The following is a 230686-nucleotide window of genomic DNA, read 5'->3' on the forward strand; positions in this document are numbered from 1 at the left end:
ATGCAGCGGGCCGAGGTTTTCTGAGGCCCAAAAGAAAAGGCCGCTGATATCTGATCAGCGGCCTTTCGGAATAAGTGGCTCCCCGAGCTGGGCTCGAACCAGCGACAAACGGATTAACAGTCCGTTGCTCTACCAACTGAGCTATCGGGGAACAGCATCAATGTGGCGCGCATATTAAGTACTTTAATCAGGTTCGTCAACCCCCTGAAATGAAAGGTCAAAATTTGCACAGAGCTAAGCTTGAACCCTATCGTCCGCCGGTGTGGTTGCGTAATGGCCACGTCCAGTCGGTATGGCCGACCCTGTTCCGGAAAGTGACCCTGCCGGAACCGGAAACCGACATACTGGCCACCGACGATGACGACGAACTGCATCTGGACTGGTATCGCCAGGGCAGTGACCGGCTGGCGGTGATATCCCATGGGCTGGAAGGCCACAGCCGTAGGCCCTACGTGCTGGGTCTGGCCAGAGCATTGATGGCCGACGGCTGGGATGTGCTGGCATGGAACTTTCGGTCCTGCGGCGGGGTGATGAACCAACAGCCGCGCTTCTATCACAGTGGCGCCACTTCGGATCTGCATGCCGTCGTCAGTCACGCGCTGGGGCGGCGGTATCAGAACCTCTTCCTGTCAGGTTTCAGTATGGGTGGGAATCTCACGCTGCTGTACCTGGGTGAGCAGGGGGAGCATGTGGACAGCCGTATCAGTGGTGCGGTGGCCTACTCGGTGCCTCTGGACCTGGCGGGCAGCGCGGACGTGCTGGCGCGACCCAGCCGGCGTATTTACATGCAACGGTTTTTGACGGATCTGCACGTCAAGATGCGGGAAAAAGCGGACAGATTCCCTGATCTGATCGATGTCACGGGTTTCGAGGAAATCCGAAGTTTTCACGAATTCGATAATCGCTATACGGCACCACTGCATGGATTCCAGGACGCGGCCGACTATTGGGCCCGGTGTTCTGCTCTGTTCCGGTTGAGTGATATCCGGGTGCCAGCTCTGGTAGTGAATGCAGCAGATGACCCGTTCCTTTCGGCCCGCTGTTTTCCGGACAGTCGCCGGGTATTGGGACATCACGTCCAGATGGAAATCCCGAAGTGGGGTGGGCATGTGGGGTTTGTCCAACATGCCCGGGACGGTTACTACTGGTCTGAACGCCGAGCTTTAGGGTTTGTCCGGCAGGTAATCTGAGTCGTCAGCTGCTGGCCTGTTTGTTCAGCAGCGGTTCCAGCTTTGGCCAGATGTTATCCAGCAGCCGGGGTTGTGCCTCTTCCGTCGGATGAATGCCGTCACCTTGCATCAAGCCGTCCTGATCGTAAATGCCGTCCAGAAAGAAGGGAACCAGGGGCGTATTGTATCGGTCTGAAAGAGTCGGAAAGATATCGGCGAACATAGTGGTGTAGCGCTGGCCGTAGTTTGGCGGGATCTGCATGCCCACCAGCAAAGGTGTGGCGCCGATCTCGCGTACCTGCTCGATCATATTGGCCAGATTGGATTCAATCACATTGGGTGGGAACCCCCGCAGGCCGTCATTGCCGCCGAGCTCAATGATTACAATCGTGGGATCGTGGGTTTCCAGCAGGCCTGGCAGGCGCCGCAGGCCACCGTCGGTGGTTTCGCCGCCAATACTGGCATTCACCACGGTCCAGTTCAGTTCCTGGCTGTCGATGCGGTCCCTCAGCAGCTCCACCCACGCGGTTTCCGAGGGTACGCCGTGGGCGGCGCTCAGGCTGTCACCCACCACCAGCACTGTGTTCTGGCTGGCCAGCGCAGGCAAGGTGAGCAAGAGCAGAGCCGAGAGTACGATTGATCTGACGTACAGCGATATCGTATGCATAGTAAATTCATATACCCTTTACAGATTCAACGATACAGACAATGGAGTTACCGTGAACCAGATGACGGATCTCAGTAATACCGATAGCAACCTTATGTTGCGGGTGACTGATCTGACCCATCGGGTCAGCCTGGAAACCGATACGCTCACGATCTTGCAGGGGGTCAGTCTGGAAATCAATCGGGGAGAGTCCGTAGCCATCGTTGGTCGCTCCGGTTCCGGCAAAACGACTTTGCTTGGCTTGCTTGCGGGCCTGGATACACCCACGGAAGGCACCGTTGAACTGGATGGTGCGGTCATCAGCAAGCTGAGTGAAGATGAGCGTGCCAAACTGCGGGCCCGTCGGGTCGGATTTGTGTTCCAGTCGTTCCAGTTGCTGCCGGCATTAACCGCGCTTGAAAATGTCATGCTGCCGCTGGAACTGGGCGGCACGGAGGCACCGGAGCAGCGGGCCAGAGAATTGCTTGATCGGGTAGGTTTGGGGGAACGGCTGAACCATACCCCTCGTCAGTTGTCCGGTGGCGAGCAGCAGCGCGTCGCGATTGCGCGGGCCTTTGCTTCCGACCCCGCCATTCTGTTTGCGGATGAGCCGACGGGCAATCTGGACAACCGAACCGGACAGGCGGTATCTGACCTTCTGATGGACCTGAACCGGGAGCAGGGCACCACACTGGTAATGGTTACCCATGATGAACACCTTGCAGAACGTTGCGGCCGGCAGCTGCACATCGAGGCGGGAGTGCTGACTGAGCCGGATCTGGCCGGGGAGCCGGCACACTGATGAGAGCCTCCAACAAACTCATGTCCGTGAGCCGAGACTGGCGAGAGCGCGATGTTCGTGTGGTGCTGGTTGCGCTGATTATTGCTGTTGCCACCGTAGCCACGATTGCGCTGTTCGCCAGCCAGTTGCAGCGTACCCTGGTATCGTCTGCCAGCTCCTTTCTGGCGGCAGACCGGCAACTGGAAGCCGAGAACGGCCGTCCGATCCCACCGGAATGGTTGGAGAATGCCCAGTCCCGAGGCCTCGAAACCGGGCGCATGGTGGAGTTCTCCACCATGGTCTTCGGCGAAAGCGGGTTTCAGCTGGTCTCGGTCAAAGCCGTGAGCGATGAATATCCGTTGCGCGGCGAAATCGAGATCCAGTCCGGTGCTGCAGAGCCGAGACAGATTGTCAGTCAGGGCCCCGGCCCCGGCCAGGTGTGGGTGAATCCACGGTTGCTGCGTCTGCTCGAACTGGACATCGGCGATACTCTGGAAGTCGGCAATCTTAAACTGGAAATCACCCGCTTATTAATCCGCGAGCCGGACGGCGGCTTCCGGCTGTCATCACTGGCGCCACGGGTGATGATGCATGTGGACGATGTTGCCGGCACCGGTGTGGTCCAGGAAGGTAGCCGCGTGGAATATGTCTACCTGTTTGCCGGCGCCGAAGGTGTGCTTGAAGACTATTACCAGTGGCTGGAACCACAGCTGGAGCCCAGTCACGAGTGGGAAGGGGTCAGAGACGGTGAAACCTTCTCGCGCTCCCTGGAGCGGGCCGAACGCTTCCTGCTGCTGGGTGGCAGTCTTGCGGTGTTGCTGGCGGCGGTAGCCGTGGCGGTGGCCAGCCGGCAATACGCTCTGTCTCAGAGGGACACGGTGGCATTGCTGAAAACCCTTGGATTATCCAGCCGGGGCATTGGTGAGCTCTACCTGCGCCGCCTCACTCTGTGGGGTGTTGTTGGCGTGTTGGGTGGTCTGGCAGTGGCGTTACCATTGTTCTGGCTGTTGGTGCGTTTGCTGAGCGACCTGCTGGAACGGCCCGTTGATTTCTACCTGGATCCTTCCGCGTTAACGCCCTCCCTGTTAACGGCACTGGTTTCTCTATTCGCATTTGCCTATCCGCCCATTCGCCGCCTGCGTAATGTTCCCGCCATGCGGGTATTACGCTCCCAGCCCGGCGAAACCGGCCGGGAAGCCATTCCGGATATCCTGCTGGCGGTGGTCGCCGTGTTTGGGTTGGTGTGGATGTACGCCGGCGAGCTGATGCTGGTGGCCGCACTTTTGGGCGGGCTGGTACTGCTGCTGGGTGTGCTCGGTCTGCTGGGGTGGGGCATGGTCGCCCTCTTGCGCAGAGTGAAGGGTGGCGGCAACTCCTGGCGCCTGGCCCTGGTGGGCTTATATCGGCACCGACGTGCCAGCATGGCGCAGATGGCGGTTTTTGCCATGACGCTTATGCTGGCTGCTACGCTGGTGTTGGTGCGTTCCTCCCTGCTGGACGACTGGCAGGCCCAGCTGCCGGACGACGCGCCAAACCATTTCCTGATCAATATTGCCCCGGATGCGGTGGATGATGTTGAGGAATTCTGGGCCACTCGCGGCGCGCCCCTGGAGACGCTTTATCCGATGGTTCGCGGTCGCCTGACCGAACTGAATGGCGAGCCGGTGAAAGAAGCGGTCAGCAAGGATGAGCGGGTTGGTGCGCTGAACCGGGAGCTGAATCTGACATGGATGCCGGAGCTGCCGGAAGACAACCGGATTGTGGATGGCCAGTGGTTCGGGCCGGGCGAAACCGAGGGGGTTTCGGTAGAAGCTGAGCTGGCGGAGAAACTCGGTTTGCAGCTGGGTGATCGGCTGACCTTCACCATCGGCTCCAGCAAGGTGACCGAGCCGGTAACGAGTATTCGTACTGTGCAGTGGGACAGCATGAAACCCAATTTCTACATGGCCTTCCCGCCCGACGGCGGTCTGACTGACATGCCCGCCACCTGGATTACCGCGTTCTATCTGAACCCGGACAATAAACTGGCTCTGAACGACTTCTCGCGCCAGTTCCCGACGGTCTCGGTGCTGGAGATAGACCATATCATTGATCGCATCCAGCAGATTGTGCAGCAGGTAACTCAGGCCATTGAGGCAATCCTGGCGCTGATTCTCGCGGCCGCTCTTGTGGTGATGGCAGCGGTTGTCAGTGCCACCCTGCGGGATCGTCAGAGGGAAGGGGCGTTGCTGCGAACCCTGGGCGGCCAGCAGTCGTTGTTGGCACGCAGTACTATGCTGGAATTCGCACTGTTGGGATTCTTTGCCGGTACGCTCGGTGTGATTGCGGCAGAAGGGGCGGTATATGCGCTCCAGGCCGGAATGTTCGAGGGCACTTTCCGCTGGCACTGGCAGGTGATGCTGCCAGTACCACTGATTGCAGCCATTCTGTTGGCGCTGTTTGGCCGCTGGCAATTACGACCAGTGCTTAGCGTATCGCCGATGCTGCTGCTTCGTCGCCTCGAGTGATCGGGTTTTAGCGATAGTTCGAGAGAATGGCGTCGAGTTCGCCATTCTCCTGGATATTTGCCAGCTCCTGGTTGAAGGCCTCGGCAAACGCTTTCCAGTCTTTACGCAGCATGATCCGGAAGCCGAACTGGCTGATTCCTTCCACAGAAGAGCGAAAGTGCTCGGTCAGTCCTTCGTTCCTGAGAATCCATTGCCCGACCAACCGATCCGCAAGCGCTGCGTGAAACTGCTCGCCATGCAGCACAAAGGTGAAAATCTCCCGATCTCTGGAGACGTCAAATCGCTTAATGCGATGATCTTTGAAATAGGGCTCGAGAAAGGGATAGTAGTATCCCAGTGGCGTGACAATCGTCTTGCCGTAGAGGTCTGCGGGGTGTTTGTATTCAAGCTCAGAGCTCTTCGGGAAGAAGAATACTTCCTCCACGTGAACGACCGGGTCGGTAAACAGGAACTTCTCCGGCTCTTCCGTCCACTCTATGGCCCTTGGCGTGCCGTCAATGTAGCCGTCGGCAAGCATAGGGTCTACCCGTTTTCTGGGGATTTTTACTGGTTCCACCTCGTAGCCCAGGCGGGGGACAATCAGGTTTACCACGTCCCACATAATACCGGAGGGCTTGCTGCCATCAACGATCAGATAAGGTGGGTAGCCGTTAGGAGAGATGTTGAAGCGGAACACCCGCTCCTGATTGTCCACTTCGGCAGCGGCATTGCCACTGAAAGTGGTTAGCAGGCTCAACAGGATCGCGGTAAAGGAGAGCTTGAAAAGGAGTTTCTTCATGGCGGAACTCTGGATAGGACAGGCCCATACGCTGGTTAGATCGATACCCGGCCAACTCCCTGCCAGAATGCCCGCTAAATATTACCTTCTTACTATTTTATTTCAATCATTGTGAATCTGACTTTAGGCTAACCCCGGCCAGAGAGGGCCGGGGCGAGATATGCCTCTGAGGTATCAGGCCCAGGCGCGACGAAGCACCGCCATGGCATCTTCGTGGCTCACTTCCCGGGGGTTGAACATGATCGAGCCGTCGTCCAGGGCCAGCTTGGCAATGCTTTCCAGCTGATTTTCCAGTACTTTGCCGGTTTCTTTCAACGTACGGGGCAGTTCGCAGCGCTTGTAGAGGGCATCCCGTAGTTTTCGAATGGCTGAAATACTGGCCTCGGCACGTCGGCTCGCAGGGGTGGCCGAGTAGACGTCCGGACCTTCCAGGTACAGCAGCAACTCGCCCAAAGGCTCCCGAATGCTCTCAAGGTTGAACTCAAGCACATAGGGCAGGTACAGGCTCATGCACAGTCCGTGGGGCAGGTGGCAGATGGCTCCGGTAGCATGTCCCAGAGAGTGGACCAGGCCCACCATGGAGTTGGAAAAGGCAATGCCCGCCATGGTTGATGCCTGAGCCAGTTCCAGTCGGCCATCGCTGTCTTTCGGATTATCCATGACTGAAAGCAGGGATTGGCTCACCTTCTTGACTGCTGCCGTGGCGTAGGCGTCGCTCAGGGGGTTTTTGGCCATGCAGGTGAACGCTTCGGTAGCATGGGTGAGGGCGTCCATGGCGGTAGCTGCCGTAATGTGGGGCGGCAGGGTCAGGGTCATACGCGGGTCGATGATGGCGGCGTTAGGCAGCAGGAATGATGAGGTAAACGGCAGTTTTACGCCTTTTTTCTCATCGGTGATGACCGCCACCGAGGTCACCTCGGAACCGGTGCCCGCCGTGGTAGGCACCACAAAGAAAGGCTTGAGCGGGTGCTTTAGAACACCGGCGCCACTGTATTTGGCGATATTATCGCCGCCTTCGGATACCAGAATATTGACCGCCTTGCCGGTATCAATGGCGGAGCCGCCGCCCACGGCAATGATCGAGTCGCATTTTTCCTTGCGGTAAACGCTGGCAATGTCTTTCACCACCGACGTGGAGGAATCCGGCGGCACATCATCGTAAATGGAGACAATCTCCAGCCCGCTTTCTTCGCAGGCGGCAATCACCGGCTCTAGCAAGCCGGCCGCGCGCACCCCTTTATCCGTGACAATCATAGGCCGTTTGGCTGCCAGGCCAGTCAGTTCATAGGGAATGTGTTCCAGCGCGGCTTTACCGGCAATCACTTTTACCGGGCAGAAGAACTCGTAGTATTTGTTGGTCATTATGCTCTCACTGTCTCGACGAATTGGGTGGCGACTTTCAGATAAATGCGGGCGGCACTGATGAGTTTTTCAGGCAGTTTGATGCTTGCCGGATATTCTTTGACCGCCCTTTCGGCAATTAGTCGGGGCAGGATGAATGATTCCAGTCGGTTGAGAACCCGGGTCATCCGCACCGCGTAACTCACATCCCCATCCACCAGCATGCGGTCGTTGGCAAAGGCAACGGAGGTCTTCTCCTGAAACGACAGTACCAGGAAGGCATGGGCGATATGCTTGAACTGGATCGAGAGGTCAACGGGGCGTGGAGCTTCATCCCCGTGGAAGAGCAATTTACCGTTGCCGGTGTGCTCAACGATGAGTTTTGGCCCGTTGGGCATAACCTGCATCTCGAACAGGAAGCCCTCCGGCAGTTCGCAGGTTTCGTTGCGGGTGGCTTCATCCACCTCGCTGATTGCCTGCAGTGCGCGCCCCATCACCTGGAACATGAGCTCAACATAGCTGCGTCGTGCGTGGGACATCATTGGCTGAAGTCGTTTTACGATCATGGTCGCCATCCGATTGTTGTTGGTTAATCTGATTTTTAGAGTTATTGCTCTAGAAGTCAATGCAATCGTTGACGCGGTTTTTGTGTCAGGTCAGCAAATGTGACAACCATAAAAAAACCGGGCGTATTGGCGCCCGGCTTTTTTTGACACTGCAAAGAGCTATTCGTTGAGTTCGGCCAGCTTGCGCTGAGCTTCAGCCCCCACATCACCACCGGCCTCAGCGGCGGTGGAGTAATAGGCTACTGCCTCCCTGCGTTGGCCCTGTTGCCGCGCGATATCACCTAGTCGGAGATAGGCAATGGAAGTGGGTACCACCTGATTGGCTTTCTCCAGATGGCTTTTTGCCTTGCCAAGGTTGTTCAGCTCCAGTTCGTTCAAACCGCTGTACAGCTGATACTGGAACATCTCCGGATAGAGTGACACGGCCTTGTCGAAATCGGCTTTGGCCTTCTCCGGTTGTTCCATGCCCCGATAGATTCGGCCGCGCAGCGCAAAGAACATGGCTTCTCGCGGTTCCAGCTTGATGGCCTTGTTTACCTGATCGAGAGCCGCTTCATACTTGCCTTCTGAGGCCAGCTTCATGGCTTCATCGTGAGCATCGTAGGCTGGCTGAAGTTCCTTGAGCTTGGCGATACGGCGCTGGTAAACGTCCCGGCCGCGATAACCGCCGGCACCGATCTTCTGAACCAGCTCCTGGTTTTCCTGAACCCGCTTGGCAGAGGGAGGGTGAGTGGCGAACAGGCCATCCAGCCATCCGCTCTGACGGCCTTCCGATAGCTTCAGAAACAGCTGTTGGAGCTCTACGGCGGCTTGTGGATCATAGCCGGCTTCTTTCATGTATCGGATACCGTAGGCATCGGATTCCAGTTCGTCTCCCTGGCTGTACTGGGCCAGCGCCAGCTGTGCACCCAGAGCTGCACCACCCATGATCAACCCGGCCCATTCATTATCGGAAAGGGCGAAGCCCAGTCCGGCCACCCCGGCGCTGATCAACATGCCCTGCTGCATCCGCTGCACGCTGTGGCGGGCTGCTGCATGAACAATCTCGTGGCCCAGCACCGATGCCAACTGGGCTTCATCCTCCAGCTCCGCCAGCAGGCCGCGGTTGATGGCGATCTTGCCGCCGGGCAGGGCCCAGGCATTGGGCACGCTGTTATTGAGCACGACAAATTCATAAGGAAGGTCTGGCCGGTCACTCACGCGCGCCAGCTTCTGGCCCACATCACGCACATAAATGGAAAGTTCCGGGTCGATGTAGAAGCGGCCGCCCTGGGTCTGTTGTGTGGGTGTGTACTGTTCCGCCCCTAGTGCCAGCTCCTGGTTCTCTGAAATCAGAGACAGCTGCTTCTCTCCGGTTACCGGGTTCACAGAACACCCAGCCAGCCCTGTCAGTGTGAGGGCGATTGCCGCTATCGCGATATATCTGGTCAACATTCCGGGTCTCACTTATGTCTCCTTAACGTTGGGGTAAGTTTATAGCACAGACCGGTTTCCGACGTCGGCACCGCCCGACAGACAGTGGTCGGCGCGCTCCCCTTGGCGTATCATAACGGAAGTTTTCGCCCTATTTATCTCCCCAATCCAGGCTTTTTAACCACCCAATGAGCTACTATCTGGAATTTCTGGCACTGATCTGGTTTTTTGTCTGCTGGGGAGGGTACACCTGGTATTCGCGCAATCGCGCCAACTCTCGCTCGTGTCTGTCGAACACCCTCGATCTATACCGGGAAGACTGGATGCGGGTCATGCTCAAGCGTGAAAACCGTATTTCAGACGCCTCGGTTGTCGGTAACCTGGAACGCAACGGAGCGTTTTTTGCGTCCAGCTGTCTGCTGATTCTCGCCGGTATTATCACCGCCCTCGGCTACACCAGCGAGGCTATGGAAATTTTTGCCACCATGCCATTTTCCGCTGTGCCCAGTCGTGAAATCTGGGAATTGCGATTGGTGGTGTTGCTGGTGGTCTTTATTTACGCGTTTTTCAAGTTCACCTGGTCCATGAGAATGTACAATTTCGTGGCCGTCATGATTGGCAGCGCGCCGCTACCAGACGACAGCAAAACCAGTCCGGCAGCGAGAGAGGCCTTTGCCCGCAGCGCCGGCAACATCTGTAACCTGGCCGGCGACGCGTTTAACCTTGGCTTGCGTTCTTACTACTATGCCCTGGCTGTGGTGGCCTGGTTCATTCATCCGGTGGCCTTTATGGCTGCCTCAACCCTGGTGGTGTACGTACTCTACCGCCGAGAATTCCACTCAGATGCATTATCCGCCCTGCGCGACGGCAAGGTCTTCGAAGAAGCCATACCCGCCCGTGCCGATGCGGACGTAAAATCCAAGAACTGATCTGCAGGACAGTCCTGAATGAATGATGAAACCCGAATAAACCGGGTTAACCGGTTTATCAGTACGCTCAACCAGGCAAGGGAACTGGGTCTGAACGCAACGGAGGCGGGTGAAGGCTATCTGGTTATGGAGCTGCCTTACAGCGACAAGATTATTGGCAACCCGGACACTGGAGTTATCCATGGTGGCGCTATCACGACCCTGATGGACACCGCCTCCGGTTCGGTAATGATCTGTGGTCTGGATGAATTTGAGCTGTGTCCGACCCTGGATCTCAGAGTGGATTACATGCGCCCGGCGGAGCCCCGGAAGCCGGTGTACGCGAGGGCAGAGACCTACAAGATTACCCGTAACATCATCTTTACGCGCTGCGAGGCCTATCAGGAGGGGGGTGAAACCATCGCCAATTGCGTGGGCACCTTCATGCGCATTGGCAAAGAAGCCACGCCGAAATCCTATCGCGACCTGATCACCGGAGGTGAGGAATGACCGACCCGGAAATTCTGCGCTACACCCAGGAAACCGGCGACTTCTCGCGCATGATGGAGAGTATCCCGTACGCCAGCTGGATTGGCCTGCAGTGCGACCGATTTGGTGATGACCTGATCTTCCGCCTGCCCGCAAAGGAAGAGAACCTGGGCAATCCGATCCTGCCCGCCATTCATGGCGGTGTGATTGGTGGTTTTATGGAAATGTCTGCGGCTATTTATCTGATTATGTCCCAGGACACCTTCCGCATGCCCCGAATTGTCGATTTCTCCCTCGACTATCTTCGGGCCGGCCTGAACCGGGAAACGTACGCCGAGTGCCGGCTTACCCGCCAGGGTAACCGCGTGGCCAATGTGATGATCTCCGCCTGGCAGAAGTCTCGCTCCCAGCCCATCGCTACCGCCCGCGCTCACTTCCTGCTCGAAGACTGATTTTGGGTGCTCGCCGGGGTTGAAATACTCCGGCCAACCCCCACTCTCTTGCTCATAAAACTGTTTCTTTATTTGTGACACAGCAGGAGACCAAACCAGCCATGACGGTAGAAGCCAACAAAGAGACCCTGGGATTCCAGACTGAAGTGAAGCAACTGCTTCACCTGATGATCCACTCTCTGTACTCGAACAAAGAGATCTTCCTTCGTGAGCTTATCTCTAACGCCTCAGACGCCGAAGACAAACTGCGCTTCGCTGCCCTGAAAGACGACAAGCTGTTTGAAGGCGATTCGGATCTCAAGATTCGCCTGGATTACGATAAAGATGCCGGCACCATCACCATCGCCGACAACGGCATCGGTATGACCCGTGACGATGTGATCGCCAACCTGGGCACCATCGCCAAGTCCGGCACCGCCGAGTTCCTCAAGCAACTGTCTGGCGACGAGAAAAAAGACAGCAAGCTGATCGGTCAGTTCGGTGTTGGTTTCTACTCCGCGTTCATCGTGGCGGACAAAGTGGAAGTGTTCACCCGCAAGGCGGGTGAGTCGGCCGACAATGGCGTGCACTGGGAATCCAAGGGTGATGGCGAGTTCACCATCGAGCCGGCGACACGTGAGCAGCGTGGTACCGAAATCGTGCTGCACCTGAAAGCCGAGGATAAAGAGTTTGCCGATGGCTGGAAACTGCGCAGCCTGGTGAAAAAGTATTCTGACCACATTTCGTTCCCGGTGGTGATGAAGTCCGAATCCGAGGAGGAGGACAAAAAGGGCGAAGAAGAGACGGTAAACGATGCCACCGCCCTGTGGACATTGCCTCGTACTGAGATCAAAGACGAAGAGTACAAGGAGTTCTACAAACACATCGCCCACGATTTTGAAGACCCGCTGACCTGGTCCCACAACAAGGTAGAAGGCAAGCTGGACTACACCAGCCTGCTGTACATCCCCAAGCGCGCGCCGTTCGACCTGTACAACCGGGAAGCGCCCCGTGGCCTGAAACTGTACGTGCAGCGCGTGTTCATCATGGATGACGCCGAGCAGTTCCTGCCGCTGTACCTGCGGTTCGCCAAGGGTGTGATCGATTCCAACGATCTGTCCCTGAACGTATCGCGGGAAATCCTGCAGAACGACAGCACCGTGGAGAGCATCCGCACCGCCATGACCAAGCGGGTGCTGGACATGCTGTCCAAGCTGGCCAAGAGAGACGGCGATGAGTACCAGGGCTTCTGGGATGAGTTTGGCACCGTGCTGAAAGAAGGTCCGGCAGAGGACTTCAGCAACCGCGAAAAAATTGCGGGACTGTTGCGCTTTGCCACCACCCATACCGGCGAAGCCACCCAGAACGTGTCTCTGGATGATTACATCAGCCGGATGAAGGAAGGCCAGAACAAGATCTACTACATCACCGGCGACAACTTTGCCGCCGCCAAGAGCAGCCCGCACCTTGAAGTGTTCCGCAAGAAAGGGATCGAGGTACTCATCCTCTCTGACCGCATCGACGAATGGATGATGGGCTATCTGAGCGAATACGACGGCAAGCAGTTCCAGGACGTGGCCCGTGGTGATCTCGACCTGGGTGAAGTGGAAACCGAGGAAGACAAGAAGCACCAGGAAGAAGCCGCCAAAGAGCACAAGGATCTGCTGGAGCGCATCAAGACCGCTCTGGAAGACCAGGTGCAGGAAGTGCGGGTAACCAACCGCCTGACCGATTCACCGGCGTGCCTGGTGGTGGGTCAGTTCGATATGGGCGCCCAGATGAAGAAGATCATGGAAGCTGCCGGTCAGAAAGTGCCGGAGAGCAAGCCGATCTTTGAAATCAACGTGGACCATCCGCTGGTGCAGCGACTGGAAACCGAGCAGGGCGAACAGCGCTTCAAGGAGCTGTCTGCCGTTCTGTTCGACCAGGCCACCCTGGCCAGCGGTGAACAGTTGAAAGACCCGGGCGCCTACGTAAGCCGCCTGAACCGTCTGCTGCTTGAACTGGCCAACTGAGCCAGGCATCGCCAATGCAGCAGATCATTGTGGACATCAGCATCAGCCCTGATGAGTGGATCAAGCTCTATCAGGGCGTGGCCACCGATGTTCACACCACGGCCCGGGACGGACGTTCTGTCCGCTTCCCGGCCCGTATCCTCTCCCGTTTTTTCCTCAACGACGGCGTACGTGGCAGCTTCCGCATCCTGTTTGACGACGCCGGCAAGTTCCTGTCCATCGAACGGTTATAGCCTTCTGACCTGACCGTTGCGGGTCAAACATAACCACCTGCCTGCCGGTCGATAGTAAAAATCTTTCAAAAAAGTTTTTTTAATTAATTGTAGCTGGGCATGCTCCCCGGCGTATAGTGATCTTGTCGCTGATCACCCAGGAGTTGCCCATGTCAGTGTTGTTCGATTACACGCAGTTAGCATGGAAAGAGACGTTTGCAATCCTTGCTGAGTACTACGGCGACTATGCCAGCGCCCAAAGCCTTGCTGATCATAGCGACCAGCTATCCGGACGTTAGGGAAGTTTCAAGCAGGGGCGATCAGCTTGACCTATGTTAAATGATGCCCCTCAACAACATGTCCCCTGCCCAAGTGGTAAACACAGGAGTGAACGATGAGTCAGAATAACAGTACAGGTGGAAAGTGCCCGGTCATGCACGGAGCCAACACCGCCAGCAGTCAGAGCGTGACTGGCTGGTGGCCTGAATCTATTAACCTCGACATCCTCCATCAACACGACCTCAAAACCAACCCGATGGATGAAGGCTTCGACTATCGGGAAGAAGTGCGCAAACTGGACTTCGACGCCATCAAGCAGGATCTGCATGCCCTGATGACAGACAGCCAGGACTGGTGGCCCGCAGACTGGGGTCACTACGGTGGCCTGATGATTCGTATGGCCTGGCACTCCGCCGGGACTTACCGAATGGCCGATGGCCGCGGTGGCGGTGGCACCGGTAACCAGCGATTTGCCCCGATCGCGTCCTGGCCGGATAACGCCAGCCTCGACAAGGCCCGCCGTCTGCTGTGGCCGGTCAAGAAGAAGTACGGCAACAAGATCAGCTGGGCCGACCTGATGATCCTGGCAGGCAACATTGCCTATGAGTCGATGGGCCTGAAAACCTTCGGTTTCTCCTTTGGCCGTGAAGATATCTGGCATCCGGAGAAAGACATCTACTGGGGTGCGGAAAAAGAATGGCTGGCTCCTTCCGATGAGCGTTACGGAGACATCGAGAAGCCGGATACTATGGAAAACCCGCTGGCAGCGGTGCAGATGGGGCTAATCTACGTAAACCCGGAAGGTGTTAACGGCCAGCCTGACCCCATGAAAACGGCTGCCCAGGTGCGTGAAACCTTCGCCCGGATGGCCATGGACGACGAAGAAACCGCCGCCCTGACGGTGGGTGGCCATACTGTGGGTAAATGTCACGGTAATGGTGATGCTGGCGCACTGGGGGCCGAGCCCGAAGGCGCGGATATCGTTGGCCAGGGCTTCGGCTGGGATAACCCCAATATGCAGGGCAGGGCGTCCAACGCCGTCACGTCGGGCATTGAAGGTGCCTGGACCAAGGAGCCCACCAAGTTCGACATGGGCTATTTTGACATGCTGCTTGACCACGAGTGGGAGCTGAAGAAGAGCCCTGCCGGTGCCTGGCAGTGGGAGCCGGTGGACATCAAGGAAGAGGACAAACCGGTGGACGCCACCGACCCGTCCATTCGCCACAACCCGATCATGACCGACGCCGATATGGGCATGAAGGTGGATCCGATCTACCGCAAGATCCTCGAGGACTTCCGCAAGGACCCACAGCGGTTCCAGGACGCCTTTGCCCGTGCCTGGTTCAAGCTGACCCACCGTGACCTGGGGCCCAAGTCCCGTTACATTGGCCCGGAAGTGCCGGATGAAGACCTGATCTGGCAGGACCCGATCCCGGCCGGCCCCACTGACTACATCGAGGAAGTGGTCAAAGAGAAGATCGCCGATGCCGGCCTTTCCATCAGTGACATGGTCAGCACCGCCTGGGACAGCGCCCGGACCTACCGTGCCTCCGACATGCGCGGTGGTGCCAATGGTGCCCGTATCCGCCTTGCGCCCCAGAAGGACTGGGACGGTAACGAGCCGGAGCGCCTGGCCAGGGTGCTGAAGGTGTATGAGCAGATCTCTGCCGACACCGGGGCCAGCATTGCCGATGTGATCGTACTCGGCGGCAGTGTTGGTATCGAGAAAGCTGCGAAGGCGGCTGGATACGACGTGCACGTACCCTTCCTGAAAGGTCGCGGTGATGCTACCGACGACATGACCGATGCGGCTTCCTTCGATGTGCTGGAGCCGGTGGCCGACGGTTTCCGTAACTGGCAGAAGAAGGACTACGTGGTCAAACCCGAAGAGCTGCTGCTGGATCGTGCCCAGCTGATGGGCCTGACCGCCGCACAGATGACCGTTTTGATTGGTGGTATGCGGGTGTTGGGCACCAACCACGGTGGCAGCAAGCATGGCGTGTTCACCGACCGGGAAGGCCAGCTGACGAACGACTTCTTCGTCAACCTGACCGATATGGCCTACAGCTGGAAGTCCGCCGGTGACAATCTGTATGAGGTTCGTGATCGCAAGACTGACCAGAAAAAGTGGACCGCTACCCGGGTAGACCTGGTATTCGGATCTCACTCCATCCTGCGGTCTTACGCCGAGGTGTATGCCCAGGACGACAATCACGAGAAGTTCGTTCGTGACTTCATCTCAGCCTGGGCCAAGGTCATGAACAATGACCGGTTCGACATACAGGCATGATCCGCCAGTAGTGTCGTAAAAAGTCGGCCGGACACCCTGATTTCAGGGTGTCCGGCTACCATCTTCCCCGCATATTCCTTACAATCCGCCCCGCCTGATTTTTGATCAGCTGAATCCTGACTCACTTCGCCCCGACCCTGGAGCCTTCATGCGAATCATCCTTGCCCCGATGGAAGGGCTGGTCGACGCACCCATTCGTGAAACCCTGACCAAGGTCGGTGGGATTGACCGGTGCGTGACGGAATTTATTCGCGTGACCCACGGCATGCTGCCGCCCCGGATTTTCTACAAGTACGCTCCGGAGCTTTACAACGGTGCGCTCACAAAAGTAGGTACACCCGTGGCCGTTCAACTGCTGGGCTCCAACGCCGACATGATGGGCCGTCACGGTGCCAAGGCTGCCGAGCTGGGAGCAGGGCAGGTGGATATCAATTTCGGCTGTCCCGCCAAAACCGTGAACAAGCACAAAGGTGGTTGTGTGCTGATGCGGGAGCCGGAGCTGATGTATGAAATCACCGCGGCCGTTCGTAAAGCCGTGCCTGCGGATATTCCGGTAACCGCCAAGATGCGTCTGGGTTACGACGACCGTTCCATGGGCGTGGCCTGTGGCCAGGCGTTGGAAGCGGCCGGTGCTTCTGAGATCGTCATTCACGCCCGCAGTAAGGTGGATGGTTACAAGCCGCCCGCTTACTGGGAAGAAATCGCCAGGGTACGCGAAGCGGTCAAAAGCCACGTAATCGCCAACGGCGAAATCTGGACCGTGGAAGACTACTGGCGCTGCCGAAAAGTCTCCGGCTGCGACGATGTGATGATCGGCCGCGGCCTGATTGCCCGGCCAGATCTGGCGGCACAGATCAAGGCCTCCCAGAGCGGAGAAACACGGGAGCCCATGAGCTGGGCCGAGGCCATGGTTCTGGTGCGGGAATACGCCGCTGCTCTGCAAACCCGCCTGGAAGACAAGTATGTGACCGGCCGCATCAAGCAATGGCTCAATTACCTGCGTCAGGGCTTTGCCGAAGCCGAGGCCCTTTGGCCCCAGGCTCGTAAAATCCGGGAAGTTGCGCCCATGCTGGCCTGCCTGGATCAGCCATTAGACCTTCCGCAGCGCCACACCAGCGCGGCCTAATTATCAGCTTCCATTGAGCCTAGATAATCACCGGAACGGGCCAGGCCATTGAGTCTGGCCCGTTTTTTCATGGCTGCCTGTGCCGACCCGGCATTCTCCAGCTTTCCGGCCCAGGCTTTCTGGGCAGGTTCCTGCAGAGCCCGGCCGTAGGAGAAACTTAGCTCCCAGGGATGGTAGCCCATGCTGTTCAGAGCATTGAGGTTCTCGGTGGATTCTTCAGGTGTCTGGCCTCCGGAGAGAAAAAATATCCCGGGGACGGCCGCCGGCACCACTCGCCGGAATACGCTCAGTGTTGCTTCGGCAACCTGTTCAGGCGAGGCTTTGCCGGATTCCTTGCCTGGTGTCACCATACTGGGCTTCAGTACCATGCATTCCAGGTTCACCCGGTGCCGGTGCAGGGCCTTGAACACTTCCAGCAATACGTCTTCGCTCACCTCTGCAGCCCGCTCGATAGTGTGATTTCCGTCAATCAGTACCTCCGGCTCAACAATCGGCACAATACCCATCGACTGGCACACGGCGGCGTAGCGGGCCAGCACCTCGGCGTTGGACTTGATGGCCTGGAACGAGGGCAGAGTGTCCGAGATATGGAACACATCCCGCCACTTGGCGAAGCGGGCACCCATGGCCTTGTAGTGTTCAAGCCGGGCTGCCAGGCCATCCAGTCCGTAGGTAATCTCGTCCCCCGGGGCATTCACCAGCGGGCCTTTGCCCTGATCGACCTTGATGCCGGGCACGATGCTCTGGCTGGCAAGGAGCTTGGGGATAGCAATGTCTTCCAGGCTCAGCTGTTCCAGGGTCTCTTCGTAAAGAATCACGCCACTGATGTGCTCGCCAAGTCCGGGCGTGGAGAAAATAATGCTGCGGTATTCGCGCCGCGTGGCTTCCGTGGATTCAACGCCTACGGCTTTGAAGCGTTTGGCAATGGTCGGGGAGCTTTCATCTGCGGCCAGAATGCCTTTGCCCGGTTGCACGAGATCGGCAATGGTGGCGTTAAGTTCTTCCTGAGTGGTCATGGAGCCTCCCTGAATCGGACTGGGGTTTGAGGTTTCGATACAGCATGAGTTTAGCCGGTTATTTTTTGCCTGCTATTTGATCTGAGCTAAAGCAGCTGAGCGCTCCATCTTCTAAACTGATTGCATAACAAAACAACAAGGATGCCCCCGCCATGAAAACGGTCGTTAGTGTCAGCCAGGGATCATCGGAATACGATTACGAACTGGAAACCACATTTCTGGAACAGCCATTCCGGATTATTCGGGTAGGCACGGATGGAAACCTGGAACGTGCCGAGGCGGTGCTGGATTCCGTTTGCGGGGAGGCCGATGCCATTGGCCTGAGCATGATTCACGATCACTACCAGGTGGGCCGTGAGCAGCTGGAACATCCTGACACGGCTCGCCTTGAGGCCTGTATTCCGGACAAACCGGTGACGACCGGTGCCGGCCTCCGGGGTATCTTGCAGGAATGGGCGGTACGCCATACGCAGACTGAGCTGGGGCACTTTTTTGACAACGCCCGGGTACTGTTGCTGAACGGCCAGGCCGGCTACCGAATTGCCAAGGCGTTGTCTGAACACACCGATAACCTGTTTTTTGCCGACCCCTATCTGGATTTCGGCGTACCGAGACTGCTGACTTCCCTGCGCCAGCTAGAAACCTATACATCGCTGACCGCTCCGGTGACTTTTCGTCCTGCGGCGGTCAAATTCATTGAAGCACTGCACAAAACGCCAATTTACCGCATGGGCGAAAAGCTTATTCGTGGCTCTTTACATGAGTCGGTGAAGGACTCCCATGTGATTGTAGGTGCCATGGGGGATCTGGAGGCTTTCTCGGAAAAGGAACTGGACGGTAAAACCGTGATTACCTCCCGGGTTACGGAGTCTGCCCTGGACTGGTTCCGCTCCCGGAAAGTCGCCATGGTAGTGGACTACAGTCCCTGGCTGGAAGGCCGGCCCGTGGGCGTGAATGTGATGGAAGCGATGATAAGCGCGGCCTTGTCCCGCACGCCGGAGCAGCTGGGCGCAGACGACTTCCTGGACGTTATTCAAACCCTGGGAATTGAGCCGCGGATTCTATATCCCAACGGCTATCGGCGGGTAAACCGCTTCGCCTTCGTGATTCATCCGCTGTCTCAGCAGTACCTGACCAAAACCCCACCGCTGGACTGGATTGCCAATGTCTCTCCACCCACCGTGATGAACCTGGTGGAAAAGGCTGTGGCTTACACACCGCCTTTCATTTACTCCAAGGTAAGCGGCATCAAATCCCCCACCGGAGACGAAGCCGAGGGTTGGTTGATAACCGTAGGTGGCACACCCAGGGAAATCATGGCCCACGGCCCGGAGTTTACCTACAGCCGGTTGTTGGCAGCGGCAAAACTGGCCAAGAAACTTGGGGCCCAGATTATGGGACTGGGTGCGTTCACCAAAGTGGTGGGTGACGCCGGCATCACCGTGGCCAAACGAGCACCGTTACCAATCACCACGGGTAACAGCTACAGTGCCTCCGGCGCGCTCTGGGCCGCCCACGACGCCGCCAAAAAAGTCGGCCGCGTGAGTATTGGCAAGAGCGGCAAAATGGCGGGTAAGGCGATGGTGGTCGGGGCCACAGGCGCCATTGGTTCCGTGTGCGCGCGCCTGCTGGCAAAAGCCGTGGATGAAATCTACATGGTGGCCCCGGAGGCAGCCAAGTTGCTGGCGCTGAAGGAAAGTATCGAACTGGAAACTCCTGGGGCCATCGTTCGCGTCTCTGCCACCACGGATCGAGATCTTTCAGAAATGGATATGGTGGTCACCGCTACGTCCGGGGCCGGTAAACGCATTCTGGACATCATGCAGGTGAAATCCGGCTGTGTGATCACCGATGTGGCCCGGCCATTGGATATCCCGGCGGAAGATGTGGCGAAGCGGCCGGGTGTGCTGGTAATCGAATCCGGGGAAATCCAGCTACCGGGAGACGTGCGCATGAAGGACATCGGCTTGCCCCGGGGCATCGCTTACGCCTGTCTGGCGGAGACGATCGTGCTGGCGCTGGAAGCGAGATTCGAGAACTTTACCCTGGGCCGAAATATTGAATGGGAGAAGGTGCGGGAGATCTACAAGCTCGGGCTCAAGCACGGCATGGAGCTGGCCGCCATATCCGGCGTGAATGGTGTGTTTACCGACGAGGACTTTGAGCGGGTGCGGACTCTGGCCGAAGAGGCCGAAGAGCCCGTTTGACTCCAGGTCAGGCGTCGAGCTTTTTGCGCATCAGATAACGCAGGAACTGGGCGCCACGGACCGTGACACGCTGTTCATCCACCACCTCAAAACCGTGGCGCTCGAAGAAGGGTCGAGCGACCACGCTGGCCTCGGTCTTGAGTTCTGTTACGCCCAGCTCTTTGAGCTGCTGCTCTGCCTCGTGATAAAGGGCAGAAGCAATGCCGCGACGAGCATAATTCGGGGCAGTAAACACGAGGTCGATGTGGCCGTCTTTTTCATAGGAAATGAAACCGGCGAGATCCGAGCCTTCTTCTGCCACCAGGGTTTCCAGAGACTCCAGCCGTTCGCGCCAGGTATCCAGATGTGGCGTCCGTGAAGCCCAGGCATAACGCTGGGTTTCGTCGTAGGCACCTGCCGTGAGCTCGTGCACGGAATCGGTGAACAGGCGAACCACTGGGCTCAGATCCTGAATCCGGTATTTACGAATAGTGATCGAAGTTACGGTACTCATGTCGGTTCAGTGTGCACCTGTGTTGGAAAGCAGGTTGATAACCAAAACGCCGGCTACAATCAGCAGCATACCGACAACCGCAGGAAAATCCAGCTTTTGCCCGAGCAGTAACCAACCAATGAGCGAAATTAATACAATGCCCAGCCCGGCCCAGACGGCATAGGCTATCCCCACAGGGATCACCTTGATAGCCAGCGCCAGAAAATAGAAGGCCACACTGTAACCGATCACGACCACAACGCTCGGCATCAACCGGGTGAATCCTTCGCTGGATTTCAGTGCCGAGGTAGCAATCACTTCGGCCACAATGGCCAGACCAAGAAGCAGCCAGCTTTTCATAGAACGTGTTAAAACCATCACCAAGTGAATGAGGAGCTAAATAAACTGTGGTGGCTGAAACGGCTGTGCTGGTCACGCTAAGGCGTGCGCCACGGCTTGCTCCGCGTGGATGCGGGTGGTGTCGTAAAGCGAAATGGCAGTATCAGCCTGCTGCACCAATAAGCCAATTTCGGTACAACCCAGTATTACGCCTTGCGCTCCTCGTGCGGCCAGTGAGTCCAGCACCTGCAGATAGCCCTGTTTAGAAGGCTGGCGGATAATACCACGGCATAGCTCGTCATAAATGACGGTATGCACGAATTCCCTCTGCGCGTCACCCGGCACTAAAACCCGGATGCCACGGTTCTCCAGACGCTCCTTGTAGAACGCCTGTTCCATGGTGAATTTTGTGCCGAGAAGGCCGACACAATCGATCCCATCGCGATGAAGCGCCTCAGCTGTCGCATCGGCGATGTGAAGCATCGGCAGGCCAGAAGCCTTCTCAATACTATCTGCCACTTTGTGCATGGTGTTCGTGCACAACACAATGAAATCGGCCCCTGCCGCGGCCAACGCCTTTCCGACCGCACCAAGAATTTCCCCGGTCGCCTCCCAGTCCCCCTGGTGTTGCAGGGCTTCGATCTCGGCAAAATCCACACTGTAGAGAACCAGTCGCGCTGAGTGCAGCCCGCCCAGCTCGTCTCGCACTTTCTGGTTGATCAACTGATAGTAGGTTTGGGTGGATTCCCAGCTCATTCCACCGATGAGACCTATGGTTTTCATAGTAGTGGCTTCTTCCTTTGAACAAATTGAACCAGGCAAGACTGCCTGGAATCCGTTCGGCTTCCGTCGAGTTCCCTGAGTCTTGGGGAAACCCCGATGGTATTGTCTTCCGCATGACTCTGTATAGAGGCTTCGGCACGGGAATCAAATTTGAGGTTACCTGAGGTGTAAATTGCTTGACCAAATAGATGCCCACCCAATAACATGCATAAAAAATAAATGTTAAATCCAGTAGCAAACCGAGGTATCCAGATGGCCCTGTCATTCGTGAATATTTTCAAGAAAGAAGACGCAGAAACTGAAAGCAATGGCGTTGAACACGTCGAGGCAAGTGGTATTGCGGAGACGCAGAACGACGAGCCAAAAAAGGGTGGGCACGGCGAGGGCGGTACCTGCTGCGGGTCCTGTTCGTAAACCGGAGCTTGAAGTTAACCCCGGGCTGGAGTCCGGGGTTAGTTTCGATCCTTTAATACTGAATAAATCTGATACGCCGCGTGTTCTGACTCTTCAGAAGGCGCCTTTCGGTTTTTTTCCCAAGACGTCAGCAAATTCAGAACCCGTTTTTCGTCATTACTGCGGAACCCTGGCCAGTATACGTAGGGCACCAGGGTCGGGCGGCTGATGAAAAACAGCGCGGCTTCCTCCGGTTTCTCTTCTATATCGCCACGCAGCCCCAGGGTGAAACGCCGGCCTTCGCTTCCGGTGAGCGACACCAGCAAGGAGTTGTTGTCATCTACGCGCCGGGCGTCACTTACCGTGATGGGCGGTTCCAGGCTGGGCACCGAGGTTATGATGTACTGAAAGATAATCAGCCCCAGGAGCAGGACAAGAAGCCCCGCCAAAGCGATCGATTTAACCATGAGTGTCTCGTGGAACCCGTTTAAAGTTGGTTTTAATGGCGGGTTGCAAGTGTAACACTACTAACTGGCTTACAAGTCTCCGGAAACTAGCCTTACCGCAACATCCCGGTATTCCGTATTTTTTTCTCTCTCATGCCTGGAGCTGAACAGATTCAGCCACTGATCCTTCGTTAGCAATACCTCTCCAGTGCCGGTAACGTTCTGGCTTACGGGATCGTAATGGCCGGCGAACTTGAAGGTGAAGTCGCTGGGGGATTCTGGCCGCGCCTTGAGCTCAAAGCCCAATGTTATTTCCGGTGAAGATACAAATCCCGTGCCTTCAGGGTCTACGTCAACTTTCAGAAGGCGCGATTGTTCCAGAAACGCCGGGCGTAATTCGGTCGGAGCGTTGCCCGGCTCTGTGGCCTGGCATTCGCAATAGCGAATCTCCAGGACCATCGCGCTGTCATTGAGGAAGTGTTCGGGAGACGGGCCGCCGGCCTGGGTCATGCCGGGAAGCAAAGACAGGGTTGTAAGGCCAAGCAAACCGAATTTGAGTGATGCGATCCTTTGCATGATTGAGCTCCATTCAAGGTTTAACCAGAGGTGTTCAAGCTATTCTGTTTTAACTTCCTTCGCAAGTTACGCCAGCCGATCGAGTAACCCTGAATGCCTGAAAAATGCTCCGTTCAGGATGGAGCAGGTGCCGCCGCATGGTTGCTGATTCGTAAGCCGAGAATCACCAGAAATACCCCAAGCCAGATGGCCGCAGAATACTGCTCCCTGAACCAGACGACGCCGATCAACAGCCCGAACATGGCGGCGACAGCGCCTAACTGACTGTAAAATACCGGGCCTGCGCGCCGTTGCAGTTCAAAGGCGACCAGATAGGTAAGGGCCGTGAGTAGCCCCTGCAGCATCAGAATGCCAATCAACTGAGGCGATGTGCCTGATGGAAGCAGTTCGGTGTTTGTCATAGCGGCGAACAGAGCCAGCGCCAGGGCAGACGCCAGCAGGGTACCGGCCGCAAGAATCATCGGTTTGGCTTTTGCTGGCCAGGCCACAGAGCGATATACGTTCCCCACAGACAACATCACAGGGATGGCCAGCCCAAGAACAAACAAGAGTGGACTGGCGTTGCTCATTTCAGCATGGCGTTGAACCACAATCCAGCCGCAGGCCATCACCGCGATGGATAACCCGGCGAGCTTGAGCCAGTTGCGGTTTTCCAGCCCCAGGCCCCACGCTAACAGGAAGGTAAAGATAGGCGGAAGGGCATACATAATTCCCGTGTAGCCGGCCCCCAGCTTTGTCACCAGAAAGAAACCGATGGCGTTGGGCACGGCAATGCCGGTCAGGCCGCTGACCAGAAAATAGCGGGCGAATCTTGCTTGATGAATCGCCCGGCGCTCCCCCGTGCATAACAGCAGCACGACGCCCGCAATGAGTGTTTGCCAGAAGGCGTAGGCAACGGCCGGCAGGCCGAGAGACGTTGCGGCCTTGGCCAGCGCCAGCATTAGTGCAATCAGAAAGCCATTGATTAGCAGTAAACCCCAGAGTACGGCCTGGAGGGGAAGGCTGAATCTTGATGTGGTGACAAGCATGGCTGGCGCTCCGATGTGTGAAAAATGTCTGGTGACCACCAGTGTGCGCTTTCGGATTGATTTGATAATCAGTCTAATTCGAATAATACTCCTTCCAAATTGGAAATAATGAGGGGCGAGCCATGGCTACGGACAAACTGGTCGCAATGAACATCTTCAGGCGCGTGGCAGAACTGGGCAGTTTCACCCGGGCCGCCGACGACCTGGATATCACCGCAGCCACCGTTAGCAAACACATCGCGTTTCTGGAGAGAGATCTTGATACTCGCCTGATCAACCGTACCACCCGCCGCATGAGCCTGACGGATGCTGGTCTGGCTTTTCTGAAGCGTACCCAGGCATTGCTGGATGAACTTGAAGATGCCGAGCTGGAGGCTCGCGGATTTCAGGCGGAACCCCGTGGCCTTATCCGCCTGAACGTCCCCATGTCTTTTGGGCTTACCCACATTACCGGGGCCATCGACAGCTTTCTGGCCCGGTATCCGGAGATCGAGATCGATCTTCAGCTCAGTGACCGCATGGTGGACCTGGTGGAGCAGGGTGTGGACATGGCCATTCGCATTCGCAGCACTCTGGCGGATTCAAGCCTGCTGGCCAAACCGCTAAGACAGTCCCGGAATATTGTCTGTGCTGCGCCGGGCTATCTGGAGCATTCGCCCGCCATTCACACACCCGCCGACCTGGCCGCACAGAATTGCCTGATGTTCAATCTTCATGACCGGCCCCGGGTATGGGCATTGGGCGATAAAGAAGTCGTCGTGAGCGGCAATTACCGTACCGACAGCAGTCTGGCCATTCGGCAGAGCCTTCTCAACGGTGCAGGGGTGGGCTTGGTGCCGCGCTTCCTGGTACAACAGGACCTGGCCAATGGGGCGCTGGTGGCCTTACTTTCGGAATACCCACCCCAGATCTATACCGTGTTCGCGTTGTTTCCCCCGGGGCGAAAACAGCCCACCAAAGTGCGGTTGTTGCTGGAGCACATTGACCAACACCTCGGTGACAAGCCATATTGGGAATGAGCGGTAACGATTACCCGATGACTGTGTTGGTTCAACTATTTCCATATTGGAAAGAGTATTCTTCAGGATTCTCTGTTTTTTGATAGATAACCGCGCCCTAGAGTGGTCAGCAACACGTCACTGCTAAGGGAGTCATCACCATGAATATCCACCAAGCCCTGGACTGGCGCTACGCCGTTCGCGAATTTTCACCGGAAAAGCTTGATACCCGTACTGTCGAAACTCTATTGGATGCGGCACGGAAAAGCGCCTCGTCATACGGTCTGCAGCCGTACAAGCTCCTAGTAGTGGAGAGCAGGCCGGTGAGGCAGGCATTGCTGGCGCACTCATTCGGCCAGCAAAAGGTGCTGGAGTGCTCCCACCTGATCGTTTTCGCGGCCCAGACAGAGATTGGCGACCACACCGTTGATCGCTACGTAGACCAGTTCGTGAAGACCCGCGGTGTCCCGGCCAGCGACATTGCCGGGTATGTGGAACATATGAAACAGGCGCTTTCGGGCAAAACAGCGGCCGAGAAACAAGCCTGGGCTCATCAGCAAGCCTACATTGCCCTGGGCACCCTTCTGACCGCCGCCGCCACCATGCAGATCGACAGCTGCCCCATGACCGGCTTCGATCATAAAGCCTACGACGAAGTGCTGGGGCTGCCGGAACTTGGCCTGGAGAGCACCGCCATCGTGGCGCTGGGGTACCGCAGTGTCTGGGACACCACGGCGCAGTTACCGAAGGTACGGTTTGATTATGAGGATATTGTTTTGAGTGTTTGAAGCGAATCAAAACGCCTGATTCAGCTTCCTGCGTGCCTCCGCTAACTGGCTCACCGCGAGCCCGTAGGGTTTCAACTCTACGGCTCGCTCCAGGTTATGCACGGCTTCCCGGTAACGCTTCTGGCCCAATAGAAATGAACCGTAATTGCCCCAGGCGTAGGCATAGTCCGGGTCCAGATCGATCATTTCCCGATACAGCCTATCCCGCTCCTCAAGGTTTTTAGTAGCCTTGGCCAACCGCATGCGCTCCTGAAGCAACAGCCGTTTCTGATACTTCTGGGATGCTCTGCTCTCGATTTCTTTGAAACCCTCTGCGGCGAATTTTTCGTCTTTGTGGTGTATCGCGATAACCGTCCGCAGGTACCAGGGGTAGAAGCTCTGTTCATCCAGTGAGTCTGCGGTATTCAAATGATCCCAGGCCGTACGCAGTTCGCCTTGAATAATGAGCACCATGGCCAACTGAACGTGTGCCATGGCCAGGTTCGGCCCATTACGAACTGCGCGTTCCGCCTGTTGCCTTGCGGTGCTGACGGCGCTTTCTTCGTAGGCCCGGCGATCGTGTCGTTGCCCAACCCTGTAGCCGCTCACCAGAGTCAGGCGGGATTGGGCAACCGCCACCCACGGCTCGTCGCCATCCAACACATTGGCGCGCTGAATCAGGTAACTCGCTTCATTGCGTTGATCAAGATCGAGAGGGTCACGCTCAATCAAGAAATACGCCTGCTTGGCCATTTCGACGGCGGTGGCGGCTTGAGTCAGAGCGGAGAAAAAGGTGAGGACGATTAGCGCGCAGGCGCTTTTGATTCCCTTCATAAGAGACAACTCCAAGTTTGCTGATCTGCACTGGTCGGGGGCTGCATATGAACCTGGTAACAGGCTACGAAAAATGAGTAGGGGGATTCCAGTCCTCATGCCTCATTTCCAGTGATTACACCTTGCCCGGCGTGATGCGAGCAATCGTACGGAACTCCCGGGTCATATGAGCCTGGTCACTGAAGCCGAACTGATGAGCAATTTCAGCCAGGTTAACCTGGCCATGCTCACGAATGTAATTGACGGCCCGTTTCACCCGAAGAATGCGCTGGTACTGCTTCGGCGTCATTTCCATCCAGTGTTTGAAAAGGCGTTCCACATGCCGCTGACTGATTTCCAGGTGTTGCGTAAGCGAGCCCGGTTCCGCATTGTCTCTCATACACTCCAGAGCCTGCTGCAGAGCGCCGGGAATGAGCCGGGTGAGCCGGAAGTTGTCATCAGCCCAGCTTTGCATCGTGCTCACGCGGCTTACATTGTTGCAACAGGTTTTGAGTCGGGAAAAGAGCGGAATGAGACCGGGCAATTGCCTCGGGTCACGGGTCAGTACCGTGGGCCGGCCAAAGTGCTGGCGGATCAGGCCATAGCCGATGGCAGGCTGAAAGCGAATCCCCGCGAGCTCTGATCCCGGCGCCAGTGATACCTGGGCGGCCACCTTCTCTACCGGCAAAACCACCACCCCTTCAGGAATGGCTATATCCCCGATTCGTACGTCCCCCGCAAGACTGAACCAGATGCTGCTGCACGCCTCAGAATGCAGCAGCTTTACCACAGGTTCCGCTACCGATTCTGAGACAGCCGCAGACCAAAGCCCCTGAACGAAGGCCGACAGTGGTCCCGATGGGCAGGACAACTGAAAGTCGAACGTAGGTTTGCGAAGGCTACTTGGGTTTATGACTGCCTACCTCTGGCTTGAAGGTTTTGACGATCCGGTTCCAGCTGCTGATAGCGTTCACCGCGATGGTTACATCAACCAGCCCTTTTTCGCCAAGGGCCGTTGCCAGTTTGTCATAGTATTGGTCGTCCACCGGCTTGCTTTGGGTAAGATGCTCTGCCCACTCAAGAGCCGCGCGCTCTGTGGCTGAGTACATCGGCATATCCCGCCAAGCGCTCAAGCCAATCAAACGCTCCACTGTCTCGCCCTGGGCCAGGGCATCTTTACTGTGCATGTCCACGCAAAAGGCGCACTGGTTAATCTGTGAAACCCGTAGCTTCAGCAGCTCCCACAACGCCGTGCTCAGGATGCTGGAGTCGCTGAACTGCTCTTTCAGATAGGCTTCCTGATTCAATAGGATCTGCATGGCTTTGGGTGCCAGGCCGATATAGTTCGCGCGTGCAGTCATCGTTCATGTTCTCCAATAGTGTTGGAGTTTCACAATAATGACTACGGGCGAGCGGGTATTGAAGATTTTCGACACAACGCCACTCACTGGCGTTTGATACACAGCTTGACGTACAGGCAGTAGCTTGCAAACAACAGAATCGGCGCTGCGTACCAGAGATAGGACATTTCACTCGCGCCAGAGCGGTAGAGACCAATAACAACCACCGCACTGATCAGACAGCTTGCAGGCGCTGCATACAGGGCCGAGTTGAGTACCGAGAAATCGAACGGAGTGGGGCGGTGGGTGTTACCCACGGCGCTGAAACCGAATACACCCAGAATAAACAGCATGTAGGCCAGAAGCACCTGGCCGATTGTGCCGGCAATTACCCATCCGAGAGTCATGGAAAGTCCTTTTTATCCGCTGATTACGCAGGGCAGTCTATAACGTGCTAATGGCCCTGTGGAGGTTCTGTTTGGCTTGATCTTCGTATCTTTCGTTAAACAGCTCAAGGTTATAAATGCTGTCTCTACTCAGAAAGGACCGAAGCAGCTCCTTTCGGTTCTTGCGGTAGATAAACCCGGGCACCAGCCTGTATTCCTTGCGTACGTTACGCTCAAACTGATCGTGCACCTCAGGCGGGGCGCCCAGAATAGCAAGGTCGATATCTACAATCAGCTGCTCGTCCGGAGTCTCGATGTTGCCATTGTGCAGGGTGGCCATGATGAGGTTGTGCACGCGCTCGATGCCTGCCTTACCGTAACGGTGAGCAGCCAGGAACGTCTGTGCCCAGTTTGCGCTGTCCAGCTCGTTAGTCTTCGACAGGGGCTTGTAGACGGCATCGTGGAACCAGATGGCCAGCTCCAGCTCTTCCGGTTTTTCAGCGATTTCCTTTACGCCGTCAAAGTGGGTAAGCATGGCATCAATGTGATCGACGGTATGGTAGAACCGGTGCTTCTCTGAGTAGGCGGCATGGAGTGCGTGATAACACTCTTCTGAAAGCGGGAGCCCCAGAGCGCTCATCAGGGTTTGCCATCGTGTTTGGTTCATTGCTTTAGCCATGAGCGACCGCCATATGAGGCGACACGGATAGTTGCCGGTGCCGCGAGAGTATGGGAATCCAGAGTTGCCTGTTAAAAGCCGATCACTCCGAGGCAATAAACTGAACGATAGCAGCCTTTCGGTTGTGATTCTTCAACCAATCCCGGATTTCAACGGCCCTCGTGGTATCGGTTTCTCCCACCAGTTTTTTCAGGCGCTCGACTTTCTTGCTCTCGATTTTTTCATCCCGCACCTTCCGCTGCCATTGGTCGGTGAACACCGAGGGAAGCTTGTGGGCGAGCTCCAGGGACTTGAGCAACGTCCATTCGCTGCCGTCGAGCCAGGCCTCATCACAGAATCCGCAGAGATCGATACGGTTCTTGTGCTCGCTGGATACCGAGTATTTGGTCATGAGTTTGCTGCACTTGGGGCAGGAGAGGGCGGTTTTGGCATCATTTTCGACGGTTACATCGGAGTCAACACTTTCGCTCTGCTCGACCGGTGCATTTCGTTCTGCCCAGTCTCGATAGTAGAGCAATGACAGCGAGGCACCCTCACAGTCCGGGCAACCCATAACCGGGAGGCCATCCTCAATCTTGGTGGGTTTCAGGTCCGTGTTTCTGCATTTCGGACATTTCATGGCCATTCCTTTCTTGATGAAAACCAGTCTGACAGGCTACCAATGTTAATCTTGTAAGGTGTCGCTGGGGGGAAAGATCACCCGATAAACGGCGCGCCATACCACGGAATCCAGCGGAGCATACCGCAACGCCTGAGCAACTGCGCCCCAGGCCGTCGCCGAGTCTCCTGCTGATGCAAAATGACGGGCTTTCCGGCAGTAGAAGCGGGCCAGACCCCAGCGGATGTCACTGGGTTGGAGTGTACTTCCGTATTCCCCGATAAAATCACGAATGATCGCTTCGTTGGCGGCAAATCGGCGTTTCTTGTCGCTGGAAATCTGGCCTGCCATCACCCGGTAATAGCCCCAATACTCGGGCACATACAGGAAGGTGAAACGGGCTGAAAAACGCAGCCAGATGTCGTAATCGTCGGCAACGCCGTAGCGGCCCGAAAACCCGCCCATGGCATCGAAGCATTTCCGCCGCGCCATTACCGTGTTGATGCTCACGCTGTTGTCCACCAGCATCTGGCGGGCAATCCGGCCCGAGTACCGGCGCATATTCTTGCGGGACAACTCCCGGCCCTGCTCGTCGATCATGATTTCATCACTGTGAAGGACATCCACCTTCGGGTGAGCCTCCATAAGCGCCACTTGCTTCTCCAGCTTTTCAGGCACCCACAGGTCATCGGAATCCAGAAAACACAGCAATTCGCCTCGGGCATATTGAAGCGCCAGGTTCCGGGCAATGCTCTGGCCCTGGTTCTCCTGAAAATGGTAGTGGATGCGTTCATCGTCCAGGTAACTGGCCAGCTTCTCGCGGGTGCTATCCCGGGAGCCATCATCTACGATGATCAGCTCCCAGTGGGAATAGGATTGGGCCAGCACAGACTCGACCGCTTGCGTGATGGTGCGCTCACGGTTGAAGGTGGGGGTGATAATGCTGACCAGAGGGGCTGACGCAGGCACGGTTTTCCTTTCCAAAGATTGTTCCCTTTCCGGTGAAAAATGGTCGATTCAGATCACTGGACCCTTTCAAAAACCTGATTGAAATCAACCACCAGTTCCGAGGGTTCACTGCTCATCGCGTCCGTATAGTAAGCCCTGTACAGCACATCACCCACCGGATAAACGTTCATGCCCGGCTCAGCTGGCAAATCACAACTTCCGGGAACCTGGGGATTGTACCGGTCATCTATGTAGGGAAAGCTCAGCGCCTCGTATACACCTTGTACCAGCACTCTTTGAGGAGTTTCCCCGAAACACTGAAGTACAGTTCCGGGTCCGTCCTCGAAGGACAGAGGCGTCTCGCACATCTTATCAACGTAAACGGATCGAGTAACCGCAATAGCGTTCTCTGTAATGTCGAGGCGTTCTACCCACCAAACGGGCAAGAATTCGGCGTCGTCAAATATTGATGCTGTGATCACGTCATCAATTGGGGAGCAGGCCCTGATCCAGCTTCCTACCTCAGTAGCGATTGTTTTGGCGGCAACATCTGGCTGGTCATTATCTGAATTGCTTGATTTACAAGCCGCCAAAAACAAGACACAACCAACAACAAGAATTTCCTTCATAACGTCCCTATTAAAACTGATCAAAGCGTGCGCTGACTGCATCAGACATTTAATGTCTTCAGTTGCTGTTAGTTGGGGACGCAGCGGAAAACCCATTGGAGCTTGAACGCGAGGTGAGTCACAGGGCTACCAGCCCCACCAGCTCCATAGTTTGGCTATACCACGCCAAACGGACCCGAGAATGGATGGAAACAATTGCGGGAGCAGTATGGCCAACACAGCAAAGACAATAATACAGGCGACAAGGTAACCACTACTGAGAAAGGAATCCCAGTAAATGGCTAACTCCAAATTGACCCAGAGCCAAATGAGGGCTGCTGTTGGGATAGAGAAAAACAACGATGCCAATAAGCTGATTAGCCGTGATTCAATCGGCCCACCTTGGCCTTGATTCCTTGCCATGATCTATGAACATTCCTTGTGTGTGCTGCCTTTAAACAGCAAGGCCCGGAAGCTTCCGCAACCGGGCCTTTTCATCACTCAGCGGTCAATCACCTTAACCGCACTTGCTGTCGCCGCAGGACAGGCAGGTAGCGCATCCGTCCATCACAATCACCGCTTTGGTGCTGCATTTGCCGCACATGGTGGCGTTGGCGGGGTAGTCGCTGCCGCTGTCGTCGTTGGTGGCCTTGTTCTGGCTGGCCTCAAACTCTGCGCGCTTTTCAGCGAGGATGCGCTTGGTGGTCTCGCTCAGCTCGTCGCTTTCCAGCAGGCCGATGGCCTTCAGGTGCTTCTCGATCACGGCGCCGATCTCGGCTACCAGTGAGGGCATGAACACGCCGCCCTTCTTGAAGTACCCGCCGTTGGGGTCGTACACGCTGCGCAGCTCTTCCACCAGGAAAGTGACGTCACCACCTTTGCGGAACACCGCTGAGATAACGCGGGTGAGGGCGATAACCCACTGGAAGTGTTCCATCGATTTGGAGTTGATGAACACTTCATACGGCTGCCGGCTTTCGTGGTCTGTGTCTTCGTTCAGCAGGATGTCATTGATGGTAATGTACATCGCGTGCTCGGCCACCGGCGGCTTGATCTTGTAGGTGGTGCCCAGCAGGAAATCCGGGCGTTCGATGTTCTCGTTCATCTCCACCGGTTTGGTGTCGGCTTTCACCGGCGCCTGGTGCTCACCCGTGGTCTCGGCGTCGGCTTTCTTTACCCGGTAGCCGACGATCTTGTTGCTGATTTTCACTGTCATGTTCGTAATTCCTGTCTGTCGGTTCCCGGATTAATACTTGCCGTAAGTGCCTTCTTTCAGCGCGTCGAAGAGGTTGGCGGCGGTGTGAATTTCGCCGTCGTACTCTACCTGTTCGTTGCCGCGCAGGGTCACTTTGCTGCCGTCGTCCAGGGTGAACTCATACATTGTGTTCTCAAGGTCTTTCTCTTTAACCAGTACGCCCTGGAACGCTTCCGGGTTGAAGCGGAAGGTGGTGCAGCCTTTCAGACCCTTGTCGTAGGCGTACAGGTAGATGTCCTTGAAATCCTGGTACGGGAATTCTGTAGGAACGTTAGCGGTTTTGGAAATGGAGGAATCTACCCATTTCTGTGCCGCAGCCTGGATGTCGACGTGTTGCGTGGGCGTTACGTCGTCGGAGGTAGTGAAGTAGCTGGGCAGCTTCTTGTCTTCTTCATCGGAGAACGGCATGGCGCCCGGGTTCACCAGGTGGCGGTAGGCCAGCAGTTCGAAGCTGAATACGTCTACCTTCTCTTTGGTTTTACGGCCTTCACGAATGATGTTCCGGGCGTAGTGGTGAGAGAAGCTCGGTTCAATGCCGTTACTGGCGTTGTTGGCCAGGGACAGGCTGATGGTGCCGGTCGGGGCAATGGAGGTGTGGTGGGTGAAGCGGCCACCTTTCTCGGCCAGTTTGGCTACCAGCTCCGGCTCTACTTCGGCAATACGGCCCATGTAGGCACTGTACTTGGCGTGCAGTACCTTGCCTTTGACCTTGTCGCCCACCTTGATGCCGTCTTCGGCCAGTTTCGGGCACTTGGTCATCATCTTCGGCGTTACTTCAAACTCGTCGTCCATGATTGGCGCCGGGCCTTTCTCTTCGGCCAGGGCCAGGGACTGGCGCCAGCCTTCTACCGCCATTTCACGAACCACTTCTTCGGTGAACTTCACGGACTCGTCAGAGCCGTAAGGCATGCGCAGCATGGCGAGGGTGGAGCCCAGGCCCAGAATGCCCATACCGTGGCGACGCTTGTAGGTGATCTCATGGCGCTGTTCGCCCAGGGGCAGGCCGTTGATTTCGACTACGTTGTCCAGCATGCGGGTGAAGGTGCCAACCACTTTGCGGTACTTCTCGTAGTTGAAGCTGGCTTTCTCGGTGAACGGGTACTCAACGAACTTGGTGAGGTTCACGGAACCCAGCAGGCAGCTGCCGTACGGGGGCAGGGGCTGCTCGCCACAGGGGTTGGTGGCTCGGATGTCTTCGCAGAACCAGTTGTTGTTCATCTGGTTGACCTTGTCGATCAGGATGAAACCTGGCTCGGCGTAGTCGTAGGTGCTGGTCATGATGGTGTCCCAGATGAACTGGGCTTTCACCGTTTTGTAGATGCGGCAGGCGACCTTGCCTTCGTTGTTCACCACGTAGCCTTCCTGTACCGGGAAGTCACGGTAGACGAACTGGCTGGCGTCGGTCAGGTCCAGGCCTTCGTCGTCGGCTTCTTTCTGGGTAACCGGGAAGGACAGGTGCCAGTCGTCTCCGTTGCGCACGGCTTCGATGAAGTCTTCGGTGATCAGCAGGGACAGGTTGAACTGGCGCAGGCGGCCGTCTTCCCGCTTGGCCTGGATGAATTCGATCACGTCCGGGTGGTGTACGTCGAAGGTGGCCATCTGGGCACCGCGGCGGCCACCAGCGGAAGACACGGTGAAGCACATGCGGTCGAAGATATCCATGAACGACAGCGGGCCGGAGGTGGTGGCACCCGCGCCGGCGACATAGGCACCGCGTGGGCGCAGGGTCGAGAATTCGTAACCGATACCACAGCCGGCCTTGAGGGTGAGGCCCGCTTCGTGGTTTTTCTCCAGGATATCGTTCATGGAATCCTGGATGGTGCCGGATACGGTACAGTTAATGGTGGAGGTGGCCGGCTTGTGGGCTTCGGCACCGGCGTTGGAAGTAATGCGGCCGGCGGGGATGGCGCCGTTCTGCAGGGCCCACAGGAATTCCTTCATATATTTGTCGCGTAGATTCTTTTTCTCAACCTCGGCCAGGGCCTTGGCCACGCGCTCGTAGGTTGCGTTGATGTCTTTGTCGACAGGCTCGCCGGTCTTGGTCTTGAGCTGGTACTTGCTGCTCCAGATATCTAGCGAAGCTTCCTGCATGGGAATCGTTGTGATCACTGCCTGTGCCTTAGCGTTCATTGCCACCCTCGGTTTTCAGTATGTCTCTTTTTTGAAGACGCCGTCCTCAGCGCCTTACCCCTGTGTGTTTCTGGTACTTCATGGGTTATCGGGCCAGCAGAATCACTATATATGGTGTCCGTGCCTGGCCGGGAAGACTGCCTTCCATAACCGGAATTCTGTGTTGATCACTGCAGCCAGCCTTGTGTCTGCTGGCATTTCTACTGCTTGACAATCAGTAGGTGTTGGCGTAGCTGACCCTATATATGGGCTTATTTTTTGGGAAGTATAACAGGATATAGTGTTCTGTGAATAAGAGAGCAACTATTGATTGGCGCCTGTGGGCAAAGAAAATCAATGGAAAAGTTCTTGAATCTGCGGGAAGCCGCGCCATTAACGGATTCTCTGCATGTCACTACATCTTGTGGTTAAAAAGTGTGCGCCTGAAAAGTTCTGGAATGCAGGTTTTTGTGACTTCTGCACGTATCCAAAAACGACGTGTCGGTAGAGTATGACAGTGGCGTCGTAATACTGCAGTGGCCCACAGGAAGTGATAACGACTATAAAAGGAAAAGAACAATGAAAGGCCTGAAACCTACCGTTCTTGCGCTGTGTATTGCCGGGGCGCCCCCTGCGGCCCTGGCGTTTCAACCGTTGGATGAAACCACGATGGGAAACATCACCGGCCAGGCGGGTGTGACCATTGAACTGGAGACCAAGCTGAACATTGATCGGTTTATCTACACCGATGAGGGGTCGCTTGAGATCAACAACATCTTCGTGGGCGGTACCAACCGGACCGACCTGTTTCCGGAACTGGGCGTTAACCTGATGGGCGGCGCTGCCCAGCAAACCGACCTGCTGGACAACATCCGCATTGAAATCGATGTGCTCAGTGACGGCGATGCCATCATCAACGTGCTGCCGCAGATGTTCGGTGCGGTGGATGTGCGGGTCTCCACCGACCAGTGGAATCTGGTTGGCACCACAGACTCCACCACCATCCTTGATAATTTCACCGCTGACATTCTGATGGGCGGCGCCAATATCGAGATTGATGCGGATACCGACGTGATGAACCTGCGCGCCGATATAGCGATTGATAACCTGGAGTTCGATGCACCGTTCCTGGCGGTGGGCATCCGGGATCTGCGCCTGACCGGTGATACCTATGATCCGGTTCGCAACAAAAACATTCCGGACCTGTTCGCCAAGGTGGATCTCGATATCTACAAGGGCTCTAACAGCCTGGGTGTCGACAGCCTTGCGGTCGATATGGATTCGTTCCGCGCTGACATGACCATTGGCGGTGTGCTGGTGGGTGGTACGTCCATTGGCAGCATCTTTATGGACGACCTGGCCATTACCAATACCCAGATGGTGATCTACGGCCACTAAAATGGCTAAGTAGAAACAAAAACGGGGCCGCGTGGGCCCCGTTTTTGTCTGTCGGGTGTTTTAGCCCAACAGCAGACTGTCGTCGTCTACTTCCAGGCCGCGCTGTTTCTCGAACAGGCCCAGCAGGTCCTTCACTTCCAGTCCATCCCGGTCTTTGCCGGCAATATCGAATACCACCTGGCCCTGGTGCAGCATCACGGTGCGGCTGCCGACTTCCAGTGCCTGTTTCATGCTGTGGGTGACCATCAGGGCGGTGAGCTTCTGTTCCTCGATGATCTGCTGGGTCAGTTCCAGCACGAAGTTGGCGGTTTTCGGGTCCAGCGCAGCGGTGTGCTCATCCAGCAGCAGAATGCTGGAGGGCGTGAGGCTGGCCATCAGCAGGCTGACGGCCTGGCGTTGGCCACCGGAGAGCAGGCCCATTTTGTCGCCCAGGCGGTTTTCCAGGCCCAGTTTCAAGGTGGCAAGGCTTTCCCGGAACTGGCCCAGGTACTGCTTTTTCACCGCGCTGGTCAGGCCCCGGCTTTGGCCACGTTTGATGGCCAGCGCCAGGTTTTCTTCAATGGACAGGTTTTCACAGGTGCCGGCCAGGGGGTCCTGGAACACCCGGGCAACCCGCGCCGCCCGTTTATGGGTGGGCAGCCGGGTAACGTCCAGGTTGTCGACGATAATCTGGCCGCTGTCCACCATGACTTCGCCGGCGAGGGCGTTCAGGAAGGTGGATTTTCCGGCGCCGTTGCTGCCGATGACCGTCACGAATTCGCCCTGGTTTACCGTCAGGCTCATGCCCCGAAGGGCCGGATTTTCCAGCGGGGTGCCTTTGCCAAAGGTAAGCCGCAGATCGGTTGCGCTGATCATAGTGCCTCCTCAGGCCTTTTTGCTGGTGAAACGACTGGCGATCTTGGTGCGAACGCCAGGCAGTACGATGGCCAGGGTAACCAGAACCGCGGTAATCAGATTCAGATCCTGTGCCTGCAGGCCGAGGACATCGGCATTCAGGGCAAAGGCAATGGCCAGTCGGTAGATGATGGCGCCCACCACACACGCCAGCAGGGCGCGTACCACGGTGGAGGGGGTGATGACGGCTTCACCGCCAATCAGTGAGGCGAGGCCGATCACGATTACGCCTACACCCATGGTGACGTCTGCTGCGCCCTGGCTCTGGGCAAACAGAGCACCGGCCAGACCCACCAGACCGTTGGACAGAGCAACCCCCAGTATGATCATGCCGCCGGTCGCAATGCCCTGGGCGCGAGCCATGCGGGCGTTGGCGCCAGTGGCGCGCATGGCCAGGCCAGTCTCGGATTTCATGAAACGCCACAACAGAATCAGGGACACAATAGCGACCAGGGTAAACAGCAACACCGGCACCTGATGGAAAGCCAGGCCCAGGTCGTACCAGGGAGTCAGTACCGTTTCTTCTGTGAGCAAGGCCACGTTCGGCCGGCCCATGATGCGCAGGTTCACGGAGTAGAGCGCGATCATGGTAAGGATGGAGGCCAGCAGGTTCAGAATGTTGAGTTTGACATTCAGGATGGCGGTTACGGCACCGGCGGCCATGCCGGCCAGTACCGCACAGCCAGTTGCCAGCCAGGGATTCCAGCCTTCAATAATCAACATGGCGGCAACGGCGGCGCCCAGGGGGAAGCTGCCATCCACCGTCAGGTCGGGGAAGTCGAGAACACGGAAAGAGAGATAGATACCAAAGGCAACCAGGCCGTAGATCAGGCCGGTTTCGAGAGCACCGTAGAATGCGATTTCACTGAGCATGGGTAGTTTTTCACCGTGAAAGAAAACGGGCGGGCCCTTTTGGGGTCCGCCCGTGTTGGTCAGGCGTTACTTGTCGTTTTTGACGACTTTGACGGCTTCCTGGATGAGGTCTTCGGGCAGAGTGACGCCCATGCGCTCGGCGGCCTCGGGGTTCACGTACAGATCCAGTTCTTCCATGGTTTCAACCGGCATGTCGGCTGTGCCGGCACCTTCCAGTACGCGTGCGACCATGGCACCAGTCTGGCGGCCGTGGTTGTAATAGTTGAAGCCCAAAGCGGCTACCGCGCCACGCTCAACGGTGGCAGTGTCGGCAGCAAAAACCGGGATCTTGGCCCGTTCGCCAACGGAAACAACCGCTTCGGCGGCACTGATCACGGTGTTATCGGTGGTCAGGTAGATGGCGTCGGCCTTGCCTACCAGGGAGCGGGCTGCGCCCAGCACTTCAGAAGTCTTGGTGGCCGCACCTTTAACCAGCTCCAGACCGCGGGCCTGCAGGCGTTCTTCCAGCAGTTCAATCAGCGCGGCGGCGTTGGCTTCGCCAGGGTTGTAAACGGTACCGATGCGCTTGGCGTCGGGCATTGCACGCTGCAGCATGTCCAGGTGCTTCTCGATGGGCAGCATATCGCTTACCCCGGTGATGTTGGCACCAGGGGCTTCCCAGCTTTGTACCAGTTTGGCGGCAACCGGATCGGTCACGGCAGAGAAGACCACGGGCACGTTACGGGCTGCAGCGGCAACGGTTTGTGCGGACGGTGTGGCAATGGCCACGATTACATCCGGGTTTTCACCCACAAACTTGCGGGCAATCTGAGAGGCAATGGCTGAGTTGCCCTGGGCACTTTCGTGCATCAGGCGCAGGTTTTCGCCTTCGCGATAGCCTCGCTCGGCTAGTTCGTCCTTAACGCCCTCATGTACGGCATCCAGTGCCGGGTGTTCAACAATCTGTGTGATGGCAACAACACGGGGGTCGTCCGCTTGAACCAGGCTTGCTGCGGCAAGCAGCGAGGCGCCGATCAGCGTGCGCAGGGATTTCTTGGCCATATGCCCATCTCCGAGTCAGTTACTGTTTTTTCCCGTGAAACCGGGGGCAAAAATTCAAGGTGCGCAAGTTTAACACAGCCATGCGACAATCGGTGTAGGGGAAGGCGCAGTTTGTTGCGACGATCGTTTGAGTGGTTGCAGATGCAAATTATTTTGCACGGATCACGTTTTGACGGGCTCTGGTGTGTTGAAATAGGCTACTAAAGTCTAATAATACGAGAACGCGATAAAGCGAATCCGAAACTATAACGACAAATCAGGAAGGTCCATGGACACAACGAAAAAGCTCCCCCTGGATATGGTCTACCACTGGGAGGCCTCCAGCCCTAATTCCCTTTATATGACGCAGCCCATTGGCGACGGTAAGGTGGTTGAGTACACCTGGGGCCGTGCCGTGGATGAGGCACGCCGGATGGCGGCGTACCTGAAATCCCTGAACCTGCCGGAGAAAAGCCGGATTGGTCTGATTTCCAAGAACTGCGCCCAGTGGGTGATGACAGACTGGGCCATCTGGATGGCAGGGCACATTTCCGTGCCGCTGTATCCCACCCTGAACGCCGATACCGTGAACTACATCCTCAACCACGCCGAGTGCGACGTGTTGTTCGTGGGTAAACTGGATGACTGGGACAGTATGAAATCCGGTGTGCCGGAATCGGTTCGCTGCATTTCCTATCCGCTGAGCCCGCCCAACGATTTCGAGACCTGGGACGACATTGTTGCCAAGTACCCGCCACTGGAAGGCAAAACCAGGCGTGATCCGGAAGAGTTGGCCACCATCGTGTACACCTCTGGCAGTACCGGTCGCCCGAAAGGCGTTATGCTCAGCTTCAATAACATGGCGTTCGCCGCTGCTGGCGGTATCGAGACTCTGGGCGTAGGGCCAGGTGAGCGCATGTTGTCCTACCTGCCGCTGGCTCATGTATTTGAGCGCACCTTTGTGGAGCTGGGCTCTTTGTATTCCGGCTTCCAGCTTTATTTTGCAGAGTCTCTGGACACCTTCGTTCAGGATCTTCAGCGGGCACGGCCAACGCTCTTCCTCTCGGTTCCGCGCCTGTGGGTGAAGTTCCAGCATGGTGTTTTGCAGAAAGTGCCCAAGCAGAAGCTGGATCGCCTGCTGAAGATTCCGGTAGTGAGCAAGCTGATCAAGAAGAAGGTGCTGAAAGGCCTGGGCCTGGACAAGGTGAAGCTGGCCGGTTCCGGTTCCGCACCGTTGTCCAACGATGTATTGGACTGGTACCGCAATCTCGGCCTGGAACTGCTGGAAGGTTATGGCATGTCCGAGAACTTTGCCTACTCTCACATGAACAAACCGGGCCGTACCCGCACCGGTTATGTCGGCGAAGCCCTGCCGGGCGTTGAAGTGAAGATCAGCGAGCAGGGCGAGGTGCTGGTGAAGAGCCCGGCCACCATGATGGGTTATTACAAGGACGAGGAGAAAACCGCTGAAGCCTTCACCGAGGACGGTTTCCTGCGTACCGGTGACAAGGGCGAGATTGACGAGATGGGCCGTCTCAAGCTGACCGGCCGCATCAAGGAGATCTTCAAGACCAGCAAGGGCAAGTACATTGCGCCGGCGCCGATCGAGAACCGCCTGATGTCTCACGATGCCATCGAAATGGTGTGTGTGTCGGGTGCCAACCAGACCCAGCCCCACGCGTTGGTGGTTCTGGGTGAGGAGATTCGCCCGAAAGCTGCTGACGAGAGCTTCCGCAAGGAGTTGGAAGAAAGCTTCAAGCAGCTGATTCAGGACGTAAACAAAACTGTAGATCCCCACGAACAGTTGGCTTTCATTACGGTGGTCAGCGATGAGTGGTCCATCGAGAACAGCTTCCTGACGCCGACGCTCAAGCTTAAGCGTAACGTGGTGGAAGACGCCTATCAGGCGAAAGTGGACAGCTGGTACGCCAAGAAGCAGCCGGTTATCTGGCAGTAAAGGCGACGGCTTACACGGTAAGGACAAGAAGGCCCGGCAAACTGCCGGGCCTTCTTGTTTCTGGCGTTCCGATATTTCTGGCCGTCAGGCCATGGTTCTGGAATTGGAGATGGACCGGTTCATCAGAATGATGGGGATGATACCGGCGACCACAATAATCAGGGCGGGAAGGGCGCTGTGATAGAGCTGTTCGTCTGAGGCAAACTGGTACACGTAGGTGGCCAGGGTCTCGTAATTAAAGGGCCGAAGAATCAGGGTGGCCGGCAGTTCCTTCATGCAGTCGACAAACACTACCAGGGCGGCAGTGACCAGGGTTCCACGCAGCATCGGCAGGTGTACGTTGATCAGGGTTTTGCCGGGAGTGTGGCCCAGGGAGCGGGAGGCCATGTCCATGCTGGGGGTGATTTTCTGGAGGGCGCTCTCCACACTGCCGGCAGACACCGCCAGAAAACGCACGGTGTAGGCAAAAATCAGGGCAAAGGCCGTTCCACTCAGCAGCAGGCCGGTGCTCACGCCAAGATAATCCCGCATCAGGGAATCCAGCCAGTTATCGAAGCCGGCCAGTGGCACGATGACGCCCACGGCCAGCACTGCGCCGGGCATGGCGTAACCGAGACTGGATAGGCGCATCAGGATCTGCATGCCACGGGTGTTGTGCAGACGGCGGCTATAGGCCAGCGTAACGCCAATGATCAGGGTGGTGAGCGCTGCCGCGCTGGACAGGAACAGGCTGTTAAACGTGTTCTGAATAAAATCCGGGTTCCAGCTGACATCAAAGTATTCCCAGGCGTAATAGCCCAGGGTGGCACCGGGGATTATGAAGCCAAATATCAGTGGCACGGCGCAGACGACGACACAGATCATCTGGCGCGGGAAAGACATAGTGAAGCGGTGAATCGGGTCACGGTTGTCGCGGGCCGCGTATTGTTGCTGGCGGCGCCGTGAATAACGTTCCAGGGTTACCAGGATCACCACGAAAATGAGCATCGTGGTCGCGATCTGGGCCGCGCCGCCCAGGTTACCCAGGTTCATCCAGGTATCGAACAGGCCGCGGGTGAGGGTTTGCACAGCAAAGAAATCGACGGTCCCGAAATCGTTCAGGGTTTCCATCAGCACCAGAGAAAGGCCCACGGCAATGGCTGGCCGGGCAATGGGCAGAACTACCCGAAAGAAAGTGCTCAGTGCCGAATGACCCAGGCTGCGGCTGACGGCAAACAGTGAGGGTGATTGTTCAAGAAAGGCAGCTCGCCCCAGCAGGTACACATAGGGGTAGAGTACCAGGCCGATCATCAGGATGGCGCCTTCCAGGCTGCGGATTTCCGGAAACCAGTAATCGCTGGCGTTCTGCCAGCCAAACCACTCACGCAGGCCTCTCTGCACGGGACCGGCGTAATCCAGCAGGCTGGTGTAGACATAGGCAATCACGTAGGCCGGTACGGCAAAAGGCAGCAGCAGAGCCCATTCAAAGAATTTCCGGCCCGGGAACTCGCACATGGTCACGGCCCAGGCGGTGGCCAGTCCGATCAACAGGGTTAGCGCGCCCACACCGATCATCAACTTGATGGTGGTGGTCAGGTAGCGGGGCAGGGTGGTTTCAATCAGATGAGGCCAGATGTTCTCGTCCGGGAACAGGGCCAGGAAGATCACCGACAGCACTGGAAGCGCGACAATAGCGGTGGTAAGGACGGCGCTGATCAGCCAGCGTTTTGAGGTGCGTTTTGCCAGTAGCGGTTGCGAGAGCCCCGGGTTTGCACTGGAAACGACCTCGGTCATGGTGATCCTGTTAGCGTAGTGGTGATGAGAAGTGTTGCGATTTTAGATAGTGCGTTGCTTCCCTGCAATGACTGCGGTCATGTTTGTGGCCAACAAAAAAGGGTGCCCTGGACAGGACACCCTTCGGTTTACCGGTTGGTGTGAGGCTGATCAGCCGTCATAGTCAACGCGGTCAACCAGCTTCACAGCCGCTTCGCGGTTGTTGGCGATTTCCTGCAGTGACAGATCGTCCGGGTTGATCTCACCCCACTCGGCTACCAGGCCAGAAGGCTTCACTTCCGGGTTCGCCGGGTACTCGGTGTTGGCTTCCGCGTAGATGCGCTGGGCTTCCGGTGAGGACAGGAATTCCATCAGCTTGATGGCATTGTCCTTGTTCGGCGCGCTCTTGGTGAGGGAAATGCCACTGATGTTTACGTGAGTGCCACGACCTTCGGCATTCGGGAATACCAGGTTAACCTGTTCGGCGATCGGGCGCTGGTTTTCGTCCATCAGCATGTTGCCGTAGTAGTAGCTGTTGCCAGTGGAAATGTCGCAGACGCCTTCAGCGATGGCTTTGATCTGGTCGCGATCGCCACCCTGGGGTTTGCGTGCCAGGTTTTCTTTGACGCCTTGCAGCCACTCTTCGGTCTTTTCTTCACCGTGGTGGGCGATCATGGAGGAGATCAGGGCGATGTTGTACGGGTGCTTGCCGCTGCGGGTACAGATGCGGCCTTCCCACTTGTCATCAGCCAGTTGCTCGTATGTGGTGATCTCACCCTCTTCAACGCGATCTTTGGATGCGAAGATCAGGCGACCACGAGTGGTCAGGGCGTACCACTTACCTTCCGGGTGGCGCAGGTTCTCCGGAATGTTCTCCTGCAGCGTGTCGGTCTCAACGCCGGCAACGAGGTCTTTCTCAACCAGTTCGTTGATGCGTGAAATGTCGACCGTCATCACCACGTCTGCCGGGCTGTTGCGGCCTTCACGCTCAAGGCGCTCGGCCAGACCCTGCTTGGCAAAGACAACGTTCGCTTCAATGCCTGTTTCTTCGGTGAAGGCGTTGAGCAGCGGTTCCAGCAGGTAAGCCTGACGGTAGGAGTAGATATTGACCTCGCCGTCGGCAGAGGCAGACAGCGGCATGGCGGCCAGAGCGATGGCGGCAGTTGCGGCAAGTTTCATTCGCATAGTGGTGATCCTTTCTGTCGCGTTGCTAAAAGGTGAACATTCGCCTGTAATCGAATGTGACAGGCAGTTAAAAACGACAACTATTCTCATTGCTAACCGCGAATGAGTCAATAACCCTTCGGGGATATTTTTCAGAAAATAGTGTTATGCTTCAGAACACTATAAGAAGGCAGCAAATAGCAGGGTTTCCGAGCATGGTCGGTAGTGATCGCAGAGAGCATAGCCGCACGGCAATGAGCGCAAAAGTGAAGTTGGTCCATGAACAGTTGGGAGAATTCGTCTTCTCTACCCGTGACATCTCAGACGGCGGCGTTTTCATCGTTGTGGGTGAACAGGTTTTCGAGCCCTCCTTGGGCGATTGCGTAAGCGTTCAGGTGCAGGGGCTTCCTGTGCCGGCCCCCATTCTGGACATGGTGGTGGTGCGTCGCACGGTTGACGGGTTCGGGTTGCAGTTTGCCGATACTGCCGAATAGTTGACGGAAGGGAATCTCATGATGGAGATAATGGGCGCAGTTAAAAGAAAAGGTTTTGCCTGATGAGTTCACCTGCGTACTTCAGATTGATGGTCTCGGTGTTTGTCGTGCCGATGGCAATGCTATCAGGATGCGCCAGCTACTATACTCACTATGCCATGTTCCCCGCGGAGAATTCCGCGGGTGAAACCCGGCAGGTGCGGGTGAACTGGCAAAGCGCGGAGTATCCAGAGTGGTGGCCGGGCCGTAATCAGGCCACCACCATGAAACTGGAAACCCAGTGTAGTGATCGGGTCTGGCGTATTGCCGACAGCAGTCATGACAGTGCTGGTGATTGTGGTGATGGCATTCGTGCTTGTGGAGACCCCTCGCTGGATGTCTTGGCGGCCACAGGTTCGCCGGCCACAGGGCAGTCTTCCTGTCTTACGGTAAAAACGCCTCAGGGAGGGGGCCGGGTGGCCGATGTCGGCAGCCGCTTTGAGCTTCTGGTTTCCTGCCAGCCTGCGAGGGCAACCCTGATGAGGGGTGGTGAAGAGGTGAATGTTGATTACATTCGTCCGTCTGCAGTCGCCTATACGGTTTATGCCAGGAAGGTGCCCCGGGGCTCTTTGAATGCGCGTCTGCCGGATTTTGACGAGACTCAGTGCCTGGAAGATTGAAGTCTGTCTGCTTTTTCCTGTGAGCTTTGTCACAGTGATACATTTCGTTGCCGAGTGAAAATCTGAGTTACGACTTGTTGCGCTTTGGTGACGGTTCGCTACCAAATAGTAATGGTTTCTTGCCGTTAACGTGGCAAACTGGGAACTGTCAAAGAATCCCTGTTCCTGAGGTGTCTAGTGGGCGTTCGTCAGAAAAAAATTGCGGCACATGATCTTGAGATCGGCATGTTCGTGTCTGATCTTGATCGCCCCTGGCATCAAACACCGTTTCCCATCCAGGGCTTTTACCTCCGTTCCGAAAACGATCTGAAAGCCGTTGTCTCCCACTGTAAGTGGGTGATGGTCGATGTGGCGGAAACCCGCGAGGAAATCACCCTCGGGCCAGACAAGGTTCGCCCTTTTGCCCGACGTTCCAACGCCCGTTCCGGTGGTCGTGAGCAATTGCAGCTGGCGCCACTGAGTATTCGCGAACCGGTTGCCTACAAGAACGAAGTGCCTCTCAGAAAAGAGCTCAAAGTATCCCGCAAACTTCTCAGTGATGCGGAACTGGCGCTAAGCCGGATGTTCGAGACCATCCAGGATGACCAGATGCCGGATTTGCGCCCGGCTGCGGAGGTCACCCGCCGCATGGTAGAGAGCGTCGTTCGCCAGCCGAACGCGCTTTTGTGGCTGAGCCGCACCCGCCAGTATGATGATTTTGTGTATCGGCATGCCCTGAATACCGCAGTATGGGCCCTGGTGTGTGGCCGGCAGCTAGGATTGAACGAAGGGCTCCTGAACCATCTCGGGGTAGGGTGTCTTTTGTCGCAGGTGGGTAAGACCGCATTGCCTAAAGAGATGCTGGCCCGAGAGCACCGTCTATCCACTGAAGAATACGCGACTTATCGCACCTATGTGGAACGTGGTTGTCAGATGCTGGAAGGCGCGGGTCTCTCCAGAGCCGTTATGAGCGTGGTTCAGGGGCACCGCGAGCGGCACAATGGTTCCGGTTTTCCACAGGGAATTCGTGGCGACCGTATCCCGCTGCTGGCAAAAGTTGCAGGTATTGCAGAATTCTTTGAGTCTTTGATTGCGCCCAGGGATGATCAGGATCCCATGACACCGGCAAAAGCGGTATCGCTGTTGTACGATATGCGCAATATCGAATTTCAGGAAGATCTTGTTGAGGCTTTTATCCAGGGTGTGGGCGTGTATCCGACCGGTACTCTGGTGGAGCTTTCTGATGGCCAGCGTGGCATTGTGGTATCCCACTCACCGGGAAGGAGGCTGTGGCCCAGCGTGATGGTCATGCAGGACGCCGAGCATCGGCCGCTGAAATCCGCAAAGATTGTTGATCTGGCCCGGCACAATGAGTCCCGAGGCGCCTCGGAGTTACTGACCGTGCGCGAGTGTTTGCCTCACGGCACCGAGGGCCTGGACCCGGCTGGCTACGATGTAACAGGTGCCGAGTCCCGTTGGTCCCTGGGTAAACTGATTAATCGATAAGTATGCGTATCTGCTTGCGCACCCAGCGATAGGTGCCCTCCGGCCGGAAGTTCACCAGAATTTCTGATTCACCGCCTGTGGGGCCGTCGACCACGTACTCCACTTCTGCCTCTTGCCAGCTTTCGGCGTTAACATAAACGTCGGTTGGGCGTGTGCTTTGGGCCTGCAGCTGGGCCAGTTGAGCGTCCCCCCTGATCTTTTTGACTTTCACGGACTTGATGCTGGTGTCGCCGGCGGCGTGTGTGGCGTCTTCCGGTGACAGGTAGTACTGCCTTGATAACTTCCGGGTTATAGCGGCGAGCTCTCTGCGAAGGTAATTGCGGGCCTGTTCGTTGTCGAATTCATCCATGTTGCGCACAGACTGGAGAATTCGTTCCCGGAGCGCCTCCAGATCTTCCTTGTAGTCGATATCAGGATCCAGCTCACCATCTACAGGGCGGTCATCGGCGTTGTCGATTTCCTCCTGGGTTGGCGGCTCACCGCACAGTGGGTCGTCTTTCGGGTGGAAGCAGATCTCCGCCAGGATCAGGTTGGCCGGCGAATTCTCGGCGGTAAACTCGCCGATGCTGACATTGAAATCTATGGTGTTCGGCAGGTTAGGATCATCAAGCGCCTGGTTGAGCTGGTTGATGACTCGCTCGCGGATGTCGATGCCCTCGTCGTCGTCTACGTTCTCGGTCCAGTTCAGGGCCAGAAGGAAGCGGGACAGGTTCATCAGTGTGTTGTTCTCAAACAATAGCTGTTCACGGACCTGGTGGCTGTTCAGTCCTTCATCGTCAACGGCCGGGGTTTGCAGGGCCGCGCGGGTGTCTTCCTGAAATTCCAGGAAGGTCACGTATTCCCTTGCCGGAATCCCTTCTGCGATAGGGAGATTGCCTACTTTGACCGAGAGTGTCTCGCCGGGGTAATAGCGGAACTCGCCACGGGTGTTGGTCTTTCCGGACTGACTGGCAGTCTGGTAGGTCAGCCCACCAACGCCCTGGAAATGAATTCGCCCGGTGCGGGTATCGTCGGATCCGGAGCTGCTGCCACTATCGAAGCAGCCGGTCAGGGCGATGGCTGCAGAGAGTGGCAGAATAAAGCGGGTGAGGTGAACGAGTTTCATGGCGTTTCGTACAATCCCTTCGCGTTGACCTGGAGCATCCGGTGGCCGGTGTCCGATTTGTAAGTTGTTGTAACCGCATTATAGGGATGGCACTTCGGCTATATCGGGAATCCTGTCGCAGTTTGAGGGTTTGGGGCACCTGGCTTTAATTGGCCTCGTCCCTTGAATTTTCCGGCGTTGCCTCAATCAAATAGCTCTCTATCTTTTTAGCTCCTCTGGAGCCCGGTTTCTGAACAACGGTGGGGTGTATGACCTACGCACTGGACATTGAAGGGCTGACCAAGAACTACAGCGATGGTTTTCAGGCCCTCAAAGGCATTGATCTGCACGTTCGGGAAGGCGATTTTTTCGCCTTGCTGGGCCCAAACGGGGCCGGCAAGTCGACCACTCTTGGGATTGTTTCCTCTCTGGTAAACAAGTCGGGCGGCAAGGTCAGAGTGTTCGGCCATGATATCGATACAGACCTCTCAAGCGCCAAGCTCTCCCTGGGTGTGGTTCCACAGGAATTCAATTTTAACCAGTTCGAGAAGGTGGAAGATATCGTCACCACGCAGGCTGGTTATTACGGCATACCCCTGAAAACCGCACGGGTGTCTGCGGAAAAGTATCTGAAGAAGCTCGGGCTCTGGGACAAGCGCAACACACCGGCCAGGATGTTGTCCGGTGGTATGAAACGCCGCCTGATGATCGCCCGGGCACTGGTACATGAGCCCAGATTGCTGATTCTTGATGAGCCGACGGCCGGTGTGGATATCGAATTGCGTCGCTCCATGTGGCAATTCCTGGAGGAGATGAATCGTCAGGGGACTACCATCATTCTGACCACCCACTATCTGGAGGAGGCGGAAGCCCTGTGCCGCAACATTGCCATTATTGATCATGGGGAAATCATCCGGCACACCAGCAAGCGGGAACTGCTGCAACAGCTCAGTGTAGAAACCTTTGTACTGGATACCGAGCAGCCGTTAGAAAAAGCCCCTGAGCTGACTGCATTCAAAGCCAGCCTGGATGACGATGGTGCGCTTGAAGTGGAAGTTGCCAAGGGACAGGGTTTGAACGCTCTGTTTATCGAACTGGAGAATCTGGGTATTCGTGTGCTGAGCATGCGAACCAAGGCCAACCGGCTGGAAGAGCTGTTCGTTCGCATGGTTGAGGAGAATGCCCGGGAGGCAGAGAAAGCCAGCGAGGTGACAGCATGACACCGCAAGCACTGTGGACAGCCTTTACAACCATCGTTACCCGCGAGGTTCGGCGCTTTACCCGGATCTGGCCGCAGACGCTGTTGCCGCCGGCCGTCACGATGACGCTGTATTTTATTATTTTTGGCAACCTGATTGGTTCCCGCATCGGTGAAATGGGCGGCTACGACTATATGCAGTTCATTGTGCCGGGCCTGATCATGATGGCGGTGATCACCAATTCCTACTCCAATGTGGTGTCGTCGTTTTTCTCTATGAAGTTCCAGCGCAGTATTGAGGAATTGCTGGTGTCGCCGGTGCCGAACTGGACCATCCTGGCGGGCTATGTGGCTGGTGGTATGGCCCGGGGTCTGAGTATCGGCCTGATCGTCACCTTGCTGTCGCTGGCATTCACTCAGTTAAGTATCCATAACCTGCTGATGGTGGTTATCACGGTGATTCTCACATCGGCATTGTTCTCTCTGGGCGGCTTCATCAACGCCATGCTGGCGACCAAGTTTGATGACATTTCCATCGTCCCGACCTTTGTGCTTACTCCGCTAACGTACCTTGGTGGTGTGTTCTACAGCATCGACATGCTGCCGTCGTTCTGGCAGGGCGTGTCCATGGCGAATCCGATCCTGTATATGGTTAACGGTTTTCGCTTCGGCATACTGGGTGTTTCGGACGTTAATCCGTTCGTGTCTCTTGGTATGATTCTGGTTTTCATCGTCTTGCTGGCGGCGGTAGCCTTGCGCATGCTTGCCCGTGGCAAGGGCATTCGACACTGATTCAATTCCGGAACTGATATGGCTCTTGATAACGCGCCACTGGGCAAGTCCAGTGAATACCCTGATCAGTATGATCCGTCTCTGCTGTTCCCGGTGGCCCGGGAAGAAAACCGCCGGCGAATCGGCCTGGACGATGGTCGCTGGCCCTGGTTTGGTGAGGACATGTGGCAGGCGTGGGAAATCTCCTGGCTGAAGCCTGGCGGTGTACCGGCCGTGGCCTGGGGAGAAATCCGGTTTCCTGCGGCATCGCCTGCCATTATTGAGAGCAAATCCCTGAAGTTGTACCTGAACTCTCTGAATCAGGCGGTGTTCTCGTCTCCGGCTCAAGTGGCCGAGACCATTACCCAGGATCTTTCGAGTGCCTGTGGCGCGGCGGTGGATGTGACACTTCTGAGTGTGGATGACTCAGCGCCTGCAATCGGCCGGCCCGAAGGATACGAGTTGATCGATGATGAAACGCTAGAGCAGGTGGCCTACGACTATGCGCCTGAGTCGCTGACAACCAGCGAGCCGGTGGTCAGTGAAGGCTTGTGTTCACATCTTCTGAAAAGCAACTGTCCAGTGACCGGCCAACCCGACTGGGCCACGGTACTGATTCGCTATTCCGGGAGGAAGATTGATCGGGCAGGGTTGCTGCGCTATATCGTGAGCTTCCGTCAGAAACAGGATTTTCACGAACATTGTGTTGAAACCATCTTTACTGACTTGATGGCGAGGTGTCAGCCGGAATCCTTGATGGTGTGCGCCCGTTACACCCGGCGTGGTGGCCTGGATATCAACCCCTGGCGCAGCACGTGTGCTGAAGATGGTCCGGGGCCGCGGCTGGTTAGGCAGTAGCAGGCTCGGCTATTCGGTATCGTCTTCCTGACGCAGTCGGTCGGCTGCGTCTTCGAGGGCGCTGAGTATGGCTTTGCGCTCCCGTTCGGTGACCTTATCGGAATCCAGGTACATGGCAAAGCCGCTGTGTTCGTGTTCCAGGAAGCTACGGTGAGGCCCCATGTCGCGCCGGAAATCCACCACCTCGTAGATGGGCACCGGCTTGCCAAAGCCTTTTACGGTAATCTCGCCCTTGTCCCGGCACATAATGCGGTCTTTGATCAGCGAGAAGGTCTCATACGACACCAGAATCTCGCCTGGTTCCGCCAGGGACTCCAGTCGGCTGGCGAGGTTCACTTCCTTGCCGATAATGGTGTAATCCATCCGGTTTTCGGCGCCGAAGTTACCAACCGTGGTGTAGCCGGTACTGATGCCCATGCGGATTTCCAGGGGCGTCTTGATGCCCTGGCTGCGCCATTTCTGGCGCATGATCTTCATGTGTTTGCGCATCTCGATGGCCATGGACACACACGAGAACGCATCTTCTTTCTGGCCGCGACTGGTCGGATCGCCAAAGAACACCATGATGGAATCGCCGACAAACTTGTCGATGGTGCCGCCGTATTTCAGGGCGACCTCTGACATTTCGTTGAAGTAGTGATTCAGAAGCTCGGTAAGGGCTTCCGGCTCCATCTCCTCCGACAGTTCAGTAAAGCCTTTTATGTCTGAGAAAAACACTGCGAGTTTCTTGCGCTGGGTTTCAAGCCGAACATCCCGTTCCCCGGTAAAGATGGACTGCCAGACCTGAGGCGACAGGTATTTCGAGAGCTTGTGGGACAGGGCGATGGACTGTTCCCGCTGGTTCTGAATCTGGGTCTTTGCCAGCAGCAGGGCCCGGGCCTGTTGGTGTGAGTAATAGGCGGTAACGCAGATGTACGTGCCTGTGGCCAAAATGGCGACGATGCTGGTGAGCAGGGGGGCTTCCAGATCGGCGGCGGTGCCGGTTGCCGCCACTGTGGCGGCCATGGCGGCAGACATGAGCGCTGTGCCGAACAACCATTGCCTGACGCCGCCCACGATCAGACAGCTGAACATCAGCATCAGGACAACCGATACCGACGGAATGGCGATTAATCCGATCAAACCAATAAAGCTGCCTCCGATTATGCAGTCGAGGAACAGCATTTTTTGCCGAATCCGGGCTGAACGTCGCAGGAAGGTTCGCCGTGTAAGCACGTGCGCGAGATGAGGCCAGATCAGAGCGCCAGCCACCATCCAGAGAAGCAATTGGGGAAACACATCCTGAAGGACACCCGTGACAATAATGGCGGCAGTGGCGGTGTAGGCCAGTATCCGACCGTTGTAATCGGGCATCGGTGGAATCGCCACCGTGTGGTCGTAGATGTCGCCTTGCCCCAGCTTGCCGGTATTGCCGGTTACGCTGCGTAATTCAGCGGGTGCGCTCATCATTTTCAGAACCGGATCCTTCCGATAAGTATGTCGCGAAACATTCCCCAGTCTCCCATAAGGCAATAAACAGCCCACAAGACAACACTCAGAGCAAGCTTGCACTCAATAAAATGAAAGCGGAGGCAGTCAGCGCCACTGTGATCATCCAGGTGGTCCGGGTAGAATTCTGCAAAGTTGCGAAATGCCCGCTGGTCGCTCATTGTATGTTGCCGGTTCTTTATAATTGTTGGTTTGAACTACGACTAAAGATTAACAGCATTACGTAGAACTCACAATTCATCGGGGCCGCTTCCGGCCCAACCGAAAATCATGCAACCAATCAACAGCGAGACTGTATGAGTTCGATAACCCGTTTTATTCTGGATCGTGCTTCGGAGCCCCGTTTGCAGGCACCGGCACCACCGGTGTCTGTGGTTGATCAGGCCTTCCGGTGCGCGGCCCGGGCCCCGGATCATGCGTTGTTGAGGCCCTGGCGTTATCTCGTGATAGAGGGGGAAGGCCTGGCAGCTCTGGGCGACCTGTTTGCTGAATGCTGCCCGCCGGAGGCTTCTGATAAGGAGCGTGAGAAGGCCCGGAATGCTCCGGCTCGTGCACCCATGATTATTGTCGGTATTGCGTCGCCCCGTCATCATCCGAAGGTGCCGGAGGTGGAGCAGGTAATGTCGGCAGCGGCCGGTATGAGTTTTATCTCCCTGGCGCTGAATGATGCCGGCTACGGCGCCATGTGGCGAACCGGGCCTGTGGCTTATCATCCGTCGCTGCATGACGGTCTTGGGCTGCTGCCGGGCGAGTCCATTGTCGGTTTCCTCTATACCGGTACCGTTGCCAGTGAGAAACCATCGGTGCCCCGGCCCGATACCAAAGAGTATGTCTCAAGGTGGGCCGCGCCAGGGCGCACTTCCCCTTGGCAAGTCTGAGCCTCGATCAGCGGCAACTCCGCCTGGGGAAACCCGTTGCCGCCCTCGTTGCGTTTAACCGGAATTTGCCGCTCATTTATTCGACAGCCCTCTTGGAAGCCCGCATTACAGCGGGCTTTTTCAATTCTGGCACTCTGCTTGCTTTAATCACTTCAGAACGCAAAACCGGCAAGTTCACAGGTTCAGCCTGGTCGGTGCAAAGATCTGGAGGCAGTAATGGCTATTACATTCGACAAAGCGCTTGGTATTCATGAGCACGCGCTGCAGGCGCGGGTCAAGCGGGCCGAAGTGCTGGCGAACAACCTGGCAAATGCCGACACCCCGGGCTACAAAGCCCGCGACGTGGATTTCCAGGCGATGATGCAGAAGGCGCAGGATTCCATGACGGGCTTTGGTATGACCACGACCCACAGTGGCCATATGGACACCTCCAGCCCTGGCGCTGACGGCGAGCTGCTGTACCGTACCCCGCACCAGCCATCAATTGATGGCAATACCGTGGATGCGCAGGCCGAGCAGACCCGTTTCATGCGCAACGCCATGGATTACCAGGCCAGCTTCCAGTTCCTGAGTAGTCGGTTTTCCGGCCTGACCAAGGCGCTGAAGGGCGAATAAGCCGCAGTCCGTACGAGATTGAAGGAGATTGTCATGTCACTGGGTAACATTTTCGACATCGCCGGTTCCGGCATGACCGCACAGTCACTGCGGCTCAACACCACCGCGTCTAACATTGCCAACGCAGAAACCGCCAGTTCGAGCACGGATACAACGTACCGTGCCCGCAAACCGGTGTTTGCCGCTATTCAGCAGGCCATGCTGAACCCTGATCAGCAGGGATTTGGTATTGGTTCCGAAGAGGGGGCCGGGGCAGGTGTTCGCGTTGAGGGGATTGTCGAGAGCGATGCAGAACTGCAGATGCGCTATGAGCCGAATCACCCTGCCGCGAACGAGGAAGGGTACGTTTATTACCCCAACGTGAACGTGGTTGAGGAAATGGCGGACATGATGTCGTCGTCCCGCAGTTTTCAGATGAATGTGGATGTCATGAACACCGCCAAATCCATGATGCAGCGAATTCTGACACTGGGTCAGCAGTAACAAGTGAGGATTAAGCCATGAGTGCAGTGAATTCCGCAGCCGCCTCAGACGTGCTGAGCCAGTACCAACTGAACCAGGAGGGCAAGACCCCTGGTGGCAACGAGCTGGGTAAAGACGCGTTTATGGAGCTGATGCTGGCGCAGCTCAAGAATCAGAACCCACTGGAGCCGCAGGACAACGGCGATTTTATCGCCCAGTTGGCCCAGTTCAGTTCACTGGAAGAAATGCAGAATCTGTCGGGCAGTGTCGACGATGTGGTTGGTCAGTTCCGGTCCAGCCAGGCCTTGCAGGCCTCGGCGATGGTGGGCAAAACCGTTCTGGCACCCTCCAGTGTGGGCATTCTGGGTAGCGAAGGCGAGATAACTGGCACCATTCAGGTGCCGGCTTCCACGGGTGGGCTGCGACTGTCGGTCATGAATCAAAGCGGTGAGTTAGTTCGCCAGATTGATATGGGCAGCAGCCAGGCTGGTGTGGTTTCGTTCCAGTGGGATGGGCAAGACGGCAACGGCAATCCTTTGCCGCCCGGCCCCTACTCGATTGTGGCGCAGGGCTCCTATCCCTCCGGATCGGAGCAGTTGGCGACCATGGTGAGCGCTAATGTCGACAGTGTGTCGTTGGGGCAGGGTGGTTCCATTACTCTGAATCTGGCCGGAATGGGCTCCATTCCGCTGTCTGAAGTCAAACAAATCAACTGATCCGGTGTCAGACCAGGAGGTATAAGTCATGGCATTTAACACAGGTTTGAGTGGTCTGCGCGCCGCTTCGGTGGATCTGGATGTCACCGGTAACAACATCGCCAACGCCAGTACCGTCGGCTTCAAAAGCAGCAAGGTACAGTTCGGTGATTTGTACGCCAGTGGTTTCCTGAGTGCCGGTACCAATCCGATTGGCGACGGCGTGCGGGTGCAGGACGTAAAGCAGTCATTCGGTCAGGGCAATATCAGCTTCACCGATAACGGCCTGGATATGGCTATCAGTGGTGATGGCTTCTTTATTCTGAACAATGGCGGTGAAATCCGTTACTCCCGGGCTGGCCAGTTCGGGATTGATAAAGAAGGCTATGTTGTTAATAACCAGAATATGAGGGTGCAAGGTTATACCGCTGATGATGATGGCAACCTGTCTGGCATCCGTGGTGACCTTCAGATTGAAACCGACAACCTGGCGCCCCGTCGCACAACGAATCTCCAGACCGATCTGAATCTGGATTCCCGAGAGACTGTGCTTGAGCGTCGCATCCGGGATTTTGATCCGATCGCGCTTGCAGATCTTCAAGGTTCCGGCTTTACCTTCGGCTACTCCGACGGCACCAGTGATTACACGGTACCGCAGATTGATGCCACGGCTTCTGCCAGTGATGCTGCCATTGCCATTAATGCTGCGCCGGGAGTAACGGCCACTGCCAGAACCGCAGCTTCCCTGACCGGTTTGACCGATAGCGATGTGAGCAGCGCCACCAATTTCCGGCTTGAAATCCGGATAGACGGATCTGCACCGATCCCGCTGAATCTGGAAAATGTATCCTCCCTGGAAGATGTGGCGGAAGCCATTAACGACACCAGCGACAATGCGATCTCGGCCTCGGTTGTCGATGATGACGAAGACCCCTCAACCCCCGATGTTTTGCGAATCATCCACAGTGGTGGGCAGCCGCTGGAGGTAGCCTACGGCGATGCTCCCACAGGTACTCCGCTCACCAACAACCAGCAATATGACGGTGAGGTGTTCGTTACCACCGATCGCAATGTTGAGCAGGTGACCACTGATTCAGGTAGCAACGCGTTTGAAGTCGCCTTCAATGCGACACCGTTTACCGTAACCAACGAATTCAATCCCATCGACCAGCGTACTTACAACCACGCAACGTCGACCACCATTTTTGACAGCCTGGGCAATTCCCACGAATTGACCCAGTTCTATGTAAAAGAGCCATCTCCGGGTAACGGGGTGGGTCAGAGCCAGTGGTCTATCTACCTCCAGATTGACGGTGAACTGGTGGGTGGTACCGACCAGACGCCATACACTGCCTTGTTTGACCAGGATGGCCAGCTGGAATCCATCAACGGTGATCCGAACGGTGAGTTGATTATTACCGACTGGGTGCCTAAGGATCCAAGCGGTGATCCGAACGGTGCTGACGGCCCGCCGGCAAATCCCGGTGATGTGGTCAGCCCGATTCCTGAGCCGGCCACCAGTTCTGCGTTCGTTGTCAATCTGGCCAATACCACCCAGTATGGCGCGGCATTTGGTGTTAACGATCAGCAGCAGAACGGCTACACCACCGGCCGTCTTTCAGGCCTCGATGTGTCCGACCAGGGCGTGATCTTCGCCCGGTATACCAATGGTCAGTCCAAGTCTCTGGGTCAGGTGGCGCTGGCTGCGTTCAATAACACTGACGGTCTTTCTCCGGTGGGTGACACCACATGGGTGGAAACCTTTGAATCCGGCCAGCCGGTGATTGGTGCTCCGGATACCGGCACGCTTGGTTCCATCAAGGCCAGCTCCGTAGAGGACTCCAATGTGGATCTTTCGGCAGAGCTGGTGAACCTGATCATTGCCCAGCGCAACTACCAGGCCAACGCCAAAACCATTGAAACCTCCGATGCGGTCACCCAGACCATCATCAACCTCCGATAATTTCGCGCCCTAGCGAACATGGCATGACTCCTGCAGGAAGACTGGAAACAGTCAAAATTCCGGCAGGAGTTTGCCCATGGACAAAGCCCTCTATATTGGAATGTCTGGCGCCAAGCAGAACATGCTGGCCCAGCGTGCCCATGCCAACAACCTGGCTAACGTCAATACCACCGGGTTCAAGAAGGATTTTGCCCAGGCCCGCAGTATGCCCGTGTTCGGTGAGCACCATCCCACCCGCGCCTACGCCATGACCGAGCGGCCCGGCACTGATCTCTCGCCCGGCGCTTTAATGGAGACCGGCCGCAAGCTGGATGTGGCGGTAGACGGCGGTGGCTGGCTCGCCGTTCAAAACAACCTGGGCGAAGAGGTATTCACCCGTACCGGTAGCTTACAGGTCGACGTGAACGGGCTTGTGCGGCTGGCGAGTGGCGAGCTGGTTCTGGGTAACGGTGGGCCGGTGGCTCTTCCTCCTTTTGACAATCTTCAGGTTGGCTCGGACGGCACCATCTCCATTGTGCCGGTAGGTGGGCCGCCGGATCAGCTAGTGGAAGTTGACCGACTGAAGCTTGTCAACCCACCGGCAGATGCACTTGAGAAAGGTCTGGATGGGTTCATTCGACGCAAGCCGGATCAGGCTCTGGATGGTCCAGAGCCACCGGATGCAGCCATGCGTGTCGCCACCGGTTTTCTCGAAAGTTCAAACGTGAATGCGGTGGAGGAAATGATCTCCAACCTGCAGTTATCTCGGCAATACGAGATGCAGGTAAAGGTGATGTCGACCGCCAATGAAAATTCCGAGGCTACGGCACGACTGTTGCAGAACCTCTGATAACGATGATCAAACGCCATCGGTTGGTGGAGAGCGGCAAAAGATCGCCGCATCGGCCACCGGCAGGCAAGGAGTAAAACCATGCATCCAGCACTTTGGGTCAGTAAAACCGGGTTGAGCGCGCAGGACACCAACATGTCCACCATTTCCAACAACCTGGCCAATGTGAACACCACCGGCTTCAAGCGGGATCGGGCGGTGTTCCAGGATCTGCTGTATCAGATAAACCGTCAGCCCGGCGGGCAGAGCACTGAGAACACGCAGTTGCCCTCTGGTCTGCAGCTGGGGACCGGGGTCCGGATTGTTGGCACTGCCAAGCAATTCAGCCAGGGCAACCTGCAGATAACTGAGCAGCCTCTGGATATGGCGGTGAATGGTCGGGGATTCTTTCAGATTCAGATGCCGGACGGACAGATCGCCTATACCCGGGATGGCCAGTTTCAACTGAACTCTGACGGCGATGTGGTCACGCCGGATGGTTTTCCGCTTCAGCCGAATATCAATGTGCCGGAGAACGCCACCAATATCACCATTGGCAAAGATGGGACGGTCACCGCTATTACCGATGACCAGGCTGCGCCCGTCAACCTCGGGCAGATCACCCTGGTGGATTTCATCAACCCGCAGGGCTTGCAGGCCATCGGTAATAATCTGTTCAAGCAGACCAATGCCAGTGGTGATCCGGCTGAAGGTGAAGCCGGACTTGCAGGTCTCGGGTCCATTGAACAGGGCACTATTGAATCCTCCAACGTAGAGGTGGTGGAAGAGCTGGTGAACATGATTACGACCCAGCGTGCCTATGAAATGAACTCCAAGGTGGTTTCGACCACAGACCAGATGCTTCAGTTCATCACCAACAATATCGGTTAAGCCATGAAACGCATTCAACGCAGTTTACACACTGAACGGCTGGCCACCCTGGCACTGGTGGGTGTGCTGATTGTGCTGCAGGGATGCACCGCCATGTCTCGCCCCCGGGCTATGCCGGACGATCCGGCCTACGCTCCGGTTCGTGCTCAATCGATGATGCAGCGCGACCCGGATTCCGGGGCAATTTATCAGGTGTCCAGGAATTACAATCTGTACGGCGATACCAAGGCACTCAACGTGGGTGACGTGCTCACGGTATTGCTGCAGGAATCCACCAGCGCCAGCAAGAACGCTGAAACCTCCATTACCAAGGATCAGGAACTGAGCATTCCGGAACCGAGCATCTTTGGAAAGACAAATATCGGCCTGAACGCTTCTGCCAATTTTGAGCGGGACTTTGAAGGCTCCGCCGAAGCTGACCAGAGCAACAGCCTGGCTGGCAGTATTACCGTAACGGTCACCGAGGTTCTGCCTAATGGTGTGCTTCGTGTCCGCGGCGAGAAGTGGTTGTCTCTCACCAATGGGGATGAATACATCCGGTTGACCGGTCTGGTTCGGCCACAGGATATCCAGCCGGATAATACCGTTGCCTCCAATCGTGTTGCAGATGCCCGGTTTGCCTACGGCGGTACCGGTGATTTTGACCAGGCCAACCAGATGGGCTGGCTGGCTCGCTTCTTTAACAGTGAGTGGTGGCCGCTATGATCCGCAAACTGATTGCTGTTTTTGCCCTTACGGCCCTGTGTGTGGCGCCGGTGATGGCTGACCGCCTGAAAGACCTGGCCAAGGTGAAAGGTGTGCGCAATAACCAGTTGATTGGTTATGGCCTGGTGGTCGGTCTTGACGGTACCGGCGACAAAGCGCCGTTTACCAACCAGACCTTCCGCAACATGATGAACCAGTTCGGAATAACCTTGCCGGATGGCGTGAACCCGAATCTGGCCAATGTGGCGGCCGTAACCGTAAGCGCGACTTTGCCGGCCTTTGCCAAAGCCGGGCAGGAGCTGGACATCACGGTTTCATCCATCGGAAATGCCGATAGCCTGCGTGGTGGAACCTTGTTGATGACACCGTTGAAAGGCGCAGACGGTCAGGTTTATGCCATGGCGCAGGGCAGCCTGGTGGTGGGCGGTTTTGGCGCCCAGGGCCAGGATGGTTCCCGGATTACCGTGAACGTACCCAGCGTCGGCAGAATTCCCAACGGCGCTACCATTGAGCGTGAGGTGGAATCGCCGTTCAACCGGGGCGATACTATCACCTTCAATCTGCTGCGTTCCGACTTTACCACGGCCCGCCGTGTGGTTGAGGCGATCAATGGTCGTCTGGGCCCGGACATGGCTTATGCACACGATGCCACTTCTATATCGGTGCGGGCACCCAGGGACCCATCACAGAGAGTCAGTTTTCTGTCCATTCTGGAGAACATTGAGGTCGATCCGGCTCAGGAAGCCGCAAGAGTGGTGATCAATAGCCGCACCGGCACCATCGTGGTCGGCCAGAATGTAAAAGTGAGCCCGGCTGCCATTACCCATGGCAACCTGACCGTGACTATTCAGGAAAACCCCGAGGTGGTGCAGCCCAATCCTCTGGCTCAGGGTGATACAGCCGTTCAGCAGAATACCCAGATCGCTGTGACGGAAGACCCGGCACGGATGTTCCAGTTCGGCCCGGCAACAACGCTTAACGAAATTGTTCAGGCTGTAAACCAGGTAGGGGCGGCGCCAGGCGATGTGATGGCGGTGCTTGAGGCACTCAAACAGGCTGGCGCGCTTCGTGCCGAATTGATTGTGATCTAGGTATCGCCATGCAGGATCCAAGACTACAGCAAGCCCAGGTCTACACCGATTTCAGTGGTCTGAATGCGCTGAAGACCCAGGCTCGAACTGACAAACAGGCTGCACTGGAGCAGATTGCGAAGCAGTTCGAGAGCCTGTTCCTGTCAGAGATGCTCAAATCCATGCGCAAGGCAGGCGAGGTATTTGCCGAGGGAAACTACCTGAACAGCAATGAAAGCCAGATGTACCGGGATATGTTCGACAGCCAGATCAGCTTGAGTATGGCCGGTGGCACCGGTACCGGGCTGGCGGAAGCGCTGGTCCGGCAACTGAGTCAACAGATTCCGGGGCTCGGTGAGGATGGAGAGAAACTGGCGGGTCACAAGGGTGCCATTACCGATTACGACCGCAGTATGCCGGCGATTTCCAGAGAGTTGCCGGAGCGAATGGCAGAGGTGGCGGATGTAGCTGCAAAGGTAAAAGCAGAGCCAGCGCAGAAACCCGGCAAGCTGCCGGAGGTATTTGAGTCGCCAGAGCATTTTGTTGAGCAGCTCATGCCGTTCGCAGAGCAGATCGGAAAGGAGACCGGCATTGATCCGCGCCTGATGATTGCCCAGGCGGCGCTCGAAACCGGTTGGGGCAAACACATGATCAAAGGCGATGGTTCGCAGCCGAGTTTCAACCTGTTTGGCATCAAGGCAGACAGTCGTTGGGGCGGTGACGCTGTGAGCATTACCACTACCGAATTCCGGGGTGGCGTGGCGATGAAGGAACGGGCAGATTTCCGGGCCTATCCGGACTATGAAGCCAGCTTCCGGGACTACGTTGACTTCCTGCAAAACAATCCCCGTTACCGCGATGTTCTGTCATCGGCAGATCAGCCAGAAGTATTTGCCGAGAAACTGCAGGAAGCGGGTTATGCAACCGATCCGGAATACGGAGCCAAGATCCGTCGGATCATGAATCGTGATTCTCTGATGACACTGTCGATGAGCAGTGACAGAGTAAAGGAGTAACAGATCATGGCGGGCTTGATCGGTATTGGTCTGAGTGGGGTATTGGGGCACCAGGCGGCGCTCAACACCACTGCAAATAACATAACCAACGCAAACACTCCGGGTTACAGTCGCCAGGAGGTCCAGTTCGAGACCCAGGAAGGGCGGCGTACAGGTGCAGGGACCATCGGCAGTGGCGTATCCGTCGCTAATATCCGCCGGCTGGCAGATGCCTATCTGAGTCAGCAGTTACGTGAGGACAGCACACTGTTTGGCGAGCAGAATGCTTTCAACGCCGAACTCACGCGGCTGGATAACCTGTTAGGCGGCGAAGACACCGGTTTGAACAAAGCTCTGAACAACTTTTTCTCGGCTATGCAGAATGCCGCGGAAGACCCTACGTCGTTACCACAACGCCAGCTGGTGCTGAGCGAAGCCCAGCAACTGGTGAATCGCTTTCAGGGCTTGAACCAGGAGTTCATCCAGCAGCGCGAATCGGTAAAAACCCAGATGCAGCAGGGCGTGAAAGATGCCAATACTCTGCTGAAGAGTATCGCTGAACTGAACCTGGCTATTTCTGAATCTCCGGGCCTGGCCCAGGGCAAGGAGCCCCTGGAGCTGATGGATAAGCGGGACGAGAAGTTGCGCCAGTTGTCTGAGCTGGTGAGCATTCGGGTAACGGAAGTTGAAGGCAGCCAGGTGAATGTGTCCCTGTCTAACGGTCTGGCTTTGGTTACCGGCGCCAATGCCGCAGAATTTGCGACCCGAAGCAGTGCGGAAGATCCCACGCGGCTGGAATTTACGCTCTCCAGTGGTGGGCGCACCCTGCTGGTGGATGAACAGATTCAGGGCGGAAAACTGGGTGGCTTGCGTGCCTTTGATGAAATGGCCCTGAAGCCCGCCTTCGATGAGCTCGGCCGGCTGGCGATTGCCATCTCCTCGGCCATAAACCATCAGCATGAGATCGGGATGGACCTCGAAGGCGATCTCGGCGGTAACTTCTTCAGCGATGTGAACAGCCTCGCCGTACAACGCAGCCGGGTGGTGCCGAACGGCAATAACGACCGCACCACCACCGGCCAACTGGCCGTTGAGATTACCGACAGTTCCCAGTTGCCGGCGGGTACCTGGGAGCTGCAGTTCAGTGGTGATGGGCGCAGCTACGAGTTGATCGATACCATCTCGGGCGATACGGTGAAACAGGGCCGGCTTCCAGACCCGGTGCAGTCTGAAATCAACATGCCGGGCTTTAACATTCGTGTTGAAGGTGGCGAATTCAACGCAGGTGACAAGTACCTGATTCAGCCCAGTCGCAATGCTGCCGAAAACATGCAATTGAACATTCGGCGGGAGGAGGATCTTGCTTTTGCCAGCCCCGTTCGTGCGAGTTCCGATGATGGCAATCTGGGCACCGGCACGATCAACCAGGGCAACATGCTTAATGTCCGTAATCCCAATACCGGTGCTTTGCTGGATGACTTCCAGAATTCCGGTCAGTTTGCAGATGGTCCGATTACCGTAACCTTCAGTAATGATGGTGCGGGCAATATTACCTATGAAGTTGCCAACGATAGCGGCGTACTGTTTACCAGTGCCGCGGTGGACAACGATGGGGATGGAACACCGGATGTCTATGATCCCCAGAAGATCAATCAGATTTTCAGTACTCGTCCGGAAGACGAATCCAATGGTCAGTATCGGGGTTTCGTTTTCGAGATAACAGGTGAGCCCGCAGACGGTGATGTATTCACCATCGACTTCAACCGCAACGGCGTTTCTGATAACCGAAACGCCGAGCTGATGGCGGCCCTTGGTACCAAGAATACCCTTAATGGTGGTTCCCAGAACTTTACCGAGGGCTATGCCGGCCTGGTCGAGGATATCGGGGTGAAAACCCGCCAGAGCCAGTTGGATAAAGATGCCGGCGCAACGCTGTTGGAGCAGTCCACCAATCAGCGAGAATCGGTCTCGGGCGTCAATCTGGACGAAGAGGCTGGCAAGCTGATTCAGTACCAGGCTGCGTACAACGCATCGGCCCAGGTTATGTCTGTGGCGCAGGATCTTTTTAACACGTTGCTGCAGAGCTTCCGTTAAGGCGAGGTGATGTCACATGATCAGAATATCATCACAACAGATTTTCTCCGGCGGCATTAATCGTCTGCAGGACATCAACAGCAACCTGATTGATACGCAGCAGCAGCTATCGACCGGTAAGAAAGTGAACAAACCGTCGGATGATCCGGTGGCGGCCGCTCGCATTCTGAAGCTTGACCAGGAGCTTCAGCGTTCGGAAACCTATGGTCGGAATGCCAATCTTGCCGATAACCGGCTGAAGCAGGAAGAAAGCACCCTGGCCAGCGCCGTGGACATTATCCAGAGGGTGAGGGAGCTGACAGTTCAGGCCGGTAATGGTTCTCTGTCTGCCAATGATCGGCAGTCCATCTCTGCCGAACTCAAGGAGCGTCTGGGTCAGCTCGCCAATATTGCCAATACCCGGGATGCGTCAGGAGAGTATATCTTCAGTGGCTTCCAGGGCAGCACTCCCGCCTTTGCCCAGAATGACGATGGCAAATGGGTTTACCAGGGGGACGAAGGGCAGCGGGTTCTGGAAATTGATGACGGTGTGACCGTTCCCATCAGCGATCACGGAAAAGGCATCTTCGTAGACGTAGCCAAAGGGGTTTTCGCTAAAGGATCAATCTCCGTGGATGGATATATATCCAATCTCGAGTTTGTTGCACCCAAGGATATGACAGACGCTTTCAGCCCCAGGGTGCCTGACGATTTTGATATCGCCGTCACCGCCAATGGAGCGGGCGACCTGGAAATATCAGCCTCCTATACTCGAGGTGGAACCACCTATCCTTTGGCCGTTGAGCCAGTGGGCGCCCTGGTTGGCGACGAGTTTCAGGTTGCAGGGGTGAAATTAACAATCAACGATGCGCAGGATGGCGATACGTTTACATTGGGCGTGAACGATAAACAGTCTGTATTCGGCACCATCGAGAACCTGATTGCCGGCCTGGACGGAATTTCCAAAACAACGCCCAAGAGCAGTGCCGAGTACGATGCGCTGATCGCTGAAACCCTGGTCAATCTCGATAACGCCCAGGAGTCGATCATTCTCAAGCAAACCGAGCTTGGTGGCCGGCTCAACGCAGTGGAGTCCACCACCGCGTTTCTTGAGGATTCGGAACTCTACACCAAAGAGATTCGTTCCCAGCTACAGGATGTCGACTACGCCGAGGCCATCAGCAACCTCAGTTTCCAGAGCTTCGTATTGCAGGCTGCTCAGCAGTCGTTTGCGCAGGTTTCCCAGCTGTCCCTGTTCGATCGACTCTAATTCACTGTGCCGGCGGGTGATTTTTGCCTGCCGGCTGGTTGCTTTCGGGCTCTGGCTCAGTATAATCCCTCCCACTCTCCGATGGCGGCGTGGTGAAATTGGTAGACACGACGGATTCAAAATCCGTTGGGGTAAAACCCGTGGCGGTTCGAGTCCGCCCGCCGCTACCACTTATAGGCCGCAACCTGCGGCATCGTGAATAGCCCGGCCCATGAACGTCTCCGATTTTCATTTTGATCTGCCGGACGAGCTTATCGCCCGTTATCCGCTTAAAGAACGCAGTGCCTCGCGTCTGCTCAGTCTTGACGGCCTTTCCGGCCAGACCACTCATCTGAAGTTTACTGACCTTCCGGACCTGCTCCAGCCCGGGGACCTACTGGTATTCAACAATACCCGTGTTATTCCGGCCCGACTGTTTGGCCAGAAGGAAACCGGTGGCAAAGTGGAAATACTGGTTGAGCGTTTACTGGGTGAAAAGGAATTGCTCGCCCATACCCGTTCTTCCAAATCTCCCAAGGAAGGCCAGCGACTATTGCTGGAAGATGGAGCCGCACTGCGAATGCTGGCGCGGAAAGATGCGCTCTTTCATTTCGTCTATGAAGGCGATGAGGCGTTTCTGGATGTGCTGGAGCGTATCGGTCACATGCCTTTGCCGCCTTATATGGAGCGGGAAGATGAGCAGTCGGATCGTGAGCGCTATCAGACCGTATATGCCAAGGAGGCGGGCGCCGTGGCCGCACCCACTGCCGGGCTACATTTTGATGATGTCGTGCTTTCTGCCCTGAAAGCGAAGGGCATTGAGCTTGCATACGTTACGTTGCATGTTGGCGCTGGCACCTTTCAGCCGGTACGGGTCGACAAGATCGAAGATCATGTCATGCACAGTGAAATCGCCCATGTGCCGGAAGAGACGGTAAAGGCCGTTAATGAAGCCCGCGCTCGGGGTGGCCGGGTCGTTGCCGTGGGTACCACTTCCGTCCGCTCCCTGGAGTCGGCCAGCCGGGCAGGGCGTTTGCAGGAGTTCCGGGGCGACACGGATATCTTCATCTACCCTGGCTACCGTTTCCAGACCGTGGACGCCATGATCACTAATTTCCATTTGCCGGAGTCCACACTGATCATGCTGGTCAGCGCGTTTGCAGGCTATAACAACATCATGTCAGCCTATCGCGAGGCGGTGGAGCAAAAGTACCGGTTTTTCAGCTACGGCGACGCCATGTTTCTTACCGCGCAGGAGCCCAGCCGGGGCATGATGCTGGGAACGGATTCCGCCGAGCCACATCAAACCGAATCCCGTGGAGAATCACAGTGAGTGAATCCTGTTTTATGTCCTTCGAGAAACTCGGAGAAGATGGCAAGGCCCGTCGTGGCCGACTGACCTTTCCCCGAGGTGTGGTGGAGACTCCGGCATTCATGCCGGTTGGCACCTATGGCACTGTTAAGGGAATGCTGCCCCGAGACATCGAGGAAATCGGTGCACATATTATTCTGGGCAATACATTTCACCTGATGTTGCGCCCCGGCACAGAGGTGGTGAAAGCCCACGGCGATCTGCACGACTTCACCCAGTGGCAGGGGCCAATTCTGACGGATTCCGGCGGTTTCCAGGTTTTCAGCCTGGGCGAGATGCGCAAGATTACCGAGCAGGGTGTGACTTTCCGGTCTCCGGTTGATGGCTCCAAAGTCGAGCTGTCACCGGAAATCGCGATTCAGGTTCAGCGTGATCTGGGCTCTGACATCGTGATGATTTTCGACGAATGCACGCCGTACCCGGCAACGGAAAAGCAGGCGAAAGAGTCCATGGAGCTCTCGCTGCGCTGGGCCGAGCGCAGTAAGAGGGCCCATGAGGGCAATCCGGCGGCGCTGTTTGGCATCGTGCAGGGCGGCATGTATGAGTCGCTCCGGGACCAGTCCCTGGAGGGTCTGGAAAAGATTGGTTTCGATGGCTATGCCATTGGCGGCCTGTCGGTGGGCGAGCCGAAAGAAGACATGATCCGGATCCTGGATCACCTGCCGCCGAAGATGCCGGAAGACAAGCCACGCTACCTGATGGGCGTTGGTCGCCCTGAGGATATCGTTGAGGCGGTGCGCCGCGGTGTCGATATGTTCGACTGTGTGATGCCAACCCGTAATGCACGCAATGGCTATCTGTTTACCTCCACCGGTATTGTCAAAATCCGCAATGCCAAAAACCGTCACGACACCGGACCGCTGGACGAGCGTTGTGACTGCTATACCTGTAAGCATTTTTCCAAGAGCTACCTGCATCATCTTGATAAGTGCGGAGAAATGCTCGGGTCGCAGCTCAATACCATTCATAACCTGAGGTTCTATCAGAACCTGATGAGTGGATTGCGTGGGGCCATTGAAGCAGGTACATTGTCGGACTTTGTAAGCGAATTCTATGCCTTACGGGGTGAAACCGTTCCGCCTCTGGGCGATTCCTGAACAAATTTTGCTTTAAATCTGTCAATAAACGGAGAACCTGAATGAAATCAGTCAAATTGCTCATCGCTGGCCTGCTGTCTCTGATGCCTGCTCTGGCCTCGGCTCAGGAAGCGGGTGCCCAGGGAATGAGCGTGATGGGTCAGATCATCTTCTTCGCCGGCTTCATCCTGATTTTCTATTTCCTGATCTGGCGTCCGCAGTCCAAGCGTGCAAAAGAGCACAAGGCGCTGATGTCCGGCCTTAACAAGGGTGATGAAGTGGTTACCTCTGGTGGCGTCGCTGGCAAGATTACCAAAGTAACCGACGACTTCATTGTTCTGGAAGTTGCAGATAACGTTGAAATGAAGGTTCAGAAAGTTGCCGTTGCTGCGGCTCTGCCGAAAGGCACTCTCAAGGACATCTGAGCTGGTTTCCAGGCGCATCCAAGATGCGCCTGTTCATTTTCTGACTGGCTGAAACACCAAGACCGGCACGTCTGCCGGCTCGAAGGATTCTCATGCTGAACAAGTATCCTCTCTGGAAAAACCTGGTCATCGTGTTTGCACTGGTGATTGGTTTTATCTACGCCTTACCGAACTTTTTCCCTGACGATTACGCTATCCAGATCACCGGCGCCCGTGGCAGCACTGAAGTTGAGCAGCGAGTGCTTGATCGCGCCCTTGCCAAGCTTGAGCAGGAAGGTATCGAAGTAAAATCAAGCCTGTTGGAAGAGCGTGACGCGCTGATCCGCCTCACCAGCTCCGATGACCAGCTGCGGGCACGCCCCGCTGTTCAGGCGGCTCTTGGCAACGAATACCTGGTGGCCCTGAATATGGCGCCGTCAACGCCAGGCTGGCTGCGTAGCCTTGGAGCAGGCCCAATGAAACTGGGGCTGGATTTACGTGGTGGTGTTCACTTCCTGTTGGAGGTGGATATGGAAACGGCTTTGAATCAGCGTCTGGAAGCGTTGTCTGGTCAGATCAAGCGAGAGCTGAGGGAAGAGCGCATCCGCTACCGCGGTGGCGACATTGAGGATCAGGCCCGTATTGTACTGAGCTTCCGTGACGAAGCTGCACGTAGCGAGGCGTTTGAGCTGGTTCGCGATCAGTACAACGAATTCCTGTTGGATGAGACAACAGAAGGTGAAGAGTTTCTGCTGACGCTGACGTTGTCCGAAGCGGAAGTTCGGAACATCCAGGAATACGCTCTTGAACAGAACCTGACCACCATCCGCAACCGGGTGAATGAACTGGGCGTGGCCGAGCCGCTGGTTCAGCGTCAGGGGGCAGACCGCATTATTGTAGAACTGCCAGGTGTGCAGGATACCGCTCAGGCCAAGCGTGTACTTGGCGCGACGGCTAACCTGGAATTCCGGATGGAAGCTCGGCAGGATGCGCCTTCCGCCGAGACCGAACAGTTTCCTTTCCGGGATAATCCACAGCGTACCGCTCGTCTTGAGCGGGATGTGATTGCCACTGGCAACAACGTTGCCAATGCCCAGCAGGCGTTCGATGAGAATGGCCAGCCGCAGGTCAATATCACCATGGACTCCGTTGGTGGTGACCTGATGAATCGGGCGACACGCAATAGCATCGGCCGCCGTATGGCAGTGTTGTTCATTGAATACCGCACCGAAACCGAGACCCGGGAAGTTAACGGAGAAATCGTTGAAACTGAAAACCGGGTCGTGGAAAAAGGCATTATCAGCCTGGCGACAGTGCAGTCAGCGCTGGGGAGCAGTTTCCGGATTACTGGTCTGGATTCCATCCCCGAAGCGGCTGAGCTCGCACTGCTGCTGAGGGCCGGTGCTCTGGCTGCGCCCATGTACTTTGTGCAGGAGCGCACCATCGGGCCAAGCCTGGGGCAGAAGAATATCGATGCCGGGATGATGTCGGTGATGCTCGGCTTCGGGCTGGTGTTGCTTTACATGCTGGTGTTCTACCGCGGCTTCGGATTGGTGGCCAATGTTGCGCTGACGCTTAACCTGATGTTGCTGGTTGCATGCATGTCAATCCTATCTGCCACGCTGACGTTGCCGGGTATCGCGGGTATCGTTCTTACGGTGGGTATGGCCGTTGATGCGAACGTTCTGATCTTTGAACGTATCAAGGAAGAGCTGAAGGCGGGGGTGCCGCCACAAAGCGCCATTAATGCCGGTTATGGTCGCGCCTTTGTGTCGATTTTCGATGCCAATATCACAACCCTTCTGGTTGCCGTCATTCTGTTTGCCATGGGCTCCGGACCGGTGAAGGGCTTCGCAGTTACCCTGTGTATCGGTATTCTCACTTCCATGTTCTCGGGCCTGATGGTGAGCCGCGGCATAGTGAATCTGGTTTATGGCGGTCGCAGGGTCGAGAAATTGTCCATCGGGGGGAAGCTTGAAAATGCCTGATATGGAAAAGCAGCCGTTTGATTTCATGGGCTTGCGGAAGATAGCTTCCGTACTTTCTATTGTTTTGGTGGTGGCCTCCATTGCGCTGTTGGGGGTGCGTGGCCTGAATCTGGGTATGGACTTTACCGGGGGAACCTCGGTGGAGCTCGAATACGCTGAAGCTCCTAGCCTGGACGGAATCAGAAACACCCTTACCGAGGCGGGGTACGAGCAGTTTGCGGTTCAGAATTTCGGAGCCGATACCACGGTACTGATCCGGATGGCAGAGGCCGGGAATGACGAACTGGCGCTGGAAGTGGCCGGCGTGCTGGCGGCGGACGGAGCTGACCTTGAGTTGGTCAGCTCTGAATTTGTCGGTTCTCAGGTGGGCGAAGAGCTCAAAGAAGACAGTGGACTGGGGCTGCTGATCGCCCTCGCGGTGGTACTGATCTATGTGGGTATGCGCTTCCAGTTCAAGTTTGGTATCGCCTCGGTGATTCCTCTGGCGCACGACGTCATCATTGTTCTGGGGGTGTTCGCGCTGTTTCAGTGGACCTTCGACCTGACGGTGCTGGCGGCGTTGCTGGCGGTTATCGGGTATTCCCTGAACGATACCATCGTTGTTGCTGACCGGATTCGGGAGAACTTCCGGAAAATGCGCGTAGGTGAGGCCTGGGACATTATCAACCAGTCGATCCACGAGACCATTACCCGAACCATTAATACTTCTGGTACCACGCTGGTTGTATTGCTGGCGCTGTATTTCCTGGGTGGCGAAGCGATCAATAACTTTGCGCTTGCCCTGATTATCGGTGTTGTTGTCGGTACCTATTCGTCCATCTACGTGTCCGCGAATATGTTGATGGTGATGGGCGTGACCCGCGAAGATCTGATGGTTCCCGCGAAAGAGGGTACCGGTGAGGAAGAAGAGGAGCAGCCGCCGGAGTGGTTGAACCGGATGTAAGCTCCGGGTCTTTTCCAGGCCACAAAAAAACCGCCATCCGTGAGGAGTGGCGGTTTTTTTTGCGGTTCGGCTTTTCTTAACGCGGCAGTCGACCCCGGAAGGGGTGCAGCGTTTTGAGCAGTTCCCGGAACAGCTTTGGATTGGCGACGACCAGTTGTCTGGCGGCTCCAACCGCGGGGTTGCCGGAGAAGTCGCCGGTCAGGGCGCCAGACTCCATGGCCAGTGTTACGCCCAGATCAAAATCTGCTGCCTGTGGTCGGAAGATCACGGCCGCATCCAGCAGGCCAGCAGACACTCGCGCGATATCCAGTGTGACGCAGCCCGAGGTGCGGAACATGGCGGTGTCGCGAGCCAGGACGGCTGCCATCTCGCCCCAGATCATCGGGTCATCGCCCTGGCGGGCCTGGTCGAGGAGGTTGGTGGCCAGTGCTGCCTTGGCGGGCACTTTTACTTCGGATGTGCGCACGCGGCGGCTGTTCAGGACAGCGCCGTGGCCTCGGCTGGCGGAGTACTCTTCGCCGGTAATCGGGTTAACCAGCAGCAGGTTTTCGGTGCGATTGTTCTTTTTCTGGGCCAGGGCAAGAACAAATTCGGGAATGCCTCGCACAAAATTGTCGCGGCCGAGAACCGGGAATATGTGCCAGCTTTTTTCGTGGTTGCCGGCGTCGGACTCGCCCAGAGGCGCGATCACATGATCCTTGTAGGCCTTTTCCAGTTGTTCGGTGAAGTTGTCGTAAATGGACTGCTCCACTCGCTCCAGTTGCCGGTGGCGTTCGGACTCATCCTTACCGTTAGGCTCCTGGCGCTCGAAATGGGCTTTCAGGTAGTCAGATCCCTGGCGGGCAACGCGCAGGGCCATTTTAATTGCTGGTTGCATCTGAGTGTTCATTATCCGGGTGTGTGAAGGCCGGCCATGATAGCAAAAACTGCCCCGCCTTGTACGTTTTTTGGCTTAGCAAAAGCACGGATACCACGGGGTTGCGGCATTTCCGGAGAGCGGGTTGGCCGGTAATTCTGGTATCATGCCGCTCTTTTATCACTTTTCTTGAAGTAACAGGCCCGATGACCATGAACAAGCCCTCGCTGCCGGTGGAAAGCACTGATACCTACCATGATCAGGTTCGCATCGTCCTGGTGGAAACTACCCACTCGGGCAATATTGGCGCCGTCGCCCGCGCCATGAAAAACATGGGGCTTGGAAATCTCTGGCTGGTTAACCCAAAGTCGTTTCCGGATGAAGCCTCTTATGCCCGGGCTTCATCGGCGTCGGATGTGCTGGATCGGGCTCAGGTGGTTTCCAGTCTTGACGAGGCGTTGTCAGACTGTGTCCTGGTGATGGGTACCAGCGCACGCGGGCGGAAGGTTCCCTGGCCCGTTATTTCCCCGCCCCAGGCTGCCGTCACCGCGGCGGAAAACAGTGCTCGTGGTCCTGTCGCCCTGGTGTTTGGGCGTGAGAGCAATGGGTTGTCCAATGAAGAGCTTCAGCGCTGCCATTATCACATCCATATCCCCTCGAACCCGGACTACAGCTCACTGAATCTGGCAATGGCGGTGCAGGTGGTTTGTTATGAGTTGCGGATGCATTATCTTCGTGGGCTTGAAGAGGTGGAAAGCAGTCCCTACCTTGAGTCCATGGTCGAACCCGGGGACCGCGGATGGGATGTGCCGCCCGCAACGGTGAATGATGTTGAAGGGTTTTTCGGTCATCTCGAGCAGGTATTGCAGGATGTGGCTTTTCATCGCCGGGAGAATCCCAGGCAGTTGATGACACGGTTGCGCCGCTTGTTTCAGCGGGCAAAGCTGGACCAGATGGAAATCAATATTCTCCGGGGTATTCTGACATCGGTTCAGAAGGCCACCGGTGCCCGCGAAGGGTTGGGCAGGAACACGACAGCGGCTGGTGCCGTGGATGAGGGGCAGGAATAACGTCATGTTTGAGCGTTTACGGGAAGATGTAAAAAGCGTATTTCACCGGGATCCGGCGGCGAGGAACACCTTTGAGGTGTTGACCAACTACCCGGGATTGCACGCGCTGTTGTTTCATCGCTTCTCCCACTGGCTGTGGAGCATGGGGCTGAAGTGGCTTGCGCGGACGATTTCTACGCTGGCGAGATGGTTTACCGGTATCGAGATTCATCCTGGCGCAACCATTGGTCGCCGCTTCTTTATTGATCATGGCATGGGTGTGGTGATTGGTGAAACCACGGTGATTGGAGACGATGTCACGCTCTACCAGGGTGTGACGCTTGGCGGCACCAGCTGGAACAAGGGCAAGCGGCATCCAACGATCGGTAATGGTGTGGTAGTGGGTGCCGGCGCAAAGATTCTCGGGCCATTTGAGGTGGGTGAGGGTGCGAAGATCGGCTCCAACTCTGTGGTGACCAAGGCGGTTCCGCCTGGGGCAACCGTGGTAGGCATACCGGGCAGGGTCATCGTCAAACGCAAAGGTGAAGACGACGTGCGCCGCAAGGAGATGGAGGAGCGTATGGGCTTCGACGCCTACGGCGTAACCGAGGAAATGCCGGACCCGGTCGCTAGATCGGTAAGGGCATTGCTGGACCACATGCATGCGGTGGATGATCGGATTGAGAATATGTGCAAGGCGCTTCGCAAGGTGAACGCCGAGTATCAGAATGGCGAGCTGCCTCCCTTGCATGATGAGGATTTCGACTGCGTTCGCGATGAGTCTGATGAGCGGGAGCGTGGCTGAATACTTGACTGTTTTAGTTGGTCAATTCATACTCGCTCCAGTGAATCGAGATTCAATCCCATCATTGGGGCTGAGGTTATGAAACTGACCACGAAAGGCCGCTATGCCGTTACGGCAATGCTGGATCTTGCGCTGCATGCAGGGCAGGGGCCGGTGAGTCTGGCGGATATTTCAGCCCGACAGGAAATTTCCCTTTCTTACCTGGAGCAGCTGTTCTCTCGACTGCGCAGGCAGAAATTGGTGGTAAGTGTGCGTGGCCCCGGTGGCGGTTATCGCCTGAGCCGCTCCGCAGATGAGGTTTTCGTGGCCGAAGTGGTCGACGCTGTGAGTGAGTCCCTTGATACTACGCGTTGCGGTAACAAAGGTGACTGCCAGAACGGCGAGAAATGCCTTACCCACCATCTCTGGTCTGATCTCAGTGACCAGATTCATCAATTCCTGAGTGAAATCAGTCTCGGGGATCTGATGCGCAAACACGAAATCCGGCAAGTGGCTGATCGTCAGAACCGCAAGCAGTCTGATGAAAGTGCCGACGCTATCAATACCCAAAGACTGACTGACCAGGCCACGGCCTGATAACCCGACCTCTTTTGCCTATGAAAAAGCCCGTCTATCTGGACTATGCGGCGACGACGCCCGTTGATCCCGCCGTTGCTGAAGACATGATGAAGTACCTGACCCTGGATGGGGTGTTTGGCAATCCGGCTTCCCGTTCTCATGGTTATGGCTGGCAGGCCGAAGCCGCCGTTGAAAATGCTCGTCGACAGGTGGCGGATCTGATCCACGCAGACCCCCGGGAGATTGTCTGGACTTCCGGAGCCACGGAATCTGACAATCTTGCCATCAAGGGTGTGGCGGAGCTACGCGATAATCCCCATATCGTGACATCCCGCATTGAGCACAAGGCTGTCATTGATACCTGTAAGTGGCTGGAGCAGCAGGGCATTGAGGTTACCTGGCTGGAGCCGGGAGTTGATGGCAGGGTGTCCGTTGAGGCTGTCGAATCCGCCCTTCGGGATAATACGGCCCTGGTCAGCCTGATGATGGTCAACAATGAGCTTGGGTCGCTGACCGACATCCGCGCAATCGGCCGGTGCTTGAGAAAGCGTGGCGTGCTGTTTCATGTTGATGCCGCCCAGGCCGCCGGCAAGCTGCCAGTGGATGTTGCGGATCTTGAGGTGGATTTGCTCTCTCTTTCGGCTCACAAGGTTTATGGCCCGAAAGGCGTAGGGGCGCTGTATGTCCGGCGAGCGCCGGAGGTTCGCATTGCAGCACAGATGCATGGCGGCGGACATGAGCGCGGCATGCGATCGGGCACACTGGCGACGCATCAGATCGTGGGCATGGGGCGGGCCTTCGAGCTGGCACGTACCGGGCTTGATGCCGAAATAAGTAAACTGGAACAGATGCGCGCGGCGTTCCTGGACGGGCTTGAGGGGCTTGACGGAGTTCACTTTAATGGCAGTCGGGAACATCGTGTGCCGGGTATTGTCAATCTGTCGTTTGAGGGTGTTGAAGCCGAGTCGTTGATGCTCGGCCTTCGCAACCTTGCGGTGTCCTCGGGCTCCGCCTGCGCTTCAGCAACGGTCGAGCCTTCTTATGTATTGCGAGGAATAGGCGTCAGCGATGAGCTGGCTCACCGGGCGCTCAGGTTCTCCTTTGGCAGGTTCACCACCGAAGAGGAGGTTGCATTTGCCTGTTCCCAGATTATTGAAGTTGTGGAGCGACTTCGCTCGGTGCGGTAGGCAGTTGCACCCTGACTGCGTATAATCCCACCTCTGAATTTTCAACCCTGAACTAACTGGAGAAATACCATGGCAAACGAGCGCACGCTCTCCATTATCAAGCCCGACGCAGTCGCCAAGAACGTGATCGGCGAAATCTACAGCCGTTTCGAGAAGGCGGATCTGAAAATCGTTGCTGCCAAGATGATGCACCTTACTCAGGAGCAGGCTGAGGGCTTTTACGCCGAGCACAAAGAGCGCCCGTTCTTTAATGATCTGGTTGCATTCATGACCTCTGGCCCGGTTGTGGTTCAGGTGCTGGAAGGCGAGGGCGCTATCCTGAAGAATCGTGAGCTGATGGGTGCTACCAACCCTAAAGAAGCGGAAGCTGGCACCATTCGTGCGGATTTTGCTTCCTCCATCGACGCCAACGCTGTCCATGGTTCTGACTCTGCTGCCTCCGCTGAGCGTGAAGTGGCTTATTTCTTCAACGACAACGAAATCTGCCCGCGCGGCTGAGGTTGTTGTTTCAGGGGTGCCCGGCAGGGTGCCCCTGAATTGGTTATCTGATCGAGGTTATGTGATGACGGGCGCCGCCGAAAAAGTCAATCTTCTGGGAATGCCCAAGGCAAAACTGGAGGCGTTTTTTGAAACCCTGGGGGAAAAGCGTTTCCGTGCCCAGCAGGTTCTCCAGTGGATGCATCAGCGCGGTGTTGATGACTTCGATCAAATGACCAATATGAGCAAGTCGCTGCGCGAACAGCTCAAGGAAGTTGCCGAGATTCGTGGCCCCGAGGTCGTCTATGATGAGACATCAAAAGACGGTACCCGGAAATGGGTCATGCGCATGGATAACGGCAACAGCGTTGAAACCGTCCTGATTCCGGATGGCGAGCGTGGAACTCTGTGCGTGTCGTCGCAAATCGGTTGCAGCCTCGACTGTACCTTCTGCTCTACTGGCAAGCGTGGTTTTAACCGTAATCTGACGGCCGCCGAGATCATTGGTCAGGTATGGGTTGCACGACGGGCGTTCATGCCGTTCGATCCCAATGACCGACCTATCACCAACGTGGTGATGATGGGGATGGGCGAGCCCCTGCTTAATTTTGAGAACGTGGTCGATGCCATGAATCTCATGATGGAAGATCTGGCCTACGGCATCTCAAAGCGTCGGGTAACGCTCAGTACATCAGGAGTGGTGCCCGCACTGGACCGTCTCGGCGAAGTTACCGATGTTTCACTGGCCATCTCACTCCATGCACCTAATGATGAATTGAGAAACCAGTTGGTTCCTCTGAATAAGAAATACCCGATTGCCGAACTGCTGGCCGCGACCCGGCGCTACCTTTCACGACTGCCGGACAAGCGCAAAGCCACGATTGAGTACACGGTGATTGAAGGAGTGAATGATCAACCGGAACACGCCCGGGAGCTGGTGGTGTTGTTAAAAGGATTGCCCTGCAAGATCAACCTGATTCCGTTCAATCCGTTTCCGGAAAGTGATTTCCGCCGGCCAAGCATGAACGCAACCCGGAGGTTCCAGGCCGTGCTCAACGAGGCCGGTTATGTCACGACGATCCGCACCACCCGCGGAGACGATATCGATGCCGCCTGCGGTCAGTTGGTAGGGCGGGTCGAAGACCGGACGCGCAGAAGCCAGCGTTATATCGCAGTACAACAGGTCAACCCCTGATAACCGTCGGGTGAGACAACAGGAGAAGGTGTTTGTTGATGGCAAAGGACGTTACCGTGAAACTCGTTTCCGCTGTGGTTCTGGTTATCGGGGTCATGTTATCGGGCTGTGTCACCACCACCGATAGCCGGTTCAGCCGTGAAGCCGACCGACAGAAAGCCCTCAACAATTATGTTCAACTGGCGACTGCCTACATTGGTCAGGGGAATCTGGATCGTGCCCGTGACCACCTGGAGCGGGCGTTAGAAATCGACAGCCGAAGCGCACCGGCACTTGCTGCCCGGGGCCTGGTGTTGAGCGCCGAGGGTGAGGAAAATCTGGCGGAAAAAAGTTTCCGGGATGCCATAGCCTCAGATGGAGACTATACCCGGGGAAGAGTGTATTACGGTGCTTTCCTGTATAGCCTCAAACGGTTTGAGGAGGCCCGGGACCAGTTCCGGACTGCCTCGCGTGATACGGAGTATAAAGACCGGGGAGCCGTTTTTTATAACCTCGGGCTGACAGAAGAGCGGCTTGGTTCGCTGGAATCGGCCGAAGCCGCCTATCGGCGTGCTGTGGAGCTCACGCGGGGCGAGGCCCGCACCCTGTTGTCCCTCTCTCGGGTGCTGGTTGAGCAGGGTGACTTTTCTCAGGCCTCTCGATACTACAGCCGTCTTCAGACCATGATACAGCGCAACACCCGGTTGACGCATTCACCGGAGAGTCTGTATACCGGTATCCGGATTGCCCGGCATTTCCAGGACAGGGATCAGGAAGCCAGCCTGGCACTATTGCTCAGAAACGAGTATCCGGAATCTGTCGAATATCAACAATATAAGGTACTGATTGCCAATGACCGGTGAGGAGCAGTCACAGCCAGCTTCCGAGGCCTCGGTTGGCCAGCAGCTAAGGCGCGCCCGGGAAAAGCTCGGGCTCAGCGTTTCAGACATTGCAGATCAGCAACACCTGCGCCCTTCGGTAATCCAGTCCATCGAGGAAGGTGATTACAGCAAGGTTGATACCGAGTTGTTTCTCAAAGGGTATGTTCGAACTTATGCCCGCCAGGTGCAACTGAATGCAGACGCCCTGATTGCAGCGCTCGACTCGGAACTTGAGCCCCTGCGTCAGCAGCGGGAGCAGGAACACCAGTCCAATCCTCTGGTTGATATCGAGCGCAAGAAAAAACGAAAGCGGCAGATTGCCAAACTGGTTGTGTTGCTGGCATTCCTCGGGGTAGTTGGTTTTCTGGCGTATAGCTATCTCGTAAAACCGGTGTCGGAGCCGGTTCAAAGTAATGCCGACGGTATCTCGGAGTCTCTGGAAGCACCGAGTGGCGAGGCCGTTAGCGATGCCAGTGCTAGACCGGAAGATGCGCCCTCCGTTATCGAAGAGGCTGAACAGCCGGCCGAACCGGAACAGATGGATTCCGGCACCGGTTCAGTCGGAAACGTTGAAACAGAGAACGGCGCCGTGACGGATACTGAAGCTCTGAGCGAACCGACCGCCAGTGGAGGCCTCGGCCAGGAAGAGTTGCTGTCAGAGCAGCCTTCGGTGGAACAGCCGCCCGTTGTTGCGCAATCCCCGGATCCCGCTCTGACCGAGTCTGAAGTGATGGAGGACCCGGTTGAAACCGTGAGGTTGGCCATGACGTTCAGCGACGACTGCTGGATTCAGGTCACAGATGGTGCGGGCAATCGACTGGCCAGTGCATTACGCCGAGAGGGCGATGCCCTGGACGTGAGCGGACAGCCACCGCTCAGAGTTGTGGTGGGCGCCATGAGCGCGGTGGAGTCCCTGGAATTTCAGGGCGAACCGATGGATCTTGGTAATTTTCGCGTCGTAAATAACCGGTCAGAGTTTACGCTCGAGCCCTGAGCAGAATTTTCTTCCCAAAGATTTCTGGTTGAATCCCATGAAACAAGAGTCTCCGATCAAAAGACGTAAATCCCGTCAGATCATGGTAGGTAATGTTCCCGTTGGCGGCGATGCGCCCATTGCGGTGCAGAGCATGACCAATACCAATACCTGCGACGTAGACGCAACAGTCACACAGATCAAGGCTATCCAGGAGGCCGGAGCGGATATCGTGCGGGTGTCGGTTCCGTCCATGGAGGCGGCTGAGGCCTTTGGCAAGATTCGCCAGCAGGTCTCGTTACCGTTGGTGGCCGATATCCATTTTGACTACAAGATAGCGCTCCGAGTTGCAGAGCTTGGTGTGGACTGCCTGCGCATCAATCCCGGTAACATTGGCCGGGACGATCGGGTCAGTGCGGTAATCAGTGCTGCCCGGGACCGCAACATTCCGATCAGGATCGGCGTAAACGCGGGTTCACTGGAAAAAGCGCTTCAACGCAAATACGGCGAGCCCACGCCGGAAGCGCTGGTAGAGTCGGCCATGCGTCATATCGACATCCTGGACAAACACGATTTTCAGGACTTCAAGGTCAGCCTGAAAGCGTCTGAAGTGTTCATGACCGTCGCGGCCTACCGCCTTATCGCCTCCCAGATTGAGCAACCGCTGCACCTGGGTATCACTGAGGCCGGTGGATTCCGCTCTGGTACGGTCAAGTCCTCCATTGGCCTGGGCATGCTGTTGATGGATGGCATTGGGGACACCATTCGGGTTTCCCTTGCCGCCGACCCGGTTCAGGAAATCAAAGTCGGCTTCGACATTCTCAAAAGTCTTCGGTTACGCAGCCGCGGCATTAACTTTATAGCCTGCCCAAGCTGTTCCCGTCAGAACTTCGATGTTATCCAGACCATGAATGATCTGGAGGCCCGGCTTGAGGATGTGAACACCTCCATGGATGTGGCCATTATTGGCTGTATTGTTAATGGTCCCGGTGAGGCAAAGGTAGCGGATATCGGTCTGACCGGTGGCACACCGAAAAATCTGTTCTATATGGCCGGAAAGCCAAACCAGAAGCTGGACAACGCGACGCTGGTGGACGACCTTGAACGCCTGATTCGCGAGGAAGTGTCACGGCGCGAGGAGCAGGACAGCGCAGTCATCGCCAAGTCCTCAGACTGATCAGAACCGATTTCAGAAACCTATCAGGATATTATTTTGGCAAAGATTCAGGCAATCCGGGGGATGAACGATATTCTCCCGGACCAGACACCGGTCTGGCAGTACGTTGAATCCACCGTTCGACGGGTTCTCGGGCAGTACGGCTATCAGGAAATCCGTATGCCAGTGGTCGAACATACCGAGTTGTTCAAACGATCGATCGGTGAAGTCACTGACATCGTCGAAAAAGAGATGTATACCTTTGAAGACCGCAACGGCGATAGCCTTACACTGCGGCCCGAAGGTACGGCCGGGTGCGTGCGTGCAGCGGAAGAGCATGGGCTGCTCTTTAATCAGACCCGGCGGCTTTGGTACACCGGTCCGATGTTCCGGCATGAGCGGCCACAGAAAGGCCGTTACCGCCAGTTTCATCAGATTGGTGTGGAATGCTTCGGTATGGCCGGCCCTGACATTGATGCTGAGCTGTTGATCCTGACGGCGCGCCTGTGGAGCGCCCTGGGGTTGTCCGACCATGCCAGACTCGAGATCAACTCCATCGGTACCAGCGACTCCCGGAAAGTCTACCGTCAGGCCCTGGTTGCCTATCTGGAGCAATATCAGGATAAGCTCGACGATGACAGCAAACGCCGGTTAACCACGAATCCTTTGCGGATACTGGACAGCAAGGATCCGGCCACGCGGGAGATTTTGCAGGGCGCACCGAGCCTGGACGACTATCTGGATGATGAATCGCGCCAGCATTTTGAACAACTGAAAGCGATGCTGGATGCGGCGGGCGTTGCCTACACGGTAAACCCGGCCCTGGTGCGCGGACTGGACTATTACGGCAAAACCGTGTTCGAGTGGATTACCGACAGCCTGGGTGCCCAAGGTACGATCTGTGCCGGTGGCCGTTACGATGGTCTGGTGGAGCAACTTGGAGGCAAACCCACCGTAGCGGTGGGCTTCGCCATGGGGCTGGAGCGACTGATTCTGTTACTGGAAACCCTGGAACTGGTCCCCGAACATGTGAACAATCAAGCCGATGTTTACGTTACAGCCATGGGGGACCAGGCGGTAGCACCGGCGATGGCGTTGGCAGAAACGCTACGAAATGAATTGCCGGGCCGGATTGTCGTCTCACACTGCGGTGGCGGCAGCTTCAAGAGTCAGATGAAAAAGGCAGACCGCAGTGGCGCACGCTTTGCGGTGATTCTGGGTGAAAACGAAGTCGCTCAGGCCACGGCGGGGCTTAAACCGTTACGTGACGATCAGCCCCAGCAGGAAATCGCTCAGGCAGACCTGGCAGCTGTGCTTGCCGGTTTGTTGTAAGCAGAGTCTATATAAACAGGCAGTTTTAACGAATAACAGGAGTTTTCATGGCGGAGTTGCGCACCGAAGAAGAACAGGTCCAGGCAATCAAGGACTGGTGGAAAAATAACGGAAGCTCGCTGCTCATCGGTATTGGTGCGGCTCTGGCCATCGTCTTTGGATGGCAGGCCTGGCAGAACCATCAGGCGCAACAACGCGCCGAAGCCGCTAATCAGTTTGCCAACCTGCTGAACGCGTTCTCCTCTGCAGATGATGAGTCGGCCGACACTGTAGGTTTTGTGGCGGAGACACTGCGAGATGAACACGGCGACAGCGCCTATGCCATCTATGGCAATCTGGTTCTGGCACGGCAGCAGATGGTTGAAGGTGAGGATCCCGCGGCCGCTGTTGAATCACTGAACTGGGCGCTGGAAAAATCGGCCGGTCATCCGGCTCTGGAGCTGGTGATTCGTAACCGTCTTGCCCGAGCCCAGTTTGCCGCTGGCGAACACGATGCCGCGCTTGCCACCCTGGACAATGCCACAGACGCGGATGCCTTCGCGGCCATCTTCTCCGAGCTGAAAGGCGATGTTCTGTTGGCCAAGGGCGACCGGGACGGTGCGCGTGAGGCGTACCTGGCGGCACGTGAGCAGAGCCAGCAGGGTCGTAGCGGTGTTCTTGAACTGAAGCTGTCAGACCTCGGTGTCGGGGAGGACGCTTGATGTTCGTTGGGCGCGCGCTCAAGGTCGGGCTTGGCTCGGTTTTTTGTGGTCTGTTGGTCGGAATCGCCGGGTGCAGTAGTACAGACACTTTTGAGCAACCCGCTCCGGTACCTGAAATCACCGAAACCGTTGAGCTGGATACGGTATGGAGCATGTCTGTTGGTGATGGTCATGACGATCAGCTGCTTCAGATCGCGCCTCTTTACGCCGGCGACGTGATTTACGCGGCTTCCGCAGACGGGATTGTTGCGACGGTCAGGCCGGCGGATGGAGAGGTTATCTGGCAGAAAGACTACGATGAACGGTTTTTTGCCGGACCGGGCGCTGATGCCCGGCACCTTTACCTGGTCACCCGGGATGCGGAACTGGTGGCCGTGTCGTCGGAGGACGGTACCGAGGCCTGGCGGGTACCTCTGCCCACCGAGGTTCTGGCTGCGCCTCAATCCAACGGTAACCTCGTGGTGGTGCAAACCACCGATGGTCGTGTGATTGCCCACGACGCAGAGACCGGAGAACGCCGCTGGCAATACGAGGCTCAAGTGCCGGTACTGACCGTGCGCACCGCAGCTGCACCGTTGGTGGGCGGCGACATTGTGATCTCCTCGTTTGCCAACGGTCGTGTCATTGCACTCACCGCCTCGGACGGGCAGCCAGTGTGGCAGTATGAGGTCGGTCAGCCCCAGGGTCGTACCGAACTGGAACGCCTGGTGGATATCGGCGGCCAGCCGCTGGTTCTGGATTCGGCCATTATGGTCGTCGGTTATCAGGGTAAGCTGGCACTGGTGGATATTCGTTCCGGGCAGGAAATCTGGAGCCGCCGGGCATCAAGCTTCTACTCGCCTGCGATTGGTAACGGCAATATCTTTCTGTCCTCCGCCAATGGCGATATCGTAGCGCTCCGTGGCAGCGACCGGCGAGAGCTTTGGGTTCAGGATAGCCTGTCCTGGCGCCAGCTGACCCGGCCGGCTGTCTCCGGTGATTACCTCGTGGTAGGCGACTTTGAAGGCTACCTGCACGTGCTGTCGACCTCCGATGGCAGTCTGCAGGGCCAGCGTGAGTTCGATAGTGACGGTATCCGCGTACCAGTTCAGGTGATCGAAGATGGTAACCTGCTGGTTTATGGAAATGGCGGAAAGATGGCCGTCCTGAGAATTGAACAGGACGACTGAGTACGCCCCGACAAGTTTATGCCCGGCCCAGGCTTCAGCCTGCGTGCCGGGTTTCTGGTTTCTTGAATAGCAGATCAATATGACCCCAGTTATCGCCCTTGTAGGCCGCCCCAACGTTGGTAAGTCCACGTTGTTTAACCAGATGACCCGCTCCAGGGATGCTCTCGTAGCGGACTTCCCCGGGCTGACCCGGGACCGTAAATACGGTGAGGGCAACTACGAAGGCCAGAAGTTCATCGTTATCGATACGGGCGGCCTGACCGGTGACGAAGCCGGTATTGACGCCGAAATGGCTCGCCAGTCAATGCAGGCGGTAGAAGAAGCGGACATTGTCCTGTTTCTTGTGGACGGTCGGGCAGGACTGACCGCCGGCGATGAAATGATCGCGGATTATCTGCGCAAATCGGGCAAACAGGCTCATCTGGTGGTTAACAAGACCGATGGTCAGGATCCGGACGTGGCGGCAGCGGACTTCTACAGTCTGGGGTTTGAATCCACGTTTCTGATTGCGGCGGCCCATAACCGCGGCATCCTGTCTTTGCTGGAAGCGCTGCTGCCGGAACCGGAAAATCCGGAAGACCAGGACCGGGCGGATCGTTACCCGGGTATCCGGATTGGTGTGGTGGGACGGCCGAATGTGGGCAAGTCTACCCTGGTTAACCGCATGCTCGGTGAAGATCGGGTGGTGGTGTACGACATGCCGGGCACTACCCGCGACAGCGTTTACATTCCCTATGAGCGCCAGGGCCATGAGTATACCTTGATTGACACTGCCGGGGTTCGTCGCCGAAAGAATGTTCGCGAGGCGGTGGAGAAGTTCTCCATTATCAAGACACTGCAGGCGATTGATGATGCCCACGTCGTGATTCTGGTGATCGATGCCCGGGAGGGACTGGTAGACCAGGATTTGCACCTGATCGGGTTTGTACTGGATGCAGGCCGCTCACTGGTGATCGCCATTAACAAATGGGACGGCATGGATCCGGAAGACCGTGACCGGGTAAAAGAGCAAGTGGCCAGGCGCCTGGATTTCCTGGATTACGCGGACAAGTATTATATCTCGGCACTGCACGGCACGGGCGTGGGAACCATGTATGAGTCGGTCCAGGCCTGCTATGAATCCGCGATGTCAAAGTGGCCAACCAACCGGTTGACTGCAATCCTTCAGGATGCCGTTGCTCAACATCAGCCGCCGATGGTTCACGGTCGCCGCATCAAGCTGCGATACGCTCACCAGGGTGGCTCCAACCCGCCGGTTGTGGTGGTGCATGGTAATCAGGTGGATTCACTGCCCGGTGCTTACAAGCGTTACCTTGAAAACACCTTCAGAAAGGTGCTGAAAGTCGTGGGCGCGCCGATACGGTTTGAATTCAAGTCAGGCGAAAATCCCTTCGCAACCAAGGTCGACCGTCTGACGCCTCGGCAAAAGGTCAAGAAAGACAACGACCTGAAGAAAGGCCGTCGGATCAAGAAGACCCGGCAGAAAAGCGTTAAACGCTGATCTGCCGGGGCTAGTCCCTGCCAGGAGCCCTGATCAGGCGGCTCCTGCATCGGCGACCTGTTTTGCCTGTACTGCCGTCAGGGCAATGGTGAAGACAATATCTTCCACCAGGGCCCCGCGGGACAGGTCGTTTACCGGTTTTCGCAAGCCCTGGAGCATGGGCCCCACGCTGACGACATTGGCACTGCGCTGCACCGCCTTGTAGGTGGTGTTGCCCGTGTTCAGGTCCGGGAACACAAACACGGTAGCCTTGCCGGCTACCTTGCTGCCCGGGGCTTTGGATTTTGCCACGCTCTCAATCGCCGCAGCATCGTATTGCAGCGGTCCGTCAATGAGCAGATCCGGGCGCCGTTCCCGGGCAATGCGGGTGGCTTCGCGAACCTTGTCGACATCCTCACCGCTGCCGGACTCGCCGGTACTGTAGCTGATCATTGCAACCACAGGTTCAATACCAAAGGCTTCAGCAGATTCGGCACTCTGTATGGCAATATCGGCCAGTTCTTCGGCATTCGGGTCTGGGTTGATGGCGCAGTCGCCATATACCAGCACCTGTTGCGGTAACAACATGAAGAATACCGATGACACCACCTTGGCGTTGTCATGGGTCTTGATCAGTTGGAGGGCAGGGCGCACGGTGTTGGCCGTGGTATGAATAGCGCCGGATACAAGTCCGTCGGCTTCGTCCATGGCCACCATCATGGTACCCAGAACGACGTTATCCTCCAGCATGGCTTCGGCCATATCCGGTGTCAGGCCTTTATGTTTTCTCAGCTCCACCATGGGCGCCACGTAACGCTCGCGCACGGATTGCGGGTCTATGATTTCCAGGTCATTTGGCAGTTCCACGCCCTGGGAGGCGGCGACTGAGCGAATTTCGTGTGGATCACCGATCAGCGCGCAATGAGCCAGGTTACGTTGATGGCAGATAATGGCTGCCTGAATGGTTCTGGGTTCACTGCCTTCTGGCAAGACGATCCGCTTGGCTGCAGCCCGGGCTCTCTCCGATAGCTGATAACGGAATGCCGGAGGCGAGAGCCGACGTTGGCGCTGAACTCTCAGGTGCTCCTGCAGCCACTGGGTATTGATTCGCCGGGCCACAGATTCCATGGCTTCTTCAATACGTTCCGGATCGTCAATGGGAATGGCTGAAGACAGATTTGCCAACAGGTGGGCGCTCTCGTAGGTATTGGTTTCCGAGCTCAGCACTGGCAAACCGGTGTCCAGTGCCCGCCGACACAACTCTATAACCCGTTCGTCCGGCATCAGGCCGCCTGTCAGCATCAGCCCGGCAAGCGGGACACCATTGAGGGCGGCGACGGCCGTGGCCACTACGATATCCTCGCGATCACCAGGGGTGACCATCAGGGTGCCTGGCTTGAGGGTGTCGGTCATGTTGCGGATGGATCTGGCGCACACTGATACCCGCTGCACCCGCCGTGAGTGCATTTGCCCTTCGTGCAGTACCGGAACACCAAGCTCTCGCGCCACATCAGAGACTCGGGGTGCCAGCAGTTGTGGTTGCCAGGGAATCTGCGCCAGCAACTGGAAGCGGCCGTTCGCGAACACTTTGCAGGAGGTGTGATAATCCGTTTCGGTGGCTTCACTTGCCGGCGGATGATCCAGGGCCATACCGGACTTCTGTGGTTCTCCCACCTTGTTAAGAATGACAGCAATCACGTCCGGATCCGACGGTGCCGCAAACAGGCGTGAGGAGAAATCCAGGTCGTCATCGAGCTCGCTGGCAGTACAGCTCTTCGGTGTGCTCACCAGGATCACTTCGGAACCGAGATTGCGGGCGACTTCCACGTTCAGCCGGGCGATATAGGCTTCGGTTCTGTCCGGTACCAATCCTTCAATGATGACCACATCCGCTTCATTGGCGACTTTCTGGTATTCACCGACGACGTTCTCCATCAGCAGGTCTGCTTTGCCGTGGTTCAACAGCTGCTGGGCTTGTTTCAGGGGAATCGGGTCGGGTGGTTCGAGGTGGCTGCGGGCACGCACAAAGGCCACCGAAGAATCCTTGCCGTCGTTATGAAGCGCTTCGCCTCTGTGTACGGACTGACTGAATGGTTTGTAAAAGCCGACGCTCACTCCTTCCCGTTCCAGGGCGCGCAGAAGACCTAGGCATACGGATGTCAGGCCGGAGTCAAGAGAGGTTGGGGCTATGAAAAGACTTTTTGCCATGATTGTTCCAGGTTTCATTCTTCGGAGTGTTCGGTGCCGGCAGCGGCCAGGCGGGAGGCTTCTCGGGCAATCACCAGTTCTTCATTTGTGGGAATGACCAGCGCCGGATAACGCGAGTCCGGGGAACTGATGCGGCCATCACTCCAGCGGCCGTGATGCTCGTTGAGGTCCGGATCCAGCTCGATCCCAAGCAGGTGCAGATGTCGGGTTGTGTCCTGGCGAATGCGGGCACTGTTTTCACCGATGCCGCCAGTAAAGACCAGAGCGTCCAGTTTTGTCAGGGACGCGGTCATCGCTCCAATATACCGCGCCAGGCGGAAGCAGAATACGTCAATTGCCAACTGTGAGGGTTCGTGGCCATGGTCAGCCAGCTCACACAAGGTTCGCATGTCGTTTGTCTGGCCTGAGAGTCCCTGTAATCCGCTTTCTTTATTTAGCATCTCGTGGACGTCACCGGCACTCATACCCCGACTTGCGAGGTAGTCAAACAGCCCGGGATCGACGTCCCCGCTGCGGGTGCCCATCACGAGTCCCTCAAGCGGAGTCAGACCCATGCTGGTATCGACGCTGAGCCCATTCTGGATCGCTGTGATGCTACAACCGTTACCCAGATGGGCAGAGATAATTGAGGTGGTGGCTGGTGTCTTGTCCAGCAGACGAGCGGCCTCGTGTGCCATGAAATAATGACTGGTGCCGTGGAAGCCGTAACGACGCACTCCCCAGTCGCTGTAGCACCGTTCCGGTAGTGCGTATCGGTAAGCGCGCCCGGGCAGGGTCTGATGGTAAGCGGTATCGAACACCGCGACCTGTGGAACGTTCGGGAACAGCGCCTGCATGGCGCGAATGCCCGCAAGGTTTACCGGGTTATGCAGGGGGGCCAGCGCAGTGCAGGCTTCAATGGCGGATACCGTTTGATCATCAATCAACGAAGCTTCACGGAAGGTTTCGCCCCCATGGACCACTCGATGGCCAACAGCCATGGGTTCGCCCGTCATCAGAGCCCGGTCTTTAAATGCGTTGACGAGCGCCGCCAGCGCCTGGCTGTGGCTGGCACCGGAAGGTAAGTGAACCGGTGTTTCATCGCCATTGATGCGTGCAAAGGCATCGGATTGATTAAGTCTTTCCGCCAGGGCGGAGGTGATTTTCTGGTGGTCGTGATCAAACAGCGCGAGTTTCAGTGATGAACTGCCGCAGTTCACGACCAGGATTGAGTCGTCCATGGTTGTGCCGTATTGATTACTTTAGATTGGCCCGCTCATTGGTTTCGAGCCAGTGAATGAAGTCCTGCTCGGGCAGGGGGCGACTATAGAAGTAACCCTGGGAGTAGTCGCAATGCTCTGCTTTCAGGAAGTGAGTCTGGTCTTCTTCCTCAACCCCTTCGGCAACCACTTTCAGGCCGAGGCTGTGGGCCATGTTGATGATCGCGCGGACAAGGGAAGCATCTTCGTTCTCTTTCAGGACATCCTGAACAAATGACTTGTCGATTTTCAGGGTATCGAACGGATAGCTTTTCAGATAGCTGAGTGCCGAATAACCAGTTCCGAAATCGTCGACCGACAAGCGGATTCCAACTTTGTCGAGTTGTTTGAGGATATCAGCGGTTTCGATGGAATTGTCCAGAATCAGCCGTTCCGTGATTTCCAGTTCCAGCAGTTCCGGCCGTAAATTGCTGTCGTTCAGCGCGCGCATGATGGCGTCGGTAAACCCGGGGTCCCGGAACTGGCGTGGTGATACATTGACGGCAATGCTGATCTCGCGCCCGGTCATCGCCTGCCAGCAGTACGCGGCTTGACAGGCTTCCTTGACGACCCATTCGCCGATCGGAATGATCAGGCCGGTTTCCTCGGCCAGCGGAATAAAGCGATCTGGCATCACCATGCCCATGGCCGGATTGTTCCAGCGAAGCAGGGCTTCTGCCGCCACCAGGCCACCACTGGCGGTGTCGACAATGGGTTGGAAATAGAGCTCGAATTCACCCAGCTCCAGGGCCTTGCGCATGTGAGATTCCATTTGCAGACGCTCGTGAGAAACCTCGCTCATCTCCGGAGTAAAACGGGCATAGGCGCTCTTGCCTTTGTGTTTCGCCTCGTACATGGCCGCATCGGCGTGCTGGAGCAGGGTGCCGCTGTTATCCGAGTCGTCCGGGAAGGTGGCGATGCCAATACTGGTTGTAACAAACACTTCCTGGCCGCTGAGCATGAACGGCGGTGCGAAGGTTTTCAGAATACGTTCGGCAACCTGGGAAGAGGCGTCCGGCCCGTTCAGCCCCGGCAGCACCACAAGGAACTCATCACCACCCAGCCGCGCAACGGTACTGGTGCCGCGCAGGCAGCTGGAGATCCGGCGTGCGGCTTCAATCAGCAGGGTGTCACCGGCGTCGTGGCCGAGGGTATCGTTGATGTGCTTGAAGTTGTCCAGATCCAGGAACATTACCCCAACCTTGGACTCATCACGCCTTGCCTGGGCCAGCGCCAGTTTCAGGCGGTCCAGCGCAAGCATGCGGTTGGGAAGCCCGGTCAGGATGTCGTAATTCGCTTGCCGCAATAGCTGTTGCTCGTAACGTTTGCGGATGCTGATGTCTTCCCCGAGTATCAGGTAACCGGTGCTTTCACCGTTATTGTCCTTGATAGGGGTGACCACAAGCTGTTCCCAGTAGCGCTCGCCATTTTTCCGTGTGCTGTTGACTTCGCCTTGCCAAACGCCCACGCGCTGTACCTGAAGCCTGATGGATTTCCATAGCTGTCTGGCTTCGTGGGAATCCACGCCAGGGTCAATAAGTGACGAGGGGTGCTTGCCGATGATCTCAGACGGGCTGTTCCCCGTCAGTTGGCTGAACTTCCGGTTCGCATATTCAATGCGCCATTGCCGGTCACAGATCAGGACCGAAGACGGGCTCTGGTCGATGGCTTTGGAGAATTTCCGGATTTCGGCTTCATCCCGTTCCCGCCTTGTGACGTCATCGATAAGGCGTTCGCGCATCTGGTTGATGGCTTCGGTCACCATGCCCAGTTCATCACGCTGGTAAGCGGGAGTATCTGGCCTATCCAGCTCCAGCGGGCGTGAAAGATTTCGCAATGACAGATCCCGGGTGTAGTCGGCCATGTCCGCCAGATGGCGAGTGACCAGATGGCGGAATATCCACAGAATCAGAATAGACACAACAAATATGATCAGGAACTGAGTGGCTAGAATGAAGCCCACCCGGCGCCTTAGTTCGTCATACACCCGGTGCAGACTGGCGGTGATGGTGAGCTCGCCCAGTCGAAATTCCGCATCGTCCCGGTAGATCAGCTCGAAACTGTGGGTGAGGGTATCGGTGTCTCGTGGGAGTTCGCCCATGACCAGTTCGGAGTCTGGTTCAATTCGGAGCCGGAGATGTTCGATATCGGGCAGGCTCAGAATGCCGTCCATCTGGGTTTGCAGGTGTTTTTGATCCAGAGCCCACAGGCTCTGGGCAAGGCTGGAGCGGTAGCCGGACTCAATTACCTGCATCCGCTGTTCAATCTTGGACAGGTCCTCGCGGTAGTCTGAATAGATCTGAATGCCGGACGCGAGCAATGTAAAGGCAGAGCTGAACAGAAGGATCCATGCCACCAGCCGGAATGATAAAGGAGAGGCCGCACGAAAACGTTTCAAACGCGTCGCAATGTCTGGCATGTCTTTGATTTTTCGACCATCCAAGGAAGTATCGGACATAGCAATTACAGAAGCGATCCCTGACGTTGTTACCTGTATTCCCTTGCCTACGACTATAGCAGCAGTTTACGGCAAATGCGCTGCAAACTCAGGATAAATCGAGAGAAATGGGGCAGGGCGTCTCACTTTGGCAATTATTGCAATGACGAAATGAGCTTGATGCAGATCAATACGGGGCAGGCGCTGGCGGCGTAACCTGAGCTTAATCAAGTTTTACAGGTACAGGAGACATAGCCATGTATATGGACGCAGTTGTAATCGCCGGAATCGCCACAGTATTGCTGATGATTGGCTTCTTCGTCGGAGTCGGCATCTTCGTCATGAAGGATCAGAAGAGTCATGCTGCTAAAGGCGGAAAGCACCACCAGGGTGGTCATGGCAGCTGACGAACAAACAGCTTTGAAATTGGCGTCCCCTAGGGGGTTCGAACCCCTGTTGCCGCCGTGAAAGGGCGGAGTCCTAGGCCACTAGACGAAGGGGACGCAACGTTTTCAAAAGCTTGCCTCGTCGAGGTGGCGCGTATATTAAGTAAGGTGCCTGGGGCTGTCAACGCTTTTTCTTAAAAAATTATGTTCCCACACTTTCCCTCAACGCGGCTTCCAGTTCCGCAAGCCTGAATTCAAAACCCTCACGTTTGAGCCGATCCGGTATCGCCTTCTGACCGGTCAGTAACAGCCCGGCCATTTCCCCCAGTATCAGTTTCAGTGCGGGCGCTGGAGCCGGTATAACGGCGGGGCGGTGTAGAACCTGTGCAAGCGTTCTGGTGAATTCCGCATTGGTGACCGGGTTCGGGCTGACCATATTGTAGGGGCCGCTTGCCGTTGGCGTATCCAGCATCCAGAGCAGGCCGGAAACCACGTCGTCCCTGTGAACCCAGGGCATGTATTGCCGTCCGGAGCCCAGTTTTCCGCCAAGTCCGACCTTGAAGGGCAGGATCATGCGTTGCAGAAAACCGCCGTTACGGCCGGCCACCACGCCGGTGCGGGACAGGCAAACGCGTACGCCATCAGTTTCAAGCTTCAGCGCCTCCTGTTCCCAGTCCCGGCACAGTTGGTGTGTGAACTCATCATGGGGTTCTGTGTCTTCGGTAACCAGGTGATCCCCCTGGTTACCATAAAAGCCAACGGCAGAGCCGGATACCAGAACCTCCGGCATGTTGCTCCAGGTTCTGACCACTCCGACCAGGGTGCGGGTAAGATCAATGCGGCTGGCACGCAGCTCTTCCTTGCGGGCATGGCTCCACCGTTTGTCGGCAATGCCTTCCCCGGCCAGGTTGATAACTGCATCGAAGCCCGGGTGTGCGCGCAACTTTTCCAGATCATCTGTGACTTCTACCCGGCCGCAGATGGAGTGCACGGAATCCGGCTTCTGACGGCTGAGAACCGTTAGCCCATAACCGCGTTCAATCAACTCCCGGCACAGTATGTGGCCTATAAACCCTGTGGCGCCGGTAACCAATATACGTTTGTCCATGGGTTCCCTCCTGCGATCGGAATCCGTCGTTGGTTCTTTGTCAGTGTTCAGAGCGCTCCAGTTCCTCCTTAACCACATCACGGATGGCCAGTCCAAGCCTCGGATTTTTCCCGATTGGTTCAGCCAGGCGGATAGTAACGCCGTGTTCCGCCTCCAGTCTTTCGATCATGGCTGGAACATCTTTTCGCAAGTGGCGGCCCGCAGCGAGAAATAACGGGACGACCGTGAATTGCTCCACGCCTTGCCCTTTGGCCCGGTTCACAATGGTATCCAGTGAGGGTTCTGCCAGTTCCATGTAGGCAATGGCTGCATTCTCGATTGACTCTACGGTCGGTTCGGCCAGTTTCTCGAAGGTCTCGCACCAGCGCGCGTCGCTGCTGCCGTGGGCCAGTAAAATAATCTGGTGTGGTTGGGTCATAACATCTCCGATCTGGTCGTTTGTGTCGATACGACCGTAAACTTGACGGCAGTGGGTCGTTTAAAGTGATCCTGACAATCAATGTATCAGGGAGTTGTCAGATGTTCGATTGGAAAGAGCTTCTGGATTTCTGGTTCGGTGAATTAGATGAAAACGGTATTCCTGATCGCGATCATCGCAACCGTTGGTTTCGCAGTGACCGTGCCTTCGATCAGGAAATCCGGCGCAGGTTCCTGTCTCTGGTGCTGTTTGCCTCAGAGCAGGGTTTGGACCACTGGCGTAAAGCCGCCGGAGGCTCGCTTGCTGAGATTATCTTGCTGGATCAGTTCACCCGCAATATTTTTCGCGGGGGCGCCATGGCCTTCGATAACGATCGTCTGGCCCGGCAATTGTGTCGCGGCGCGATGCAGCGAGGACAGGATCTCGAGTTGCCGCCGGTACAGCGTGCTTTCCTCTATATGCCGTTACAACATTCCGAAAAGCTGGCGGATCAGGAGCTTTCGGTGGAATGCTATCAGCAATTGTCTGCCACCACCGATGGCGTTCTGGGAGACTTTCTGGGCAGTTTTCTTCAGTCGGCTCGCGATCATCGGGATATTATTGCCCGTTTTGGCCGATTTCCTCATCGCAACAAAGCCCTGAAGCGCGCGTCGTCGCAGGATGAACAGGCTTATCTTGAGGGCGGGCCGCGCTTTGGCCAGTAGAGCTCGCCAGTTTGATGATCGGTTCAACGAATTGACTGTCGATAACGGGCACACTCCCTTACAGTGATAACAAGAAAAGCAGCGGAGTAAGAACAGGATGTCATCTACCAACCCGGCGGTGAGCGATAACCCGGGCGCCAATAAACCTATCTCCAACAATAACAGGGCCCCAGGGCGGGGTGGCAGAACCACTCGTGCGAAAAGTGAAATCCGGCGTCATGCCATTCTCAAAGCAACCATCCGGGTAGCGGCGAAGGACGGTATCAAAGGTATCAAACATCGTTCCGTCGCCAGGGAAGCAGGCGTACCCCTGGCAGCAACCACCTATTATTTCCGAGACATCAACGAGTTGATCAGCGACGCCTTCATGCTGTACGCGAAGGAAGCCGGTGCGGAACTGAAAGCCTTCCACGACACCCTGAATCTGGTGCTCGATGGTGTGCCTGCGGAACAATTGCGCCGCGGCGCTGAGTTCCGTCCGGAGCTGTGTCAGCGCCTGACCGACTTTGCCCGGGCCTGGATGCAGGAGCAGTTTACACGCCGGAGGGAGCAGGTGCTGGCAGAGCAGGTGTTTTTGATGGAGGCCCTCAGAGATGACCGTCTGGCCAGGGTGGCTCGTCGGTATCGGCAGTCCTGGATTGATGGTCTCGAGCAGCTCCTGGTACGACTGGATTCGCCGTGCCCTCGTCAGGACGGTACCCTGATCGTCAATGTAGTGCTGGGTATGAGCTACGATCTGCTGCTGGAAGTGCCCGGCACCGAGGCTGAGGTATTGAGTGCATCCGTGGCCAGAATTGTGCAGTTGGCCCTAGGGGTGGAACCCGAAGACCTGCGAGCACCATGATTATCAGCGGCTGTTAAATTTTTTCACGAAAGTGTTGACGGCCCCCGAGTTATCAGTAGAATACGCAGCCGTTGTCAGGCAACGCCCGGCAGCAATCAGCGGGAATAGCTCAGTTGGTAGAGCACAACCTTGCCAAGGTTGGGGTCGCGAGTTCGAATCTCGTTTCCCGCTCCAGAATTCGGAAACCCGGCCTAAGGCCGGGTTTCTTCGTTTATAGCCTCGCAAAATCACTCACTACCTCTGTCTCGTCAGTTATACTCGGCAGCCATTTCCTGAATAATCCGGCAACTGAGGAAGGCGAAGCCATGAAGGTGAAAACCCTCTATATCTACCCGGTCAAATCGTTGGCTGGAATCGAAGTGTCCGGTTTCAGCTTGGATGATTTCGGCCCGCAAGGTGATCGCCGCTGGATGATTGTTGATGGGGATAACCGCTTCGTCACTCAGCGTCGGTTGCCTCAGCTCGCCAATGTTTACACTGCTCTGCAGGAGGGCGTGGTGGTTATTGATGTGCCTGGCGAGGGGCTTTTCCCGCTTACGGCCGGCACAGACGCCGTGGAAGTAACGGTTTGGAGAGATCAGGTGGTTGCCACTGCCGGAGCTGATCGTGCTGCCGAGGCCTTGAGCCGCTATTGCGGAGAAACGCTCAGGCTGGTTTATATGCCTGATAGCTGTTTCCGGCGGGTGGATCCTGGTCGTGTCAGTGCTGAACGCCGAGTGGGTTTTGCCGATGGCTTCCCGTTGCTGGTGGTTAACCAGTCGTCTCTGGATGAGCTCAATTCCCGTCTCGAATCCCCGGTCGATATGCGTCGCTTCAGGCCGAACATTGTGGTTGAGGGGGCGGGGGCCTGGGCGGAAGACACCTGGCGGAGCGTCAGCGTTGGTGAAAGCCGGCTGGATCTTGTCAAACCCTGCTCCCGTTGTGTGATGACCACGGTCAACCCGGATACTGGCGAGAAAGAATCCGCCACTCAGCCCCTCAAGACTCTGGCCAGCTATCGAAAGACCCGGGACGGCGTTATTTTTGGGCAAAATGCCGTGCACCAGAAGCCCGGCGAGATATCTGTGGGCGATGAGGTAACCGTTTTGAATCAGGAGAATTGATACAGTGCCACTGTTAACGCTAGACAGGATTTCGCTCGCCTATGGCATGCATCCATTGCTGGATGAGGCCAGCCTGACCATCGAGCCCGGTGAACGGGTGTGTCTGTTGGGGCGAAACGGTGAGGGGAAATCCACGCTGCTGAAGATCGTCAGCGGGGAAGTGACGCCGGACGGCGGTGTGGTGCGCATGGAAGATGGCTCAGTGCTGTCGGTGTTGCCTCAGAGTTTGCCATCGGACGACACTCGTACGGCCTATGATGTGGTGGCTTCCGCATTTCCGGAAACCGGTGACCTGTTGGCGGAATTCCACCGGCTGTCTCAAAGGGCGGACGAATCCAGTCTTGAGCGTTTGATGAAGGTTCAGGAACGGCTGGAATCTCTGGATGGCTGGCGGCTTGACCAGAAGGTAACCACGATTCTGGGGCAGTATGGAGTGGATCCGGATCGGGTACTGAATACGCTTTCCGGGGGGTGGCAGCGGCGAGTGCTTCTGGCCAGGGCGTTGGTGGCAGACCCGGATATTCTGTTGCTGGATGAGCCAACCAACCATCTGGATGTGCCCGCCATTGCCTGGCTGGAAGAGGCGTTATCGCAGTTCCGGGGGGCCATGTTGTTTGTCAGTCATGACCGTGCCTTTATCCGGCGAATGGCCACTCGCGTCGTGGAGCTGGACCGGGGGCAGCTGGTGAGTTTTGCGGCCAGTTATGACAGATATCTGGAGCTTAAGGAAAAAGCGCTGGAGGAAGAGGGGCGCCAGAACGCGCTTTTCGATAAGCGCCTGAAACAGGAAGAGGCCTGGATCCGCCAGGGTATCAAGGCTCGCCGCACCCGGAATATGGGGCGGGTGAGAGCGCTCAAAGCGATGCGGGAAGAGCACAGGCAACGCCGGGTGAGGGGTGGCACCGCCAGTTTTGCCGTAGAGCAGGCGGATATTTCGGGCAAGCTGGTTGCGGAAGCGAGCAATGCCGGATTCTCTTATGTCGATGGCGAGCCAGTGGTTCGCAATATGGATCTCACCGTTCTCCGGGGCGACAAGATCGGACTGGTTGGTGAGAACGGCACGGGCAAGACGACCCTCGTGCGCCTGTTGTTAGGTGAGCTGACACCCACTGAGGGAAGTATCCGGCTGGGAACGAATCTTCAGGTCGCCTACTTTGACCAGCTTCGGGGAGAGCTGGATCTCCAGAGAAATGCGTTGGATAACCTGGCTGAGGGCCGGGAATTCATCGATATCAATGGTCAGAGCAAGCATGTTTTGGGTTATTTGCAGGAATTTCTGTTTACCCCGGAACGGGCACGCTCTCCTGTGCGTGTGTTCTCCGGTGGTGAGCGGGCGAGACTGTTGCTGGCCAAATTGTTCAGTAAGCCAGCCAATATTCTGGTACTGGACGAACCTACCAACGATCTTGACGTCGAAACCCTGGAATTGCTGGAAGAACAGCTTTCAGAGTTCAAGGGTACCGTGATTGTTATCAGTCACGATCGGGAATTTCTCGATAACGTGGTGACCGATACCATCTTCCTGGACGGTTCCGGGGCGGTGATGGAATACGTGGGTGGATACACCGATTGGCGTCGGCAAGGCGGTCGTTTTCCCTCTGAAACATCGGGAAGCCGACTGGACAAACAGGATAAGCGTGATAAACCCGACAGTTCCGCTAAAAAGCCAGGTCAGGATGGCGGTACTGTGGGGCAGTCGGCAAAATCAAAGCCCGTCAAACTGAGCTACAAGCTTAAACTTGAGCTGGAACAATTGCCCGGCAAAATCGAACAACTGGAGCAGCAGGTAGCTGAGCTTCAGGATAAAATTTCTGCACCGGATTTTTATTCAGGCCCACCGGAAGATGTATCGGCCACTCTGGAACAGCTGGCGGAAACGGAGTCTCGCCTGGAGTCGGTGATTGAACGGTGGATGGAGCTGGAAGAACAGGCGAACCAATGAACATAAATTACAATTTCAAATTTCAGGATGGCCGCGATATCGAGTTCAAAGTAAGTGGGGAGTCCTCCTCGCCGCCACAGGGTCAGTCACTGCCGGCCTGGGTTCGTCTCGAACACTGTCAGTGTTCGAACTGCCCGCTGAAGCCTGGCGAGACCCCGTATTGCCCGGCGGCAACCGAGATTCTGCCGGTCGTAGAGGCGTTTCAGGCGGAAGACGCGTATCAGAAAGTGGATGTAACCGTGACGGACGAGCGCCGCTCCTATTTCAAGCAGACGACGTTGGAAGAGGCGTTGCGTTCTCTGCTGGGGCTCAAGATGGCTACCAGTGGCTGTCCTGTGCTTTCGGAGCTCAAGCCGATGGCACTCCACCACCTGCCGTTTGCCAACAGTGACGAATTTGTGATGCGCAGTGTGGGGTATTATCTGCTTCAACAGCTTTTCGCAAAGCGGAATCAGCAGGAAGCGGACTGGGAACTGAAAGGTCTGGTGGAGCGTAACCAGCGATTGCAGCTGGTGAATCAGGCGCTCTGGCAGCGGATACACGCTGTTTGCAAGGGCGACAGTAATCTGAAAGCACTGCTCAACTTTTTCTCAATGGCCTCCAGTGTCAGCGTTTCTCTGGAAAGCCAGCTCAGGAAGCTTCAGGCCAGGATGAAGGGGGAGGGCTAGAGCCTTCCCCCTCCCATCACGAGTATCAATGAATACGAATGGCCAGTACATCGCACTCCGTGCCGTGAAGAACGCCGTTGGCAGTTGAGCCAAGCAGTAACTGAAAGCCTTTACGGCCATGGCTTCCCACGATCACCAGATCAACGTTGTGCTCCTTGGCCAGCCGGTGGATTTCCGATTCTGGCCGGCCGACGGTTACCACCTGGTTGGCCGCCGCAATACCATATTCATCCCCATACTTGCCCAGCTGTTCACGAGCGGCTTTGTCCAACTGATCCTGCAGTTCAGACAGATCCATAGGAATATCGCCACCATAGGCGTAGCCAACCGGCTCAACAACGTGAACCAGCAGCAACTCGGCTCCCTGGGCATCGCACATCGCCTTGGCTTTGTTCAGAACCTGTGGTGCCTCTTCAGTCAGATCAATGGCAACCAGCATTTTCTTATAGGTGGACATAACTTAGCGCTCCTTCGTACTTGGGGAATATGTTCAGAATAGTACCGAGAGTATACCGGGGAAAGTGTTTTGTCATGCTGACCGGTATCAACCGGGGGAGGGATTTGGCTGGGGTGAGCTGGCCGCTCACCCCGGAAGAGCGTCAGGCGCTGGCGCGTAGCAGGTCAATAGCGTTGGTCAGGCCTTCAATGATGCCTTTCGAGTAGCGATCAATCACAAAGCCCACGTTGTTCTCGTTGTAGTTGATGTACGAGCTGCGGATGAATTGCCATTTGGAAGCGACATCGTCCAGGGCAGTCTTGAGTTCGCCGTTTGTTGAGCCGGCCCTGAGTGAGGAAAGGAGTTGATCGAATGTCTTGGCCTGCTCGTCGAGCGGAACTTCGCTGGAAGCTCCCTGGAAGGTCTGGGCGACGGACGAGTGCGTTCTGGCGGCATAACGGGCCATCATCTGGGCCATGACTACAGCGGCTGAACGAGCCGACTCAATACGGGTATCCGCCTTAATTCCGCTGCTTTCCTGTGCTACCGAATAGAGCTCGGTAGCCAGGTTATTCATACTCAGGGCCTGGTTTGCCAGGTCGGCCATCAGGCGAAGATCCGGATAGCCCCGGTCGCGTACCTCATTGATGTTGCCGCGCATCAGATTCTTGAACTGGTCGAAGGCCTGGTTCAGTTCCTCAATCTGCTGTTCAGAAAGAACGCCGCTGGTGCTCGCCACCACGGAATTCATGGCGTCGTTGGAGTTATTGATTCCGACAACGATCCGGTTCAGTGTTTCGGTATCGCCGGTCGCACTGAAGCTGTAAAAGGCATCGAGAGCAAGGTAGTTATTGACCCGGAAATCGTGGAGGTCAGACAGAAACTCTGCCCCGGTTTCCTGGGCCTTTGCGCTCAAAGCCGTCAGGGCGAGTAGAATGAACGCGGCAATCAACGACTGGATCCGCAGGCGGGCGTCTTTCATCGGATGAGTCTCCGTAATGCAGTTTTATTATTGTGGACTAAAGTCGTAACCCGAAGTTAAAGTAAGTCTGCCGGCTAATCAAGTAGTTTCCGGCGCTTACAGAGTCAGCTCCCTTTTTTCTGCAGGTTTCATTCAGAAACAAATTGACAAACGCGTCTTTTTTTTTCATCGTGTGCCCTCACGATTCAAACGACTGTATGAATTTTTGGATCGGAAGATCGGGCAGTGACCGAAATCTCGCTGCACAAACAGCCGGCATGGTGGCCAACGCCCGCCGGTTGTCAGCAGTTCCAAACACAGACTGGAGATCAGTTGATGATTTACGAAGGTAAAGCCATCACGGTTAAAGAGATCGAAGGCGGGATCGCTCAGTTGGACTTCGACTTGCAAGGCGAGTCAGTCAACAAGTTCAACCGTCTCACCATCGAAGAACTGGGCGCCGCAGCTGAAGCACTCAAATCCCAGAAGAACCTGAAAGGCCTGGTAGTAACCAGCTCCAAGGACAGCTTCATTGTCGGTGCCGATATCACCGAGTTTACCGAGCTGTTTGCTGGTTCCGAGGAAGACCTCGTGGCCAACAACCTCAGGGCCAACGAAGTATTCAACGCCATTGAAGACCTGCCGTTCCCGACGGTTACCGCTATCAACGGTATCGCTCTGGGCGGTGGTTTCGAAATGTGTCTGGCGACCGACTATCGTGTCATGGCTCCCAAGGCCAAGGTAGGTCTGCCGGAAGTGAAGCTGGGTATCTTCCCGGGCTTTGGCGGTACGGTTCGCCTGTCCCGCCTGGTTGGTGTCGACAATGCGGTTGAGTGGATTGCTGGTGGTACTGAAAACCGCGCTGATGCCGCTCTGAAAACCGGTGCTGTTGACGCTGTTGTTGGCGCTGACAAGTTGGTTGAAGCTGCCGTTGCGATCATTAAGCAGTGCAATGAAGGCAAGCTGGACCACATGGCTCGCCGTGAAGAAAAGAAAGGCAAGATCAAGCTCAATGCCATGGAAAGCATGATGGCATTCGAGATTTCCAAGGCGTTCGTGGCCGGCAAGGCTGGCAAGAACTACCCGGCGCCGGTGGAAGCGATCAAGACCATGCAGAAGCATGCCGGCATGACCCGCGACAAGGCGATTGAGGTAGAGGCCAAAGGCTTTGCCAAGATGGCCAAGACCAACGTTGCCGCGTGTCTGGTTGGTCTGTTCCTGAACGACCAGGCCCTGAAGAAGAAAGCCAGTGCCTGGGAAAAAGAAGCTTCTGATGTGAATCTGGCCGCCGTACTGGGTGCCGGAATCATGGGTGGCGGTGTTGCGTTCCAGTCTGCACTGAAGGGCACACCGATCATTATGAAGGACATCAATCAGGACGGCATCAAGCTGGGTCTGAATGAAGCCAAGAAGCTGCTGTCCAAGCGTGTTGCCAAAGGCAAGATGGACGCCGGCCAGATGGGCGACGTGTTGAACGCGATCACTCCGACCCTCAACTACGGCGACTTCAAGAACGTCGACCTGGTGGTTGAAGCGGTTGTTGAGAATCCGAAGGTCAAAGATGCTGTTCTGCGTGAAACTGAAGATGCAGTTCGCGAAGACACCATTCTTACCTCCAACACCTCCACTATCTCCATCAACCTTCTGGCCAAAAACCTGAAGCGTCCGGAGAACTTCTGTGGCATGCACTTCTTCAACCCGGTGCACATGATGCCGCTGGTTGAGGTTATCCGTGGCGAGAAGACCAGTGACCGGGCTATCGCGACTACGGTTGCCTACGCCAAAGCGATGGGCAAGACCCCGATTGTCGTCAACGACTGCCCGGGCTTCCTGGTTAACCGTGTTCTGTTCCCGTACTTCGGTGGTTTTGCCGCGCTGGTACGTGACGGCGCCGATTTCCAGAAGATCGACAAGGTGATGGAAAAGTTCGGCTGGCCCATGGGCCCGGCTTATCTGCTGGACGTTGTCGGCATGGATACCGCCAAGCACGCCAACGAAGTGATGGCTGACGGTTTCCCAGAGCGCATGAAGGCCGACTTCAAGTCTGCCATTGACGTGATGTTCGAGAACAACCGTTACGGTCAGAAGAACGATAAAGGCTTCTACAAGTACGAAGAAGACAAGAAGGGCAAGCCGAAGAAGGTTGTTGACGAAGAAACCTACAAGCTGATCGAGCCTGTGGTTGACGGCAGCAAAGACTTCGACGAAGAAGAAATCATCGCCCGCATGATGATTCCTCTGTGCCTGGAAACCGTTCGCTGCCTGGAAGACAACATTGTTGAAGACCCGGCCGATGCAGACATGGGCCTGATCTACGGTATCGGCTTCCCTCCGTTCCGTGGTGGTGCATTGCGCTACATCGACGACATGGGCGTCGACAAGTTCGTCGAACTGGCAGACAAGTACGCAGATCTTGGCCCGCTGTACGCGCCGACCGAGAAGCTGCGTGAAATGGCCAAGACTGGCAAGAAGTTCTTTGGCTAACCCTAACGAGATTTCCGAACGGAGAAAGATCTATGAGCCTTAATCCGAGAGACGTTGTCGTCGTCGATTGCGTGCGGACTCCGATGGGTCGTGCCAAAAACGGCTGTTTCCGCAACGTACGTGCCGAGACTTTGTCGGCTGCGCTGATTGAAGCACTGTTTGAGCGCAACCCGAAGCTCGACCCGAAAGAAGTAGAAGATGTGATCTGGGGCTGTGTAAACCAGACCAAGGAGCAGGGCTTTAACGTGGCGCGGCAGATTTCCCTGCTGACCCGTATCCCCCACGAGTCTGCTGCCCAGACCGTAAACCGTCTGTGTGGTTCCGCCATGAGCGCTATCCACACCGCGGCGCAGGCTATCCAGACTGGTAACGGTGATGTGTTCCTGGTCGGTGGTGTTGAGCACATGGGCCACGTACCCATGACTGAGGGTTTCGACCACAACCCGGCTGCTTCCAAGTACTCCGCCAAGGCGTCCAACATGATGGGCCTGACCGCGGAAATGCTGGCCAAGATGCACGGTATCACCCGTGAGCAGCAGGACGAGTTCGGTGCCCGCTCCCATCGCCTGGCCCACGAAGCCACTCAGGAAGGTCGTTTCAAGAACGAAATCGTTCCGATTGAAGGTCACGACGAGAACGGCTTTGTGAAGCTGATCGAAGAAGACGAGACCATTCGTCCGGAAACCACAGCTGAGTCCCTTGGCCAGCTGCGCCCGGCGTTCGATCCGAAAAATGGTACGGTGACTGCCGGTACCTCTTCCCAGTTGACCGATGGTGCGTCTGCCATGGTGCTGATGTCCGCCGAGCGGGCAGAAGCTCTGGGTCTGACCCCGATTGCCAAGATCCGCAGCATGGCCGTGGCTGGTTGCGATCCCGCGATCATGGGTTACGGCCCGGTACCGGCCACCAAGAAGGCCCTGAAGCGTGCAGGCCTGAAAGTTGAAGATATCGACTTCTGGGAACTGAACGAGGCCTTTGCTGGCCAGTCCCTGCCGGTTCTGAAAGACCTGAAACTGCTGGGCGTCATGGAAGAGAAGGTGAACCTGAACGGCGGCGCGATTGCTCTTGGCCATCCGCTGGGCTGCTCCGGTGCCCGTATCTCCACCACACTGCTGAATATCATGCAGGCCAAAGGCGGTAAGCTTGGTGTATCCACCATGTGTATCGGTCTTGGTCAGGGCATTGCCACTGTGTGGGAGCGTATCTGATCAGGAGTATCTGATTAGTGAGCTCAGTCAGGAGGCCCGGCATATGCCGGGCCTTCCTGTTTCCGGACGCGCAAAATGCGACGGAACCCGGAAAAAAGGCTGATTGAAATCAAAGAATGGGTTGTCTTGCCAATCTTGACCCTGTAAAACAGTGAGCCTATACAGAATGGCAGCCTTTGTGTTTTCCAGTTGCCTGATTTTTATGCGAGTTTACGGTTCTGTTCAGATATTGACCGATTGATCGCCAAGGATACAGATCTCCGATATGGGTAAAAGTCTCGTTATTGTCGAGTCGCCAGCGAAAGCGAAGACCATCAACAAGTACCTGGGCTCGGATTTTATCGTGAAGTCCAGTGTTGGCCACATCCGTGACCTGCCCGTAAGTGGCAGCGGCAGCCAGTCAGACCCGAAAGAACGGGCGAAACAGGCGGCGGCCACGCGCAAGATGAGCCCGGACGAGAAGGCCGAGCACAAGAAGCGTAAGGCCCGGGAGCAACTGGTAGCCCGCATGGGTGTTGATCCCGACCATGACTGGAGCGCCCGTTACGAGATTCTGCCTGGCAAGGAAAAGGTGGTCAGCGAGCTCAAGCGTTTGGCCAAGTCTGCCGACCACATCTATCTGGCAACGGATTTGGATAGAGAAGGGGAGGCTATTGCCTGGCATCTTCAGGAGACCATTGGCGGCGAGCCGGACAAATACCGTCGTGTGGTGTTCAACGAGATTACCAAACGGGCGATTCAGGAAGCTTTCAAGGATCCGGGCAACCTCGATAACAACCGGGTTAACGCTCAGCAGGCCCGACGGTTCCTGGACCGCGTTGTGGGTTATATGGTCTCGCCGCTGTTGTGGGCAAAGATTGCCCGCGGTCTGTCTGCGGGCCGTGTGCAATCCGTCGCCGTACGACTGATTGTGGAACGGGAGCGGGAGATCCGTAAATTTGTGCCGGAAGAGTTCTGGCAATTGCATGCAGACCTTGCTGCCGAGGGCGCCAAAGACCCGGTCCGGTTCGAAGTAACCCGTTATATCGACAAGCCCTACCGCCCTGTCAACGAAGCTCAGAGCAAGGAGCACGTTGAGCGGCTCAAGGCTGGCGGCTTCAAGGTGGCCAAGCGCGAAGACAAGCCGACCCGATCCCGTCCGTCTGCACCCTTTATTACCTCTACGCTGCAGCAGGCGGCCAGTAACCGCATGGGTTTCAGCGTCAAGAAAACCATGATGCTGGCCCAGCGATTGTACGAGGCCGGTTTTATTACCTACATGCGTACGGATTCCACCAATCTCAGCCAGGATGCCGTAGTCAGCTGTCGAGAGTTCGTCCAGAAGCAGTTCGGCGAACGTTATTTGCCTGAGAAGCCGCGGGTCTACGGCAGCAAGGAAGGCGCTCAGGAAGCTCACGAAGCCATTCGCCCGACGGATGTTGCTCGCAGGCCAACGGATATTACCGGCCTGGAAAAAGACGCAGAGAAGCTCTACGACCTGATCTGGCGCCAGTTTATTGCCTGTCAGATGGCAGATGCCGAATTCCTGAGTACGTCTATTGTGGTGGCCAACGGCGACTACGAGCTGCGCACCCGGGGTCGAATCGTCAAGTTTGACGGCTTCCTGAAGGCTGCGCCGCAGTCCACCAAGAAAGATGAAGACGTGGCATTGCCAGATATCAAGGTGGATCAGCCCCTGGATCTCAAGAAACTGGATCCAACCCAGCATTTTACCAAGCCGGCGCCCCGGTACACCGAAGCCAGCCTGGTCAAAGAGCTCGAAAAGCAGGGGATCGGCCGGCCGTCCACCTATGCGTCCATCATTTCTACTATTCAGGATCGGGGCTACGTAAAGCTTCAGAATCGCCGCTTCTACGCGGAGAAGATGGGGGAGATCGTGACCGAGCGACTGGCGGAATCCTTCCCGAATCTGATGGATTACGATTTTACCGCGCGCCTCGAAGATGAGCTGGACGAGATCGCCGAGGGTGAGGTTCAGTGGAAAAAAGTGCTGAACGACTTCTACGCCAAATTCCGTAATCAGCTGGAAAGCGCTGAAAAGACGGATGGCGGTATGCGCGCCAATACTCCCACGGAAACCGATATACCGTGTCCGAGCTGTGGCCGGAATATGCAGATCCGGGTGGCCAGTACCGGGGTATTCCTGGGCTGCTCCGGCTACTCGTTGCCACCCAAGGAACGCTGCAAGACCACCATTAACCTGGTGTCTGGCGACGAAGTGGTGAGTGCTGATGACGATGTGGAAGGGGAGGGTGAAACCCGGCTGCTCCGGAAAAAACGCCGCTGTCCGAAATGCGGCACCGCCATGGACAGCTACCTGATCGACGAGAAGCGCAAGCTGCACGTGTGTGGTAACAATCCGGACTGCTCAGGGTACGAGGTTGAAGAGGGTACGTTCCGTATCAAAGGTTACGATGGGCCGACGCTGGAATGTGACAAGTGTGGCTCCGAGATGCAGCTCAAGACCGGCCGATTCGGCAAGTACTTCGGTTGCACCAACAGTGAATGCAAGAACACCCGTAAGTTGCTGAAAAATGGTGAGCCGGCACCCCCTAAAATGGACCCGGTGCCGATGCCAGAGCTCAAGTGCGATAAGGTGGACGATACCTACGTACTGCGTGATGGGGCGTCCGGCCTATTTTTGGCAGCCAGTAAATTCCCGAAAAATCGGGAAACGCGGCCGCCATTAGTGATGGAAATCAAGCCACACCGTAAGGAAATCGATCCGAAATATGATTACCTGATGGATGCCCCTGAAAAGGACCCTGAAGGCAATCCGACTGTGATACGTTACAGCCGAAAATCAAAAGAGCAGTACGTCATGTCGGAGAAAGACGGCAAGGCTACGGGGTGGTCAGCGTGGTTTGAAAATGGTCGCTGGGTCCCGCGCGACAAGAAAAAGTAAGATGGTCGGTGGCGCCCCATCGCCTTTGAGAAGGCGAGGGGGCGTTATTCTCGTATACGCTGGCGCGTTAACGGAACTTGCGTAGTCGCTGTATGAGAGACGATGTGTCCCAGCGTCGTCCGCCCATGGATTGCACATCCGCGTAGAACTGGTCTACCAGTGCGGTAACCGGCAGCGATGCATTCACTTTTCTCGCTTCCTCCAGGCAGATTCCCAGATCCTTTCGCATCCAGTCAACCGCGAACCCGTGATCGAACTCACCGTCAATCATGGTTCCCGAACGGTTTTCCATCTGCCAGGACTGGGCCGCACCTTTGGAAATCACATCTACCACTTTGCGTACATCCAGCTCTGCCTGTTCGGCAAAGTGCAGCGCCTCTGAAAGCCCCTGAACCAACCCGGCAATTGCAATCTGGTTAACCATCTTGGTTTTCTGCCCGCTGCCCGCCGGGCCCATCAGGTTGAGCGCACGAGCGTAGTGCGCCATGACCGGCCTGGCTTTTTCGAACGCATGCTCGGCGCCGCCACACATGATGGTGAGTGCGCCATTCTGGGCGCCTTGCTGACCACCCGAAACCGGCGCATCGATAAAAGCCTGTTTGCGGGCGCCAGCGGTCTCGGCCAGGCGTTCGGCAATCCCCGCAGATGCCGTCGTGTGGTCAATCAGGATGGCGCCCTCTGGAGCGTTTGCGATGATTCCCCCGTCGCCTTCAAATACTTCGATCAGATCTTTGTCAGCGCCAACACAGGTTATGACAAAATCTGCGTCTCTGACAGCGAGCGCGATCGAATCACAGGCGGCGCCTGAATGTTCTGACGCCCATTGTGTTGCCTTCTCGCCAGACCGGTTCCAGACACGGACAGAAAGTCCTGCGTTTGCCAAATGCCCCGCCATGGGATAACCCATTACGCCCAGGCCAATAAACGCTACCGTTGTTGTCATTGATTTACTCCAGTCGGTGAGTGTCAGTGTGCTTTGATTATGAAATCGAGCCGAAAGGATTGAAACCCTTTTCGACCGTTCGCGGGGTATCCATTGGTCTGGGCTCACATAATGCTCAACGCAGGCATGACGCCAATCACAGACCGGTAAACTATCTGCCTATTTCAGGCGCATACGATAGCAGGCGCTTCCAGGCATTCTTATACTTAGCAGGCTAGCCGCATGGATGCTTACAGGCCGTGAGAAACCAGTTTTTGGGTCTCCCGGTGCTTCTTATCCTTGTTGTTCAGCGAATGGGGGAGGCCGTGATGCCGCCTGTAGTTTATTCGTGAGGGAAGTAAATGAATCTGGTATACAAACATGAAAAACCGTTGCTGCTGGTGACGGCGGTGCTTGCTGTGGCCATCTGGCTGGCTCTGATACTGGGGACGCTCGGTATTGTATTGCTGTATCTGTTGGTGGGGTACGTGTTCTTTCTCTTTGCCCATTCGGCTTTCATCTCACACCTGAAGGGGTCTGGGGTGCGAATCAGTCGCGAGCAATATCCGGATCTCTATGACCGGCTTATTCGTTGTTGCGAAAAGGTTGGGGTAAAGGAGGTGCCGGAAGCCTACCTCCTGCGGACGGACTTTTTCAATGCACTTGCGACCAAGTTTCTTGGACGGCATTTTGTTGTGCTGTTCACTGATGTTGTTGATGCGTTGGAAGAGCGCCCGGACGCTATTGATTTCTACATCGGTCATGAGTTGGGTCATATTCACCGGCGCCATCTTTCCTGGGGGCCGGTGCTGGCACCCGCTGCCTGGCTGCCTGTAATCGGGCCGGCGTTGCGGCGTGCCGAAGAATACACGTGTGATCGCTACGGTGTAGCCTGCTGTCAGTCACCGGAGGACATCAAGGCAGCGCTGGCAGCAATCGCTGCTGGCGATACCCGCTGGCAAACCATCAACGTGGACGCATTTGTAGGGCAAGTGGCTGTGACCAACGGCTTCTGGATGTCCTTCAACGAAATAACGGGAGACTACCCCTGGCTCACCAAGCGAATGGCAGCGGCCATTGCCCTGTCGGAAGGGCGTGAAGTATCTCACCCGGGGCGGAGCAAGTTAGCCTGGTTCTTCGCTCTGTTCGTCCCGAGGCTCGGGGTTGGGGGAGGGGCTGCGTCCTTGCTCGTGATGGTGGCCATTGTCGGCATACTTGCCGCTGTTGCGATTCCTCAGTATCACGAATACGTAGAGAGAAGTCGCTATCAGGATGCCTACCTGGAAGGCTTGGGGGTTACGGATTCTGTCGATGCCTATGTCAGTGAACACCAGGCCTGGCCCGGCTCGATGGCGGAGCTTGGTTATGGCGGTACCTTCGGGGGCTCTGGTGAAGACTATACTATTGATGTCTATGACGGTGGTGTGATCGGCATTGAGATGGGGGTTGATGAAACCGGAGAGTCGGAATACATCGTTCTGGAACCGGAGGTCACCGATAACGGGTTATTCTGGAGTTGCTATGGTCAGAACGCTGTTGAAAAACTACTGCCGGCGGACTGTCGTTAGCATGGTGAAAGACTGACCGGGAAATGAAAAAAAGCCGCTGAAGTCAGCGGCTTTTTTCTGGTTGAAGGCAAGTGGTGTGCTTACTTCTTCGGGTAGTCCCGCTTCGGCGAGCCGGTGTACAGCTGGCGCGGGCGGCCGATACGGTTGGCACCGCTGACCATTTCGTTCCAGTGGGAGAACCAGCCGATGGTACGGGACATGGCGAAGATAACGGTAAACATGGAGGTCGGAATACCGATGGCCTTCAGGATGATGCCGGAGTAGAAGTCGACGTTCGGATACAGCTGGCGCTGAACGAAGTACTCGTCTTCCAGGGCGATCTTTTCCAGGCGCTGGGCAATTTTCAGCAGCGGATCGTTTTCCAGGCCGAGTTCGCTCAATACTTCGTGGGCAGTCTGAGCCATGACCTTGGCGCGTGGATCGAAGTTCTTGTAAACCCGGTGGCCGAAGCCCATCAGGCGGAACGGATCGTCCTTGTCTTTTGCCTTGGCAATGAACTTCTCGATGTTGGACTCGTCGCCGATCTCGGCCAGCATGTCCAGTACCGCTTCGTTCGCGCCGCCGTGAGCCGGGCCCCAGAGTGCGGCAATGCCGGACGCAATACAGGCGTATGGGTTGGCGCCGGTAGAGCCTGCAAGGCGAACGGTGGAGGTGGACGCGTTCTGTTCGTGGTCAGCGTGCAGAATGAAGATCTTGTCCATGGCGTTGGCCAGAACAGGATTTGGCTTGTACTCTTCGCACGGAGTGCCAAACATCATGTGCAGGAAGTTCTCTGCGTAGGACAGGTCGTTCCGTGGATACATGAAAGGCTGTCCCATGGAATACTTGTAGCACCATGCCGCAATGGTCGGCATTTTCGCGATCAGGCGATGGCCGGTGATTTCACGTTGCTTGGGATCGGAAACGTCCATCTGGTCGTGATAGAACGCAGACAGCGCGCCCACAACGCCACACATGATGGCCATTGGATGCGCGTCACGGCGGAAGCCGTTGAAGAAGTTGCGCATCTGGTCGTGCAGCATGGTGTGGTTTTTGATGGTGTCGTGGAACCGCTTGTTTTCTTCTTCGCTGGGCAGTTCGCCGTTCAGCAGCAGGTAGCAGACTTCCAGGAAGTCGGAGTGCTCGGCCAGCTGGTCAATGGGGTAGCCGCGGTGCAGCAACACACCGTTGGCGCCATCGATGTATGTGATGGCCGATTCGCAGGCTGCGGTGGATACAAATCCGGGGTCGTAAGTGAAAACGCCTTCCTGTACCAGGCCGCGTACGTCAATAACGTCAGGGCCGACGGTGCCGGAATAAACCGGTAGCTCAATGGACTTATCTCCCACCGAGAGCGTGGCTTTCCTGTCGGTCATGGTGCTCTCCTGTCTGATTAGCTATAACAGCTTTTCTGCATGTGTAGATGCGCCAGAAAGCGCGTATTATCGCAAAACTGGCGGCAAAATATAGGGCGTCAGCTTTTTTTGTCAATGCACTGGCGGAGAAAACGGCAAATTTCTTCCCGTTTGTAAATGAGGGATATCCGGAATATCGGGCCCCTGGGGCGGAAATTGGTTTTGTCAATAAGCCTTATAGATGGGTAGAGGCTGCAAGCTGCAAGGCCTGGAGGGCGATTGCAAGTTTGTAATTACCGGGGTGTCTCCTTATAATCCGTAGCCCGGAATCGGGGATGCACCGGCTTATGGGCTTGAGTATAGCAAGCTACCGGGTAGTCATCCGCCCTCCTGAACCAATCGGTTATCGGTATCGTACCGATTCTCCGGTCCCAACATACCAACCATCCGCCACCGTTTTGCGGTCCCGCGGAACCAAGAGAGAGTGTGAGAGCGCTGTGAATAGCAAACGACCAGTAAATCTCGATCTCGGCAAGTTTCATTTCCCGCTGCCAGCCATTACTTCGATCCTGCATCGCATCAGCGGCATCATCATCTTCGTAGGTGTTGCCTTCCTGATGTACGGCCTGGATCTCTCCCTTTCCGGAGAAGATGGCTTTAACCGGGTGAATGAGCTGCTGGACAGCTTCCTGGCGAAGCTGATCATCTGGGGCATCCTGTCTGCTCTGCTGTACCACCTGGTTGCAGGTATCAAACACCTGTTGATGGACGCTGGTATTGGCGAAGAGCTTGAAAGCGGGCGCCTCGCCGCGAAAGCCACGATTGCGGTTTCCGTTGTTCTCATCGTTCTGGCAGGAGTCTGGGTATGGGCATGAACAGTGTAACGAATATTGGTCGTAACGGTATTCAGGACTGGATCATCCAGCGCGTAACAGCCTACGTATTAGCTCTGTACACGCTGTTCCTGCTTGGCTTCTTTGTGACCACCGATGTTGACTACCAGGCGTGGTCTGCATTGTTTGCTCAGGGATGGTTCAAGATCTTCAGTCTGCTTGCGCTGCTGTCCATTGCCGGGCACGCGTGGGTTGGCTTGTGGACAGTTTCTACCGACTACATCAAATCCGCGATGCCGCGTTTTCTGCTTCAGGCAGCCTGTGTGCTCGTAATGTTTGTATATGTCGTGTGGGGCATTCAGATTCTTTGGGGGCTTTAATCGATGGCTAACATCAAGACCATGTCGTTCGACGCGATTGTTATCGGTGGTGGCGGTGCCGGTATGCGAGCCGCCCTCCAGCTGACCGAATCCGGTCTCGATACCGCGTGTATCACGAAAGTATTTCCGACCCGTTCGCACACGGTATCCGCCCAGGGCGGTATTACCTGTGCGATCGCAAGCGCTGATCCCAACGACGATTGGCGCTGGCACATGTACGACACTGTGAAAGGTTCTGACTACATCGGTGACCAGGACGCGATTGAGTATATGTGCTCCGTCGGTCCGCAGGCAGTGTTCGAGCTCGAGCACATGGGCCTCCCGTTCTCCCGTACCGAGCAGGGTCGTATCTATCAGCGTCCGTTCGGTGGTCAGTCCAAGGACTACGGTAAGGGCGGTCAGGCTGCCCGTACCTGTGCCGCAGCCGACCGCACCGGTCATGCTCTGCTGCACACGCTATACCAGGCTAACCTCAAAGGCGGCACTTCGTTCCTGAACGAGTGGTACGCCGTGGACCTGGTCAAGAACAGTAAAGACGAAGTGGTCGGTGTTGTCGGTATCGAAATTGAGACCGGTGAAGTCTGCTACATCAAGGCCAAGGCGACCGTTCTGGCAACCGGTGGCGCCGGTCGTATCTATGCGTCAACCACCAATGCCCTGATCAACACCGGTGACGGTATCGGTATGGCCCTGCGTGCCGGCTTCCCGGTTCAGGACATGGAAATGTGGCAGTTCCACCCGACCGGTATCCACGGTGCCGGTGTGCTGGTAACTGAGGGTTGCCGGGGTGAGGGTGGTTACCTGATCAACTCCGAAGGTGAGCGTTTCATGGAGCGTTATGCTCCGAACGCCAAAGACCTCGCTGGTCGCGACGTTGTTGCCCGCTCCATGGTTCTGGAAATTCTGGAAGGCCGCGGCTGTGGTCCCGACAAGGATCACGTACTGCTGAAGCTGGATCACCTGGGCGAAGAAACGCTGAACCTGCGTCTGCCGGGTATCTGTGAGCTGTCCCGTACCTTTGCCCACGTTGATCCGGTCAAAGAGCCGGTGCCAGTGGTTCCGACCTGTCACTACATGATGGGCGGCATTCCGACCAACGTTGGTGGTCAGGCGCTGACTCAGGATGAAAACGGCAATGACAAGCCGATTCCGGGCCTGTTTGCCTGCGGTGAAGCCGCTTGTGTGTCTGTGCACGGTGCTAACCGTCTGGGAGGCAACTCTCTGCTGGATCTGGTGGTCTTTGGTCGTGCGGCTGGCCTGCACATTGAGGAGCAGCTGCGTGGTGGTTTCGAGGTCGACGGCGCAAGCGACGAAGACATCAAGCGTGCCATGGCTCGTCTGGAGCGTCTGGACAGTGCAAGTGAGGGTGAGGATGTGGCTCAGGTTCGTAAAGACCTGCAGAACTGCATGCAGCTCTACTTCGGCGTGTTCCGTGACGGCGAAAGTATGGAGAAGGGTCTGAAGCTGCTGGAAGAAATCGGTGAGCGGGTTCGTAAGACCAAGCTGACTGATACCAGCAAGGCATTCAACACCGCCCGTATCGAAGCACTGGAGCTGGACAACCTGTACGAAGTTGCCTATGCGACCGCCAAGTCTGCGATTGAGCGTAAAGAAAGTCGCGGTGCCCATGCCCGTAACGATTTCACCGAGCGTGACGACGAGAACTGGCTGAAGCACTCCATGTACTTCCCGCTGGACAAGCGCGTTGGCAAGCGTGACGTGAACTTTGCACCGAAAACGGTTCCGACCTTCGAGCCGAAGATCCGGACCTACTAAGGGGGTATCCTGAAAATGTTGGTAAGTCTGTACCGTTATAACCCGGAAACTGACAACGCCCCTTACATGCAGGACGTTGAGATTGAGTTGCCGGAAGGCAAAGATCTGATGGTTCTGGATGTTTTGGCGCTGGCCAAGGAAAAGGACCCGACTGTCGCATTTCGCCGTTCCTGTCGTGAGGGCGTTTGCGGCTCAGATGGTATGAACATGAATGGCAAGAACGGCCTGGCTTGCATCACACCGGTTTCCGATGTGGTCAAGAACAACAAGCTGGTTTTGCGCCCGCTGCCTGGTCTTCCGGTCATTCGTGATCTGGTGGTTGATATGGGCCTGTTCTACAAGCAGTACGAAAAAGTGATGCCGTACCTTGTGAATGACAACCCCGCGCCAGCCATCGAGCGACTGCAGTCTCCGGAAGATCGTGAGAAGCTGGACGGCCTGTACGAGTGTATTCTCTGTGCCTGCTGCTCTACCGCTTGCCCGTCTTTCTGGTGGAATCCGGACAAGTTCATCGGTCCGTCTGGTCTGTTGCAAGCTTATCGCTTCCTGGCCGACAGCCGTGATACCGCCCAGGCAGAGCGTTTGGCGAACCTGGACGATCCGTTCAGCGTGTTCCGCTGCCGTGGCATCATGAACTGTGTCAGTGTGTGTCCGAAGGGCCTGAACCCCACAAAGGCAATTGGCCATATCCGGAACCTGTTGCTGCAAAGAGCCACCTGACCGGCAAAATTCGCAGCACCAGCTATACTGGTGTTCTGACACCAGTTAGTACCCCTGAAGGCCTCGCTATATGCGGGGCCTTCAACCAAAGGCTTATAGTCAAAAGTCTTACCGGGGTGCAAACTTATGCACGCTGTTTCGGTGCGCTTATCCAGTCACCGGACAGTATTGCTGAGTATAAAAATCACTGGGGACGGAAAACATCCTTGCCGGGTGTGGTGGCCAAAGTCATGCCGTAATAACCCGTATTGACTGAGAATTACCCCTGGCCGACCATACTGGCTCCCCCGCACCAGCCCAAGGTGAGCTATTCAAAATGCACGAAAGCATCATGGAGCAGTTATGGCAGACTTCCCACCTGCAGGGTGGCAATCTTGCCTATGTTGAACAGCTTTTTGAAACCTACCTGACAGACCCCAACGCAGTTCCAGAAGAGTGGCGGAGTTACTTCGATAAACTCCCGAGCGTCGATGGCTATCAGGGCCGCGACATCGTTCACTCCACCATCCGCGAGCAGTTTGAGCACATCTCCCGCAATCAGCGTTTTCTGGCGACCAATGGCGTGCCTGCCAGTGCTACGTCCGACGCTGATAAAAAGCAGATCCGTGTTCTGCAGCTGATCAACGCTTTTCGTTTCCGCGGTCACCAGGAAGCAAAGCTTGATCCTCTGGGTGTCTGGCAACGTCCTCAGGTAGAAGATCTGGACCCGCGATTCCACGAATTGGGCGAATCCGATCTTGATCTGGAGTTCCAGACCGGCTCTCTGAACTTTGGTTCCGAGAGCATGAAACTCGGCGATATTGTTCAGGGCCTGCGCCAGACTTACTGCGAGAGCATCGGCGCTGAATACATGCATGTGGTAGACACGCGCATCAAGCGTTGGTTCCAGCAACGTATGGAGCCTGTTCGTTCCCGTCCGGAATACGAGACCGAAACCCGCAAGCATATCCTTGAGCGCCTGACGGCTGCTGAAGGGCTGGAAAAATACCTGGGTTCCCGTTATCCGGGCGTCAAGCGTTTTGGTCTCGAGGGCGGTGAAAGTCTGATCCCCTGCCTGGACGAGCTGATTCAGCGTGCGGGCTCCTATGGTGCCAAAGAGATCGTGCTGGGCATGGCCCACCGCGGTCGACTGAACGTGCTGGTCAACACCCTGGGCAAAAATCCGAAAGAACTGTTTGATGAATTCGAGGGCAAGAAGCTCGCGGATTCCGGCTCCGGCGACGTGAAATACCACCAGGGCTTCTCCTCAAACGTGATGACGCCAGGTGGCGAGGTTCACCTGGCCATGGCCTTCAACCCGTCTCACCTGGAAATCGTATCCCCGGTAGTGGAAGGCTCGGTACGCGCCCGTCAGGACCGTCGTGGCGATACCGATGGCAGTACCGTGGTACCCATTGTGATGCACGGCGACGCTGCGTTTGCCGGGCAGGGCGTAGTGATGGAAACCTTCCAGATGTCCCAGACCCGGGGCTTTGGTGTTGGCGGTACCATCCACATCGTGATCAACAACCAGGTTGGCTTCACCACTAGCAAACAGGAAGATGCTCGTTCCACCGAGTATTGCACCGACGTTGCCAAGATGGTTCAGGCGCCGATTCTGCATGTGAACGCCGACGATCCTGAAGCGGTGATGTTTGCCACCCAGATGGCGATGGACTACCGCAACGAATTCAAGCGCGATGTAGTGATTGATCTGGTTTGCTACCGTCGTCGTGGCCACAACGAGGCGGATGAGCCGGCAGCGACCCAGCCGCTGATGTACGACAAGATCCGCAAGCTGAAGACCACTCGTGCGATCTACGCGGATCAGCTGGTTGAAGCCGGTGTGATCACCGAAGATGAAGCCAAGCAGATGGAGACTGATTACCGGGACGCCCTGGACAAGGGTGATCACGTGGTCAAGTCCCTGGTTAAAGAGCCTAACAAAGAGCTTTACGTGGACTGGGCTCCGTATCTGGGCCATGAGTGGACAGCGAAGTGCAAGACCAGCGTTGCGCTGAAAACCGTCCAGAAACTGGGCAAGAAGCTGACTGAAGTGCCGGAAGGGTTCAGCATACAGCGCCAGGTTTCCAAGATTGTTAATGATCGCGAGAAGATGACGGCTGGCGCGCTGTCCCTGAACTGGGGCTACGGCGAAATGATGGCCTATGCCACTTTGCTGAACGAAGGCCACCCGATCCGCCTGACTGGTCAGGACGTGGGCCGGGGCACCTTCTCGCACCGTCATGCTGTTCTGCATAACCAGAAAGATGGGTCTACTCATATTTCCCTGCAGAATCTGAAAGACGATCAGCCGAAGTTCGACATCTATGACTCACTGCTGTCTGAAGAAGCGGTGATGGCGTTCGAATACGGTTATTCCACCACGACGCCGAACGCGCTGATTGTCTGGGAAGCCCAGTTTGGTGACTTCGCCAACGGTGCCCAGGTGGTGATTGATCAGTTCCTGACCAGTGGTGAGCATAAGTGGGGTCGACTGTGTGGCCTGACACTGCTGCTGCCACACGGTTATGAAGGGCAGGGGCCGGAACACAGTTCCGCCCGTCTGGAGCGTTTCCTGCAGCTGTGTGCCGAACACAATATTCAGGTCTGTGTGCCGACTACACCGTCTCAGGTATTCCACATGTTGCGTCGGCAGGTGAAGCGTCCGTTGCGCAAGCCGTTGGTTGCCATTACGCCCAAGAGCCTGCTGCGCCATAAGGAAGCCATTTCGGGTCTGGACGACCTGACATCCGGCACATTCCAGACAATTCTGCCGGAGAAAGAGCCGTCCGATCCGAAAAAAGTGACTCGCCTGATCCTCTGCAGTGGCAAGGTCTACTATGATCTTCTGGAGAAGAAGAAGGCGGATGAGCGGGACGATGTCGCGATTGTTCGTATCGAACAATTGTACCCATTCCCGAGCGATGACCTGGACGAACTGCTGAGCCAGTACAGCAAGCTCAAGCATGTGGTCTGGTGTCAGGAAGAGCCGATGAACCAGGGAGCCTGGTATTGCAGTCAGCATCACATGCGGAACGCACTGCAGCGCCTGAATCCCAAGCTATATCTCCAGTATGCCGGTCGTGAGGCTTCTGCTGCTCCTGCCTGTGGACACATGTCTGTTCACATCGAAGAGCAGAAGAAACTGGTTAACGACGCGTTTGAAATCTGACGAGCTACCGAACTAAGGATCCGTAATGTCAACAGAGATTAAAGCCCCCGTTTTCCCTGAGTCGGTTGCCGAAGGCACCGTCGCGACCTGGCACAAGCAGCCGGGTGAGGCCTGTTCCCGTGACGAGCTGATTGTCGATATCGAAACCGACAAGGTTGTGCTCGAAGTGGTTGCGCCGGCGGATGGTGTGATCGAAGAAGTTCTCAAGAACGAAGGCGACACCGTGGAAAGCGGTGAGGTCATCGGCAAGTTCAAGGAAGGCGCAGCAGGTGAATCCAAGCCGGCCGAGAGCAAGTCTGAAGCGAAAGCCGAAGCACCGAAAGCCGAGGAGAAATCCGAAGCTGCTTCCGGCGACGCCATTCTGAGCCCGGCTGCCCGCAAGCTGGCCGAAGAAAACAACGTTGACCCGAGCGCGGTAAAGGGCACCGGTAAAGATGGCCGTGTTACCAAGGAAGACGTTCAGAACTACGTGGACAGCAACAAATCTTCCGGTGGAGCGGCTGCCGCCAAGCCGGCAGCGATGCCTGAGGTGAACGTTGGCCAGGGCGAGCGCGCCGAGAAGCGGGTTCCGATGACCCGCCTGCGTGCCAGCATCGCCAAGCGTCTCGTTGATGCCCAGCAGACAGCAGCCATGCTGACCACCTTTAACGAGGTGAACATGGCGCCGATCATGGAACTGCGTAAGCAGTACCAGGACAGCTTCGTGAAGCGCCACGGCATCAAGCTGGGCTTCATGTCGTTTTTCACCAAAGCGGCTACCGAAGCTCTGAAGCGCTTCCCGGCAGTAAACGCCTCCATTGACGGCAACGACATGGTGTACCACGGCTATCAGGACGTAGGCGTAGCAGTATCCACCGACCGTGGCCTGGTGGTACCGGTTCTGCGTGACACCGACGCCATGGGTCTGGCCGACATCGAGAAGAAGATCGTCGAGTACGGTACCAAGGCGAAGGAAGGCAAGCTGGCCATTGAAGATATGACCGGTGGCACCTTCACCATCACCAACGGTGGTATTTTCGGGTCTCTGATCTCCACGCCGATCCTGAATCCGCCCCAGACTGCCATTCTGGGTATGCACAAGATCCAAGAGCGCCCGATGGCGGTAAATGGCAAGGTTGAGATTCTGCCGATGATGTACCTGGCGCTGTCATACGATCACCGTATGATCGATGGCAAGGAAGCGGTGCAGTTCCTGGTGGCGATCAAGGAAATGCTGGAAGACCCGGCACGTATCCTGCTGGATGTGTAATCTGACACTCAACGAATTCGATAACAGGAAAGATTATGTCCGATAAGTTCGACGTTATTGTAATTGGTGCAGGCCCCGGTGGTTACGTTGCTGCCATTAAAGCCGCTCAGTTGGGTCTTAAGACCGCCTGTGTTGAGTCCTGGACTGGTAAAGACGGCAAGAGCCAGGTGCTCGGTGGTACCTGCCTGAACGTAGGCTGTATCCCGTCCAAGGCCCTGCTGGAAGTGACTCACAAGTTTGAGGAAGCCAGCCACGATTACGACTCTATGGGCATCCTGGCCAAGGACGTGAAAATCGACGTTGCCAAGATGATGGAGCGCAAGGCTGGTATCGTTAAGCAGCTGACTGGTGGCATTGCCGGCCTGTTCAAGGCCAATGGCGTCACCTCTATCCACGGCCATGGCAAGCTGCTCGCCGGTCGTAAGGTTGAAGTCACCGACAAGGATGGCAAAACCAAGACCTACGAAGCCGACAACGTAATCATCGCCACCGGTTCCCGGCCGATCGAGATTCCGCCGGCGCCGTTCGACGGTGAGTACATCGTCGATTCCGAAGGTGCGTTGGAGTTTACCGAAGTGCCCAAGCGCCTTGGTGTGATCGGTGCCGGTGTTATTGGCCTTGAGCTGGGTAGCGTCTGGGCCCGCCTGGGTTCAGAAGTAACCGTGATCGAAGCGCAGGACAGCTTCCTGCCGGCGGTTGACCAGCAGTGTGCCAAGGATGCTTTGAAGCAATTCCAGAAGCAGGGCCTGAACATCGTGATGGGCGCCCGCATGACTGGCGCGGAAGTCAAACGCAAGCTGGTTAACGTCAGCTACGAAGACTCCAAGGGCAAGCAAGACGCCAAGTTTGACAAGCTGATCGTGGCTGTTGGCCGTCGTCCGTACACCGATGGTGCACTGGCTGAAGACTCCGGCGTGACCATGGATGAGCGGGGCTTTATTTTCGTAGACGACAACTGCAAGACCGAAGCACCGGGTGTCTGGGCCATCGGTGATGTGGTTCGTGGTCCAATGCTGGCCCACAAAGCGTCTGAAGAGGGCGTGATGGTTGCTGAGCGTATTGCCGGGCATAAGCCCCAGGTCAATTACGACTGCATCCCGAATGTCATCTATACCTTCCCTGAGGTTGCCTGGGTCGGCAAGACCGAAGAGCAACTGAAAGCTGAAGGCGAAGAATATAACGTGGGAACCTTCCCGTTTGCGGCGAACGGTCGTGCCATGGCTGCCAATGCCGCTTCCGGTATGGTCAAGATCATCGCAGATGCGAAGACCGACCGTATTCTTGGCTTCCACGTGGTGGGTCCGCAGGCGTCTGAAATCGTTGCCCAGGGCGTGATCGCCATGGAATTCGGTTCAAGCGCAGAAGATCTGGCCCTGACCTGTTTCGCGCACCCGACTCTGTCCGAGTCTGTGCACGAAGCGGCCCTGGCCGTTGCTGGCGGTGCGATTCACGTCGCCAACCGTCGCAAGAAGAAGTAACGCATTGTCGGAATACGGGGCGCCAACTGGGGCGCCCCGCTGCCATCATAACGGCGGCTTTTCGCATGTGTGACCGGCAGGCCGAGGCGATCCCTGGCCTGCCAGAACGAATTCGTTCCAGCTGCACCAATGGCGGTGCACTGACGGGTTCATTTCCGTACGTGGTTATCCTCCATCAATAGACGGGACATTAACTATGAATTTGCACGAATATCAGGGCAAGCAGCTGTTCGCTGAGTACGGCCTGCCCGTATCCAAAGGCATTGCCTGCGATACTCCCAAGGAAGCCGTAGCAGCGGCAGACGAAATCGGCGGTGACGGCTGGGTAGTGAAAGCCCAGGTTCACGCCGGTGGTCGCGGCAAGGCCGGCGGTGTAAAGCTGGTCAAGAGCAAAGAAGAGATCCGTGAATTCGCCGAAAAGTGGCTGGGTAAGAACCTGGTTACCTACCAGACCGACGAAAACGGCCAGCCAGTCAGCAAGATTCTGGTTGAATCCCTCACCGACATCGATCAGGAACTTTACCTGGGCGCTGTGGTAGACCGTGGTTCCCGTCGTATCGTTTTCATGGCCTCCACTGAAGGTGGCGTGGAAATCGAGAAGGTTGCCGAAGAAACTCCGGAAAAGATCCTGAAAGCCGAAATTGATCCGCTGGTCGGCGCGCAGCCGTACCAGGGTCGTGAACTGGCATTCAAGCTGGGCCTGGAAGGCAAGCAGATCGGTCAGTTCACCAAGATTTTCCTGGGCCTGGCCAAACTGTTTGAAGAGTGCGACCTGGCTCTGGTTGAGATCAACCCGCTGGTGATCACCCCGGCTGGTGACCTGCACTGCCTCGACGCCAAAGTAGGTGTAGACGGCAACGCACTGTACCGTCAGAAGAAAATCCACGAGATGCACGATCCCTCCCAGGAAGATTCCCGGGAAGCGGAAGCGGCCAAGTGGGAGCTCAACTATGTTGCGCTGGAAGGCAACATCGGCTGCATGGTTAACGGTGCTGGCCTGGCCATGGGCACCATGGACATCATCAAGCTGTCCGGCGGCCAGCCTGCCAACTTCCTGGACGTAGGCGGCGGCGCAACCAAAGAGCGCGTATCCGAAGCGTTCAAGATCATCCTGTCTGACGACGCGGTACAGGCCGTTCTGGTTAACATCTTCGGTGGTATTGTTCGCTGCGACATGATCGCTGAGGGCATCATCGGTGCGGTTAAAGAAGTCGGCGTTAAAGTGCCTGTTGTGGTTCGTCTGGAAGGCAACAACGCGGAGCTGGGTACCAAGGTACTCGCCGAAAGTGGCCTGAACATCATCGCCGCCAACAGCCTGGCGGACGCCGCAGAGCAAGTCGTTAAAGCCGCAGGGGGTAAATAATGAGCATCCTGATCAACAAAGACACCAAGGTTATCTGCCAGGGCTTTACCGGCGCACAGGGTACCTTCCACTCTGAGCAAGCCATTGCCTATGGCACCAAGATGGTAGGTGGTGTCAGCCCCGGTAAGGGCGGCACTGAGCATCTGGGTCTGCCGGTGTTCAACACCGTACGTGAAGCGGTAGAAAAGACCGGCGCTGAAGCGACCGTCATCTACGTTCCGGCTCCGTTCTGTAAAGACGCCATCATCGAAGCGGCCGACGCCGGTATTCAGCTGATCGTTTGTATCACTGAAGGTATTCCGACCATCGACATGCTGTACGCCAAAGAATACGTTGATCGTAAAGGCGTTCGCATGATCGGCCCGAACTGCCCGGGCGTGATCACTCCGGACGAGTGCAAGATCGGCATCATGCCTGGCCATATCCACAAGAAGGGTAAGGTTGGTATCGTGTCCCGTTCCGGCACCCTGACCTATGAAGCGGTCAAGCAGACCACGGACTTCGGCTACGGTCAGTCCACCTGTATCGGTATCGGTGGCGACCCGATTCCTGGCTCCAACTTCATCGACATTCTGAAGCTGCTGCAGGAAGATCCGGAAACCGAAGCCATCGTCATGATTGGTGAGATCGGTGGTACCGCTGAGGAAGAAGCGGCTGCGTTCATCAAAGAGAACGTCACCAAGCCGGTGGTTTCCTACATTGCCGGTGTCACTGCACCTCCGGGCAAGCGTATGGGCCATGCTGGCGCCATCATCTCTGGTGGTAAGGGTACGGCGGACGAGAAGTTTGCCGCCCTGGAAGACGCCGGTGTTAAAACCGTGCGCAGCCTGGCCGAAATCGGCAAGGCCCTGAAGGAAGTGACTGGCTGGTAAAGCAGCCCTGAGCTTCACCAAAACCCCCGGATTCGCGAGAATTCCGGGGGTTTTGCGTTATAGGGCTCCGGTTTTGTGCCGCATTGCTTAACGCCGGCGAGTGTAAAGACTATAATGCCCGGTCAGCCTGATTTCAGCGGCCGGTTTAGGCGCTGATCTCCGGCGCTCTATAAACAGAAAGAAGGAGTTCGTGCTTTGAGTTCTGTCGATTCCCAGCAAAGAGTGTTGTCCGGCATGCGTCCGACCGGCAAGCTGCACCTCGGCCACTACCATGGTGTGCTGAAAAACTGGGTCAAGCTCCAGCACGAGTATGAGTGCTTCTTCTTTGTGGCGGACTGGCACGCCCTGACCACGCAATACGATGATCCTTCAGGCATTGAGCAAAGCGTATGGGATATGGTCATCGACTGGCTGGCGGCCGGAGTTAATCCGGGCTCGTCCACCATGTTTATCCAGTCCCAGGTTCCGGAACACGCCGAGCTGCACCTGTTGTTGTCTATGATCACGCCCCTGGGCTGGCTGGAACGTATTCCTACCTACAAGGATCAGCAGGAAAAGCTGCGGGAAAAGGATTTGGCCACCTACGGTTTTCTCGGTTACCCGTTGCTCCAGACTGCGGATATCCTGATGTATCGTGCCGGCAAGGTGCCGGTCGGTGCTGATCAGGTATCCCACGTTGAGATTACCCGTGAAATCGCCCGCCGGTTTAACCACATCTATGGTCGCGAGCCCGGTTTTGAAGAGCAGGCCGAGGCCGCTATCGTCAAGATGGGCAAAAAGAACGCGAAACTCTATCGCAACCTGAAAAAACGGTATCAGGAAGAAGGCGATTTTGAGGCGCTTGAGACCGCACGGGCCCTGCTGAAAGAACAGCAGAACATTTCGCTGGGTGACCGCGAGCGGCTATACGGTTTCATTGAAGGCGGCGGCAAGGTGATACTGCCGGAGCCGCAGCCGTTGCTGACGCCGGAATCCAAGATGCCGGGGCTGGACGGACAGAAGATGTCCAAGTCCTACAACAATTACATTGGCTTGCGTGAAGATCCGGACAGTGTTGCTCAAAAGATCCGGACCATGCAAACCGACCCGCAGCGGGTGCGACGGACAGACCCGGGCGAGCCGGAGAAGTGCCCGGTCTGGGGTATGCACAAAGTCTACTCGGACGAGCAGACCTGCCAGTGGGTACAGGAAGGCTGCCGCAGCGCCGGTATTGGCTGCCTGGACTGCAAAAAGCCGCTGATCGATGCCATCATCGAGGAACAGAAGCCGTTGCATGAGCGTGCCCGAGAATACGAGAGCAATCCGGATCTGGTGCATTCCATTCTGCAGGAAGGGCGAGAGCATGCGCGCGATGCCGCCCGTGATACCCTGGAAGAAGTCCGTGCAGCGATGGGGCTCAGCTACCGCTGATTCCTGACCGCCAATAACGTCAAAGGCTGGCAAAGGCATGACCGAAGACACCAGGGAGCCGGAAGAGGCGCAGGCAACGACACCGGAACAGGTGCCGCTGGCGCTCGTATCCGGCAAACCCCTGGTGGATATCCCCAAGGATCTATATATCCCGCCGGATGCCCTCGCGGTTTTTCTGGAGGCCTTTGAGGGGCCGCTGGATTTGCTGCTCTACCTCATTCGCCGCCAGAACATGAATATCCTCGATATTGATGTCAGTGAAATCACACGCCAGTACATGGATTACATTGGTGCGGTGGAAGCGATGCGGTTCGAGCTGGCAGCCGAGTACCTGGTGATGGCTGCAACCCTGGCGGAGATTAAATCCCGTATGTTGCTACCCCGCCAGGAGAGTGACGATGAAGACGATATTGACCCCCGGGCAGAGCTGATTCGCCGGCTGCAGCAGTACGAACGCTTCAAGAAGGCTGCGGAGGATATCGATGAGATCCCGCGCATGGAACGGGATACCTATCCGGCTTCCGCTGCTTTACCCAAGCTTCCGTCATCGCAACCCCATCCGGACGTTGATATGAAGGAGCTGTTACTGGCGTTGCAGGGTGTTTTGCAGAGGGCGGATCTGTTTACCAGCCACCATGTCGAGAAAGAGCGGTTATCGACAAGGGAGCGGATGTCCCACATTCTGTCTGTGCTGCAGGGCGACCGGTTCGTAACATTCGAGAGCCTGTATACCCTTGAAGAGGGCCGGCTTGGCGTGGTGGTGACCTTTCTCGCCACACTGGAACTGGTGAAAGAACAGCTGATTGAAATCGTTCAGGCGGAAGTGCTCGGCCCCATTCATGTCAGGGCGCGGGCGGCAAGCTGAAGGATCGAGTGACACTATGAACGAAGAACATCTGACCCGTATTCAGGCTATTGCGGAGGCGGCACTGTTGGCGGCCGGCAAGCCGTTGTCTCTGGAGCAGCTGCGCGAGCTGTTTGGCGAAGATGAGCGCCCGGCCCGGCAGGTGATGGAGCATGCGCTGATGATGCTGGAGCAATCCTGTGAAGGCCGCGGCTTCGAGCTTCGCAAGGTTGCCAGCGGGTACCGATTGCAGGTCAGGGAAGAGTTTGCGCCATGGGTTGGTCGGCTGTATGAGGAAAAGCCCCAGCGTTATTCCCGGGCGCTTCTCGAAACTCTGGCCCTGATTGCCTATCGTCAACCCATCACCCGTGGCGAGATCGAGGATATTCGTGGTGTTACGGTAAGCAGCAATATCATTCGAACACTGCTTGAGCGAGAGTGGGTGCGCGTGGTCGGTCATCGGGATGTCCCTGGGCGGCCTGCCATGTATGCCACCACACGCCAGTTCCTCGATTATTTCAACCTGACCGGGCTGGATGAACTGCCTCCGCTTTCTGAGGTGCGTGACCTTGAGGAAATCGGTCGGGAAATAGAGCAGAACATGCAGGGAGAGATCAAATTCGACTCTCCTGATGGTTCCGGTGCCAGTCCGGACTCTGACTCGGAGTCCCAGGCGCCTGAATCGGATCAGACACTTCACTGAAACCCAGGTTTCAGCCCCGTATATCAAGGATATCTACCCTTATGGCGGCAAAAGGCCCCGAAAACAAAACAGCCCGTAGCGATCAGTCTCTAAGTGCAGGCCCCGAGCGGGTGCAGAAGCTGCTTGCCCGCGCCGGCGTTGGCTCCCGGCGGGAAGTGGAAGGCTGGATAGAGGCCGGTCGACTGCTGGTTAATGGCGTTCCGGTTCAGCCTGGCCAGAAGGCTTCCACTTCTGATCGTTTTGAGCTTGATGGCAAGCTGCTGGATGTGAGTTCAGCTGCCGAAGTTGTGCGTCGGGTGCTGATTTACAACAAGCCAGAGGGCGAAGTAACCAGCCGGAAAGACCCGGAAGGGCGGCCCACGGTGTTTGACCGCCTGCCGCGGCTCAAGGACCAGCGCTGGATCTCCATTGGGCGTCTGGATATCAACACTACCGGTCTGGTGTTGTTTACCACCGACGGTGAGTTGGCGAATCGCTTGATGCATCCCTCCAGTCAGATTGACCGGGAATACGCGGTTCGGGTATTCGGTGAAGTGGATGACGCCATGATTGAGCGCCTGAAGGAAGGTGTGCTGCTTGAAGACGGCATGGCCAAGTTTACCGATATCAGCCCGGCGGGTGGCAAAGGTATGAATCAGTGGTTCCACGTAACCTTGCTGGAAGGTCGCAACCGGGAGGTGCGTCGCCTTTGGGAATCTCAGGGCGTTCGGGTGAGCCGTCTCAAGCGGGTGCGGTATGGACCGATCTTCCTGCCCAGCCGGTTGACCATGGGCCGTTGGGAAGAGCTGGATCAGAAGGGTGTTGATGCGCTGAGCCGTGCCGTGGGGCTCGGCAGCGTTGCTGTACCCCAGAAAACTCCGGGAGAGCAGGCTGCCCATGATCGCAAGCGTCGCAAGAGTCCTGGTAAATCACTGCAACGGACGCGTAAAGGTGGAAGCTGGCAAGTCGCCGATGGTGCGCCGCCAAAAAAACGGTCTGATTCCCGCGGGAAGCCATCTGCAGGCAAGGGCAGAAAGCCCGCTCGCTGAGGCTTCTCTTCAGGAAATACTTGCGAATACCCGTGTGCAGTTTCTGCCGGCCGCCTTGGCCCGGTAGAGTGCTTCGTCGGCCCGGGCAAGCCATTGCTCGGGCTGTTCATCCGTCAGGTGCATCGCCACACCGCAACTGGCGGTAACCGTCAGAGGTGTTTCACCGCCGTCCACTCGAATGCTTTCAATGGCAGCCCGAATTCGATCTGCTACGTCACGGGCTTCCTGCTCGTTGGTATGAGGCAGGAGAATGGCAAACTCCTCGCCACCAAAGCGATAGACCGTGTCGGAATTACGCAGGGCCTGCTCAAGCTTTTCTGCGGTGCGAGCGAGAATGTGGTCGCCAACCACGTGGCCGTGGTTGTCGTTAATCAGTTTGAAGTGATCCAGATCGCACAGGATCAGGCTCCAGGGGGCGCCGTGTCTGTCCGCCATGGCGCTGGCGCGCTGGAGCGCCTCATCCAGTGCCCGTTTGTTGCCAATGCCTGTCAGGGAATCCGTCAGTGCGGTCTGTTCGATGGCAATGAACTGGCAGGCATTGCGAATATGGCAGATCGCACCGGAGAGCATCATCTCGATACCCGTCAGTTCCTCTTCGCTGAATCGCTGGCGACGGTGTAACGTCAGAGTGCCATACTGGTGACCTTCCAGAGAGAGACGGTACTCGCAGCGATGGGGCCCACCCATGCCAGTGGAAAAAACGAAGTCCTGACGGGCGATGCGGTGCCTGTAATTGAGGGAGTCGAAAGGCACCATGTCTGTCATCTCCTCCGCCAGAATCGACAGTTGCGCCTCGAGGGAGAGAGTGGTGCTCAGGCGTCTGGCCAGCCGGGCCATGACATCGGAGGTGTTGTTCCAGTCCTGGAACGACTGCTTCAAAGCGGCAAGCCGCGCGGGGCGGGAAGTGTTTGGCCGGATCGATGTCAGGTTTTTCACAGTAGGACGCTCTGCTGGTGACAAAGTGATTTGCTGTACCAATAAGCAGAAAAAATGCCATAAGATAAAAAATCAATAAAAACAAAAGGAAGGTGTCTCCTGTTAAAGTCGATTCCATAAACTGGCAGATAATATTTGCCTGGTTGTCAAAATTCCGGCAGCGGGTTGCCGGTTCTGAAGACGTGCAATCGAAATGTCGGACAAAGGGGTGGGGCTGCCAAAAGCCTGTGATAAACTCCTGCGCTTGAATGTACCAAGCGAGCTGTCGATTTATGAGATTTCAGGCACCGGAAAGCCTATCCGAACAGATTGCCCAGCATCTGGGGCAGCGCATTGTTGTTCGCGATCTCAAGCCGGGAGAGCGAATTCAGGAGCTCAAGGTCGCCGGCGATCTGAATGTCAGCCGCGGCTCCGTGCGTGAGGCTCTGCTGATTCTGGAGCGGCGTCATCTGGTTGAGATCTATCCCCGGCGCGGGGCGGTGGTGTCGGAGCTGACGATAGACTCGGTGAATGCCCTTTACGATATTTACATCGATCTGCTGTGCATGTTGGCTCGCAAGGTGCTGGAGCGTTGGCCAGGTGAACAGCTCGGCGGCGTGATGGGGCAGGTTAATGAAATGCAGGCGGTTATTGATGCCCTGAACTCGAATGCGCCCGATGCCGCAGAGCGGGTCATTGAAGCGGGGTTCGGGGTCATGCAGTACGCCTACCGTCTGGTTGACAATCCCTTTCTTGAGGAAACCCTCGAAAACTTCCGTCCCGCCATCAGCCGGACCTATTACGTGGCGCTGGATCATTTCCGGAGTGAGATCGCAGAAACCGGTACCTTCTTCCGTCGTCTGGCCGATGCTGCCGTTGAGGGTGATTCCGAGCGTCTGCAACGGGTTATTCAGGACTTTGGCGAGCATCAGCGCCACCAGGTTCTGAGTATTCTCACGGAGGAGACCGCCTGATATGCGGCTGAAGTCCATCAAGCTCGCGGGATTCAAATCCTTTGTTGATCCCACTACGGTGCCTTTCCCCTCCAACATGACCGCGGTGGTGGGCCCTAACGGCTGTGGCAAGTCCAATATTATCGATGCTGTTCGCTGGGTAATGGGTGAAAGTTCCGCGAAGTACCTGCGTGGCGAATCGATGACCGACGTTATCTTCAACGGTTCCAGTGCCCGCAAGCCGGTGGGACAGGCGTCTATTGAACTTGTTTTTGACAACAGTGACGGATCGGCGCCCGGCGAGTTTGTGAAGTTCAACGAGATTTCGGTAAAACGCCGGGTTTCCCGGGAAGGGCAATCCGAGTATTTCCTGAATGGCTCCAAATGCCGTCGTCGTGACATTACCGATCTGTTCCTTGGCACTGGTCTCGGGCCGCGCAGTTACGCCATTATCGAGCAGGGCATGATTTCCCGGCTGATTGAGGCGAAACCTGAGGAATTGCGGGTGTACATCGAAGAAGCTGCGGGCATTTCCAAATACAAGGAACGGAGGCGGGAAACGGAGAACCGTATTCGCCGTACTCAGGAGAACCTGGAGCGGCTGACAGACCTTCGCGAAGAGCTTGGACGTCAACTGCAGCACCTGGAGCGTCAGGCGGCCGCCGCGGAAAAATACAAAGCCTACAAACAGGAAGAGCGTGAAAAGAAAGCCGAGCTAACGGTGTTGCGCTGGAAAGCCCTGGATGACGATCTTCAGACCTGGCGCGGAAAAATCCGCGATACCGAGCTGGAACTTGAGAAGTTCCTGACCGAAAGGGTGAACCTGGAAACTTCGCTGGAATCGCTCCGGGAAGACCACCATGAACGGACCGAGCACTTTAACCGGGCTCAGGCTCGGTACTATGAGGCCGGGGCCGACATTGCCCGTATTGAGCAAAGTCTGGAGCACCAGCGCGAGCGCAGCCGACAGACTGCCGCAGAGCTGGATCAGGCCCTGGCCAACGAGCGCGAATTAGGCCGCGAACTGGAACAGGATGAAGAAAAGCTGGCCACGCTCCGGGAAGAGCTCGACATGATCGAGCCTGAGCAGGAGGCATTGGCGATACGTTCAGAGGAATCGGCCGAGAAGCTCCAGCAGGCAGAAGAGGCCATGAGTGACTGGCAGCATCGCTGGGATGAGTTCAGTACCCGTTCATCGGATGCCCGCCGGCAGGCCGAACTGGCGCAATCCCGAATTCGCTCTCTTGAAGACGCCATCGAACAGCTGAAAACCCGACAACAGAAATTGCGGGATGAGCAGGCGCTGCTCGACGGACAATTGGATCGCTCGGAGCTCGAGCAGCTTCTGGAAGAACAGGAAACCCTGGCACTGAAAAGGGAAGAAACCGCGGAGCGTATTCAGCAACTGCAGGATCAGGTGTATTCGAGCCGACAGGCTTTGCGCGACGCCGAACAGAGTTCATCTGAATATCGGCAGACGGTGCAGAGCCTCAAAGCCACGATGGAGTCCCAGCAGGCACTTCTGGACGAACAAATGGGTGCCGGCGACGATGCCCTGCAATCGTGGCTGGCCGATCAGGGGCTGACCGACGCGCCGCGACTTGCTGCGAAATTGTCGATTGAGGACGGCTGGGAGTTTGCCGTCGAGCAGGTCATTGGCCGCTTCACTCAGGGCCTGACGTTGCCGGAATTCGATCAACTGGCTACAGCGCTGGAATCGGCCCCCAAAGGTTTTGCGGTGGTCAGTGACCGTGCCGTTGCCTCCGAAACCCGTGGCCTGGCGGCCAAGGTGAGTGGTGTTGGGGCGATCAGCCAGCTGCTTTCTTTGGTTCAGGCTGCCGATACCCTTTCTGAAGCCATGGCCAACCGATCTGGTCTGGCGCCTGGCGAGAGCATCATCACCCGGGACGGTGTCTGGCTTTCTCGTGACTGGTTGCTGATGCCTGACTCCGATGCCGCTCAGGTTGGTGTGATTGAGCGTCAGAAAAAGGTAACGGAATTGCAGGCAAAGCTGGCGGAAGCAGAAGCCAGGCTCGAGCAGGCAACCGAGCAGCTTGAGCATCTCCAGGAGAAGGCGGAGCGTGCCGAAACCGAACGGGACGAGGCTCAAGCCCGCCACAGCGACGTCGAGCGGGAGCTTGGGGCTCTGGCCTCCCGTGCCAGTGGTCTGAAAGCCAGGGCAGAGCAGATTGAAGCCCGGCTGTCCCGGATCAGGGAAGACATTGCGGATGTGGGCCTGGCGTTGGAAGAGCAGAACGCCAACCTTCAGGAAGCCCGTGAGGAGTGGGATATTGCACTCGCATCCAGCGAGGACAGTGAGGAAGAGAAAGAGCAGTTGCTGGAGCAACGGGATTCTCTGAGGGAAACACTGGACCGCCTGCGCCAGGAAGCCCGGCATGACCGTGATCACGCTCATCAACTGCAACTACAGTTGCAGACACTCCAGAGCCAGCGCGACGGACTGCAGCAAACCATCGACCGGATGCAGATGCAGAAAGAGCGCCTGGAAGAGCGGCTGGATGTACTCAGGGAATCCCGCGAAAGTGCCGAGGAGCCTATTGAGGATCTCCAGTTGCAACTTGAAGGGTTGCTGGAACGACGACTGGCCGAAGAAGAAAAGCTCAGTGCCGCCCGGGATGGCCTGGAAGAGATTGATCGACAGGTTCGTGATCGCGAACAGGGGCGGAGCCGAACCGAGCATCAGGTTCAGGAAATCCGGGCTCGGCTGGAAAAACTGAAGATGGAATCCCAGGCCCTGGAAATTCGCTCAGGCAACCATATTGAGCAGCTCAAAGAACTCAACGTTAAGCTCCAGGACGTTCTCGAACAGCTGCCAGAGGATGCTGAAGAAAAGGTCTGGGCCGAAGAGCTGGAGAAAATCGGTAACCGTATCCAGCGTTTGGGAGCAATTAACCTCGCGGCCATTGAAGAGTATCAGGTACAAAGCGAGCGAAAGACCTACCTGGACGAGCAGCACAACGACCTGATGGAAGCGCTGGAAACCCTGGACAATGCTATCCGGAAAATTGACCGGGAAACCCGGCAGCGCTTCAAAGAGACGTTTGATCAGGTGAATGGCGGCCTGCAGGCCCTTTTCCCGAAAGTATTCGGTGGTGGCAATGCCTATCTCGAGTTGACCGGGGAAGACTTGCTGGAGACTGGCGTGGCCATCATGGCGAGGCCGCCGGGCAAGAAGAACAGCACCATCCACCTGTTGTCGGGGGGTGAGAAGGCGCTGACAGCCATCGCGCTTGTGTTCTCGATTTTCCAGCTCAATCCCGCTCCGTTCTGTATGCTGGACGAAGTGGACGCGCCGCTGGACGACGCCAACGTGGGTCGCTACGCGAATATGGTTAAGGAAATGTCGAAACAGGTTCAGTTCATCTACATTACCCATAACAAGATCGCCATGGAGATGGCGGATCAGTTAATGGGGGTCACCATGCACGAACCCGGCTGCTCGCGCCTGGTATCTGTTGATGTGGATGAGGCCGCCGCGCTGGCTGAGGCCTGATAGGCGCAGTGGTTGGTGAAATGCTCGCCAACCATGACAATAACGCCATCTGGGCCCGGTGTGCGTTGTATTCATTACGGGCTTTTCTTAGAGTAGCAACGTTCCAAACTGCAAACAGGACAGCAGCATTATGTCACTTAGGGAATGGTTAATTGCCATAGGTACCCTGGTTATTATTGGAATTGTGATTGACGGTGTGCGCCGTATGCGGCGTGCCCGGAAGGAATCCATGGCCATTTCGTCCGGTATGGGGGCCGACGAACTCAAGGATTCCCCGCTGGATGATGACTTCAACCCGGAATTGCCAAACGGTGGTGCTCGCACGGTTTCCCGCTCGACACTGGAAGACCGGGGCTATCTGAAACGCGATATGTCCGCGCCCGTAAGTGCTGATCAAGAAGACGATGTAACCCCGGAATCCGGCTGGAGCGCCCGGGACGACGATGAGGATGACGGCATCCTGAGCCCTCCCAGGGTCGTGAAACCGGAAACAGAAGAATCCGAGCCCGTTGAGCGCGAGGCGGTTAGCACTCCGGCACCGGCGGTGGATAGATCGAAAACCAGGCCCTCCCGTCCTGAAAAGGCCAAAGCCGAACCCGAACCCAGAGCGGAAGAGCCGCCGGTGGTTACCACCGAAGTTGAGGAAGATACCGCCAGGCGAACGCCCAACAAGCCGCGCAAGAATCAGCCCCTGGCCGGAGCCAATCGCCCCGAGGCCAGGGAAGTCCTGGTGATCAACGTGTTGGCTCGCAGCGGCGAGCAGTTCCAGGGCAGCAAACTCAAGAGCCTGTTTGAGGCCTGCGGCCTGGAGCATGGCGATATGGACATTTACCACCGCCACGAATCCGAGGACACCACCACGTCTGTGCAATTCAGTGTGGCCAATGCCGTGGAGCCGGGTACCTTCCGCCCGCAGGACATGGCGGGCCTCAGTACTCCCGGTATCAGTTTCTTCATGAGCCTGCCGGGGCCCACCAATGCGTTGCAGGCCTTCGAATTCATGCTTGAAACTGCCCAGTGCGTAGTCCGAAACCTTGGTGGCGAACTGAAAGATGAGCGCCGAAGCGTAATGACGCCGCAAACCATTGAGCACTGTCGCCAGCGCATTCGTGAGTTTGAACGCAAACAACGCTCCCAGCGAGCCTAGCAGCCCGTCCGGACCCCAGACCCGATGACCAACGTTCCCGAAACTATCCGTAAGCGCGTGGACTCTCTGCGCGCTACCCTCGAAGACCACAATTATTACTATTACGTTCAGGACGACCCCAGGATCCCCGACGCCGAGTACGATCGGTTGTTTCGGGAGTTGCAGAAGCTGGAAGCCGAACACCCGGAACTGGCGACAGAGGATTCGCCGACCCGCCGGGTAGGCAGCAGCGCTGAGACCAGTTTCGAGGAAGTTACCCATCGCCTGCCGATGCTGTCGCTGGATAATGCCTTCAGTGAGGACGAGCTACGGGATTTTGACCATCGGGTTCGTGACCGGTTGGGAGAGGACGGGGCCATTGAGTATGTCTGTGAGCCCAAGCTGGACGGTCTCGCCGTCAGTCTGCACTACGAAAACGGTACATTAACCCGTGCCGCGACTCGGGGTGACGGCTATACCGGCGAAGATATCACCGCCAATATTCGCACCATTCCGTCGGTACCTCTCAAGCTGCGTGGCTCGGGATATCCGGATCTTGTTGAGGTCCGCGGCGAGGTGTACATGCCCCGTGCCGGTTTCGAGAAGCTGAATGAGCGCCTGGCAGAGCAGGGCGAGAAGACCTTTGTAAATCCTCGCAACGCTGCTGCCGGAAGCCTGCGCCAGAAGAAATCGACGGTAACCGCCAGGCGCCCGTTGGAACTGTGTGCCTACAGTATGGCGGTAACTGATGAAAGTGTATTGCCTGAAACTCATTGGGACAGTTTGCAGCTTGTCAGGGACTGGGGGTTCCGGATCAATCCGGAAATGCGCAAGGCCGAGGGTGTGGAAGCCTGTCTGGATGCCTACAACGAATTGATGGCCAAGCGCGACAGCTTGCCCTATGAAATCGATGGCATTGTGTTCAAGGTAAACCGTCTCGATCTTCAGCAGGAGCTGGGTTTTGTTTCCCGCGCCCCGCGTTGGGCGATCGCCCACAAGTTTCCGGCCCAGGAAGAGCTGACGATCATTGAAGATGTGGAATTCCAGGTGGGTCGAACCGGAGCAGTGACACCGGTAGCCCGCCTGAAGCCGGTGTTTGTCGGCGGTGTGACTGTGTCAAATGCAACCCTGCACAATATGGATGAGATCCGACGCCTGGACGTTCATATCGGCGATACGGTGTTCATTCGCCGGGCCGGGGATGTTATCCCGCAGGTAGTGAAGGTGGTGCCGGAAAAGCGCCCGGCCATGGCGCCGATGGTTGAAATGCCCGAGCACTGCCCGGTCTGCGGCTCGGATATTGTCCAGATTGAAGGAGAGGCCGTTGCGCGGTGTTCGGGCGGCCTGTATTGCCCGGCTCAGCGCAAGGAAGCGATCCGGCATTATGCCTCCCGGAAGGCCATGGATATTGAGGGCCTTGGGGACCGGCTGATCGAGATGTTGGTGGACGAAGGTATGGTCAGCACCGTGGCGGATCTTTACCGGCTGACGAAATTCCAGATCGCCAGTCTGGAGCGTATGGGCGACAAATCTGCGGCAAATCTTGTTGCCGCCATCGATCGCTCCCGTGAACCGGTGCTTTGGCGGTTCCTTTATGCACTTGGTATTCGTGAAGTGGGTGAGGCGACCGCCAAGGGGCTGGCAGCCCATTTCGGCACGCTGGAAGCGATTTCCGAAGCGGATGAAGAGTCTCTCCAGACGGTGCCTGATGTCGGGCCTATTGTGGCCGGTCATATCCGGAGCTTCTTTGATCAGCCCCATAATCAGGAAACACTTGCGGCGCTGAAAGAAGCAGGCGTCACCTGGCAGGAAGAGCAAGTGCTGTCGGTCGATGAACAGCCTCTCAGTGGTCAGACCTGGGTGTTGACTGGCACCCTCTCCGGGATGACACGGGATGAGGCCAAGGAAAAGCTTGAGCAGCTCGGTGCCAAAGTGGCTGGTAGTGTCTCCAGGAAAACCGCCTGCGTTGTCGCAGGCGAGGCTGCCGGCTCCAAATTGACGAAAGCAGAGCAGTTGGGGGTGCCTGTGTTGGATGAGGCAGGGCTGGCCGACCTGCTTCGGGAGCATGGTGTCGAGGTCTGAGGGCTGCTGGCCAAAGAATCTGAGAACTCGCGCAGATCGCTCCGGATTCAAATTGGCTACCATGGCGTTGATCTGTAACGGTGTGTAAACCGGATGCCAGGCATCCGGGCACGGCCATAACAATAACGTCATGAAACGGATTTTTGCATGCGCGCCGATTTGTTCTCCCGCTCAACCGCCTCGGGCCGCCTCCTTGGTGTTGCCCTGATTGCCCTGGCAGCAACCGGCTGCAAGACCGAAAAAGATCCTGACCAGCCCACGTTGTTGGGGGCGCCACCGACCACCGCCTATCTGGGGGTGGAGTATTACTACAACTGGGGCGCCTATGGCGGCGAAAGCATTCTCGATTACTCACTGACTAATGCACCATCCTGGCTTGCGCTGGAAGACACCAGCAATAAGGCGCGTCAGGGTATTATCATGCGCGGTGTGCCTGGGCTATCCGGGGGCAACCGGGGTGAAGCTGATCTTGGCCAGACCGAGAATATCGAGATAGTCACCACGGACGGCCGCATGGCGGGTTTTCAGCCGTTTGATATCGAGGTCAAGCGGAACGTTATCACCCTTGCCGGAGCCAATCTGAAAGAAGGTGAAAGCCAGGACTCCGAAGACGAGTTGGAAGAAGGGTGTGCGGTGCCTGAGCTTGATGCCGGCTCCTATTCTTACGAGCTCCAGAAGTTCACGGGTGAGGGCGCGCCGGATGGAACTGAGTCAGTTACCTACCCAACAAAGCGCGCGTATGTAAAAGTAAATCTGGATCAACCCTCGGTTACCGAAGTCAAAATCGCCTTTGAGCTGCGTTCTGATTTCGACCCAACTGCCTGTGACAATGACGAAACTGATCCCGCCCATCAGGACTGCAAATATAGCCGCGCCAACACCGGTGCGATTATTATTGGCGAAGACCTTGTTGCGCTCAGCGACGAACTGAATCACCCCGTTGATAAAGAGGGTAACCCCCTCGAGTACGTCGAGTATGACACGACTGGCGATACGGTAACCGGCGGTGTTGTGACACTGAAGCCCGGTCTTACCGAGTGCTATATCCCCTTTGAAGTGGTTGACGACCTGCTTCCCGAGCCAACAGAAGTGGCGACCATGGTTCTGACCGAAGTACGCCAGGGCATTGCCTCCCTGGGCAATGGTAGCGTTGAGGTCAAGGCCAACCTTTCAATTGAGGATAACGAGCCGCTACTCAGCATAGAAACCGTCAATGGCGGTAGTCGCGATACGATCAATACCGAGACGACTCGTGAGTATCGCGCCATTCTCACGGGTGACCGTAAAACCCTGTTCAGAGCCAAGCTGACAAGAATTGGTGAGCTGACCGGTGTTGTCGAGGACGAGACTTTCGAGATTGTTGAGAAGAATGCTCAGGGTACCTACGATCCAATTGAGGAGCTGGTATTCCCGCTGGAGCAGGATGAAATCACCTTTGGTGTGCGTGCGCTTGTTTACAACAATCTTCAGGATGAATTGGACGACAACGCTGCGCCTATTGGCGTCGATGTAAATTACCAGGCTGGCCGGGCCGGATATGCGAGGGGCGAGTCTGAAACACTGCTGAGGCTGAACCTGAACCGTCTGATTGAACCGCTGGTCTGGAGTGATGGCTTTATGGCAACGGATGTGGCGCTGGGCCATGAGGGTCGCGTATTCGTTGCGGGTTACCTACCAGGAAACAACCAGGTTCAGGTCCGCATTTATGATCAGGCAGGTATGGAGCTGCAGATTGTTGACGTGACAGACCCGGCGATAACACTGCAACCTTCAGACGTATTCCTGGACGTAGGTGTAAGAACGGTTACTGAAAACAATAACCGTGTGAATCGTTATGAAATTGCCGTTGCTTTCAGCTCTGACCAAACAGCGCCGGGAGCTCCGGTTGGCGGGTCTGATGCGGTAACGGCCCTGTTTCATTATGACGGTGCTTCGGGGAACTATCTTCCCAGCTGGACCGGAAACAATATCTTCAGGATTGGCACGCCGGCGGACGATTCAGTGCGATGGGTGGGTATTAACGGCACCACTGGCTATGTGTTGGTGGGCGGCGAAACCCGCGGTGCCTGGAATAACGGTGCCTACCAGGGCGGCACCGACAGTTTCCTGGCCCGCATTGATACGGCGGAGAACGCAGGAGCTCTGGAGCCGACCCTGGCCTGGACGCGGCAGGTTGGCTCATCAGGTGATGAGACGGTAGTCGGTGGTAGCTCACAAGGCTCCCTGGCTCTGTTGTTCGGGGCGTCGCCAATGACGCTGGATGGCCTGGGAAATGTTGGCCCGTATTTCTTCAATGGCAACACCGGAGAGTCACCGACCGTGTATCAGGTGGGTGAAGACAGTTCTGAATCGCTCGGGGACGGTCTGTATGGTGGTGCCGGGGTGGTGCTGATTGGCGACGCGCCCTATAGCTACCGATTCCGTGAAGCGCAGCCAGAGGATGCCGGTACCGAAAATGCGGAGGATGAGATTATTCGCACGCGGTTGGATAATCGGGCCGGCTTTGTTTTGGGATTCAATACTTCAGGCGAACCTCTGAGCGCGTACACCGTTGATGATGCCGGTGATCTATCCAATGAATTCCTGACCAGTGGAGTCCGGTTTGACGGTGATATTGTGGTGTCGGGCAATACCAACGGGAGCTTTGTTGAAGGCCAGGCGGCGCCGGTGACGGGCACAGAGAGTATCCTGGCGAGAGTGGATACCTCAGAATCTGACGTAGCTTTCCGCAACTGGCGTAGGCAACTGGCATTCGAAGGTCTGGACATTCTCGATCTGGAGAATTACCGCGACGATGAAGTGGTGGCGTTGGTGAACCGAAATGGCGAAAGGATGCTGCTTGTTTTCAGCCCGGAAGGTGAGTTACTGACACCGATAACGCCGTAATCCTCCGGGTTGCAGGTCCGGGGTGGGGTCAGACCGCCCCTTCCTGTCGGCCCGCATTGGCATAAAGCTTCAGGTAGTCGGTGCTGGTGACCACGCCGGCGGGTTGTCCGGCAGCATTGATGACCAGGGCTGCATTCAACCGGTGAGCAAGCATCAGGCGTGCTAGTTGATGGGCGTCGGTTTCGGGAGATGCAGTCAGAAAAGCCGGTAGTTCAATGTGAATCAGGCTTTGGTTCAAAGCTTCCGAACTGTTCTCGTGAATCCACGAAAGAAGCCATCGCAGGTCGATCAGGCCTGCGACATTGTTATCCGAGAGCACGACCAGATGGTGAACGCCGTGTTCTTCCATGGTCTCCAGCGCCTCTGCGACGGTGGCAGAAGCAGGAACCGAAAACTGAGCTGGCGAGCTGATGTCGGCGACGGGCAGGTAAACCCTTTCCTCCCGACGTTCGCCCGCAGCAGCGGCACCATACTCCTGAAGTGCGCGGAAGCTGCTACCACCGCCGCCGCTGTGCACTGCCTGCTGAAACTCGGCGTCGGTAGCCTCGCTGTGTTCGGCAGAAATGGACGCAGACTCCGACAGCTCGGTGACATCGCCCACCCGGCGACTTCGGAACGCTTCGGGTAACCGGGTCCCGATCGGACGTCCGGGTTCACTGACGAAAATGGACATGGTTCCACCTCTCCGGGGGATTTCCCCCTCTACTGCCACCTTATGACGGTTTATCGGCCGCCGGACCGTTCGCTATAGCTCGAGTTTATTACTATACGGTTAGTTGGTTCCGGTAAAGGCGCCCCGTTTCCACACGACGGGCGAGCCGGGTATTCAGGCAGGCTGGTTGCTGGCAGATCCGGTCGGCCAGATATTCCGCCAGCAGGGGAGCCCACACCAGGCCTTTGCTGCCGAAACCGGTGAGCAGATACACGCCGGTCCGGGATATCTCATTGTTGTCGGGGCACGGACCTGCCACCGGCTGATAGTCGTGTGTGGCGCAGCGGAATGCGACGCGTCCCTCCAGGTGTTCTGCCTGTATGTGCTCTGAGATGTTTATGGAGGGCAGCAGTTCCCGAAGCTGGTCCAGGTTTTCCTGATGTCCCTCGGGCGTTGGTTCGGGGTTATCGTTGCGAAGATCAAATGTGGCACCGGTTATGGCACTGCCGTCATAAGCGGGGTTCAGGTATTTGGTGCCACAAATGACTACGTCTGGAAACCGGCAGCCGTCTGCGGGTATACGAGTGACCTGTCCGCGAATGGGCTTGAGGCGCAGCGACTGACCCTTAGGTACAGGTGCGAGGGCAGTGCTTTCATGGCCGGCAGCAACTACAACCTTTGCGGCTCTGAGAGATCTCCCGTCACTGGCCTGAATGACCCAGTGGTTGTCTGTCCACCTCAGCGTATCGGCCTTGAATCCGAAAATCGTGCGGATGAGCGGGTGCTCAATCAGCGTTTTGCACGCACGGGCGGGTTGTAACCACCCGGAACCCGGAAACCATAGCCCTTCGCACTGGACCGGTATGCCGGCAATACGACTAGCTTCTGTGGGTGATACGGCAGCCAGCAGGTTTTCGGGGTAGCTGCTGCGTTCCAGAAACCGCTTTTGGCGATCCTGCTCCTGGTCTGTGGCTGCGAGCTGCAGCAACCCGCATGGGTACCAGAACTCGCCCTGCCAGCGTTGGTAGAAGCGCTGACTGAAGCAAAGCGCGGTGGCTGCGAGCTCTGTCTGGTCGTTGTACTCGACACCGAGTTTTACATACAGGGCACCCTGGTCATTACCGGAAGCTCCTGCACCGGGGCCACTGGCCTGGTCGGCAAGCACCACCGGAACGCCCCGTTCCGCCAGGTTGCGGGCCAGAGCGGCACCGGCGATCCCGGCGCCAATGATGACGATGGGGTCAGTTCCGACAGTGGGGGCAGTGACCTCTTCCGACGTTGGCAGCCTGCCGGTCAGCATTTCCCGCTTGCGCCCGAAGCCGGGAACTTTCGCCATCTCAAAGCCTTCATCTGCCAGCGCACGACGAACCCTGCCGACCGAGGTGAAGGTGGCCAGGGTGGTGCCGGGCTGGCTGTGAGCCCGAATCTGATGAATGGCTTTTTCAAGCCACATGTCCGGGTTCAGCGACGGCGCAAATCCATCAAGGAACCAGGCGTCGGCCACGAATTCCAGTTCGTTCCAGGCGTCCAGTACATCGCCAAAACAGAGCGTAAGCCTGATCGCGCCGCCGCCAAGTACCAGGCGGTGAGTGCCTTTGATCAGCGGTGGGTAGTTCTCAATCAGCTCCCGTGCCAGGGGCTGCAGCCCCGGCCAGCTCTCCAGGGCCTTTTCCAGATCAGCCAGAGCCAGGGGGTAGCGCTCCACCGAGATGAAGTGAAGAATCGCGTGGTCTTGATCGTCAGGTCGTTGAGCCAGCCACTCGGCCCAGGTCGCCAGGAAGTTGAGCCCGGTTCCGAAACCTGTCTCGGCGATCACAAAGTGGCTGTTCCTGTCGAGTTTCGCGAAGCGCCCGGGTAGTCCATTTCTTTCGATGAACACGTAACGGGTTTCGGCCAGACCGTCATCTCTGCTGAAGTAAACGTCGCCAAAGCGCGCTGATTCAGGCACTCCGTCTCGCCATATCAGCTCCGCCGGTTCCATTGCCGGCGGACGAAGGTCGTTGATCATGGGGCTCAGTTGTCTTTTGTGATTTCTTCGGCGGACTCGATGATGACCGGGTTCACGGGAACATCGGCCATTCCGCGCTGGTAGCCGGTCTGGACCCCTGCGATACGATCAATCACACCCATGCCATCGGTCACCTTGCCGAAAACCGCATAGCCCGGGCCCCGAACTCCGGCATTCAGGAAATCATTATTGGCCACATTGATGAAAAACTGGCTGGTGGCAGAATCCGGTGCATTGGTTCGGGCCATGGCGATGGTGCCGCGAAGGTTGGGCAGGGTGCTGGTGGCTTCATTCACAATCGGGGCTCTGGTTTTTTTGCGTCCAAGATTCTCATCGAATCCTCCGCCCTGGACCATGAAGCCGGGAATCACTCGGTGAAAGATGGTGCCATCGTAAAAACCGCTATTTACGTAAGCCAGAAAGTTTTCCACGGTTTTGGGCGCAACATCGGGCCGAAGCTGAAGCACGAAAGAGCCCTCCGTCGTGACAAAACGGACCTCAGGAAGTGCCGGTTCCTCGTTCTGGGCCACGGCTGGTGAGGTGGTCAGCAGAGTGGCAACGAAGGCAAACAGGACAGACATCACAATCGGGACGAGTTTTACGGGATTTGTCATTTCAAGGCAGCTCTCTGTTACAGGTGGTGACCAGAATACTGAGATAATCCGGCTATTACGTAGTTTGTGCAGATCTTAACAGATCATTACGCCATTAAGGGCAAATCAGAACAGCACGCTCAGAGGTTGTGGGCTACGCTTCACTTGACTGTTGAATACCGGGCCGGGTTGTACGGTGATCACTGATACTGCAGGAGGAATCTGGTGAGAATCCGTCAGGGTTTTGAAGAGAAATCCCGGCTTGGCCGGCTTTTGATCAATCGTGGCTACCTGTCTGAAGGTCAGCTGGAAGAAGGGCTTCGTGCGCAGAGGGAAACCGGGCAGCGCCTAGGTGAGGTGTTAATTGCTGCCGGCTGGATCTCAGAGAGGGAACTCCACCGCGTACTCAAGCATCAGTCGCGTTACCGCAATGCAGCAGCGCTGGTTACCATGGTCACCTTGCCATTTCAGCCCCTGGTGTCACTGGCGTCCAGCAACACCAATGCAGCGCAGATAGGCGCCGGAGCGGGCGAACTCTACGAGCGGAGCGGACTCACACCCCTCTCGGAAGAGGAAATGTCAGGGGTGTCTGCACAAAGCGGTATTGGCCTGATGGAGCGCCTGGAGGCCGTGTCTTCCATGCCCGCCAGCGCCCGGGACGATCTCTCAGGAGAATCTCCCGATGTCGACGTGGTGGAAGGGATCAGGCTGGCGGCAAATGTATTCGTGCCGGTGCTCAGTTTTCTGGATTCAGACCTTACAATTACGGGTGTGCATTACCGAGACTCAGAGCCTCGCTACTCGCTACAGGAAGACGGAGGCCTGAGGCTGGCATTTCCCGAGCGTATCGAGGAAATCCGGATGGATAATATTCGCGTGATGGGCGGCCAGACTCCACCCATGGGCAATGTCAGCATTCGCGATATCCGCTTTCACCCGGATTCCCAGATGACCATCTATACGCGTTGAAAACCTTGCCCTGAAACGAAGAATGCCCGGAAGATCTCCGGGCATTTCGTTGTCTGTGAGCGATGGGTGTATCAGGCGCTGGCCAGAATATTGGTGCTTGAGACGTTGGTCTGCTGGCCTTTGGCACCATAGAGCTTCTGCTGGGCGGAAGCACCTCGGAAGATGTCGGTAAGGCGTGACAGGCGCTTTTGCAGGTGGCCAAGAATTCGGCCGTTGTTCTGATTCACGGCCTGGCATTCGCGCAAACGGGTGTCGGCTTCTTTCCAGAGTTGGTGCAGCTCATCCATACCAGCGGAGCGAATGAAGCGTGATGGCTCTCCGGCATTGGGCTTGTAGCCCATATTCACCAGCAGGTGAATCTTTTTTTTGGCGCGTTCGCGTATGCCCTCAAGAATCTGGTTTTTCCGGCTGGTCATTTCCTGGAGGGGTTGGATATCCGCAGAGGAGAGCACGGATTTTTCCTGGTGGAGTACTTCCGCCAGCAACTCAAGCTGGCGGATATCTTCCTGAAGAATCGCTTTCAACTGTTCATGTGCAGTCATGCTTTACTCACCCGAAAATGCTTTTATCCATCTCAAGCATTTTCTGGGCCAGTTTCTGGGCATCTACCTTGTAGGTGCCGTTCTCAAGAGCAGAACGAATCTGTTCGATGCGATCATCGTCCATTTCGGGGTAGTCCCCCAGCTTCTGCTCAAGTTGCTTCAGGTTTTTCGCCTGATTGCTCAGGTTCACGTTTTCGCCACGGGCAGCGGGGCTCTGGGCCTTGGCTTGCTCGCCTGTGGGCGCCTGTGACGTTTGATTGCCTGAGGCTTTGTCGGCCGTCGTGCGCGTGGTGTTGACCTGGCCGGGGCCAATTCCATTTAAGTCAACTGACATATCAATACCTGCTTGCCTGGGGCCACAAGAAAGTGGCGTATTCGGGTTTATATCTGCTTAACGGCAAATCCGCGCCATACTTTAGTTACAAAACGGAAAACATTTGCCGCTCTTGCTGTTTGCCGCCTTACATCGGAATTTCGACCCGCCCTGGGCCAACGGCACGAGCTTTGACTGTCCGGGACGAGCGGAGATTTTCCACCAGTACCTGTTCTCCAACGCCCGCGCTCGCCAGTGCCTTACCGCGAGATGATACCGAAAATGAGCCTGAGCGAGCGGTGATAATAACATGGTCACCCCGCTCAATCGCGTTGGGAGCTTCAAGGAGATCCGGGGTCATTACCGTGCCGGCGTTCACCGGGCGGCGCATCATCATGCCTGAAACGGACTCTTTGCGGGTGAGTACGCCGCGACGACTGACATTGATCTGCACCGAATTTAGGGTGACCAGGTCCGGCGTCAGGCGTTCGCCACGCGCCAGAGGACGGGCTGCTATCAGGGCAGGGCCGTGAACCTCGACGCTGGTGGTAACGTACATTCTCCAGGGGCGCTCACCACTGCAGGAAACCAGGACCGACGGGCTGGTGGTCTGTAGCGGATCGCCCGCAAACTCGGCGTTCAGCCCCTGGTTGCAGGCAGCAAGGGCGATGCGGCTGTCGATAGCGCCAACTTCGTAGCGGCTCGTGTAGCCCTCGGCAGCAAGGGTTCTGGACCACTCTGCCAGGAACGTCTGGGCAGCGTCACGGATGGCTTCAGCACTGGTTCTCTCTGAAGACAGAGTGATTGGGCTCAGTGATAGACACAATGCAGCCAAAAAGATGATTCGCATACGCACCGGTTTGTCCTATGCTGTGTTTATCTGTGTGTATTGTCGAAATCCGCTAAGGATTCGGGTTTTCGGGCCGTTAACCGTTAACAGGTTGCAGGCGTCAAAGATTTGTCTTGGACAGGCCTGAAAACACCTTACAAAGGTCAAAGCAATATTGATGCCGGTAAAGGCGCGCCAGGAGTAAAGCATCATGACAGGGGTACTCGACAGCGTTAATCAGCGAACGCAACTGGTCGGTAAGAACAGGCTGGAATTATTACTTTTTCGGCTCCGGGGGCAGCAGCTATACGGTATCAACGTCTTCAAGATTAAAGAGGTGCTGCAATGTCCCAAGTTATCCTCGATTCCCAACAGTAAAACGGTGGTGAGAGGCGTTTCTCATGTTCGGGGGGAGACCATTCCCATTATTGATCTGAGCATGGCGATAGGGCTCGCGGGCATACCGCAGGAGCAGTTAGCTACAAGCTTTGTGATCATTACGGAATACAATCGTAAAACGCAGGGTTTTCTCGTGGCTGGTGTCGAGAGAATCATGAATATGAATTGGGAGGATATTCTTCCGCCACCCAAGGGTGCGGGAAAGGATGTTTACCTGACTGCGGTGACGAAGATTGATGATAAGCTGGTAGAAATCATAGATGTAGAAAAGATTCTTGCAGAAGTTTCTCCGCTCAGGGAAGATGTTACGGAGGAGTTGGTTGCCAGGAGTGCCGAACGTGTGCCGGGCCACCTGCCTGTGCTGGTGGTGGATGACTCTTCGGTGGCTCGTCGGCAGATCGAGCGTTGCCTGACCGCTATAGGAATGGAAGTGGTTACCAAAAACGATGGCAAGCAAGCACTGCAGTATCTCAAAGAGATAACTCAGGATGGATCGCGCGCAAATGATCACCTGTCTCTGATTATCTCTGACGTTGAGATGCCGGAAATGGACGGCTACACCCTGGTTACCAGAATCAAAGAAGATCCGGCTCTGAAAGATATGTATGTAATGCTGCACACCTCGCTGAGCGGTGTCTTCAACCGGGCGATGGTGCAGAAGGTGGGCGCAGACGATTTCATGGCGAAATTCAGCCCGGATGAGCTGGCCGAGCGAGTAATGGAAATTATTGATCAGCACTGATGCTCGGCTGATGGTTTCACCCACGAAGAGATCCAATGAAAGCGGACATAACGCCCCAGGAATACGAAGCCTTTAAAAAGTTCCTGCAGGATGCGTGCGGCATCCTGCTGGGTGATAACAAACAGTATCTTGTAAAGAGCAGGCTTCGGCGCATTCTCGAAGAAAACAGCCTGAATTCCCTTGGAGAGCTTCTAGAACGATTAAAGAGGCCTGGAAGGGCAGGCTTGCGCGAGGTGGTCATCGACGCGATGACGACCAACGAGACGCTTTGGTTCAGGGACAACCATCCGTTCCGGATTCTGCAGGAAAAGCTCTTGCCAGAGTTTGCCGAGCGCAGTTCACTCCAGCCGTTAAGAATCTGGTCTTCCGCCTGTTCTACTGGCCAGGAGCCATACTCCGTAGCCATGGTAATTGACGAATTCCGTCGCACCCGCCCGGGTAAGCTGCGGGATGTGAAAATCACCGCAACGGACATCTCCAAAAGCGTGCTGGAGGTTGCCCGCCGCGGCGAATACGAAATGATCGCCATCGGCCGGGGGCTGTCCCCGGAGCGCCAGAAGCACTTTTTTACCCCCTCGGCCAACGGTGGTTGGCAGATTCGACCGCAAATCAAGTCCATGGTGGAATTCAAGGAATTGAACCTGCTGGATCGATACATGCTTGGCAAGTTCGACATCATCATGTGCCGGAATGTGCTGATCTATTTCTCAGCGGAGCTGAAAAAGGACATTCTTACCCGGCTGCATGGTGCTCTGAACCCCGGAGGCTATCTGATTCTTGGTGCTTCTGAGTCTTTGAACGGGCTTCCCAATCTCTACGAAATGGTCCAGTGTCACCCTGGCATCATCTATCGCAAAAAATAGCCGGGAACTGTTCAATGCGGAGTAGGGGACCGATGTGGAGAATCTGAACCTCCGACATCTCTATTATTTCTGGGTTATTAGCCGCGAAGGCTCTATTGCCCGAGCCAGCGAGGTGCTCGACCTGGCACCCCAGACCCTCAGTGGCCAGCTTGCGACCTTTGAAGGCGCGGTGGGTGGCCGGTTATTCAGCCGCGAGCGCCGGCAACTGGTGCTCACAGAACTCGGCCATATGGTTCGCAGTTATGCCGATGAGATCTTCGAGCTGACCGGTCAGTTGTCTGAAACCCTGAGGGCGGGGCCTGAACACAGGCCGCTTTCCTTGTCTGCGGGCATATCGGCGTCTATCCACAAACTGATCGCCTATTACCTCCTTCACCCGGCGATGAAGCTGAACCGGCCCGTGCAACTGGAATGCCGGACCGGCCGGACGGAAGATCTTCTTCTCAGCCTCAAGCGGAAGGAGCTCGACGTTGTACTGACCGATAGAATGCCCCAGGCAGAATCTCCTGAACGTTTCGCGGTTCATCCGCTATCCCGGTCTACCATCAGTCTGTTTGCTGCACCCGAACTGGCGGAGCAGCTCAAAACCGGCTTTCCTCACTCGCTCAATCACCAGCCGTTACTGGCGAACGCTACCGATGCGCCGTATTTCGAGAAACTGATGCACTGGTTCAATCTCAATAATGTCCGAATGAACCTGGTTGCCCGAGTCGATGACAGCGCCCTTATCAAGGTGTTTGGTCGGGAGGGACTTGGTGTGTTCGCGGCGCCTACGATGATTCAGGATGAAGTGTGCCGTCAGTATCAGGTGGCTCTGATTGCTTCGCTCGATGAGGTGACGGATCAGCTGTTTGCGGTCTCCCGAAGCCGAAAGCTGGCCCATGAGGGGGTGAGGGCAATCTGCGAGGCTCGTCAGGGGATCTTTGAGCGCTAGACTTCACTCTGTTAAAGCATCGAAAAATACGATGTTTTTTGCTTAATAAAACTTATTTTATCGAAGCCTGCACTGCTCCATTATGGAATCGTATTCCGCAGTATCCAGAGGAGCGCAGCTATGAAAACGATTCACAAGTTCAGACTTGAGCCTGGTAAAGAGCCTACCACCCTGACCTTGAGAGAGGGTTATGAAGTGGTGCGCTGCGAGTATCTGGTGCCGCACAAAGCGGTCTTCCTTTGGGTACAGCAGCCTTTGAATGTAACCACGCCTACTGTGGAACGGCAGTTCCGGGTGGCAATGTCGGGTGAGCCGGTTCCCGATCGGTTCCAGTACATTGATACCGCGCTTGACCCGTTCGGCCCTGAGGCCTATCACGTCTTCGCGGTGCCGGCAGGTGAATTACACCTCACTGGTAATGGCCACGAGCGGGCCAGCGATGAAATGCTGGGTGGCGCTGGGTGGCAAGGGCGTTACGCGTCCTGAATATGATCGCTAGCAAGCAGCGTTGCACGCGCTCTTGGGCCCCATCTGGGGCCCTTTTTACGTTTCAGGGGAGTGGTTTACCGGTAAGTGGCCGGTTTTTACCCAGATGACCGTCTCGTGTTCAACAAACGGATGATGTTCGCTCATATGCGGGCTGCGAATCCAGCTTCCTGCGGGATACCGGCCGTGCTCATCACAGAATTCGCCCGACAGCACAAAGATCTCTTCTCCACCAAAGTGACGATGCGGCTGAAAGGTTTCGTTTGGCGGCCACTTCACCAGGGCAACGTGTTCATGCTCGAATTCGTGCAAAGGCATAACCTGTAAGCCGCCAATGCCGGGTAGCCAGTGGCCGGCATTGGTATCGATTCTGACCGTCGCGGTATCTCTCGGGTCGAACTGATGGAGTTTGACCAGCAGGGTGCAGCCCGCTTCACTGAACGGTGCGTGACTGCTGCCCGGAGGGTTCCGGATGTAGGTGCCGGCCGGATAGTGGCCGGTCTCGTCGGAAAAAACGCCTTCAAGCACCAGAATCTCTTCGCCCAGAAGGTGTTCGTGGGTAGAGAAGGAGGAACCGGGCTTATAGCGCACAACGCTGGTGGCGTGGCCCCGCTCCGCTTCCTCTCGGGCCAGTGGTTTGCGCTCAACGCCAGCGGCGGGGCTGGGCACCCAGTGCTGTTCGTGGGTGCGAATAACAACGCGCTGGGAAAAGTCCATGTTGAGCATAATGTATCTACCTTCTGTCATTCACTTTATCAGGGCCTGAATGTCCCGGAAGTGTGGATGCTTGCAGTGAACCATCCACTCGAAGGCCACCATTTCCGTGGTAACAATGCGGGCGCCGCTCTGGTGCAGTCGATCCAGGGCAACGTCCCGGTCAAGTTCGCTACGGGACCCGGTGGCATCTGCCACCACCCACACCTTATAGCCTGCATCCAGAAGGCTCAGGGCGGTCTGCAGCATACATACGTGGGTTTCGCAGCCCCCGATGACAATGTGTTGCCGGCCTTCGGGCAATTCGTCGATGAGTCCTTCCGGGCAGGCGTCGAAATGGGTTTTCGCCAGGGTTTTGTTGCACAGCTCCTTAACGCCTTCCAGATTCGGCCCAAGTTTTTCAGGTATCTGCTCGGTTGCAATCGCGGGTACGCCAAGCAGTCCCGCAATGGTTGCGAGCGTAATGCAACGCTCAGCAACCGCATCGCCCTCGCTGATGGCGGGCATCAGCCGTTCCTGGACGTCAATGAGCAACAGGGTGGATTGGTCGGCTTTCAACAGCATGGTCATTCTCCTGAACGTGTTGGGCGGGTTTCCTGAAAGGATACGCCATGGACCCGGGGTTTGTTATGCCCGAGGCCGTCGTAAGGTCCTTCTGAAAAAAATTTTGATGAATTCAAAACATGGAGTTGCCAAACGCCGTCAAAACCATTAAAGTTTGCGCCCTCAAATGAGCGACGACATCGCTGATTTGAAACAGTTTATTGGAGAGGTGGCCGAGTGGCTGAAGGCGCACGCCTGGAAAGTGTGTATACGTTAATAGCGTATCGAGGGTTCGAATCCCTCCCTCTCCGCCAATACAAAACCCCAGCAGAAATGCTGGGGTTTTTTGTTGCCTGAATGGCAAGACGATAGCCCTGGCGAGTCGGGGCTATCGTGTCTTATCGGGTTGATTAAGTGACGGCTGCTCAGAAATTATACTGGGCCGCAAACATCAGACGATTGGCGTCACCTTCGTCGCCGTTTACCTTCTTGACTTCATAGCGTCCGTACTCCGCACCCAGTGTTACGCTTTTCAATGGACTCCACTTATAGGTGATGAAAGCGTTGGTGTTGCGCTCGTGCTTATCTGCCACATTCAGCCCGTCTTCCTTGGCGTCATCCCAATCCATTGACGTCAGGCCATAGACCACGCTTAGCGCCCCGGGTCCGACTTTGAACGTTGCGCCCAGGTTCGCCCCGTATCCTGCAATGGTCTCAACGGAGTCCCCGTTCAGGTAGGCATCCTCACCGTAGTAGTTGGTGCCAGAGCGCCACAGGTAGCCGTTGGCCCCGTCAGTGTAGTTAAGGTTGCCCTGAATACTCAGATCGTCGGTCAACTGATATCTGGCCGCACCGAAGACCGCGAAGCCGAGCGCCGAATCGTCTGTATCTCCATCATCATAGCCAACTTCCTGGATGAGGGCGGCAGTGGAATACTTCAGTGCTCCGGCACCGGATTCGTAACGCGCGGTCAGTGTTGGCAGGCCGTTTTTAGAGGCTTCGTCCAGAATTTTGGACTTCGGGTCTTCTAAAGCAACGGAAAAACCGCCGGTGGTATAGCGAACCTGTGCGGTCCGGTTATAGAGTCCGGCATTGCCTGCGACCCCGTCCATCTCCAGGACTGATGTGTTGCCCACAAAGCTGTTGTAGTTAGACCAGGTGCGCCCGAGAGTCCAGTTTTTGTACTTACCGTAGGCGTGACGCAGACGCAGCTGACCGCCGCTGGCGCCACCGCGGAAATCGCCTTCAAGGTTAATCTTCAGGCCACTGGAGAGCTTCGTGGTGATGCCCAGGCGGGACTGAACGGCGTCAGCGCCAAAATAGCCACTGGCTTCGCTATCTTCGGCAGCACCGGTGTTGACCTGGCTGAAGTCACCAGAACGGGTTCCGGTGTTTTTGCTGATGTCTTCATTAATGTCATACGACGCATTCAGGCGCGCATAACCGTAAATGTCGACTGTGGCGTCTTCAGTCTTGAATTCAATCGAAGAGGCGGGGTTGGCCATGCCCATCATGAGTGCCCCGGACAGTACTGTGATCGAGACGGAGAGCTTGTTCTTTGTCATCGCTTATGCCTTTTCTGTGTTGTTTTTGCTGTTTTTCAGGGGGCTGGGTCAGGAAAGGGCATCCCGGTGGCCCAGTCTCACCTGGGCCGGCAAGCTATCAATGACAAACCGTTCGCACAATTATCTAATTTGAATAAATAATATATCCAGATTGTATGGCCTTGAGCCTATTCCTCGGCAACCCCGAAGTGGTTTGGTGCGTTCAGCCCATCGAGGCTGTTCTCGTCAAACAGCGCGCGGCCTTTCCATATTCCCTGTTTCACCTGCAGCGTCACCTGTTTCATGACCGTTTCGGCGAGCTTTAGCGTGGCAAGTGTCGGAGGCAGATCTCTGGGAGTGACGATGGACAGTGAGCGGAAGAGTGTCGGGTTGGTAATTGGAATTGCGATAACCTCGTCGCGCTCCAGCATTTCGTGGACGGAGGCATAGGACAGAACAGTGTACCCGAGGCCACGCCTTACAAGGTCGGTCATCAGCGGCCAGGCGTTGACCTCCATCGCCAAGCGCAGCTTTTGTTGAAGCTTCATCGCCTCGCGCTCCATGAGTTCCCGAAGGCCGTGCTTTTCCTCCGGCATGATAAGAGGCAGATCCAGCACTTCGCTCAGCGACACACTGTCGCGACCGGACAGGGGGCTTGCGGGGTTGGCAATCAGGTAGAACCGTTCCTCCATAAGCGGTGTGTAGTGGAGATGTTTCTGCTTGCCGTAGCTGTACGTAATTGCAAGGTCGACCCGGTGCTGGGCAACAAGTTGCTGCAACGTGCCACTCATTGCTGATTTTACAGCCAGCGAAACCTGCGGATAAGACTGGCGGAATTCCTCAATGATGCCTCCGGAGAAGCTATAAGCTGCCGTTGGAAGAATGCCGAGAACCACCTGGCCAGTCACCTCGCCGGCGATGGCCGAGACGGAGGCCTGGGTTCGCTCGAGATCCTGAAGTATGGCTTGAGCTTTCTGATACAGAAGTTCCCCGGCAGGCGTCAGGACAACGCCGCGACCGTGTCGGACAAAAACCTGGACGTTCAGTGCTTCTTCCATCAGACGTATCTGGCGGCTCAGGGCAGGCTGAGCAATGAAGAGCTTTTCAGATGCCCGGCTGAAACTGCCGGTATTGGCAATGGTGAGAAACGTGTTCAGCTGTCGAAAATCGATCTTTATCTGAAGCGCCATGGCTTGCCCTTGAAGGTCGTAATGAGTGGCTTCCGGAAGTATAACCGAATTAGATAGATCATATAAAAAGCATATAATAGTGGTATTCATTGACCGATGTTAAGGTGCTGCCCATAGAATGAGTTCCGGCGAGGCCCTGGCATCATGAGCGACGTGAATCGACAAACAGAGAACGAAGGACTGAGTGGTTTCAGAGACGTCCTTGGCTTTTCTCTTGTGGAGTGGCGTCAGGGCAACGCGGTCATCGAAGCACCCGTCTCCAGTCAGCATATGAATCGGAATGGTTACGTGCACGGAGGCGTTGTCAGCTCACTTCTTGACTGTGCCGCGGGGTTGGCCGGGACATACTGCGAGATCGACGGCCATATTCGTCGTTGCAGTACGATTTCCCTGAATACGCAGTTCATGGCGCCCGTCCAGAGTGGCGTTATGGTCGCCTCTGCTCGTCAGCTAAGTCGCGGTAGAAAAATTTTCTTTGTTGAAGCGTCGGTAACCTGCGATGGCGTTCTGGTTGCAACCGCCCAGGGATCCTTTCGTTACATCCTCGGAGGCGAACACTCACAAGGTGTTCCAGCACAATGAAATCGAGGCAGCCAAAGGACAGGAACTGTGGTTGAAGTTCCGTTGTTCGCCTCACTGCGCTCTGTACTCGGGTATACCGCTCTGGTGTCAGCGGCGGCGGTATTCCTTCCCGGGCATAGCCAATTAACTGCGGGGCTCGCGATCCTGGTCATAGCGCTGGGATGGGAAACCTTACGTCCGATTGCGCGGGTGATTGCGTCGTTGGTTGTCTGTGTTCTGCTTTTGGCCGGGCTCTACAATGGCCAGGTCCTGAGCAGTGCCTTCGACGGGATGGCCGCCATTACCGGGCTGGTCCTTTCGGTTATGTTTTTGTCGTCCGTGCTTGGTAAATCCCGGGATCTTGAGGTGATATCACGAAGCCTTTTCCGGGGGCAGTCGCTGGTCCGCTATCTGGGGCTGAGTATCGGGACAAGTACTCTTTCTGTTCCCTTGAACTTTGGTTCTATTGGCCTGGTAGCGCCAATGATTGGTAGCCGGATTCGCAACGGGGGAGAGTCGATGGCAACCCGGAACGCCGCCCGGGCCGTTATTCGAGGGTTCGGAGCCTCGCCCATGGGCTCGCCATTGTCCGTGGCCGTGGTCATGACTGTTACGCTTCTTCCCGGTCTCGAGAGCTGGGATCTACTGGCGTGGAGTGTGCCTTTTGCATTGCTTTACCTCACCGTCGGCGCTTGTTTTCGGGAGAAAGAAATCTCGGATGAACCTGAGCCTTTTTCGCCACAAGACAGGCCGGAACCGCAGGCAAAGGTTGTCGGATCCTGGCTCCGGTTTTTGGGGCTCGCCCTTCTGATTTCGGGTTCTTCTTTCGTGTTGAACGCCTGGTTTGGATACCGGTATTCGCAGGCGGTCACGGTTAGTTGTCTCGCTGTTGCGGTCGTGATTCTGATCACCCAACGAGTACGGCACCCGGGCGACGCACTGCCTTCGATGGCCAATGTTTCAAATGAGCTGGCCATCATGGGAGGCGCGTCGTTCCTTGGGGGGGCATTGGTGGCAACCGCCATGAACTCTCTGGGGAGCGACGTCTTCCTGCCCTGCGCGGCTTACCCCCTGATTGCGCTATGTGTTCCCTGGCTTTTTTATCTCGGCGGCACCGTAGGGGTAAATCCAATCGTGTCGGCCACGGTCGTTGGCGGAATTCTGGGGCCAATCTGGCCTTTTGATGCGATTGTCGGACTTGGCTTGGCGATGGTGACCGGTTGGGGCATCACCATCGCGGGTACACCTTATTCCGCCAATGCGCTTCTGTTGGAGCGGTTCACCGCATACGGTGCTCGTCGCGCCGCGTACGGATGGAACCTGCGGTACTCGTTACTATTTCTCGGGCTAAGCGGCTGTCTATGCGCAGCTCTCGTTTACAGTGCGCTTCGATAGCGCGGTTTTCATACGTTGTTAGGAACATGGGAGGCCGGAATGGCACTAGATCAAGAAACCCTGAATCAGTTTGTCGACAGTGTGCGTCGCTATGTCCGGGATCGATTGGTTCCACTGGAGATGCAGGTCGCGGAAGAAGACCGGATCCCCGATGATGTCATTGACGAGCTGAAGGAGTTGGGACTCTTTGGCCTCTCCATTCCGGAGGAGTTCGGCGGGCTGGGACTGAACATGGCGGAAGAGGCGGCCATTATTCAGGAGATGGGCTATACCTCGCCGGTCTTTCGTTCCATGTTTGGTACCAACGTGGGTATTGGTTCTCAGGGCATCATTATTGATGGAACGGCGGAGCAAAAAGCCCGCTACCTACCGAAGCTTGCGACGGGTGAATTGATCGGTTCCTTCGCCCTGACTGAAGCAGACGCTGGTTCCGACGCAGGGTCCGTGATGACTTCGGCGCGGCGGGAAGGCGACGACTACATCATCAATGGCGCCAAACGCTACATTACCAACGCACCCCGTGCGGGTGTGTTCACTGTAATGGCGCGGACGGGCCGTAAAGAGGACGGTGGGCGAGGTGTCTCAGCGTTCCTGGTGGACGCGGATCTTCCGGGCATCAGCCTGGGCAAACCCGATAAGAAAATGGGACAGAAGGGAGCCCATACCTGCGATGTGATGTTTGACAACGTGCGGGTGCCAGCCTCAGCCCTGATCGGCGGTGTCGAAGGGCAGGGGTTCAAGACCGCCATGAAAGTGCTTGATCGTGGGCGCCTGCACATCAGTGCACTGAGTGTTGGTACCGCCAAACGCCTGATTGATGAGAGTCTCGCCTATTCATCACAGCGCAAGCAATTTGGTACCGAAATCGCGAACTTCCAGCTTGTCCAGGCCATGCTTGCGGATAGCCAGACCGAATATTACGCAGGCAAATGCATGGTTGAAGAAACCGCACGTTCCTATGACGCGGGGCAACCTGTGTCTATGAACGCTGCAAGCTGCAAGCTGTTCTGTACGGAAATGGTTGGCCGCGTTGCGGACCGCGCCGTACAGATTCACGGTGGTGCAGGTTACATCAGCGAGTATTGCGTTGAGCGTTTCTATCGCGATGTCCGGTTGTTCCGCCTCTATGAGGGGACCTCCCAGATACAGCAGTTGGTGATTGCCAAGCAGATGCTTCGCAACGCGACGGGTTCACTATGAGTCGCGAGTCAGCTATGTCCGGTCCTTTAGCAGGTATTCGCGTTCTGGATCTGTCACGCGTGATGGCGGGTCCCTGGTGTACACAGATCCTTGCGGATCTTGGCGCGGAGGTCATAAAGATTGAGCGTCCGGGGTTGGGTGACGATACCCGGCACTGGGGCCCTCCTTGGTTGAAAGACAAAGAGGGTAATCCGACCAGGCAGTCGGCTTACTATTTGTCGGCCAATCGCGGCAAGCATTCGGTAACCGTTGATCTGGGACAGCCCGAAGGTCAGACGCTGATCCGGGAGCTGGCGGCTGAATGCGATGTGTTGGTTGAAAACTTCAAGACTGGCGGGCTTGCCAGAAAGGGGCTGGGCTACGAATCCCTTTGTGAGACGAATCCGGGCCTTATCTATTGCTCTGTCACCGGCTTTGGTCATACCGGACCTATGGCAAGTTATGCAGGGTACGATTACCTGATTCAGGCACAATCCGGGCTCATGAGCATTACCGGTGCGGCCGATGGACAGCCAGGGGCCGGACCTCAGCGCGTGGGCATGGCTGTAGCCGACCTGACTACGGGGATGAATGCGGTCATCGCCATCCTGTCTGCCTTGCACCATCGAACGAAAACCGGCGAGGGCCAGCATATTGATATGGCATTGCTGGATGTGCAGGTCAGTTGGCTTGCGAATCAGGCATTGAACTATTTCTGCAGTGGGGATGTCCCCGGGCGCACGGGCGAATACCACCCTAATCTAGCCCCTTATCAACCGTTTCCGACGAAAGATGGTCAGGTCATTATTGCCGTTGGGAATGATGGTCAGTTCCAGCGCCTGTGTCAGGCCATGGGGCGCCCTGAGCTGGCGGAGGATGAACGTTTCTCAAGCAATCCTCAGCGGGTGCTTCACCGGCCGGAGCTGGTTGGCAAGTTGTGTGAAATCACCCGTACACGAACGAGCCGGGAGTGGATGGATTCGCTGGTAAACGTCCACGTGCCCTGTGGGCCAATCCAGAACATTGCTGAAGTCTTCGAGGACCCACAGGTCCTGGCCAGAGAGATGAAGCTTGAGCTGGAGCATCCGGTTGTGGGTAAGGTGCCAGGCATCGCCAACCCGATAAAATTTTCCAAAACGCCCCAGAACTATCGTAAAGCGCCTCCGCTGCTCGGCGAGGACACAGATGCGGTGCTTGCCCGGGTATTGGGAAAAAACGCCGAAGATATTCAGAAACTCCGATCCAGCGGCATTCTTTGATGCCAGTGGTCCGGTTTTCTCCAGAGCCGGCACCTGCACTTTGATTCGGGTGCCGGCTCCTTTTCCGAGGAGACACAATTTCATGTTGGTGAACTACGAACGTATCGATGAGCTGGGTGTTATTACCATCAGTAACCCCCCGGTTAATGCACTGTCCCACGGTGTGCGCAGCGGTATTCTCGAGGCGGTCAATCAGGCTCAGGCCGATGATTCCAGGGCAATCCTCATTCTTTGTGAAGGGCGCACCTTTGTGGCGGGCGCGGACATCAGTGAATTTGGCAAGCCCATTCAGGAGCCGTCGTTGCCTCAGGTGAATGCGGCGATTGAGGCGTCAAACAAGCCAGTGATTGCCGCGATCCACGGTACTGCGCTCGGTGGTGGGTTTGAGCTTACGCTGAGTTGCCACTACCGCTGTGCATTGCCCTCAGCGTTTGTCGGTTTACCGGAGGTTACCCTTGGATTGTTACCCGGGGCGGGCGGTACGCAGCGTGTTCCACGCTTGATAGGTATAAAGGCAGCACTTGACCTGATGACCAGTGGCGAAAAAGTGCCAGCCCAACGGGCGCGGGAGCTGGGGTTGATTGACCGGGTTCTTGAGGGCAACTTGCGAGAAGGCGCGCTGAACTATGCCCGCGATTGCCTGGCTGGCGGACTGGGTGTCCGCAGAATTCGTGATATGGATATACCCGTGGATAGCGGAGACCAACAGACCCTGGACGCTTACCGAAACCAACTGGCTAAAAGGAAGCGAGGACAGGAAGCGCCTCAACGTATTGTCGACTGCGTCGAAATTGCTCTTAACCGGCCGTTTGATGAGGGGCTTGCCTTTGAGCGTTCGCAGTTTGTGGAATGCACACAGTCCGACCAGTCAGCGGCGCTAAGGCATTTGTTTTTTGCAGAGCGTCAGGCACTGAAGGTACCTGATCTGGACCCGGAGGCCCACGCCCGTGACATATCCCGAGTAGGCATCATTGGTGCGGGCACAATGGGGGGCGGCATTGCCATGGCCTTCGCCAATGCTGGTATTCCGGTGATGCTCCTCGAACTCAATCAGGAAGGGCTTGATCGGGGGCTGACTCTGATTTCCGAGAACTATGGGCGCTCGGTCAGTCGAGGAAAACTGTCAACCAGCGAAGCGTCATCCCGGAAGGCGCTCATCACCGGAAGCACTAATTACGAGGACCTTACCCAGGTCGACCTGGTGATAGAGGCCGTTTTCGAAAGCATGGATGTGAAGAAGCAGGTGTTCCAGCGACTGGATGAGGTCTGTCGCCCGGGGACCATTCTGGCGACCAATACTTCCTACCTCGACGTCAATGAGATTGCGTCTGCGACTTCGCGGCCTGGAGATGTGGTGGGTCTTCATTTCTTCAGTCCGGCAAACATAATGAAACTGCTGGAGGTGGTCAGGCCAGAACAAACTGCGGATGATGTTATTGCGACCGCGATGGCTCTGGGTAAACGACTCCGCAAGGTGCCAGTGTTGTCACGTGTGTGTTACGGATTCATTGGCAACCGGATGCTGAGGCAATACGCCAAAGAGGCTCAGTTGTGCATGATTGAGGGGGCTACGCCGGAACAAATAGACGGAGCCCTGACGGATTTCGGGATGGCAATGGGACCGCTGGCAGTCGGCGATCTGGCGGGGCTGGATATCGGCTACAAGGCGCGGCAGGCTCTGGCCAGCGAGCAGAAAGGCGATCCTCGTACCTACTGTATTGCTGATGCGCTGGTCGAATCAGGCCGCCTGGGACAGAAGACTGGCGCCGGATACTATCGCTACGATCCCGACACCCGGGCAAGGTATTCGGATCCCCAAGTATCGGAAGTGATCAGGCGTGAGGCTTCACGACATGGCGTGTCGCAACGCGTGTTGACCAAAGAGGAAATCCAGGATCGTCATATTCTGTCTCTGGTTAATGAGGGCTTTCGAATCCTTGAGGAAGGCATTGCTCAGCGCCCGGGGGACATCGATCTGGTCTATGTTCATGGCTACGGCTTCCCATCTTATCGCGGTGGCCCGATGTTCTATGCCAGCCAAAGAGGATTGGACTCGGTCTTTGACCGTCTTGAAGCGTTGGCCGCAAGATCGGGAGAGCTCTATTGGAAGCCTGCGCCTCTTTTAAAGCGTCTGGTTGAGCAAGGTCAGACCCTGGAGGAATGGATGGCCAACAGAACCTGAGACATGTAAACGACAGACACGAAAGCGGGATGATGATGTCGTCCCGCTGTTCCTGCGAGACCCGCTTGCATAGCCCTATTGGGGCTGGCATCATCCCGCACCAGATAGTGACCGATTATCGAACGATCGGTTGGTGCTTGTACTATTCAAAGGGATGGATTCGGTGGGTCGCGATAGCGAGGGTAGTGTGTCTGTAGACAAAGAGTTCCTGACGACCTTTGCACGCGGTCTGGAGGTTATTCGTTCTTTCGACACGGACACCCCGTCAATGTCGCTGTCTGCCGTGGCAGAAAAGAACAATCTGTCCCGGGCCGCCGCTCGCCGATTTTTGCTCACGTTACAGAAACTTGGTTATGTCACCCAGGACGACAAGAAGTTCAGGCTGACAGCCAAGGTTCTGGAGTTGGGCTATTCCTTTCTTGCTTCGCTGGATTTTTCGGAAACGATCACGCCTTTCATGGAAGAGGTCTCCTACCAGTTGGGTGAGTCCTGTTCTGCACTGGTACTTGATGGCGTAGATATTGTTTACGTTGCGCGGATTCCACGCCGGGGACTCATTCCCATTAATTTGCAGATTGGTGCGCGCCTGCCAGCCTATGCGACCTCTGGAGGCCGGGTACTGCTTGCCTCCCTGCCGGCCCAGGAACTTGACCAGGTGATTCGGGATACCCGTTTCGAAAAACTGACAGCCTATACGAAAGGCCCTGATGAGCTTCGCGCCGAACTCGAGAAGATTCGGATGAACGGCTACGCCGTTGTTGATCAGGAACTGGAACTCGGCATGCGAGCATTAGCTGTTCCGGTTTTTGATCGAAGGGGCAGGGCACGGTTTGCGCTTAACTCCAGCAGCCACGTCAGCACGGTCTCAATTGACCGAATCATCGACGAGTATGTGCCAATCATGCAAAGCGCATCTCGAAAAATCACTGAAGTTCTGCCCTGATAGAGTGGCTTTTGGGCCATTCTGACACACCTCTGCTACCGCTCCTGTTTCTGGTTATCACCGCGAGGGCCTGATCTGGCCCTTGTCATATCCTCGCCTGAGCTGTTGCTTCTTCAGGTTTCCCGAACCTGCCGTCGGTGGTTATTACTGACTTGCACATAAAAAATTCTTGCACGCCTGTGATGAATATGTGAGATTACTCCCACGAACATTATTCGAACATAAGTTCGATATGCGAACAACGAAATGACCAACGAGGATAATCACAAAAATGATCGAATTATTTGGGCTTCGTCTGAAACGTAGTGTGCTCGGCGCAGTAACTGCTGTATCTCTGGCTTGTGGTGGTCTGGCTCAGGCCGAAGAGTGGCCTGACGATAACATTCGATTGGTCGTACCTTACTCTGCTGGTGGTACGACGGACCTGCTTTCGAGAAAAGTGGCAGACCTGCTTCAGCGTGAGTTGAGCACGGTGGTGGTTGAGAACCGTCCTGGTGCTGGCTCAACGGTTGCTACCGGCCAATTGGCTCGTGGTGGGCGCGGTTCCGACCATATGCTTCTAATGGCATCCCCGGGGCACACCATCGGCGCGTCTCTGTATCCGAATCTGCGATACGATCCAGTTGCTGACTTTGCGTTCATTCGCAACGTGATCAATATTCCGAATGTGATGGTTGTCCCTGCGAGCAGTCCGTACAACACCGTTGCGGAATTTGTTGAAGCCGCGCGGGAACAGCAGCTTTCTTTCAGCTCTCCGGGCATTGGAAGCTCTATTCACATGTCTGGTGAGCTGTTCAAGAACCTGACGAAGACGCAACTGGTTCATGTGCCTTTCCGAGGTTCCGGTGAAGCGCTGCCCGCCCTGCTGGCGGGTGATGTTGACGTTGCGTTTGAGAATATGCCGACCGTTTATCCGCATATTCAGTCTGGAAAACTCAAAGCCCTGGCGGTTACCACACCACAGGAGTCTGAGTTTCTACCGGGAGTTCCCACCATGCAGCAGGCTGGCGCCGGGTATGGTCTTGAGGATTACGAAACGTCTGCCTGGTTCGGTCTGATTGCTCACAAATCCTTCCCCGAGTCCGGCCTTGAAAAGTTGGAGTTGGCGCTGGAGAAGATTATGTCTGGTGATGACTTCCAGAACTTCCTGCCTCAGTTTGGAGCGGTAGCGGGTGAAGAGGTCGGAGAAGACTTCCGCGCGATGGTAAAGAGCGAGCTTGCTAAGTGGTCCGAAGTCGCTGAACAGGCGAACCTGAAACGTTAAAAAAGAATTGCCGTATCGGGCGGGACAGTGCCATTTGGTCATCCCGCCTTTTTCTTTGAGGCTGAACTGCAGAGGTCATCATGGAACTGTCAGACGATCAATCCACCCACACTGCTAACGACGAATACGGTCGGTTGAATCCCAACTCGTTACTGGGTGGGCTGTTTTTCGTGGTGTCGCTGGTTTTTCTGTTTTATGTAATTCCGAATTACATCAACTTGCCGCCCTATATGCAGCATCCATTGCTGTCCCCCCGGTTTTTGCCGCAATTGGCGGGCTGGCTGGTTTTGATTCTGGCGTTTGTCCTGATGGTTAACGGTTTGTTGTACCCGCCAAAGCGTGAGGAGGCCGATGAACTGCGGCAGGGTGTGCCAGTTCTTCGTCAGGTTTTGATGCTGGCGGCCGGCGCTATTTACGCGGTTTTCTTCGAACAATTTGGGGCCATCGGAAGCGGAATTTTCGCAAGTGTTCTGCTTTTCATGGCCAGCGGTCTGAAAAGCGCCTGGATCTATGTATTGGCAGTGCTGTTTCCTGTTGTTGTCTCGCTTCTCTTTATTCACGTCCTGAATGTGCCCCTGCCCGTAGGAACGCTCTGGGAAGCTCTCCTTCAATTTTAAGGGCTGTTCGCCGGGTGATTTGACCATCCGGTGTCAGCATAAAGCTATTTGTCTGAGGTCAGACAGAACGTTTTAGGTTAATAGCAATGGAAAACATATCAGAAGTTCTGACGCTCTTTCTGAGTATTGATAATTTTATGGCCATAGCGGCCGGTGTGCTGATTGGCGTTGTGGTAGGCGCGATTCCAGGATTAACAGCGACCATGGCGGTTGCGTTGGCCCTGCCTTTCACCTTCTCGATGGAGCCAGTTACCGCGATCCTTTTGTTGGTTGGGATATACAAAGGGGGCATGTATGGAGGCTCTATTACCGCCATTCTTATAAGAACTCCGGGATCTCCAGCAGCCGCTTGTACATTGCTTGACGGCTACCCGATGGCGCAACAGGGCCAGGCTAAGAAAGCCCTGAAAACCGCCCTGTATTCTTCGGTTGTTGCCGATCTTATCTCCAATGTTGCGCTGATCTTCTTCGCGGCTTACCTGGCGAAAATCGCACTGAATTTCGGGCCGCCTGAATACTTCTGGTTGATCTGCTTCTCTCTGACCATCATTGTCTCGGTGTCCGGCAACTCTGCGATTAAAGGGCTGATTGCTGCCGGGTTGGGCATCATTATTTCCACAATCGGACTGGACGCGGTTTATGGTACGCAGCGTCTGACCTTCGACAATTACAACCTGATGGATCGAGTCTCCTTTATACCGCTACTGATCGGTTTGTTTGCCATTCCCGAAGTCATCGATTTCTATACCTCCAGGGTCGCGCCCCATATCCGTACAGCGGTATCTGGCGCCTCTCTGACGTGGAAGGAGTTCAAAGGCTCCCTGAAAACCGTCATTCGCGGCAGTGTCATTGGGGTCATTATTGGAGCCATCCCGGGCACCGGGGCAACATCTGCAGCCTTTATCTCCTACAGTGAGGCGAAGCGAACCTCTCCCCGAAAGGATAACTTTGGCAAAGGTGAGGTTGAAGGCGTGGCCGCGGCTGAAGCCGGAAATAACGGGGTCGCCGGAGCAACGCTGATTCCGCTGCTATCGCTGGGCATTCCCGGTGATGTGATAACGGCGATTATTCTGGGTGCATTCATGATTCATGGCCTGACACCGGGCCCCGTGCTGTTTCAGGAAAACCTGCCCCTGGTCTACGCGCTGTTCTGCGGCATTCTGGTCAGCTCGTTTGTGCTGGTTTTTGTCGGCAACGCCGCTATCCGGTATTTTTCGATTATCGCGGATATTCCCAAAACCATCCTGCTACCTATTGTGCTGATGTTCTGTATTTATGGTGCTTACGCCGTGAACAACAGCACCTTTGATATTGGGCTGATGCTGGCGTTCGGTGTTCTCGGTTTTCTGTTTAACCGAACTGGGGTTGCTGCCGCTCCGTTCCTGATCGGGTTTATACTCGGGCCAATGTTCGAGGATAACCTCAGGCGTACTCTGCTGATCAGTAAAGGTGACCCGACTATCTTCTTCAGGGGGCCTATCGCCTGGGTTTTCATTATGCTCACAGTTGCCTCGGTAGCCTTCGCTTTCCGGCGTTACTGGATTGCCCGGAGAGAGCAGGCCTGACCATGTGGCCTGCGTCATGACAGCCCAGACTGAAAGCCGCACAGCCAGGGAGCGTTGTGCGGTTTAAGGTAGGCCTTGGCAGTTTAGCCGATTGCTGTCAGCTGGATAACGAACACTCCGAGGGTAATGGTCACACTCGCAAGCAGAGTAGTCAGCGCGATAATGTTCGCTGCCATGCGATCGTTGCCGCCAAGGGCCCTCACCATCACGAAGCTGGCCGCTGCCGTTGGGCTGGCGAAGAACAGGAACATGAGCCCGAGCTCCCGCCCTTCAAAGCCAACCAGCCAGGCAGCAAGAGTGCACAGTGCCGGCAAAGATACCATCTTCCAGATGGATGAACCCACGGCCGGGCCGCTGTCGCTGCGTATGGATTTCAGTGAGACCGTTGCGCCGATACAGAGCAGGGCGAGAGGCAGCGTTAGCGAAGCAAAGTAGTCGCCGCTGGTCATTACCCATCCGGGAAGCCTGATTTCAAGGGCTGCGAAAGGAATGGCCAGCACTACGCCGATGATCAGTGGGTTTCTGGCAATGTCTCGCAGGGTGTTGGTCAGGCTCATGGTTTTACCGGGCTGATACGCCAGCAACACGATCACCGATAACGAGTTGTAGACCACAATCACCAGAGCCAGGAGCAGGCCCCCGGCCGAGAGCCCATAGTCGCCGTAAAGGTTGGCTGCCAACGCCAGACCAACGATGCCACAATTGCCCCGAAACGCGCCCTGGACATAAACCCCGCGATCCTCTTGCCGGACCCGCTTTGTTGCCCAGAACCAGACAAGGGCAAAACTGGCCAGGGTCGCCAGGAAGTAAAAGATCAGCATGCTGATGCTGAGGGTGGTATCCAGGTCGGCTCTGATAATGCTCAGGAAAACCAGGGTGGGGAGCGTGGCCTTGAAAACCAGAGCAGAGGCGGTGGCGATGAAGCACTGGTCAATCCAGCCAATGCGCCGAAGACCGATGCCGATAAAAACCATGGCGAATACCGGCAGCGTAGTCTCCAGCGTGTACAGAAAGGTATCAAGAAGACTGCTCAATGTGTGGTCCTGAAGTCAGCGAATTCCTGAGTGGCGGGCAGTTCCTGGGTTGCAACCTCATCGACCACAGCGCGTTCCGGGCCTTCGTGACACCATTCATGCAGTGCCTTGAGCTGGAGTGGCTCGCCCTCTGCCATAATTTCGACCCTGCCGTCCGGTAAATTTCGTACCCAGCCTGTGAGGCCCAGTTCCCGGGCTTTCTGTTCGGTGGATGCCCGGTAGTAAACGCCTTGTACTTTGCCGCTTACCAGCAAGTGCCAGCGATTGATGGTCATCGTGTTCCTCCTTGCGTTGATTGCAAGCAAAAAGGCCTCCGCAAGGGAGGCCTGTGACACCGCATTATAACGTCTGTCAGTCGAATGTTCTCGACCGCACGGTGTCTGGTTTAAGGAAAGGCTTGTCTCCGGTGTTGTCGTGGTCACCCAGTAACTTGCCATCGGATTCCCGAACCTGACCATACATGGAATGTTTGTGGAAGGTAGGCCCGAATTTTTCAGCGGTTTCCTTCACATCGCCCGTGTAGCGCGGATCTTGTGGTCGCTCCTGGCTGTCCATGTAGAAGGCGATATCCCAGGCTTCCTGATCGGTCAGGGAGTTGGGCTGACCCAATGGCATGTTGTTCTTGATAAAGCCGGCTGCGGTATGCAAACGCACAATACCAGCCCCCCAGTTGTTGGACATATCTCCCCAGGGGGCCGGGAATACGGTGTGGCCGTCAAAACGTAGTCCAGTGCCGTTTTCCCCGTGGCACACCGCGCAGTTTTCCTGATATAGCTTTTCACCGTTGGTGTAGCTCAGTTCAGCCGGCCGCTCGGGCGCCGGGAAACCCCGGCCATAGATGGGCTGTTTGGGGTACATCTCCACACCTGTCGCCAACCACTGATGGTAGGCAGACAGTGCCAGCATATCGTCACTGCCGTACTCCAGCGGCTGGCCGTTCATGGAATAGGTGAAGCAGCCTGCAATCCGTTCCTCCAGGTTGTTTACATGGCCGTTCTTGCCGCGATAGCCGGGCAGGGTGACGGCAGCCGGCCAGATAGGCGCGCTGAAAGGCATCCGGCCTTCGCCCAGATGGCAGCTGGAACAGTTCATATTGTTGAACACGTTCTTGCCACGCAGTTGCTGGGTGTTGGTGAACAGGCCATAGCCCCTGCGGATAACCTTTTTCAGTTCCGGATGGATGTCGGCTTCTTCCAGGTCTGCCATGGACGGCGGAATGTGTACCAGTTGGTTTTCGTTCGGGGCAGGAAAGCCCATGGCGGTGAGCTGATCGATGTAGGCCTGGGTTTTGTCGTCATTGGCCGCCGCGGTCACCGGGAGCATTACGCAGCCGGACAGGGTGACGGTTAGCAGTGTGCGCATCATGATCTTTGTCCCCTTAGTTGCTGGCGGTGTTCTGGGTGGCAAGCCATACGGCGACCGCGTGAATATCGGTATCGCTCATACGGCGGGCGATGGAACCCATCAGATCCTGGGGATCGTTTTTGCGGGTACCTTCCTTCCAGGACTTCAGCTGCGCCTCGATGTAACCGGCGTGCTGGCCGGCAATGCCGGGAAATACATCGCCCGCACCCCGGTTGCCGGGGCCGTGGCAGCTCATGCAGGAAACAACGTATTGGGACCAGTCGCCACGCTCGGCCAGTTGTTCGCCCCGCTTCAGAAGTGCTTCATCGGCATTGTTGCCGCCCTCACCAGTGGTGGGTTCAAGCTGGCTGTAGTAGGCCGCAACGTCGGCAATCTTTTGATCGTCCAGCATGTTCACGAAAGGCATCATGGTGGGGCTGGTCCGGGAGCCATCTTTGATGTCGCGCAACTGTTTGGCCAAATAGGTGGCATTCAGCCCGGCCAGCCTGGGCCAGGATTCTCCACCTTCGATGTGTTTGCCGCTGCCATCTGCCTGGTGGCACGCTACGCAGAGGTTGGCGACCTCCTTGCCGTTTTGTGGGTCGCCAGATACCGCAGCAGATGCAATACCTGCCGTGGTGGCCAGCCCGATTGCGGCCAGTATCACTGGGAGTTTGCTCACGGTCGATTGTCTCTCTCTTGTTCTGAATAAGTACGCTTTAGCACTGATGGTTATGTGCTTATAGCCGTAGTGTGGCCTCAATTCTTGCTTGACGAAGGTCAATAATGCAAGGGAACCCCTCCGAAAGGCGAAGATGGAGATGCACATTTCGGGATTTTCGTTTACTGTCCTATTCAAAGAATGGCAGCAAAGAGCCATCCTGCAAACGAATGAACAGGGACAACTATGGCGACCGTCAATCCATCTCAGGAAGAGTTACGGAAAATTCTTGATGAAATCCCCAAAGATCAGCCTGTTGTGATGCTGAATCTGCTTCGGTTCAGGGACAAGGCTGCATACAAGGATGACAGCGAAGACTGTTCCGGAAGGGATGCTTACAAGCGTTATATGACAGAGGCTGCCCGCAGTGTTTCGGAAGTTGGTGCCGAGGTGATCTGGTCTGGCCGCTCCGTGGGTTCTTTGATTGCTCCGCCGGATGAGTCCTGGGATCAGGTGTTGCTGGTCCGTTACCCCTCCATTAACGCGTTTCTGGCGATGATTGAAAGCCCGGAATACAAGGGTGTGGTGAAGCACCGCACGGCCGCGCTGGAAGATTCCCGGCTGGTGGCCAATGTTGAGGGCACCCCCTGATTTTCGGGTGCCTTACAGAATGCCTGATTGCTGAATGGCCATGTAGGCTGCAGTGCCGGCCGCGATAGAAAGCAGCGCGTTTCTGCGCCACAGGTGAACGGCAACCACCAGTAATGCGGGTATCAGCGCATCTGCGCCAGGTGCCTGTGCCTGCCAGTCCGCAGACCTCTGCAAAAATACTGTGGCCAGTAATGCCATCACGGCTGCGGGCAGGAAGCGCCCGATGTGTTTGACCAGAGGGTGTTCCGTGTGCTTTTCAAAGAACAGGAAAGGCACCACCCGGGTCGCAAATGTGGCCAGGGCGGAGATGGCAATAAACGCCGCCAGGTAGCTACTTTCACCCACGATTTGCGTCTCCTGCCATGGTGTCGGTTCGATACTTCCGGTAGTGCAATAGAAGCACTGCAGTAACCAGTACAATGCCTGCTATCAGTTGATGGGTTGCCGGTACCAGCATCATAGCCAGTGCAGCTGCCGCGGCGCCTGCCCACACCGGAAATGAATCCCCCAACGCTTTCAGCTGTTCGATTGTGAGCACAATAAACAGCGCCACGAGTGCAAACTCAATGCCGGTACTGTTGAAGGCGACAGTCTTGCCGAGTACCGCACCCAAGGTGCATCCGACAATCCAGTAGCCCTGGTTCATGGCCGTGATCCGGAAGTCCACATGCTGTTCCTGTTCGCGATTGGCCGAACGGGGGCGGCTGGTTAGCAGGGAATAGGTTTCGTCAGTCAAACCGAAAATCAGATATGCCTTACGCCAGCCGGCGCCGCGGAATTGCCCCAACAGCGACAGCCCGTAGAAAAGATGCCGTGCGTTCAGCACGAACATGGCGACGGCCACCTCAACCAGTCCGGCATTGGCGGCCAGCAGACTGACCGCCAGAATCTGGCCGGCACCGGCGTAGATAACAAGGCCCATTAAGGGAGCAATCCACCAGGGATAATCCAGTTGCGTGGTGAACAGCACGCCAAAGGCCATGCCCAGGGGGATGTAGCCAAAAAGAATCGGCAGAGTAAGCTTGAAAGCGTGGTGATTCATTAGCATCCGAACGGAAATAAAAGGGCGATGATAGTGATTTGCCGGGCATATTTGAAGATCGCCAAACGTAGTACCGGAAAAATGGCGCCTTAAAATACATAAAAGTGTCATAAAATGGGCATGCCCTCCGACCGGATACACCTGATCGGAGTTTTTATGCTGACCACTGTTCGCGCCAGAATCCTGGCGTTTGCGTTGCTCTCGGTGGCTGCTGTTGCCGGCCTCACGTTCATTGCCTGGATGATCATAGCGAAAGCCGAGCATACCTCGCAGGCACTGGTTGGAGAGAGTCTCGAGCAATCCTGGATGCTGGTTGATCTGGAGCAGGACCACCGCCTGCTGCAGGATCTGGCCTACAAGATCAAGGCACAGCTTTTGTTGTGGGACGAAATCGATCCTTTGTTCACCGAGTTGGAGCGCTCAATTCCCCGGCACTGGCAGAGGATTCAGCAGAATCCCGGGTTAGGCACCTGGTCACGGGACAATCGCGAGCAATATGACCGGGTCGTGGCGATGACGCTCTGGCTACGGACTTCGGTGATCCTTCGCTTGCAGGCCATGGCCCGGGATGTGTCGGCCATGGAGCAGAACGCTGATCTAACCAAGATCCTCGCGGTAAAAGGTCGTGACGAGGTTGCCGGCGTGGCCGGAGCTACTGAACAACTGGTCCGGCGCTTTGAGGTCTTTGTTGAGGATGTTCGGTCAGCGGCTTCAGGCCTTGATGCACGCTCTGCCAGCCTGGATAACGGAGCGGAAGCACTTCAGCAAACCTCCGAAAGCACTCGTCGCCAGATTTCCGATGTGGCTCAGTCTATGGCTTCGATTGCGGATCAGGCGTCGCAGATCGAACAGGCCAACGAGCAGTCAGCGGCAACGGTGATGCAGGCGGTCAGTGCCAATAGTGAAGTCCGTGAGGGCCTGGCCAACAGTGAGAAGGGGGCAGACCATACGGTAGAGGTGATCGGGCGGGTATCCGAGTCGATGACCACGCTGATAGGAGCAACCGGAAAAATCGAGCAAGTCACCGGCGTGATCGCCGATATTGCCGAGCAGACCAACCTTCTGGCCCTGAATGCGGCGATTGAAGCAGCCAGGGCGGGCGAACACGGCCGGGGATTTGCCGTGGTGGCAGACGAGGTACGCACGCTTTCGCGTCGGACCTCGGAATCCACCGCCAATATTCGCCAGTGGGTGCGGGATCTTGTCGTGGGTGCAAACAATGCAGACTCACTGTTGGAAGACATGGCGGGCGCTGGCGAAATGAATCGCGCTAATCTGCATGCCCTGAGAGCGCACCTGGAAGGTCTGGCGGCTCAGTTTCATGAGCTGCAGCGTCAGAGTGAGAGTGTGCAGGGTGCGGTTGCCTTGCAGCGGGGTGAAATCGCGAGAGTGGGGCGTCGTGCGGAGGCTCTCGGTGAGAGTGCTGAGACCCTGACTCTGAATGTGGAGGATACCCGCCTTGTCAGTGAAGCGCTTAGGCAGGAATCGGTGGGCATGAAGCAGCTCATTGCCCGTTTCCGCACCCGCTCTCCAGAAACGTGATGATGTGTCTTCATCTGCGGGGGTTCTTGTCTGGCTCATAAAACCGTAACATACAGCGACTGACTGGAGGTTCTATGAGTAACGATGCAGTGCAGCCTTCCGATCCGGACCCGCGAGAAGAAAAATTTGTAGTAGACACGGGTTTACTCACGGCTGATCAGCTTGAGGGCCTGGCCGAGGAATACTGCACCCGTTATCACGGATTGAATGACACCGAAAGTCCTCTGGCAGAGCGGGAGCGAGTACTTGAAGCGGTGTGCAGGGGAGAACTGGTGGTCTGGTTCGATCCGGTTGAGAACACTGCTGGCCTGGGTTCCCCTTCCGGCAATGGTCTGTGATCAAGGTGCCCATTCTGGCAATTTTTTTCATGCCGCCTACCGGCTGACGCTGCTAACCGTTACAATCGGCCTGTTTCCTCATACCTGACGGCGAGGTGAGTTTTGATCAGGGTATTGGTTGTTGATGACCACGAGCTCGTACGCTCGGGTATCACTCGCATGCTGGCTGACAATCCCGATATAGACGTCATTGGCCAGGCTTCGTCTGGCGAAGAGGCGATTGACTGTGTGCGTGAAAACCGTCCGGATATTGTCCTGATGGATATTCGCATGCCCGGTATTGGCGGCCTGGAGGCGACCCGGCGCATTCTTCGTATTGATGATTCCATTCGCGTTATCGTGGTTACCGCCTGTGCTGACGACCCCTATCCGGCCCGTGTGATGCAGAGCGGCGCCACCGCGTATGTCACCAAAGGCGCTGACATTCAGGAAATGGTGCGGGCCATTCGTAAAGCCCATTCCGGCCAGCGCTACATCAGCCCCGAAATTGCCCAGAAAATGGCACTGAAACAGCTCGGGGGTGAGCGGGATGAAGACGGCGAGCTGTCGTTGTTCGAGCGCCTGTCTGAGCGCGAAATGCAGATTGCCATGATGGTGGTGGATTGCCAGAAGGTTCAGGATATCTCCGACAAGCTGTGCCTGAGCCCGAAAACCGTAAACAGTTACCGTTACCGGATTTTCGAAAAGCTGGAGATTTCCAGTGATGTGGAGCTGGCGCTGATGGCAGTAAGGCTTGGATTGCTGGATGCCGACAAGGTCTGATCCCGAGCAATCTCCTGGGAAGTTCGACAGCCAGAATTTCCTGAAACAACTGACAGAACGCCCCGGTGTCTATCGCATGTATGACGATACCGGTGGCATCCTCTACGTGGGTAAAGCCCGCAACCTTCGTAAGCGCGTCAGCAGTTATTTCCGTAAATCAGGCCTGGCCCCGAAAACCGAAGCCCTGGTGGGCAAGATTGCGGCCATTGAAGTCACTATTACCGCCAGTGAAACAGAAGCGTTGCTGCTGGAACAGAATCTGATCAAATCGCTGCGGCCGCCCTACAATATTCTGTTGAGGGACGATAAGTCCTATCCCTATATCTATCTCTCCTCGCATTCGGATTATCCCTCGCTGACCTTTCGGCGGGGCCGCACCAAAAAGGGTGGTGGCACCTGGTTCGGGCCCTTTCCAAGCTCGGGAGCGGTCAAGGAAAGTCTTAATATTCTACAAAAGGTTTTCCGCATAAGATCCTGTAGTGAAAGTTATTTTAGAAACAGAACCCGGCCATGCCTGCAGTACCAGATCAACCGCTGCACGGCGCCTTGCGTCGGCTTTATCAGCCCTGAGGAATACCAGGAGGATATTCGGCACGCCAGCATGTTTCTGGAGGGCAAGAACCCGGCGATTATTCAGGACCTGATGCAGTCCATGGAGGATGCATCACGGGCGCTGGAGTTTGAGAAAGCCGCGGCGTACAGAGATCAGATCAACAACCTTCGCCATGTTCAGGAACAGCAATCCGTAGACGGTGAGGGAGGGGATGCAGATGTCATCGCCATTGCTCAGGATGCCGGTGTGGTCTGCATCGTTGTAATCATCGTTCGTGGCGGGCGGGTTCTGGGCACCAAGGATTATTTTCCTCGCTATTCCCTGGAACAGACCGAAGGCGAATTGCTGGCCTCGTTTCTGGGCCAGTACTATTTCGGTGGCGACACCCGGCGGGAGATTCCGCGCGACATCCTGGTGCCGGTGGCGGTAGACGGGCAGGAATTATTGTCGCAGGCCCTGTCGGAAGCGGCGCGCAGGGAAACCCGCATCCGCGGCAATGTGCGGGGCGAGCGTCGGCGCTGGCTGGAGCTGGCGATGACCAACGCCCGGCAAACCCTGCTGACACATCTCGCCAGTAAAGAAACCGTGTATCGCCGATTGCTGGCCCTGCGCGACCTGCTGGAGCTGACGGAAACACCTTCCCGTATGGAATGCTTCGATATCAGCCACAGTCATGGGGAAAATACCGTCGCATCCTGTGTGGTTTTCGACGAGAATGGGCCACTGAAAAGCGATTACCGGTTGTATAACATCCAGGACATAACCGCCGGCGATGACTATGCCGCTATGCGACAGGTGCTCACCCGGCGTTACCGGCGGATGGTGAACGGCGAGGGCAAACGGCCAGATCTGGTCTTTATCGACGGTGGTAAGGGCCAGTTGAATATTGCTCGTGAAGTGTTTGAAGAGCTTGGAATTTCCGATATCCCTCTGATTGGTGTCGCCAAGGGTGTGACCCGGCGCGCAGGGATGGAGCAGCTGATTGACGCCTTAACTGGGGCCGTATTCCGAGTACCGGCGGATTCTCCGGCGCTGCACCTGATACAGCATATTCGGGATGAATCCCATCGCTTTGCCATATCCGGACACCGGGCCGGGCGAGATAAAAAGCGGCGCCAGTCGACCCTGGAAGGTATCGAAGGGGTTGGGCCGAAGCGCCGGCGCGAACTGATTCGCTATTTCGGTGGCATCCAGGAACTCAGAAAAGCCAGTGTTGATGAAATGGCCAAAGTGCAGGGCATCAGCAAATCATTGGCAGAGACCATTTACGCAGCATTGCATGACCAATAGGAACACCATGAATTTACCGAACATACTGACCATGTCCCGTATCGTGATGATTCCGGTATTCGTGGTGATCTTTTACCTGCCCATGCAATGGAGTTACCTGGTCAGCGCCATCATATTTGCTCTGGCAGGCCTGACGGACTGGCTGGACGGGTACCTGGCCCGCAAATTGAACCAGAGCACGCCGTTCGGCGCCTTCCTGGATCCGGTGGCAGACAAACTCATGGTGGCAGTGGCGCTGGCGGTCCTGATCGAAGAGTATTCGGCGGTACTGCTGACTATTCCCGCCACTGTAATTATCGGCCGCGAGATTGTGATATCGGCTCTGCGCGAATGGATGGCCGAAATGGGCAGCCGCGCCAGTGTTGCCGTATCCTATATCGGCAAGATCAAGACGACCGCTCAGATGGCGGCCATTGTCGGGTTGCTGGCGTTTCCGCCGGGTAATTTCTGGGCTTATGTGGCCATCGGTCTGCTATACATCGCAGCAGTGCTGACCCTGTGGTCCATGATTCTTTACCTTCGTGCCGCCTGGGCTGACTTGTTTCCGGAAGAGGCAGGTTAATTGGCCGGAGGTTCCTGGGCCATACACTGGTGTGCCCAGGTGACTGTGGTCACGGATGAATGTGCGCTGGCATTACTGAAGGCCTCCATCAACTCCCCCAGCGCGGTGCTTTGTGCGTTCGCCCTGGCTTCATAACTCCTCACACACAAGCTCCGTCTGGTGCGATTATCCATGAGTTGCTGATGCTGCCTGATCACCACCCTTGTGCCAGTTTCATCATTCTCAGCATGAAATCCGGTCAGCTCGGAGACCAGGGTTAACTGCGACGTTGCCGGGCTGGTGTCGGTCATCACATTTGCGAACGCGCCGCTTGCCCGGAGAGTCTCCAGCAGGTGATCGCGAACGACCACGGGAATACTCTCTCGCCATCGGGCGCCTGCCAGGGCCCGGTATTCGTAAGCCGACGGTTTAATCAGAATACGAGCGCTGTCCAGCGGGTCAGAAGCCAGTGGCGTATCTACCCGAAGGCTGGCCGGCAGCGCCTGGTCAAATGCTGGCAAGTCGCTCGCTGGTGCCAGCTCCATCAGGCGAGGGGATTCGGGCACCGGGAAGACCGTGCAGCCAGCCAGAACCAGGCCCAAGGCGAGAGCGGATAGCACTTTCATTGTTCGTACTCCTTGATGCCGGTGCCACCCCACAAGGTTCCGGTGGGGTCCTGCTCCAGCCTGCGGGTAAACGAGTTCAGGTTGCGCAAGGTGCTACGCAGCTCCCGCAATGCAGGGGTTATTTCTCCCAGACCCTGAAGCCCGGCGTCCAGCGCCAGTTCATTGTCGCCGGTGAGGGTGTCCAGTCGATCCAGGGTAGGTTGAAGGGTGGTCAGCGCCCTGGACATGGCCAGGAGAACCGGTTCCACCCGCTCATCCAGGACCTCTCGGGACCTGTCTGCCGCGGCAGACACCTTGATGGCAGCTTCTTCGGCACGGATGCCGGCTTCATCGAACCGGGTCATCAGTGCCTCAAGCTCGTCCCGGCTCGCCAGCAGGGATTCACTGGCCTGGCGGGTGTTTTCAAGAATTTCGGCAATGTTGCTCAGGTTGTCTTCGGACATCAGCCGGTTGGCATTCTCCAGCAACTGCTCTGCTTTGCCGAGCATGGCCTCGCCGTTGGTCAGCAGGTTACTGAAGGCCGAAGGCTCGGCGGTTATCAGCGGTGGATTGTCTTTGTGGCCTTCCAGAATGGGGCTGTCTGGTGTGCCTCCGGTAAACTGTATGCTCATGCTGCCGGTTATGTTGGCCAGTACCAGGCCCGCGCGGGTATTCTCCCGTACCGGAATATCCTGATTCACCCTCACCAGTACCCGCACATGGGCGGGGTTGTCCGGCGCCAGGGTAAGATCCAGCACGTCGCCCACCGGGACGCCGGTATAGAGGACCGGGTTACCCTTGGCCAGCCCGCCAACCGGGTGATCAAACCCGATCCGGTAATAGGCCCAGTTAGTGTCGGTAGATGATTTGCCCAGCCACAGAGCAAACAGCAAGGCAGCGCTGACTGCCGCAAGCGTGAAGAATCCGATGATAACGTGATGGGCCTTGGGCTCCATTAACCGGGCTCCTGTTTGGTTAGCCTGTTGTGGGCTGTAATCGCCGCGCGGCCACGGGGACCATGGAAGTAGTCCTGAATCCAGCGATCGTCGGTTTGTGCCACCTTTTCCAGAGTATCGGCAACCAGCACCCTGCGTTGAGACAGAACCGCAACACGGTCACAGGTGGTGTACAGGGTATCCAGATCGTGGGTAACAAGAAACACCGTCAGGCCCAGCGCGTTGCGAAGGGTGACAATCAGCTCATCAAAGGCGGCAGCGCCGATCGGGTCCAGACCGGCGGTTGGTTCATCCAGAAACAGGATTTCCGGGTCCAGCGCCAGCGCCCGGGCCAGGGCCGCCCGCTTGACCATACCGCCGGAGAGTTCGGCCGGGTATTTCGTGGCGGCTTCTGGTGGCAGGCCGGTCAAGGCCAGCTTCATTCGGGCCAGTTCCTCCGCTTCGGCCCGCGACAGCCGGGCGTGTTCAATCAGCGGCAGCGCGATGTTCTGCTCAAGGTTCAGTGACGTGAACAAGGCGCCGCCCTGAAACAGAACCCCGAAACGTTGCTCATAGCGAGAGCGTTCGGTGGCGGATAGTTCCGTCAAATCTTCACCAAAAACGGTGATGTGCCCGCCGGATGGTGGATTCAGGCCAACAATACTGCGCAGTAGAACGGACTTGCCGGTGCCGGAGCCGCCGACCACTCCAAGAATTTCCCGGGGATACAGATCCAGATCGAGTTTCTCATGAACGATGTGGCTGCCGAACCGGTTGTCGAGTGCGCGTACCTGTATGACCGGATGATCCGCCATGCTTTACCAACCCATTTCCATGAAAAACAGCGCTGCCACGGAATCCAGCAGTATCACCATAAAGATAGACTGCACCACGCTGGAGGTGGTGTGTTCCCCGACAGACTGAGCACTGCCGGCCACTTTGAAGCCTTCCAGGCAACCAATGACGGCAATCAGAAATGCGAACACCGGCGCCTTGCCAAGGCCGACCAGGAAGTGCTTCAGGGCAATATCCCGTTCGACAATGGCAATGAACTGGCTGGGCGGAATGTCCAGAGCCACCGCGCAGACCACAGCCCCACCGACCATGCCCGAGATCATGCCGATAAACGTGAGAATGGGGAGGCTGAACATCATCGCCAAAACCCGGGGAACGACCAGCAGTTCCACCGGATTGAGCCCCAGGGTGCGAATAGCGTCGAGTTCTTCATTGACTTTCATAGCGCCAATCTGTGCGGTGAAGGCACTGGCGGTTCGGCCGGCCAGCAGGATGGCTGCCAGAAGTACGCCGAACTCCCGCAGGAACGAGAACGCCACCAGATCCACTGTGTAAATGGTCGCGCCAAAGTCTTCAAGAACTGTCGCGCCAAGAAACGCAACCACGGCGCCAACGAGAAAGGTAAGCAGGGCAACAATGGGCAGGGCGTTCAGGCCGGTGTCGTGTAGTGCCGCCACAAAGGGTGTTATACGCCAGCGAGTAGGCCGGGGCAGGATGTAGAACAGCGTGCCCAGCGTCTGGCCAATAAACCCGGCCAGCAACCAGACAAGTTGCCCCAGTGTGGTCACCTTCTTCCCGATCTCCGCCAGGAACGCCACGACCGGGTTAACGGTTGCGACCGCCGCCGACGGCTGGTTCATGGCTTCAGCAACCGCCTGTATCAGGGCACGCTGTTCATCCGGTAATTCGGCTCGTTCCAGAGCGCTGATCAGAGCGTCGCTGCCAAGCAATTTCACCATCAACGAGGCGCCGGCGGTGTCCAGGCGGCCCAGGCCGGAAAAATCCGGATTGCAGCCTGCTGCGCGAGGTTTCAGGGCAGTTGTTTGCCGATTCAGGACGGAATAGTGGGACAAAGTCCAGTCGCCGGAAAACTTCAGCGTATGGCCACCGAATTCGGCGTTACCGGGAGTGTGGGCGCCAAGTGGCTGAGATAGGCCTGGTTCATTTGCCACGGAGTCACGGAGTCCCTGTTTGAGTTCTCTGAAAGCTTAAAGATTCCAGTGGCTGTCTGCCAGTATTCTGCGTTCTTCTTCATCGTGACTGGCCAGTAGCATGGTGATGCCCCGGGCTTTCTCTTCCAGCAGCATGGCGTACAGAATCTTCCGGGTCTCGGTGTCCAGGCCAGTCATCGGCTCATCCAGCAAGAGCAATGGTTGGCGCCGCAGGATGGCTCGCAGCAAGGCAACGCGCTGGCGTTGGCCACCGGAAAGCTCGCCAGGCATTCTGGGACCGAAACCTGCTAACCCGGTGCGTTCCAGTCCGGCTTCAATGGCGTGGCGTTGAGATTCATCCAGCTTGAGGCCGGGGTGAATGCCAAGGCCAATATTGGTAAAGACATCCAGGTGCTCGAACAGGTTGTGTTCCTGGAACACGCTCGTGACCGGGCGCTGCCAGGGCTTTAGCAAGTGGATCGGCTTGTCCCGCCAGAGAATCCGGCCGCTGGCTGGCGGGAGAAAACCTGCAATCAGACTGAGCAGGGTTGATTTGCCGGAACCGCTGGGGCCCTGGATGGCCAGACATTCGCCGGCAGGCACGGAAAAATCGAATCGCCAGAGACGGCCGTCAGGCCCATACTCGAAGGCCAGATCTTTGATCTCAAGCATGTTCAGGCTCCGGCAGTGGTTGGCTCGCAGCGGAAGTTGTTCCGGACTTAACGCCGGGAACACGGGAGAGCGATACAAAGATCAGTACCAGTAGCGCCAACAGCCAGAGCCCGGTACCTGCAGCTTCCGCCAACCGGTAACTGCCCAGTTGCTGATAAAGCAAAACCGGGAGCGTGGGTTTGCCCGGGCTGCCGAACAGGGCGATAACACCGAAGTCACCCAGAGATAATGCCACACCATACGCCAGGGCCAGAGCAACTGGACGGCGCAGATGCGGCCAATACAGCCATCGCCATCGATACCAGCCCAGGAGGCCCAGTTGGTCTGCCTGTTTGAGTGATCCGGCGTCCAGGCTTGCCAGTGGTCCGCGCAGAATCTGCAAGACAAACGGCACGGCCATCAGCCCGTTGATCAGTGCCACCAGGAACCAGCCCTGCATGGTATTCCCCAATTGCGGCCTTAACAGAATAAAAAGCCCGGTCCCCAGTACCAGAGGCGGTACGATCAATGGGAGATAGCCAGTGACGGCCGGCACTATGGCCAGCCAGCGCAGACGAGCCCTGTTGGTTGCCGCCAGGGTTAGCAAGGCAACGACCACCGAACCGAGCCCGGCTGGAATGGCGATTAACAGGCTGCGAGCGGTGGCCGGCAATAGCTGTTGATAAATAGAAGTAGCATCCGCCGTTGGCCACAAGGCCGGTAAACCGCGCAGGATAATGGCCAGTAGTGGCGCGACCAGAAAGGCCGTGAAAATCGCCAGGAGCAGACTTGCTGAAAACCCTTGCCAGCGCCGTGCGAACAGAGGGACCTGACGCGATAGCCGTCGGTTTGGCAGTACCGCGGTGTCCAGGCGTTTCCGGAAAACCAGCCACCAGAGGCTGCCACAGATCAACAGCTGCAGAATGGCAAACAGTGCGGCACGGGCGAAATCGAATTCAAAGCGCAGTGCCTGGTAGATGGCGACTTCCAGGGTGGTTGTTCCTGGCCCTCCGCCCAGCGTCATGATGATGGCAAAACTGGTGAAGCAGAGCGTGAACACCAGTGCCGCCACGCCGGGCAGGACCGGTTTGATGGCGGGCCAGTGTACCGCACGCCACAGCCACCAGCCGCCGAGCCCAAGCTGAGAGGCGGTTCTCATTCGTGGCGCGGGTATGGAATCCAGAGCCTGCAACAGGATTCGGGCCGCCAGTGGCGCATTGAAGAACACGTGGGCGAGCAGAATGCCGTTCAGCCCATAAAGATTCCATCCATTTCCAGGAACCCAGATATTGAGCAGGCCGGTGAACCAGCCCTGCCGACCAAACACCGCTATGATGCCTGAGACTGCCACGATAGTGGATAAAACCAGACTCAACTCCATCAGCCGCAGAATCAATGTACGACCAGGGAAGCTTCTGTAGCGTGCGAGGGCGGTCGCTACCGGGAGCGCCAGCGCCAGGCTTAACAGGACAGATAAAAAGGCCTGCCAAAGGGTAAATCGGACCACGCTCTGGAAATAGGAGCTTGCTAACGTGCGCCCCGGATCCAGCTCTCCGGCCTCCTGTAGTATGCTCAACAAGCCAAGTGCCACGAGCAGCAATAGCCCGGTGCCGAGTAACAGGCCAGGCCAGATTTGCCAGCCAGGATGGCTGAAGGGGGCGGCTCTCGCGTGTGTTGGCATCACTTCAGTCGGTCAGTGCATCAAGCCAGTCGTTCACCAACTGTCGGCGAATGGTGGCAACTTTCGCGGGGTCTATATACAGGGCTTCGGATGGTGTAATCAGCTTGTCGAAAACGTCTGGCAATTCATCGCCAAGATCAACCGCCGGATACATCACATTCTTCAGTGGAATATGACGCTGGAAGTCCGCGGTCAGCATGAAGTCCAGAAACTCTCTGGCAAGTGTCTTGTTATCGGAGCTTTCCACCAGGGCGGCGACTTCCACCTGCAGGTAATGTCCTTCATTGAAACGGGCCGCCTGATAACGGTCAGTTTTGTCGATAGCCATGTGATACGCAGGAGAAGTGCTGTAAGAGAGGATCATAGGCGCTTCGCCATTCATGAATAGCGAGAAATAACCGTCACTCCAGCTTTGGGTGGTTGCGAGAATCTTGTCGCTGAGCTGCTGCCACTTTGCTGGCGCTTCATCACCATAGACGGCATGCATCCAGAGCAACAGGCCGAGTCCCGGTGTGCTGGTGCGCGGATCCTGAATAATGATCTTGAGATCGTCTGGCGCGTTGACCAGTTCTTCAAGGCTTGAGGGCGGCTCCGACAACTGCTCGGTATCGTAGACAAAGGCAAAATAGCCCCAGTCGTAGGGCACGAAAGTGTCGTCGTCCCAGTTAACAGGCAATGCCAGGCGTTCCAGTGATTGGCCGTGGCGGCCCAGAAGGCCGGTTTGCCGAGCAGTCTGCATGGTGCCGGTATCCAGCCCCAGAACCACGTCTGCCGGGGTGGAGCTTCCTTCCAGCCGGAGCCTTTGCAGAATGTCTCCGCCGCTGTCCAATACGGTGTAGTTCAGGGAGCAGCCGCATTGGGCTTCAAACGCCTCTTTAACTGCGGGCCCTGGGCCCCATTCGGCGGCAAAGGAGGGATGGGTATACACATTCAGGGCGGTCGGTTCATCGGCGGCAACCATCAGCGGCAGCGACACGGCGAACAACGCGGGAATCAAGCGTGAAATCATACATTGGCACCTTGTTCAGTAGCGGGGGTGCCATGCCGCGAACACCACGAAAGGTGGTGACTCAATCCCTACGCCGGTATTAACCGGGTCAGGTTCCGCGGGTATGGTCTCAGCCCTTCCAGGCACCCCGTTGAGTTGAGTCAATGCTATCACGCCGGAGCCACACCCCGGAATTCGTATGTTTGATTACTGCTTGTTTGTTTTTTGTACGGCGATGACGGGTGTCTCATTTTTTATTGGTAGAATAGGGCATTTTTTGATCTGCAGATTTATGCAGCTTCTATCTGGTTGAGAGGTAAGTTTGATGCCCAAGCATCACAAACGACGAGGAATTTCTGCTCTGGTTGCAGGCGCGCTTTTTACCCTCGGGTTGTCGGCCGCAGGCCACGCCCAAACCGCGAACGATGATATGTTTGGACGTTTGGCTTCCGCGGCTCCCAAGCTCAGCCCGCAGGTTCTCGAAGCCGCACTCAAGGCAACCCGTTGCGCCATCAGCAATGGCACAGCCATGCCGGAGCGGCTGGCTGTGATCGACTTCTCTTTGCCGTCCTCGAAAGAAAGGCTGTGGCTGTTTGATCTGAACGAAGGAGAATTAATCCTTCGCGACCTCGTGGCTCACGGTAAAAACTCCGGTAATGCTGAGGCAACCGCATTTTCCAATATCGAGGGCAGTCACCAGTCCAGTATCGGCCTGTTCAAAGCCGCCGAATCCTATCGGGGTTCCCATGGCTATTCGTTACGCCTTGACGGACTGGAACCGGGTTTTAACGATCTTGCTCGTCAGCGGGCGATTGTTATCCATGGTGCAGACTACGTTCAGGACAGCTGGGTAACAAAGTACGGCAGAATCGGCCGTAGTCATGGCTGCCCGGCGGTAGACAATCAAATCATCAAAACCGTGGTAGACGAGCTCAAGGGCGGACAGCTGGTGTTTAAATACTATCCCGATCAGGAATGGCTCCAGTCCTCCAGTTACCTGAACTGCGATTCCGCCGGGCAGCTGGCCGGCGCGCGTAATGCCACAGCGGTGGCTGGGGATCGATCCTGAATCGTTACTGGCTAAACTTTGTGCAGATTTTCAGTAAAAACAGAAAGTTGAAAAAAAGGTGTTGACGGCGAAGGCGGAATCCGTAGAATACGCAGCCGTTGACGAGGCAATGCCTCTGAAACATTAGAGCGGGAATAGCTCAGTTGGTAGAGCACAACCTTGCCAAGGTTGGGGTCGCGAGTTCGAATCTCGTTTCCCGCTCCAATTTCTCCAAGTCTCTCAATGCCTCCTGAGAGCAAAAGCCAGAATCCAGGCTTCCCCGGCGCGGTGGCAGAGTGGTTATGCAGCGGACTGCAACTCCGTGTACGCCGGTTCGATTCCGACCCGCGCCTCCATTTTTACTCCCTTATATCAAAGTCTTGTGATCTTGGGCAGTAGTCCTCGGCTGATACTGAAGGCTCATGTCTTCGGGCATATTCATGAGGGCTATGGTGAGTACCTGCAGGGCGAAACCCGTCTCATTAATGCCAGTACCTGCAACGAACGTTATATGCCTGAGAATACTCCGCTGGTGTTAGACCTATCCCTTCAAAAGGGCTGGCCTCAAAGACGCCAGGCTATGTTTGTTGCTCATTAACTGCGTGAAGCCAGGGGCTTCATAAATGCCTCTACCGCTTTCGCCGGCATTGGTTTGGCGTAAAGAAAGCCCTGGGCGAAATCGCATCCGAGGTCCCGTATCAGCTTTGCCTGTTGCTCGGTCTCTACACCTTCTACAAGAATGCTCAAGCCGAGACTCTGGCCGACCGTAACCATGGCTTTCATGATGGCCATGTCGCTTTCGTTTTCCATGGCATAGTGAAGAAAGCTTCGATCGATCTTGATGCTGCATACCGGGAGCTTCCGAAGATAAACCAGGGAAGAGTATCCGGTGCCGAAGTCGTCAATGGATATATGGAGCCCGGCAGCCTTGAGGCGCTCCAGTTGCCTGGTTTGGTCTTCTTCGCTCCCAAACACCTCGTTTTCCGTGAGTTCTACCCCGAGTTGCTCAGGTTTCAAACCATAGTGTTTGATGGTTTCCAGGATCTGGTCAGCCAGGTGTGGATTGGTCAGTTGGCGACCGGACAGATTGACGTCAATGCGCACGCCCGCGAACTCAGTTCGCTGCCAGGCATTGAGCTGCTTGCATGCGGCATCGATGACCCAGTCACCGATACGGTTTATAAGCCCCGATTTTTCTGCAACAGGGATGAACGTCGCCGGCGAGACAAGGTTTGATGCCTTGTCGAAACACCGCAACAGCGCCTCGCAGGAGGTGGTCCCGCCAGTTCTCAGATCTATCTGTGGCTGGTAGTAAAGTTCCAATCCGCCATTCGTCAGGGCTTGTCGGAGCAGGGCGGTAATCTGTTGGTATTTGACGAGCCGGTCGTTGATATCAGAGGTGTAGAAGCAGACCGTATTCTTTCCGATCTCCTTGGCGCGGTACATGGCCGCGTCTGCGTTGCCCATGAGTTCCGCGGCGGTGCCGCCATTGTGTGGGTACAGGCTGACGCCAAAACTCGCCGATACCTGATAGCAATCACCGTGAAGCTGCACCTTGCTTTCGAGTGCCTTGACCAGCCGTTGAAGTAATTCATGGATGCCCTCTGGGCCATGAAAATCGAACAGCAACAGAACGAATTCGTCGCCTCCGAAACGGCAGAGCAGATCGCTGTGTCGTAATTCCTGCTTTAAGGTGTCAGCAACCGATTTGAGGAGGGTGTCGCCCTGATAGTGGCCGAGCGTATCGTTAATCAGTTTGAAGTTGTCCAGATCCATGAAGATCACCGCAACTTCCCGATTGCAACGATCTGCCTCGGCCAACCGGCTTTCAAGTTCAGACTCCATCAGGCGTCGGTTGGGTAACCCGGTAAGATCATCAAAACTGGCGCGGCGAACCAGTTCTGCCTTGGCTTGCGTTTGTTCTTCCAGGCTGATGTCGATACAAAACATTTCGCACTCGCCGGTATCCTGCTTGATCATGACATGACTGGAGTAAACGGGAACCTGGTGGCCATCCTTGTGTTTCAGTGCCAGTTCTTCTGCGGGAATGCTGATGTTGTGATCGAGCCAGTTGGTGTGGGCCTCAATAACGGCTTCGCGCATGGCTTCCGGAATAATCAGGTCCTCCAGCCGTTTTCCCTGAGCCTCATTTCTGGAGTACCCGTATAGTCTTGTGCTGGCTTCATTCCAGTAGATGACCCTCCGATTCCGGTCGTAGCCCTGAACGGCAACCATCGGCAGGCTCTCAATCAACTCATGGAACTTTTGTTCACTTTGCTCCGATTGTGACGATGACGACGATCTGTCCTTCTTCTTATCCATGACGGACGAGACTCCTCCCGGTTGGGTGAGAACGCATCTATGCGCTTTCCAGTCGTTCACAACAAGAATAGGAAGCCATTCCTCCGTTTGCGAGCCTGATGGGATATTCCTTGTTAGAATACGCCGACATTTCCAACGTTTGGACGCTCAGTGAACATCACTTCCTTTGACTCTCTCGCCTGTCCACTCGACGGCAACCCGCTGCAGCGGGAAGACAAAGTCTGGCGCTGTCCGCAGGGCCATAGCTTCGATATTGCCCGCCAGGGCTACGTAAATTTGCTGCCAGTTCAGAAAAAGCGCTCGAAAGAACCCGGTGACAGCAAAGCCATGGTGGCCGCGCGCCAGCGCTTTCTGGAGGCGGGATACTATCGCCCGATTGCGGATGCCGTGTCGGCGGCAATCCTGAACGACGCTGCCACGGGCAGCGAACTCAGTTGCCTGGATACCGGCTGTGGTGAGGGCTATTATTTGCGTCAGCTAGCGTCCCCGGAGGGTGAAATCTCACTATCGTTGCTCGGATTGGACATTTCCAAGTGGGCGGTGCTGGCGGCTGCGCGCAGGGAAAAGCGCGCATGTTGGGTGGTTGGCAGCAATGCCAATCTGCCGGTGTTACCAGCTTCAGTCGACCGTGTGCTTTGCCTCTTCGGGTTTCCGGTGTATCCGGAGTTTGCGCGGGTTTTAAGGCCAGGCGGGCGACTGGTACAGGTAGACGCCGGCCAGGATCATCTGAGGGAATTGCGGGAGATTGTTTACCCGGAAGTTCGCGCAGACTCTCGTAAAGTGGCTCCGGTACCAGAAGGATTTCGGCGAATCTGCACCCAGGACATACGCTTTACAGTGCACCTTGACGGCGCCGAGCCCATTGCCGATTTATTGGCAATGACCCCACACCTCTACCGGGCAAGCGCGGAGGGCAGGGCACGGGCTGCGGCGCTGAAAACGTTATCGGTAACCGTGGACGTCTGCCTGCAAACGTTTGAGCGTTATAATCCTGCCGGCTGATCAGCGCTTTCCATCCCCCAGCGGGTGCCTCTCGCCTTGAGCCGGTAAAACTCCTCGATGATGCCGGCCATGGCCTCAGGGCAGTACTCCCGAAGGCCGCCCAGTACCAGCCGCTTGGCAACCTCGCCAACGGTTTTGCCGGAAGACTGCAGGTTGTATTCAAGCGTTACGTTGCCGCGTTTACCCGCAACTTCCAGGTCCGCGTTGTTCAGTTCGAGGTCTGGGTGAGGATTCTCCAGCTGTGTGAGAGCCAGGCTCATGCTCTCATACATCACCATTGGCCGGTCGGGATTGAACATCACCCCGTGTGATTCCATCAAGGGCTTGAGCGTGTGCGGAAAGTTTTTCCCGGACGCCGCAACATAGCACCGACTGAACTCTTCAATCACTTTTTCATCCCGGGTTACCGCGCCTTTACGGGTAACTTCCAGGTAGACCTTACCGGCTTCGTCGACAACGTTGATGGCTTCGCCATTGTCGCTTTCGCGGAACTCAAGCGGAACCTCGGCACCAAGCAGGTTACGGAACTTGAAGGTCATATTTTCTGAGAGCCCGAAACGGGACACCACAATGGTGAACAGCAGGTCGCCGGGCACGCAAAAACGACGGGCGTCCGGATCGTGGATCGGATTGAAGTCCCCGGCGATCTCTTTGGCAAAGTAGCTGGCCTGGGGTGCGGAAATCACAATACGTCCGTCCTGGACGGAATAGAACTGTTCAGAAAACATGGTGGGCCTTTTCTGGTTTGCTGAGCCTCGAGGGCCTGGGGAGTGAATTCACCCGAGCGGGCATTATAGGCCTTAGCGTGGCTCAAGGTGAGCCCGACCATGGTACTAATAAGGATGAATACGGACTAACACGGAAATTCAGGCAACAAAAAAGGCAGCCGAAGCTGCCTTTTTGATCGTACTGGGCTGTTATTTACAGACCAACTACGTTTTCCGCCTGAGGACCTTTCTGGCCCTGAGTCACGGTGAATTCAACCTGCTGGCCTTCTGCCAGAGTCTTGAAGCCGCCGCCCTGAATGGCGCTGTAGTGAACGAAAACGTCCGGGCCGCCTTCACGAGTGATAAAGCCGAAGCCTTTGGATTCGTTGAAGAACTTAACAGTACCGGTAACAGTAGACATATTTTACTATCCTGAATTCAATCATTTAATGTGCTGCTTGGTCTCGTTGTGAGGGCAGGTCAGCGGTGTGCGGAAACATAAAAACTGGCGTGATCAAAAACAGGACGAACACTACTTATAACAACAGGGATGCGTCTTATTGATGAATGCTTTGCTAAATCTTTCCAACGACGGCCACTGTACTCCTGTCTCGATGGTTTGCATAGCTATTTTTTCTAGGCAGATACCCTGATCACCGGAAACCACTCAAACCAACTCGCTCGAATCCTGCAGTTTGCGCGTTAACCGGGACATCAGCTCCCCACCGTGACGCCAGAAGTGCCAGTAAAGAGGAACTTCCAGGCCGCTGCCCGGGGAGATACTAACCAGTCGATTTGCCTCGATATGCTCCCGGGCCTGAATTTCTGGAATCATTCCATAACCCATGCCGGTCAGCGCAAGCTTTACGAAGCCCTCGGATGAAGGGCACAGGTGGTGCGGAAATTTGCCCTGATAGCCCACCTGGGCCAGGAACCGATGCTGGAGTTGATCGTTGGGCCCAAACACAATGGCGGGCGCGGATTGCAGGCTCGCGTTGTTCAGCCCGTCCGGAAAAAAGCGGCGGCTATAGTCCGGTGTGGCCAATGGCTGATACGTCATCACTCCCAGCGGTATGCTCCGGGCGCCGGCAACCGGCTGAGGGCTGCTGCAAAGGCAGGCGGCTACATCGCCCTCGCGCATGCGCCGCAATCCGACGTCCTGGTCTTCTACCACCATGTCCAGAAGTATTCCCTCTTCGGTACAGAAGTCGCCGACGGCAGAGGCCCACCAGGTTGCGAGGCTGTCCGCATTGAGCGCGACGCGGAATCGAGTGGCTGGTTCGGCCAGGGAGGGAATGGAACTGGTCAGGTCGCGTTCCAGCAGGCGCACCTGATGAACATGATTGAGTAATCTCTGGCCTGCGGGCGTTGCTCTTGGGTTTTGGCTTCGCACCAGCACAGGCTGGCCAAGCCTGACTTCAAGTGTACGAATTCGCTGAGAAATGGCGGACTGGCTGATGCCCAGCATGTCGCCGGCTTTGTCAAAACCGCCGGCGTCGACCACGGCCGCAAGGGCTTCCAGCAATTTGTAGTCAAGCATAAGAAAAACTTATCAGGTATTAACAGGATGAATTTCAAGTATAGCGGTAACGGGGTAGGCTTTCGCCATTAATCATAAGGAGTGCAGTGGTGTTTGAGAGTTATCTGACAGGCCTGGTTGTGTGTGGCGGCATCATCGTGGCTATTGGTGCCCAGAATGCCTACGTTCTCAGTCAGGCCATTCGTCGCGAACACCATTGGTGGTCGGCCGGTTTGTGTATGACCTCGGATATCCTGCTGTTCACTCTGGGCATGTTTGGTGTGAGTGCGGCACTGATGGCCATGCCCGAGGCGCTGGACGTGCTCAGATGGCTGGGCGTTGGGTTCCTCGGTTTGCTGGCAGGACAGGCGTTCTATCGGGTTCTGAAGGGGAGGGCGTCACTGGCGGCAGGGGAAGCTCGGCGCAGCACCGTCAAAGGCGTGATCCTGACAACCTTGGCGGTCACCTTGCTGAATCCCCAGGTATACCTGGATACATTACTGTTAATTCCAGCAGTGGGGGCCCAGCAATCGGATCCGGCCACGTTTGTGGCGGGTGCCAGCAGCGCGTCGGTGCTTTGGTTCGGCGCGCTGGCCTGGGCCGGTTCCCGGCTGGCGCCCTGGTTGGCCAGGCCTGCGGCGTGGCGTGTGATTGACGGTGTTATCGGCCTTATGATGGCTGCGATTGCTATTCAGCTCGCTGCAGGAGGGCTGTAACCCTATATCCTTTTTGCGCCTGAGATCGTTCGTGTAAAGGTTTCGCAAAACCCTGATCCCCGGCTTCTTTTTCCCGTATCAGTTCTCTATGGTTCGGTCTGACTTGAACTCTTGGAGATATCTGAATGGCCTCTGCTACCCGTGCCGGGCATCGCTGGCTGAAGTGGATTGGATTCCTGAGTGTGTTGTGCGCGATAGCCTTCGCTGTCATTTGGTACGCCCGCAATGCTAACGGCAATGAACCGGCTTTGAATACCGTGGCGGTGAGCCGAGGCGACATCCAGAACCTGGTTTCGGCCACCGGCGTGCTTGAGCCGAGTGATTATGTGGATGTGGGTGCACAGGTTTCCGGTCAGCTGGAGCTGATTCACGTACGAGTGGGCCAACCCGTTAGCACTGGCGATCTGCTGGCGGAAATCGACCCTACCGTGTATGTGGCGAAAGTGGATGCCACCCGCGCCCAGCTGAAGAACCAGCAGGCCCAGTTAGCCGATCGCAAGGCCCAGCTGCGGCTGGCGGAGATCCAGTTCCAGCGCCAGCAGAACCTATGGCGCGAAGACGCGACCACACGGGAATCCCTGCAGACCGCCGAAGCATCTTTAGCGTCCGCCCGGGCGCAGTTGGCCATGCTTGAAGCCCAGATTGAACAGACCTCCTCTACACTGCGGGCCGAGGAAGCCAACCTGGGTTATGCGCGAATCTATGCGCCCATGGACGGGACCGTGGTCTCTATTGAGGCCCGCCAGGGACAAACCCTGAACGCGAGCCAGACCGCGCCGTTGCTTATGCGCATTGCCAACCTGAGCACCATGCGGGTGCGTGCCCAGGTGTCCGAGGCCGACGTCGGCAAGCTGCAACCAGGCATGCGGGTGTACTTCACCACACTCGGCGATGCCGAGCATAAGCTCTATGGAGAGTTGCAGTACATTGAGCCAACTCCCGAAGTAACCAACAACGTGGTGCTCTACAACGCCCTGTTTACGGTGGATAACCAGGAGGGACGGTTGCTGCCCCAGATGACCGCCCAGGTGTTCTTTATTCAGGACGAAGCGCTGGACGTATTGCGGGTGCCAGTCAGTGCGGTGGCGAGAAACCAGGTCAAGGTCCTGGATGCAAAGGGGCAGCCACAGATTCGGGCCATCGAAACCGGCATCAGCAACCGCGTATACGTGGAGGTTCGGTCGGGATTGAATGAGGGTGATCAGGTGGTTCTCGCAAACCGGGATCCGCGGGCCGGTCAGGGTGAGGGCAGGGCTGCCTTTCGGGGTATGCTGAGATGAGCCCGCAGCCGTTGATTGAGCTTCAAGGCATTACCCGATCCTTTGGCGAGGGCGAACTGGCGGTTCCTGTGCTCAAGGGCATTGATCTGAAAATCTGGCCCGGTGAGTTTGTGGCCATCATGGGGCCATCGGGCTCCGGCAAGTCTACGCTGATGAACATCCTTGGCTGTCTGGATCAGCCCAGCGCTGGCCAGTACCGATTCAATGGCAGGGACGTGTCTGCCCTGGACCGGGACGAACTGGCACGGCTTCGGCGCGATGCCTTCGGTTTTGTGTTCCAGAGCTATAACCTGCTGGCCGGGATGACAGCTCGTGAGAATGTGGAGATCCCCGCCATTTACGCCGGAATGGCACCGGCCGAGCGGCACGCAAGGGCGGAACGGTTGCTCACCGGGCTTGGGCTGGGCGAGCGTCTGTCGCACAGGCCGGCACAGTTATCGGGTGGTCAGCAACAGCGAGTGTCTATTGCCCGGGCCCTGATGAACGGCGGCCAGTTGATCTTCGCAGACGAACCGACCGGTGCTCTGGACAGCAAGAGCAGCCAGGAGGTGATCCGGCTGTTAACCGATCTTTCTGAGCAGGGCCACACGATTATCCTGATCACCCACGACCCCGATGTGGCAACCGTGGCTCGTCGGCAGATCCGCATTGCCGATGGCGAGATTGTTGCGGACACCGGCGCAGAAGTGCCTTCAGTCACTATTCCGGCAACTGACCAGAATGCCCGTCGGCGTACCCGCCTTGGCGACTGGCACGAAGCCCTGAAAAGCGCGGTGCGTTCCCTGCACAGCAACCTGTTTCGGACGGCGCTGACCCTGCTCGGCATCGTAATCGGGGTTGCCTCAGTGATCACCATGCTGGCGATCGGGGAGGGGGCCCGAAAGGATGTCGTCGACCGAATCAGCACCATGGGCAGTGATCTGCTGCTGGTGCGCCCGGGTGGTCCCGATCAGCGGGGTGGGCGCTGGAGCGTGACCACACTGGTACCATCTGACTTTAAAGCAATCAATGAGATAGGGGGTGTTCTTGCAGCAATACCTGAGCTGACTGGCGGACAGACGCTGCGATATTCCAACCGGGATCACTCGGCCGAGATCAATGCCACCTCCTTCCGCTTCCCGGTTGCCCGCCAGTGGCCTGTGGTTGAAGGCACCTTCTTCAGCGCCGAGGATGAAGCCAGCTACGCAGCCGTGGCGGTACTTGGCAAAACCACCGCCAACGCCCTGTTTCCCGACGAAAGCCCTCTCGGCAAACACTTGATGGTTAACAACGTGCTGTTTCAGGTGATTGGTGTGATGGATGAAAAAGGCGCCTCTCCCATGGGGCAGGACCAGGACGATGTGGTGTTTGTTCCCTACACCACGGGCAGCCTGCGCATCTTCGGGCAAACACACCTGCGCAACATCACCGTGGCTGTGGCCGATATCGATCGTATGGATGAGATCGAAGCCCTCATCCACGACACTCTGATGGCCCGCCATGGCATTGAGGACTTTACTATCCGCAACATGGCTTCATTGATTGAAACCATTTCGGAAACCCAGAATACGCTCACCTGGCTGCTGGGCTCTATTGCAGCAATTTCCCTGCTTGTGGGTGGTATCGGGGTTATGAATATCATGCTGGTGAGCGTCACCGAACGTACCCGCGAGATCGGTATTCGCATGGCCACCGGTGCCCGTGCATGGAATATCCTGCAGCAGTTTCTGACTGAGGCCTGGCTGGTATCGGCCATTGGTGGGTTGATTGGTGTTGTCATCGGCATTGCGGCAACCCGGATTATTGGCTCACTGGGAACACCTATTCACATGACGCTGCTACCCATGGCTCTGGCCTTTGGTTGCGCTTTTGCAACGGGCCTGCTGTTCGGATTTCTGCCCGCACGTAAGGCCGCCCATCTGGACCCTGTTCATGCCCTGGCCTCGGAGTAATGTTATGAGCCTTCGCCATATTGCACTGTTGTCGGTGTTGTTGACCGGGTGCGTGAGCTTTCCGCCACAACCCATTGAGCTGCCGTTGAATCCGCCAGCCCATTGGCACATCGGGGCTGGCGCCGGTGAAGCGGTTGGTTCGCGTTGGTGGTATGCCTTCGGTGACGAAGAGCTCAACCGTTTGGTCGACCGGGCACTCTCGAATAATCCGGACCTGGCCGCCACCGCTCAGGCAGTGATTCAGGCAGACTTGCAGTTGCGCAACGCCGGAGCTGCCTTGCTGCCGACCCTTGGTGCGTCGGGAAGCACGGGTAAACAGGCAAGCGAGGCCTCCGGCCAGGATCGTGTCACGAGTGGTTCGAGTAGCCTCGGGCTGTCGGTTGACTACGAGCTGGATCTCTGGGGTCGCCTGTCCGCCGCGGAAGCCGGGGCTCTCGCGGGTTTCCAGGCCTCGGAGTATGACTATGACGCCGCCCGAATGACGCTGGTGGCCTCGGTAGCCAGTACCTGGTTCGAATGGCAGGAGTTGCAGCAGCGTTTGGATATTGCGCGTCGGAATCTGGAACTGGGTGAAAAAACACTGGCCCTCGTCGATGCCCGGTATCGTAACGGTGTGGCCGATCGCTCGGAATTGTCCCGCCAGCAAACCTCCGTACTGAACCTGAAGAATGCGGTGCCGCCACTGGAGTATCAGGCCCGGCAACGGTTAGCGGCCTTGCGGCTACTGACCGGGGATTATCCGTTTACGGAAGAGATTCCGGAGGCTGGGCTACTTGCGGTTCAAGTGCCGGAGATCAACCCGGAAACGCCGGCCAGCCTGGTTACCCGAAGACCGGACCTGGCGGCTGAGGAGGCTCGGCTGATGGCCGCCAGTGCGGACGTCGAGCAGGCCAGGGCGGCCTTGATGCCATCGGTGTCGCTCAGCGGCGCGGTTCGCTTCTCCACCAATAGTTTTGTAAGCCTGGCGGACCCACTGCAAACCGCCAATGGCCTGATTGCCCTCAGCCAGACTCTGTTTGATGGAGGCCAGCGTCGCAACAATGTGGCCATTTCGGAATCCCGGCGGGTGGCTTTGTTGGAGAATTACCGTGCCAGCCTGCTCTCGGCATTCCAGGAAGTAGGGGATGCACTCGACAGAGAAGCGCTGTACCTGGATCAGGAGCAGCGGTTACAGAGTATTCTCGCCCAGGCGGAAGAGACCTTACGGTTGACCGAAGTGCGCTATCGGGAAGGGGCAGATGACCTGCTCACCTTGCTGGAAAGCCAGCGAACGGTGTTTGATGCCCGGCAGCAGCTCAGTCAGGTACGACTGAACCGACTGATTGCAGCGGTGGATCTTTACAAGGCGCTGGGAGGCGGCTGGCAGACAGAGCCTCAAGGGCGTGCTACGGCGCCGGCTGAGGTAGTTCGCCTTCGATCAGAAACTGGTCCAGGCTGAATTCGTAAACCTGTTTACTGCCATCCGGTTCCGACAGGCTCATGGACACCTGGCTGAGCGACGTCACGGCAATCAGTTTTTGATAACTTCTGGGTGCGGCGTCCCGGAACACGCTGGCATTAAACAAGGCCACATTGACGCCCTCAACGCCGTTGTCTGGATGGTACGGAAGAGCGTAAAGGCCGGCTTGCAGGGCGCGGGCTGAGAGAAACTGGAAGGCGCCCACTTGCAGGCTACGCATGTCGGTACCCACAGCCTGGCTTTCCCGGTAGGTGACTGGATCTGTCAGCGTATGATGAAGATCCTGCCAGTGTTCAGACTGCAGCCGAACACCTCGTTCCGTTCGGAATCGGGCGCTGAACACCGTGTGCAAGGTGGTTAACGGGCGCTTGAACGGGGTTTTCAGGTGGCTCATGAACACAAACCGGTAAAACGCGGTTTCCGCCAGGGCAGCGGGAATGGCCATGGCTCCGTAGAACAGGCTTGGCTCGAAATTGCGGCCAAAACGTGAGCCGTATTTCAGGGGTGGGTAGCGGAACGGGGTGGTCAGCAGGTAATGGCGTTTTCGTGCCGTGCCGGGTACCGGAGGCTTGTTGCTTTCCAGCAGTTCCTCCAGTCGATTCTGTTCCTGCATACTGTCGACAATGCGCGCCGTCGCGATGTCTTCCTGGCTTTCCACTACCCGGAACAGGCTGCCTTGCAGCGGTGCGATGGACTGGGCAATCCGTTCCCGATAATTCAAATCCGCCCCCGCATGGCGTCCAGGTAGTGAACCACCCGAACCAGGCCTTCCGTGCTCTGGATCATCTCTCTGGGTGTATCCTCAAAATAGTGGTTGGGCGTGTTCAGCCAATGGGTCATGGCCTCCCTTTCACCGCCGGTCAATGCATAGACGCTGCGGTAAAGCCGGATAAACAACAATGCCAGTTCACCGGACTTGCTGGCCGGATCGATGCCGTCGCGGGTCAGACCTGTGCGGTTTCGGCCAACCACGGCTGCGATTTCCGCTTGTGGCAGACCAAAGGCTTTCGCCGCGTTCAGCAGAGCCTTGGACAGCAGAGCTTTATCGCTGGATTCCGGTGCTACGCGAACCGCTTCTGACATGCCCTGACCTCCCGTGATGAATTTTCATCAGTGTAGTTTCTATTGAATAAAATGTCACCACCGGGGTTAGCGCGGGTAGCCAGTAATCTCCCGGATCTTTTTGTACAGTGGTTGCAGGCGGGGATACATATCCTGATAAACCTCCCGGTAGAGACGTTGATAAAGCGCAGATGCTTCCGGGTTGGGCTCGAATACCCGGCCGGTTCTGGTCATAGCCCGTACCGCCGTGTCGAAATCCGGGTGTAATCCCAGCCCCACGGCGGCATCAATAGCCGCTCCCAGTCCGGAGGTTTCATAGGTGTGCGGGCGTTCCGCCGGCAGGCCAAATATATCCGCCGTCAACTGCATGGCAGCATCACTCTGGGAGCCGCCGCCTGCTACTCGCAGCCGCTTGATAGCCTGGCCGCTGCGTTTCTCGATGCGTTCCTTGCCTTCCTTCAAGGCGTAAGCCAGCCCTTCCAGTATGGCCCGATAGACGTGAGCTCGTGTGTGCACGTCGCCAAAGCCGATAATGGAACCCTTGGCCTCCGGGCCTGGCTGTCGCACGCCGGGGCTCCAGTAGGGCTGCAGCATCAAACCCATGGAACCTGGCGGTACGGCGTTCACCAGTTCGTCAAACAGGGCTTCGGGTTCAATACCTTTCTGTTCTGCCAGCTTCTGCTCCCGCAGCCCGAATTCCCGTTTGAACCAGCTCACCATCCAGAAACCCCTATATATCATGACTTCGGTGGAATAGTGGCCGGGCAGGGCAGACGGATACGGCGGCATGAACCGGGTGGGTTCCACATAGCGGGCATTGGTGGTGTTGATGGTGGCCGTGGTGCCATAGCTCATGCAGCCGGTCTCCGGAGACAGACCGCCGGAGCCGAGAATTTCGCAGGCTTTGTCCGATGCCGCGGCGATGACGGGCAGTCCACCCGGCAGGCCAAGGTGCGCCGCCGCCTCAGGCAGCAGGGTTCCGATCTGTTCACCAGGTGGTATCAGTTCAGGCAGCATTCCCGGGGTCACCGGCATCACCTGCCATTTGAAATCCCGGTGGCCGGCCCAACGCTGGCGCTTATAATCAAAGGGCAGGTAGCCCACCTGACTGCCGGTGGAATCGCGGTATTCACCGGTCAATCGGTAATTCAGATAGCCTGATAACAGCAGGTACTTGTGGGTTTTCGCCCAGATATCCGGCTGATTCTGCGCAATCCAGTTCGCCTGGGTTTTTTCCCGGAATCGGCTGATGGTGTCTTCCAGGCGGGCAAGCTTGAACAGCCAGCCCCAGGGGCCTTTCACTGGCCCATCCACCTGCGCATGCCGCTGATCCAGCCAGATGATGGCGGGCCGCAGGGGCTTGCCCCCACGATCGAGGTTGACCACCGTGCCGCGTTGCGTGGTGACGGTCACGCCCACCACCTGCTCCGGGCGGGCGCTGGTGGTTTGCCAGAGTTGCTGGCAAGCAATGCCAAGGTTGTCCCAGAAGTACTCCGGGTGCTGTTCTGCCCAGCCGGGTTGCTCGGAAAAGTAAGGCTCGATTTCCTGCTTGCCCTTACCCAACAAGTTACCCTGGGTGTCAAACAGCAGGGCGCGGATGCTCTGGGTGCCGTTGTCGATCGCCAGTATCAGTGGGGTCTCAGCCATCCCGGGCATCCTCGCCCATCGGCAGTTGATAGCCCTTACGGTAGGTTGCCAGATATCGCTCTTGCTCCTGATGCCAGCGGGCATCATCCCAGCCAAGCAGGCTCTGGCATCGGTTACGGATTTCAGGAAGCAAACTGGCCGCCCCGTCAGGCAGGATCAGCCCCAGGCGGGTACGCCGCAGCATCAGATCATCCAGATGCTGAACCTGTTCATGGCGACAGGCCCATTCCAGTTCGGCCCAGAGCACACCGGTGTCCGGGATTCCGGTGGCGTCACCGTTTTTCAGGATAGACTGGCGGTGCGGGCCGTAATAGCCGCCCAGCCGATGCCAGGCCAGCGCCGGAATATCATCGGGTTTACGGTCGTTTGGCGTGGCCGTGAATACCCGTTGCTCGTCGCTACGAAGCCGATCTTCATGCTGATCACCCAGGGCCATGGCCAACGCCTGTCGTGCCATCTGGCGGAAGGTGGTGAGCTTCCCGCCGGCGATGCTGATCAGGCCCTTGTCGTGCCGGATGGCGTGTTCCCGATTCTCCCGGGACGGAGCTTTACCTCCGCCGTCGGTGACCACAGGTCGAACGCCCGCCCAGGTGGACAGCACGTCGGCCCGTTCAATGGTCGCACCGGGGAATAAACGGGTGGCAATTTGCAGCAGATAATTTACTTCCCCGCCGGTGATGGCCGGCTCCTCGTTCAGATCTTTGGCGTGTTCGAGATCGGTAGTTCCCAGAACCGTGGCACCTGCCCAGGGGAAGGCAAATACAGGCCTTCGGTCATCCGGGTGCATCAGAGAAACCGCGCAGGTCACCGGCAGCTTGTGCCACGGAATGACCAGGTGACTGCCTCTCAGCGGTCGGATAGTGAGCGGGTGATCCGTCGCTGATTGTTTCTGCAACCGATCGGCCCAGGCGCCGGTAGCGTTAATAACGCATCGGGTATTGACCGTGATGGCGCTCTGCTTTGCATTTTCTTCGGCAGCCAGTCTTAATCCGCAGACAGTTCCGTTATCATCCCGGTCGACGGCGGTCGCGGCGACGTAGTTCAGGCACATGGCGCCGTCGTGGGAGGCTTCGGCAATCAGCCTTTGGACCAGGCGGGCATCGTCTGTCACCGCATCGGTAAAACGACTAGTGGCGCGCAGGTTGGCAGTATCGAGCCCCGGGGCCCAGTTCAGGGTTTCCGCTGGCGTATATTTCTGATGGCTGCGGGTGCCGGCCAGGCGGTCGTACATGGCCAGCAGCATCTGTAACAGCCCGGGGCCCGGGAAGCTGCCTTTGTAGTGGGGCATCAGGAAAGGCAGTGGATCGACCAGTCCAGGCGCTTCCTGCAACATGCGTTCGCGTTCCCGGACGGCATCGCGGGTTAACCCGATGTGTCCGCTGGCCAGATAGCGAAGTCCGCCATGGACCATCTTGGAAGAGCGGCTGGAGGTGCCCCAGGCGAAATCTTTCTGCTCCACCAGCAACGTCTTCAAGCCGCTGCCCGCGGCTTCGCGGGCAACGCCGGCGCCGGTAATGCCGCCGCCGACCACTACCACATCGAAGGTCTGCGTTTCGCCCTTCAGGTTTTCCAGTATCTGTTGTCGATCCATGATCACTTCAATTCAGCAGAGTTTTGGGGTTCAGGCGCTGGTCCGGATCAAAGCTCTGGGTCAGCGAACGAATTGCACGCATACCCAGCTCTCCCTTTTCGACAGGGAGGAAGGGGGCATGGTCCTTGCCTACGCCATGCTGATGGCTGATGGTGCCCCGGTTCCGCACGATCAGGTCTGAGGTGGTGTTCTTCAGATGTTGCCAGCGGCTCAGGGTCTCGTCATAGCTATCCGCAACCCGGAAAACATAGGTTGTATAGATGGAACAACCCTGGCCGTAAAAGTGGGACAGGTGGGTAAATACGTGGGTTCGCTCGTTCCTGTCTGCCAGACTTTCCCTGAGATTGGTTTCAATCCGGTTCATCAGGGTATCAACGTTGTCCCAGTCGGTGGCGGTTTCCAGGGTGTCCACGGCGTAGCCCATTTGCCACAGGGCTTCGCGCAGGTAGGGCATGGTGAAGCGTTTCTCCGCCCACTTGGCGCCAAGTTTTGTGCCGGTATAGACCCCTTTGTAGTCACTGCAGAGTTTGCGGGCCTCCGCAAGTGCTCCCCGGCACTGGGCTTTGCTGCCGGTTACGCCAAAGGTCATCATGCATTTGCCGTCTTCCGCACCGCGGAAAGCCAGAAAACGTTCCAGTAGCCCGATCAGTTTCGGATGCCCGGCCAGTGCCAGCTGGGTTTCGGTTTCAATGGCGTTGCTCAGTCGTAGCATGGAAAGCTGAACCCGGTTCTGAACCAGCTTGCGAGCGGCGGTTCGGGCCTTGTCCCAGTCCGGGAAGAACACCACATGAAAGCTTTCCTGTTCAGGCAGACGGCTGATCCGGGCTTTGACCTCGGTAATCAGGCCCAGCCGGCCCTCGGAACCGAGGATCATTTCCCTGACATCCGGGCCGGCGCTGGAGGCCGGAATGGTGGGGATTGTCAGGGTGCCTTGCAGGGTTTCAATCCGGCCGCCGGCAAACAGCTGTTCTATGCGGCCGTACCGCAGTGACTGCTGGCCACTGGAGCGGGATGCCACCCAGCCGCCAATCGTGGAGAGCTCGAACGACTGAGGGAAGTGTCCCAGGGTATAGCCATGGGCTCTTAACTGGGATTCCACCAGCGGGCCGGGGGTGCCTGCTCCGAAGGTGGCGATCTGGCTCTCCCGATCCAGATCCATCAGGCGGTTAAGATTCGCAAGGCTGACGGTCAGAACCGGTTTGCCCTGGTCTACCGGGTTGATGTGCCCAGCTACGCTGGTGCCACCCCCGTAGGGGATCAGTTGGATATCCTTGTCGTTGGCGTAATGGAGCAGGGCGCGTACATCGGTACTGGTGTTCGGGAAGGCCACGCCGTCCGGGAACTCGCCAATATCACCGCTGCGCATGGCCAGCCAGTCTGGCAGGCTTTGGCCCCGGGCGTGTCGGACCCGGGTTTCCGGGCTTCGGTCGATCAGGTCATCAACCTGTGGGTCTGAGGGCAACCGGGATTCCGGAACCTGCTCACAGGCTGCATGCAGGGTGATATCCGCCAGCGGGGAGCCGCCTCCCACACGATCTGTGAGAAAGGCCTGACCTTGCTCCGGTAATTCCAGTGAGAACTGTTCGTCACCCCATCCATTCCAGCGTCGCATTCTGTGCTGCTCCATCGTTTATCGAATTGCGGGCATTCTAACGGCTGGCCGGCCGTTACCAGTGTCAGAGAGCGACAAGCTCGCTGTCATTTACCGACAATCGGTATTCACAGCGCGCTTTTTTTAAGGGCGGAGGGCTTCGGTCAGCCTGTCGTTAAGATCCCGCCAATGCTCCAGCTTCCGGGCATCGCCAATTCTGGCATTGTCGCCGGATGTGCGGTTCAGCCACAGGCCTTCACCGTTGAAGCTGTAAACCGGTTCCAGATCGTTTCTCTGGGACGCCGGTTTGATGTCATTGATCAGGTTGTCGAGAATCAACGGGTCGGAGCCCGGCGTTTTATACCAGGCCAAGACCATATGGGCCTGGTTCAACTCCAGTGCCTTGACGTAGATAATCCGGAGTTGGTCATCCGGGACGCCCATGGCCCTCAAGGTGAGGTACTTGGCGATGGAGAAGTCTTCACAGTCACCGCCGTTGGTGGTGAGCAACTCCACCGGCGTGGCCCAGTAGTCTTCCTGGCCCCAGTGGCGGATGTCGCTGACAAACGTCACCCGGTTGAAGAAGGAATTAACCAGCCGAAGCTGGCGATCTGTCGGAGCGTTGGCAGCCAGCGCGTGCAGGCGTTGCCAGTTCTCAAGCCGCTGGTGCGCGGCTTCGCCGAACTCTTCCAGCACATAGGTCATCAGGCGGCTGCTTAATTCAAGTGCGCTGACAACAGACACGGTAAGGATGAGGGGAAGCAACAGGGACTGGCGACGTGTACGTCTGCTTGCCGCTTCCATGGCGGACCTCAGTTGTTGTTCTGAAGCCGCTGGCGTAACTGTTCCAGCCGTTGACGAATTTCCTCTCGCCGCTGTTGCTGGTCGGCCGACGAGGCGCTGGTTTGGGGGCGTGCTCTTTGCACCTGAACCTCTTGCTGTGGGGGAGCTTCGTAGGCAGGCTCGTCATTGCTCGCGAAATCGACTCCGGAGCGATCTTCGGTTTCCGGGAAGTAGAGGTTTTCCAGTTTGCCGGATCGTTCAATGATGACCCGATTGGCAAACACAGTACGAAGCCTGGCATTTCCGGGCAGTTCATCACCCACCAGAAAGGCCTCGGTTTTGCCTTTGTCATCTTCGATCAGGGCGCTGCCGGGGAAGTCGCCGTCTGCTGCCAGCACACCTCGCAGGGACAGGCGAAGATTGGTTTCCGGCAGGTTCTCTGTGTTGGTGTCTTCATTTTGCGGGGTGGCAGTCGCCGAGCCGAACACTTCCAGATCCGACAACTGAACATCAGGCACGGTTCTGGCCTGATCTGCACCTGTTGAAGCTTCCCGGGTCGGTTGCGGCAGGGTACGTTGGGTTTCATTCTGCCAGAACTGATAGCCTTGCCAGCCGGTCAGCGCCAGCATGGCCGTTGCTGCTGCTATGGCCAGAAGCAGCGGAGTCCTTCGATCAATTGCAAGCATTGTCGTTCCTGAATGCATTGGGAAATCGTAAAAAGCTCACAGGTTATCAGACTGCAATGAATTAGTGGCAGTATAGTGTATAGAGTTGTTCAGTGGTTCCCATTCCTGTGGTAGCCTTTTTGCTTACGCTGACAACGTGGAGGGCCGTCGCAACGGGTGGCCCCATAAGAACAATCAGTGACCAGACGGATTTAACGAGGACGAGCTTGACCACCCAAACCGACATTCAGCCGCAGGATGCGCCGCTGGGCAGACTTCCCTTTACCTTCGCCAAGCGTAATGGAGTCATCCTTACCCGCAACGAAGAGGGCGAGCCGGTCATTCTCGTGCGCCCGGGGGCTTCCCACACCGCACTGGCCGAGGCAAACCGCGTGAGCGGTGGCCGGGCGAAGTTCTCTACCGTCGAGCCGGACCGCTTCGACCAGGCCCTGAATGCCGCCTATCAGAACGATTCGGCGGAAGCCATGCAAATGGTGGAGGGGATCGGTGACGACATGGATCTGGCCTCTCTGGCCGATTCGGTTCCGGAAACGGAGGATCTGCTGGAGCAGGAGGACGACGCTCCCATTATCCGCCTCATTAACGCCATTCTTACCGAGGCGGTCAAAACCAACGCCTCGGACGTTCACATCGAAACCTATGAGAAACAGCTGATTGTCCGGTTCCGGATTGACGGCGTGTTGCGGGAAGTGGTCCAGCCAAAACGGGCGCTGGCACCATTATTGGTCTCGCGGATCAAGGTTATGGCAAAACTCGATATTGCAGAAAAACGGGTACCCCAGGACGGCCGCATTGCCTTGAGGGTGGCCGGCCGGGAAGTCGACATCCGGGTGTCGACCATGCCCTCGTCGAGTGGTGAACGGGTGGTACTGCGTCTGCTCGACAAACAGGCGGGCACCATTCGGCTGGAGTCCCTTGGCATGGCCGGGCAGGATCTGAAAACGCTGCGCAAGCTGATCTATCGTCCGTACGGTATTCTGCTGGTGACAGGCCCCACAGGTTCCGGTAAATCCACCACGCTTTACGCCTCTCTGCAGGAAATCAATGATCGCAGCCGCAACATACTGACGGTCGAGGATCCGATCGAGTACAACCTGCCGGGCATTGGTCAGACCCAGGTGAACCCGAAAGTGGATATGACCTTTGCTCGGGGCCTGCGAGCCATTCTGCGCCAGGATCCGGATGTGGTGATGATCGGGGAAATCCGGGATCTGGAAACTGCGGAGATTGCCGTTCAGGCAAGTCTGACCGGGCACCTGGTGCTGTCCACCCTGCACACCAATACCGCCGTGGGTGCCATTACCCGTTTGATGGACATGGGCATCGAGCCTTTCCTGATCTCCTCCAGTCTTGTCGGTATCGTTGCGCAACGGCTGGTGCGGGTGCTCTGTACCCACTGTCGCGAGCCCTATATGCCTACCGAAGAGCATTGTGAGTTCCTGCAGCAGGACCCGGCCAATCCGCCCACCATCTTCCGCGCCAAAGGCTGTGAGCATTGTAACCAGTTGGGCTATCGAGGCCGGATTGGTATCTACGAGGTGGTCGAGATCACGGAAGAAATCAGCACCCTTATTCATAAACGCGCAGGGGAGCTGGATCTGGAACGGGAGGCCCGCCTGCACAGCCCGAGTATTCATGCCGATGGCGTTCAGAAGATTCTGGATGGCGTAACCACGGTGGAAGAAGTACTGCGTGTGACCCACCGGAGCCAGTAATCCATGCCGGCCTACGAATACAAAGCTCTGGATGCCAGAGGCAAGCAGAAACAGGGCGTGCTGGAAGCCGACGCGCCCAGAGCGGTGCGCCAGCAACTCAGGGAAAAGGGGCTGACCCCGCTGGCAGTGGAAGCGGCCGTAGAAAAACAGGCCCGTAGCAACCCACTGAGCAGCCGCGGTTCTCTGAGCGCAGCCGATCTCGCCCTGGTCACTCGGCAGCTGGCCACGCTCATCCAGTCCGGGATTCCGGTCGAGCAGGCACTGAGTGCGGCCGCCCAGCAATCCACCAAGCCGCGGATTCGCAGCATGCTGATTGCTATCCGCGCCAAGGTGATGGAAGGCTACACACTGGCGGACAGCTTCGGTGAATTCCCCAAGGCCTTTCCCCGGCTCTACCGCTCCACGGTCGCGGCCGGTGAACATGCCGGGCATCTGGACCTGGTGCTGAACCGGCTGGCGGACTACACGGAAAGCCGCCAAGAAGCCCGCCAGAAGATTCAGTTGGCTGCGATTTACCCGATTATCCTGAGTGTCGTAGCTATTGCCATTGTGGTGTTCCTGCTCACCTATGTGGTGCCCGACATTATCGAGGTCTTTCTCAAGCAGGGACAGGAGCTGCCCGGGCTGACGGTGGCTATGCTCTCGGTGTCGGAATTTCTCGGCAGTTTCGGAGTCTACCTTCTAGTCTTGCTGGTGGTGGCGATCATCGGCTTCCGCTTCGCGTTGACCAAACCGGCGGTGCGTCTGAAGTTTCACAAGCGGCTACTTCACCTGCCGCTGTTTGCAGGCATGGTACGAGGCGTGAATACGGCCCGCTACGCCAGTACCCTGAGCATTCTGACCACCAGTGGTGTACCACTGGTCGAAGCGATGCGCATTGCCGGGGAGGTGCTTTCCAACGATTATCTCCGGCAGGAACTGCGGGAGGCTGCCCGGAAAGTCAGTGAAGGGGGATCGTTGCACCGTTCATTGGACCAGACCGGTTACTTCCCGCCAATGATGCTGCATATGATTGCCAGTGGCGAGGCCAGTGGCGAGCTGGACAGTATGCTTGAACGCACGGCCCGCATGCAGGAAAACACCCTGCAATCCAAGATCGCCGCTATTGTGGGGCTGTTTGAACCCATGATGCTGCTGTTCATGGGGGCGGTGGTGCTGATAATTGTTCTGGCGATCATGCTGCCGATTCTGAACATGAGCAACCTGGTGGGATAATGGCCCACCGTCGGGCCAGCAAGGAAGCCAGACAATCTTTCTGAAAGTGACGAGAAACAACGGACCCAAGATGAGTGAAACTATGAGCATGAACCAACCGAAAGCGCTGGCCCGGACCAAGGGCTTCACCCTGATCGAAATCATGGTAGTGATGGTCATTCTCGGCCTGTTGGTGGCAATTGTAGCGCCCAACATCATGGGGCGCAGTGATCAGGCCAAAGTGACGGTGGCCGAAACCCAGATCAGTAACATCGCCAACGCACTGGACCTGTATCGCCTGGACAACAGCCATTATCCCTCTACCCAGCAGGGCCTTGAAGCACTGGTCAACAAGCCCAGCGGCAGCCCTGAGCCGAAAAACTGGAACCCGGACGGCTACCTGAAAAATGTTCCCGAAGACCCCTGGGGTAACAATTACCAGTATGTCAGCCCCGGTGTGGACGGGCCGTACGATCTGTATTCCTACGGTTCTGACGGCCAGGAAGGCGGGGATGGCGACGCAGCTGATATCAGCGTCTGGGACAGCGGGAACTGATTGATTGTGGGCCGCAGGGCTGACCAAAACGGCTTTACGCTGATCGAGATTCTGGTTGTCCTGATCATCGTCGGACTGCTGGCGGCGCTGGCGGTGTTCAATATGGCCGGCAGCTCCCAGCAGCGCGAGCTGGAAAGCCAGGTTCGGGAGCTCTACCTCCTGATGCAAACGGCACAGGAACAGGCGGTTCTCAATAACCTGGAAATGGGTTTGCTGCTGGAAGAAGACGGCTATCGGTTCGTGGCGTTTCAGGATAAGACAGGCGAGTGGAAATCCTCAGGTGAGCGCATATTCCACAAGCGAACCCTCCCGGAATGGTTGACCGTTACCCAGTATATCGAAAGTGACGCTCCGCGACTGGCCTCGGCCGAGGATCGGCTCAGGCCAGACGTGGTGTTCTTCTCCAGTGGTGAAACCACACCGTTTGAAATCGAATTCACCCTGGGCCGGGACACTGACCTGATGCACGTGGTTGCTTCAGATGGCGTCTCGCCGTTGGAATGGCGCAAACCTGGTTCCGGGGATGAGTCATGAGTCGGCCTCAGCGTGGTTTCACCCTGATTGAAGTCCTCGTCGCATTGCTCGTGTTCGGTCTGATTGCAACGGCCGCCGCCGAAGTGGGCGGGAATTACATCACCAGTTTCGAGCGCATACGTGACAAGACGCTGGCAGGCTGGGTGGCGGAAAACCGGATTAACGAACTACGGCTTCAGGATGAGCTGCCGGGGATTTCGGAGAATTCGGAAGATACCGACTTCGGAAATTTCCGCTGGCGCGTCACCACCGTTGTTGAGGCTACGGCAGAGCCCACGATGCGGCGGATTGAGGTAACCGTAGCCAAATACTCCGGGGCGCAATCGGAACCGTTTGCCGTCCATACCCTGGCTGCCTTCCTGGGAGAAACCTGATGAGCATGCCCGCGCGCCAGGTCAGGTTAGCCGGGGAGTCCGGTTTTACGCTGATGGAGGTACTGATTGCCGTCACTATCACAGCCGTGATCGGGCTGGGTGTTTGGCAGGTGGTGAGCAGTGTAATGAACTCCCGGGACCGGGTGGATGAGGTTGCCCAGGCGTTCGACGGCTTGCAGAAAGCCATGTTGCTGCTGGAACGTGACATCACCCAGATCATCAACCGGCCCGCCCGGGATGTTTATGGTGATTATTCACCGTCCTTAACCTCAAGGGATGATTCGTTTGCGTTGATGCTGACCCGCCAGGGCTGGCGCAATCCGCTTGGTCTCCGGCGTAGCGGTCTGCAGCGCGTCGGCTGGGAATATACCGGAACTGAACTGCGCCGTCGGTATTGGCCTGTGGTGGATCAGGGGCAGGAAGACGAAAGCCTGGACATTCTGATGCTGGACGAGGTTCTGGAGTTTGAAATCCGGTTTCTGGATGAGAACGGTAACTGGCAGAAGCAATGGCCGGAAGATGACGCTTTGGCGCAGATGACGCCGGGTACCCGACCCGACATCTCCTTGCCTCGTGGGATTGAGATTACACTGGAACATGAACGCTTTGGTGAGTTGGTCCGCACGTTCAGCTTGCCGGATTTTGAACCGTCGCAGGCCCAGGCGGTGATCAATCAGCAACAGGAGACTCAGACCGAGTCGGAAGATGACGCGGCTGAAGACGGATCTGGCCAGGCCGCGGGCGGGGTGACCGGCAATGATTAAGTTTGCCGGGAGCAGGCAGCAGGGCGTCGCCCTGATCATGGTGCTGTTGGCGATGGCCCTGGTGGTGTTGATGGCATCGGGCATGACCCGCCAGCAAAGCCTGCGGGTGTTCAAGGCTGGCCATTACCTGGCCCAGCAACAAGGCCAGAGTATTGCTCTGGGTGCCGAGGAATTTGCCAAGCGTATTCTGGTTCGGGACTACGAAGAGGATAAGGAAAACAGTGTGATGGTCGACAGTCCGGATGAGTTCTGGGCCATGCACGCTGCCATTCTGCCTCTGGACGACAGTGGTGTTGCCGAGGTCCAGATCGATGATCTTGGAGGCAGAATCAACCTGAACGATCTGGTTACCGCGAGCGGAGAAGTGGACCCCATCACCAAAGACCGGCTCACCCGGTTATTTCGTGCTCTGGGTATCACTGGCCTCACCGTAGACCCGCTCATTGACTGGATGGACGCCGACGACCAGGCCATCAGCGCTTATGGTGCCGAAGACGGCCAGTATCTGATGGCAGACCCTCCGTATCGCACTGGCAACCAGCCCTTTGTTTCCATTACCGAGTTGCGTCTGATTGAGGGCATGACCGAGGAAATCTATGCTGCGCTGCGGCCTCATCTGGTGGCGCTGCCAGTCTCCGGCGTCGGCATTAACGTGAATACCGCGACGGCGCAGGTTCTGATGAGTCTGCACGAGGATATGAATGAGGCTCAGGCGGAATCGATTATTGCCAAGCGCGAAGAAGAACGATTCGAAAACCTTCAGGATTTCCTGGCACTGCCGGAGTTCTCGGGGATGGGGCTGAAAGCCAACGGGTTAACGCTTCAGACCCGTTTTTTTGAAGTTGTCTCACGGATTACCTACGATAATCGTGTCGTCAATATGGTCAGCACCGTGTATAGAAACCCGGAGGGCGAAGTCCGGACGGTTCACAGGGATACCGGGCAGAAGAATCGCATTACCAAGGAACCTTACACTTTCTCAGAAGGATAACCATGTCTTACCGCCTTTTTGTCCGGCCGGTGCCTCCGTATGCGGACCCGGACCAGAGCCCCGATGCCCAGCTGTTCAGCTGGGTGCTCCAGGATGCCAGTGGCGATGCTCAGGCCAGAGGCACGGCTGATACACGGGAGCATATCGAGCAAACGCTGGCACAGAATGCGCTGGAGAAAGTGCTGCTGATCGGACTGATTCCCGGTGATGAGGCGGTTTTCTGTCTGGCGGATATACCGGCGAAACAGACCCGTTTTATTCAGCAGGCCTTGCCGTATGCCGTTGAGGAGCAGATAGCCCAGGACATTGACTCGGTTCATCTCGCGCTGGGGCCGCACACGCCTGAGGGCTACCGGGTTGCTGCCATCGATCGCGAGCAGATGGCTCGCTGGCGCCAACTGTTTTCTGGCTGGTACCACGCCCGTCTGGAGGCCGTCTATCCAGACGCTTCACTGTTGCCAGCGGCGGAATCCGGATGGGTCATCTGCCTGGATGCAGAGTCGGCACTTCTGCAGAGCCAGCGGGGAGAGTGGCTGCGCATGCAGGCAGATAATCTTCCGCTGCTTGCAGTGACACTTGCTGCGCCTTCGTCTGACGAAGTGGTGGCCGAAATTCCGGTGCAGCTATATGGCACCGAGGCAGATCTGGACGCGAGCCAGGCCCTGGTGAGTGAGCTTTCGGGAACCACCGGGCTTCTTCGTATCGAAAAGAAGCCGTTGGAATTTTCGGTAACCGAGTTCCTGGCCTGGTCGTACCACCATCACCTGAGCCAGCCCATTAATCTGTGCCAGGGGGCGTTCGCGTTCAAGGCGGAGGGCAGCAGCCCCCTGAAACCCTGGAAGCCGCTTATCGCCGTGGCATCACTCTGGTTCGTGATCCAGATGGGGCTGGAGATCGGTATGGGAATCTACCAGCAGCAGCAGGCGGAGCAGCTTGAAAGCCAGGCTATGGCGGTTTACCGGAATGCCTTTCCCTCGGACCGCCGAACCCATGCCGGAAATGTACGACGTGTTATCGAAGGCCAGTTACGGGTTGCTGGCTCCCAGGGCCCTGACGTGGATTTTATCACCCTGATGAAATACACCGGCGATCAGTACGGCCGCCTGCAGAATCCCGGAGCTGTTACCTTTAACTCGATTAACTACAGCCGGAGCCGGGGCGAACTCGTGGTGGATATCCGGGCCGACAGTTATGATCGGTTAAGCCGTCTGCGTAACGGACTCGCCAGCGAAGGGCTGCAGGCCCAGATCGGTTCCGTGGTCAACGAATCCAGCGGCGCCCGAGGCCGCCTCACGGTTTCAGGAGGATAAGCCCATGTGGTCACGCATCAAGGATCAACCGGCCGTGGGCAAACTGATTGCTCGCTATGATCAGTTACCCACCCGCGACCGTCAGGCATTGACTGCTCTGGGTATAGCCCTGTTGCTGGCATTGATTTATCTGCTGATCTGGCAGCCGGTGACTCAGTTTCATGACCGGGCTGCCTCGAGTCGTGAGAATGCCGCAGAACTCCTGGCCTGGATGCGGGCCAACGAGACGACCATTCAGCGCCTGGGCTCGGCTGGTGGCGCAGCGACAACTGCGGCAGGGGCTGACAAGCCTGAAGACGGGCGGGCATTGATGGCCCTGGTGACTCGTTCAGCCGGAGAGGCGGGGCTTTCTTTGCAACGCTTCGAGCCCAGCGGTGAGGGTGCCATCCGGGTCTGGCTTGAAAACGCCGCCTACGCTGATGTGGCAGCCTGGCTTGAGCGTTTGCACAGTAATCATGGCGTGGTGATTGACCAGGCCGCACTTGATCGGGGCAATGGGCCCGGGCAGGTATCCGTGAGGCTTACGCTGGCGATCTGACCGGCAAGCGTGACCCCACACTAGCGAGGGAGCAACACGATGGCACACAACAACAATAATGCTGAAGCTGTTCTGGTTCGCCTGGACGAGACGGCACGAAACGAGGCCCAGTCGGTGCTTTTTCATGCCTATCGGGAGGAGCCGACATTCCAGTACCTGTTCGATCACCGGAAACCCGGTTACAGCCAGAGGGTGAGGGCGACCATCCGGGAATTGATCGACCTTTATCTGGAGCTGAATCAGGATGCCATCGGTGTGATGGTGGACGAAACACTGGTCGCTGTTGCGTTTGTGGGTGAGCCGGAACTCAGGCTGAATCTGGCAGACCAGCTTGGCTGGCGGGTGCGTATGGTTCTGACGGCGGGCTTTTCATCTACGCGCCGGTATCTGGAGTATCATCGCAGGATTCGCGACCTTTTGCCGCAGAGGCAGGCGCATCAGTTGCCGTTGATGGGAGTCAACCCAAAATACCAGCACAAGGGGTATGGTCGGATGTTGCTGCAGGCAGTGGAGCGCCTGTGTGAGGAAAACCCCCGGGGCAGTGGATTGGTGCTCGATACCGGGAACAGCCGTTACCTGCCGTTTTATGAATCCGAGGGGTTCCGAAGCCTGGGCAAGATCCGGCTTGGTGATTTTGAAGACCACGTGTTGTTCCGGGAAGTGCTCGCAGACGAAGATCAGTCGAGTGAGCCCCGGCAACAGCAATCTTGAAGTAAACAGGAGAAACAGTGTCTGAGAGCCATGATTTTGATCTGATCGTTATCGGGGCCGGTTCCGGCGGTGTCCGGCTCGCCCGCATGTCGGCCCAGCGCGGTGCCCGGGTGGCGGTGGTGGAATCCCGTTACCTGGGAGGAACCTGCGTTAACGTGGGTTGTGTTCCGAAAAAACTCTTTGTCTATGGAGCGCACGTCAGGGAAGAGCTCGAAGATGCACACGGATATGGCTGGTCTGTGCCAACAGACGATGTCTCGTTTGACTGGCCAACGCTGGTCGCCAACAAGAATGCCGAGATAGAGCGCTTGAATGGCATTTATGGCCGATTGCTCGAGAATGCCGGCGTCACCATCATTGAGGGTACGGCCAGTCTCCGCGACCCTCACACGGTGATCGTTGGTGATAGAGCTTTTTCGGCAGCGCACATCACAGTTGCCACGGGCAGCTGGCCAGTGGTTCCGGATGTTCCCGGCAAGGAATTTCTGCTCACCTCCAATGAGATGTTTTACCTGCCACAGTTACCTCGCCACGCCGTGGTCTGGGGCGGTGGTTACATTGCCGTCGAATTCGCCGGCATTCTCGCGGGTCTTGGTGTGGAGACCACGCTGCTGTACCGGGGCGAGCTGTTCCTGCGAGGGTTTGACGAGGATATCCGCAAGTTCACGGAACAGGAGATGCGCAAGAAAGGCGTGGATCTCCGGTTCAATGTCACGATTGAATCTGTCGAGCAGTTGAATGCTCACTACCAGGTGAATCTGAGCGATGGCAGCAGCATGGAGACCGGGCTGGTTATGGCTGCGACAGGTCGCCGCGCGCTCGTAGACGGACTCGGGCTGACCGATCTGGGAGTGGAACTCAATGCTTCGGGTCATGTTGAGGTGAACGATCATTTCCAGACGGCGGTACCGTCCATCTCCGCCCTTGGTGATGTCATCGGAACGCCGCAGCTAACGCCGGTTGCGCTGGCGCAGGCCATGGTGCTGTCCCGGCGGCTGTTTGGTGATGGCCAGGGTGATATGGACTACAGCGCCATACCCACGGCTGTCTTCTGTCAGCCTAATATCGGAACGGTCGGGTTAACCGAGAAAGAAGCGCGGGACGCGGGGCATTCGCTGCGGATTTACCGTTCCGAGTTTCGCCCCATGAAGTACACCCTGAGCGGCCGTGATGAGCGTTGTCTGATGAAGCTGATTGTGGACGATAGTTCAGACAAGGTTCTGGCCGCCCATATGGTTGGGCCTGATGCCGGTGAAATCATCCAGGGACTGGCGGTGGCTATTAAAGCCGGTGCCACCAAGGCCCAGTTTGACGCTACGATGGGCATTCACCCGACATCCGCTGAAGAGTTTGTCACCATGCGAGAGCCGGTGGCCTGACAGGGTGGAAAGCGCCGGAGTGCAATGCCTGCCAACTCCGGCGCTCGTTGTTACACGCGAATCCAGCGAGAGAGTACCTCCCGGAGCGTATCCCTGCGCACGGGCTTGGTCAGATAGTCGTTCATACCTGCTTCTTTGCAGGCTTTCTCAGTATCCTCAGACACATCTGCGGTCAGTGCGATAATGGGTACGCCGCTCTGACCATTTCCCTGTTCCCAGTCGCGGATCATGCGGGTGGCATCATAGCCATCCATCACTGGCATCTGGCAGTCCATCAGAATGACATCATAACCTTCGTGGTCATTTTTGATCCGTCTAACAGCATCGGTGCCATTGGTCACGCATTCGGTCTGGAACCCGAACTTCCGCAACAGCGCCTCCGTTACTTTCTGGTTCACCAGATTATCCTCGACCACGAGGGCCCGGGCGGTACCGGTGACCTGTTCCCGTGGCTCATCGGTTGGAGGGTTTTGATAGGCTAGTTCGAATGGCAGCTCGAACCGGAATGAGGACCCCTGGCCGATGTCGGACTCCACCTGCACATGCCCGCCCATCAATTCGACCAGGCGCTGGACCAGCGACAGCCCGAGCCCTGTGCCACCGTGAGCCCGGTTATCGCCGGTGTCGAGCTGCTCAAAGCTGTTGAAGACACTTTGCAGTCGTTCCGCAGGAATACCAGAGCCTGAATCCTTAACCGAGCATTGGACGAGTACGCAGTGGTTTTCAAGCTCAAGCCAGTTCACCCGGATACCGACGAACCCTTCGCTGGTGAACTTCAGTGAGTTGTCGATCAGCCCGGCAAGGATCTGTCTCACTCGCGGCGCATCCCCCAGTACGGCAGGATGCCGTGGCCATTCACCGAGGAATTGGAGATCCAGGCTCAGCCCCTGCTTTTCTGCGGCGTGACGGTATGAGGCGACGCAATTGGTGAACAGGCTCTGAAGATCGAAGGCCTGTTGGTCCAATACCAGATTGCCATTGTCCATTCTGGCGTAGTCCAAGATATCGGAGATCACGGTCAGCAGGTCTTCCGTGGATTGCCGGGCCGTGGTCAAATAGTCGCTCTGGCGCTTGGTCAACGGCTCTTCATGAATCAGGTCAACCATGCCGAGCACGCCGTTCAGGGGAGTCCGAAGTTCGTGGCTCATGGTGGCAAGAAACTCTGACTTGGCCTGGCTGGCGTGTTCCGCTTTCTCCCGGGCACTTTCAGAAATCGCCAGTGTCTGGTCCCGGGCAGACCGAAGTTGTTCCAGATGAACTGCGAGTTCGTTCAACTGTTGCTGTATCTCCGCAATTTCCCGGGCACTGCCCTTGCTGGAGACCGGTTGCGTGGTGTAGTCACCAACAATCAGCTTGCCAACGCGGCTGGACAGTTGTCGCATGGGCTGAAGGATATTGTTCAGGAAATGGTTTGCCAGCAGCAGGCTGAACACCAGCAAGGCAAAGCCCACGGTCAGGGAGCTCCAGAGAATATCCTGCCTTCGGGTTTCCAGAACGTCGGGGTTCACCCCGACTTGCACCAGTCCCACCCGAAGCGATCCGGAATTGAAGTTCCAGCCGCCGGTAAACCAGTCACCCGCTCCACCAGAACCGATCTCCAGTGGTTCCTGCAGAATCTCGGCCTCATAGATGTCGAAGATTCCGTCTGCTGTATGTTCCGATTCGATACCTCGGCTGACAAAACCGAGCTCTTCGCCAACGACGTCGGTCACGCGAATCCAGTCTGCTTTGCTGCGTTTCAGGGACTGCCCGAGGACCTGCTCCAGAGCCGTTGAGTTACCGGAGACCACGGCATACTCAAGTGCTGGGGCGAGGCTGTCTGCGAGCATCTGACTGCTTTGGGCCAGGTCCAGACGGGCATCTTCGAGACGGGCTGAGGTAAAGAAAACCATCAATGCCACAAAAATCACAACCGCGGGCAGGGCGCCAAGCAGGAGAAGACGCCGCGAGAGTGACATGCCGGGAGTATTGGCTGTGCTGCTCATTGGCCTGCCTCCTGGTTGTTCTCGCTAATCATGTTTTGTACCGCCTGGGCAATCCACTCCCGTTCTGGCAGCGGGATGTTCAGGGATCGCGCAACCTGCTGGTTTACTTCAACCCGGTATTCGTCAGGGTAGGTTGGCGCCGGGAAGGCGCCTGAGTCGAAATAGGTTATCAGGTGACTGGCTGCAAGCTCAGCCATTTCAGTGAATGGCGCATAACTGGAGGCGAGGGCGCCGGCCTTGACGTAGGCCTGGCTCGGGCCGATCAGGATCTTGTTCCTGCGATAGGCGGTCAGCAGAATGTGTTTGATATTGCGTGGGTTGTAAATGGCATCATCCTGCCCGGCAAGCAGAAAATCACCGAAGCTGAGGGCTCGAATGAGGCTTGGGATAAGTTGATCCTCGGTATCGGCAATAAAGACCTTGGCTTCCAGGCCGTAGGGTGCCAGTTGATCGATGAGGGGTTCGTAAAGTTCTACGCTTTCGGTTGTGGCAAGCAAGGCGACGCGGGTTGCCTGGGGCAGGATGACCTTGCCCGTCAAGGCTTGCCGTAATAAGGGTGCATCGTAATAGACGGCAGACAACTGGCCGGAAAAGCGTGTGGTATAACCCTCGATGAAATCCTTATCAACCAGTAATGCCAAAACCGGAAGATCCCTGTTGGCCTGGCGCACCCGTGAGAATGCGGCAGGCCCTATTGCGATCACAGGTTCATTCTCGAGAACAGTGAGCTGGCTTTCAGTCAGTGGCTCCAGTGTGACGTGGTCGCTAAGCTGTTTGGTCAGCAGGCGAGCAACATGGTCATCCAGAGCGGCGTTGCCAGATCCGGCGATAAAGGCTGATCTGGTCCCCGATTCCTGGCCCAGGGCGAGACCAGAATCAACGAACAACAAAGCCATCAGCCAGACCAGCAAAGAGGTGACTCTGGCAAGTCTGGATGTACGGCCCGTTGTAACGTTACCGTTTAGGTTGAGCATCGTCTGACAGCTGGTCCATTCCATTGACTGTTTAGTTTCCTGCCCTGCACACCGTCAAAAGCGAATACCGGCTTCAACAAAAAACTGATTATGATCTTCGATGTTGTTGTCTGAGCTTAGCTCAGGTTCCCGGTTCAGGTAATGTTGCATGGATAGCGCGATTTCAGCCGTATAACGGGGCTGGAATATCTGTTTCACCAACCGGGTATCAAAGCGTTCAAACCGGGTGTTGAATTCGTCGGCCCAGTAAAATGCACCAGACCACTTAAAGCCTGCGGGAAGATCCTGAATAATCGCCAGGCTACCCGAGTGCCGGACAGACATCCGCTCCAGCAGTTCGGTCATGTAGCGCTGCTCGTTTTCGTTTACCGTGCCGTCAGATTCCAGAATCGGCGCGCCGGTATACCAGGTCTCCTGATCAAGATAACCGTAGCTTGCTCGAAGCAGGGTGCCGGGGAAATCGAGGCTGGCTTCAACCTCAAAGCCCTTCTGGTCAACGGCCACGTTGTTTTCCAGCGTCCACTCCTTGAGCTGGATAACGCCACTGATCATGTCTCTGAGCTCATCGCGAAAGCCTCTGACTTCAAGCGAGAACAACGCTTGATCCAGAGGAAACTGCCCGAAGTAGCTGATTTCGTGAGAGGTAATGGTCTCCTCCTCAAGATCGTTACTCAGTGTGAGGATACCTGTTTCCTGGGCGGCGTCCTCAATCGTGACGCGGCGACCTTCAAGGTCAGAATAGATTGCCGGTCTGACATTACGCAGGGTGTATCCCCAATCAGGGCTTTGTTCAAAGCCATCAGGAGTTCTGACAGCCTGGGAGAACACAAACCTCAGGGCGTGGTTATTGTTCACCACGAAGTTTGCGGCTGCGCGGGGCGAGAAATAGCTGTCGCCTGTGGTGCTGGTTCGCTCCCAGTTGCCGCCGGCATTAAAGGTGACCCATTGCCAGGGACTGAATTCCAGGTTGCCGAACAAGCGGGACTGATAGTTGTTTCCGCGCCCGTTGAAGTAGGTTTCTGAACGGAAGATATCTTTACGGAAACCCGCGCCGGAAACCAGTTTCAGGCTGTCGCTGACAATCAGCGTATCCTGAGCTTCCAGTTCAATCCGGGTATCTTCGGAATCTGCATCCACTACTGCAAAAGCGTCGGGACCGCCCTGGGATATGAAACAGCGCCGTTCCCGCCCGCCGGCCGTGTACGTGTACTCGTACAATGGAGTGTTGTTTCGGAGGCATTCCACCGTGCTGTCCGGGAAACTGATGGCATATTCCTGGCGCCGGTCAAAGTTCTCAACGCTGGCCTGCAAGTGAATGAAATGCTCGCTTGAGAAACTATGGTTGAGCTTGCTTTGCAGATAGTAGTCCCGCACGTCGATGTCCGGATGGTCCAGCGGATTGAGTTCGCCGCTTTTGTCCTTGTCCTCGTATTTGGTGCCATCGACCACGCCGCCCTGAAGTTCCAGGTTAGTCCCCGGCGTAAATGTCAGTCGAGAATCGTAGATAAAAGAGTTGATGTCGTGGCCATCATTGAACGGGAAACGTTCATCGTCATCGATCTGATAATCAAATCCGTCGAACTTGCGTTTCTCGAAACTCAGGCGCCAGTCGTAGCTCGAATCCGCATTGCCGGTGGAGGCAAAAGTGCGCAGGTAGCCCCTGGAGCCACTGGTGACCGTCGTTTCCAGGTTGGCGCTGTCCGCAGGATCCCGAGTAATGATGTTGATAGTGCCCAGAAATGCGTTGATACCATAGGCGGCCGAATTCGGTCCTCTGGCTACCTCAATGCGCTCGATCAGCTCGAGGGGCACAGGCATGGTTTCCCAGTCCATGTCGGACAGAGTGGCCCGGTGAGCCGTCCGGCCGTCTACCAGAACCTGCATTCTCCGCTGTTCGTAGTGGACTGTGCCGTGGTAGGTAACTACGGGTTGATGGCTGCCAACAAAGTTCACCACCATGCCTGGCACCAGGCGGAAGACTTCATACAGGCTTCTGATACCCAGATCCCGAATCAGGTCTCCGGCAATCACCGTCGTACTGCCGGGTACTCGGGTTTTGGGCTGCCGCAGTCTGGTGGTGGTCAGCACTTCCGGTATCGTGGCGTTCAAGCCGGGAATACTGTCCTCGAAACCGGATTCGAGAGTTTGTGCGGTGCCGGGTAATGCCGTCCCGCTCAGCGCTGCAGAGAGGGAAACCGACAGCCATATGCGTCCTTGCAAGCGATGAAGAGAGCGTTGCTTTGCAAACAGGTAATTCGTAATGGCCATGTGTGTCGTTCTATAATTTGCCGAGATGAAAATATTGTTATGGTTCTCAACTAATCCTAAGTGAGAGAGCCCCGTTTGTCTCCATAAAGAATACAGATTTTCCATTATCGGAGTTGCTGTTGTATGAACTGTTGGGATCTTCTCGGAATCGAGCCGACTGGCGACCAGGATCGGATACGCCAGGCCTACGAGCGTCAGTTGAAGTTTGCGTCAGGCGATGAGGCCCAGGCCCTGGAGCGGGCCTACCGTGAAGCGACTGGTGGCGCGGAGCCCCAATCGACGGCCAATGCGCCGGACGGAGTCCCGTCATCAAGCCCGACAGACAATGATTCCGGACAACTCCGCTATGAAGACGCTGATTCCCGGGCGCTGACGTCCGAAGAGGCCCAGGTTACCCGGGAAGTCATTATCCAGATCAGGGCGTTGATGAACGATAATTACCGCCAGCAGGACGTTGCTATCTGGAAGGCCATCCTGTGTGAACCCCCGGCAGATCGTGTTGATGTTCGCCGGGAGATTGGTCGCCAGTTGGAGCCCCAGGTTCGCCCGCTGGCAGAAAACGGCGCGCTTCCGGCTCCGGTCGCGCGCTTTCTGGGGGACTGGTTCGAGTGGTTCAGCCTGAAAGATGTTGTTGAAGAGCCGGATCCACGGACTTACCCGGAGTCGGATATGCTATCTGGCCGAGGCATGGGGGAGGGGGAAAGCGATTCCGCCGACCAGCCTCCACAGATGGTGAATTTCTGGCCGGCGGTTATTGGCTGGATTGTGGGTTTAGCGATTCTGGCAACCATTTTCGGAGGCATGGGCGGGGGCTGATTTTGCCTGTTGAATTTTCTCACGATACTTCTGCGCAAGAATGGCCCCGACAATCACCTGGATCTGGTTGTAGCACATAATCGGCAACACGATCATGCCAAACCCCGGATGGCCAGAGAAAAGCACTTTGGCCATCGGCAAGCCAGATGCCAGGCTCTTCTTCGAACCACAGAAAACCACCGCGGCTTCATCCTCCAGACTGAACCCCAGCTTTCGCACCATCAATCGAGCGATCAGCATAAACAGCCCCAACAAGCCGAAGCAGATCAGAATCGCCAGGACGATGGCCTGTACCGGAAGGTTCTGCCACAACCCGCTGACCACGGAGTGAGAGAAGGCGGAGTATACGATGACCCAGATCACACACTGGTCATAGCGCGCCATCAGTGACTCATTGCGTGACAGGTAGCCGCCGAGCCAGGAGCGCAGGGCATGGCCAATCGCAAATGGCAGCAGTAGCTGAAGTACGATGTCTTTCAGTGCCTCGGCAACCGAGAACTCTCCGGCGCCCGAGGTGGATACCAGGAGCAGCAACAAAAACGGTGTCAGCATCATGCCGAACACATTGGATGCGGCCGCACTGCAGATGGCAGCCGGTACGTTGCCCCGGGCCATGGCGGTGTAGGCAATCGAAGAAGATACAGCGGATGGAAGCACGCCCAGATACAGAAAACCCAGCCCCAGGTCTTTGGGCATCCACTCGGGCGCAATAGTGCTCAGTTCATTGACCGGCAGTACGGCAAGGGGGAAAAACACGAAGGTGAGGGCGGTAATCAGGATGTGCAGCCGCCAATGGGTGGCGCCGTCGATGATCTGCTGTCTGGACAGGGCTGCGCCATGAAAGAAAAACAGTAAGGCCACCGCGATGGTTCCTGCGGTGCCGAGCGCTTCTGCCGCCTGTCCCGTTACCGGCAGGAACGAGGCGAGAACAATGGCGCCAAGTAACAGCAGGGTAAAGGTGTCTATCCGGAATTTCACAGCTTACTCCTTACCACTGAGGGCATTGAGGCTTGGTGTCAGAAGCGCCCTCGATAGTGCCTCCGCTTTATCGGAATCTTTCCGGCGAATGGCTGCCAATAGCAGTTCGTGGTCTTCCTGGCTGGGTTCAGGGAGATCTGAATCCATTTCGGTTCGCTCGATGGTCTGGCTAACCGCGTGAGAGAAATAGTCGTAGAGCTCAATCAGGGCAGAATTGTGAGATGCTCGCACCAACGAGCGATGAAACCGCTCGTCGTGCCGTATACGTTCCGCAATGACCTCTCCGGCCGCCGCTCGCGCATCCAGGGCCTCGGTCATGGCTTTAAGGTCCGCTTCGTTGCGGCGCCTCGCTGCCAGGCGTGCCGCTTCCGTCTCCAGCGTAATCCGGACCTCAATCTGTTCTGCCAGTCGGCTTCGGGCAATTCTCCGAAGTGTTTCTCCGGCGTCCCTGTTTGCGCGCACGTAGGTCCCGTCTCCCTGTCGGGTTTCCAGCATGCCAACGTGCACCAGAACCCTTACGGCTTCGCGGATCGTGTTGCGACTGATACCCAAAGCCTCTGAGAGCTCTGCCTCGACGGGTAAGCGAGCACCTACCGGCCATTCCCCGCTCTCAATCGTTTTCCGGAGACTTTCAATGGCGGTTTCGACCAGCGAACCTTTGCGGATTGGTGTCAGCATAATGGATCATCCCTCTATATGGTGACCCAATCATCCTATGTTTGAGCGCCCGATTCAACCCTTGCTTAAAACTCATGAGATACCTCGGCGGGGCGGTTCCGCGCTGCCGGGCTCAGGCGTTCACCGGGTCAAGAAACTGGTAGTCCGCGGTATCCACTGACCGGGTCGCAAACCGGTAACTGAAGGTGAAGCCGGGCCAGTTCACGGTGTTTCGCCCATGCTCGTCCAGGTACCAGGAGCTGCAGCCAGCGTCCCATACACTGCCTTCCAGCCCGCGCTGGACCACCTGGCAGTATCGGCTCTGGCGATCCTCCCGTACATCCATGGCCGCGCCGGGATAGCGGGAGAGGGCGTCCAGGGCACTTAACACGTACCGGTACTGAGATTCGAGCATGAACAGAATCGAATTGTGTGCCAGGTTGGTATTCGGGCCATAGAGCATGAAGAGATTGGGGAATCCACTGACTGAGATGCCTTTGAAAGCTTTGCTGCCGTTGGACCATGCGTCATTCAGCGTCAGACCCTCACGGCCGGCAATGTGGATGGGCGAGAGAAACTCGCTGGCCCGGAAGCCAGTTCCGAAGATGATGATGTCGGCAGGCCGGTGCTCGCCTTTTTCAGACACAATCCCGGTCTCGTCTATTCGGGCTATGCCGTCTGTGAGCAGGTTGACGTGGGGCTGATTGACCGCTCGGTACCAGTCGTTGGAGATCAGGATTCGCTTGCAGCCAATGCGGTAATAGGGGATCAAATGGTGGAGTTTATCCGGGTCTGTTACCCAGCGGCGGGCTTCTTTTCGGGCCTGATGGGCGAACAGATCCAGAATCCACGAGAAACGGGTAAATGCCAGAGCCCGGGATTCGTTCTTCCAGTAGATGAGGCCCCGGTAGAGGCGATCCCACAGTGGCAGCTTTTTAAACAGTGTTTGCTCAAACTGGTGAAACGGCCGGTCCGGCTTGGGCAATACCCAGGCGGCTGAACGCTGGTAAAGGTCCATTTGCCCGACCAGTGGCGTAATTTCCGGCACAAACTGAATCGCGCTGGCGCCGGTTCCTATCACCGCAACGCGCTTGTTGTGAATCTCGGTATGGTGCTGCCATTGGGCAGAATGAAAGCAGGTGCCCCGGAAGGTCTCGAGCCCCGGAATGTTAGGCATGGCTGGCCGGTTCAACTGGCCAGTGGCGGTGATTAACACGTCGGCGCTGAATGTGTCGCCGGTTTCAGTCAAGACATGCCAACGGTTGCTGTGATCGTCAAATGTTGCGGACGTTACCGACTGATTGAACTGGATGTGAGGCTCCAGTTGGTATTTGCGAACGCAGGATTCCATGTATTCGAGGATTTCAGGCTGAGCTCCGAATTTTCGGCTCCAGTCGTGTTTGGGCTCGAACGAGTAGGAGTAGAGGTGGGACTGAACATCGCAGGCCGCACCGGGGTATGTGTTGTCGCGCCAGGTTCCGCCCACACCGCCGGCTTTTTCCAGCAGAGTCAGGTCCGTAAATCCTGCCTGTTTGAGTTTGATGGCCATACCGATTCCGCCGAATCCGGTACCGATAATCAGAACAGAGGGTTTTCGGGTGCGAGCGTGGGCCATGGATAATCCTTGTTATTGTTGTACACCAACGACTATAACGGCCCGTTTGCGTAATACATAGGCCGAATCAACCAGATTGATTGTCCGAAAAGGTCAGTAACTCCTCGGCTTTCTGAGCCATCAACTCCCGCAATACCGGCGACTCAAACTGGCGCCGGATACGAATGGAGTAAAACTCTTCGAATACGCCGGGCAGGGCGCCGTAGTCCTTCAACTCGCCGTTTCTCAGCTCATCCCGGACCACCACCGGTGGCAGTATGGCGTAGTGGCCGCTGTCCCGGGTCAGCAAACGCATCATGGCCATATCGTCAACTTCAGCGATGATTACAGGGTGAATGTGGTGGTGCTCACAGAGCTGATCGAAGGCCTGCCGGATGTTGTTGTCAGGCCCCGGCAGAATCAGGGGGCGGTCGCGCAGAATATCGGGAAATCCAGGGGCATCCTGGCTGCCCGGCGGCCCGATTACGCTGACCGACTGGCGGGCTATACGGCGTGAGCGCCAGGGCGTTTCTTCGTCACCTTGTACTGGCTGATTCGACAGAATCAGATCGAGTCGGTGCGCTGACAAACGGCGAAGAAGGTCGTCAAGGCTCCCGCTTTGCAGCTTGAGCTCCAGATCTTTTCGTCCCAGCAGGGGCCGCAGGAAGCCTTCCTGAAAGTTTCTGGAGAGGGTTGCGACCGCACCGACTTTCAGAGTTTCCCGGTTGGCCTGACGCCCGGTACGAAACAGCGCCTCCAGTTCCTCCCCCTGGCGGAAAATCTCTTCAGCGTAGGTAAAGGCTACCCGCCCGGCCTCCGATAGTCGCAGTCGCCGCCCCTCCCGGACAAAAAGATCGTAGCCAAGGCTTTCCTCCAGCTTTCGTATCTGGCCGGACAATGCGGACTGAGAGATATGAAGTGATTCGGCCGCCCGGGTGAGGTGTCCGGTTCGAGCCACAGTCCAGAAATAGTAGAGGTGATGGTAGTTCAGACGCATGGTGGTCTCTTGTCTGTTCTTTAAAAGTGAACGATTTAATCTTTATAAACCATTTTATGTATGAGTGCATTAACGGCAAAGTAGGCGTGAACCTGAAGGAGCCCAACATGACAACACTTACCACGACTGCTTCGCTCGTGCTGTTGATGGCCTGGCTGGCCCTGCCTGTTGCCCTGCTGGCGCTGGCTGGATTCGCCAACTGGACGAAAAACCCTCTCAAACTGGCTCATTGCTGGCGCCTGGCGGAAAGCGGTTTCAGGCTGTTGCTGCTGGCAACCGCCACGATTGGTGCAGTCCTGTTGTTTGACCGGCTGGTGTTCGATACCGGTCTGCCGGAGCTCGGCATTCGACTGGGGCTGTACCCGGACGGATTGGCGGTATGGATGGCGCTGATGGTCTGTTTCATTGCCTGGGTCATTCTTCGCTATACCCGGGACTACCTGCGTGGCGACCCGGCTTATAATTCGTTTTTGCCCTGGTTCCTCACTACAGTGGTCAGTGTACTGGTGCTGGTGTTTACCGATCACTTGCTGGTGCTGGCCGGTGCCTGGGTGGGGGTAAGCCTCTCATTGCACCAGCTGCTGACGTTGTACGCAGAACGGCCACAGGCTCGCCTCGCGGCAGCTCAGAAATTTATTGCCAGCCGGCTTGGTGATGCCGCCATTCTGGCAGCCGTACTGTTAATCTGGAATCACTACGGCAGCTTCCGCATCCCTGAAATCTATGCTTTGGGCGAACACCTGGGCCGTGAATCGCAGTCGCTGACCATCGCTTCTGCGTTGCTGGCGGTGGCTGCTGCGCTTAAATGTGCCCAGCTCCCGTTCCACGGTTGGCTGATCCGGGTGATGGAAGCTCCCACCCCTGTGTCAGCACTTCTGCATGCGGGCGTAGTTAACCTGGGCGGTTTCCTTTGGCTGCGACTGCTCCCGGTGTTTGAAGGCTTCACGGCAGGGCACATGATACTGCTGGTTGTTGGCGGGGCAACCGCCATCGTCGCCGTGTTCACCATGATGACCCAGAATTCAGCGAAACATGGCCTGGTCTGGTCCACCAATGCCCAGATGGGCTTCATGCTGTTCGAGATTGCGCTGGGCGCCTACACGCTGGCACTACTGCACCTGCTGGCTCACTCCCTGTACAAGGCGCACTCGTTCCTGGCCGTTGGCCGTACCGTCAAAGTCTCCCGGATTGCGTTTTCAGAGCAAATCAGCAAGTCGCAAGCCGGTCTCGCTCTGCTGGCCTCTGGCCTGGCCGCCGCCCTGCTGTGGCAGGCCCCACAACTGGTGGCCCACAAGCCGGTACTGGCGGCCTTGCTGGTGTTCGCGGTTGGCGCTGCCGTTCTGGGTACACCGGGAGCAAGCCAAAAAGGCGCCCGTGTCGTCGTGTTGCTGCTGGCCGTTGCTCTGGTCCCCCTGTACGGGGTGCTTAACTGGCTGCTGAGCACCGCTTTGCCTCAGATCGCGCACACAGCCTTGCCGGTTGGCGCGGAGTGGTTCGCCTGGGTAGTTCTGGCCGTGCTGTTTGTGTTGTCGCTGTTGCTATTCGCCCGCCCGCAGGGCGTACTGGCGCAGAAGCTCCACTGGCACTTCAGCCAAGGACTCTATCTCGACAAGCCTTTCGAAAAGCTTACCCGCCGCTGGGCACAAACCTGGCTCAATGCTCACGGTAAACCGGCCGACATGCGACTGCGGCACAGGGCTCTGACTGGAGAAAGATCATGAACGCACCTGTTACGAATTCTGTTTCCTGTGAACAGGTTATTCCGGAGCTTCTTAATGAAGCCTGCGAACGAATCGCGCCCATCTGGCCGTTAGATCGCTGGATTGCGGTTAACCCCTGGTGGGGCAGCAGGACTGGACCTGTCGAGAAGGTTTCCCGAGAACTGGACAGTCTGTTCGGAGCAGGGTTGTTGATGCCTCCGGCTTTCTACCGGAAAGCCTGGGATGGCGGCCGTATTCAGCTTCCGCACCTTGAGGAAGCTGCCCGCGAAGCGGGCTTGAAAGATGATAGCCAGGCGCTCCTGGCCCAGCTTTCTGGGGCTGCATCAAATCAGCCCGGGTTTGTGTCGGCTCTTGGTTACACCCGCCGTGGTCGACAGGAACCGTCCCTCGAGGAGGTCCGGGAAGAGATCGGACGCGCCTGTGCGCGCTACTTCGACCTGCGCCAGAATCGCTGGCGGGTTTCTGGTACAAAACAGGATCTGTATCAGTTCTGGCTTAGTCAGTCCGGACGCTCACTGGCCCGGAAAGCCAGCATGGAAATGTTGCTGAAGCCTGACTGGCAGGAAGCCGCTGCAACGGTAGCTCGTGAGCTGCCTTACAGCAGCCGCCAACTGCCCCTGGTGATCCACCACCTGCTCGGCCATTTGCTGGGCTGGGCATCCTGGTGCAGAGGTGTGGACTGGCGAGCAGCACTGGGCGATCCTCATGAAAGCGGTACCGAACACTTCTGCGCGCAATTGGCGACCATCTGGCTCATTCATGAGGCCCATGCGCTGATCAATATGACTGAGGCAGAGCGTGAGAGCTGGCAGAATCGTTACGTCAATGCGTTCGATCTGGCGCCGGCGTACGCTAATGAACAGGCGCTCTGGATATGGCATCGCGCCTATGAGCTGGCCTGGCAGTCCCGTTTCCTCGACGATATCCGCTCCGGTGAGCGGAGCCCAGTGGCGGAACCGGATACTGTGGCTGAAGTGCAGGCCGCCTTCTGCATAGACGTAAGGTCTGAAGTCATTCGTCGACAGATGGAGAAGGTATACCCTGAAATCAGAACGCTGGGAGTGGCGGGTTTTTTCGGCATGCCCATTGTTCACCACAGGCATGGCCCAACCGATGACGACGCCCGGCTGCCAGGTCTGCTGGCGCCGGTGTATCGGTACTCGGAAACCCTGGGCAGTCCGTCAGAAGACCGGGAGCTGGACCGGAAACTGGACAGCCGCGAACAGGTTCGGGAGTCCGTACGCCGGGCCAAATACTCCAGCCTGTCTACATTCACACTGGTGGAAACCACTGGCCTTGCTTGGGCCTGGAAGCTTGTTCGCGACAGCCTGAACAGAAACTCTGCAAAAGCAGAGGCGGTGGAGCCCGGCAGGCTCCACCACTGCGTGGACGGCTATCCGTTGTCAGACCCTGAGCGGGTAAATCTGGCGGAGGGGCTTTTGCGGGCGATGTCCCTGACCAAAGGCTTCGCCAGCGTGTTGTTGCTGGTGGGCCATGGTGCCCATACGGACAACAACCCCAACGAAGCTGGTCTGGCCTGCGGAGCCTGTGGCGGCAAAAACGGAGGGGTAAACGCCAGAGTGGCTGCCGAGCTGCTGAATGACCGGCAGGTGAGGGCGGGCCTGGCAGAGCGCGGCATTGTTATGCCCGAGAGCACCATTGCTCTGGCAGCTGAGCATTGCACGATCACAGACAGAATAACCATTTTCGGGCGGGACCAGATACCCGACAGCCATCATCGGGTACTGAATACGCTGGTTGAGAAGCTTGAGGCTGCTGGCCAGGCCTGTCGCAGAGAAAGAGCCACCAGTCTTGGGCTTAATGGCAAGAGCGATGACGACCTGCTTGCCGAACTCAAACGCCGGACTTGCAACTGGGCGGAAGTTCGGCCTGAGTGGGGCCTGGCCAACAATGCCGGGATGGTGATCGGCCCCCGTTCACTTACTCGCTCACTGGATCTCGGGGGGCGCTGCTTCCTGCACGACTATGATCCTTCGCAGGACCCGTCCGGAGAGGTTCTGACCCTGCTGATGTCTGCGCCCATGGTGGTGGCAAACTGGATTAATCTGCAGTACTTCGGTTCGGTTGCCAGGCCGGATATCTTCGGTGCCGGCAACAAACTGCTGCACTCGGTGGTTGGCGGCAACCTGGGTGTCATCGAGGGGAATGGTGTCGATCTCAAGATCGGACTTCCGTTGCAGTCAGTATTCGACGGTGAGCACTGGCGCCATGAGCCAATGCGCCTTGCGGTGGTGATCGATGCACCGGCGGAACGTATTGAAGCGGTCATCCGGGGTAACGCGGATGTCCGGGCTCTGGTGGAAAACCGCTGGCTCTGGCTGCACCGAGTGGAGGGCGACCAGACGCTGCGTTACGACGACGGTAGGTGGGTAACCACCTGACCGCCGATCACATATTGCTGGCGTTGGCTGCCTCGGTGTATTGCCAGTCGATTGTTCTCGGTTGAACGCTGTCGGCGACAAAGAGGTGGCCAACGTCTGGTACCGCGTACCAGAGTTCACCACGGGTGGGGTTCTGGCGCGCAAACTCCGCATGACTCATGCCGATTTCCCAGATTTCATCGCTTTGCCAGCCTTCCGGGGCAAGTTCAATACGCACTTCCGAGCCGATCAGGCTGATGGCTTCAATGCGCAGGGGCAGGCGGGCCTTGGCCGCGGGGGATCGGGACAGCTGAACTTCGTGGGGGCGCAGGTAGAGCTGGGCTTCCTGATCCTGGCGAATCCCCGGCAAGGATACCCAGGCATCGCCCTGAACCAGTTTCTGACCTTTCACCAAGCCCGACAACACGTTGACGTGGCCCAGGAAGTCGAAAACGAACCGGCTCTCTGGCCGGGCATACAGTCCGGTCGGTGAATTCACCTGTTCCACCTGACCCTGGCTCATAACCACCACCTGGTCTGACAGCTCCAGCGCTTCTTCCTGATCGTGGGTCACGAAAATGCTGGTGAAGTGGTACTCGTCATGCAACGCTCGCAGCCAGCGGCGCAAATCCTTTCGTACTTTGGCATCCAGGGCGCCGAAGGGCTCATCCAGCAGCAGAATACGAGGCTGAGTTGCCAGCGCGCGAGCCAGAGCAACACGCTGTTTCTGCCCACCAGATAGCTGTGCCGGATAGCGTTTGGCCAGTTCCGGCAACTGAATCATCTCCAGCAGCTTGGCCACCCGTTGGCGGATCTCCTGCTTTGAGGGGCGCTGCTTTTTGGGGAGCGACTCCAGGCCGAACGCGATGTTCTCGGCAACGGTCAGGTGCCGGAACAGGGCGTAATGCTGAAACACAAACCCGATGTTTCGGTCGCGAACGTGTAACTGGCTGACATCGTCACCACCGAACAGGACCCGGCCGGAATCCGAAGACTCCAGTCCGGCAATAATCCGGAGTAGGGTGGTTTTGCCGGAGCCAGAAGGGCCGAGAAGAGCGGTGAGCTGGCCTTCGGGGATATCCAGAGAGACATTCTTCAGCGCCTGAAAGCCGCCGAAGTGCTTGTTGATCTGGTCAATGGTGATACTCATGTCACGCACCTCCTTCTTCGGGCGTCGCGTGTTCAGCTCGGGACTGACGCCATTCGACAAATGCTTTTGCAATCAGTGTCAGGATGGCGATACCGGCCAGCAGCGAAGCGCTGGCAAAGGCCCCGACAATATTGTAATCCTGATAAAGCAGTTCAACATGCAGCGGTAAGGTATTGGTTTCTCCGCGAACATTGCCGGATACCACCGAGACCGCGCCGAATTCACCCACGGCCCGGGCGTTGGTCAGCACCACACCGTAGATCAATGCCCACTTGATATTAGGCAGTGTGATCTTGCGAAAAATCCGCCAGCCGGAAGCGCCCAGCACCACGCCGGCTTCCTCCTCCTCGCTGCCTTGTTGCTGCATCAAGGGGATCAGCTCCCTGGCCACAAACGGACAGGTTACGAATACGGTGACCATCACGATGCCGGGCCAGGAGAACATCAACTGAACGTCGTAGTTGCTCAGCCAACTGCCTAGCCAGCCGTTCCGGCCATAGAGCAGCAGGTACAGCAGACCGGCAACAACCGGTGATACCGCAAATGGAATATCGATCAAGGTGATCAACAGCTTGCGCCCGGGAAAACGGAACCGAGTAACCGACCAGGCGAGGGCTGTCCCGAAGACCAGGTTAAGCGGCACCGTGAGTGCGGCCACAAATAGAGTCAGGCCGATGGCATCCAAGGTGTATTCATCCAGGACATTGCCGGCAAAAGCGCTCCAGCCTGTGCTCAGTGCCTGTGTAAAGATCACCACGACCGGAATCACCAGCATGATCAGGGTGATCGAGAGGGCCAGCCCGATCAGGCTGCGGCGCACCCAGGGTTGGTCACCAATACGGCGGTTTTGCGCAGCCATCTATCGACCCTCCAGCCTGCGCAGGTATCGACCCTGCCAGAGGTTGATGGAGAACAGTAGAATCAGCGACGCCAGCAACACCAGCGATGCGATAGCACTGGCGGCCGCGTAGTCATACTCCTGCAGACGGATGAAGATCATCAGGCTGGTGACTTCGCTGACATAGGGCGTGTTGCCGGCGATAAAGATAATCGCACCGAACTCTCCCAGGCTCCGCGTGAAGGACAACGCGATTCCAGTTACCAGGGCGGGCCAGAGTGATGGGAATATAACCTTGCGGAACACGCGCCCGTCAGACGCTCCCAAACTAACGGCGGCTTCTTCATCGGCTGGCGACAGCTCTTCAAGCACCGGCTGCACTGTACGCACCACAAACGGGATACTGGTGAAAGCCATGGCCACCACGATGCCCAGCGGCGTAAACGCAACCTCCACACCGATTTTGGCCAGCCATTGGCCGTACCAGCCATTCTGGGAAAACAACGTTGCCAGGGTGATGCCGGCGACGGCAGTCGGCAAGGCAAAGGGCAGGTCGACCACGGCGTCGACAATACGCTTGCCCGGAAACTCATAGCGCACCAGCACCCAGGCCAACAGCAACCCGAACAGGCCATTGAATAGTGAAGCTGCCAGGGCCGTCCATAACGTAACCTTGTAGGACTCCACCACGCGCGGATCGGTGATGGTGAACCAGAACTGGTCCCAGGTCATGCCGGAGGTTTCGACGACCAGCCCGGTCATCGGCAGCAGCAAAACCAGGCTGACAAAAAACAGAGAAATGCCGAGGCTCAGACCGAACCCCGGCAATACCCGTTTGTTACGACGACCAAGGCGCCGCACGGGGGCGACGCCTGCTTGAGCGGAGGTGGGCATAGCTTGCTCTTACCGGCGCCGCTGCAACTGGTCCAGCTTGCCGCCACTGCTGAAATGGGTACTCATTGCGTTTTCCCAGCCACCGGCAATCTCTTCGATGGACAGCAGTTTCAGTTCCGGGAAGCGATCGGCATTCTCGGCTTTCACGGCGTCGTTGTGAACACGGTAGTTGAAGCCTGCCAGCAGGCGCTGGGAGTCTTCGGTATAAAGGTGCTCCAGGTACTCCTTGGCCAGCTCGGCGGTGCCATTCTGTTCAACGTAGTCGTCAATCCAGGTCACCGGGAATTCGGCCAGGAAGCTTACCTTCGGCGTAACAGCCACGTATTCACCGTTCTCGAAACGGTCTGCAATGTTCAGAACCTCCGACTCGAAGGTCAGCAGGACATCGCCGATGCCGCGCTCAACGAATGTGGTGGTGGCACCACGACCGCCGCTGTCAAAAACGCGTACCTGACCGAGCAGGTCCGCCATGAACTGATCAATCTTTTCCTGATCGTCGCCAAACTGATCCTGGGCGTAGCCCATAGCGGCCAGGTAGGTGTAACGGCCGTTTCCGGAGGTTTTCGGGTTCGGCATCACCAGTTGAACGTCTTCGCGGATCAGGTCGTCCCAGTTCTGGATATTCTTGGGATTACCCTCACGCACCAGAAACGCCATGGTTGAGTAGTAGGGCGAGCTGTTGTTCGGCAGGCGATCGGCCCAGTCTTCAGGAATCAGGCGACCGCGCTGGTGCAGGATGTCGATGTCGGTCACCTGGTTGAACGTTGCAACATCGGCTTTCAGGCCCTGGATAATGGCCTGTGCCTGCTTGGATGAACCTGCATGGGACTGTTTGATTTCGACCGTTTCGCCAGTCTTTTCCTGCCAGTGCTTTTTGAACTCTTCGTTGTAGGCAGCGAACAGTTCGCGGGCGATGTCGTAAGAAGTGTTGAGCAGCTCCCGGTCTGCAGCCAGTACCGGTTGGGCGGAGAGCAGGGCGGCGCCGAGCGCGATTCCCTTGAAAAGTTGCTTCATAACGAGCTCCTCAGAATGATGGTTCTAATCTGAAGAGCAATCTAACAAAAGGTTTTAAGAACGAAAAATATTAAAAATAAATATTAAAAGGCTTGTTTGGCATATAGGGGCCGGTAATTAGTAGCGTAGCAGTGCCGACCCCCAGGTGAAGCCGCCGCCGAAGGCTTCCAGCAGAACTACCTGTCCACGCTGGATTCGACCATCGCGGACGGCTTCATCCAGCGCCAACGGGATGGATGCCGCCGACGTATTGCCATGACGATTGACGGTCACCACCACCTGATCCATAGGCATATCCAGCTTTCGGGCCGTGGCAGCGATAATCCGCAAGTTGGCCTGGTGCGGAACCAGCCAGTCGATCTCGGATTTCTGCATCTGGTTGGCTTCCAGGGTTTCATCGACAATCCGGCCGAGCGTGTTCACCGCCACCTTGAAGACTTCGTTGCCTTTCATTTCCACAAACGCCTGGCCGGCTTTTACCGCATCAAAATCGTTAGCGATACCGCAGGGTACGTGCAGCAACTCTTCATACCGGCCATCGGCGTGGAGATGAGTAGACAGAATGCCGGTCTCCTCACTGGCCTCGAGCACAACCGCACCGGCGCCGTCGCCAAAAAGCACGCAGGTGGTGCGGTCTTCCCAGTTAAGGATGCGGGAGAACACCTCCGCGCCGATCACCAGCGCCTTTTTACTTGAACCGGTACGAATGAACTTCTCGGCAGTGGCCAGGGAATAGACGAAACCGCTGCATACCGCCTGGATATCAAAGGCAGGGCAGCCCTGAATGCCGAGCCGGGCCTGCAGGATACAGGCGCAACTGGGGAATACCTTGTCTGGCGTGGTGGTGGCAAAAACAATCAGATCAATATCGGTAGTTTCAATACCGGCGGCTTCAATGGCCTTCAGGGCCGCTTGCTCAGCAAGATCCACCGTGCTTTGTCCGGGCAGGGCAATATGCCGTTGCTCGATACCGGTGCGTTCGCGAATCCACTGGTCAGAGGTCTCCACCTTCTGTTCCAGGTCGCGATTGGTAACGATGTTGTCCGGCAGATAGGAACCGGTTCCGGCAATGCGTGCAAAGGTCATGGACAATTTCCAGGGGTTTATAGGGTAACGATAGACCCATGCTAAACCTTTGCAACCGGATTGGTTATTAGCGGATTGTCAAAGACTGCCCGGGCGACACATTGGTCACCCGGGCAAGGGGAGGGAGATCAGCCTTCTTTCAGCGTTTTCATATCAATGACGAAGCGATACTTCACATCGCCTTTCTTCATGCGAACGTAGGCTTCGTTGATGTTGCGGATATCCAGCATCTCGATATCACAAGTGATGTCATGCTCCGCACAGAAATCCAGAACCTCCTGGGTTTCCGGCATACCACCAATGAGAGAGCCAGCCACCACACGGCGTTTGGTCACCAGCAGACCGGCCTGAAGGGCGGGCTCAATTGGTGTGAGCAAACCCACGAGGATATGCGTGCCGTCGTACTTGAGGCATTTCAGGTACGGATTGAGATCGTGGGCCACCGGAATAGTGTCGAGCAGAAAATCGAAAGAATCGGCGGCGGCTTTCATCTGCTCCTTGTCGGTGGAGATGATAACGTGGTCCGCACCCTGCTTCTTCGCTTCCGCCACCTTCGCTTCTGAGCGAGTGAAAATTGTGACTTCGGCGCCCAGCGCTTTGGCAAATTTTACGCCCATGTGGCCGAGGCCGCCCATACCGAGCACGCCAACCTTGTGACCTTTGCCCACCTTGAAGTGCTTGAGTGGGGAATAGGTGGTGATGCCTGCGCACAGAATGGGAGCCGCACTGGCGGGGTCGAGTTTTTCTGGCACCCGGACCACAAAACGTTCGCTGACAACAATCCGCTCGGAATAGCCGCCGTGGGTGACCGAGCCATCGTGACGATCCAGGCTGCCGTAGGTCATGGTGGAGCCTTCAATGCAGTACTGCTCCAGTCCGGAGTCGCAGGCGGAGCAACTGCGACAGCTGTCTACCATGCAGCCCACGCCCACCAGGTCGCCGGCTTTGAAGTGACTGACCTCCGGCCCAACTGCGGTGACCCGGCCAACAATTTCGTGGCCCGGAATGACCGGATATTTTGAACCACCCCAATCATCTTCAACGGTGTGGAGGTCACTGTGGCAGACGCCGCAGTAGTCGATCTCGATCGCTACATCGTCTGCACGGAGCTCCCGGCGATCAATGGCGTAGGGGGCCAGGCCGGAATCCGGGGCAGTGGCGGCGTATGCTTTGGTATTGGCCATTCGTTCACTCCTTTTCAGTTTTAGAACAAGGATCACGGTTCTGCCGCGGCAGGACAGTTACCTTGTGTTACTCAGTACATTTCAATTGTAACCTACGTATTCCACTCCATCAGGGATGACCAGATGACAAACACGCAATCTCTTAAAGCTGTGTGGCTGGCGAGCGCAATCGCGCTGGGCGCGGGCCTGGTCAGCGGTTGTATGCCAGGTACCATTGCCACCGGCGTTGGCACCGGTTTTGTGTATGAGCAGAAACAGGACCACAAGCACCGCCATGAAGTGGAGCGGGCGGTGGATCAGTACGTCGAAGACCACGCCAACTCTCCGTGCAGGCACGGGGAAGACCGAGTAATGGAGTCTGCGGCGGAGATTCTCAAGGAATACCGGTTAACCGGTTTGAAAGAGGTGCTGGGCCGACTGGATAAGATCTATCAGGATGAAAGTCAGCCGGATCATATCCGGGCCGGTGCCCTGTACAACATGGCGGTGTTGCAGTCGCGCCGCAAGGAACCCAACAAGGTGCTCGCGCGGGAGTACTTCAAGCGCCTGTATGTAGAATTTCCTAACGAGTATCGCTGCATCTTTGAAGAATCAGACTGGCGGGATTCAATGATTGAACAGCAGTTGCTGCTGCCCGGCGAGACGGTTGAATCCTTCCTGAGAGATGCGAAAGCCGATGTGGAGCGCATGAAGCGGCAGGACTGAGCCTGCCGCCTTCAATATCAGGCTATCCAGCCGAAGAAGAAATCAAACAGCCAGGAGAAGAAGCCACCGCTGCTCTGTGGGCGCGATTCGGCCTTTGTATCCTGATTAGCAACCGGCTCGTTGGCGTTTGCCACTGGCGCATCAACAATCACGGGTTCCGGCTCTTCTTCAGCGACGAGCGGCTCGTCCGGGCCCGCTGCGGTAGGCTCGGTGGGCAGTTGGGCGATCAGTTCCTCGTTATCGCCAGTGACCACCTCGACAACTTCTGCCGGCTCCTGATCTGCGGTGACTGGCGTTTGATAACTTTCGGAAACGGATGAAGAAAGCTCTGTAACACGCTGGTCTTTATGGCTTTCATTCGGACCGAGTTCAGAATCTTCTTCTGGGACGGATTGCACTGCCGGCTCTAGGGCCGCTACCTGATTTTCTCGCGGTTCCGTAGTATCCACGACCTCCGGCTCGACGGTTTCCGGTTCAGGCTCCTTAATTTCGGGGGCCGGTTCCGGCTTGGACTCAGGTGCGACAGCGGCCACGGAGCGGGCGGTAGGCCGAGAGTTTGCGGCAAGCCCGAGCTGATTGCGAGCGGCAGACCGGGAAGCGACAGAATTGCTCTGGATCGTCAGGGTCGGAGCCGCCTCCACACCAAGGGATTTGAGCGTGGCTGAATCCAGATTTCCGCTTGCTGAGAGCTCGGGGCGATCGGACTGATACTGACGAATGGCAGTTCGCAGCTTGGAGTCTATCCAGCCGTCGGCCGTGCCGATATCGTAACCGGACCCATAAAGCGCATTTTCCGCAGCAAAGACGGTATGGGTGGGAGAGGCTGCCTGGGCCCAGCTGCAGATGGCAAGGCTTGAGACAACGGCCAGGCTTTGCGCGGCGGTTTTTCGGCGTCCCTGCAACGGTGAGCGTTTCATGGCGAATCCCTCCAGAGGCTCATTGGTATTGTTGTTTACATATTGTTACTGAGTATCTTCACGGTATCAGGGATTAATAGTTGCGCCTATGAAGTGGTTAACAAGTTGGCGCAAGGTGCCCGTAGGATGTTGCGGAGGTTGCTGGTATTGTCACAACCCATCAGGCACAGAACGGGCAGAGCATCCCCGGCAGTTTTGGCAGACCAAGCATGCAAAATCTCGATTATCGCGTTATACAGCAGGCCATTGACTGGCTGGAGCAGGGGCACACGATCTGGCTGTGCACCGTGCTGTCCACGTTCGGCTCTTCCCCCCGGGAACCCGGAGCGATGATGGTAGCGAAAGGCGACGGAGCGCATGTGGGCTCATTGTCCGGCGGCTGTGTTGAAGAGGATTTCCTGGATCGACTGATGCAGGGGGAATATACCTTGTCATCCGTTGTCATTAGATATGGTGGCGCCAGCGAGGAAAACAGGAATCCAAGCGTAAAGCTGCCCTGTGGGGGTGCATTGGAAGTACTGGTGGAAAAGCGATCTCCGGAGTCACATTTTGTCGATCAGCTGCGGACACTGTTGAATGGGCTTTCAAATGGTGAAGCCCTGGAGCGGGAAGTAGACCTGGCTCGTGGTAGCGCCAGCCTCAACCCTGTCGATGATCACGGCAGCCGAGTCGTTTGGGAGCAGGGAAGCGAGACCATAAAGATTGTCGTCGCACCCGTCGCACAATTGATCCTGGCCGGATATTCAACAGTAGCGGACGCCTGCGCCCGGTTTGCTCTGGGTCTGGGTTATGAGGTGGTGCTTTGCGACCCACGGGAAGACATTGCAGGCACACTCGATTTGCCCGAAGGTGTCGAGTTTATTGCTCAGCTGCCGTCCGTATACCTCGGCAAAGACGGTGTCTGTACGCCCTCGACGGCCGTAGTGGCCACCACGCACGATCCAAGGATTGATGACCTGGCGATGATGGCCGCGGTCAAAACGCCAGCGGGCTATATCGGTGTCATGGGCTCAATGCGCACCTCAAAAGCCCGGGCGGAACGGTTGAGGCGCAGTGGTGGGCTCACTAAGGCCGAGATTCAGCGTATTCATATGCCGGTAGGACTGGATATCGGCAGCAAAACACCGGCCGAGATTGCCCTGTCGATTATGGCAGATGTGGTTCGTGCCCGGCGCCAGTTATCCCGGGCGGTCAGCTAACGCTCTCGGTTCTCGGGTTTCGGGGGTAGTACCGGTCGGGTAGCCGCTCGATGTGTGGGAAAAACCGGGTGTCCTTGTAGGGCATCTTCATATATCCGGACACGCCAAGCCCGGTAATCTGCTCTACCGCAGACAGGATCTCGCCCAGCAGTTCCCGGAATTCCGGTTCCCGCTCAGGATCCAGCAGCCGGTAATGACTGTGGATCTTCAGGTGCCGGGGCAGGGCTTCGAAGATGATCATACCGGTGTGGTGAATGTCGTTCAGACGTTCCAGTGCCCGGATAATCGTCTCGGGCAATACCAGGAATTCTTCCGGGTCGGGCCCATCCTCAAAATAGGAATGCACGCGGCTTTCATCTTCCACTTCCGGTGCTGCGCTCACTTCGTAGTGTAGATTCATGCCGGGGGAGACCAGAAACGGCTGGCCCGGGTCTTCACGATCAATGTGCAGGGTGTTACGGGCGTTGAACAGGCAGCTTTTGAATATTCCTTTGCGGTAGATGGCCTGGGCCAGGTACACCATGTTATTGACGGCCTGGACAAAGGCCGATTTCAACGTCGGATCATGCAGGTTCAGAGAGGTATCGATATAGATGCCGTCGGTTTCCCAGCGTACCGCCAGGCCACCTTCTACGGGGTAGCGTCCGAGCCGACTAACCGCCGCCAGAAACGCTTTCTCGGTTTCTCCCATGCCCTGCATGAAGTTCTTGTAGTAGCGGTCGAGCTGGACGTCGTTGACATCACTCAGGGTCTCCGGCGCGCCTTCCTCCCGCAAAAACGATTTCCGGGAACTGTAGACCACGGTATCAATTTCCTGCCCGGACGCCCGCACCCACACCGGTACCTGCGGAGTGGTCGGCCGCTCTGGCAGGTCAATCATGACCGTGCGTGCCATTCGGGGCATTTCCCGCAAGTAGTAATCACCAGCCTTGCGGCGAGTCTCCGGGTCGGGCGACAGCATGCCATCGAGCATACGGGCAAATTCCATGGGAAGCCCCAGAGACGTAGCCGGAATAGCCCGGTGGCCGAATCGACAGGATTGTGCAGAGGCGAGGGCGTACAGGGTTCCGGCGGCGCCCTGTTCATCAAAACGGGGCGAGGATAGCCCGCCGTTCA

The 230686-nt window shown here is 56.7% G+C and carries 214 protein-coding genes, 7 tRNA genes and 1 riboswitch (2 of these 222 only partly in view); of the genes, 130 read left to right on the top strand and 91 right to left on the bottom strand.

Going from position 1 to position 230686, the window contains the following annotated elements; translation table 11 throughout:
• A protein-coding gene (locus C7436_RS00280; RefSeq protein ID WP_022992548.1) for a M18 family aminopeptidase crosses the window boundary here: on the top strand, positions 1 to 24 show its 3' portion. Its footprint begins 1266 nt before the window's first position; only the last 24 of its 1290 coding nucleotides appear in the window; its start codon lies off the left edge, out of view; it ends in the stop codon at positions 22 to 24.
• A 51-nt stretch (positions 25 to 75) separates the two neighbouring features.
• On the opposite strand, the gene C7436_RS00285 is transcribed toward C7436_RS00280, so the two are convergent.
• Positions 76 to 151 (bottom strand) — tRNA-Asn (locus tag C7436_RS00285).
• A 73-nt stretch (positions 152 to 224) separates the two neighbouring features.
• Here C7436_RS00285 and C7436_RS00290 point away from each other — a divergent pair.
• Positions 225 to 1190 carry a YheT family hydrolase gene (locus C7436_RS00290; protein WP_228198023.1) on the top strand — a complete coding sequence of 322 codons (966 nt, stop codon included), beginning with the start codon at positions 225 to 227 and terminating at the stop codon, positions 1188 to 1190.
• A 4-nt stretch (positions 1191 to 1194) separates the two neighbouring features.
• Here the strand turns inward: C7436_RS00290 and C7436_RS00295 are convergent, their stop codons facing one another.
• Complete coding sequence (locus tag C7436_RS00295; RefSeq protein ID WP_113879631.1) at positions 1195 to 1836, bottom strand: arylesterase; 642 nt, start codon at positions 1834 to 1836, stop codon at positions 1195 to 1197.
• Between the two features lie 61 nt (positions 1837 to 1897).
• On the opposite strand from C7436_RS00295, the gene C7436_RS00300 reads away from it, so the two are divergent.
• Positions 1898 to 2617 (top strand): ABC transporter ATP-binding protein, encoded by a 720-nt coding sequence (locus C7436_RS00300; RefSeq protein WP_121207012.1) that lies wholly within the window; start codon positions 1898 to 1900, stop codon positions 2615 to 2617.
• Positions 2617 to 5103, top strand: a complete 2487-nt coding sequence (locus C7436_RS00305) for an ABC transporter permease (protein ID WP_121206321.1) — start codon at positions 2617 to 2619, stop codon at positions 5101 to 5103. Before C7436_RS00300 ends, C7436_RS00305 begins: the two co-directional genes overlap by 1 nt.
• Before the next feature lie 7 nt (positions 5104 to 5110).
• On the opposite strand, the gene C7436_RS00310 is transcribed toward C7436_RS00305, so the two are convergent.
• The 4 genes from C7436_RS00310 to C7436_RS00325 form a co-directional block, all read right to left on the bottom strand.
• Complete coding sequence (locus C7436_RS00310; protein WP_121206322.1) at positions 5111 to 5881, bottom strand: substrate-binding periplasmic protein; 771 nt, start codon at positions 5879 to 5881, stop codon at positions 5111 to 5113.
• A 174-nt stretch (positions 5882 to 6055) separates the two neighbouring features.
• On the bottom strand, positions 6056 to 7243 hold the full coding sequence (locus C7436_RS00315) for an iron-containing alcohol dehydrogenase (protein WP_014421801.1): 1188 nt from the start codon (positions 7241 to 7243) through the stop codon (positions 6056 to 6058).
• A complete protein-coding gene (locus tag C7436_RS00320) occupies positions 7243 to 7788 on the bottom strand; it encodes a hypothetical protein (protein WP_031209808.1) in 546 nt (181 codons plus the stop codon). The genes C7436_RS00315 and C7436_RS00320 overlap by 1 nt, the downstream gene beginning before the upstream one ends.
• 159 nt (positions 7789 to 7947) lie before the next feature.
• On the bottom strand, positions 7948 to 9222 hold the full coding sequence (locus tag C7436_RS00325) for a M48 family metalloprotease (protein WP_121206323.1): 1275 nt from the start codon (positions 9220 to 9222) through the stop codon (positions 7948 to 7950).
• A gap of 167 nt (positions 9223 to 9389) precedes the next feature.
• Between C7436_RS00325 and C7436_RS00330 the strand changes: the two genes are divergently transcribed.
• The 7 genes from C7436_RS00330 to C7436_RS00360 all read left to right on the top strand — a co-directional run bounded on the left by C7436_RS00330 (position 9390) and on the right by C7436_RS00360 (position 16951).
• Complete coding sequence (locus C7436_RS00330) at positions 9390 to 10130, top strand: DUF599 domain-containing protein (protein WP_014421798.1); 741 nt, start codon at positions 9390 to 9392, stop codon at positions 10128 to 10130.
• Positions 10131 to 10148: 18 nt separating this feature from the next.
• Complete coding sequence (locus C7436_RS00335) at positions 10149 to 10619, top strand: PaaI family thioesterase (protein WP_014421797.1); 471 nt, start codon at positions 10149 to 10151, stop codon at positions 10617 to 10619.
• Positions 10616 to 11050 carry a PaaI family thioesterase gene (locus tag C7436_RS00340; protein WP_011784563.1) on the top strand — a complete coding sequence of 145 codons (435 nt, stop codon included), beginning with the start codon at positions 10616 to 10618 and terminating at the stop codon, positions 11048 to 11050. Before C7436_RS00335 ends, C7436_RS00340 begins: the two co-directional genes overlap by 4 nt.
• A 101-nt stretch (positions 11051 to 11151) precedes the next feature.
• Entirely contained in the window at positions 11152 to 13044 is a 1893-nt protein-coding gene (htpG, locus tag C7436_RS00345) for a molecular chaperone HtpG (RefSeq protein ID WP_121206324.1), read from the top strand.
• Positions 13045 to 13058: 14 nt separating this feature from the next.
• Complete coding sequence (locus C7436_RS00350) at positions 13059 to 13277, top strand: DUF2835 domain-containing protein (protein ID WP_121206325.1); 219 nt, start codon at positions 13059 to 13061, stop codon at positions 13275 to 13277.
• Positions 13278 to 13650: 373 nt separating this feature from the next.
• Positions 13651 to 15825, top strand: a complete 2175-nt coding sequence (gene katG, locus C7436_RS00355; RefSeq protein WP_121206326.1) for a catalase/peroxidase HPI — start codon at positions 13651 to 13653, stop codon at positions 15823 to 15825.
• A 148-nt stretch (positions 15826 to 15973) separates the two neighbouring features.
• Complete coding sequence (locus tag C7436_RS00360) at positions 15974 to 16951, top strand: tRNA dihydrouridine synthase (RefSeq protein WP_121206327.1); 978 nt, start codon at positions 15974 to 15976, stop codon at positions 16949 to 16951.
• Here the strand turns inward: C7436_RS00360 and C7436_RS00365 are convergent.
• The gene (locus C7436_RS00365; protein WP_121206328.1) at positions 16948 to 17967 is read right to left on the bottom strand and encodes a class I fructose-bisphosphate aldolase; all 1020 of its coding nucleotides are present in this window, start codon (positions 17965 to 17967) and stop codon (positions 16948 to 16950) included. The genes C7436_RS00360 and C7436_RS00365 overlap by 4 nt on opposite strands.
• A gap of 152 nt (positions 17968 to 18119) precedes the next feature.
• Between C7436_RS00365 and C7436_RS00370 the strand changes: the two genes are divergently transcribed.
• The gene (locus C7436_RS00370) at positions 18120 to 20174 is read left to right on the top strand and encodes a dehydrogenase (protein WP_121206329.1); all 2055 of its coding nucleotides are present in this window, start codon (positions 18120 to 18122) and stop codon (positions 20172 to 20174) included.
• Positions 20175 to 20181: 7 nt separating this feature from the next.
• Here C7436_RS00370 and C7436_RS00375 read toward each other — a convergent pair whose 3' ends face one another.
• The 3 genes from C7436_RS00375 to C7436_RS00385 form a co-directional block, all read right to left on the bottom strand.
• Positions 20182 to 20667 (bottom strand): GNAT family N-acetyltransferase, encoded by a 486-nt coding sequence (locus tag C7436_RS00375; RefSeq protein ID WP_014421789.1) that lies wholly within the window; start codon positions 20665 to 20667, stop codon positions 20182 to 20184.
• A 6-nt stretch (positions 20668 to 20673) separates the two neighbouring features.
• Positions 20674 to 21006 carry an SMR family transporter gene (locus C7436_RS00380; RefSeq protein WP_014421788.1) on the bottom strand — a complete coding sequence of 111 codons (333 nt, stop codon included), beginning with the start codon at positions 21004 to 21006 and terminating at the stop codon, positions 20674 to 20676.
• Positions 21007 to 21078: 72 nt separating this feature from the next.
• The gene (locus C7436_RS00385) at positions 21079 to 21768 is read right to left on the bottom strand and encodes an aspartate/glutamate racemase family protein (protein ID WP_121206330.1); all 690 of its coding nucleotides are present in this window, start codon (positions 21766 to 21768) and stop codon (positions 21079 to 21081) included.
• 252 nt (positions 21769 to 22020) lie between these two features.
• Between C7436_RS00385 and C7436_RS19075 the strand changes: the two genes are divergently transcribed.
• Positions 22021 to 22182 (top strand): CCGSCS motif protein, encoded by a 162-nt coding sequence (locus C7436_RS19075; RefSeq protein ID WP_022992530.1) that lies wholly within the window; start codon positions 22021 to 22023, stop codon positions 22180 to 22182.
• A 38-nt stretch (positions 22183 to 22220) separates the two neighbouring features.
• Here C7436_RS19075 and C7436_RS00395 read toward each other — a convergent pair whose 3' ends face one another.
• The 3 genes from C7436_RS00395 to C7436_RS00405 form a co-directional block, all read right to left on the bottom strand.
• Positions 22221 to 22628, bottom strand: coding sequence for a hypothetical protein (locus tag C7436_RS00395; RefSeq protein ID WP_011784573.1), 408 nt, complete (start codon positions 22626 to 22628; stop codon positions 22221 to 22223).
• Between the two features lie 69 nt (positions 22629 to 22697).
• Entirely contained in the window at positions 22698 to 23183 is a 486-nt protein-coding gene (locus C7436_RS00400; protein WP_023011087.1) for a hypothetical protein, read from the bottom strand.
• Between the two features lie 113 nt (positions 23184 to 23296).
• On the bottom strand, positions 23297 to 24211 hold the full coding sequence (locus C7436_RS00405; protein WP_121206331.1) for a DMT family transporter: 915 nt from the start codon (positions 24209 to 24211) through the stop codon (positions 23297 to 23299).
• A 122-nt stretch (positions 24212 to 24333) separates the two neighbouring features.
• Here C7436_RS00405 and C7436_RS00410 point away from each other — a divergent pair, with 122 nt between their 5' ends.
• Together C7436_RS00410 and C7436_RS00415 are read left to right on the top strand one after the other, a co-directional pair.
• Positions 24334 to 25230, top strand: coding sequence for a LysR family transcriptional regulator (locus C7436_RS00410; RefSeq protein ID WP_121206332.1), 897 nt, complete (start codon positions 24334 to 24336; stop codon positions 25228 to 25230).
• Positions 25231 to 25370: 140 nt separating this feature from the next.
• On the top strand, positions 25371 to 25997 hold the full coding sequence (locus C7436_RS00415) for an NAD(P)H-dependent oxidoreductase (RefSeq protein WP_121206333.1): 627 nt from the start codon (positions 25371 to 25373) through the stop codon (positions 25995 to 25997).
• A 6-nt stretch (positions 25998 to 26003) separates the two neighbouring features.
• On the opposite strand, the gene C7436_RS00420 is transcribed toward C7436_RS00415, so the two are convergent.
• The 10 genes from C7436_RS00420 to C7436_RS00470 all read right to left on the bottom strand — a co-directional run bounded on the left by C7436_RS00420 (position 26004) and on the right by C7436_RS00470 (position 34733).
• A complete protein-coding gene (locus C7436_RS00420; RefSeq protein ID WP_023008172.1) occupies positions 26004 to 26810 on the bottom strand; it encodes a tetratricopeptide repeat protein in 807 nt (268 codons plus the stop codon).
• A gap of 115 nt (positions 26811 to 26925) precedes the next feature.
• On the bottom strand, positions 26926 to 27579 hold the full coding sequence (locus C7436_RS00425; protein WP_023008173.1) for an AraC family transcriptional regulator: 654 nt from the start codon (positions 27577 to 27579) through the stop codon (positions 26926 to 26928).
• A gap of 109 nt (positions 27580 to 27688) precedes the next feature.
• Complete coding sequence (locus C7436_RS00430; RefSeq protein WP_121206334.1) at positions 27689 to 28150, bottom strand: carboxymuconolactone decarboxylase family protein; 462 nt, start codon at positions 28148 to 28150, stop codon at positions 27689 to 27691.
• A gap of 83 nt (positions 28151 to 28233) precedes the next feature.
• Complete coding sequence (locus C7436_RS00435) at positions 28234 to 28536, bottom strand: hypothetical protein (RefSeq protein WP_023008175.1); 303 nt, start codon at positions 28534 to 28536, stop codon at positions 28234 to 28236.
• Between the two features lie 37 nt (positions 28537 to 28573).
• The gene (locus C7436_RS00440; RefSeq protein ID WP_121206335.1) at positions 28574 to 29182 is read right to left on the bottom strand and encodes an HD domain-containing protein; all 609 of its coding nucleotides are present in this window, start codon (positions 29180 to 29182) and stop codon (positions 28574 to 28576) included.
• Positions 29183 to 29276: 94 nt separating this feature from the next.
• Positions 29277 to 29813 carry a TFIIB-type zinc ribbon-containing protein gene (locus C7436_RS00445; protein ID WP_121206336.1) on the bottom strand — a complete coding sequence of 179 codons (537 nt, stop codon included), beginning with the start codon at positions 29811 to 29813 and terminating at the stop codon, positions 29277 to 29279.
• Positions 29814 to 29858: 45 nt separating this feature from the next.
• A complete protein-coding gene (locus C7436_RS00450) occupies positions 29859 to 30776 on the bottom strand; it encodes a glycosyltransferase family 2 protein (protein WP_121206337.1) in 918 nt (305 codons plus the stop codon).
• A 38-nt stretch (positions 30777 to 30814) separates the two neighbouring features.
• Complete coding sequence (locus C7436_RS00455; RefSeq protein WP_147423413.1) at positions 30815 to 31369, bottom strand: hypothetical protein; 555 nt, start codon at positions 31367 to 31369, stop codon at positions 30815 to 30817.
• Between the two features lie 496 nt (positions 31370 to 31865).
• Positions 31866 to 32564 carry a TSCPD domain-containing protein gene (locus C7436_RS00465; RefSeq protein ID WP_023008181.1) on the bottom strand — a complete coding sequence of 233 codons (699 nt, stop codon included), beginning with the start codon at positions 32562 to 32564 and terminating at the stop codon, positions 31866 to 31868.
• Positions 32565 to 32594: 30 nt separating this feature from the next.
• On the bottom strand, positions 32595 to 34733 hold the full coding sequence (locus C7436_RS00470; RefSeq protein ID WP_121206339.1) for an adenosylcobalamin-dependent ribonucleoside-diphosphate reductase: 2139 nt from the start codon (positions 34731 to 34733) through the stop codon (positions 32595 to 32597).
• A 287-nt stretch (positions 34734 to 35020) separates the two neighbouring features.
• On the opposite strand from C7436_RS00470, the gene C7436_RS18660 reads away from it, so the two are divergent.
• Positions 35021 to 35227: a hypothetical protein gene (locus C7436_RS18660; RefSeq protein ID WP_147232538.1), complete on the top strand. Its 207-nt coding sequence runs from the start codon at positions 35021 to 35023 to the stop codon at positions 35225 to 35227.
• Positions 35228 to 35291: 64 nt separating this feature from the next.
• The gene (locus tag C7436_RS00475; RefSeq protein ID WP_121206340.1) at positions 35292 to 36110 is read left to right on the top strand and encodes a DUF6160 family protein; all 819 of its coding nucleotides are present in this window, start codon (positions 35292 to 35294) and stop codon (positions 36108 to 36110) included.
• A 60-nt stretch (positions 36111 to 36170) separates the two neighbouring features.
• On the opposite strand, the gene C7436_RS00480 is transcribed toward C7436_RS00475, so the two are convergent.
• From C7436_RS00480 to C7436_RS00490, 3 genes are all read right to left on the bottom strand, one after another.
• Positions 36171 to 36965, bottom strand: a complete 795-nt coding sequence (locus C7436_RS00480; RefSeq protein WP_011784596.1) for an ABC transporter ATP-binding protein — start codon at positions 36963 to 36965, stop codon at positions 36171 to 36173.
• 9 nt (positions 36966 to 36974) lie between these two features.
• Positions 36975 to 37877, bottom strand: coding sequence for an ABC transporter permease (locus tag C7436_RS00485; RefSeq protein ID WP_014421769.1), 903 nt, complete (start codon positions 37875 to 37877; stop codon positions 36975 to 36977).
• Positions 37878 to 37943: 66 nt separating this feature from the next.
• Positions 37944 to 38918, bottom strand: coding sequence for an ABC transporter substrate-binding protein (locus C7436_RS00490; RefSeq protein WP_121206341.1), 975 nt, complete (start codon positions 38916 to 38918; stop codon positions 37944 to 37946).
• Between the two features lie 268 nt (positions 38919 to 39186).
• Here C7436_RS00490 and C7436_RS00495 point away from each other — a divergent pair, with 268 nt between their 5' ends.
• Positions 39187 to 40854, top strand: coding sequence for an AMP-binding protein (locus C7436_RS00495; protein WP_121206342.1), 1668 nt, complete (start codon positions 39187 to 39189; stop codon positions 40852 to 40854).
• Between the two features lie 84 nt (positions 40855 to 40938).
• Here the strand turns inward: C7436_RS00495 and C7436_RS00500 are convergent, their stop codons facing one another.
• Positions 40939 to 42627, bottom strand: coding sequence for an ABC transporter permease (locus tag C7436_RS00500; protein WP_121206343.1), 1689 nt, complete (start codon positions 42625 to 42627; stop codon positions 40939 to 40941).
• A 150-nt stretch (positions 42628 to 42777) separates the two neighbouring features.
• On the bottom strand, positions 42778 to 43791 hold the full coding sequence (locus C7436_RS00505) for a Fe(3+) ABC transporter substrate-binding protein (RefSeq protein WP_121206344.1): 1014 nt from the start codon (positions 43789 to 43791) through the stop codon (positions 42778 to 42780).
• Positions 43792 to 43985: 194 nt separating this feature from the next.
• Here C7436_RS00505 and C7436_RS00510 point away from each other — a divergent pair, with 194 nt between their 5' ends.
• The 3 genes from C7436_RS00510 (at position 43986) to C7436_RS00520 (ending at position 46408) form a co-directional block, all read left to right on the top strand.
• Positions 43986 to 44264, top strand: coding sequence for a PilZ domain-containing protein (locus tag C7436_RS00510; protein ID WP_014421764.1), 279 nt, complete (start codon positions 43986 to 43988; stop codon positions 44262 to 44264).
• Positions 44265 to 44326: 62 nt separating this feature from the next.
• Positions 44327 to 44923 (top strand): hypothetical protein, encoded by a 597-nt coding sequence (locus C7436_RS00515; RefSeq protein ID WP_041654778.1) that lies wholly within the window; start codon positions 44327 to 44329, stop codon positions 44921 to 44923.
• Positions 44924 to 45100: 177 nt separating this feature from the next.
• Positions 45101 to 46408 carry an HD-GYP domain-containing protein gene (locus C7436_RS00520; RefSeq protein WP_014421762.1) on the top strand — a complete coding sequence of 436 codons (1308 nt, stop codon included), beginning with the start codon at positions 45101 to 45103 and terminating at the stop codon, positions 46406 to 46408.
• Here the strand turns inward: C7436_RS00520 and C7436_RS00525 are convergent.
• Entirely contained in the window at positions 46398 to 47513 is a 1116-nt protein-coding gene (locus C7436_RS00525) for an organic solvent ABC transporter permease (protein WP_121206345.1), read from the bottom strand. The genes C7436_RS00520 and C7436_RS00525 overlap by 11 nt on opposite strands.
• Before the next feature lie 248 nt (positions 47514 to 47761).
• Here C7436_RS00525 and C7436_RS00530 point away from each other — a divergent pair, with 248 nt between their 5' ends.
• From C7436_RS00530 to queF, 3 genes are read left to right on the top strand one after another with little or no spacing between them, the layout of a single operon-like run.
• Positions 47762 to 48712 carry an ABC transporter ATP-binding protein gene (locus C7436_RS00530; RefSeq protein WP_014421760.1) on the top strand — a complete coding sequence of 317 codons (951 nt, stop codon included), beginning with the start codon at positions 47762 to 47764 and terminating at the stop codon, positions 48710 to 48712.
• A complete protein-coding gene (locus C7436_RS00535) occupies positions 48709 to 49482 on the top strand; it encodes an ABC transporter permease (RefSeq protein WP_011784607.1) in 774 nt (257 codons plus the stop codon). The genes C7436_RS00530 and C7436_RS00535 overlap by 4 nt, the downstream gene beginning before the upstream one ends.
• Before the next feature lie 18 nt (positions 49483 to 49500).
• Positions 49501 to 50319: an NADPH-dependent 7-cyano-7-deazaguanine reductase QueF gene (gene queF / locus C7436_RS00540; protein WP_121206346.1), complete on the top strand. Its 819-nt coding sequence runs from the start codon at positions 49501 to 49503 to the stop codon at positions 50317 to 50319.
• A 9-nt stretch (positions 50320 to 50328) separates the two neighbouring features.
• Here queF and C7436_RS00545 read toward each other — a convergent pair whose 3' ends face one another.
• Positions 50329 to 51768, bottom strand: coding sequence for an adenylate/guanylate cyclase domain-containing protein (locus C7436_RS00545; RefSeq protein WP_011784609.1), 1440 nt, complete (start codon positions 51766 to 51768; stop codon positions 50329 to 50331).
• A gap of 335 nt (positions 51769 to 52103) precedes the next feature.
• Between C7436_RS00545 and C7436_RS00555 the strand changes: the two genes are divergently transcribed.
• The 18 genes from C7436_RS00555 (at position 52104) to secF (ending at position 69994) form a co-directional block, all read left to right on the top strand.
• The gene (locus C7436_RS00555) at positions 52104 to 52685 is read left to right on the top strand and encodes a nitroreductase family protein (protein ID WP_121206347.1); all 582 of its coding nucleotides are present in this window, start codon (positions 52104 to 52106) and stop codon (positions 52683 to 52685) included.
• A 216-nt stretch (positions 52686 to 52901) separates the two neighbouring features.
• Positions 52902 to 53300 carry a flagellar basal body rod protein FlgB gene (gene flgB / locus C7436_RS00560; protein WP_011784611.1) on the top strand — a complete coding sequence of 133 codons (399 nt, stop codon included), beginning with the start codon at positions 52902 to 52904 and terminating at the stop codon, positions 53298 to 53300.
• Between the two features lie 33 nt (positions 53301 to 53333).
• The gene (gene flgC / locus C7436_RS00565) at positions 53334 to 53783 is read left to right on the top strand and encodes a flagellar basal body rod protein FlgC (RefSeq protein WP_022992507.1); all 450 of its coding nucleotides are present in this window, start codon (positions 53334 to 53336) and stop codon (positions 53781 to 53783) included.
• Positions 53784 to 53800: 17 nt separating this feature from the next.
• Positions 53801 to 54478: a flagellar hook assembly protein FlgD gene (locus C7436_RS00570; protein ID WP_011784613.1), complete on the top strand. Its 678-nt coding sequence runs from the start codon at positions 53801 to 53803 to the stop codon at positions 54476 to 54478.
• A gap of 28 nt (positions 54479 to 54506) precedes the next feature.
• A complete protein-coding gene (locus tag C7436_RS00575; RefSeq protein WP_014421755.1) occupies positions 54507 to 56420 on the top strand; it encodes a flagellar hook protein FlgE in 1914 nt (637 codons plus the stop codon).
• Between the two features lie 76 nt (positions 56421 to 56496).
• Positions 56497 to 57249, top strand: a complete 753-nt coding sequence (locus C7436_RS00580) for a flagellar basal body rod protein FlgF (protein WP_023008193.1) — start codon at positions 56497 to 56499, stop codon at positions 57247 to 57249.
• Between the two features lie 81 nt (positions 57250 to 57330).
• Positions 57331 to 58119, top strand: coding sequence for a flagellar basal-body rod protein FlgG (gene flgG / locus C7436_RS00585; RefSeq protein WP_023008194.1), 789 nt, complete (start codon positions 57331 to 57333; stop codon positions 58117 to 58119).
• A gap of 3 nt (positions 58120 to 58122) precedes the next feature.
• The gene (gene flgH / locus C7436_RS00590) at positions 58123 to 58824 is read left to right on the top strand and encodes a flagellar basal body L-ring protein FlgH (protein WP_113879653.1); all 702 of its coding nucleotides are present in this window, start codon (positions 58123 to 58125) and stop codon (positions 58822 to 58824) included.
• Positions 58821 to 59915, top strand: coding sequence for a flagellar basal body P-ring protein FlgI (locus C7436_RS00595; protein WP_014421750.1), 1095 nt, complete (start codon positions 58821 to 58823; stop codon positions 59913 to 59915). The genes flgH and C7436_RS00595 overlap by 4 nt, the downstream gene beginning before the upstream one ends.
• An 8-nt stretch (positions 59916 to 59923) precedes the next feature.
• Positions 59924 to 60910 (top strand): flagellar assembly peptidoglycan hydrolase FlgJ, encoded by a 987-nt coding sequence (gene flgJ / locus C7436_RS00600; RefSeq protein WP_121206348.1) that lies wholly within the window; start codon positions 59924 to 59926, stop codon positions 60908 to 60910.
• Positions 60911 to 60916: 6 nt separating this feature from the next.
• Entirely contained in the window at positions 60917 to 62983 is a 2067-nt protein-coding gene (gene flgK, locus C7436_RS00605; protein ID WP_113879654.1) for a flagellar hook-associated protein FlgK, read from the top strand.
• Between the two features lie 16 nt (positions 62984 to 62999).
• Positions 63000 to 64232: a flagellar hook-associated protein FlgL gene (gene flgL / locus C7436_RS00610; RefSeq protein ID WP_121206349.1), complete on the top strand. Its 1233-nt coding sequence runs from the start codon at positions 63000 to 63002 to the stop codon at positions 64230 to 64232.
• 83 nt (positions 64233 to 64315) lie between these two features.
• Positions 64316 to 64402 (top strand) — tRNA-Leu (locus C7436_RS00615).
• A 41-nt stretch (positions 64403 to 64443) separates the two neighbouring features.
• On the top strand, positions 64444 to 65544 hold the full coding sequence (gene queA / locus C7436_RS00620; RefSeq protein WP_121206350.1) for a tRNA preQ1(34) S-adenosylmethionine ribosyltransferase-isomerase QueA: 1101 nt from the start codon (positions 64444 to 64446) through the stop codon (positions 65542 to 65544).
• Positions 65545 to 65558: 14 nt separating this feature from the next.
• Positions 65559 to 66680, top strand: coding sequence for a tRNA guanosine(34) transglycosylase Tgt (gene tgt, locus C7436_RS00625; protein WP_014421745.1), 1122 nt, complete (start codon positions 65559 to 65561; stop codon positions 66678 to 66680).
• A gap of 41 nt (positions 66681 to 66721) precedes the next feature.
• Positions 66722 to 67084, top strand: a complete 363-nt coding sequence (gene yajC, locus C7436_RS00630) for a preprotein translocase subunit YajC (RefSeq protein ID WP_011784624.1) — start codon at positions 66722 to 66724, stop codon at positions 67082 to 67084.
• Positions 67085 to 67176: 92 nt separating this feature from the next.
• Positions 67177 to 69051, top strand: coding sequence for a protein translocase subunit SecD (gene secD / locus C7436_RS00635; protein WP_014421744.1), 1875 nt, complete (start codon positions 67177 to 67179; stop codon positions 69049 to 69051).
• Complete coding sequence (gene secF, locus C7436_RS00640; RefSeq protein ID WP_041654775.1) at positions 69044 to 69994, top strand: protein translocase subunit SecF; 951 nt, start codon at positions 69044 to 69046, stop codon at positions 69992 to 69994. The genes secD and secF overlap by 8 nt, the downstream gene beginning before the upstream one ends.
• A 76-nt stretch (positions 69995 to 70070) precedes the next feature.
• Here the strand turns inward: secF and C7436_RS00645 are convergent, their stop codons facing one another.
• Positions 70071 to 70871, bottom strand: a complete 801-nt coding sequence (locus C7436_RS00645; RefSeq protein WP_023008201.1) for an inositol monophosphatase family protein — start codon at positions 70869 to 70871, stop codon at positions 70071 to 70073.
• A gap of 191 nt (positions 70872 to 71062) precedes the next feature.
• On the opposite strand from C7436_RS00645, the gene trmJ reads away from it, so the two are divergent.
• From trmJ to der, 13 genes are all read left to right on the top strand, one after another.
• Positions 71063 to 71920: a tRNA (cytosine(32)/uridine(32)-2'-O)-methyltransferase TrmJ gene (trmJ, locus tag C7436_RS00650; RefSeq protein ID WP_121207013.1), complete on the top strand. Its 858-nt coding sequence runs from the start codon at positions 71063 to 71065 to the stop codon at positions 71918 to 71920.
• A gap of 4 nt (positions 71921 to 71924) precedes the next feature.
• Positions 71925 to 72704 carry a serine O-acetyltransferase gene (gene cysE, locus C7436_RS00655; RefSeq protein WP_014421741.1) on the top strand — a complete coding sequence of 260 codons (780 nt, stop codon included), beginning with the start codon at positions 71925 to 71927 and terminating at the stop codon, positions 72702 to 72704.
• Positions 72705 to 72782: 78 nt separating this feature from the next.
• The gene (gene iscR, locus C7436_RS00660) at positions 72783 to 73280 is read left to right on the top strand and encodes a Fe-S cluster assembly transcriptional regulator IscR (protein WP_011784630.1); all 498 of its coding nucleotides are present in this window, start codon (positions 72783 to 72785) and stop codon (positions 73278 to 73280) included.
• Between the two features lie 20 nt (positions 73281 to 73300).
• Positions 73301 to 74449: an IscS subfamily cysteine desulfurase gene (locus C7436_RS00665; RefSeq protein ID WP_022992492.1), complete on the top strand. Its 1149-nt coding sequence runs from the start codon at positions 73301 to 73303 to the stop codon at positions 74447 to 74449.
• A 69-nt stretch (positions 74450 to 74518) separates the two neighbouring features.
• Positions 74519 to 74947 carry a nucleoside-diphosphate kinase gene (gene ndk, locus C7436_RS00670; protein WP_011784632.1) on the top strand — a complete coding sequence of 143 codons (429 nt, stop codon included), beginning with the start codon at positions 74519 to 74521 and terminating at the stop codon, positions 74945 to 74947.
• Between the two features lie 64 nt (positions 74948 to 75011).
• Positions 75012 to 76121, top strand: a complete 1110-nt coding sequence (rlmN, locus tag C7436_RS00675; RefSeq protein ID WP_121206351.1) for a 23S rRNA (adenine(2503)-C(2))-methyltransferase RlmN — start codon at positions 75012 to 75014, stop codon at positions 76119 to 76121.
• 38 nt (positions 76122 to 76159) lie between these two features.
• Positions 76160 to 76963 (top strand): type IV pilus biogenesis/stability protein PilW, encoded by an 804-nt coding sequence (pilW, locus tag C7436_RS00680; RefSeq protein ID WP_022992491.1) that lies wholly within the window; start codon positions 76160 to 76162, stop codon positions 76961 to 76963.
• The gene (locus C7436_RS00685) at positions 76953 to 77975 is read left to right on the top strand and encodes a RodZ domain-containing protein (RefSeq protein WP_121206352.1); all 1023 of its coding nucleotides are present in this window, start codon (positions 76953 to 76955) and stop codon (positions 77973 to 77975) included. The genes pilW and C7436_RS00685 overlap by 11 nt, the downstream gene beginning before the upstream one ends.
• A gap of 37 nt (positions 77976 to 78012) precedes the next feature.
• A complete protein-coding gene (ispG, locus tag C7436_RS00690; protein WP_121206353.1) occupies positions 78013 to 79131 on the top strand; it encodes a flavodoxin-dependent (E)-4-hydroxy-3-methylbut-2-enyl-diphosphate synthase in 1119 nt (372 codons plus the stop codon).
• 33 nt (positions 79132 to 79164) lie between these two features.
• Positions 79165 to 80442, top strand: coding sequence for a histidine--tRNA ligase (gene hisS, locus C7436_RS00695; protein ID WP_197536004.1), 1278 nt, complete (start codon positions 79165 to 79167; stop codon positions 80440 to 80442).
• A 47-nt stretch (positions 80443 to 80489) separates the two neighbouring features.
• Entirely contained in the window at positions 80490 to 81143 is a 654-nt protein-coding gene (locus tag C7436_RS00700) for a YfgM family protein (protein WP_014421737.1), read from the top strand.
• Entirely contained in the window at positions 81143 to 82312 is a 1170-nt protein-coding gene (gene bamB, locus C7436_RS00705; RefSeq protein ID WP_022992487.1) for an outer membrane protein assembly factor BamB, read from the top strand. Before C7436_RS00700 ends, bamB begins: the two co-directional genes overlap by 1 nt.
• A gap of 79 nt (positions 82313 to 82391) precedes the next feature.
• Positions 82392 to 83813, top strand: a complete 1422-nt coding sequence (gene der / locus C7436_RS00710; RefSeq protein WP_011784640.1) for a ribosome biogenesis GTPase Der — start codon at positions 82392 to 82394, stop codon at positions 83811 to 83813.
• 33 nt (positions 83814 to 83846) lie between these two features.
• Here the strand turns inward: der and pta are convergent, their stop codons facing one another.
• The 3 genes from pta to C7436_RS00725 are packed head-to-tail and all read right to left on the bottom strand — an operon-like array spanning position 83847 to position 89696.
• Positions 83847 to 86000, bottom strand: a complete 2154-nt coding sequence (gene pta / locus C7436_RS00715; protein ID WP_121206354.1) for a phosphate acetyltransferase — start codon at positions 85998 to 86000, stop codon at positions 83847 to 83849.
• Between the two features lie 14 nt (positions 86001 to 86014).
• Entirely contained in the window at positions 86015 to 87220 is a 1206-nt protein-coding gene (locus tag C7436_RS00720) for an acetate/propionate family kinase (RefSeq protein ID WP_121206355.1), read from the bottom strand.
• Between the two features lie 16 nt (positions 87221 to 87236).
• Positions 87237 to 89696 (bottom strand): bifunctional diguanylate cyclase/phosphodiesterase, encoded by a 2460-nt coding sequence (locus tag C7436_RS00725; protein WP_121206356.1) that lies wholly within the window; start codon positions 89694 to 89696, stop codon positions 87237 to 87239.
• Between the two features lie 242 nt (positions 89697 to 89938).
• On the opposite strand from C7436_RS00725, the gene ccoM reads away from it, so the two are divergent.
• On the top strand, positions 89939 to 90082 hold the full coding sequence (gene ccoM / locus C7436_RS19080; protein WP_170155407.1) for a cytochrome c oxidase subunit CcoM: 144 nt from the start codon (positions 89939 to 89941) through the stop codon (positions 90080 to 90082).
• A gap of 20 nt (positions 90083 to 90102) precedes the next feature.
• Here the strand turns inward: ccoM and C7436_RS00730 are convergent.
• The 3 genes from C7436_RS00730 to C7436_RS00740 form a co-directional block, all read right to left on the bottom strand.
• A tRNA-Glu gene (locus tag C7436_RS00730) sits at positions 90103 to 90178 on the bottom strand.
• 85 nt (positions 90179 to 90263) lie between these two features.
• On the bottom strand, positions 90264 to 91169 hold the full coding sequence (locus tag C7436_RS00735) for a TIGR01777 family oxidoreductase (protein WP_121206357.1): 906 nt from the start codon (positions 91167 to 91169) through the stop codon (positions 90264 to 90266).
• 40 nt (positions 91170 to 91209) lie between these two features.
• On the bottom strand, positions 91210 to 91587 hold the full coding sequence (locus tag C7436_RS00740; RefSeq protein ID WP_011784645.1) for a sirohydrochlorin chelatase: 378 nt from the start codon (positions 91585 to 91587) through the stop codon (positions 91210 to 91212).
• 101 nt (positions 91588 to 91688) lie between these two features.
• Between C7436_RS00740 and C7436_RS00745 the strand changes: the two genes are divergently transcribed.
• The 6 genes from C7436_RS00745 (at position 91689) to C7436_RS00770 (ending at position 96848) form a co-directional block, all read left to right on the top strand.
• Entirely contained in the window at positions 91689 to 92291 is a 603-nt protein-coding gene (locus C7436_RS00745; RefSeq protein WP_011784646.1) for a DUF924 family protein, read from the top strand.
• A 97-nt stretch (positions 92292 to 92388) separates the two neighbouring features.
• The gene (locus C7436_RS00750) at positions 92389 to 93135 is read left to right on the top strand and encodes a TetR/AcrR family transcriptional regulator (protein WP_121206358.1); all 747 of its coding nucleotides are present in this window, start codon (positions 92389 to 92391) and stop codon (positions 93133 to 93135) included.
• A gap of 98 nt (positions 93136 to 93233) precedes the next feature.
• Positions 93234 to 93309 (top strand) — tRNA-Gly (locus tag C7436_RS00755).
• 131 nt (positions 93310 to 93440) lie between these two features.
• Positions 93441 to 94238, top strand: coding sequence for an MOSC domain-containing protein (locus C7436_RS00760; RefSeq protein WP_121206359.1), 798 nt, complete (start codon positions 93441 to 93443; stop codon positions 94236 to 94238).
• Between the two features lie 4 nt (positions 94239 to 94242).
• Positions 94243 to 96180: an ATP-binding cassette domain-containing protein gene (locus tag C7436_RS00765; RefSeq protein ID WP_121206360.1), complete on the top strand. Its 1938-nt coding sequence runs from the start codon at positions 94243 to 94245 to the stop codon at positions 96178 to 96180.
• Positions 96177 to 96848, top strand: coding sequence for a DUF6901 family protein (locus C7436_RS00770; RefSeq protein WP_011784650.1), 672 nt, complete (start codon positions 96177 to 96179; stop codon positions 96846 to 96848). Before C7436_RS00765 ends, C7436_RS00770 begins: the two co-directional genes overlap by 4 nt.
• 25 nt (positions 96849 to 96873) lie before the next feature.
• Here the strand turns inward: C7436_RS00770 and C7436_RS00775 are convergent, their stop codons facing one another.
• A complete protein-coding gene (locus C7436_RS00775) occupies positions 96874 to 97305 on the bottom strand; it encodes a universal stress protein (protein ID WP_011784651.1) in 432 nt (143 codons plus the stop codon).
• Positions 97306 to 97447: 142 nt separating this feature from the next.
• The gene (locus C7436_RS00780; RefSeq protein WP_121206361.1) at positions 97448 to 98266 is read right to left on the bottom strand and encodes a hypothetical protein; all 819 of its coding nucleotides are present in this window, start codon (positions 98264 to 98266) and stop codon (positions 97448 to 97450) included.
• Positions 98267 to 98581: 315 nt separating this feature from the next.
• Between C7436_RS00780 and fadB the strand changes: the two genes are divergently transcribed.
• From fadB to topA, 3 genes are all read left to right on the top strand, one after another.
• Positions 98582 to 100729 (top strand): fatty acid oxidation complex subunit alpha FadB, encoded by a 2148-nt coding sequence (gene fadB, locus C7436_RS00785; protein ID WP_014421724.1) that lies wholly within the window; start codon positions 98582 to 98584, stop codon positions 100727 to 100729.
• A gap of 32 nt (positions 100730 to 100761) precedes the next feature.
• The gene (fadA, locus tag C7436_RS00790) at positions 100762 to 101937 is read left to right on the top strand and encodes an acetyl-CoA C-acyltransferase FadA (protein WP_011784654.1); all 1176 of its coding nucleotides are present in this window, start codon (positions 100762 to 100764) and stop codon (positions 101935 to 101937) included.
• A gap of 265 nt (positions 101938 to 102202) precedes the next feature.
• Positions 102203 to 104842, top strand: a complete 2640-nt coding sequence (topA, locus tag C7436_RS00795; RefSeq protein WP_011784655.1) for a type I DNA topoisomerase — start codon at positions 102203 to 102205, stop codon at positions 104840 to 104842.
• A 67-nt stretch (positions 104843 to 104909) separates the two neighbouring features.
• Here the strand turns inward: topA and C7436_RS00800 are convergent, their stop codons facing one another.
• Positions 104910 to 105785, bottom strand: coding sequence for an NAD(P)-dependent oxidoreductase (locus tag C7436_RS00800; protein WP_121206362.1), 876 nt, complete (start codon positions 105783 to 105785; stop codon positions 104910 to 104912).
• 341 nt (positions 105786 to 106126) lie between these two features.
• Between C7436_RS00800 and C7436_RS00805 the strand changes: the two genes are divergently transcribed.
• The gene (locus tag C7436_RS00805; RefSeq protein WP_121206363.1) at positions 106127 to 107332 is read left to right on the top strand and encodes a M48 family metalloprotease; all 1206 of its coding nucleotides are present in this window, start codon (positions 106127 to 106129) and stop codon (positions 107330 to 107332) included.
• Positions 107333 to 107412: 80 nt separating this feature from the next.
• On the opposite strand, the gene gltA is transcribed toward C7436_RS00805, so the two are convergent.
• Positions 107413 to 108687, bottom strand: a complete 1275-nt coding sequence (gene gltA, locus C7436_RS00810) for a citrate synthase (RefSeq protein WP_011784657.1) — start codon at positions 108685 to 108687, stop codon at positions 107413 to 107415.
• Between the two features lie 47 nt (positions 108688 to 108734).
• Between gltA and C7436_RS00815 the strand changes: the two genes are divergently transcribed.
• The 14 genes from C7436_RS00815 (at position 108735) to rluB (ending at position 124476) form a co-directional block, all read left to right on the top strand.
• Positions 108735 to 108959, top strand: coding sequence for a hypothetical protein (locus tag C7436_RS00815; RefSeq protein WP_014421719.1), 225 nt, complete (start codon positions 108735 to 108737; stop codon positions 108957 to 108959).
• Positions 108960 to 109163: 204 nt separating this feature from the next.
• Positions 109164 to 109541: a succinate dehydrogenase, cytochrome b556 subunit gene (sdhC, locus tag C7436_RS00820; RefSeq protein WP_011784658.1), complete on the top strand. Its 378-nt coding sequence runs from the start codon at positions 109164 to 109166 to the stop codon at positions 109539 to 109541.
• Complete coding sequence (sdhD, locus tag C7436_RS00825) at positions 109538 to 109879, top strand: succinate dehydrogenase, hydrophobic membrane anchor protein (RefSeq protein ID WP_011784659.1); 342 nt, start codon at positions 109538 to 109540, stop codon at positions 109877 to 109879. Before sdhC ends, sdhD begins: the two co-directional genes overlap by 4 nt.
• A gap of 3 nt (positions 109880 to 109882) precedes the next feature.
• The gene (sdhA, locus tag C7436_RS00830; protein WP_011784660.1) at positions 109883 to 111655 is read left to right on the top strand and encodes a succinate dehydrogenase flavoprotein subunit; all 1773 of its coding nucleotides are present in this window, start codon (positions 109883 to 109885) and stop codon (positions 111653 to 111655) included.
• A gap of 15 nt (positions 111656 to 111670) precedes the next feature.
• On the top strand, positions 111671 to 112375 hold the full coding sequence (locus C7436_RS00835; RefSeq protein ID WP_011784661.1) for a succinate dehydrogenase iron-sulfur subunit: 705 nt from the start codon (positions 111671 to 111673) through the stop codon (positions 112373 to 112375).
• A gap of 316 nt (positions 112376 to 112691) precedes the next feature.
• Positions 112692 to 115529 (top strand): 2-oxoglutarate dehydrogenase E1 component, encoded by a 2838-nt coding sequence (locus C7436_RS00840; RefSeq protein ID WP_011784662.1) that lies wholly within the window; start codon positions 112692 to 112694, stop codon positions 115527 to 115529.
• 25 nt (positions 115530 to 115554) lie between these two features.
• A complete protein-coding gene (gene odhB, locus C7436_RS00845) occupies positions 115555 to 116778 on the top strand; it encodes a 2-oxoglutarate dehydrogenase complex dihydrolipoyllysine-residue succinyltransferase (RefSeq protein WP_011784663.1) in 1224 nt (407 codons plus the stop codon).
• 35 nt (positions 116779 to 116813) lie between these two features.
• Positions 116814 to 118256 (top strand): dihydrolipoyl dehydrogenase, encoded by a 1443-nt coding sequence (gene lpdA / locus C7436_RS00850; protein ID WP_011784664.1) that lies wholly within the window; start codon positions 116814 to 116816, stop codon positions 118254 to 118256.
• Positions 118257 to 118452: 196 nt separating this feature from the next.
• On the top strand, positions 118453 to 119619 hold the full coding sequence (sucC, locus tag C7436_RS00855) for an ADP-forming succinate--CoA ligase subunit beta (RefSeq protein WP_121206364.1): 1167 nt from the start codon (positions 118453 to 118455) through the stop codon (positions 119617 to 119619).
• The gene (gene sucD / locus C7436_RS00860) at positions 119619 to 120491 is read left to right on the top strand and encodes a succinate--CoA ligase subunit alpha (protein ID WP_011784666.1); all 873 of its coding nucleotides are present in this window, start codon (positions 119619 to 119621) and stop codon (positions 120489 to 120491) included. Before sucC ends, sucD begins: the two co-directional genes overlap by 1 nt.
• Before the next feature lie 195 nt (positions 120492 to 120686).
• The gene (locus C7436_RS00865) at positions 120687 to 121901 is read left to right on the top strand and encodes a tryptophan--tRNA ligase (RefSeq protein WP_011784667.1); all 1215 of its coding nucleotides are present in this window, start codon (positions 120687 to 120689) and stop codon (positions 121899 to 121901) included.
• Between the two features lie 37 nt (positions 121902 to 121938).
• Entirely contained in the window at positions 121939 to 122766 is an 828-nt protein-coding gene (locus C7436_RS00870; RefSeq protein ID WP_023011050.1) for a segregation and condensation protein A, read from the top strand.
• Positions 122767 to 122782: 16 nt separating this feature from the next.
• A complete protein-coding gene (gene scpB, locus C7436_RS00875) occupies positions 122783 to 123448 on the top strand; it encodes an SMC-Scp complex subunit ScpB (protein WP_023011049.1) in 666 nt (221 codons plus the stop codon).
• Between the two features lie 41 nt (positions 123449 to 123489).
• Complete coding sequence (rluB, locus tag C7436_RS00880) at positions 123490 to 124476, top strand: 23S rRNA pseudouridine(2605) synthase RluB (RefSeq protein WP_022992466.1); 987 nt, start codon at positions 123490 to 123492, stop codon at positions 124474 to 124476.
• A gap of 9 nt (positions 124477 to 124485) precedes the next feature.
• Here rluB and C7436_RS00885 read toward each other — a convergent pair whose 3' ends face one another.
• On the bottom strand, positions 124486 to 125412 hold the full coding sequence (locus tag C7436_RS00885) for a GGDEF domain-containing protein (protein ID WP_022992465.1): 927 nt from the start codon (positions 125410 to 125412) through the stop codon (positions 124486 to 124488).
• Between the two features lie 272 nt (positions 125413 to 125684).
• On the opposite strand from C7436_RS00885, the gene C7436_RS00890 reads away from it, so the two are divergent.
• The 5 genes from C7436_RS00890 to C7436_RS00910 all read left to right on the top strand — a co-directional run bounded on the left by C7436_RS00890 (position 125685) and on the right by C7436_RS00910 (position 135952).
• A complete protein-coding gene (locus C7436_RS00890) occupies positions 125685 to 126365 on the top strand; it encodes a GntR family transcriptional regulator (protein ID WP_022992464.1) in 681 nt (226 codons plus the stop codon).
• A 1-nt stretch (position 126366) separates the two neighbouring features.
• On the top strand, positions 126367 to 129858 hold the full coding sequence (smc, locus tag C7436_RS00895) for a chromosome segregation protein SMC (protein WP_121206365.1): 3492 nt from the start codon (positions 126367 to 126369) through the stop codon (positions 129856 to 129858).
• A 130-nt stretch (positions 129859 to 129988) separates the two neighbouring features.
• Complete coding sequence (gene zipA, locus C7436_RS00900; RefSeq protein ID WP_121206366.1) at positions 129989 to 131005, top strand: cell division protein ZipA; 1017 nt, start codon at positions 129989 to 129991, stop codon at positions 131003 to 131005.
• 24 nt (positions 131006 to 131029) lie between these two features.
• Positions 131030 to 133066: an NAD-dependent DNA ligase LigA gene (ligA, locus tag C7436_RS00905; RefSeq protein ID WP_121206367.1), complete on the top strand. Its 2037-nt coding sequence runs from the start codon at positions 131030 to 131032 to the stop codon at positions 133064 to 133066.
• 147 nt (positions 133067 to 133213) lie between these two features.
• Positions 133214 to 135952 (top strand): hypothetical protein, encoded by a 2739-nt coding sequence (locus tag C7436_RS00910; protein ID WP_121206368.1) that lies wholly within the window; start codon positions 133214 to 133216, stop codon positions 135950 to 135952.
• 28 nt (positions 135953 to 135980) lie between these two features.
• Here the strand turns inward: C7436_RS00910 and C7436_RS00915 are convergent, their stop codons facing one another.
• From C7436_RS00915 to C7436_RS00925, 3 genes are all read right to left on the bottom strand, one after another.
• On the bottom strand, positions 135981 to 136625 hold the full coding sequence (locus tag C7436_RS00915) for a CBS domain-containing protein (protein ID WP_014421707.1): 645 nt from the start codon (positions 136623 to 136625) through the stop codon (positions 135981 to 135983).
• Between the two features lie 91 nt (positions 136626 to 136716).
• Positions 136717 to 138612 (bottom strand): bifunctional tRNA (5-methylaminomethyl-2-thiouridine)(34)-methyltransferase MnmD/FAD-dependent 5-carboxymethylaminomethyl-2-thiouridine(34) oxidoreductase MnmC, encoded by a 1896-nt coding sequence (mnmC, locus tag C7436_RS00920; protein WP_121206369.1) that lies wholly within the window; start codon positions 138610 to 138612, stop codon positions 136717 to 136719.
• Positions 138613 to 138617: 5 nt separating this feature from the next.
• The gene (locus tag C7436_RS00925; RefSeq protein ID WP_121206370.1) at positions 138618 to 139226 is read right to left on the bottom strand and encodes a peptidylprolyl isomerase; all 609 of its coding nucleotides are present in this window, start codon (positions 139224 to 139226) and stop codon (positions 138618 to 138620) included.
• A 204-nt stretch (positions 139227 to 139430) separates the two neighbouring features.
• Between C7436_RS00925 and C7436_RS00930 the strand changes: the two genes are divergently transcribed.
• Positions 139431 to 140174: a hypothetical protein gene (locus C7436_RS00930; protein ID WP_014421704.1), complete on the top strand. Its 744-nt coding sequence runs from the start codon at positions 139431 to 139433 to the stop codon at positions 140172 to 140174.
• A 71-nt stretch (positions 140175 to 140245) separates the two neighbouring features.
• Here the strand turns inward: C7436_RS00930 and C7436_RS00935 are convergent, their stop codons facing one another.
• From C7436_RS00935 to flgA, 3 genes are all read right to left on the bottom strand, one after another.
• A complete protein-coding gene (locus C7436_RS00935; protein WP_121206371.1) occupies positions 140246 to 140716 on the bottom strand; it encodes a flagella synthesis protein FlgN in 471 nt (156 codons plus the stop codon).
• Positions 140717 to 140723: 7 nt separating this feature from the next.
• Positions 140724 to 141050 carry a flagellar biosynthesis anti-sigma factor FlgM gene (gene flgM, locus C7436_RS00940; protein ID WP_011784682.1) on the bottom strand — a complete coding sequence of 109 codons (327 nt, stop codon included), beginning with the start codon at positions 141048 to 141050 and terminating at the stop codon, positions 140724 to 140726.
• Between the two features lie 127 nt (positions 141051 to 141177).
• Positions 141178 to 141885, bottom strand: a complete 708-nt coding sequence (flgA, locus tag C7436_RS00945) for a flagellar basal body P-ring formation chaperone FlgA (RefSeq protein WP_121206372.1) — start codon at positions 141883 to 141885, stop codon at positions 141178 to 141180.
• Positions 141886 to 142069: 184 nt separating this feature from the next.
• On the opposite strand from flgA, the gene C7436_RS00950 reads away from it, so the two are divergent.
• The 4 genes from C7436_RS00950 (at position 142070) to C7436_RS00965 (ending at position 145282) form a co-directional block, all read left to right on the top strand.
• Entirely contained in the window at positions 142070 to 142999 is a 930-nt protein-coding gene (locus C7436_RS00950) for a chemotaxis protein CheV (RefSeq protein WP_121206373.1), read from the top strand.
• Positions 143000 to 143034: 35 nt separating this feature from the next.
• The gene (locus tag C7436_RS00955) at positions 143035 to 143862 is read left to right on the top strand and encodes a CheR family methyltransferase (RefSeq protein ID WP_023008233.1); all 828 of its coding nucleotides are present in this window, start codon (positions 143035 to 143037) and stop codon (positions 143860 to 143862) included.
• 34 nt (positions 143863 to 143896) lie between these two features.
• On the top strand, positions 143897 to 144796 hold the full coding sequence (locus C7436_RS00960) for a LysR family transcriptional regulator (RefSeq protein ID WP_014421700.1): 900 nt from the start codon (positions 143897 to 143899) through the stop codon (positions 144794 to 144796).
• A 120-nt stretch (positions 144797 to 144916) separates the two neighbouring features.
• Positions 144917 to 145282 carry a DUF7352 domain-containing protein gene (locus tag C7436_RS00965; RefSeq protein WP_011784687.1) on the top strand — a complete coding sequence of 122 codons (366 nt, stop codon included), beginning with the start codon at positions 144917 to 144919 and terminating at the stop codon, positions 145280 to 145282.
• A gap of 57 nt (positions 145283 to 145339) precedes the next feature.
• Here the strand turns inward: C7436_RS00965 and C7436_RS00970 are convergent, their stop codons facing one another.
• Both C7436_RS00970 and C7436_RS00975 read right to left on the bottom strand, forming a co-directional pair.
• Positions 145340 to 146008: a cupin domain-containing protein gene (locus tag C7436_RS00970; RefSeq protein WP_121206374.1), complete on the bottom strand. Its 669-nt coding sequence runs from the start codon at positions 146006 to 146008 to the stop codon at positions 145340 to 145342.
• Between the two features lie 21 nt (positions 146009 to 146029).
• Positions 146030 to 146560, bottom strand: a complete 531-nt coding sequence (locus C7436_RS00975) for an isochorismatase family protein (RefSeq protein ID WP_121206375.1) — start codon at positions 146558 to 146560, stop codon at positions 146030 to 146032.
• Between the two features lie 202 nt (positions 146561 to 146762).
• Between C7436_RS00975 and C7436_RS00980 the strand changes: the two genes are divergently transcribed.
• Positions 146763 to 146853 (top strand) — tRNA-Ser (locus C7436_RS00980).
• Between the two features lie 111 nt (positions 146854 to 146964).
• On the opposite strand, the gene C7436_RS00985 is transcribed toward C7436_RS00980, so the two are convergent.
• Entirely contained in the window at positions 146965 to 148104 is a 1140-nt protein-coding gene (locus tag C7436_RS00985) for a DcaP family trimeric outer membrane transporter (RefSeq protein WP_228198024.1), read from the bottom strand.
• 167 nt (positions 148105 to 148271) lie between these two features.
• Positions 148272 to 149273, bottom strand: a complete 1002-nt coding sequence (locus C7436_RS00995; RefSeq protein WP_158595250.1) for a LysR family transcriptional regulator — start codon at positions 149271 to 149273, stop codon at positions 148272 to 148274.
• Positions 149274 to 149417: 144 nt separating this feature from the next.
• On the opposite strand from C7436_RS00995, the gene C7436_RS01000 reads away from it, so the two are divergent.
• The 9 genes from C7436_RS01000 (at position 149418) to C7436_RS01040 (ending at position 160238) form a co-directional block, all read left to right on the top strand.
• Complete coding sequence (locus C7436_RS01000) at positions 149418 to 149855, top strand: PaaI family thioesterase (RefSeq protein WP_121206378.1); 438 nt, start codon at positions 149418 to 149420, stop codon at positions 149853 to 149855.
• A 27-nt stretch (positions 149856 to 149882) separates the two neighbouring features.
• Positions 149883 to 151229 (top strand): hypothetical protein, encoded by a 1347-nt coding sequence (locus C7436_RS01005; RefSeq protein WP_121206379.1) that lies wholly within the window; start codon positions 149883 to 149885, stop codon positions 151227 to 151229.
• Between the two features lie 39 nt (positions 151230 to 151268).
• The gene (locus tag C7436_RS01010; protein ID WP_014421690.1) at positions 151269 to 152429 is read left to right on the top strand and encodes an acyl-CoA dehydrogenase family protein; all 1161 of its coding nucleotides are present in this window, start codon (positions 151269 to 151271) and stop codon (positions 152427 to 152429) included.
• A gap of 14 nt (positions 152430 to 152443) precedes the next feature.
• Positions 152444 to 153667: a CaiB/BaiF CoA transferase family protein gene (locus C7436_RS01015; RefSeq protein WP_121207014.1), complete on the top strand. Its 1224-nt coding sequence runs from the start codon at positions 152444 to 152446 to the stop codon at positions 153665 to 153667.
• A gap of 82 nt (positions 153668 to 153749) precedes the next feature.
• The gene (locus C7436_RS01020; protein WP_121206380.1) at positions 153750 to 155849 is read left to right on the top strand and encodes a 3-hydroxyacyl-CoA dehydrogenase NAD-binding domain-containing protein; all 2100 of its coding nucleotides are present in this window, start codon (positions 153750 to 153752) and stop codon (positions 155847 to 155849) included.
• A 187-nt stretch (positions 155850 to 156036) separates the two neighbouring features.
• The gene (locus tag C7436_RS01025) at positions 156037 to 156792 is read left to right on the top strand and encodes an IclR family transcriptional regulator domain-containing protein (RefSeq protein WP_023008243.1); all 756 of its coding nucleotides are present in this window, start codon (positions 156037 to 156039) and stop codon (positions 156790 to 156792) included.
• 271 nt (positions 156793 to 157063) lie between these two features.
• Positions 157064 to 158056 (top strand): Bug family tripartite tricarboxylate transporter substrate binding protein, encoded by a 993-nt coding sequence (locus C7436_RS01030; protein ID WP_014421686.1) that lies wholly within the window; start codon positions 157064 to 157066, stop codon positions 158054 to 158056.
• Between the two features lie 80 nt (positions 158057 to 158136).
• Entirely contained in the window at positions 158137 to 158673 is a 537-nt protein-coding gene (locus tag C7436_RS01035; RefSeq protein WP_014421685.1) for a tripartite tricarboxylate transporter TctB family protein, read from the top strand.
• Positions 158674 to 158759: 86 nt separating this feature from the next.
• The gene (locus C7436_RS01040) at positions 158760 to 160238 is read left to right on the top strand and encodes a tripartite tricarboxylate transporter permease (protein WP_014421684.1); all 1479 of its coding nucleotides are present in this window, start codon (positions 158760 to 158762) and stop codon (positions 160236 to 160238) included.
• An 83-nt stretch (positions 160239 to 160321) separates the two neighbouring features.
• Here C7436_RS01040 and C7436_RS01045 read toward each other — a convergent pair whose 3' ends face one another.
• The 4 genes from C7436_RS01045 to C7436_RS01060 all read right to left on the bottom strand — a co-directional run bounded on the left by C7436_RS01045 (position 160322) and on the right by C7436_RS01060 (position 163298).
• A complete protein-coding gene (locus C7436_RS01045; protein ID WP_121206381.1) occupies positions 160322 to 161272 on the bottom strand; it encodes an AEC family transporter in 951 nt (316 codons plus the stop codon).
• Entirely contained in the window at positions 161269 to 161547 is a 279-nt protein-coding gene (locus tag C7436_RS01050) for an acylphosphatase (protein ID WP_023008248.1), read from the bottom strand. The genes C7436_RS01045 and C7436_RS01050 overlap by 4 nt, the downstream gene beginning before the upstream one ends.
• A 76-nt stretch (positions 161548 to 161623) precedes the next feature.
• Complete coding sequence (locus C7436_RS01055) at positions 161624 to 162637, bottom strand: c-type cytochrome (protein WP_121206382.1); 1014 nt, start codon at positions 162635 to 162637, stop codon at positions 161624 to 161626.
• A 13-nt stretch (positions 162638 to 162650) separates the two neighbouring features.
• Positions 162651 to 163298 (bottom strand): c-type cytochrome, encoded by a 648-nt coding sequence (locus C7436_RS01060; protein WP_121206383.1) that lies wholly within the window; start codon positions 163296 to 163298, stop codon positions 162651 to 162653.
• A gap of 225 nt (positions 163299 to 163523) precedes the next feature.
• On the opposite strand from C7436_RS01060, the gene C7436_RS01065 reads away from it, so the two are divergent.
• Positions 163524 to 163928 (top strand): DUF1330 domain-containing protein, encoded by a 405-nt coding sequence (locus tag C7436_RS01065; protein ID WP_121206384.1) that lies wholly within the window; start codon positions 163524 to 163526, stop codon positions 163926 to 163928.
• A 12-nt stretch (positions 163929 to 163940) separates the two neighbouring features.
• On the opposite strand, the gene C7436_RS01070 is transcribed toward C7436_RS01065, so the two are convergent.
• Both C7436_RS01070 and C7436_RS01075 read right to left on the bottom strand, forming a co-directional pair.
• Positions 163941 to 164273 carry a branched-chain amino acid transporter permease gene (locus C7436_RS01070; protein WP_014421679.1) on the bottom strand — a complete coding sequence of 111 codons (333 nt, stop codon included), beginning with the start codon at positions 164271 to 164273 and terminating at the stop codon, positions 163941 to 163943.
• Positions 164266 to 164970, bottom strand: coding sequence for an AzlC family ABC transporter permease (locus C7436_RS01075; protein WP_041656245.1), 705 nt, complete (start codon positions 164968 to 164970; stop codon positions 164266 to 164268). Before C7436_RS01075 ends, C7436_RS01070 begins: the two co-directional genes overlap by 8 nt.
• Before the next feature lie 156 nt (positions 164971 to 165126).
• On the opposite strand from C7436_RS01075, the gene C7436_RS01080 reads away from it, so the two are divergent.
• The 5 genes from C7436_RS01080 (at position 165127) to pgsA (ending at position 170017) form a co-directional block, all read left to right on the top strand.
• A complete protein-coding gene (locus C7436_RS01080; protein ID WP_121206385.1) occupies positions 165127 to 166512 on the top strand; it encodes a methyl-accepting chemotaxis protein in 1386 nt (461 codons plus the stop codon).
• Positions 166513 to 166586: 74 nt separating this feature from the next.
• On the top strand, positions 166587 to 166850 hold the full coding sequence (locus C7436_RS01085; protein WP_121206386.1) for a YheU family protein: 264 nt from the start codon (positions 166587 to 166589) through the stop codon (positions 166848 to 166850).
• Positions 166851 to 166952: 102 nt separating this feature from the next.
• A complete protein-coding gene (uvrY, locus tag C7436_RS01090) occupies positions 166953 to 167612 on the top strand; it encodes a UvrY/SirA/GacA family response regulator transcription factor (protein ID WP_011784699.1) in 660 nt (219 codons plus the stop codon).
• On the top strand, positions 167596 to 169455 hold the full coding sequence (gene uvrC, locus C7436_RS01095; RefSeq protein WP_121206387.1) for an excinuclease ABC subunit UvrC: 1860 nt from the start codon (positions 167596 to 167598) through the stop codon (positions 169453 to 169455). The genes uvrY and uvrC overlap by 17 nt, the downstream gene beginning before the upstream one ends.
• A 7-nt stretch (positions 169456 to 169462) precedes the next feature.
• On the top strand, positions 169463 to 170017 hold the full coding sequence (gene pgsA / locus C7436_RS01100) for a CDP-diacylglycerol--glycerol-3-phosphate 3-phosphatidyltransferase (protein WP_121207015.1): 555 nt from the start codon (positions 169463 to 169465) through the stop codon (positions 170015 to 170017).
• Here the strand turns inward: pgsA and C7436_RS01105 are convergent.
• The 7 genes from C7436_RS01105 to thiB are packed head-to-tail and all read right to left on the bottom strand — an operon-like array spanning position 170014 to position 176823.
• Positions 170014 to 170622, bottom strand: a complete 609-nt coding sequence (locus tag C7436_RS01105) for an ABC-type transport auxiliary lipoprotein family protein (RefSeq protein ID WP_121206388.1) — start codon at positions 170620 to 170622, stop codon at positions 170014 to 170016. The genes pgsA and C7436_RS01105 overlap by 4 nt on opposite strands.
• A complete protein-coding gene (locus C7436_RS01110) occupies positions 170619 to 171557 on the bottom strand; it encodes an MlaD family protein (protein ID WP_121206389.1) in 939 nt (312 codons plus the stop codon). Before C7436_RS01110 ends, C7436_RS01105 begins: the two co-directional genes overlap by 4 nt.
• A complete protein-coding gene (locus C7436_RS01115; RefSeq protein WP_011784704.1) occupies positions 171557 to 172351 on the bottom strand; it encodes an ABC transporter ATP-binding protein in 795 nt (264 codons plus the stop codon). Before C7436_RS01115 ends, C7436_RS01110 begins: the two co-directional genes overlap by 1 nt.
• Before the next feature lie 3 nt (positions 172352 to 172354).
• Positions 172355 to 173503, bottom strand: coding sequence for an MlaE family ABC transporter permease (locus C7436_RS01120; protein WP_121206390.1), 1149 nt, complete (start codon positions 173501 to 173503; stop codon positions 172355 to 172357).
• Between the two features lie 36 nt (positions 173504 to 173539).
• Entirely contained in the window at positions 173540 to 174154 is a 615-nt protein-coding gene (locus C7436_RS01125) for a thiamine ABC transporter ATP-binding protein (protein WP_121206391.1), read from the bottom strand.
• The gene (locus C7436_RS01130) at positions 174147 to 175814 is read right to left on the bottom strand and encodes an ABC transporter permease subunit (protein WP_121206392.1); all 1668 of its coding nucleotides are present in this window, start codon (positions 175812 to 175814) and stop codon (positions 174147 to 174149) included. Before C7436_RS01130 ends, C7436_RS01125 begins: the two co-directional genes overlap by 8 nt.
• 4 nt (positions 175815 to 175818) lie before the next feature.
• Positions 175819 to 176823, bottom strand: a complete 1005-nt coding sequence (gene thiB / locus C7436_RS01135; RefSeq protein ID WP_121206393.1) for a thiamine ABC transporter substrate binding subunit — start codon at positions 176821 to 176823, stop codon at positions 175819 to 175821.
• Positions 176824 to 176871: 48 nt separating this feature from the next.
• Positions 176872 to 176963, bottom strand: a riboswitch (TPP riboswitch).
• 164 nt (positions 176964 to 177127) lie between these two features.
• Between thiB and C7436_RS01140 the strand changes: the two genes are divergently transcribed.
• The 3 genes from C7436_RS01140 (at position 177128) to C7436_RS01150 (ending at position 178206) form a co-directional block, all read left to right on the top strand.
• A complete protein-coding gene (locus C7436_RS01140; RefSeq protein WP_121206394.1) occupies positions 177128 to 177871 on the top strand; it encodes a murein L,D-transpeptidase catalytic domain family protein in 744 nt (247 codons plus the stop codon).
• 128 nt (positions 177872 to 177999) lie between these two features.
• Positions 178000 to 178075 (top strand) — tRNA-Gly (locus tag C7436_RS01145).
• Between the two features lie 57 nt (positions 178076 to 178132).
• Positions 178133 to 178206, top strand: a tRNA-Cys gene (locus C7436_RS01150).
• A gap of 238 nt (positions 178207 to 178444) precedes the next feature.
• Here the strand turns inward: C7436_RS01150 and C7436_RS01160 are convergent.
• On the bottom strand, positions 178445 to 180172 hold the full coding sequence (locus tag C7436_RS01160; RefSeq protein WP_121206395.1) for a putative bifunctional diguanylate cyclase/phosphodiesterase: 1728 nt from the start codon (positions 180170 to 180172) through the stop codon (positions 178445 to 178447).
• 150 nt (positions 180173 to 180322) lie between these two features.
• Here C7436_RS01160 and C7436_RS01165 point away from each other — a divergent pair, with 150 nt between their 5' ends.
• Positions 180323 to 181174 (top strand): putative RNA methyltransferase, encoded by an 852-nt coding sequence (locus C7436_RS01165; RefSeq protein ID WP_121206396.1) that lies wholly within the window; start codon positions 180323 to 180325, stop codon positions 181172 to 181174.
• Here the strand turns inward: C7436_RS01165 and C7436_RS01170 are convergent.
• The 3 genes from C7436_RS01170 to C7436_RS01180 all read right to left on the bottom strand — a co-directional run bounded on the left by C7436_RS01170 (position 181156) and on the right by C7436_RS01180 (position 183421).
• Positions 181156 to 181902: a DUF3581 family protein gene (locus tag C7436_RS01170; protein ID WP_011784827.1), complete on the bottom strand. Its 747-nt coding sequence runs from the start codon at positions 181900 to 181902 to the stop codon at positions 181156 to 181158. The genes C7436_RS01165 and C7436_RS01170 overlap by 19 nt on opposite strands.
• A gap of 193 nt (positions 181903 to 182095) precedes the next feature.
• Positions 182096 to 182302, bottom strand: coding sequence for a cold-shock protein (locus tag C7436_RS01175; RefSeq protein ID WP_011784828.1), 207 nt, complete (start codon positions 182300 to 182302; stop codon positions 182096 to 182098).
• A 246-nt stretch (positions 182303 to 182548) separates the two neighbouring features.
• The gene (locus tag C7436_RS01180; RefSeq protein WP_121206397.1) at positions 182549 to 183421 is read right to left on the bottom strand and encodes a LysR family transcriptional regulator ArgP; all 873 of its coding nucleotides are present in this window, start codon (positions 183419 to 183421) and stop codon (positions 182549 to 182551) included.
• Positions 183422 to 183510: 89 nt separating this feature from the next.
• Between C7436_RS01180 and C7436_RS01185 the strand changes: the two genes are divergently transcribed.
• The 4 genes from C7436_RS01185 (at position 183511) to C7436_RS01200 (ending at position 188765) form a co-directional block, all read left to right on the top strand.
• Positions 183511 to 184116: a LysE/ArgO family amino acid transporter gene (locus tag C7436_RS01185; protein ID WP_023008268.1), complete on the top strand. Its 606-nt coding sequence runs from the start codon at positions 183511 to 183513 to the stop codon at positions 184114 to 184116.
• Between the two features lie 125 nt (positions 184117 to 184241).
• Entirely contained in the window at positions 184242 to 185396 is a 1155-nt protein-coding gene (locus C7436_RS01190) for an efflux RND transporter periplasmic adaptor subunit (RefSeq protein WP_121206398.1), read from the top strand.
• Positions 185393 to 187327 (top strand): MacB family efflux pump subunit, encoded by a 1935-nt coding sequence (locus C7436_RS01195; RefSeq protein ID WP_121206399.1) that lies wholly within the window; start codon positions 185393 to 185395, stop codon positions 187325 to 187327. The genes C7436_RS01190 and C7436_RS01195 overlap by 4 nt, the downstream gene beginning before the upstream one ends.
• 4 nt (positions 187328 to 187331) lie before the next feature.
• Positions 187332 to 188765 carry an efflux transporter outer membrane subunit gene (locus C7436_RS01200; RefSeq protein WP_121206400.1) on the top strand — a complete coding sequence of 478 codons (1434 nt, stop codon included), beginning with the start codon at positions 187332 to 187334 and terminating at the stop codon, positions 188763 to 188765.
• Here the strand turns inward: C7436_RS01200 and C7436_RS01205 are convergent.
• The 7 genes from C7436_RS01205 to C7436_RS01235 form a co-directional block, all read right to left on the bottom strand.
• Positions 188713 to 189507, bottom strand: coding sequence for an RES family NAD+ phosphorylase (locus tag C7436_RS01205; protein WP_121206401.1), 795 nt, complete (start codon positions 189505 to 189507; stop codon positions 188713 to 188715). The two genes, C7436_RS01200 and C7436_RS01205, sit on opposite strands and share 53 nt — an antisense overlap.
• On the bottom strand, positions 189504 to 189869 hold the full coding sequence (locus C7436_RS01210; RefSeq protein WP_014421655.1) for an MbcA/ParS/Xre antitoxin family protein: 366 nt from the start codon (positions 189867 to 189869) through the stop codon (positions 189504 to 189506). Before C7436_RS01210 ends, C7436_RS01205 begins: the two co-directional genes overlap by 4 nt.
• Before the next feature lie 66 nt (positions 189870 to 189935).
• A complete protein-coding gene (locus C7436_RS01215) occupies positions 189936 to 191495 on the bottom strand; it encodes an FGGY-family carbohydrate kinase (RefSeq protein WP_121206402.1) in 1560 nt (519 codons plus the stop codon).
• On the bottom strand, positions 191488 to 193086 hold the full coding sequence (locus C7436_RS01220) for a glycerol-3-phosphate dehydrogenase/oxidase (RefSeq protein ID WP_121207016.1): 1599 nt from the start codon (positions 193084 to 193086) through the stop codon (positions 191488 to 191490). Before C7436_RS01220 ends, C7436_RS01215 begins: the two co-directional genes overlap by 8 nt.
• 7 nt (positions 193087 to 193093) lie before the next feature.
• Positions 193094 to 194698 carry an FAD-binding oxidoreductase gene (locus C7436_RS01225; protein WP_121206403.1) on the bottom strand — a complete coding sequence of 535 codons (1605 nt, stop codon included), beginning with the start codon at positions 194696 to 194698 and terminating at the stop codon, positions 193094 to 193096.
• 123 nt (positions 194699 to 194821) lie between these two features.
• Positions 194822 to 195481, bottom strand: coding sequence for a transglutaminase-like cysteine peptidase (locus C7436_RS01230; protein WP_121206404.1), 660 nt, complete (start codon positions 195479 to 195481; stop codon positions 194822 to 194824).
• Between the two features lie 8 nt (positions 195482 to 195489).
• A complete protein-coding gene (locus C7436_RS01235) occupies positions 195490 to 196146 on the bottom strand; it encodes a type II secretion system protein N (protein WP_014421650.1) in 657 nt (218 codons plus the stop codon).
• A gap of 206 nt (positions 196147 to 196352) precedes the next feature.
• Here C7436_RS01235 and gspE point away from each other — a divergent pair, with 206 nt between their 5' ends.
• The 11 genes from gspE to gorA all read left to right on the top strand — a co-directional run bounded on the left by gspE (position 196353) and on the right by gorA (position 206212).
• Positions 196353 to 197861 (top strand): type II secretion system ATPase GspE, encoded by a 1509-nt coding sequence (gspE, locus tag C7436_RS01240; RefSeq protein ID WP_022992398.1) that lies wholly within the window; start codon positions 196353 to 196355, stop codon positions 197859 to 197861.
• A gap of 3 nt (positions 197862 to 197864) precedes the next feature.
• Complete coding sequence (gene gspF / locus C7436_RS01245; RefSeq protein ID WP_011784842.1) at positions 197865 to 199076, top strand: type II secretion system inner membrane protein GspF; 1212 nt, start codon at positions 197865 to 197867, stop codon at positions 199074 to 199076.
• An 88-nt stretch (positions 199077 to 199164) separates the two neighbouring features.
• Positions 199165 to 199611: a type II secretion system major pseudopilin GspG gene (gene gspG / locus C7436_RS01250; RefSeq protein WP_031210904.1), complete on the top strand. Its 447-nt coding sequence runs from the start codon at positions 199165 to 199167 to the stop codon at positions 199609 to 199611.
• Positions 199612 to 199617: 6 nt separating this feature from the next.
• Positions 199618 to 200145, top strand: coding sequence for a type II secretion system minor pseudopilin GspH (gene gspH, locus C7436_RS01255; protein WP_014421646.1), 528 nt, complete (start codon positions 199618 to 199620; stop codon positions 200143 to 200145).
• A complete protein-coding gene (gene gspI, locus C7436_RS01260; protein ID WP_011784845.1) occupies positions 200142 to 200519 on the top strand; it encodes a type II secretion system minor pseudopilin GspI in 378 nt (125 codons plus the stop codon). Before gspH ends, gspI begins: the two co-directional genes overlap by 4 nt.
• A complete protein-coding gene (gene gspJ, locus C7436_RS01265; protein ID WP_121206405.1) occupies positions 200519 to 201283 on the top strand; it encodes a type II secretion system minor pseudopilin GspJ in 765 nt (254 codons plus the stop codon). The genes gspI and gspJ overlap by 1 nt, the downstream gene beginning before the upstream one ends.
• Positions 201276 to 202274 (top strand): type II secretion system minor pseudopilin GspK, encoded by a 999-nt coding sequence (gspK, locus tag C7436_RS01270; RefSeq protein ID WP_014421644.1) that lies wholly within the window; start codon positions 201276 to 201278, stop codon positions 202272 to 202274. The genes gspJ and gspK overlap by 8 nt, the downstream gene beginning before the upstream one ends.
• Positions 202275 to 202276: 2 nt before the next feature.
• Positions 202277 to 203584 carry a type II secretion system protein GspL gene (gene gspL / locus C7436_RS01275; protein ID WP_014421643.1) on the top strand — a complete coding sequence of 436 codons (1308 nt, stop codon included), beginning with the start codon at positions 202277 to 202279 and terminating at the stop codon, positions 203582 to 203584.
• Between the two features lie 4 nt (positions 203585 to 203588).
• On the top strand, positions 203589 to 204122 hold the full coding sequence (gspM, locus tag C7436_RS01280) for a type II secretion system protein GspM (RefSeq protein WP_011784849.1): 534 nt from the start codon (positions 203589 to 203591) through the stop codon (positions 204120 to 204122).
• A 39-nt stretch (positions 204123 to 204161) separates the two neighbouring features.
• A complete protein-coding gene (locus C7436_RS01285; protein WP_121206406.1) occupies positions 204162 to 204833 on the top strand; it encodes a GNAT family N-acetyltransferase in 672 nt (223 codons plus the stop codon).
• Between the two features lie 17 nt (positions 204834 to 204850).
• Positions 204851 to 206212, top strand: a complete 1362-nt coding sequence (gene gorA / locus C7436_RS01290) for a glutathione-disulfide reductase (RefSeq protein ID WP_121206407.1) — start codon at positions 204851 to 204853, stop codon at positions 206210 to 206212.
• Positions 206213 to 206262: 50 nt separating this feature from the next.
• On the opposite strand, the gene C7436_RS01295 is transcribed toward gorA, so the two are convergent.
• From C7436_RS01295 to C7436_RS01305, 3 genes are all read right to left on the bottom strand, one after another.
• Positions 206263 to 208197 carry an ATP-binding protein gene (locus C7436_RS01295; protein ID WP_121206408.1) on the bottom strand — a complete coding sequence of 645 codons (1935 nt, stop codon included), beginning with the start codon at positions 208195 to 208197 and terminating at the stop codon, positions 206263 to 206265.
• Positions 208194 to 209093, bottom strand: coding sequence for an ABC transporter substrate-binding protein (locus tag C7436_RS01300; RefSeq protein ID WP_228198025.1), 900 nt, complete (start codon positions 209091 to 209093; stop codon positions 208194 to 208196). Before C7436_RS01300 ends, C7436_RS01295 begins: the two co-directional genes overlap by 4 nt.
• A gap of 132 nt (positions 209094 to 209225) precedes the next feature.
• Positions 209226 to 211439: a TonB-dependent receptor plug domain-containing protein gene (locus tag C7436_RS01305; RefSeq protein WP_121206410.1), complete on the bottom strand. Its 2214-nt coding sequence runs from the start codon at positions 211437 to 211439 to the stop codon at positions 209226 to 209228.
• A gap of 123 nt (positions 211440 to 211562) precedes the next feature.
• Between C7436_RS01305 and C7436_RS01310 the strand changes: the two genes are divergently transcribed.
• Positions 211563 to 212255, top strand: a complete 693-nt coding sequence (locus tag C7436_RS01310; protein WP_014421636.1) for a J domain-containing protein — start codon at positions 211563 to 211565, stop codon at positions 212253 to 212255.
• Here C7436_RS01310 and C7436_RS01315 read toward each other — a convergent pair.
• The 4 genes from C7436_RS01315 to C7436_RS01330 all read right to left on the bottom strand — a co-directional run bounded on the left by C7436_RS01315 (position 212211) and on the right by C7436_RS01330 (position 216481).
• Positions 212211 to 213233: a bile acid:sodium symporter family protein gene (locus tag C7436_RS01315; RefSeq protein ID WP_121206411.1), complete on the bottom strand. Its 1023-nt coding sequence runs from the start codon at positions 213231 to 213233 to the stop codon at positions 212211 to 212213. The two genes, C7436_RS01310 and C7436_RS01315, sit on opposite strands and share 45 nt — an antisense overlap.
• A gap of 3 nt (positions 213234 to 213236) precedes the next feature.
• Positions 213237 to 213911 carry a FadR/GntR family transcriptional regulator gene (locus C7436_RS01320; protein WP_121206412.1) on the bottom strand — a complete coding sequence of 225 codons (675 nt, stop codon included), beginning with the start codon at positions 213909 to 213911 and terminating at the stop codon, positions 213237 to 213239.
• Positions 213912 to 214023: 112 nt separating this feature from the next.
• Positions 214024 to 215505: a flavin-containing monooxygenase gene (locus C7436_RS01325; protein ID WP_121206413.1), complete on the bottom strand. Its 1482-nt coding sequence runs from the start codon at positions 215503 to 215505 to the stop codon at positions 214024 to 214026.
• Positions 215506 to 215572: 67 nt separating this feature from the next.
• The gene (locus tag C7436_RS01330; protein ID WP_121206414.1) at positions 215573 to 216481 is read right to left on the bottom strand and encodes a LysR family transcriptional regulator; all 909 of its coding nucleotides are present in this window, start codon (positions 216479 to 216481) and stop codon (positions 215573 to 215575) included.
• A 107-nt stretch (positions 216482 to 216588) separates the two neighbouring features.
• Here C7436_RS01330 and C7436_RS01335 point away from each other — a divergent pair, with 107 nt between their 5' ends.
• The gene (locus tag C7436_RS01335; RefSeq protein ID WP_170155408.1) at positions 216589 to 218202 is read left to right on the top strand and encodes an NADH-quinone oxidoreductase subunit L; all 1614 of its coding nucleotides are present in this window, start codon (positions 216589 to 216591) and stop codon (positions 218200 to 218202) included.
• A complete protein-coding gene (locus tag C7436_RS01340) occupies positions 218199 to 220604 on the top strand; it encodes a YbcC family protein (protein ID WP_121206416.1) in 2406 nt (801 codons plus the stop codon). The genes C7436_RS01335 and C7436_RS01340 overlap by 4 nt, the downstream gene beginning before the upstream one ends.
• Positions 220605 to 220611: 7 nt before the next feature.
• Here C7436_RS01340 and C7436_RS01345 read toward each other — a convergent pair whose 3' ends face one another.
• From C7436_RS01345 to C7436_RS01370, 6 genes are all read right to left on the bottom strand, one after another.
• Positions 220612 to 221733 (bottom strand): sulfate/molybdate ABC transporter ATP-binding protein, encoded by a 1122-nt coding sequence (locus tag C7436_RS01345; RefSeq protein WP_113879776.1) that lies wholly within the window; start codon positions 221731 to 221733, stop codon positions 220612 to 220614.
• 1 nt (position 221734) lies between these two features.
• Positions 221735 to 222592 (bottom strand): sulfate ABC transporter permease subunit CysW, encoded by an 858-nt coding sequence (gene cysW / locus C7436_RS01350; protein ID WP_023008301.1) that lies wholly within the window; start codon positions 222590 to 222592, stop codon positions 221735 to 221737.
• The gene (gene cysT, locus C7436_RS01355) at positions 222593 to 223465 is read right to left on the bottom strand and encodes a sulfate/thiosulfate ABC transporter permease CysT (RefSeq protein ID WP_011784864.1); all 873 of its coding nucleotides are present in this window, start codon (positions 223463 to 223465) and stop codon (positions 222593 to 222595) included.
• A gap of 9 nt (positions 223466 to 223474) precedes the next feature.
• Positions 223475 to 224479: a thiosulfate ABC transporter substrate-binding protein CysP gene (cysP, locus tag C7436_RS01360; protein ID WP_022992380.1), complete on the bottom strand. Its 1005-nt coding sequence runs from the start codon at positions 224477 to 224479 to the stop codon at positions 223475 to 223477.
• 117 nt (positions 224480 to 224596) lie between these two features.
• Positions 224597 to 225565, bottom strand: a complete 969-nt coding sequence (locus C7436_RS01365) for a beta-ketoacyl-ACP synthase III (RefSeq protein ID WP_121206417.1) — start codon at positions 225563 to 225565, stop codon at positions 224597 to 224599.
• A 128-nt stretch (positions 225566 to 225693) separates the two neighbouring features.
• Positions 225694 to 226749, bottom strand: a complete 1056-nt coding sequence (locus tag C7436_RS01370) for an NAD(P)-dependent alcohol dehydrogenase (protein WP_121206418.1) — start codon at positions 226747 to 226749, stop codon at positions 225694 to 225696.
• A gap of 123 nt (positions 226750 to 226872) precedes the next feature.
• Here C7436_RS01370 and C7436_RS01375 point away from each other — a divergent pair, with 123 nt between their 5' ends.
• Positions 226873 to 227454, top strand: coding sequence for a hypothetical protein (locus tag C7436_RS01375; RefSeq protein ID WP_121206419.1), 582 nt, complete (start codon positions 226873 to 226875; stop codon positions 227452 to 227454).
• A gap of 17 nt (positions 227455 to 227471) precedes the next feature.
• Here the strand turns inward: C7436_RS01375 and C7436_RS01380 are convergent, their stop codons facing one another.
• Positions 227472 to 228371 (bottom strand): peptidoglycan-binding domain-containing protein, encoded by a 900-nt coding sequence (locus C7436_RS01380; protein ID WP_121206420.1) that lies wholly within the window; start codon positions 228369 to 228371, stop codon positions 227472 to 227474.
• Positions 228372 to 228580: 209 nt separating this feature from the next.
• Here C7436_RS01380 and C7436_RS01385 point away from each other — a divergent pair, with 209 nt between their 5' ends.
• Positions 228581 to 229570, top strand: a complete 990-nt coding sequence (locus C7436_RS01385) for an XdhC family protein (RefSeq protein WP_121206421.1) — start codon at positions 228581 to 228583, stop codon at positions 229568 to 229570.
• Here the strand turns inward: C7436_RS01385 and C7436_RS01390 are convergent.
• Positions 229563 to 230686: the 3' portion of a protein kinase domain-containing protein gene (locus tag C7436_RS01390; RefSeq protein WP_121206422.1), read on the bottom strand. 718 nt of this gene lie beyond the right edge of the window; the window shows 1124 of its 1842 coding nt (coding positions 719–1842); its start codon lies off the right edge, out of view; its stop codon occupies positions 229563 to 229565. The genes C7436_RS01385 and C7436_RS01390 overlap by 8 nt on opposite strands.

The organism is Marinobacter nauticus (assembly GCF_003634635.1).
Taxonomy (GTDB): Bacteria; Pseudomonadota; Gammaproteobacteria; order Pseudomonadales; family Oleiphilaceae; genus Marinobacter; species Marinobacter nauticus.

Coding starts and splice junctions, on each gene's coding strand:
- C7436_RS00295 (WP_113879631.1), bottom strand. CDS start 1,836: ATGCATACGATATCGCTGTACGTCAGATCAATCGTACTCTCGGCTCTG.
- C7436_RS00300 (WP_121207012.1), top strand. CDS start 1,898: ATGACGGATCTCAGTAATACCGATAGCAACCTTATGTTGCGGGTGACT.
- C7436_RS00305 (WP_121206321.1), top strand. CDS start 2,617: ATGAGAGCCTCCAACAAACTCATGTCCGTGAGCCGAGACTGGCGAGAG.
- C7436_RS00310 (WP_121206322.1), bottom strand. CDS start 5,881: ATGAAGAAACTCCTTTTCAAGCTCTCCTTTACCGCGATCCTGTTGAGC.
- C7436_RS00315 (WP_014421801.1), bottom strand. CDS start 7,243: ATGACCAACAAATACTACGAGTTCTTCTGCCCGGTAAAAGTGATTGCC.
- C7436_RS00320 (WP_031209808.1), bottom strand. CDS start 7,788: ATGATCGTAAAACGACTTCAGCCAATGATGTCCCACGCACGACGCAGC.
- C7436_RS00325 (WP_121206323.1), bottom strand. CDS start 9,222: ATGTTGACCAGATATATCGCGATAGCGGCAATCGCCCTCACACTGACA.
- C7436_RS00330 (WP_014421798.1), top strand. CDS start 9,390: ATGAGCTACTATCTGGAATTTCTGGCACTGATCTGGTTTTTTGTCTGC.
- C7436_RS00335 (WP_014421797.1), top strand. CDS start 10,149: ATGAATGATGAAACCCGAATAAACCGGGTTAACCGGTTTATCAGTACG.
- C7436_RS00340 (WP_011784563.1), top strand. CDS start 10,616: ATGACCGACCCGGAAATTCTGCGCTACACCCAGGAAACCGGCGACTTC.
- htpG (WP_121206324.1), top strand. CDS start 11,152: ATGACGGTAGAAGCCAACAAAGAGACCCTGGGATTCCAGACTGAAGTG.
- C7436_RS00350 (WP_121206325.1), top strand. CDS start 13,059: ATGCAGCAGATCATTGTGGACATCAGCATCAGCCCTGATGAGTGGATC.
- katG (WP_121206326.1), top strand. CDS start 13,651: ATGAGTCAGAATAACAGTACAGGTGGAAAGTGCCCGGTCATGCACGGA.
- C7436_RS00360 (WP_121206327.1), top strand. CDS start 15,974: ATGCGAATCATCCTTGCCCCGATGGAAGGGCTGGTCGACGCACCCATT.
- C7436_RS00365 (WP_121206328.1), bottom strand. CDS start 17,967: ATGACCACTCAGGAAGAACTTAACGCCACCATTGCCGATCTCGTGCAA.
- C7436_RS00370 (WP_121206329.1), top strand. CDS start 18,120: ATGAAAACGGTCGTTAGTGTCAGCCAGGGATCATCGGAATACGATTAC.
- C7436_RS00375 (WP_014421789.1), bottom strand. CDS start 20,667: ATGAGTACCGTAACTTCGATCACTATTCGTAAATACCGGATTCAGGAT.
- C7436_RS00380 (WP_014421788.1), bottom strand. CDS start 21,006: ATGAAAAGCTGGCTGCTTCTTGGTCTGGCCATTGTGGCCGAAGTGATT.
- C7436_RS00385 (WP_121206330.1), bottom strand. CDS start 21,768: ATGAAAACCATAGGTCTCATCGGTGGAATGAGCTGGGAATCCACCCAA.
- C7436_RS19075 (WP_022992530.1), top strand. CDS start 22,021: ATGGCCCTGTCATTCGTGAATATTTTCAAGAAAGAAGACGCAGAAACT.
- C7436_RS00395 (WP_011784573.1), bottom strand. CDS start 22,628: ATGGTTAAATCGATCGCTTTGGCGGGGCTTCTTGTCCTGCTCCTGGGG.
- C7436_RS00400 (WP_023011087.1), bottom strand. CDS start 23,183: ATGCAAAGGATCGCATCACTCAAATTCGGTTTGCTTGGCCTTACAACC.
- C7436_RS00405 (WP_121206331.1), bottom strand. CDS start 24,211: ATGCTTGTCACCACATCAAGATTCAGCCTTCCCCTCCAGGCCGTACTC.
- C7436_RS00410 (WP_121206332.1), top strand. CDS start 24,334: ATGGCTACGGACAAACTGGTCGCAATGAACATCTTCAGGCGCGTGGCA.
- C7436_RS00415 (WP_121206333.1), top strand. CDS start 25,371: ATGAATATCCACCAAGCCCTGGACTGGCGCTACGCCGTTCGCGAATTT.
- C7436_RS00420 (WP_023008172.1), bottom strand. CDS start 26,810: ATGAAGGGAATCAAAAGCGCCTGCGCGCTAATCGTCCTCACCTTTTTC.
- C7436_RS00430 (WP_121206334.1), bottom strand. CDS start 28,150: ATGACTGCACGCGCGAACTATATCGGCCTGGCACCCAAAGCCATGCAG.
- C7436_RS00435 (WP_023008175.1), bottom strand. CDS start 28,536: ATGACTCTCGGATGGGTAATTGCCGGCACAATCGGCCAGGTGCTTCTG.
- C7436_RS00440 (WP_121206335.1), bottom strand. CDS start 29,182: ATGAACCAAACACGATGGCAAACCCTGATGAGCGCTCTGGGGCTCCCG.
- C7436_RS00445 (WP_121206336.1), bottom strand. CDS start 29,813: ATGAAATGTCCGAAATGCAGAAACACGGACCTGAAACCCACCAAGATT.
- C7436_RS00455 (WP_147423413.1), bottom strand. CDS start 31,369: ATGAAGGAAATTCTTGTTGTTGGTTGTGTCTTGTTTTTGGCGGCTTGT.
- C7436_RS00465 (WP_023008181.1), bottom strand. CDS start 32,564: ATGACAGTGAAAATCAGCAACAAGATCGTCGGCTACCGGGTAAAGAAA.
- C7436_RS00470 (WP_121206339.1), bottom strand. CDS start 34,733: ATGAACGCTAAGGCACAGGCAGTGATCACAACGATTCCCATGCAGGAA.
- C7436_RS00475 (WP_121206340.1), top strand. CDS start 35,292: ATGAAAGGCCTGAAACCTACCGTTCTTGCGCTGTGTATTGCCGGGGCG.
- C7436_RS00480 (WP_011784596.1), bottom strand. CDS start 36,965: ATGATCAGCGCAACCGATCTGCGGCTTACCTTTGGCAAAGGCACCCCG.
- C7436_RS00485 (WP_014421769.1), bottom strand. CDS start 37,877: ATGCTCAGTGAAATCGCATTCTACGGTGCTCTCGAAACCGGCCTGATC.
- C7436_RS00490 (WP_121206341.1), bottom strand. CDS start 38,918: ATGGCCAAGAAATCCCTGCGCACGCTGATCGGCGCCTCGCTGCTTGCC.
- C7436_RS00495 (WP_121206342.1), top strand. CDS start 39,187: ATGGACACAACGAAAAAGCTCCCCCTGGATATGGTCTACCACTGGGAG.
- C7436_RS00500 (WP_121206343.1), bottom strand. CDS start 42,627: ATGACCGAGGTCGTTTCCAGTGCAAACCCGGGGCTCTCGCAACCGCTA.
- C7436_RS00505 (WP_121206344.1), bottom strand. CDS start 43,791: ATGCGAATGAAACTTGCCGCAACTGCCGCCATCGCTCTGGCCGCCATG.
- C7436_RS00510 (WP_014421764.1), top strand. CDS start 43,986: ATGGTCGGTAGTGATCGCAGAGAGCATAGCCGCACGGCAATGAGCGCA.
- C7436_RS00515 (WP_041654778.1), top strand. CDS start 44,327: ATGAGTTCACCTGCGTACTTCAGATTGATGGTCTCGGTGTTTGTCGTG.
- C7436_RS00525 (WP_121206345.1), bottom strand. CDS start 47,513: ATGAAACTCGTTCACCTCACCCGCTTTATTCTGCCACTCTCTGCAGCC.
- C7436_RS00530 (WP_014421760.1), top strand. CDS start 47,762: ATGACCTACGCACTGGACATTGAAGGGCTGACCAAGAACTACAGCGAT.
- C7436_RS00535 (WP_011784607.1), top strand. CDS start 48,709: ATGACACCGCAAGCACTGTGGACAGCCTTTACAACCATCGTTACCCGC.
- queF (WP_121206346.1), top strand. CDS start 49,501: ATGGCTCTTGATAACGCGCCACTGGGCAAGTCCAGTGAATACCCTGAT.
- C7436_RS00545 (WP_011784609.1), bottom strand. CDS start 51,768: ATGATGAGCGCACCCGCTGAATTACGCAGCGTAACCGGCAATACCGGC.
- C7436_RS00555 (WP_121206347.1), top strand. CDS start 52,104: ATGAGTTCGATAACCCGTTTTATTCTGGATCGTGCTTCGGAGCCCCGT.
- flgB (WP_011784611.1), top strand. CDS start 52,902: ATGGCTATTACATTCGACAAAGCGCTTGGTATTCATGAGCACGCGCTG.
- flgC (WP_022992507.1), top strand. CDS start 53,334: ATGTCACTGGGTAACATTTTCGACATCGCCGGTTCCGGCATGACCGCA.
- C7436_RS00570 (WP_011784613.1), top strand. CDS start 53,801: ATGAGTGCAGTGAATTCCGCAGCCGCCTCAGACGTGCTGAGCCAGTAC.
- C7436_RS00575 (WP_014421755.1), top strand. CDS start 54,507: ATGGCATTTAACACAGGTTTGAGTGGTCTGCGCGCCGCTTCGGTGGAT.
- C7436_RS00580 (WP_023008193.1), top strand. CDS start 56,497: ATGGACAAAGCCCTCTATATTGGAATGTCTGGCGCCAAGCAGAACATG.
- flgG (WP_023008194.1), top strand. CDS start 57,331: ATGCATCCAGCACTTTGGGTCAGTAAAACCGGGTTGAGCGCGCAGGAC.
- flgH (WP_113879653.1), top strand. CDS start 58,123: ATGAAACGCATTCAACGCAGTTTACACACTGAACGGCTGGCCACCCTG.
- C7436_RS00595 (WP_014421750.1), top strand. CDS start 58,821: ATGATCCGCAAACTGATTGCTGTTTTTGCCCTTACGGCCCTGTGTGTG.
- flgJ (WP_121206348.1), top strand. CDS start 59,924: ATGCAGGATCCAAGACTACAGCAAGCCCAGGTCTACACCGATTTCAGT.
- flgK (WP_113879654.1), top strand. CDS start 60,917: ATGGCGGGCTTGATCGGTATTGGTCTGAGTGGGGTATTGGGGCACCAG.
- flgL (WP_121206349.1), top strand. CDS start 63,000: ATGATCAGAATATCATCACAACAGATTTTCTCCGGCGGCATTAATCGT.
- queA (WP_121206350.1), top strand. CDS start 64,444: ATGAACGTCTCCGATTTTCATTTTGATCTGCCGGACGAGCTTATCGCC.
- tgt (WP_014421745.1), top strand. CDS start 65,559: ATGTCCTTCGAGAAACTCGGAGAAGATGGCAAGGCCCGTCGTGGCCGA.
- yajC (WP_011784624.1), top strand. CDS start 66,722: ATGAAATCAGTCAAATTGCTCATCGCTGGCCTGCTGTCTCTGATGCCT.
- secD (WP_014421744.1), top strand. CDS start 67,177: ATGCTGAACAAGTATCCTCTCTGGAAAAACCTGGTCATCGTGTTTGCA.
- secF (WP_041654775.1), top strand. CDS start 69,044: ATGCCTGATATGGAAAAGCAGCCGTTTGATTTCATGGGCTTGCGGAAG.
- C7436_RS00645 (WP_023008201.1), bottom strand. CDS start 70,871: ATGCAACCAGCAATTAAAATGGCCCTGCGCGTTGCCCGCCAGGGATCT.
- trmJ (WP_121207013.1), top strand. CDS start 71,063: ATGAACAAGCCCTCGCTGCCGGTGGAAAGCACTGATACCTACCATGAT.
- cysE (WP_014421741.1), top strand. CDS start 71,925: ATGTTTGAGCGTTTACGGGAAGATGTAAAAAGCGTATTTCACCGGGAT.
- iscR (WP_011784630.1), top strand. CDS start 72,783: ATGAAACTGACCACGAAAGGCCGCTATGCCGTTACGGCAATGCTGGAT.
- C7436_RS00665 (WP_022992492.1), top strand. CDS start 73,301: ATGAAAAAGCCCGTCTATCTGGACTATGCGGCGACGACGCCCGTTGAT.
- ndk (WP_011784632.1), top strand. CDS start 74,519: ATGGCAAACGAGCGCACGCTCTCCATTATCAAGCCCGACGCAGTCGCC.
- rlmN (WP_121206351.1), top strand. CDS start 75,012: ATGACGGGCGCCGCCGAAAAAGTCAATCTTCTGGGAATGCCCAAGGCA.
- pilW (WP_022992491.1), top strand. CDS start 76,160: ATGGCAAAGGACGTTACCGTGAAACTCGTTTCCGCTGTGGTTCTGGTT.
- C7436_RS00685 (WP_121206352.1), top strand. CDS start 76,953: ATGACCGGTGAGGAGCAGTCACAGCCAGCTTCCGAGGCCTCGGTTGGC.
- ispG (WP_121206353.1), top strand. CDS start 78,013: ATGAAACAAGAGTCTCCGATCAAAAGACGTAAATCCCGTCAGATCATG.
- C7436_RS00700 (WP_014421737.1), top strand. CDS start 80,490: ATGGCGGAGTTGCGCACCGAAGAAGAACAGGTCCAGGCAATCAAGGAC.
- bamB (WP_022992487.1), top strand. CDS start 81,143: ATGTTCGTTGGGCGCGCGCTCAAGGTCGGGCTTGGCTCGGTTTTTTGT.
- der (WP_011784640.1), top strand. CDS start 82,392: ATGACCCCAGTTATCGCCCTTGTAGGCCGCCCCAACGTTGGTAAGTCC.
- pta (WP_121206354.1), bottom strand. CDS start 86,000: ATGGCAAAAAGTCTTTTCATAGCCCCAACCTCTCTTGACTCCGGCCTG.
- C7436_RS00720 (WP_121206355.1), bottom strand. CDS start 87,220: ATGGACGACTCAATCCTGGTCGTGAACTGCGGCAGTTCATCACTGAAA.
- C7436_RS00725 (WP_121206356.1), bottom strand. CDS start 89,696: ATGTCCGATACTTCCTTGGATGGTCGAAAAATCAAAGACATGCCAGAC.
- ccoM (WP_170155407.1), top strand. CDS start 89,939: ATGGACGCAGTTGTAATCGCCGGAATCGCCACAGTATTGCTGATGATT.
- C7436_RS00735 (WP_121206357.1), bottom strand. CDS start 91,169: ATGGACAAACGTATATTGGTTACCGGCGCCACAGGGTTTATAGGCCAC.
- C7436_RS00740 (WP_011784645.1), bottom strand. CDS start 91,587: ATGACCCAACCACACCAGATTATTTTACTGGCCCACGGCAGCAGCGAC.
- C7436_RS00745 (WP_011784646.1), top strand. CDS start 91,689: ATGTTCGATTGGAAAGAGCTTCTGGATTTCTGGTTCGGTGAATTAGAT.
- C7436_RS00750 (WP_121206358.1), top strand. CDS start 92,389: ATGTCATCTACCAACCCGGCGGTGAGCGATAACCCGGGCGCCAATAAA.
- C7436_RS00760 (WP_121206359.1), top strand. CDS start 93,441: ATGAAGGTGAAAACCCTCTATATCTACCCGGTCAAATCGTTGGCTGGA.
- C7436_RS00770 (WP_011784650.1), top strand. CDS start 96,177: ATGAACATAAATTACAATTTCAAATTTCAGGATGGCCGCGATATCGAG.
- C7436_RS00775 (WP_011784651.1), bottom strand. CDS start 97,305: ATGTCCACCTATAAGAAAATGCTGGTTGCCATTGATCTGACTGAAGAG.
- C7436_RS00780 (WP_121206361.1), bottom strand. CDS start 98,266: ATGAAAGACGCCCGCCTGCGGATCCAGTCGTTGATTGCCGCGTTCATT.
- fadB (WP_014421724.1), top strand. CDS start 98,582: ATGATTTACGAAGGTAAAGCCATCACGGTTAAAGAGATCGAAGGCGGG.
- fadA (WP_011784654.1), top strand. CDS start 100,762: ATGAGCCTTAATCCGAGAGACGTTGTCGTCGTCGATTGCGTGCGGACT.
- topA (WP_011784655.1), top strand. CDS start 102,203: ATGGGTAAAAGTCTCGTTATTGTCGAGTCGCCAGCGAAAGCGAAGACC.
- C7436_RS00800 (WP_121206362.1), bottom strand. CDS start 105,785: ATGACAACAACGGTAGCGTTTATTGGCCTGGGCGTAATGGGTTATCCC.
- C7436_RS00805 (WP_121206363.1), top strand. CDS start 106,127: ATGAATCTGGTATACAAACATGAAAAACCGTTGCTGCTGGTGACGGCG.
- gltA (WP_011784657.1), bottom strand. CDS start 108,687: ATGACCGACAGGAAAGCCACGCTCTCGGTGGGAGATAAGTCCATTGAG.
- C7436_RS00815 (WP_014421719.1), top strand. CDS start 108,735: ATGCGCCAGAAAGCGCGTATTATCGCAAAACTGGCGGCAAAATATAGG.
- sdhD (WP_011784659.1), top strand. CDS start 109,538: ATGAACAGTGTAACGAATATTGGTCGTAACGGTATTCAGGACTGGATC.
- sdhA (WP_011784660.1), top strand. CDS start 109,883: ATGGCTAACATCAAGACCATGTCGTTCGACGCGATTGTTATCGGTGGT.
- C7436_RS00835 (WP_011784661.1), top strand. CDS start 111,671: ATGTTGGTAAGTCTGTACCGTTATAACCCGGAAACTGACAACGCCCCT.
- C7436_RS00840 (WP_011784662.1), top strand. CDS start 112,692: ATGCACGAAAGCATCATGGAGCAGTTATGGCAGACTTCCCACCTGCAG.
- odhB (WP_011784663.1), top strand. CDS start 115,555: ATGTCAACAGAGATTAAAGCCCCCGTTTTCCCTGAGTCGGTTGCCGAA.
- lpdA (WP_011784664.1), top strand. CDS start 116,814: ATGTCCGATAAGTTCGACGTTATTGTAATTGGTGCAGGCCCCGGTGGT.
- sucC (WP_121206364.1), top strand. CDS start 118,453: ATGAATTTGCACGAATATCAGGGCAAGCAGCTGTTCGCTGAGTACGGC.
- sucD (WP_011784666.1), top strand. CDS start 119,619: ATGAGCATCCTGATCAACAAAGACACCAAGGTTATCTGCCAGGGCTTT.
- C7436_RS00870 (WP_023011050.1), top strand. CDS start 121,939: ATGACCGAAGACACCAGGGAGCCGGAAGAGGCGCAGGCAACGACACCG.
- scpB (WP_023011049.1), top strand. CDS start 122,783: ATGAACGAAGAACATCTGACCCGTATTCAGGCTATTGCGGAGGCGGCA.
- rluB (WP_022992466.1), top strand. CDS start 123,490: ATGGCGGCAAAAGGCCCCGAAAACAAAACAGCCCGTAGCGATCAGTCT.
- C7436_RS00890 (WP_022992464.1), top strand. CDS start 125,685: ATGAGATTTCAGGCACCGGAAAGCCTATCCGAACAGATTGCCCAGCAT.
- smc (WP_121206365.1), top strand. CDS start 126,367: ATGCGGCTGAAGTCCATCAAGCTCGCGGGATTCAAATCCTTTGTTGAT.
- zipA (WP_121206366.1), top strand. CDS start 129,989: ATGTCACTTAGGGAATGGTTAATTGCCATAGGTACCCTGGTTATTATT.
- ligA (WP_121206367.1), top strand. CDS start 131,030: ATGACCAACGTTCCCGAAACTATCCGTAAGCGCGTGGACTCTCTGCGC.
- C7436_RS00910 (WP_121206368.1), top strand. CDS start 133,214: ATGCGCGCCGATTTGTTCTCCCGCTCAACCGCCTCGGGCCGCCTCCTT.
- C7436_RS00915 (WP_014421707.1), bottom strand. CDS start 136,625: ATGTCCATTTTCGTCAGTGAACCCGGACGTCCGATCGGGACCCGGTTA.
- mnmC (WP_121206369.1), bottom strand. CDS start 138,612: ATGATCAACGACCTTCGTCCGCCGGCAATGGAACCGGCGGAGCTGATA.
- C7436_RS00925 (WP_121206370.1), bottom strand. CDS start 139,226: ATGACAAATCCCGTAAAACTCGTCCCGATTGTGATGTCTGTCCTGTTT.
- C7436_RS00935 (WP_121206371.1), bottom strand. CDS start 140,716: ATGACTGCACATGAACAGTTGAAAGCGATTCTTCAGGAAGATATCCGC.
- flgM (WP_011784682.1), bottom strand. CDS start 141,050: ATGTCAGTTGACTTAAATGGAATTGGCCCCGGCCAGGTCAACACCACG.
- C7436_RS00950 (WP_121206373.1), top strand. CDS start 142,070: ATGACAGGGGTACTCGACAGCGTTAATCAGCGAACGCAACTGGTCGGT.
- C7436_RS00955 (WP_023008233.1), top strand. CDS start 143,035: ATGAAAGCGGACATAACGCCCCAGGAATACGAAGCCTTTAAAAAGTTC.
- C7436_RS00965 (WP_011784687.1), top strand. CDS start 144,917: ATGAAAACGATTCACAAGTTCAGACTTGAGCCTGGTAAAGAGCCTACC.
- C7436_RS00970 (WP_121206374.1), bottom strand. CDS start 146,008: ATGCTCAACATGGACTTTTCCCAGCGCGTTGTTATTCGCACCCACGAA.
- C7436_RS00975 (WP_121206375.1), bottom strand. CDS start 146,560: ATGCTGTTGAAAGCCGACCAATCCACCCTGTTGCTCATTGACGTCCAG.
- C7436_RS00985 (WP_228198024.1), bottom strand. CDS start 148,104: ATGACAAAGAACAAGCTCTCCGTCTCGATCACAGTACTGTCCGGGGCA.
- C7436_RS00995 (WP_158595250.1), bottom strand. CDS start 149,273: ATGGCGCTTCAGATAAAGATCGATTTTCGACAGCTGAACACGTTTCTC.
- C7436_RS01000 (WP_121206378.1), top strand. CDS start 149,418: ATGAGCGACGTGAATCGACAAACAGAGAACGAAGGACTGAGTGGTTTC.
- C7436_RS01010 (WP_014421690.1), top strand. CDS start 151,269: ATGGCACTAGATCAAGAAACCCTGAATCAGTTTGTCGACAGTGTGCGT.
- C7436_RS01015 (WP_121207014.1), top strand. CDS start 152,444: ATGTCCGGTCCTTTAGCAGGTATTCGCGTTCTGGATCTGTCACGCGTG.
- C7436_RS01020 (WP_121206380.1), top strand. CDS start 153,750: ATGTTGGTGAACTACGAACGTATCGATGAGCTGGGTGTTATTACCATC.
- C7436_RS01030 (WP_014421686.1), top strand. CDS start 157,064: ATGATCGAATTATTTGGGCTTCGTCTGAAACGTAGTGTGCTCGGCGCA.
- C7436_RS01035 (WP_014421685.1), top strand. CDS start 158,137: ATGGAACTGTCAGACGATCAATCCACCCACACTGCTAACGACGAATAC.
- C7436_RS01040 (WP_014421684.1), top strand. CDS start 158,760: ATGGAAAACATATCAGAAGTTCTGACGCTCTTTCTGAGTATTGATAAT.
- C7436_RS01050 (WP_023008248.1), bottom strand. CDS start 161,547: ATGACCATCAATCGCTGGCACTTGCTGGTAAGCGGCAAAGTACAAGGC.
- C7436_RS01055 (WP_121206382.1), bottom strand. CDS start 162,637: ATGATGCGCACACTGCTAACCGTCACCCTGTCCGGCTGCGTAATGCTC.
- C7436_RS01065 (WP_121206384.1), top strand. CDS start 163,524: ATGGCGACCGTCAATCCATCTCAGGAAGAGTTACGGAAAATTCTTGAT.
- C7436_RS01075 (WP_041656245.1), bottom strand. CDS start 164,970: ATGAATCACCACGCTTTCAAGCTTACTCTGCCGATTCTTTTTGGCTAC.
- C7436_RS01080 (WP_121206385.1), top strand. CDS start 165,127: ATGCTGACCACTGTTCGCGCCAGAATCCTGGCGTTTGCGTTGCTCTCG.
- C7436_RS01085 (WP_121206386.1), top strand. CDS start 166,587: ATGAGTAACGATGCAGTGCAGCCTTCCGATCCGGACCCGCGAGAAGAA.
- uvrC (WP_121206387.1), top strand. CDS start 167,596: ATGCCGACAAGGTCTGATCCCGAGCAATCTCCTGGGAAGTTCGACAGC.
- pgsA (WP_121207015.1), top strand. CDS start 169,463: ATGAATTTACCGAACATACTGACCATGTCCCGTATCGTGATGATTCCG.
- C7436_RS01105 (WP_121206388.1), bottom strand. CDS start 170,622: ATGAAAGTGCTATCCGCTCTCGCCTTGGGCCTGGTTCTGGCTGGCTGC.
- C7436_RS01110 (WP_121206389.1), bottom strand. CDS start 171,557: ATGGAGCCCAAGGCCCATCACGTTATCATCGGATTCTTCACGCTTGCG.
- C7436_RS01115 (WP_011784704.1), bottom strand. CDS start 172,351: ATGGCGGATCATCCGGTCATACAGGTACGCGCACTCGACAACCGGTTC.
- C7436_RS01125 (WP_121206391.1), bottom strand. CDS start 174,154: ATGCTTGAGATCAAAGATCTGGCCTTCGAGTATGGGCCTGACGGCCGT.
- C7436_RS01130 (WP_121206392.1), bottom strand. CDS start 175,814: ATGCCAACACACGCGAGAGCCGCCCCCTTCAGCCATCCTGGCTGGCAA.
- thiB (WP_121206393.1), bottom strand. CDS start 176,823: ATGATTTCACGCTTGATTCCCGCGTTGTTCGCCGTGTCGCTGCCGCTG.
- C7436_RS01140 (WP_121206394.1), top strand. CDS start 177,128: ATGCCCAAGCATCACAAACGACGAGGAATTTCTGCTCTGGTTGCAGGC.
- C7436_RS01160 (WP_121206395.1), bottom strand. CDS start 180,172: ATGGATAAGAAGAAGGACAGATCGTCGTCATCGTCACAATCGGAGCAA.
- C7436_RS01170 (WP_011784827.1), bottom strand. CDS start 181,902: ATGTTTTCTGAACAGTTCTATTCCGTCCAGGACGGACGTATTGTGATT.
- C7436_RS01175 (WP_011784828.1), bottom strand. CDS start 182,302: ATGTCTACTGTTACCGGTACTGTTAAGTTCTTCAACGAATCCAAAGGC.
- C7436_RS01180 (WP_121206397.1), bottom strand. CDS start 183,421: ATGCTTGACTACAAATTGCTGGAAGCCCTTGCGGCCGTGGTCGACGCC.
- C7436_RS01190 (WP_121206398.1), top strand. CDS start 184,242: ATGGCCTCTGCTACCCGTGCCGGGCATCGCTGGCTGAAGTGGATTGGA.
- C7436_RS01195 (WP_121206399.1), top strand. CDS start 185,393: ATGAGCCCGCAGCCGTTGATTGAGCTTCAAGGCATTACCCGATCCTTT.
- C7436_RS01200 (WP_121206400.1), top strand. CDS start 187,332: ATGAGCCTTCGCCATATTGCACTGTTGTCGGTGTTGTTGACCGGGTGC.
- C7436_RS01210 (WP_014421655.1), bottom strand. CDS start 189,869: ATGTCAGAAGCGGTTCGCGTAGCACCGGAATCCAGCGATAAAGCTCTG.
- C7436_RS01215 (WP_121206402.1), bottom strand. CDS start 191,495: ATGGCTGAGACCCCACTGATACTGGCGATCGACAACGGCACCCAGAGC.
- C7436_RS01220 (WP_121207016.1), bottom strand. CDS start 193,086: ATGGATCGACAACAGATACTGGAAAACCTGAAGGGCGAAACGCAGACC.
- C7436_RS01225 (WP_121206403.1), bottom strand. CDS start 194,698: ATGCGACGCTGGAATGGATGGGGTGACGAACAGTTCTCACTGGAATTA.
- C7436_RS01230 (WP_121206404.1), bottom strand. CDS start 195,481: ATGGAAGCGGCAAGCAGACGTACACGTCGCCAGTCCCTGTTGCTTCCC.
- C7436_RS01235 (WP_014421650.1), bottom strand. CDS start 196,146: ATGCTTGCAATTGATCGAAGGACTCCGCTGCTTCTGGCCATAGCAGCA.
- gspF (WP_011784842.1), top strand. CDS start 197,865: ATGCCGGCCTACGAATACAAAGCTCTGGATGCCAGAGGCAAGCAGAAA.
- gspG (WP_031210904.1), top strand. CDS start 199,165: ATGAACCAACCGAAAGCGCTGGCCCGGACCAAGGGCTTCACCCTGATC.
- gspI (WP_011784845.1), top strand. CDS start 200,142: ATGAGTCGGCCTCAGCGTGGTTTCACCCTGATTGAAGTCCTCGTCGCA.
- gspJ (WP_121206405.1), top strand. CDS start 200,519: ATGAGCATGCCCGCGCGCCAGGTCAGGTTAGCCGGGGAGTCCGGTTTT.
- gspK (WP_014421644.1), top strand. CDS start 201,276: ATGATTAAGTTTGCCGGGAGCAGGCAGCAGGGCGTCGCCCTGATCATG.
- gspL (WP_014421643.1), top strand. CDS start 202,277: ATGTCTTACCGCCTTTTTGTCCGGCCGGTGCCTCCGTATGCGGACCCG.
- gspM (WP_011784849.1), top strand. CDS start 203,589: ATGTGGTCACGCATCAAGGATCAACCGGCCGTGGGCAAACTGATTGCT.
- C7436_RS01285 (WP_121206406.1), top strand. CDS start 204,162: ATGGCACACAACAACAATAATGCTGAAGCTGTTCTGGTTCGCCTGGAC.
- C7436_RS01295 (WP_121206408.1), bottom strand. CDS start 208,197: ATGAGCAGCACAGCCAATACTCCCGGCATGTCACTCTCGCGGCGTCTT.
- C7436_RS01300 (WP_228198025.1), bottom strand. CDS start 209,093: ATGGCTTTGTTGTTCGTTGATTCTGGTCTCGCCCTGGGCCAGGAATCG.
- C7436_RS01305 (WP_121206410.1), bottom strand. CDS start 211,439: ATGGCCATTACGAATTACCTGTTTGCAAAGCAACGCTCTCTTCATCGC.
- C7436_RS01310 (WP_014421636.1), top strand. CDS start 211,563: ATGAACTGTTGGGATCTTCTCGGAATCGAGCCGACTGGCGACCAGGAT.
- C7436_RS01320 (WP_121206412.1), bottom strand. CDS start 213,911: ATGCTGACACCAATCCGCAAAGGTTCGCTGGTCGAAACCGCCATTGAA.
- C7436_RS01325 (WP_121206413.1), bottom strand. CDS start 215,505: ATGGCCCACGCTCGCACCCGAAAACCCTCTGTTCTGATTATCGGTACC.
- C7436_RS01330 (WP_121206414.1), bottom strand. CDS start 216,481: ATGCGTCTGAACTACCATCACCTCTACTATTTCTGGACTGTGGCTCGA.
- C7436_RS01335 (WP_170155408.1), top strand. CDS start 216,589: ATGACAACACTTACCACGACTGCTTCGCTCGTGCTGTTGATGGCCTGG.
- C7436_RS01340 (WP_121206416.1), top strand. CDS start 218,199: ATGAACGCACCTGTTACGAATTCTGTTTCCTGTGAACAGGTTATTCCG.
- C7436_RS01345 (WP_113879776.1), bottom strand. CDS start 221,733: ATGAGTATCACCATTGACCAGATCAACAAGCACTTCGGCGGCTTTCAG.
- cysW (WP_023008301.1), bottom strand. CDS start 222,592: ATGGCTGCGCAAAACCGCCGTATTGGTGACCAACCCTGGGTGCGCCGC.
- cysT (WP_011784864.1), bottom strand. CDS start 223,465: ATGCCCACCTCCGCTCAAGCAGGCGTCGCCCCCGTGCGGCGCCTTGGT.
- cysP (WP_022992380.1), bottom strand. CDS start 224,479: ATGAAGCAACTTTTCAAGGGAATCGCGCTCGGCGCCGCCCTGCTCTCC.
- C7436_RS01365 (WP_121206417.1), bottom strand. CDS start 225,565: ATGACCTTTGCACGCATTGCCGGAACCGGTTCCTATCTGCCGGACAAC.
- C7436_RS01370 (WP_121206418.1), bottom strand. CDS start 226,749: ATGGCCAATACCAAAGCATACGCCGCCACTGCCCCGGATTCCGGCCTG.
- C7436_RS01375 (WP_121206419.1), top strand. CDS start 226,873: ATGACAAACACGCAATCTCTTAAAGCTGTGTGGCTGGCGAGCGCAATC.
- C7436_RS01380 (WP_121206420.1), bottom strand. CDS start 228,371: ATGAAACGCTCACCGTTGCAGGGACGCCGAAAAACCGCCGCGCAAAGC.
- C7436_RS01385 (WP_121206421.1), top strand. CDS start 228,581: ATGCAAAATCTCGATTATCGCGTTATACAGCAGGCCATTGACTGGCTG.